Genomic DNA, 230,686 nt, shown 5'->3' with positions numbered 1-230,686 from the left:
TCGTAATTATTACGATTTAACAGTATCAATCATACAAGAAAATTAGGAAAATGACAACAGCTATGCTATATTATTTTTAAAGCAAGTTCTAGGAGGAGAGGAACAATGAATCTGCTAACAGAAATTCTTGAATACAATAAAAAGTTTGTTGAGAATAGAGAATATAAGAAATATGAAACAACAAAATATCCTGATAAACGGCTTGTTATTTTAACATGTATGGATACAAGACTTGTGGAGCTCTTGCCGCAGGCAATGAACGTGAAAAATGGGGATGTAAAGATTGTAAAGACAGCGGGGGCCATTCTTTCTCATCCGTTTGGCAGTATTATGCGCAGCTTGCTTGTTGCTATTTATGAATTAAAGGCTGATGAAGTTTGTGTAATTGGCCATTATGATTGCGGTATGGGAGCAATTAAAGCGGAAGCGATGCTGGAGAAAATGGTCGCAAGAGGCATTCCTAAAGAGAGACTTGAGATGTTAAAATACTCAGGTGTTGATCTTGAAAATTGGTTGAAAGGCTTTGACTCTGTAGAAGAGAGCGTAAAACATAGCGTGAATATGTTAAAAAATCACCCGCTTTTACCGCCAAATGTCCCTGTGCACGGATTAATTATTGACCCGCATACAGGGAGATTAGATTTAGTTGTTAATGGATACGAACAATAATTTATTTCCGTTTTTCTACCTTTTCAGGAACGGGATCAAACCCGCCTGGATGAAACGGATGGCATTTTAAAATGCGTTTGATTGTCAGCCATCCCCCTTTGATAGCGCCGAATCGTTTCACCGCTTCTAGTCCATAATGAGAGCAGGTTGGATAAAATCGGCATGTTGGTGGTTTTAACGGAGAAATAAAAATTTGGTAAAAGCGTATGAGAGCGATAAATAATTTTTTTAACATTCGCACCACATCCAATAAATAAAATATACTATAAACAATGTATCATAAATGAGAGACAGACATCACATTTGTTGCATTTTAACAATTCATACAAGATAGATGAAAAAAATCGGATTTCAGTGTATGATATAACCAGAAAATGATTTTAGGAGTGATAATATGCCTTCAGTAGAAAGCTTTGAACTAGACCATTGCGCGGTAAAAGCGCCATATGTTAGACACTGCGGTGTTCATAAAGTGGGCAGCGATGGCGTTGTGAATAAATTTGATATTCGTTTTTGCCAGCCAAATAAACAAGCGATGAAACCGGATGCGATTCATACGCTCGAGCATTTGCTCGCGTTCAATATTCGCAAGCATGCGGAAAAATATGATCACTTTGATATTATCGATATTTCTCCAATGGGATGCCAAACAGGTTATTACTTAGTCGTAAGCGGTTCTCCTACAGTGGATGAAATTATCGATTTGCTTGAAGATACGATGAAAGACGCATTAAATGCAACAGAAGTTCCGGCGGCAACGGAAAGACAATGCGGTCAAGCAAAACTTCATGACTTAGAAGGCGCTAAACGTCTTATGCGTTTCTGGTTAGAGCAAGATAAAGAGGAATTAAAGAAAGTATTTGGTTAAGAAAAACAGAGGCTACCCTATAGGTAGCCTCTGTTTGTTTGAGAAGAAAATTTACTTTTTGTTGCATCTATTCTATGTATATGGGGAGCAACGTTTTGTTAGACATGTGACAAAACGTTGCTCCTTTCATTTTTGATCTATTCTATTGAGTACGCCTTTACTTATTTTTAGTCATATTTTCTCGGACAACCTATATATATGGTAATAGGAAACATTACGATTTATATCTAAAAATTTATGAAATGAATGGGAAAAACACTAATGGAGGAGAGAGTGTGTGAAAAGAGCGATTTCTAATGCGGCAAATGATTTTTTTGCGTTTGTTCTTCTATTGCTATTTTTGTATTTATTCTTTTTTTACGGAATGAGCAACATAAAATTTACGCTGCCAAAAGAGTGGGCGATTGTTAATACGATGTTTTTAAGCATTATTTTAGAAGCGATTCCGTTTATCTTAGTTGGCGTTTTTGTTTCTGCCATCATTCAAACGTTTATTTCAGAAGATACGCTGCGGCGCTGGCTTCCGAAAAATCCATATGTGGCGATTGTCTCCGCTGCTTTTTTCGGCATCATTTTCCCAGTCTGTGAATGCGCGATTATTCCAATTGTGAGAAGGTTGATTAAAAAAGGAATGCCACCGGCAGCTGGCATGACCTTTTTAATCAGTGCACCGATTATAAACCCTGTTGTCTTTGCTTCCACTTACTATGCGTTTCAGCAAAAAAATGAAATTGCTTTTGCCCGCATCGGGCTTGCCTTTTTAGTCGCCGTTTTAGTTGGATTGATCATGTATCGTCTTTTTCAACAAAAAAATCCCCTCAAAACAAAGATTTCTTCCTCGCATGAGCATGTACATACAACAAATAAATGGAAGGAAACATTATATCATGCAAGCGACGAATTTTTTGATACAGGCAAATATTTGCTGATTGGCGCGTTTTTCACAAGTTTGCTGCAAACGTTTCTTAACAGAAATGAACTTTTGCAAATCGGGACAAATGAGCTTGTCTCTCCTCTAGTAATGATGGGCTTCGCTTATATGTTATCACTCTGTTCAGAAGCAGATGCTTTTGTTGCTGCTTCGTTTGGACATGCTTTTTCCGCAGGAGCGATTTTAGCCTTTCTTGTTTATGGTGCCATGCTTGACTTGAAAAACACGATGATGTTGTTCGCCTATTTCCGAGCGAGATTTGTTGTTGCTTTTATACTTGTTCTTACATGTGCGGTTTATTTTGTCATTTTGTTGTATCAAACCATTTTTGTGTCATTGTAAGGGGGTGACAATGAATGAGCAATAATCTTTTTTTGCGGGGAGTTCTTTTATTGGGCTTTGCCTTATTAATGTTTAAATTAATCGTAACCGGACAAATTCAGCAATTGATTGCACCAAAGATGTTTCCGTTTATTTATTTTGCGATGAGCGTATTGTTTATTCTCGGCATTATCCAAATTTGGCGAAGTGATCATAAAGAGAATGCCGTTTATTGCGAATGCGGTCATCATGAGAAGAAACATCCTTTTCAATCACTTATCGTTTCCGTCTTATTTATCGTTCCGGTCATCACAGGATTGATGTTCTCCAGTCAAGTGCTTGACAGTTCGGTCGCTGCTAAGCGAGGTGTGCAAATCGGAAGACAGCCTGAAAATAATGTATCTTCTGATGATGGAACGCAATATTTAACAGAATTGTCTCAAAATGAAACGGAAAAAAAGCCGATAGAAAAAAGCATGAACAAGAAGCAACTGACAGAAGCATTGACATCTACTAAGAAGGTAGTGTTTACGAACGAAAACTACTTGGCAATTTTAGAAATTATTCATAACAATGTAAAACGGTTTACCGGTAAAGAAATTGAACTTGTAGGGTTTGTATATCGCGAGCCCGACTTTGTAAAAGAGAAAGCTGTGATTGCCAGGTTCGTCGTTACATGCTGCGTTGCCGATGCTTCTGTCTATGGGATGTTAGCGAGCGGGGAGCAACTTAAGCAGCTTAATAATGATGAATGGGTAAAAGTGACGGGGATTATCGATAAAACGAACTATAAAGGAAATATTCTTCCTTGCATAAAAATTAAAACCGTGAAAAAAGTCAAGCAGCCAAATGAACCTTACATTCACGACACTGCTCTGTAATTATGATTCATGACTAAAAGACATGTTTTCGTTTTATTGATTTGCGCCATTTTCTTGATTATCGGCTTTTTCACTTTGCACATAAGGATTGTTCTCGAGCGGATCAACAGTATGTTTGTACTGGTAGGCTTTTGAAGTTGTCGCCACGCTTAATGCTAAAACAAGAGCGACGATAATAAGCGAAATAATCAAAACGGTATACACAGTGCTTTATGTCCCCCTTCGTTGTATATGTTTTTATATTACCATAATAGGACGGAAAACGTAGAGCAATCAATGAGCTATGTTACAAGATGATGAATAAAACGAAAACGGCGTGGAAAAGCAAATACAATATGTAGCCAAGTTTTCGTTAAGGGTTGTACATGCGAAGCGGACTTTACCGAACTCACGCAAATAGTTTATAATGCATAAAAAGGGATGTTTTAGGGAACAAAAAGAGGGATAAACATATAAAGTAGGAGGGGATTGTATGAAAACAGAAGCAAAACAATTAACGGAAATCGTGAATAAACAAATTGCCAATTGGAGCGTTTTGTACATTAAGCTGCATAATTATCATTGGTTTGTCAAAGGTTCGCAGTTTTTCACATTGCACGAAAAATTCGAACAACTGTACAACGAGGCGGCACTACATATTGATGAGTTAGCTGAGCGTCTTCTTGCGTTGGGAGGAGCTCCTGTCGCTACGATGAAAGAATGCTTGGAAAAGGCTTCTGTGAAAGAAGCGACCGGACAGGAAACGGCAGAAGAAATGGTTGGTACGCTCGTAAATGACTTTGAGATAATGATTCAAGAACTCAAAGAGGGTATGCAAGTAGCGGATGAAGTTGGCGATGAAACGACAGGAGATATGTTGTTAGGAATTCATCAAAGTTTAGAAAAACATGTATGGATGTTGAAATCGTTTCTTGGAAAATAATGAATAAAAAACAATCACTCTCCTTTCATAGCGAGGGTGATTGTTTTTTTATTGCGTGGAAAAATGTCTATACTCCCCAGTTTCTTTTTACATAAAATATATCATCAACCTCAGAAGGAAGGGGAGAAGTGTGCATAAATACCCTACTGTGCTCGGAGTATCCTTGCTTGGCTCAATGGTGGTATCGATGTTCGGAAGCTTGGATTTATTAGTAATTATCCTCATTTGCTTCGTAGTCATTGATTATATAACAGGGGTTATCGCCAGTGCGATAGAAGGAAAATTATCGAGCGCAGTTGGATTCCGAGGCATTGCACGCAAATTGATTATTTTTATATTAGTGGGTGTGTCTCATTTACTTGATATGGCGATCGGCTGGAATAACCATTTTATTCGTGATGCAACGATTTTTTTCTATATACTCAATGAATTCATTTCCATCATTGAAAACGCAGGGCGCGCAGGGGTTCCGATTCCTGAATTTCTTGCAAAAGTTATTGAATTGTTGCGGGAACGCCCTTAGTAAATTTGTAAGCATAATTTCTGTATGTTCACCCACACTAATCAATAAACAAGGCGATGAGAAGGAGATGACAAGTGTGGTGGAACAAAAGAGAAAAACGTATTATGTGTCAATGGCAACAGGTGAGATTTCTCAATTGAGAACAGCTTCTCCGTGGGATTTTCAAATTGAAGCGACCGATGAGGAAATCATTCAGTTGCGTGAATATTTTGATCAAAACTATTCAACCGATTGGCAAGCGTTCTGGCGTTCACACGTTCCGTATGTCCAATATCATTATGACCGTGAAAATGACGCCTACGATGAGACATTGAAAAAAATTTATCAGCTGATTTATAAGCTTGGCAATGAGGAAGCGAAACAGCATGTTCGTTCTCTCGGGTTTATTCAGGAGGAAAAGATGGAACAATAAGTCACCGGTTTCGGTGGCTTTTTTGTATAATAAAGAAATAAATAATAGCACAATCAAGATGAGGTTGGAGAAATATGTTCATCTTTTCAGATTATTACGGAAATTGCGTTTCATTGTCATTTGCTGACCATCCGTTTTCGAAAAAGCCTGGTCATGTCTGGATAGTGTGCCGCTACAAACAGAAATGGCTTTTGACAGATCATCCTAAGCGTGGTCTTGAGTTTCCCGGGGGAAAAGTAGAACCACAAGAGACAGCGGAACAAGCAGCGATTCGTGAAGTAAAAGAGGAAACGGGAGGAATCGTCGAGCGTTTAACGTATATTGGGCAGTATAAGGTGGGAGGCTTCATCGTTAAAAATATTTATTTCGCGGAAATTAAAGAATTGTGTCAACAGTCTACGTATTTGGAGACGAACGGTCCCGTGTTGCTTGATGAATTACCAGATTATCTTCTGGCTGATGAGCGATTTAGTTTTATTATGAAAGATCAAGTATGGGCTTGTACACTCGAAGAAATAAAGAGACGTTCGCTACTATGAGAACGTCTCTAGCGGTTTTTGATTAATTTTCGTTCTATCCATCCAACGATTTGATACATAATGGTCGCTAAAAAAGCAATGACAAGTAAACTTAATAGCACAAGTGTAAAGTTAAACACTTGAAAACCATAAATAATCATATATCCGAGCCCTTGTTTCGAGACAAGAAATTCACCGACAACGACTCCGACCCATGATAAGCCTACATTTACTTTCAAGGTGGAGATAATTGTTGGGAAAGATGACGGTAAAACGGCTTCTTTAAAGCATTGAAAGCGGCTCGCACCAAATGTTTTTAATACTTTAATATAGTTTGGATCAACTTCTTTGAATGATGTGTACACAACAATTGTAGTGATTATAAGGGAGATAATCGTCCCCATCGCAATAATCGAAGTGAATCCCGGACCCAGTGCGACAATGAAAATCGGACCAAGTGCTACCTTTGGCATCGCGTTCAAGATGACTAAATAAGGATCGACGATTTTCGATAGACGTGGAAACCACCAAAGTAATGCTGCAAAAAATGTTCCCGCGAATGTTGCTAACATAAAGCCGATGATGGTTTCTCCTAGAGTTATACCTGTATGTGAAACAAGGGAGCCATCAGCGATTTTTTGTACGAATAGCTTCCAAATAGTTGATGGAGAGCTGAATAAAAGAGGGTCAATCCAATGGTTTCGGCTAGCGATTTCCCACAGTGAGAAAAACGCAACGAAAATAAGGAGCTGAAAAAAGCGAACCCATCGTTTTTCTTGTTTTAGACGTATTACGTATTGTTCATGAAGGACTTGAATCTGGTTATTCGTTTGCTTCAAGGGAATCAAGCTCCTTCCAAATAAATTGAAATAGCTCTGAAAATGTGGTATGGTTGCGAGAATGAAATGGAGACAAGTTGCGTAATTCTTTTGGAACTATAAACGTACGAACAAGCCGGCCCGGTTTTGCGGAAAATAAGAAAATGCGATCGCTCATGGCGATGGCTTCACCAATATCGTGGGTAACGAGTAAGGCGGTTTTTTTGTATTCTTTTAATGTTTTCCATACTAGCTCTTCTAGCTTTAGTTTTGTTTGATAATCTAAAGCGGAAAATGGCTCGTCAAGCAAAAGAATTTTTGGATCCGTCGCGAGTGTTCTCACGAGGGCAGCGCGCTGTCGCATGCCACCGGATAGTTGGTTTGGATAATATGTTTCTACACCTTTTAAGCCGATACGGGATAGTAAATCAAGAGCTCGTTGTTTTGCTTCATTTGAGTTCATCCCCATGATCGTTAATCCTAATAAAATGTTTTCTTCAATGGTTTTCCATGGAAACAAATAGTCTTGCTGTAGCATATAACCAACGGATGGATGGATCGAATGAACTTTTTCTCCTTCCAAAATGACGCTTCCTTTTGTTGGTTGAATTAATGCAGCAATAATCGAAAGTAATGTCGTTTTTCCACAGCCGCTAGGACCAAGAAAGGAGACAAATTCCCCTTTCTCAATCTCAAGAGACACATTTTCTAACGCAGTGACTGCTGCTTTTTCCGTAAAATACGTATGGGAGACATGGTCAACGACTAAAAAGTTCATGTTTTTCACCTGCCAAGATTATTTGTCGATTACGTTTTCTGCAAAGGAATTATCAACAAGCGTCTGATGGTCGATGTGTTTTGGCAATTCGCCTGCTTCATTCATAATGTTTTGTAAGTTGTTCCATTCTTCTTCATCAAGAATCGGACTCGTTGCGTAGGAACCTTGGCTTTTGTAGCGGTCGACGACTTTTTCAATCAATTGAATGTCCGTATCCTTGAAGTAGGGCTGAATCGCTTTTGCAATATCGGCTGTACTATGGGTTTCGACCCATTGCTGTGCCTTGTAGAGAGCCCGCGTGAATTTTTTGATCGTGTCTTTGTTATTTTTGATAAAACTTTGTTTCGCCATGAAGGTTGTATACGGAACATGACCAGATTCCGTTCCAAATGAAGCGACGATGTAGCCTTTCCCTTGTTGTTCAAAAATGCTCGCTGTTGGTTCAAATAATTGAACGTAGTCACCTGTGCCGCTCGCGAACGCGTTCGCGATATTAGCAAAATCAACATTTTGAATTAAATGTAAATCTTTATGCGGATCAATGCTGTGTTGTTTCAGTACGAATTCACCGACCATTTGCGGCATACCGCCTTTGCGCTGACCGAGGAACGTACTTCCTTTGAGTTGATCCCATGAAAAGTTGTCGATTTTTTTACGGGAGACAAGGAACGTTCCATCTGTTTGAGTTAATTGGGCGAAATTAATAACGGGGTCATTTGTCCCTTGACTGTAGACATAAATCGATGTTTCCGAGCCGACTAAAGCGATGTCTGCTCCGCCGGAAAGAAGGGTCGTCATTGTTTTATCTCCGCCCCATGTCGTTGTTAATTCGATGTTTAACCCTTCCTTTTTAAAAAATCCTTTTGATAGTGCAACATATTGTGGAGCATAAAAAATGGAGCGAGTCACTTCAGCAACACGTACAGTTTTCACCGTTTTCTTTTCTTGCTGGGTACAAGCGGTTATTGGAATGATAAGAAAAACGATAAGAAGAGACATCATAGCGATTCGAAACCATTTTTTCACCGGTACGGACCTCCTTATGGTGGAATGAAAATCTATCTTATCGTATGCATGTGACAAAAATGTGTGAATGCCTAGAAAGGAAGAGAGATATGGATGGACAAATAATCGAAAAGCATCGCTTCCCATCGCCGAACCCGCATATTGACGTGTCTCTTGTCACGTATATGTGCCAAGGATTAAAAATAAAGGGGTTTTTAGCCGAGCCAAAAGCGGCTGGTGTGTATGATGGCTTTCTTTATTTACGCGGCGGTATTAAAAATGTCGGTAAGGTGCGCCTGTCACGAATTACTCAGTTTGCTGCGGAAGGATTTGTCGTAATGGCTCCGTTTTACCGAGGTAATCAAGGGGGCGAAGGGAATGAAGACTTCGCTGGTGAAGACCGTTATGATGCGTTAGCAGCCTTCCGCATTTTAGAAGCCCATCCAAAGGTCCATCATGAACGGATTCATGTATTTGGCTTTTCACGCGGTGGAGCAATGGCACTTCATACGGCGATTCTTGAGCCGCGTGTTTGCTCTGTTGTTGTTTGGGGTGGGGTTTCCGATGTAGAATTAACGTATTGGGAGCGACCGGATTTGCGCAGAATGATGAAACGGGTCATAGGGGGGACGCCTTCTAAATATCCGGAACGATATAAATGGCGTACTCCACTTTATGAAGTCGAGCGGATTCACGCCCCCGTTTTAATCATTCACGGGGAAAAAGATGAAAATGTATCGATTGAACATGCATATCGGCTAGAGCGGCGATTAAAAGAGATGAACAAGCAAGTGACGACGTGGTATTTTCCGAAGTTTACACATTATTTTCCGCCGCAACATAACCGTGAAACGGTTCGACGATTAACGGAATGGATGAAACAACAGTCGCGTTCGTGATACTATGGAAAGAGAAGAAGGGAAGAAAAGGGGTGCATTTTCATGGGCATGCCGTTAGAGTTTCAAACGCTCATTGTGACAAAAGGAAACGAAAAGCGAATCGAAGACAATTTGTTTATTCTTGAAAAAGAAGGATACCGCATTTATCCATTGGACATTCCGATTGAGGTAAAGCGGACACTTCAAAGTGAAGCAAGCGGACAAGCGGTGGTGAAAAAAATCGAGCTAGCCAATCATCGTACCGTGATTACGTATGAATTGATTTCATTACATTCGATTAACTAGCATATAAATAACAAGGGATATCTTCTTTCAAAAGAAGATATCCCTTGTGTCTTTAAATGATTGGGCCACCGAGTTTTTCAATTTCCGGATCGATGTGTTTGAACTTTTTAAAGTTTTCCCGGAACTTTTCGGCAAGTTCCTTTGCTTTTTGTTCATATGCTTGCTTATCAGCCCATGTGTTTTGTGGATGCAATACTTCATCTGGTACGCCCGGAACGTGCGCTGGGATTTCTAAGCCGAAAATTGGGTCTTTCATTGTTTCTACGTTTGCTAATTCTCCTTCGACAGCAGCTTGCACCATCGCGCGCGTATATTGAAGTTTCATGCGGCTACCAACCCCATATTCTCCTCCTGTCCATCCGGTGTTCACTAGAAATACTTGCACGTTATGTTCAGCAATTTTTTTACCGAGCATCTCTGCATAGCGAGTGGCCGGGAGCGGCAAAAATGGTGCGCCAAAGCAAGTGGAGAATGTCGCTTGCGGAGATGTAATTCCGCGTTCTGTGCCTGCTAATTTGCTTGTATAGCCGCTTAGGAAATGATACATTGCTTGCTCTCGCGTTAATTTGCTAATCGGCGGCAAGACACCAAAGGCGTCAGCGGTTAAGAAAATAATTGTTGTTGGGTGACCGGCGATGCTCGGGTCAACGATGTTATCAATCGCTTGAATTGGGTAAGCTGCACGTGTGTTTTCCGTCAATGTAGCATCCTCATAGTTAGGAATGCGAGTCTGTTCGTCAACAATGACGTTTTCTAATACTGAGCCAAATCGGATGGCATCAAAAATTTGTGGCTCTTTTTCCCGCGATAAGTTAATGCATTTCGCATAGCAGCCGCCTTCGATATTAAAGATGCCGCGATTTGACCAACCATGTTCATCGTCTCCGATGAGACGGCGTTTTGGATCAGCGGAAAGTGTTGTTTTCCCGGTGCCGGAAAGACCAAAAAATAAAGCGACATCGCCTTCTTGTCCGACATTAGCTGAGCAATGCATCGGTAAAATTCCTTGTTCTGGGAGAAGATAATTCATAACCGAGAAAATCGATTTTTTCATTTCTCCAGCATATTCAGTCCCGCCGATTAATACTGTCCGGCGCTCAAATGAAATGATAATAAAAGTTTCCGATTTCGTTCCATCCACAGCAGGATCCGCTTTAAAATTCGGCGCGGAAATGACAGTGAATTCAGCTTCATGTGTTTGTAGTTCTTCCTGTGTCGGGCGAATGAATAATTGATGAGCAAACAAATTATGCCAAGAAAATTCGTTAACCACTTGAATCGGTAGGCGGTATTTCGGATCGGCTCCAGCAAACCCTTTGAATACAAATACTTCATCTTTTTCCATTAGATAGTCGATAACTTTGTTATATAATTTTTCAAACGTTTCCTCAGAAATTGGCTGATTGACAGTTCCCCAATCAATTTTTGCCTTTGTTGATGCTTCTTCGACGATATATTTATCTTTTGGCGAACGTCCTGTATATTTTCCTGTTGTTGTCGCAACAGCACCCGTTAGTGTTAACATTCCTTCTTTTCGCTTGAGAACCTTTTCAACTAATTGCGGTACGGATAGATTTTTAAGTACGTTTGGTTGTTGTAACAATACAGCCAATTTATTTGTCACGTCAACAGTGTTCATGTACAAAACCTGCCTTTTTGTGAATTTAATCTTCTTGGAAATAGTATAACACATTTATATTATTAGTCCATACTATTTATCATAATTTCTTTTTATTTATTTTCCCCATTTTTTTGATAAAAACTTTATATAAAAAATTTATTGACTTTCTTTATCTAGTTACGATATGATAAGTCATTGAACGGATACTCTTATCCCGAGTTGGTGGAGGGACAGGCCCGATGAAACCCAGCAACCGTCACAACAATGGAACATGTGAAATGGTGCTAACCTGTGGCAAGGGAAAGCCCTTGAACGATAAGAGTGAAAGGCGCGATATAAGAGCAATCACCTTTCCTCGAAGTTGAAGGAAAGGTTTTTTATATGCCCCTTGTTTGGCTATAAATCACAAAATTGAATTATACTAAGTAGGGAATGAGTAACCGTATCATCTACGTAATGCGCAGAATGCAACTGAGTGTTCTAAAAGCTCACAACAGAAAAGAGGAGGAAATTGACGAAATGTCAACAAAACGCCGTTTGTTTACTTCTGAATCTGTAACAGAAGGGCATCCTGATAAAATTTGTGACCAAATTTCTGATGCGATTTTAGATGCGATTTTAGCAAAAGACCCAAATGCCCGCGTTGCTTGCGAAACGAGTGTAACGACGGGATTAGTGTTAGTCAGCGGTGAGATTACAACATCTACGTATGTGGATATTCCAAAAATCGTTCGTGACACGATTCGGGAAATCGGTTACACTCGCGCTAAATTCGGATTTGACGCTGATACGTGCGCTGTATTAACGTCGATTGACGAGCAGTCTCCTGATATCGCAATGGGCGTAGATAAAGCGTTAGAAGCACGCGAAGGTCAGATGACTGACGAGGAAATTGAAGCAATCGGTGCTGGGGACCAAGGATTAATGTTCGGATTTGCATGCAATGAAACGAAAGAGTTAATGCCGCTTCCGATTTCATTAGCTCATAGATTGGCACGCCGTTTAGCAGAAGTTCGTAAGGAAGACATTTTACCTTACTTACGTCCAGATGGAAAAACACAAGTAACAGTTGAATACGATGAAAATGGAAAACCTGTTCGTGTGGATACAATTGTTGTATCTACGCAGCATCATCCGGAAATTACTCAAGAGCAAATTGAGCGCAACATTAAAGAACATGTGATTAAACCAGTTGTACCAGCTGAACTAATCGACGAAAACACAAAATACTTCATTAACCCAACTGGTCGCTTTGTCATTGGCGGACCTCAAGGTGACGCTGGATTAACGGGACGGAAAATCATCGTTGATACGTACGGTGGTTACGCTCGTCACGGCGGCGGTGCCTTCTCTGGTAAAGACCCTACAAAAGTAGACCGTTCTGCTGCGTATGCGGCGCGCTATGTGGCAAAAAACATTGTCGCAGCTGGGCTTGCTGATAAATGCGAAGTGCAATTAGCGTATGCGATTGGGGTAGCAAAACCTGTTTCCATCTCTATCGATACATTCGGTACGGGCAAAGTATCGGAAGACATCTTAATTGAAGTAGTACGCAACAATTTTGATCTTCGCCCTGCCGGCATTATTAAAATGTTAGATTTGCGCCGCCCGATTTATAAACAAACAGCGGCTTACGGTCATTTCGGTCGCACGGATATTGATCTTCCATGGGAGCGTACCGACAAAGCTGAAGCATTGAAAGAACAAGCCCTTGCATTAGCAGCTAAGCAATGAATGAAAAAAAGAGAGTTACATTATCATATGTAGCTCTCTTTTTTTGCGAAACAAATATGTGTGCAACAAAAAGAGCCTTTTTTGCGACTTATTAAAAAAAGACTTTGTTACGAATCTGTTTCCATCGGGTAAACTAAATGTAATAGTTCAACTGTCCAAATATGTGGTATAATCTACGAGTTGAATATGAAGAAGTAGGTGAATAACAACATGTGCGGGTTTATTGGTTGCATTCATGACCATCCAAAAACAATGGACGAACAATGGAAAAAAACATTTGAAGAAATGAACGATATGATTACACACCGCGGTCCAGACGATGATGGGTATTTTTTCGATGATTATGTCAATTTTGGGTTTCGTCGGTTAAGCATTATCGATTTGGAAGCGGGGCATCAACCGTTATCGTACGAAAATGAACGATATTGGATTATTTTTAATGGAGAGATTTATAACTACATTGAACTGCGCGAAGAGTTGCTTGCAAAGGGATACGAATTTGCCACACATTCCGATACAGAAGTAATTGTTGCGCTATATAGTCATGAAAAAGAAAAAGCGGTCGAGAAACTTCGCGGCATGTTTGCTTTTATCATTTGGGATAAAGAGGAGAAAACGATCTTTGCTGCGCGTGACCCGTTTGGCATTAAACCGTTTTTCTATATGGAACAAGATGGGCGGACGTTTTTTGCTTCTGAGAAGAAAAGCATTTTACATGCGCTCGAAAATGATTTATTAGATTATGAGGCGCTACAACATTACTTAACGTTTCAATATGTGCCTGAGCCAATGACGATGTCTGTCGGCATTAAAAAGCTGGAGCCAGGCCATTACATTAAAAAGAAAGTTGGCGAGAAATTAACAATTCATCGTTATTGGAAAGCACGGTTCCAGCCGGTTTTTCAATCTGAAGAGGAGCTTGTCAAACAAATTCGCGAGGTGCTGTTTGATTCTGTCAAAGTGCATATGCGCAGCGATGTGCCGGTCGGCTCATTTTTATCAGGAGGAATTGACTCCTCGCTCATTGCTTCCATTGCGAAACAATTCCATCCGAACATTAAGACATTCTCTGTCGGTTTTGAACGGGAAGGTTTCAGCGAAATTGACGTCGCAAAAGAAACAGCGGAAAAACTCGGTGTCGAGAATATTAGCTATGTCATCTCGCCGCAAGAGTATATGGATGAATTTCCAAAAATTATGTGGCATATGGATGATCCGCTTGCCGATCCAGCAGCAGTACCGCTTTATTTCGTTGCCCGTGAGGCACGAAAGCATGTGACCGTTGTCCTTTCAGGTGAAGGGGCGGACGAGCTGTTCGGTGGTTATAACATTTATCGCGAGCCGCAATCGTTAGAAGTATTCGAACGGATGCCGAACGCGGTGAAATCGGCATTAAGTGTGATTGCGCGCATGCTTCCAGAAGGAGTGAAAGGAAAAAGCTTTATCGAACGCGGAATCACGCCAATGGAAGAACGCTACATCGGCAACGCCAAAATGTATAGCGAAGAAGAAAAACAAGAGCTGTTAAAAGGATATAAAAGCGGTTTAGAGTATACAAATATTACTGCGCCGCTTTATAACGAAACGACGCACTATCCTCCAGTAAACCGCATGCAATATATTGATATTCATACATGGTTGCGCGGTGATATTTTATTAAAAGCAGATAAAATGACAATGGCTCATTCTTTAGAGTTGCGCGTGCCGTTTTTAGATAAAGCGGTATTTGAAGTGGCGGCAAAGATTGCGCCGGAAATGAAAACCGCGAATAACACAACGAAATACATTTTGCGCAAAGCGGCAGAAGGCATTGTTCCTGATCATGTGCTACACCGCAAAAAACTTGGATTCCCAGTCCCTATTCGCCATTGGTTAAAAAATGAAATGTATGACTGGGCGAAGAATATTATCAAAGAGAGCGCAACTGATCATTTATTGAACAAAGACGTATTATATCGTTTGCTTGATGAACATTGCAGCAATAAAGCAGATCATAGCCGCAAAATTTGGACGGTGCTTGCATTCATGGTTTGGCATCAAGTATATGTCGAAAAAAAATACGATTTTTCCCATTTATATAAAAAAGACAAACAACCACTATCAATCTAATTTGATTGATACGTGATTGCTTGTCTTCCCATTTGCACCCAAGCTTCTAAAAATTCCGCTTTGGGTGCTTTTTTATTTTTTTCGCCAGAGAGGGGATCATTAAAATAAATATAGTCTTGATCATATCCTGTGATGACGACAGAATGCTCGTAATACGTAATTTGAATCGGCCCGCTTGGGGTGTCCCACTCGCGAAATGCTGATGCCGGGAGTTTTTTAAAGGTGCTATTTGTAATAATCCAAATCGGCGAACCCTTCGAGAGATATTTTTGCAATTCACTGAAATCGCTTCCCGTTAAATCAATGATTTGGTTCGGCAAATAGGTTTCCGCCAGCTGTTGAATCGGTTTATGGTAAACGCCTAATCCCGGTTTTGTGAGCGAGTACATATCCCCAACAAAGCCATCATTGGGATTTCCAAAATACACTTTTCCATTGCGGCGTTGAAACGGTGTCGGGTCCTTTTTAATTTGTTTGGCGAGCGTCATTTTATCCACTTGAACCCCTGCATCCTGAAGAAGCATTGCCAAACTCGTCACCTCACAGCCGCGCGGTAATTCAGGGAGCTGACGAACAAGAGGGACATCCAGCAGTACAAGCGGCTTGATTTCTTCATGGACAAACGAAGAAATCACTTTTCGCACGGCTGCTTCTTCTTTTGCTAGATTAGATTGTTTGAATTTCTCAATGACCGTTTGCATTTCCTGGTGACGGAATAACGGAATGGCAAGGAAAAATAGACAAAAGAATACGAGCGCTGTTTTCCATAATGATTTAAGTAAGTAGATAGCCATGCAAAGAGCGATTAAAATAAAAAGAAAAAAGGCAATAGACGACATGCTTTTACTCCTTATTTTCTAAATTCCAATGACTATCATAACATAACATATTGTTCAATTCTATCGTCCAATAATGTTTGTGATCGATTACCGCTGTTGTAATGATTTATAATATTGACCTTTTTCGACATATTCGCGGCGAATTCGTTCCATTTCGCGTATATCTTCTTCTGTTAATTCACGAATGATTTTAGCGGGGCGGCCGAATGCAAGGATGTGAGGAGGAATCTTTTTTCCCTGTGGGACAAGGCTTCCTGCGCCGATAAATGCCCCTTCTCCAATTTCAGCGCCATCTAAAATAATTGATCCCATTCCGATTAATGCGTTTTTTCGAATAATGGAACTATGTAAAATCACTTGGTGACCGATGGTGACATCATCTTCAATAATAAGCGGATTGTTTGGACTTTGATGTAAAATAGAGTTATCTTGAATATTGACGCGGTTGCCAATAATGGTTGGGGCGACATCACCGCGAATGACGGTGTTAAACCAAATGCTTGTTTCTTCGCCGATAACGACATCGCCGGTAATCGTCACATAATCAGCGATAAACGCGGATTCAGCAATTTTCGGAAATTTCCCTTTGTAAGGATAAATCATTCGCTTTCGTTCCTTTCGTTATAAATTTGCTTGTATGCTCATTGTACAAATGTTTTAACGATTCGTAAATGGAGGGATGTTTATGTGGAAATGGGAAGCGGATCAAGCCAAAGGAACGATTGTCCTCGTTCATGGGGCAGCAGAACATCACGGCCGTTATCAATGGCTAATTAAAAAATGGTGTGAAAACGGCTATCACGTCGTAGCAGGAGATTTGCCGGGACAGGGGACGACGACAAGAAGAAAGCGCGGACATATTCAATCTTTTGATGAATATATTAATGAAGTAGCTGATTGGGTGGAAGCGGCGAAGGAATTTCATTTGCCGATTTTTCTGCTTGGGCATAGTATGGGGGGACTTGTCGTCATTCGTACATTACAGGAAAAGCGTCTTCCGATTAAAGGGGTTATTCTTTCTTCACCATGCTTAGGACTTGTCACGTACCCATCTAAAGGGCTTGATTTGTTGTCAAGAGTGTTCAATTATGTCATGCCTTCCATGCTGTTTGACTCGGGACTGTCTGTTGAAATGGCAACAAGAAATACAGAAGTGCATGAAACGGATAAAAACGATACCCTTTACTTTACGAAAGTATCTGTTCGTTGGTATCGGGAACTGATTAAAGCAATGCAATTGGCTTATCGCAATATTGACAAATTCCCGGATATTCCACTATTGCTCATGCAAGGCGGAGACGATAAAATTGTTGATAAAGTGGCTGTAAAAGAATGGTTTGCCAAATTGCTAATATCAGAAAAAGTATATAAAGAATGGAATAAATTATATCATGAAATCTTTAACGAACCAGAACGTGACGATGTCTTTTTATATGCCAAGACATTTTTAGATACGCAATGTCAACTGCATCGATGAACAATGTAAAGCTTGTTGTAACAAATGTAGCTGAGGTGAGCTTGTTGAAAATTCCTACACATCCTGTTAGTTTAATGAAAAAAGTATATCGCGATGTATTTCCTGCCGTACATCGTGAATTAGCTTATTGGAAGCAAAAAGCCGATTCCATTCCGGATCCAGAATTACGAAAACAGGCATTAGCCAGCATTCAAACAAAAACATTTCACTGTGAAGGCGGAGCGATTTTGGCACTGCTGGCGGAAGCGAATATGGAAGCATGCATTCGCTTTATCGTGGCTTATCAGACGATTAGCGACTACCTTGATAATTTATGCGACCGAAGCACATCGCTTGACCCTCTTGATTTTCGTGCCTTGCATGAGTCGATGCCTGATGCATTGTCTATCGATGCTGATGTTTCTAATTATTATCGCCATCGTAATGAACAAGACGATGGCGGCTATCTTCACGAACTTGTTCGAACATGCCAAGGTGTGCTTAAACAGGTGAAGCATTATGAAAAAATTGTTCCATTTTTACAGGAGTTAGCAGGGTATTACTGCGATTTGCAAGTTCATAAGCATGTGCGAATCGATGAGCGCGTACCGCGTCTTGAGCAATGGTTTAAGCAATATAAAAATGAACTTCCACCAATGGAATGGTACGAGTTTTCCGCATGTTCCGGTTCAACGTTAGGCATTTTTTGTTTAGTGGCCTATGCCTTTACCGAAACGTTTAATGAAGAAATGGCAAGACAAGTGCGCAACGGATATTTTCCATACATTCAAGGGTTACATATTTTGCTTGATTATTTCATTGATCAAGAAGAGGATCGCTTAGGTGGGGACTTAAACTTTTGTTTTTACTATCCAAATCAATCGATGTTAATCGAACGGTTATGTCATTTTATTGAAGAAGCGGATCGCCATGTGGGCAAATTGCCGCACGGGTCGTTCCATCGTCTCATTCATCGCGGATTATTAGGGTTATATTTATCTGACGAAAAAGTAAAAAAGCAAAAAGAGATTGAACGGCTTGCTAAACAGCTCGTTCAGTATGGAGGAATGGTTTCGCGGTTCTTTTATTGGAACGGAAAAGCGTATCGAATGTGGCAAAAAATGTCCCCTCTTATTGCAAAATAAATGAGGCTGTCTCCATGTAAGAGACGGCCTCATTTATCTTTTTTCAATGGCAATAATAAATGGTGGATGATTGATTTGATTGATAAACTCGTAACGTAAGACATGCGCTCGCTGTTGCTCGAGAGTTTGTACATACTTAAGCAACGCATCGCGTTCTATGGCTCCCTCTGGATGTCCATGATAAATAACAAGAACAATGATCCCTTCAGGAGCCATGATGTCTAACAGCTGTTCAATGGCCCGGATTGTCGAATCGGGCTTTGTGACGACGTGTTTATCACCACCCGGCAAATAGCCGAGATTAAATATCGCCCCGGTAATACGACCATGGTAGGCAGCTGGGATTTGATGGATGAGTTCGTCATGACTAGCCTGAAACAGCGTGACTTGGTCGAGAACACCATGTTCTTTTAACCGGGCTGTCGTATTTTCAATCGCTTGTGCTTGAATGTCAAACCCAAACACGCGCCCTGTTGTTCCAACTCGTCTTGCTAAATAAAGCGTATCATGACCGTTTCCGACTGTTGCATCAACGGCAATATCACCTTCTTGTACTGCGATATCCATCAGCGCGTGAGCAAACGGAAGAATGCGGATTAATTTCATTATTTGACCACTTCTTTTTTGTAATATTTTCCTTGATAGCTGTTGCGACGCTCTAGTTCGGCATCAATAGCATTTAACACTTCCCATTTATTAACGCTCCACATTGGTCCGATCATTAAATCGATTGGACCATCTCCTGTAATGCGGTGGACGATCATTTCCGGCGGAAGAATTTCTAGTTGATCGCATACGAGGTTGACATATTCGTCGAACGATAAAAATTTAAGCATTCCTTTTTCATATTGCTTTACCATTGGCGTTCCTTTTAGCAAATGCAGTAAATGAATTTTAATCCCTTGTACGTCAAGATTGGCGACTGTCCTTGCCGTTTCCATCATCATATCATAGTCCTCAAGAGGCAGGCCGTTGATGATGTGCGAACAAACGCGAATCCCATGTTTGCGAAGTTTATTCACTCCTTCGACATAACATTCAAAATCATGGGCGCGGTTAATTAATAACGCTGTTCGCTCGTGTACAGTTTGTAGTCCGAGTTCGACCCATAAATACGTACGTTCATTCAATTCTGCTAAATATTCAACGACATCATCTGGAAGGCAGTCAGGTCGGGTAGCGATCGATAAGCCGACAACGCCTTCAAGGTTTAAGACTGTTTCATATTTCTCGCGCAACACCTCAACCGGAGCGTGCGTGTTCGTGAACGCTTGGAAATATGCTAAATATTTTCCGTCTTTCCATTTAGCGTGCATTTTTTCTTTAATTGCATTGAACTGTGTCACTAAATCATCAGCGCGATTGCCGGCAAAATCGCCGGAACCGGCAGCGCTGCAAAACGTGCAACCGCCGTAAGCAACCGTACCGTCGCGGTTCGGACAATCAAATCCACCATCTAGCGCCACTTTAAATACTTTATGACCAAATGTTTGCCGTAAATGATAATTCCATGTGTGATAACGTTTATTGTCATTCGCATATGGAAATGGATTGGACTGTTTCACCACAGGCCCCTCCCTTAGCTTGCAAATCGTATCATTTTAGCATTGTAACATGATTCATAAGAAAAATCGATATTTGCCAATCATTAACGTCATAACCGCAAAAAGAAATGTGCACATTAATCGTGAGAAAGACCATTTTTTTCGTTGGAGGGAAAGAATATGGCGACGCGGCAGTCAGTCGATGAGTTTTTACAACGTTGTGAAGACGTCATTCGCTATGTAAAGGACCAATATACCGAAGCAAAAAAACAAGAGCACTATAATGACACAGAATATACAAAGGCGCAACAAATGTTGGAAGATACGGTGAACGACTTAGCTCATTTGGCGTTAAGCTGCAACGCTCAGCAGCGCGAACAATTGCATCGCATGCGCTTGCAATTAGAGCAACTGCAAAATGAAATGATTTTGTTAGATAATTAGGGAGGACAGTCATGAAAAAGCGTTCCAAGCAAAACAATCCAGAGCAAAAAAAAAGAAATAGCATAAATAATAACGATATCGAGTTAGGCAATGATTTTGCCCCTGTTAAACAAGCCAAAAAGGCGTACCAGCAAACAGGCGGACAGCCACAAAAATCAAAGCAGCATGTGGAAGAGTAACCATATTAATTTTTAGGGGCTGACCTAGTAAAGGGGACAGCCCTATTTTTACAATAAAGTATAGGAGAAATGGTATGGAAATCGTCTCCTTTTTTCATTGCGTTCACTGGCAAAAATGAATACAATGATTTTGAAACTCGAAATATTTCTAGGAGGAATTTTGTATGCCCCGTGCTCTTTATATATTGATTATTGGAATGGCCATGAATGTAACAGGGGCCTCTTTTTTATGGCCAATGAATGCCATCTACGTTCATGAGCATCTTGGAAAATCGCTGTCTATTGCCGGGATTGTGTTAATGATAAATTCAGGGGCAAGCGTGGTTGGCAATTTAGTCGGTGGAATGTGGTTCGATAAAATCGGCGGCTTCAAGTCGATTATGCTCGGAATTGTAATCACATTAACAGCATTAATCGGGCTTGTCTTTTTTCATGGGTGGCCTCACTATGCTATCTTTTTAGCGATTATTGGCTTTGGAACTGGTATTGTATTCCCTGTTGCCTATGCTTATGCAGGTGCGATTTGGCCGGAGGGGGGAAGGCGCGCGTTTAATGCTTTATATGTCGCGCAAAACATCGGCGTCGCCATCGGTTCCGCGCTTGGAGGGCTTGTTGCGTCTTATTCGTTTGCGTTCATTTTTATAGCGAATGCACTGTTATATGTTGGTTTTTTCTTAATGATATCGATCGGTTTAAAAAACGTCCGCGTTGCCAAGAGAATTGAAAAGCAAAACGAAAGGCCAGGAACAGCTTCTATTGGAAGTCGCGCAAGCTGGAATGCGCTGGTGACGCTATGCGTCGGGTATTTTTTATGTTGGGTAAGCTATGTGCAATGGTCGACAACGATTGCGACGTATACGCAGGAGTTGACCATGACGCTCAAGCAGTACAGCCTCCTTTGGACGATTAACGGAGCGCTTATTGTTCTTGCCCAGCCGCTGTTATCGGCGATTGTTCAGCGCTGGATGCAGAAAGTAAAGAGGCAAATGCTTATTGGCTTTGCCATTTTCATCGTTTCCTTTTCCATTTTGCTGAAAGCAACGTCATTTTTCGACTTCGTTTTGGCCATGATTGTATTGACGATTGCCGAAATGCTTGTATGGCCGGCGATTCCGACAGTAGCAAACCGCTTAGCACCGGAAGGGAAAGAGGGCTTTTACCAAGGGTTTGTCAACAGCACAGCGACCGCCGGAAGAATGGTCGGCCCTGTTCTCGGTGGCTTTATCGTTGACACCGCTGGCATAAAGCCATTGTTTGTTGCACTCATCATCTTTTCTTCTCTTTCATTTATAACCACTCTTTTATATGATCGAAAATTGAACAAATGTGTAAACAAAGAAAAACAAACAGTTACGATGGGCTAAACACACTCGGGTCAACCGGGTGTGTTTTTTATTGACAAATGAACCGAAATTAGATAAATATCTAATTAGGTGATCATCTAATATCGAGGTGGGGTTATGCAGCTCAATCGGTTAGTGATCTTTTATAAAACGATCGGAGATCCAACGCGTCTTCGCATTATGAAAATGCTTTCTGAAGGTCCGCTGCACGGTCAGGCGATTGCAGGAAAACTTGGTCTTACTCCAGCGACAATTACACATCATCTTAAAAGATTGCGTGAAGTCAATGCTGTTTACGAACGGCGCGACGGGAATACGATTTATTTTTATCTCAATGGATCCGTGATCAAGCATTATGCGAAATCATTAATAAATTTGGCTGAACAAGATGAGGTGAAAAAAGACATGACAGATGTGATGGCAGAACGGCAAAAAGTGATTGAAAACTTTTTTACAACTGACGGGCGTTTGAAAAATATCCCAGCTCAACGAAAGAAAAAGCTTATCGTGCTGGAGCATATGTTAAAAGGATTACAAAAGGGGAAAAAATACGAAGAGAAAGAATTAAATGAGTACATTAAAAAATTTCATGATGATTATGCGACCATTCGCCGCGAATTTATCATCAATAACTATATGTATCGTGAAAACGGCATTTATGAATTAAATCCAGAAGAAATGTGGACGAAAATCGAATAGCTAATTTATTTCTTACTATAAATAATAAACTAACGAGCTAGTATTGATGAATATTAATAACAGGCAAAACAAGCATATTAGTTTTGACAAAAAATGATTTTTCTCTCCCCCCACTTGCAACGAGGCGACAAATTTTTTAAAATATTAGGTATAAAAATATTGGAAAATAACGGTGAAAAGGAGTAGTAGTGGACAAAACGGACTGCAGAGAGTTGACGGTCGGTGCAAGTCAACCGAAGTTTGTTCACGAACTCGCCTTGGAGTTGCGAACATAAACAGCTTCTGTAGCCTAGTAATGTTCGCCGTGAATCTGCGTTAACGATTGAAGCGAGCACGCTTATTGCGTGCTAATAAGGGTGGTACCGCGGGAAATTCAACCTCTCGTCCCTTTTTCAGGGGCGGGAGGTTTTTTCCATCGCCTTTTTGTTAACAATGGTCAAATAAGAAAGAGATAGATAGGAGGAAACAAGATGAGTTTTAACCATCGTGAAATCGAAAAGAAGTGGCAAACATATTGGGAAAAAAATAAAACGTTTAAGACAATAGACAATGACGATAAGCGAAAATTTTATGTGCTTGATATGTTCCCGTATCCATCTGGTGCCGGTCTCCACGTTGGCCACCCAGAAGGCTATACGGCGACGGATATTTTAGCGCGCATGAAGCGAATGCAAGGTTACAACGTGCTTCATCCGATGGGATGGGACGCGTTTGGTTTGCCGGCTGAGCAATATGCACTAGACACAGGTAACGATCCCGCGGAATTTACGGAGAAAAACATTAATAACTTTCGTCGGCAAATTAAAGCATTAGGATTTTCGTACGATTGGGATCGTGAAGTCAATACGACTGATCCGAATTATTACAAATGGACGCAATGGATTTTCTTAAAATTGTATGAAAAAGGTTTAGCTTACATGGATGAAGTGCCTGTCAACTGGTGCCCGGCGTTAGGAACAGTGTTGGCGAACGAGGAAGTTATTGACGGAAAAAGTGAACGCGGCGGCCATCCGGTCATTCGGAAGCCGATGAAACAGTGGATGCTTCGCATTACGGCATATGCTGACCGTTTGCTTGAAGATTTAGAGGAGCTTGACTGGCCGGAAAGTATTAAAGAAATGCAGCGCAACTGGATCGGCCGTTCAGAAGGAGCGCACATTCATTTTGAAGTCGATGGTCATAATGAAACATTTACTGTCTTTACGACTCGTCCAGATACATTGTTTGGTGCAACGTATACAGTGTTAGCTCCTGAGCATCCGCTTGTCGAAAAAATTACGACACCGGAGCAAAAGGCAGCAGTGGAGGCGTATTTAGACCAAATTAAAAGCAAAAGTGACCTTGAGCGGACAGATTTAGCGAAAGAAAAAACAGGGGTTTTCACGGGAGCGTATGCGATTAACCCTGTAAATGGGGAGAAGCTGCCAATTTGGATTGCCGATTATGTTTTAATGAGCTACGGTACAGGTGCAATTATGGCGGTACCAGCCCACGATGAGCGTGACTATGAGTTTGCGAAAAAATTCAATTTGCCAATCAAAGAAGTTGTCGCTGGAGGCGATATTTCGAAAGAAGCATACACAGGCGATGGCGAACATATTAACTCCGACTTTTTAAACGGTCTCAATAAAGAAGAAGCGATTCAAAAAATGATTGAATGGTTGGAGGAGAATGGAAAAGGAGAAAAGAAAGTATCATATCGTCTTCGCGACTGGTTATTCAGCCGTCAACGTTACTGGGGCGAGCCAATTCCGATTATTCACTGGGAAGACGGCACGATGACACCTGTTCCTGAAGAAGAACTTCCGCTTATGCTTCCAAAAACCGATCAAATTAAACCGTCAGGCACAGGGGAATCACCGCTTGCGAATATTGAGGATTGGGTCAATGTCGTCGATCCGAAGACGGGCAAAAAAGGCCGTCGTGAAACAAATACGATGCCGCAATGGGCAGGAAGCTGCTGGTATTATTTGCGCTACATTGATCCGCACAATCCTGACCAGCTAGCCGACCCTGAAAAATTAAAAAAATGGCTTCCGGTTGACGTGTACATCGGCGGCGCCGAACATGCCGTTCTTCACTTGTTATACGCGCGCTTCTGGCATAAATTCTTATATGACATCGGCGTTGTACCAACAAAAGAGCCGTTCCAAAAACTCTTTAACCAAGGTATGATTCTTGGCGAAAACAATGAAAAAATGAGCAAATCGAAAGGCAATGTCGTCAATCCGGATGACATTATTGAAAGCCACGGTGCTGACACGTTGCGTCTTTATGAAATGTTTATGGGGCCGCTTGAAGCATCGATCGCATGGTCGACAAAAGGATTGGATGGAGCACGTCGCTTCTTAGACCGCGTCTGGCGCTTGTTTGTCGAAGAAAATGGCGAGTTAAATCCGAACATCGTCGACAATCCTGAAACAGATACGCTTGAACGTGTGTACCATCAAACAGTGAAAAAAGTAACGGAAGATTATGAAGCACTTCGCTTTAATACAGCAATTTCTCAGTTAATGGTATTCATTAACGAGGCGTACAAAGCGCCGGTATTGCCAAAAGCGTATATGGAAGGATTCGTGAAATTGTTATCACCGGTTTGCCCGCATATTGCTGAAGAATTATGGGAAAAACTTGGTCATAACAGTACGATCGCATACGAATCATGGCCAGCGTACGATGAAGCAAAATTAGTAGAAGACGAAGTGGAGATTGTTGTCCAAATAAACGGCAAAGTGCGTGCGAAATTGCATGTACCGGCGGATGCTTCCAAAGAACAGCTAGAACAACTCGCAATGGAAGATGCGAAAATTAAAGAACAAATCGAAGGAAAAACAGTGCGAAAAGTGATTACCGTACCTGGTAAATTAGTGAATATTGTTGCAAATTAAAATTAAGCCCCTCACTTTTTCTGTGAGGGGCCATAAATTGAAAGGGGATTTGACGATGGAAGGGATTAAAGAAATTACGGCGGAAGAATTGAAAGAAAAACTTGAGCGCGGTGAAAAACTGAACTTAGTTGATGTGCGCGAAGACGAGGAAGTTGCATTCGGGATGATTCCGGGAGCAAAGCATATTAAAATGGGCGATATTCCCCATCGTTTAGACGAGTTTAACAAAGACGAAGAATACATCTTTATCTGTCGTTCCGGCGCCCGCAGTGAAAACGTCTGCCGCTACTTACAAGACATGGGGTACAAAGTCCGCAATATGGTCGGTGGTATGCTGGCGTGGGACGGAGAGACTGTTTCAAAGGCGTGACAGCTTTGGCATTAACAGAACAGGAACAGCGACTCATTACGATGGGTTTTAGTCGAGAAAGTCCCTACGCTTATTACTTGCTTGGTTCATAATCAAAAGGGAAAGTGCAATGACAAAGCGATATGGACATTGTCTATGACAATGGAAATAGCTTGAACTACTGTTAGCATAACAATTAGCCACATTGCTTCACCGTGATGTTGATTTCTCTGGCATCAACCGTATTGCAAGTACAAATTATTTTTTATGGAACTGTATCAACGATGTAAAGAAAGATCAATTTAAGATGAAAAGTACTCAAGGATAAACGAAGAACGCTGTGAAATCCTGACGGAGAGTGGATATGATCATAAACATGCAAATGTCATTGATCGTTGCATTAAACGGATTAAAGAGGAATATGCTAACAATTATACGAAGCAAGATTCTATCATTATTAAATATTCAACGTGCCTGTGAGGCAATTATTGATATTGCATGCATATTGCTAGGCATCCCCCAATCAAGCCGTGATGCGTTCGATTTACTTCAGAAGATGTCATTGATGAATCGTTATGTTCCATGATAACAAAAATCTCAACATCGCCATTGTGCAGGCGATTATCGAAAGCCATTTAGAAGATTCCCGTGAATTTGTGAGACAAATTTTAGCTTATCAACCGAGATAAAATAGAGTAACCTTCATCGATTCGATGAAGGTTTTTTTGCGTTGACCGATAAAAAATTTTCCCAAGTTGGGTCATTTCACATTGAATAAGTGATTGGAATTTATGCCAATTTTCCCAATAATACAATAGAAAGCAGACTATATAATAGTCATATAAGCGATACGGTCTTCAGACATTTCTATTCCTATAGCCCAAATGAGTAGTTCCTTTTGGAGGAGAAAATGTGTATAATTTTTAGTAAATTTATATTAGTAAAAAATTAAGAAGGAGTAGGTATTATTTGAAGATTGGTGATCGCTTAAAATTTTCCCGTATCAAACATAAGTTAACGCAAGAGGAAGTGGCTGACGGAATTATTTCCGTATCATATTTATCAAAAATTGAAAACAATCAAGTGGTTCCAAGTGAAGAAGTGCTTCGCCTCCTTTGTCAACGGTTGGGAATCAACAATATCCTGAAAAATAGACAAGATGAATTAACAAGTAAATTGTTATTATGGTACAAAACGATTACGGATAAAAACCGACAGGAAGCAGCCCGGATGTACGAGGAAATCAAACGAACTTTCGATGACGTCCAGGGGGCGGAATCCATCGCTTACTTTCTGTTGTTTGAAATGCGCTATCACTTGTTATTAAAAGATATTCATACTGTCGAAGCGTTGTTGATCAAATTAAGGGAATTGTATGACACCTTTGATGATGTGATGAAGTATTATTATTATAAATTTTTAGGTCTACTTTACTATTGCAAGGAAAAATATGAAGATGCTTTGGAATATTATAAAAAGGCGGAGCAGCGATTTCGAAGCCAATCATTTGAAAAATGGGAAGAAGCTGATTTGCATTATTTACTAGCGCTTGTTTATAGCCGGCTCTGGAGAATATTAGGCTGTATTAACTATGCGCAGCATGCTTTAGCGATTTACCAATCCGAATACGATTTAAAGCGAAGCGCTGAATGCCACATTTTACTTGGTATTTGTTACAGAAGGTACGGAGAAGTAGATCAAGCGATCGAATGCTATTCATTGGCCCATAAAATTGCCCAAATCATTAATGATACCGAATTATTAGGTACGATTGAGCATAACCTAGGCTACTTAATGTCAATGAAACATGAGCATTATGAAGCCATTCAGCATTATAAGAAGAGTTTGCTGTATAAGCGAAACTCTTCATTACAAGCTAGATTTATTACGTTGTTTTCTCTCATCAAAGAATATTATGTTTCCAAAAACTATAAAAAAGCATTAGCCAATGTAGAGGAAAGTTTGCAGCTTCTCAAGAGGGAAAAAGATGGGATGACAACGTATTATGAATATTATCTTCATTTCACAGTTTATCAATATTTACTATCAGAAGATATTTCGGAAAATGAATTTGAAACATTTATGAAAGATCGAGTGCTCCCTTATTTTCAAAGGTTTAAAAAATATGAAGATGTTGCACAATACGCTGAATACTTGGCAATCTATTACGAGAAACGTCATAAGTATAAACTAGCAAGCAAATTCTATAAAATGAGTTATCAATTTCTAAAAAATATGATAAATATTTAGGAGGGATTTTTTTGAAAAAGCTTTTATTAGGAATCATGACGTTTGGTATTATGAGTTTACTTGTTCTCATTGGTAGTGACCAAGAACCAAAATATGTGGCAAAAGACGAACATCCGCCTCCAACCATCATCATTGCAGCGAAAGATGAACATCCACCAGCAACGATTATTTGAAGAGGAATAAGCAAAAAGACAGCTAGTTTTCTAGCTGTCTTTTTTCATGCATAGGAAAATGTGAAAAAAACGTAGGGAATTATCAACTATATCAGACTCTATTTTTCCCAATACAAATACTGTAAATATTGTGTTAATATTCTAAATACAAAGAATAAAGGAGGATGAAAAATGAAAAGGAAAATGAAAATGAAATTAGCATCGTTTGGTCTTGCAGCAGGACTAGCGGCCCAAGTATTTTTACCTTACAATGCGCTGGCTTCAACGGAACACGTTACATGGAACCAACAATTTCAAACCCCTCAATTCATCTCCGGTGATCTGCTGAAAGTGAATGGCACATCCCCAGAAGAACTCGTCTATCAATATGTTGAAAAAAACGAAAACAAGTTTAAATTTCATGAAAACGCTAAGGATACTCTACAATTGAAAGAAAAGAAAAATGATAACCTTGGTTTTACGTTTATGCGCTTCCAACAAACGTATAAAGGGATTCCTGTGTTTGGAGCAGTAGTAACTGCGCACGTGAAAGATGGCACGCTGACGGCGCTATCAGGGACACTGATTCCGAATTTGGACACGAAAGGATCCTTAAAAAGCGGGAAGAAATTGAGTGAGAAACAAGCGCGTGACATTGCTGAAAAAGATTTAGTGGCAAATGTAACAAAGGAAGTACCGGAATATGAACAGGGAAAAGACACCGAGTTTGTTGTTTATGTCAATGGGGACGAGGCTTCTTTAGCGTACGTTGTCAATTTAAACTTTTTAACTCCTGAACCAGGAAACTGGCTGTATATCATTGATGCCGTAGACGGAAAAATTTTAAATAAATTTAACCAACTTGACGCCGCAAAACCAGGTGATGTGAAGTCGATAACAGGAACATCAACTGTCGGAGTGGGAAGAGGAGTACTTGGTGATCAAAAAAATATTAATACAACCTACTCTACGTACTACTATTTACAAGATAATACGCGTGGAAATGGGATTTTCACGTATGATGCGAAATACCGTACGACATTGCCGGGAAGCTTATGGGCAGATGCAGATAACCAATTTTTTGCGAGCTATGATGCTCCAGCGGTTGATGCTCATTATTACGCTGGTGTGACATATGACTACTATAAAAATGTTCATAACCGTCTCAGTTACGACGGAAATAATGCAGCTATTAGATCATCCGTTCATTATAGCCAAGGCTATAATAACGCATTTTGGAACGGTTCGCAAATGGTGTATGGCGATGGTGATGGTCAAACATTTATTCCACTTTCTGGTGGTATTGATGTGGTCGCACATGAGTTAACGCATGCGGTAACCGATTATACAGCCGGACTCATTTATCAAAACGAATCTGGTGCAATTAATGAGGCAATATCTGATATTTTTGGAACGTTAGTCGAATTTTACGCTAACAAAAATCCAGATTGGGAAATTGGAGAGGATGTGTATACACCTGGTATTTCAGGGGATTCGCTCCGTTCGATGTCCGATCCGGCAAAGTATGGTGATCCAGATCACTATTCAAAGCGCTATACAGGCACGCAAGATAATGGCGGGGTTCATATCAATAGCGGAATTATCAACAAAGCCGCTTATTTGATTAGCCAAGGCGGTACGCATTACGGTGTGAGTGTTGTCGGAATCGGACGCGATAAATTGGGGAAAATTTTCTATCGTGCATTAACGCAATATTTAACACCAACGTCCAACTTTAGCCAACTTCGTGCTGCCGCTGTTCAATCAGCCACTGACTTGTACGGTTCGACAAGCCAGGAAGTCGCTTCTGTGAAGCAGGCCTTTGATGCGGTAGGGGTGAAATAAAGTGGTATCTCATCAGTGGGGGATTTTTTCCTCCACTGATGTTTTGTTTGTGATCAATGATGTCAGGGGAGATAGTTTAAAACAGAATTGTCATAAATGGCTCATACGAAGCCATTTCCAGATTAGTAAGCAAGATGGAGAATTTGGTTCAAAAAGTTACATGCTTGCATGACAAAAGAGGACCACTCCATATGAAATCGAAATCATTTTTGAAAGAAAGCGTTTTATCTGGTTTTACTATCCATTCTTTCTCTCTTCCTCGCAAATTCTCTTTCTTTTGCTTTGTCTATTTTGCCTCTTGTCATTGTGCTAGCTTTGCTTGTTGCGGAGGTAACGGAATTGAATGAAAATGGGATATACGCATCTCTTGAATTGTCATACTATCCCTCTTTTTTTGTTGTTTCCATCTGTGTGGATGATGTAGGGTACTGTGAAGGAAAAGTTTTAGCCAAAGTCAATCTGTTGCCATTCGTTCAAGAATGTCTAAGATTTATGCAATTGATTGATAGTCTTTGGTTCGAATTATTATTTGCTAAATAACACGTTTCTATTACTCTGAATGGCATTAGTTATTTCTTCATACATACATGAAACCGAGCTAAGGTTCATCATATTAATGAAGAGGAAAAGGCTTAAATACGCTTGAGAACTGGGATTTCAGACTCTAAGAATTGAAAAACTTCCTAAATTGAAGTGATTGTAGATTCTCTAAACCGTCTTTTTTATATAAATTAACGGCCTGTTTATACATATGAAGGTTATATGGCAGCTTCCTGATGTACCGAATTAGTAAAAAGAAAGTGAAGTTTGGAAGAAATCGCCTCTCGCTGATTGTTCTTTTGAAACAATATTGTAGTATACGTTGTCTATTTCGGCTTATTAACTTCATTGATTTTTATTTTTTATTAAATCTATAAAGGAGTTTTGGAGAGAGAGGAAAAAGATTTTTAATAGGGGGGATAAAAATGGAAAAGAATGATGCTTTATTATTGTTTTTAAAAATCTCTCTTCATCGTATGTATGAACATTATTTACCCAAGCTATTGCAGGCTCTTCAAGTTTTGAGCAGAGAGGAACTTTGGATGCGTGAAGCGAAAGGGATGAATGCCATAGGGGGAATTGTTCTTCATATATGTGAACATATTCGAAGAAATACGTTACAGTCGAAAAATCTGACAATCACATTTTCAAAAGGGATCGAAGAATATTTTCCGGATTTTGATTGGACATCGGATAAATTATGTGAATATGTTCAAAAAACATTCGATGAATGGCAAGATGAAATGATCGCATGTATTGCCAATTTTCATCATAGGAAAATCGATGTACATCGCTTATATCATCTTGTCGAACACACCGCTTATCATCTTGGGCAAGTTATTGATCGTGTGAAACGAATAAAGGAGATTTCTTTTCAGTTTTGTCAAAAAGGATTAAATGAACAAGTATTAAGGGAGATGATTGAAAAAAATTAAATCAAACCATATGTCTTGCTTCGGGTAGAGGAGGAGTGGGCAATGTACAAAGTGAAAGTATTCGATGAAGAGCATGAAAAAGATTTGGAACGCGCGGTGAATGCATTTTTGGCAGGGTTAAAAGAGGGACAGCTGATTGATATTAAATACGAAGTGGCGTTGATGGAATCAGAGGGGGAGCAAATTTATTGCTTTTCGGCAATGGTCATTTATCGAGCCTAACCGAAATACGGTTAGGCCCTGTTCGTTAGCGCATGTTTGGCTGCGTTCATTCCGGCAAGTCTTCCAGTGACGAGGGCGGCAGTGATGTTATACCCACCAGTGTAGCCGTGAATGTCTAAAATTTCTCCACAAAAATAAAGCCCCTCCATCAATTTGGATGACATTTCTTTCGGATGAATTTCTTTTACAGACACGCCGCCACCGGTGACGAATGCTTTTTCAATTGGCAATGTGCCATGCACGTGGAATTGAAATTGCTTGCAGTCGCGTACGAATAAGCGCACCTTTTCGTGTGACAGCGTACCTGCCAGTGTTTGCGGGTCGATTTCGTTTTTCTCTAACAAAAATAGCAAATACCGCTCTGGTAGAATCCCTTTTACAACATTTTTTACCGCTTTTTTTGGCTCGGCTTTGAGCCTGCTTACGATGGACTGAAATATTTCTTCAGCGTTTTTGTCGGGTATGGCATCAATACTCATTGTGACGTAGCCAGTTTGATATTTTTTTAACGCCTTCACAACAAATTGGCTACAACGAAGTGCTGCAGGACCAGAAATGCCGAAATGAGTAAAAATCATATCCATCCGATGAGCAATGATTGGTTTCCCTTTCGGATCTAACACGCTTAACGCCACATCTCGGAGCGAAAGACCTTGTAATGTTCTTTGTTGAATAAACGGTTCTTTTGATGTAATAGGAACTTCAGTTGGAAATAACTCTGTTACAGTATGTCCTGCTTTTTCTGCCCAGGCGTAGCCGTCCCCGGTTGAGCCTGTCTGTGGAACGGATTTGCCGCCAACAGCCACGACGACACATTTGGCAGAAATAAATTCTCCTGTTTTTAACGTAATGCCAACGATTTTTCCATTTTCGTATTCGACGTCTGCCACCGGTGTGTTCACTCGAATGTCTACGTTTAATTTTTTTAGTTGATTGATAAGCGCGTTTACTACCGACTGCGCGTTATCCGTTACAGGAAACATCCGACCGTGGTCCTCTTCTTTTAAACGAATGCCAAGACGTTCAAAAAAGCGAATAATGTCCTCATTGTTAAACACAGAAAACGCGCTGTATAAAAACCGGCCGTTTCCGGGAATATGTTTGATGATTTCGTCGACAGGCAAACGATTTGTCACATTGCACCGTCCACCCCCGGAAATGGCGAGTTTGCGCCCAAGCTTGTCTCCTTTATCGACGAGAAGCACCTTTGCTCCTTGCTCTGCTGCGGCAATCCCTGCCATTAATCCAGACGGGCCGCCGCCGATAACAATAACATCATATGTCACTTGCTTCACCAGCCTTTCTTTCTCTATTATAGTCAAGAGAAGAAAATTTCTCGACTAGATAACGATTATGATAAAATACAGTAGTTATCGTTTTAAAAGCTGTCATACTAGGGAAGGGATATTATGTCATCTTCAAAATTGCTGCGTGGAACGTTTATTTTGACGTTAGGTGTAATGTTGTCGCGCATTCTCGGGTTAGTGTATGTAATTCCGTTTCATCCGCTCGTTGGAGAGCGAGGTGGAGCACTTTATTCGTATGGATACGTGCCTTACCAAATTTTTATTAGCCTTGCTACGGCGGGGGTGCCGCTTGCTGTTTCGAAATTTGTGTCGAAATATAACGCATTAGGGGAGTATCGCACCGGCTATCGGTTATTCCGTTCCGGACTATTATTAATGACGATAACGGGTATCGTAGCGTGTATTGTTCTCTATATGATCGCTCCTTGGATTGCACCATTCGTGATTGAGGAGCAAGTGAAAGGGAATTCCGTTCACGATGTTGTCACTGTTATTCGCGCAGTTAGTTTCGCTCTTATCATTGTGCCTGTGATGAGTTTAATACGCGGCTTTTTCCAAGGCCATGAATCGATGGGCCCGACTGCTTTATCGCAAGTCGTTGAACAGTTTGTCCGCATTATTTTTTTGCTTGCCAGCTGTTATATTGTGCTGCGCGTGATGCACGGATCGCTAGTGACGGCAATTAGTTTAGCTACATTTGCGGCATTTGTTGGCGCTTTGGGAGGACTTGCGGTCTTAATTTGGTATTGGTGGAAACGGAAAGCACATCTAAACGAGCTGCTGGCGCAAGATCGCGGACAGCTTCATCCTCCTTTAAAAGAGATGTATAAGGAATTAATCATGTACGCAGCTCCATTTGTGTTTGTAGGGCTAGCTACTCCGCTTTATCAGCTCATTGACCAGTTTACGTTTAACCGGGCGATGGCGAGCATAGGGCTTGCGAAAATTTCCGAAGAAGCGTATTCCATTTTTAATTTATGGGCGCAAAAACTTGTCATTATTCCGGTGACGCTTGCGACATCATTTGGGCTAACACTCATTCCAACGATTACGAAAGCGTATGTTGCCGACGACCGGAAATCGTTGCGGAAATATTTGAACCAAACATTCCAAGTTGTCATGTTTTTAACAGTGCCTGCGGTGGTAGGAATGGCAATCTTGGCAGAGCCGGTGTATGCGGCGTTTTACAGCTATGATCCGCTCGGCGAGCAGGTGCTGCGCTGGTATGCGCCGACGGCAATTTTATTTGCCATGTTTTCTGTCACAGCGGCGGTATTGCAAGGAATCAACCAGCAGCGCTTTACTGTCATTAGCTTGACGCTTGGGTTATTGATAAAGCTTTTGCTAAACACGTTCCTTATTACAAAGTTTGCGACAATTGGAGCGGTTTTAGCGACGACATTGGGCTATTTTGTTTCCGTTCTGTTTAATTTATGGATTATTAAAAAATACACCAATTATCGATACGGATTTGTGTTTCGGCGAACGGTGTTAATCGGTATTTTTACAACGATTATGTCTATTTTCGTTGCACTTGCGTTACCTTTATTAGAAGCGTTGTTGCATTATAAAGGTGGAAGATTTGATTCGATGGTCATCGTAGTGGTGGGTGCGCTCATTGGAGCGGGAGTTTATTTCTTTATTAGCGAACGCTCAGGGCTGCTTACATCTTTGTTTGGAAATCGCTTCGCGTTTTTACAACGAAAAAAAGCAAAGAAGGCTGTTTCGTAACAGCCTTCTTTGCACATTAAAAGCTGCCGCCTGTGTACGGAAGACCAAGTTGACGTTCTACTCGCTGCAAGCGTTGATTTAAGCGATTTAAGCGCTCCGTATGACGCTCAAGTGTTCTTTCGATGCGGTTTAAGCGCTGTTCGAGGTTTCCTGGATAGGATGGATAACCAGGAGTACCACCAGGATAGCCGCCAGGGGTGCCGCCAGGATAGCCTGGAACCCCTCCGGGATATTGGGAAGGACTTGGTTGTTGACGATAGTCTGTCATCTGCAAAGCTCCTTTCTGTTTTTTCTTAAGTAGTGTATGTCATAGGGATAAAAGCGGATTAGACGAATGCCTAACAAGGAAAAAATTTTATGAGAGGATGGAAGAATCATTGAGTCTGCGAATTGATAAGCTTTTGGCAAATATGGGATATGGGACGCGTAAAGAAGTAAAAAAATTATTGAAATCAGGAGTTGTTAAAGTTGATGACATAATCGTGAAAGATCCGAAGACACAAGTGAATCCGAAAGAGCAAGTCGTTACGGTATGGGGCGAAGAGGTGGAGTATAAAGAGTTTATTTATTTAATGATGAATAAACCGCCGGGAGTGATTTCAGCGACGGAGGATATGGTGGAAGAAACGGTAGTGGATTTGTTGGAGGAAGAGGATCGGGTGTTTGCGCCGTTTCCTGTGGGACGCTTAGATAAAGATACGGAAGGCTTATTGTTGTTAACAAATGACGGGCAACTGGCACATCAGCTGCTGTCGCCGAAAAAACATGTGCCGAAAACGTATTTTGCTGTCATTGACGGGGAAGTGACAGAGGAAGACGTAGCTGCATTCCGTCGAGGGATCGTTCTTGATGACGGGTATGAGACGAAACCAGCTGAATTAGTTATTTTAAAAGCGGGACTTCGTTCGGATGTGGAAGTCACGATTACAGAAGGAAAGTTTCATCAAGTGAAGCGAATGTTTCAAGCGGTGGGAAAACGTGTTGTATACTTAAAACGGATTCAAATGGGGCCGCTTTCCCTTGATCCGTCCCTAGAGCCCGGTGAATATCGCGAATTGACGGAAGAAGAAATTGATATGTTAAAGCAACCACAAACATATTAACAAAAAAAGGGAACCTTTCCAAAAAAGGTTCCTTTTTATATCAAATGCTTATAATCTGCTTTTTTATGGAGTATTGAGGCTAACCATGTTTGTTTCAATAACCTCTCACCTTTCTCTCTCTCATACCAGCTAAGAGGACATTCTCACCTTCTTATTGGTCGTCGTCCATTTGCCTTTGCTAGGGCTGCGAACTAGGTCGTTGTACGCTAACACGTTTAAATCACGCTGAATGGTTCTTGGAGTGATACCAAATTCATCGACGAGTTCCTGGGTTGTGACAGTCCCTCTCTCGTTAATGAACATGTAGACAGATTTAATACGCGTTAGCATGCGATGAGTTGAAGGTTTCAAGAGATCACTCCCTATCATTACTTAATTCGCATGGCACAACATTGCTGCTTCTAAGATGAGAGATTATTTCTAGATGTCTGTTTCTTCTGTCTATTGTATATTGTACACGAATATAAGAGAAAAATGCTACCTATTTGCTGATATTCACAAAATATTTAAATATCTTTTTATATTCCCTTAATGTTATTGTAATGAAAGAAAAAGCAACGAAAACTTTTTACCAAGCTTTGACTTTTTTTATTGTTTTATGATACGTTGGCGAGGAAGGGAATTGAAAAAGAGGAAGGGGTTTATGATGAAAGTCAACTGGATGGAAGAAGTGGAAAAACGAAAAGATGATTTGATTCGTGATACCCAAACATTGCTGCGCATTCCGAGCGTGCTCGATGAAGAACGTGCGACAGCAGAAGCACCGCTTGGACAAGGAGTGTATGAAGCGTTGCAATTTTTGCTGAAACGCGGGCAAGAAGAAGGATTCATTGCCAAAAATGTCGATGGCTTAGCAGGGCATCTAGAAATGGGGCAAGGAGATGAACTGATCGGCGTTTTATGCCATGTTGACGTTGTTCCCCCAGGAGATGGATGGACGAGCGATCCGTTTGCGGCTGAAATTCGGGATGGAAAAATATATGCTCGTGGTGCGATTGACGATAAAGGGCCAACGATGGCAGCATTTTACGCGATGAAAATTGTTAAAGAGCTTAACTTGCCATTGAGTAAGCGAGTGCGTATGATTATTGGCACTGATGAAGAAAGCAAGTGGCGCTGTGTTGATCATTATTTTAAGCATGAAGAAATGCCAACGATGGGATTTGCACCAGATGCTGATTTTCCGATTATTTATGCGGAAAAAGGAATTGTAGATGTTGATTTGCAGCAAAAACTGACCGCAACGAACGAAGGTGGAGAAATTCAGCTTCAATCATTAAGCGCCGGAAGACGATATAATATGGTACCTGATTTTGCAGAGGCAGTGTTGTTGGTGGAAGGGGAACGTGACGCTGAGATTGAGCAACGTTTTCGTCAATTTCTCGATGAAACTGGTTTAAACGGAAACGTTTTATTGAATGAGCATACGGTAACGCTCCAGCTTGAGGGAGTTTCTGCCCATGCGATGGAACCGGATAACGGGAAAAATGCAGGGCTATTGCTCGTGAGCTTTTTAGCGAAAATGTCGCTCGATAAACATGCCCAATCATTTATTCGCTTTCTCAATGAATATTTTGTCGGTGATTCTCGCGGTAAAACGATTGGAATTTCATATTCAGATGACATTACAGGTGATTTAACCGTCAATGTCGGGATTCTGGCTTATAATCAAGAGTCAGGTGGAAAAATCGGCATTAACTTACGTTATCCAGTCACAAATGATATCGAAAAGACGAAGCGCACGATGGAACAGTTGGCGGCAGAACACGGATTTGCGCTCGAAAACTTCAGTGATTCAAAGCCGCATCACATTGACCAAAATCATGCTCTTGTTCAAACACTGCAGCGGGTGTACGAGGAACAAACGGGAGAACAAGCTACACTCCTTTCGATCGGAGGGGGCACGTACGCTCGCTCGCTTCAGGCTGGAGTGGCGTTTGGACCACTTTTCCCAGGAAGACAAGATGTAGCACATCAAAAAGATGAATATATTATCATTGATGATTTGCTAAAAGTCACGGCGATTTATGCGCAGGCGATTTATGAACTAGCGAAGTGAAAAAGTTCCTAAAATATGTTATGATAAAGAAAAAAAGTGATGAGTACCGCTCCATGTAGAGCGGTGCTTTTTCTGAGAACGAAGGGATGCAGAGCAACATGGAGGTAGCATTAAAACGAGGGGAATCATCGAACAAAACAACTTTTCAATTATTTTATTTTTTAATATTTTTTGGATTTGGATCGCTGTTTCCGCTTTTGTCCGTGTATTTGCAAGAAGATGTTGGACTTTCAGGGACGGAAATCGGTGCAATCATGTCGATTAGCCCAATTGTGATGATTTTTGTACAGCCTGTTTGGGGAATGATTAGCGATTATACGCGCAAACCGGTTGCTGTGTTAGTAATTTCCTTACTCAGTACCGCTTTGATTGGTTTTCTCTATTCTTCTGTTCATCAGTATGGTTGGCTTCTTATTGTGGCGGCTTTGTTAGCGTTTACGCAAAGCGCGATTGTTCCGATTTCTGACAGTATTACATTAAATTATGTGCAAAAAATAGAAGGAAGCTACGGTTCGATTCGTTTATGGGGTTCAATTGGATTTGCGCTGGCTGTCCTTATAGGAGGTTGGTTGTCAGATCGGTTTTCACTTGTTGCGATTTTCTATATATTTGCTTTCATCTTATTATTGTCTGCTATGCTTGCTTGGAGATTACCGCGCGAGAGCCAAGCGATGAAAGTGGAAATTGGCCGCGGAATGGTACAGTTGTTTCGAATTCCGAGATTTGTTTTATTTTTAGTGACGACGTTTCTTGTATTCGGTCCGATTTATGCCAACAATTTTTATTTTGGTGTGTTTATAAAGGAAATCGGAGGAACATTGACAGGAATCGGATTCGCATTTTTACTTGCGGCGGGAAGCGAGGCGCCGTTTATGAAAATCACCGATGGCCTCATTCGCCGTTATGGAACAGTAGCGATTTTAATTTTTGCTGCCACGATTTCTGCATTACGCTGGATGTTTTATTTTTTTGAACCATCTCTTACTCTTGTGTATATGACAACGATTGTTCAAGGATTTTCTGTTGGTTTGTTCATTCCGGCTGCGTTACAATATGTGCGTGAGCTTGCTCCCGATCACGTCAGGGTAACAGCGGTTTCACTATATTCTGCTGTTGGGAATGGATTGGGAAGCTGGTTTTGTACGTTTGCAGGCGGTTATATTCTTGACTATTATCATATTGGATACGTCTATTTATTCTTTAGCGTGTTAACGTTTATCGGATTGGTCATATTAGGCACGATGATGATGAAAGAACGAAGAAATGTACCGGATGTCTCGTAAAGAGATGTCCTTTTTTCATAGGAGAAAATTTGATAAAATTGAGGAAATTATCTTAGAGAGAAGGGGACGTATGGGAAACACGCATTATTTTCTGGCTGTACCTTTAACGAGTGAGGTCAAGGAACAGTTAGCCAAGTGGCAAAAAACGGTGGCATTACATTTTCCGTTTCGTACATGGGTACATCAGGAAGATTATCATATTACATTAGCCTTTTTAGGCGCCGTTTCGCCCAAGCAGTTAGAAGCGGTTCGTAAGGCAATATGCAAAGTAGCCAATACGCATGCCCCGTTTACGCTATCGCTTGCAACGCTCAGGACATTTGGAAATCCCATTGCGCCCCGCATTTTATGGCAAGGGGTAGAAAAAGAGGAGAAGTTAATGGTGCTGCAACGCGATGTATATACGGCATGTGTTGAAATTGGTTTTTCGCTAGACAAACGACCATTTATTCCACATATTACCGTTGCGCGCAAATGGCGAGGAGACGATGAGTTTCGTTTAGAGGAGATGAGAAAGATGGGGGAAAGTCGAGGGAGTTTTGAGGTTCGGCATGTTGTTCTTTATCAAACGCACTTAGACCGAACGCCGAAGTACGAAGCAATTGCTTTGTTTCCTCTTTTAGGTGAGAAAGGAGAAAGATGATGAAACGAGCTATTGTTGTTATCTTGCAAATTGCTGGTTTATACGGATTTTATCTTATCGGCACATGGATACAACACTTGTTTCATCTTCTGATTCCCGGCAGCATTATTGGAATGATACTATTGTTTCTTCTTCTTATCACCAACATTATAAAAGAAGAATGGCTTGGACAAGGAGGAAAGTTTTTATTAGCCCATTTGCCGTTGTTATTTGTACCGGCTACTGTCGGCGTTATTGAGTATATTTCGTTATTTCAAGGACAAGGGGTGCTGTCTATTGTTGATGTCATTGTCAGTACGATAATCGTAATGGTATTGTCAGGAGCGATTGGGCAATGGAGGGCGAGAAAAGAAACAGCTTCTCCATTAGGCAATAAAGTGTCAAGGGGGATGGAAGGATAATGGGAAATGCGCTGTTGTTTATTTTCGTAACAGTTGTCATTTATTATATGATGAAAAAAGTATATGCCCGTTTTTATACTCCCCTTCTTTCGCCGATTGTAACGACAACATTGATAATTGTAGTCATTCTTTTGACAGTTCATCTTCCGTATGAAGTATACATGGAAGGGGGAAAATGGATTGGTGGATTGCTTGGACCAGCGGTTGTGGCACTCGCGTTTCCCCTCTATCAATATCGCCAAACTTTGAAACGATTTTTTTGGCCTGTTGTTCAAGCCGTTTTGGCAGGAACAGTAGTCGGCATACTAAGCGGTGCATTGTTTGCATATGTTTTCCACCTTAATCAAAAGCTCTTTTTATCCCTTCTTCCAAAATCGGTTACTTCGCCAGTAGCGATGGATATTGCGAAAGCGATTGGCGGCATTCCAACATTAGCGGCGGTATATGTGATGATTGCGGGGATATTTGGAGCGATTTTTGGTCCTTCGTTGCTACGCATGTTCAACATTACACATCCGCTTGGTGTCGGAATCGGATTAGGGAGTGCTTCGCATGGAATCGGTACGGTGAAAGCATTGGAAATAGGAAAAGAAGAGGCAGCGATTAGCTCAATTGCGATGACATTAAGCGCCGTTTTTGCTGCTTTACTTTGCCCGTTTTTTGTTGCTGTTTTATTATAAAAAGTAGTAAAAAGTTCATCGGGGGTTGCTTGTGTGGGACAATTAATCAAGCTTCAAGATTATATTTCTAGATATGAAACGGATGTATATCGCTATGCTAGCGAGTTTATTCGGTTAAAGAAAAAACATTGGAAGAACGTAAAAGAAGCGTGGGAAAGAGGGGAGGTCAATCATTACACTCCTTCCTTACCTGATTCAACGTGGGATTGGATTGAAGAAAAACCATCATTTTTTGAGAGAATGAAAAATTGGTTCCAACGGCGTTCACCGGAAGAAAAAGAGGAGTCGATTGAGAAGGAACAGGATCAAGAGGAAGAATTATTTTTGTCATTTACAACAGAGCCGAGAACGCTCGATGAGTTAAAAATATTATTTTTAGAAAAAGTGTTTCAGCTGCAAATGAAATGGGCGAGTTCCACCTTAAAGCATGAGTCGATTGTTGACAAAAAATTTTATTACGAGGAGCCGCTCCAATATTTTCTACAACGCTTTCCAGATACGTATTTATGTTTATATAAGCCTGTATTTTTGGTGAAAAATGCTCCTGTCGAGGGAGAAATCATTTTATTAAGTCCGACGATGACGTGGTGCATGACATTTGCTGAGGGAGAAAAAGATAACATTATCATCGGTTCTCCTGAGCGCTTCTGGACAGAAGTAACGAATAGAGGAGAAAAACGAATGCTTAATCCATTAATGGGATTACAACGAATGGAGAAAATTGTGAGAAGTATATATGAACGGCATCAGATTGAGTTGCCAATTAAAAAAGTTATCCTCAATCGTTATGGGTATATTGATTACCGTTATGCGCCAAGCGATGTTCAATTGATTGACAAGCGCCACTATGAACAATGGTTCTCCTCGCTAAGAAATTTAACCGCACCATTAAAGCATGTGCAATTAAAGGCTGCGTCATATTTGTTGCGTCATTGTTATAGTCATTATTATGAGCGTGTCGAGTGGCACGAAGAGGAGGAAAAGGTGTGAGCAATCACACCTTTTCCATCGATGAAGGACGGGAAGGCGGTTTTCCGAGGAAATAGCGTTGTGAGAAATGAATGAAGATGGGGCGGCAATTTTAATATTGCTTCTTCCTTTAAGTTAAAGAGGGATAACGTTGGAATAATTCCTGCTTTTATTCATAGCGAATCCGTGATCTCGTCTCCATCGACTTGGATATTCTCCTTTTTCGGTAATCATAATTCAGGTGTTTGTTGTCGGTTTAGCTAGAGCACGATGTGAGTCTAGGAGGTGAAAATTTTGCTTAACGTACATCGAACATTCGAAGCGTATATAGATAGGATGAACACGATTACGATTTTAGTGCCCAAATCGTATCATCGAGGAAAGTTGAAAGCGTTTACGATTGAAAATCCGAATCACGAACTGTGTGCTTTGCGCATTCATAAAGAGACAGATTTATCGACGAGGATGAAATATGAATGTCGCATTGATGTTCCGATCGAAATCGGACAACATTATCTCATTTATGATGAATACGGAGCGTTTACCGACCTACAAATTGGTGCTGTCATCCGAACGAAAGAGTTTGATGAACAATTTTTTTACAATGGAAATGATCTTGGAGTCATCTATACACGACAACAAACGACCTTTAAGCTATGGGCACCGACAGCAACAGAAGTAAAGTTAAAACTGCTTGAACCAAAGACGGGAAAAGAAGAACATATTCCGCTTGAACGCACGGAAAGAGGAGTGTGGACCGTTACTGTTTTCCGCGATATAGAAGGAATGCATTACAATTATTTAGTGTGTGTAAACCTTGTTTGGCGTGAAGCGGTCGATCCGTATGCGGTCGCTGTTTCGATGAACGGGGAATACGGAGTAATTGTCGATTTAACAAAGACTCATATCCCTAAGCCTTCGTTGCCACCGTTATTGTCGCCGACTGATGCGATCATTTACGAGGCCCATATTCGCGATTTTACGATTCATCCCGATAGCGGTATTGTCCATAAAGGAATGTATTTAGGCTTGACCGAGCTCGGAACAACGGGGCCAAACAATACTGTTACAGGTCTTTCGTATATAAAAGAACTCGGGATTACTCATGTGGAACTGCTTCCGTTCAATGACTTTGCCGGAGTGGACGAAGGTCAGCCAAATCAACAATATAATTGGGGATATAATCCTCTTCATTACAACGTTCCTGAAGGAAGCTATGCAACTGACCCTGCTGATCCGTACGCTCGGATTTACGAACTAAAAAAAGCGATCCGAACGCTGCAAGAAAACGGAATTCGTGTCATTATGGACGTCGTCTATAATCATGTATATATTCGTGAACAATCGTCGTTTGAAAAAATTGTTCCCGGTTATTATTTTCGGCATGATGAACATGGTTTGCCATCAAACGGAACAGGTGTCGGAAACGATATTGCCTCAGAGCGAAAGATGGTGCGGAAATTTATTGTCGATTCCATACGGTTTTGGATGGAAGAGTATCATGTTGATGGATTTCGCTTTGATTTAATGGGGATTCTAGATATCGAAACGATGAAAGAAATTTGCAGCGTCGTCCATTCGATCGACCCGTCTGCCCTTTTATTAGGAGAAGGCTGGGATTTACCAACCCCGCTTCCTTCTGAACAAAAGGCAACGTTGCAAAACGCTGACAAACTTCCAGACATTGCTTACTTTAATGATCGATTTCGCGATAGCATAAAAGGCAGTGCGTTTTCCGTTGCGGATCAAGGTTTTGTCCTTGGCGACTGCGCGTATCGGGAGAGAATAAAAGAGATGATTGCCGGAAGTGTGCGTACTGGAACAGGTCAAGGATTGTTTTTCGCTCCAACACAAACGATTAATTATGTGGAGTCGCACGACAACCATACGTTTTGGGACAAAATGATGATAGCGAATGGTCACGAAAGCGAAGCGGTGAGAAAAAAACGACAAAAACTAGCGACTGCAATGGTTCTGTTATCGCAGGGAATTCCGTTTTTGCATAGCGGACAAGAATTTTATCGGACAAAACAGGGGATCGAAAATAGCTATAATGCCCCAGATGAGATTAATCAGCTGGATTGGAAGCGAAAAAGCGAGCATGAAGAGGATGTTCGCTACATTCAAGGATTGATTCGGTTGCGGAATGAGCATCGCGCCTTTCGATTGGCAACTGCTGCTGAGATCCGTGCTCACCTTCTGTTTTTAGAGCCGATGCCTCCCTCCATCATTGCTTATCAACTTCATCATGTGCAAGCATATGGACGATGGAGCGATATTATCGTAATTCATCATAATCAAGAAACGAAGGAGCGTGTGTTCCTGCCGGACGAAGATGAATGGCATGTCGTATGTGACGGAAAACGCAGCGGCATTGATCCATTGTTTTCTGTTCAAAAGGAAATGGAGATCGATGGAGTTGCGACATTTGTCCTTGTTAAAACAGGATCGTAGGACTTTTACTTGACGAGAAAAGCAAATCGCATATAAAATCTAGTAAGACAGCTATTGTCTGAAAACAAGAAATCAGGTGATTGCTGTCTTTTATTTTTTATAAGTTGAAGGTGAACTTGCTTTGGAACAGTTACTAGGAAAGGAGTGGGAAATCACTCCTGCTGGCGGGGCTACTGGAGATGCATATTTTGCGCAATATGAGGGACGAAAGCTGTTTTTAAAACGCAATTCTTCGCCGTTTCTTGCCGTTTTGTCAGCAGAGGGAATCGTCCCAAAGCTTGTCTGGACGAAGCGGATGGAAAATGGCGATGTCATTACAGCTCAACAGTGGCTGAATGGAAGAGAATTAAAACCGCATGACATGGGAAGTGAACAAGTCGCAAGTTTATTGCGAAAAATTCATCGTTCCCAAGACTTAGTGGCGATGCTCAAACGGTTAGGAAAGACCCCACTACTTCCAGAGGTGATGGTCGATAAACTAAAAGAGCGAATGTCTCGTCATTCGTTCGATGAGCCCATTGTCAAACAAGCCTTGGTGTGGCTCGAACAAAATTTACCTTCGATTCAAAACGAGGAGTTTGTTGTTTGTCATTGTGACATTAATCATAACAATTGGTTACTTTCCGAAGATGGAAGGTTGTATTTAATTGACTGGGATGGAGCGATGATCGCCGATCCGGCGATTGACATCGGCATGTTGTTATATTCTTACATCCCTGAAGACAAGTGGGAAGGTTGGCTTCAGCTTTACGGGCTTGAATTGACAGACGATTTACGTTTTCGAATGAAATGGTATGTAGTGGCACAAACGTTATATTCGCTTGCTTGGCAAAAAGAGAAGAATGTAAAAAAGGAAATGCAACAGTCATTGCATTTCCTCGAGGACATTTTGTCCTTTACGTAAGCTGATTGACCCATTCAGATAATTGTTGTTGGTGAGAGAGAATATGGGAATCTAAGTCAGTGCTATATTTTCCGTTTTGTCCATAGGCATAAATGTCCGGCAAAACGCTTTTTACATGTGCACCGACTTGTTCATTTCCCAACAATGATCTGACAAGGCGTTCGATTTGTTCACATTCGGAAACGGTGCCGCAACAATCGGTTTGATGATTAGATAAAATATCTTTTAATATCACCATTTGATGCTTATGATTGAGTGGCATACACAACCACCATCCTTTTTGTGAAAAGGTCTGTGTTTATTGATTAATGTGCGCTTGTGACGAAAAATTTATACCACTTTCTCGCAGTCGTGAATACGGCTGTTTTTTATTTTGCTATCTTGCGCTTTTGCCGCTATTCATGATATCGTTGACAACGACAAACAAAGAAACAGAGGTGTCTGTATGCGTTTACGTAACAAACCTTGGGCAAAAGATAAAATTGCCGCTTACCCGAATTATGTTATTCCAAATCCAGAGCAATATAAGGGAAAATGGAACGAAGTATTTGGAAATAATCATCCTATTCATATAGAAATTGGAACGGGAAAAGGCCAGTTTATTACTGGGATGGCAAAAGCAAATCCACATATCAATTATATTGGAATTGAGCTGTACGAAAGTGTCATTGTTTCGGCATTAGATAAGCTCATTGAAAACGAATTGCCGAATTTGCGTTTATTAAATGTGAACGCCAAAGATTTGCCGAATTTTTTTGCGCAAGGGGAAGTAGAGCGCATTTATTTAAATTTCTCAGATCCGTGGCCAAAGAAGCGGCATGAAAAGCGGCGTTTAACGTATCAAGCATTCCTTGAGCTATATGAGCAAGTATTAGTCGATGAAGGGGAAATTCACTTTAAAACCGATAATCAAGGGTTGTTTGAATATTCGCTCGTGAGTTTCTCACAATATGGATTAGTGTTAACATATGTTAGTTTAGACCTTCATCATAGTGATTTTGTTGGAAATATTATGACGGAGTATGAAGAAAAATTTGCCGCCAAAGGGAATCGCATTTATCGCTGCGAAGTGAAATACCCGTCTAAAAAACGATGTGAAAACAATGAGGCTGTCTCTCCATAGATGAGACAGCCTCTATTTTTATTTTCGAAACATTCGTGGAATGGTACACTAAATAATGAGGTGATGGGAAGTGGAACAATTAAAAATTGGAGATGTGACGATTACATGGTTAAACGGAGGGGTGACGCATTTAGACGGAGGCGCAATGTTCGGTGTTGTGCCGAAGCCGCTTTGGTCGAAAAAATATCCGTGCAATGACAATAATCAAATTGAATTGCGTACTGATCCGCTTCTTGTGCAAGTGGATGGAAAAAACGTATTAATTGAATCAGGAATTGGCAATGGGAAATTGACAGATAAGCAAAAGCGCAACTTTGGGGTTACCGAGGAATCCAATATCGAGCAATCTCTCGGCCAACTCGGTTTAACAACGAACGATATTGATATCGTATTGATGACTCATATGCATTTTGATCATGCATGCGGCTTGACGAAATGGGAAGGGGAACGGCTTGTTTCCGCATTTCCGCGCGCACAAATTGTTACATCTCAACTCGAATGGAATGAAATGAGACAGCCCAATATTCGCTCGCGCAATACATATTGGAAAGAAAATTGGGAAGCGGTCGTCGATCAAGTGGTTACATTTGAAAAGGAAATAGAAGTCGCAAGCGGCATAAAAATGGTTCATACGGGCGGCCATAGCGAAGGGCACTCGCTTGTACTCATTGAATCAGGAGGAGAAACGCTCATCCACTTGGCAGATTTGCTGCCGACGCACGCCCATCAAAACATCTTATGGGTAATGGCGTATGACGATTACCCGATGACATCCATTTTTGAAAAACAAAAATGGATATCGTACGCGATTGAACAACAAGCATGGTTTACTTTTTACCATGACACGTATTATCGGGCATTAAAATGGGGCGAAAGCGGCGAAATCATAACGAGTCTTCAACGAAACCGTTAGCAATAAAAACAGGGCGCCTTCTATAATAGGAGCGCCCATACGGATCATTTAGCTTTCAGATTGGGCGCGTTTCGATAATTGTTCCTGTATACGCGTCGATGAGAAACTCGTGTTGTTCGTCACCGCGGCAAACGCCGCCTTTATATACGGTATAAACGATATTGTTTTTTTTGTATGGTTCCGGCTTTGTTTGAATCCACGAACCGCTGATCGGGGCATATTGCTGAAACGCCGTTTTGGCTAATGATAGTGCTTTTTCCGATGAAATCATTTGCTTATTCAGTAGTGTTTTGACAACGTACGCAGCAGCGAAACCAACCGTAACACCAGCGAAAAAGTTTTTCCAACTCATTTTTAAACCTCCGCTACTATAGTCTATCGTTTAGTATATCTCATTTTTCAAAACAATGTAAGAAAAGTGGAAAACAATTCAGTCGTTCGTTAAAATAAAAATGGATACGGAAAAGGGGTTAGAGAACATGAATGAGGAAACACTTCAGTTATTTAAAACATTAACCGAGTTGCCGGGAGCGCCGGGCAATGAGCATGCGGTGCGGCGTTTTATGAGGAAAGAATTAGAAAAATATGCTGATGAAGTTGTACAAGATCGGCTTGGCAGCATTTTTGGTGTGAAGCGCGGCGATGAAAGCGGTCCGACTGTTATGGTGGCGGGACATATGGACGAAGTCGGCTTCATGGTGACGGCGATTACCGATAACGGCATGATTCGTTTCCAACCTCTCGGTGGATGGTGGAGTCAAGTCTTGCTCGCTCAGCGCGTACAAATTATTACAGACAATGGCCCTGTCATCGGCGTTATCGGCTCGGTTCCGCCGCATTTGCTTCAAGAAGAACAGCGGAACAAGCCGATGGAAATGAAAAATATGATCATTGATGTTGGTGCAGATGATCGGGAAGATGCGAAAAAAATGGGCATTAAGCCGGGGCAGCAAATTGTGCCGATTTGCCCATTTACGCCGATGGCAAATCCGAAAAAAATTCTTGCTAAAGCGTGGGACAATCGTTACGGCTGCGGATTGGCGATCGAGCTATTAAAAGAATTAAAAGACGAGACATTGCCAAACGTGTTATATTCAGGAGCGACCGTTCAGGAAGAAGTAGGGTTACGAGGAGCGCAAACAGCAGCCGCTATGATTCAGCCGGATATCTTTTTTGCGTTAGATGCCAGCCCGGCGAACGATATGACAGGTGACAAAAAAGAATTTGGTCATCTTGGTAAAGGAGCGCTTGTCCGCATTTACGACCGTTCAATGGTGACACACCGCGGCATGCGCGAGTTTGTATTAGATACAGCGGAGACGAATAACATCCCATATCAATATTTTGTTTCACCGGGCGGCGGTACGGATGCCGGACGAGTACATATTGCCAACAGCGGTGTTCCTTCCGCAGTCATCGGCATTTGTTCACGTTATATTCATACACATGCTTCCATCATTCACGTCGATGATTACGCAGCGGCGAAACAATTGTTAATCGAGCTTGTGAAAAAATGTGACAAAGCAACGGTGGAAGCCATCCGTCAAAATAGTTAAGAAAACGGAGAAGTCTTGCCCACAACAAGGCTTCTCTTTTTCCGTGAAAAGGAGTGACAAGCGATGAAAAAAATCGCGATTGGTACAACGAACCCGGCAAAAGTCGCGGCAGTAAAAGCGGTGTTTTCCCATGAATGCTATGTATTCATGCCGATATCTGTATCTTCTGATGTCGCGTCGCAACCGTTTTCCGATGAAGAAACGCGCCTAGGAGCAATCAACAGAGCGAAAAATGCGTTAGCGAAAGAACAGGCAGACATAGGCATTGGGCTTGAAGGCGGTGTTACTGAAACGAAGGACGGATTGTGGTTGTGCAATTGGGGAGCGCTTGTCGATCGAAACGGTGCTGTTATTTCCGCTGGCGGTGCGCGCATTCCGTTACCATCTGAAGTGGCTGCAGAAGTCATGAGCGGCAGAGAGCTTGGTGATGTGATGGATGAATATACAGGAAAAAGAAACATTCGCCAAAAAGAAGGAGCGATCGGTATTTTTACAAATGGTTACGTCGATCGCACAGACATGTTCATCCATATCACGAAGCTGTTAGCTGGTCAATACGAATTTTTTTGTCAAAACGGACAATTCACGTTATGATAAGAAAGAAAGGAGATAGGCGCATGAAAACGATCGAAACCGCTGTACAATATAAAGAAGTGAAAGATACAAAGAAAGCGATTTTCGTTTTTTCGGCTGATTGGTGCCCGGATTGCCGGTTTATTCAACCATTTTTGCCGGAAATTGAACAAGCATTTTCTGATTACGAATTTTATTACGTTGACCGCGATAAGTTGCTAGAGGTTTGTCAAGAAGAAAACATTTTTGGCATTCCAAGTTTTGTTGCTTATGAAAACGGCAAAGAACTTGGCCGCTTTGTCAGCAAAGATCGGAAGACGAAAGAAGAAGTGGAGCAATTTATTCGCGGATTAGGCCGTTCATAAATGAAGAAGTGGCGTGATTTGATTCAAGACAGCACATTTGGACAGCGGTCGCGAAGGATGTCGGAGAAAGTAGGGAACAATGATGAAAATGAACAGCAAACGAATGTATGAAGAAATTAAAAAAAAACTTGCTCGCGACGACTGGGCGTTTCGTTTTGACAGTAAAAAAGACACGCTCCGCATTGAGAATAAAGAAACGAAAAAAGGTGTTACAATCTCTCTTCCTGGTATTATTGCAAAATGGGAAGAACAAAAAGACGAGGCGATTAACGAAATTGTATATTACATCGAGCAAGCGCTACATACGATGCATGAGCACCATACGTTGTCAGGCAAAGAAAAAGATATTTATCCCGTCATTCGCTCGACATCGTTTCCGACCAAAACAAGCGACGGAATTCCGCTTATTTATGATGAACATACCGCGGAGACCCGCATTTACTATGCGCTTGACTTGGGCAATACGTACCGATTGATTGACGAAAAATTAGTGGAACAGGAACATTGGGACGTGGAACGAATTAAGGAAATCGCCCGCTTTAATGTCCGTTCTTTAGAGGTCAAGGTAAAAGAAGATACGGTGGCTGGAAATACCTTTTATTTTGTCAACACGAATGATGGCTATGACGCCAGCCGCATTTTAAATGAGCCGTTTTTAGCGAAATTTGCAAAAAACATCAAAGGAACAATGGCGCTTGCTGTGCCGCATCAAGATGTCCTTATCATCGCTGATATTCAAAACGAAGTGGGTTATGATGTGCTTGCCCAGATGACAATGAGCTTTTTCGCAAGCGGTCGTGTGCCGATTACGGCGCTATCGTTTTTGTACGAAAACGGTGAACTTGAACCGATTTTTATATTAGGGAAAAATTATCGCAAACAATGAGAAAAGCGAAGACGTGCTTTTTCATCTGAAATGTTAGGCAATTTTAAAGATTTGACTGCTGAATATAAAGAAATAATCACTTCGTTCAGCTTTCTACGGTCATGACAAAAATGAACAATTGAGATGGTTTCTGCACATACTTTTTTAGAAAGGAAGGGAAACGATGAACGTATTTTACAATCAAGAGGGAATTGGCGATGTACTGCTCATTTCGTTGAAACCAATTAATTCAGAAAGCCGTGCGTTTGAGAAAAAAGGAGATGTGGCTCGCATTTTCGATGAAGCGACTGGAGAAACAGTAGGATATAACATTTTTAACGCTTCAGATTACTATGCGTTCACAGGAAACGGTACTGTAGAACTCAACGAGGAACTTGTTTCTGTGATTAACGATATTTTACAGAAAAACGGTTGGAACGAAAAAATCGAAGCCGACTTTTCACCAAAGTTTGTCGTCGGCTATGTAAAGGAAAAACAAAAACATCCGAACGCCGATAAGCTCAGCGTATGCCAAGTCGATGTTGGAACGGAAGTGTTACAAATTGTGTGCGGTGCTCCAAATGTCGAAGCGGGACAAAAAGTAGTTGTTGCGAAAGTTGGAGCGGTGATGCCGAGCGGTCTTGTTATTCAAGAAGCGGAATTGCGCGGTGTTCCTTCCTACGGAATGATTTGTTCGGCGCGAGAGCTCGATTTGCCAAACGCACCGCAAGAAAAAGGGATTCTTGTGTTATCGGATGAGTATGAAGTCGGGCAACCATTTACCCGATAAAATGTTTGCGACGGTCACTAGAGCACAATCTAGTGACTTTTTTTCCGGAACTGATAAAATTAAGTGGAAAAGAGGAGAGAAAGAGTGATTTTACTATGAAATGGTTGAGGCGATTGGTTCGCTATTTATTACAGGGAGAGGAAGAGGAACAACGATTTTCTTATGAAGAAGTTAAGCAAGCTGAACCTGCTTCATCACATTTAGATGTGAAAGTCACCTATCAATACCCAAAAGGGAATTTTCGTTTTCCGCTCATTCCTGATGAGCCGGCATCGGTGCGCCGGCCGAACAGCTCGGCTTTGTCGGAAATGGAAAAGAGGGGGGAACATTCTCACCGTCTTATTCGTGAAAGGCAGCGAGCGGTTGGTGAGAGCAGAGAACGCCATAGGGAATCAACGGGGGAAACGGAAAAACGACGATTTCGCCCTTCAGAAGTTCCATCGCCGATTTATGGATATAAAAAACCAACGAAGACAAGCGAAACAATTGAGTTTGAGCTATTGCCGACAACGATTGAACATAAAGGAATAGACGATGAACGAAGCGAGCCCCAACTTCTTAAACAAGATGACAACGAATTAGAGACACTTGAAGCTGTTGACCAACTTGCAACAGGAGAAGAAACGAAATCGCAAATCGACAAAAGTATCGATGAACATGTTACACAAGAAACGAATGAGCAATTGAGAGAAGAAAGCGAAAAGAGCGCGTTTTCTGAAGTCGAAGCGAGCGAGGAGCATAAAGAAGAAACGGCAGAATCTGTTTCCGAAAACAAGGACGAGCCGCTTCGAACAACCGAGGAATCTGCTCCTGTCAAATCCGTTCGCTCCCGTATTCCTTATAATGTCATCATGTTAAAACAAGATCGGAAAAAGTGGGAAGAAGCAAAGAAAAAAGAAGAAACGACAAACAGTTATCACTTTCCGCCGCTTTCTTTATTGCAACCGCCATTGGAAAAAAAGGGGCATGATGAACAATGGCTTAACGAGCAGCGTGAGCGATTAGACAAGACGTTCCAAAGTTTCAATATCGGCGCGAAAGTCGTACATTTGACCCAAGGTCCGACGGTGACACGGTTTGAGGTACAGCCGGCTCCGGGTGTAAAAGTCAATAAAATTACGAGTTTAGCTGATGATATTAAGCTCAGTCTAGCGGCGAAGGATATTCGCATTGAGGCACCGATTCCCGGAAAAAGCACAATTGGGATTGAAGTACCGAATGTACAAAGCCGCCCTGTGTTCATTCGCGAAATTTTACAAAGTGAAACGTTTCGGACAAGCGCCTCTCCGTTAACGGTAGCGCTTGGGCTGGATATATCGGGAGCGCCGGTCGTGACCGATTTAAAGAAAATGCCTCACGGATTAATCGCCGGGGCGACTGGCTCAGGAAAAAGCGTCTGCATTAATGCTATGCTCGTTAGCTTGCTTTATAAAGCCGCTCCACATGAAGTAAAATTATTATTAATTGACCCGAAAATGGTCGAGCTTGCTCCTTATAACCATATTCCGCATCTTGTCAGCCCTGTCATTACCGATGTCAAGGCGGCGACAGGAGCGTTAAAATGGGCAGTCGAAGAGATGGAGCGCCGCTATGAGCTATTCGCTCATGCTGGGGTAAGAGACATTCAAAAATACAATGAACTTGTTAAAAAAGAACAAACTCCAGAGCACCATTTGCCGTATATCGTCATTATCATTGATGAGTTGGCAGATTTAATGATGGTAGCCCCGGGGGATGTAGAGGAAGCAATTTGTCGTATCGCGCAAAAGGCGAGAGCGTGCGGTATTCATTTAATCGTTGCGACACAGCGTCCATCCGTCGATGTCATTACCGGACTAATTAAAGCGAACATTCCAACAAGAATCGCATTTTCTGTTTCATCGCAAATTGATTCGCGGACGATCATCGATACAAACGGAGCGGAAAAATTATTAGGGCGTGGTGACATGCTGTTCTTGGAAAACGGAACATCGAAAACGGTGCGCGTGCAAGGAAATTTTGTATCTGATGAAGAAATTGAACGCGTTGTCGCCCATGTGAAAGCGCAAATGTCTCCTTCTTACTTATTCGAACAAGAAGATTTTTTGAAACAAAGCACGGTGTCAGCTGAAGGAGATGAACTGTTTTATGAGGCGTGCGAATTTGTCGTTCAACAAGGAGGAGCTTCGACTTCGAGTTTGCAGCGCCGCTTTCGTATCGGGTACAATCGTGCCGCTCGATTGATTGAGATGATGGAAGAGCAAGGAATTATTTCCGAAGCGCGTGGAAGCAAGCCGCGTGATGTGCTCATTACGGAAGAGGAATTGGCGAATTTGCAGGAAAATAGTATGATATGATAGAAAAGATGGTAAAGAAATCACATTCAGACCTAGGCGAGGGAGCGACAATGAAAGAAATCGAGTTAAAATTGCAAGGAAAAATTAAGCGATTAACGAATAAAACATTTAAATTCGATGAGCGGATACGTGATGGCTGGTTTTCCGCTGTTTACTTTTTAAAAACGCGTGAAATTGTACGTGAATTTTGCCCGAATAACATTGTAACGATGCAGTTTTTCCAAAAAGAACATGCCGTATTATGCGGAACAGATGAAGTTATTGCGCTCGTGAAAACATTTGCTGATGAGCCGGAAAAATTGGAAATTTACTCGTTGAAAGACGGTGATAAAATCAGCCCGTTTGAAACGGTGCTGACGATTACGGGGCCGTACCAAAACTTCGGCTACTTAGAGGGAATTATTGACGGCATTTTAGCGCGGCGAACATCGGTGGCGACAAACGTCTATAACGTTGTAAAAGCCGCGGCATTATCGGGTGTACAAAAGCCGATTATTTTCATGGGCGATCGCGATGATCATTACACTCAGCAGGCTGGAGATGGCTATGCTGCTTTTATTGGCGGCTCTACGGCGCAGGCGACTCACGCGATGAATGAATGGTGGGGCAAGCAAGGAATGGGAACGATGCCGCATGCATTAATCCAATTGTTTGATGGTGACGTTGTTGCTGCAGCAAAAGCGTACCATGCAAAATACCCAGAAGACGATTTAATTGTGCTTGTCGATTACAACAATGACTGTATTACCGATGCGCTTCGCGTGGCACGGGAATTTGGAGATAAATTAAAAGGCGTCCGTGTCGATACATCGCGAACAATGATTGACCAATATTTTATTCGTCATCCGGAAGTACTTGGTACATTTGACCCGCGCGGTGTCAATCCGCCATTAATTTTCGCGCTGCGTGAAGCCCTTGACCGCGAAGGCTTTCATCACGTAAAAATTATGGTAAGCGGCGGGTTTAACGAACAACGGATCATCGAGTTTGAAAAACAAGGAGTGCCGGTTGATATGTATGGTGTCGGCAGCAGCCTGTTGAAGATTAATATTGGGTTTACGGGTGACAATGTTTTATTGAACGGAAAACATCAAGCGAAAGCAGGACGAAGATATCGCCCGAACCCACGTTTAGAAAAAGTCGACTAACGAGCGATACCGCATCGATTTACAGGGAAAACTGATAGGGGAGAGGCTTCTATCAGTTTTCTTTTTCTCATAGTCTTTCCTTTAAAATAGTGTTATAATGATGAAATGTGAGTATACATAATGCACTCAAAGGAGCATAAATCAAGGCAAATGGCAAATCTACATGAACGTCATATACTGTCTTACAGATAGACGATTGTTGGAGGTTCTTCGATATGACAGTTTACCATTTCGTTGGCATTAAAGGAACGGGAATGAGCGCTTTAGCGCAAGTTCTTCATGATATGAATTATACGGTTCAAGGTTCGGATGTAGAAAAGCGTTTTTTTACTCAGAAGGCATTAGAGGAGCGGGGAATTCCGATTTTGCCATTTAACAAAGAAAACATTAAACCAGGCTATACGGTCATCGCCGGAAACGCCTTCCCTGACACGCATGAAGAAATTCAAGCGGCATACGAATTAGACGTTCCCGTCATTCGTTATCACCGCTTTTTAGGAGAATTTTTACAAAAGTTCACAAGTATTGCGGTCACAGGGGCGCATGGAAAAACATCGACAACAGGGTTATTAGCTCACGTCATGCAAGGAGCGTACCCAACTTCTTATTTAATTGGTGATGGATCTGGAAAAGGAATAGAAGAAAGCAAATATTTTGTGTTTGAGGCGTGTGAATATCGCCGCCATTTCTTGGCGTATTCCCCAGACTATGCAATTATGACGAATATTGATTTTGACCATCCTGATTATTTTGCTGATATTGACGACGTCTTTCAAGCGTTTCAAGAAATGGCTTTACAAGTGAAAAAAGGAATTATCGCTTGTGGAGATGACGAGCACTTGCAAAAAATTCAAGCAAAAGTGCCAGTATTGTTTTATGGATTCGGGGAAGATAACGATTTTCAGGCGCGCAATATCGTCAAAACAACGGAAGGCACATCGTTTGATGTATTTGTTCGCAATACGTTTTTTGCATCGTTCGAAATTCCGCGCCACGGTGACCATAATGTGTTAAATGCGCTTGCAGTGATTGCGCTTTGCCATTATGAGGAGATTGATGTTCACATTATTCAAGAACGATTAAAAACGTTCCAAGGAGTCAAGCGCCGCTTTAGCGAAAAGCAACTTGGTGATCAAATTTTGATTGATGATTATGCCCACCATCCGACCGAAATTGTCGCGACGATTGACGCGGCAAAACAAAAATATCCGGATCGAGAAATTGTAGCGATTTTCCAACCGCATACGTATACAAGAACCCAGGCGTTTTTACATGAATTTGCTGCAAGCTTGCAAAGGGCGGATCAAGTCTATTTATGCGACATTTTTGGCTCTGCGCGCGAACATTACGGCAAACTCTCGATTCAAGACCTGCAAGCGAAAATTCCTAACGCGCGTTTAATTCAAGAAAACGATACATCCGTATTAAAGCAACATCAACATGCTGTACTTATCTTTATGGGAGCAGGAGACATCCAAAAATTCCAAGAGGCGTACGAGCAGACGGTACATTCATAAAAATGAGGCAGGAAAGTACCTGTCTCATTTTTTCTTTATGTAGCTCCGCCATTTCTGCTTGATGAAACGATATCATGCGGAATTTTTTACGAATATTCTATTTTTTAAAAGGCGGGATATGTAAGAATATTCGTGATTAGTGCTATTAACGTATTATTCATTTCTCTGTTAGGGCATTTAGTGGTTGTCTAGTTTTCTTTATGATCTAAAGAGGAAAAAAGAAATAAGAAAAATATTGGCGTTTCGCTATATCACAAAAAGCATGTGGGAAAAAAGAGGTAATGATCGAATTTTTATGGGATCTCGAATTGAATGTTGGTCTAAGAGCGGAATAAGACATTAATGCAGACAATGCGCCTGTCTTCTATCAAAAAGAGAGCAATAACAAAAATGGCAGAAATTTAGATTACCGCCGTCCGGTGAAGAATTGTGTCGAATGCTATCGTGATGAATACGCACAATTTACTAACAGGAGATATGCTATTTGTGAAATTGGTGACAGAGAATGTGAAGCCAATTTCCTTTGTTGCCGCATTTAAGGTTGATTTACCTCACCTTTTGCATTTATTGTTGATTTTGGTAAAGCTGATTCCGCAATTTTAATAAGGTGATTTGGTGTAATGCTTTGGTAATACCCAAAGGATAACTGAAATCCAAGTACATAAGCGGAATGGAAATGGATTCGATAAATGGCCACTGTCCCATCATTTAATGTAAATTTTTTGTCATCCCGCTTTATTTTCAAACCTTTTTTCTTCGTGAACAAAAAATTTTAAATCATTCTTTAGCGCACTATGAAGTGAAACGGCCATTCCTTTGGCGGCCTGACTTTTGTTTATATTGAGCGCTCTCAATAGTTCTTTGTTGTCCAGCTTGCATAAAAGAAGTAGTATGTAGTGGGAGCGTAGCACGTTGAAAGGTTAAGAAAAGCACAACTCTCACCATTCCAAACGGCTTCACTTTCCTGTCGTTTTGGTAGCTTTGTTTTAAGTATGTACAGTCCGCCCAAAAGAAAACGAGCCGACAAATTTCTTGTGCCGACTCGTTCATCTTAACGTTTATTTTAAGTTTTCCGGGTTTAACGGCTCCAGCTCTGGAATGACGAAGCGGCCGTCTTTGCGGATAAGCACGTCGTCAAAGTAAATTTCACCGCCGCCGTATTCAGGGCGCTGGATCATGACCATATCCCAATGGATGTTGGAATGGTTGCCGTTGTAGGCTTCATCGTAACATTGGCCCGGTGTAAAATGGAAGCTGCCGTCGATTTTTTCGTCGAACAAAATATCTTGCATTGGATGTTGAATGTATGGATTCACTCCGATGGCAAATTCGCCGATGTAGCGTGCTCCTTCGTCTGTGTCGAAAATTTTGTTAATGCGCTCCGTATCGTTTGCCGTCGCTTCAACAATTTTGCCGTCTTTAAACGTTAGCTTTACATTTTCAAATGTAAAGCCTTGGTATGGAGATGGTGTGTTGAACGTAATCGTTCCGTTGACGGAATCGCGAACAGGAGCGGTGTATACTTCGCCGTCTGGAATGTTCATTTGTCCTGAACATTTAATTGCCGGAATCCCTTTAATCGAGAACGTTAAATCTGTTCCCGGACCGGTAATCCGTACCTTATCGGTTTTTTCCATTAAGGCGACAAGCGCGTCCATTGCTTTGTCCATTTTGCTGTAGTCAAGGTTACATACGTTAAAATAAAAATCTTCAAATGCTTCGGTGCTCATTTTCGCGAGCTGCGCCATCGATGGATTTGGATAGCGAAGTACAACCCATTTCGTTTTCGGCACGCGAATTTCGCGGTGCACTTTTTGCATGATTGTTTTGCCGTGAATTTTCATTTTATCATCTGGGACATCGGCAAATTCGTTAATGTTATCGCCAGCGCGCAAGCCGATATACGCGTCCATATTTTTCATGACGTTCGCTTCAAATTCCGCCATCATCTCGAATTGTTCTTCCTGGGCGCCAAGAAGAAGCGCGCGATCGACTTGGTGATCTTTTAATAATACGAACGGATATCCTCCAGCTGCGTATGCCTCGCGGACGAGAGCGATGACGAGCTCACGCTGCAATCCGAAGTTTTCGATTAATACTTTTTCTCCTTTTTGTAGGCGAACGGAATAGTGAATTAACGTTTTCGCCAATTGCTCAATACGTGGATCTTTCATTCAATGACGCCTCCAATTTATCAATATGTACAATAATTATTGTAACCGATTTGGCTCGATTTGTTGAATAAATGTTCTTGCAGGAATTTGTCGATAAAAAGGCGAACTGTTTTAAAGACAAAATGTCGGGTAAAAGAGATAAGCCTGTTGCAAACAAGGAGGTAAAGCAGTGAAAATTATTTTATACTTAAGTGTAGCACTCATTGCAATATCGTTTTTTCTGTTAGTTGTCTATATTGCGAAGACGCTTACTGTGCTTCAAGAGACGATTCGACGTTTAACAGCGACCATCGATAGTCTCGAAAAGCAAGTGCAGGGCATTACATCGGAAACGACGCAATTGTTGAAAAAAACGAATATGCTGGCCGACGATGTGCAGCGAAAAGTCGAAGGGCTTAATTCGATCGTGCGTGCCGTGAGCGATATCAGCTCTACCGTTCAATCATTTAATCAATCGTTGCAACAAATTTCGACATCGGTCACGAAACAAGTAGAAACTCATCAAGAAAAAGTTGTAAAAGTGATGCAATGGGGAAATGCTTTTCTGGAAATATGGGAAAAATGGAAAGAGAGAAAGCAAAAGAATATGAAGGAGGCACAACCACATGGCAAAAAATAATGGAGGATTTTTGTTGGGAGCGATTATTGGTGGCGTTGTTGGTGCAGCCACGGCCGTATTTTTAACAAGCGAGAGAGGAAAAAAATTGCTTGAGGATATGAATCAAACAGAAAATCTTGAGCAAATCAAAACGACCGCAGCTGAATGGTTAGAAATCGCGAAGGAAAAAGCGAAAGAAGTCGGACAGTTTGTGCCAATCGGAAAGAAGGATGAGTCTGCGTACTCAAGCAGATCTTTCACAAATGACACTGACCTGAAATCCGAAAAGGATGATAAGTCTGCGTCCCCATCTGAATCTGCTCTTTCGGAAGTGACATCGATTCCGATTCCTATTCAATCGAAGGAGGACAGTAAAGAAAATATTGAAATACTGTTGAAAGAAGCAGAAGCTGCCTTCAACGATGCCGAGAAAAAATTACAAAAGCCTAATGAAGAGGAGTGAGCCAAGTGGGAAAGCAGAAACTGGAGACGATGGAGCAATTTCAACAAGTAATCGAGCAGGGGAAACGGTTTTTATTCGTGAAGCATAGCCTCACATGCCCAATTAGTCAAGCAGCTTTTCGCGAATATGAAAAATTTGTGGAAGACTATCCTGATATGGATACATATTATTTATTCGTGCAAGAAGCGCGCCCGCTTTCCAACTACATTGCGGAAACGTTTGGGGTCAAGCATGAGTCTCCACAAGCTCTCTTATTCGAGAATGGTTCTGTGGTGTGGCATACGTCTCATTGGAACATCACGTATGATACGCTGAAAAAACAAGTCGCGAACGAATAACAGGCGTCCGGTATGGGACGCCTGTTTGAATAGGGAACAGTATACAATCTCATATGAATACAGGTTATATGATGATTAGAAGAAAGAATGAATCATCTTCTTAAACGATTAGGCTATAAAATAAATTTTGTTTTTTCATCTTCAAGGCAAGTTTCTCCATGTTAACATGTAAGCCAATCTCTTTTTATTTCATCTCCGCACTTGTTGCCTCCCACACGATTTGTAATTCATCCCCTGGTGCAATGGGATCATAAAACGTGACAGGTTCGCCGTTTTTCAACAACGTAAATGTCTTGGAAGCGGATGAAGGAATATCGATTTGTACGTAGTTAAATACATCTTGGAAGATAAAAGGCTCACGCTTCTTTTCGATAAGTTCAAGGCTTGATCCGTTTTCGATGACATCTGTTTCATCGAGAAGCTGTCCCTCTTTGTAAACCTCAACGATTCGCTTCGACAATGTAAGCGGCTTGCCATGAAAAGTAATCGGAATGGAGTAGTGGAGCTGGATGTTCTTCGCTGTTGCCAGTTCGATGACGGTCGGGTCCGTTCCATTCTCGATTTCAATGATATCTCCATCTTCAAAATTGGAATGAAGCTTTGTTTCCATATTATTCTTGTATATTTTCCCGGAAAATTGTTTAAGCTCAACGGATAAACCGTTGATGTTGACCGTGAACGGTTTTATCTTTTGAATCCACTCAACAAGATGAAGTTCTATTAGTAACTCTTCAATCGTTTCCGGCATTTTGACAACGATGATATCGCGATCGTTGACGCTGTTGTCGAGAGAAACAGCTTGCCCGTTTCGATACACTGTTGCTTTTACTTTGTAACGTTCACCGTTAATGGTGACGTTCTTACAAGGCAGTTCATCGATTAGATCTCGTAATTGAACAGTAGCTGGAACGCCGTCTTTTCCTTTTTCGACGACGATCTTATCTCCGTCGTGAACTTGCTCGTCTAACGAGGAGATAACTCCGTTTTTTACGATGAGCGGTGGTTCTCCATATGTTCCGGGGATTGTTACTGTTTGTCCATTGACAGTGACGACAAGCGCCATACCCGGTTTTCCGTATAATTTCTGAAACGGAATGCCAGCAGCAAGAAGGCAATCACCGACGGTCAATGCTTTCATATCAAACAAACGTAGTAATTGGTCATTGACGGATACTGTTATATACTGAACAGGATTTTGTTTAGATGCAATGGCAATACCGATTGGCGTTACCAGTTCAGGTCCGCGTTCAGCGATTTTTGGAGTTAGCTCAAGCTTTTGAATGGCATCAATGCCGCGAATTGCCACGCGATTTTCTGGAAGCTGAAGCTTTTCGGCAAGCCGTTTTGGCAACTCAGGTGTTAAGCTACCGCCGCCGACTAACATGACCGCTTTTGGCGGTTTTCCGCTGTTTAGCAATAAAATTTCTTCGCTGATGGCATGCGCCAGCCGATCAATCGCATCGGAAATGGATGCGATCATTTCATCTCGGGACACTTCCGTTTCAAACCCTAAAATATCGGTGATTGTGACAGTTTCATTCGCGGAGAGCTCCCGTTTTGCTTTTTCTGCCAGTGGAAAATCAAGCAAATAATGATCAGAAATTGCTTCAGTGATTTCGTCGCCAGCAATGGGTACCATTCCGTAAGCGATGACGGTGCCAAGATCAGTAATGGCAATATCGGAAGTGCCTGCCCCAATATCGACAAGAGCCACATTTAATCGGCGCATTGTCGGTGGGATCAGCACATTAATCGCCGCAATAGGTTCGAGAGTCAATGCTTCCATTTCAAGACCAGCGCGCTGCAGTGCCGCAAGCAGCGATTCGACGACAAGCTTCGGTAAAAAGGTCGCAATGACTTCAACAGTTGCCTCTGTCCCCTGTTGATCAATTAAACTGCCGATTTCTTGGCCGTCGATTTTATAATTGACAACAGAGTAGCCGACGCAATAGTAGTGATGGCTTTGTTCTTGTTGTTGGGAAGCCAATTTGATTTGCGCTTGTTGAACAGCACTCAATTCTAAGTGCTTCACATCTTCCTTTGTCATCATCGGTTTTCCAGCGATGAGAAGTGTTGCTTCTGCCCGTTCTGTTTTTAGTGCTCTTCCTGCTGCGGCAACGGATACACGTTTTAACGGACCGTATTTTTGTTCGAGTGTTTCTTTGATGTCTTTCATGACGCTGGCGACAGCTAATACGTCGTGAATTTGTCCATCTAGCATCGCGCGTTCATGGTGTTCTTTTATGACGAGATCTAAAATTGTATAATGGTCGTTCATTTGTTGGAGCATAATGCCAACGACAGAACGAGTTCCGATATCTAAGGCGAAAATCGGTGTTTCTTTGTTCACGAGTGAATCACCTTCTTGGATAAAATCTCATAAAATACTTTATTGCTTAAAAGCGTTTAATAAATAAAGTGATTTATGGATGACAACTGCTCCCATTTCCATTATAATAATGTCTAATTACTAGAAATGTATCACATTTTTACAAACGAGGAAAGGATGAGAAGGCATGAGCAACGAAAGATTAGACGAGTTGCGTGCGAGAGTAGACGAGCTCAATCTTCAAATTTTGCAACTGATTAATGAACGGGGAAGACTCGTTCAGGAAATTGGAAAAATTAAGGAAACGCAAGGGACATATCGCTATGATCCAGTCCGCGAGCGAAAAATGCTTGATTTAATCCTTGAACATAACGATGGGCCGTTTGAAACGGCAACGTTGAAGCATATTTTTAAAGAAATTTTTAAAGCTGGTTTAGAATTGCAGCAAGAGGATCATCGAAAAGCACTGCTTGTTTCGCGTAAGAAAAAACCAGAAAATACAATTGTTGAGGTCAAAGGTGAAAAAATCGGTGACGGCAACCAATACTTTGTTATGGGACCGTGCGCGGTAGAAAGCTATGAGCAAGTCGCTGCGGTCGCGGAAGCCGTCAAAAAGCAAGGATTAAAACTGTTGCGCGGCGGCGCATACAAGCCGAGAACATCGCCATACGACTTCCAAGGACTAGGAGTCGAAGGGCTAAAAATTTTAAAACGAATCGCAGACGAGTACGATTTAGCAGTCATTAGCGAAATCGTCACTCCAGCCGATATTGAGGTTGCATTAGATTATATTGATGTCATCCAAATTGGCGCGCGGAATATGCAAAACTTTGAACTGCTGAAAGCAGCCGGCCAGGTCAATAAGCCGGTGCTATTAAAGCGTGGCTTAGCAGCAACGATCGAAGAGTTCATTAATGCTGCTGAGTACATTATGTCGCAAGGAAACGGTCAAATCATTCTTTGTGAGCGGGGCATTCGCACGTACGAACGCGCAACGAGAAATACGCTTGATATTTCTGCTGTGCCGATCTTAAAGAAAGAGACACATTTACCTGTATTTGTTGACGTCACGCATTCGACAGGACGACGTGATTTATTGCTTCCTTGCGCGAAAGCTGCATTAGCGATCGGAGCTGACGGTGTCATGGCGGAAGTTCATCCAGACCCTGCGGTGGCGTTATCTGACTCTGCGCAGCAAATGGATATTGATCAGTTCAACGAATTTATGGAAGAGCTAAAATCATTCCAGCGACAAATGGTCAATGCATAAATCAAGATGGCTCGCCCTTCAAAATTGAAGAGGCGAGCTATTATTTCCAATAATCTTTCATTACGTCTACCGACTACAACGGTTGTTTTACGCCAGTCAGTGGAAGAAACTTGCACATGACCGGTTTAATATCAGTGACGGGTGTTCCGTCGATGTCGTCCACCCCTTTGACAATCAATGTCTTACCGTAACGTTTGATGAACTCAACGCTTGCTGCCCCTGGTTTGTTCGGTCTATTTTTCCCTCGTTGCGCAAAAATCCCTACTTTCGGATATTGTTGATTATTTTGTGGATGTTTTGTTCCATATTGAATCTTTTCATCGGAAACTTTGTCGAAATAAAAAATACTTTCTAAATGGGAAAAGTCTTCAATACCATCTAGTGCTGTTGCGTTCAGCTCATCAATTAAGGTAATTTCGGATACAACACTCCCCCAATAGTCATCATCAAGCATAGAATGGGAAATTATATACATAGGTAATAGGGGAAATAGAACAGTGTTTTTCTCCCCTCCGTATCGTCGATATTGAAAACATTTGCAAAATATTTGTCAATCCGTTGCGATTGCCCCATAATGTATCGTATGATATTTCTACGTAAATAGGCAACATTAGTGGTTATGGGAGAAAGAATAGATATTCATGAAGAAAAGGAGTGGAACGAATGAACGTTACGATTTACGATGTAGCGCGAGAGGCAAACGTATCAATGGCGACAGTATCGCGTGTTGTAAATGGAAATCCAAATGTAAAGCCATCAACGAGAAAAAAGGTGTTAGAAGCAATTGAGCGTTTGGGATATCGACCAAATGCAGTCGCAAGGGGACTTGCAAGCAAAAAAACGACAACGGTCGGTGTGATTATTCCTGACATTTCAAGTATTTTTTTCGCGGAATTGGCGCGCGGGATTGAAGATGTCGCTACCATGTATAAATACAATATTATTTTAAGCAACTCCGACCAAAATAAAGAGAAGGAACTTCATCTGCTGAACACGATGCTTGCAAAACAGGTCGACGGCATCGTATTTATGGGGGGAAACATTACCGAGGAGCATGTGAATGAGTTTCAAAAGTCTCCTGTTCCGATTGTATTAGCGGCAACGATTGAGCCGAATAATACGATTCCATCCGTTAATATCGACTATGAACAAGCTGCATTTGACGCGGTCACGTACTTGCTGGAAAAAGGAAATAAGCGAATTGCTTATGTAACCGGACCAGCAGATGATCCGATTAATCAAAAGAAATTGGCGGGTTATCGCCGCGCATTAGAGACGCGCGGATTGCCATATGATGAAGCTCTCATTATCGAAGGAGATTATTCCTATGATTCCGGCATTGAAGCATACGAAAAAATGGCGGAATTAGCGGAACGACCGACGGCGGTATTTGCCGGAACGGATGAGATGGCGCTTGGCGTAATTCATAGTGCACAAGACCATGGTATAAGCATTCCGGAACAACTTGAAGTCGTTGGCTTTGACAATACAAGGCTCGCGACGATGGTGCGTCCGCGTTTAACGACGGTCGTACAGCCAATGTATGACATCGGTGCGGTAGCGATGCGTCTTTTAACAAAATATATGAATAAAGAAAATGTCGAAAACCATATTGTTGTCTTGCCGCATCGCATTGAGTATCGAGAGTCTACAAAGTGAAGAGAAAAGGTGTACAAAGCCTATGAGTGAATTCATAGGCTTTGTTTTATGTTTGAACGATGATTACGAATCGGATATAGCGCTTTTTCTACCGTTTGTGCATTTTTTTCCGTAATTTCTGTTTTGCGCGGGATCGGAGAATATAAATGCTCTGGGTCATCCCACTCAAGTGGCAACGGAACAGGAGAGAGTGCCTGCCATTTGTCTAGCCATGCTTTCGGAAGATTACCTGAAATATTTGATTGTTCTGTCATTTCGAGCCAGATAAGTGCCCAAGCGCGCGGAACGACTCGCCAAATATCGTATCCTCCTCCGCCGACGGCAATCCAACGACCGTCACAATATTCGTGGGCAATTTGATGAGCTAATTTCGGAATTTCTCTGTATGTTTTCATCGTTACCGATAAATGAGTCAACGGATCATAATAATGAGCATCTGCACCATTTTGCGTGACAATGATGTCCGGCTTAAAAAAATCAGCAATTTCTCGAAGTGCTTGCCTATAGGCATCAAGCCAAGATTCATCTTCTGTAAACGCATCAACAGGAATGTTAAACGAATAACCGTATCCTTTTCCTTGACCGCGCTCATTGACGTTTCCTGTTCCAGGAAATAAGTAGCGACCTGTTTCATGAATCGAAAACGTACAAACATCCGGATCGTCGTAAAAGGACCATTGCACTCCGTCCCCATGATGAGCATCGGTGTCCACGTATAATACGCGAAGTTGATATTTTTCCTGTATATATTTAATCGCCACAGCGCTGTCGTTGTAGATGCAAAAGCCTGAGGCTTTGCCGCGAAAACCGTGATGAAGACCGCCTCCTAAACTTAATGCATGTTTCGCTTTTCCAGATAACACATAATCGACCGCTGTTAATGTACTGCCGACTAACAGTGCGCTTGCTTCGTGCATGTTTGGAAAAATTGGGGTGTCTTCTGTTCCTAGTCCATAGTTTAAGGCAATGTCTGCTGATAGACGTCCTTGCCCTGCTGCTTTTACCGCTTCAATATAATCGCGATCATGGATGAGTGCAAGTTCTTCGTCGGTGGCCATTCTAGGAGCGACAATTTGTTCATCTCTTAAAGCGTTCATCGTTCTCAACAAGTCATAAGTGAGTTTGACGCGAAGCTGATTAAACGGATGCTCATCATGAAATTTATAGTTTTGAAAATCGTCTGAGTATACAAACACACAGTCTTTTTTCATGATGAAACCCCCGGTAAATTTGGCCACAATACCGTATAGCCAGCGTTTTTTAAATCGGCAATTATCCCGGTTGGATTCATCGTTTGCGCGCGGAAGACAAGAATTTTATAATGCTCATCTTTGTCCGGATAGACAAGAACACTGGAAATATTGATATTTCTTTGACTAAAAATGGCTGCTACTTTACTTAGCATGCCACTTAGGTTCGGTACTTTTACTTCGATTTGCGAACTGGGCTGATGAGCACCAGTGAGTTGCACGAACGTATGCAGTAAGTCCGTTTCCGTGATGATGCCGACGAGCTTTTCGTCTTTGACAATCGGTAAGCAGCTAATGCGATATTCATAAAACAAAGCGGCGATTTCTTCGACGAAGTCAAGCGGGTGTCCGGTGATCACATCCGTTTTCATAATCGTGCTAATCGGTTTTTGCAAGTCTTCTATATATTCGTTTGCTTGAAAAATGGATGGACTGGCATCACGAATATCGCGGTCTGTGATGATACCAATGACATGGTTTTCATCATTGACAATCGGAATATGTCGAATATGGTGCTGTTTGACTAATTGGATAGCGTCGATAATTCGGTGGTTTGGATGAAGCGTAATCACATCCGTTTTCATAATTTGTTCAACAATCATATATTCTCCTCCCCATTTGTTGTCTAGACGACTGCTTAATACATAAATCGGTTCATAAAACGAAGCTGATCAAATTTTTGAATTGATGCTTGATCGACCCGCTTACCGATACGAGCCATCAAGCAATTCGCAGGATGAGAGCAAATTTCTGGATCATCCGTCGCGTACCAAACGAGCCCGCCGGCATTCATCATCTTTTCCATTACTTTGCGATATTCCCATACATTTAATCCGGTTCGTTTTAAATCCCAATGCCAATAATATTCCGTCGTAATGATAATATAGTCTTCCATCGCATCATCCATCATGGAGACGATTAAAAGATTTTTGCCAACTCCATAGCCGCGAAACTCAGGAATCACTTCAATTGCTCCCAATTCAATTAAATTTTCCATCTTTCCTTCTGACCAACGCTCAAGCGGATCTGGATAGAGAAATGTAACGTAGCCAACAATCGTTTGATCATGACGCGCGATAATAATTCTTCCTTCAGGTAATTGGGCGATTTCAATCAAGGCTTTATGCTGCTGTTGTGGCTGACGAAAGGCGGTTAAATCATGATGGAATTCGTAACTCGCTAGATTTTTAGCAGGCAAAGGTCCTTCGATAATTAAAGTCCCTTTTGGTGTTTTTAATTCTTTTGCATTATATGTTTTTTTATGTTCCATTCAGTCACCACCTGAGTGTTTGTTTTCTTTTTATTATACATGAAAATATAGTTTATAAAGCGTTTTCAAAAAAATTCTCTATCAAGTAATGGGAATAAAAATTTTTAAAAAATTGAGAATTTAAATAAGGTATACTATAATGGGAATGTAACCACTTACATAAGGGGGAATTGGGGAATGAAAGTTGAAACACTGCCAGTCATACAAGGGGATTACAATTTAAAAAACTATGAAGAAACCTACCAAAACTTCGACTGGTCAGAAGTAGAAAAGCAGTTTTCATGGTCGGAAACCGGTCGAGTGAATATGGCGTACGAAGCGATTGACCGCCATGCGGAAACATTCCGTAAAAATAAAGTGGCTCTTTATTATCGTGATGCGTCAAGGGAAGAAAAATATACCTTTAAAGAAATGAAAGAATGGTCGAATAAAGTCGCGAACGTCTTAAAGCAAGTGGCTGATGTCGAAAAAGGAGACCGAGTGTTTATTTTTATGCCGCGCTCTCCAGAATTATATTTTGCTATGCTTGGAACGATTAAAGTTGGAGCCATTGCTGGGCCATTATTTGAAGCTTTTATGGAAGGAGCGGTGCGCGATCGGCTAGAGGATAGCGAAGCAAAAGTGATCGTGACGACTCCAGAGCTTCTCCCGCGCGTTCCGGTGAATGATCTACCTGCGTTAAAATATGTTCTGTTAGTCGGTGATGACATTGTTGAGGAAGGTCCGTATATCGACTTAAAGAAACGAATGAACGAAGCAAGCAAGCATTTTGATATTGAATGGGTCGACAGGCAAGATGGGCTCATCTTACATTATACATCAGGATCGACGGGAAAACCAAAAGGGGTTTTGCACGTTCATAACGCGATGATTCAACATTATCAAACAGCTAAATGGGTGCTTGATTTAAAAGAGGATGACGTATATTGGTGTACAGCTGATCCGGGATGGGTAACAGGAACTTCGTACGGTATTTTTGGTCCATGGCTTTGCGGGGCATCTAACGTTGTTGTCGGTGGACGCTTTAGTCCGGAAGCATGGTATAAAACGATTGAAGACTATGGTGTTACCGTTTGGTATAGCGCGCCAACTGCATTTCGTATGTTGATGGGCGCAGGCGATGAAGTGGTGAAAAAATTTGATTTAAGCTCGCTTCGTCACGTGTTAAGCGTCGGGGAGCCATTAAACCCGGAAGTCATCCGTTGGGGAATGAAAGTGTTCCAGCGTCGCATTCACGATACGTGGTGGATGACTGAAACAGGAGCGCATCTCATTTGTAACTATCCATGCATGGAAATTAAACCGGGATCAATGGGAAAACCGATTCCGGGGGTGAAGGCAGCAATTATTGACGACCAAGGAAATGAGCTGCCGCCATATCGCATGGGGAACTTGGCGATTAAAAAGGGTTGGCCATCGATGATGAAGAAGATTTGGAACAATCCACAGAAATATGAATCCTATTTCATTGGTGATTGGTATGTTTCCGGAGATTCCGCGTACATGGATGAAGATGGATATTTTTGGTTCCAAGGACGCGTTGATGATGTCATTAATACATCTGGTGAGCGTGTGGGCCCGTTTGAAGTCGAAAGTAAGCTTGTCGAACATCCAGCCGTAGCGGAAGCTGGAGTCATTGGAAAACCAGATCCGGTTCGTGGTGAAATTATTAAAGCGTTTATTTCGCTCCGTGATGGATATGAGCCTTCTGAAGAATTGATTGAAGATATTCGTGAATTTGTGAAAAAAGGGTTGGCCGCTCACGCAGCGCCGCGCGAAATTGAGTTTCGTAATAAGCTTCCAAAAACGCGCAGCGGAAAAATTATGCGCCGTGTCTTGAAAGCATGGGAATTGAATTTACCGACAGGAGATTTGTCAACAATGGAAGACTAAAATGATACCCCCTCGATAGTTGATCGAGGGGGTATCTATTATTGTGACGATTCTGTAGGAGGGGGAGCGTTGCCTGAATTTGTTTCTTCAGACGGCTTAGTTGGACTTGATGATTCCGGCTTGCTTGGATTCGAAGTTGATGACTTCGGTTCAGATAGCTGAATGATGTTGGAGCGCGATGATTCTTTTCCTGCAATATCAACAGCTGTCACATAATATACGCCGCTTGCGGAACGGATGGGAAACGATAATGGTTGCCCAGCTTTAATCGTTGCTACAATGCGAAATGGTGCCCCTTCCCGTTCCGATCGATATACGCGGTAGCCAATGACATCATTTTCGTAGTGGGAAGACCAACGGATAGCTCCATTTATTAGATGAATGGTGAGCGGGCTTGGATTCTTTCCGTTTTCAGGTAGTTGGCCAGCAAACAGCGTCGTTGCCCATTGACCTGATTTTGGAAGGAGCTTTGTTACATCGCGTACGTGACTGATTCCTAACTGGCTTAACAATCGTTCATCCAACATTACCCCTCTAGTTGTAAATTCACGTGGGGTGGTGTCGAGTGCCGCATACCGTTTTCCGTTTACTTCAACAAAAATCCCTTCTGTTAAATACGTTTCTCCATTCTTCGGTGTGAATTTTGTATTGTACAAGTCATAGCTCACTAACCCTGCTTTGGCACATAAGCCGGACGGAACAAGTCCGGAAATTGTACAATACGCGCGTCGGACAATTCCACCCGGCATATTGAACCGTTTTTTCGGCGCGATTAAATCCGGCTTTACGTCATAAGCAGCGTTCATCAGTTGTGCCCATAACAATAAATTTCGTTTGCTATAGGATAGCCCTTTATATTTGAGCTGTAACGGTGCTGGCGTATCATATCCCATCCAAACACCGAATGTGACATTCGGATTTGTCGCGACAAACCAGGCATCTTTATTATCTTGTCCGGTTCCTGTCTTTCCAGCCCAATCAGCTTGAAACTTTAAGTAATATGGGAGGGCTGCTGCTGTTCCTTGGCGAATCACATCCCGCATCATGTCGATCGTTAAGTACGATGTTTGCGGAGAAAAGACAGGGACAGGATTGCTTTTATGTTCATAGACGACTTGTCCATCTTTTGAAACAATTTTTTCAATTAAATAAGCATCGACAAACGTTCCGTAGTTTCCGAATGTTGCATATGCGTTAACGTTTTCCTCCACAGTCACTCCTTTGGTTAAAGCGCCGAGCGCCATCGATAAGTTCGTTGCATCCGTTTTTGTTAAGCTTGTAAAGCCCATTTTTTCTAAATATGTTATCGGGTGTTGATTGATGATTTTCATATATGTGCGCACGGCTGGAATATTATATGAGTATTGCAGAGCACGCCGAGCAGATACCAATCCATGTGTTTGCCGATCAGCGTTTTTTGGACTGTAGGTGCCGCTTGCCGTTTTTACATATAGCTCAACGTCAGGAATGACAGAGCCTGGTTGAATTACTCCCATCTCCATAGCTGGAGCATAGACTAAAAGCGGTTTCATTGTTGAACCGTTTGAGCGATATGCCTGTGTTGCGTGATTTAACTGTTGTCGGTGATAATCCCTTCCGCCAACAAAGCTAATGATTCGTCCAGTTTTATTTTCAATAAGCATTGCCCCGACTTCAACCGGCTCAGCTTTTGCAATGGTTTTTCCTGTTTTCTCATCTTTTACATATTTGATGATATCATTACCAAAATACGGGTATTTAGCGACAACAGCTTGCATGTGATCGTAAATATCCTTATCAATCGTTGTATAAATTTCATACCCATTCTGTCGAAGCTGTTTTTCCGCTCTCGCGAGATATTTGTGATAGAGCGAAGTGTTTTCGAGTAATTGTTTTTTCTCATAGCCGTCTTTTTTTGCTAAAACATCAGCTAAAATTTCTTTGGCGCGCTGTTCAATTTCCATTGTCAGCCATGGATATTTTTCGAACGGTGATGGCTTCGGTGGTGCAAAATGTTCAGCAACATTATACTGTAGAGCTTCTTCATATTGCTTGTCAGAAATATATCCCGCCCGTTTCATTCGGTTCAAAACGGTTTTCATCCGGTTTAACGCAGGGGAAAGATCGTCTTTGACTTTTCCATCACTTGTGAATGGTGTATATCCAAAGGGACTTTGTGGAAGACCAGCTAAAAATGCCGCTTGAGCAAGGTTTAAATCTTTGGCATCAACTCCAAAAACGCCCTGCGCGGCTGCTTGGATGCCGGCAATGTTGCGGCCGGACGAGTTTCTGCCAAAGGGAACGACGTTTAAATACGCTTCTAAAATTTCGTCTTTACGGAAAAACTTTTCGAGACGAAGGGCGATCAAGATTTCTTTCGCTTTTCTTTCAAATGATACTTCATTCGTTAAAATTTGATTTTTGACAAGCTGTTGTGTTAATGTGCTTCCACCTGTGCGTGTAGAAGAATTGGTGGCTTCCTGAAATAAAGCGCGGATTATCGCTTTTGGTACAACTCCATGATGTTCATAAAAATACTCATCTTCTGTGGCAATAATCGCTTTGATTACGTAAGGGGAGACATCCTGTAAACGCACTTCTTCCCTCTCTAAATCGGTGCGAAAACTCCCGAGATAGACGCGATTGGCAAAATAAATATGGGTCGTTTCTTCATAGTTATAAATATCTTGTTTCATTTCTTTGTACGAAGGAATTGGCATATCTTTAACTAAAGAAGCAAAATACCCAGCACCGACACCAAATGCAAAACAAATAGCGCAAATAAGTAAAATGATAAAGATAAGAAAAAGATTCCAACCGATTTCATACGTAATGCGTAAATAGCGCAGCGTTTTTTGAAGGGAGAACATTTGTTTCTCTTGCTCCATAGGCATCCTCTCCATAAGAATAAAAATAAAAATGACAGAACATTATGAAAATATATCGGTGCTTAAAAAGTAGTTTTATTATATCATATCCAATGTCTAATATTATGGTTTTTTGTCATTTTTTCTGAGTTGATTTGACAATCCCTCTTGATTATGATAAAAACATGTATATCAAAAAACATATCATCAAAGCGATGACAGGATTGAGTAGTGTTTATCTCCCTGTTTTCAGAGAGCTAGTGGTTGGTGCGAACTAGCACAAAGATAAGCATGAATTACCTCCTCGAGCATCTTTTGCGAACGGAGCGTCCAAGTAGCAAAAGACGGTGAATGCCGTTATCGGAATGAAGTGAGAAAGCGTTATGCTTTCTAAGTAGGGTGGTACCGCGATGTTAACTCGTCCCTTCGTTTTATTAGGGGCGGGTTTTTTATTTTTGCAAAAAGAGGTGAAAGAGATGGATTTATTGCAAGATTTACAGTGGCGTGGCCTTATTAACCAAGTGACTGATGAAGAAGGGCTTCGCAAATTATTATCAGAGGAAAAAGTAACGTTATATTCCGGATTTGATCCAACAGCCGATAGCCTGCATATCGGCCATTTGTTGCCGATCTTGACGTTACGAAGATTCCAATTAGCGGGTCATCAGCCTATTGCACTTGTTGGAGGAGCGACAGGGCTCATTGGTGACCCGAGCGGTAAAAAAAGCGAGCGCACGCTGAATGCGAAAGAAGTCGTCGTGCAGTGGAGTGAAAGAATTAAAGAACAATTGTCTCGCTTTTTAGATTTTGAGGCGGCGGACAATCCGGCGAAAATTGCCAACAATTATGACTGGATCGGCTCTCTTGATGTTATTTCGTTTTTGCGCGATGTCGGCAAACATTTTGGTATTAACTACATGCTGGCAAAAGAATCCGTTCAATCGCGCATTGAAACGGGGATTTCCTTCACTGAGTTCAGCTATATGATTTTGCAATCCCTTGATTTTCTAAAGCTGTATCAAAACGAAAACTGCCGGTTGCAAATCGGTGGCAGCGATCAGTGGGGGAATATTACGGCGGGATTGGAGCTTATTCGAAAAACTGAAGAAGAGGCGAAAGCGTTTGGACTCACAGTTCCGCTTGTTACAAAAGCGGATGGAACGAAATTTGGGAAAACAGAAGGCGGAGCGGTTTGGCTCGATAAAGAAAAAACATCTCCGTATGAGTTTTATCAATTTTGGATTAATACCGATGACCGTGATGTCATTAAATACTTAAAATATTTTACATTCCTATCAAAAGAAGAGATCGAACAGCTTGAAAAAGAATTGCAAGAAGCGCCGGAAAAAAGAGCGGCACAAAAAGCCTTGGCGGAAGAAATGACGAAACTCGTTCATGGCGAAGAAGCGTTGAAGCAAGCAATCAAAATTTCTGAGGCGCTCTTTAGCGGCAGCATTTCTACGTTAACTGCCGATGAGATCGAGCAAGGCTTTAAAGATGTTCCTTCTTTTGAATATGAAGGTGAAGAAGTCGCCTTAGTAGAGTTGCTTGTGGCAAGCAAGATTGTTCCGTCCAAACGCCAAGCGCGTGAGGATGTCACAAATGGGGCGATTTATGTCAACGGTGAGCGAGTGCAGGATGTAAATAAAGTGTTAACGAAGGAAGACCGTATTGAAGGACGATTTACTGTGATTCGTCGCGGAAAGAAAAAATATTATTTAATTCGCTATAAATAATGGGGCTCTTTTTTAAGGAGCCCTTTTTGATTATATCAAAATGGATATTTTGCTTCTCAGTCTCCTCGGCAGGAGAAAAGCACTTGCCCGTTGCACTTAATAGAGAGCCTGTGCTTTCCTATGAAAAAAACAATCCCTCTGGAATAATGTCCAGAGGGATGATAGGCATTAACGAGAGTAGAACTCAACGATTAATGCCTCGTTAATTTCAGCTGGTAACTCGGAACGTTCAGGTAAACGAGTATACGTGCCTTCCAATTTGTCAGCATCAAGCGTTAAATAGTCAGGTACGAAATTGTTTGCTTCAAGCGCTTCTTTAATTACTTGAAGGTTGCGAGATTTTTCGCGAACAGAAATCGTTTGACCAGGTTTTACGCGATAAGATGGAATATCTACGCGGTTTCCATCGACTAAAATGTGACCATGGTTAACAAGCTGACGAGCTTGACGGCGAGTGCGCGCAAAGCCTAAACGGTAAACAAGGTTATCTAAGCGAGATTCAAGAAGAATTAAGAAGTTTTCCCCGTGTTTACCAGGCATTTTGCCAGCTGCCTCGAACGTGTTACGGAATTGACGTTCGTTCACACCGTACATATGACGAAGTTTTTGTTTTTCTTGTAATTGTAAACCGTACTCAGAAAGTTTTTTGCGTTGACCTGGACCATGCTGACCTGGTGGGTAAGGGCGTTTTTGTAACTCTTTACCTGTGCCGCTTAAAGAGATCCCAAGGCGGCGAGAAAGTTTCCACATTGGACCTGTATAACGAGCCATTCAATGCTCCTCCTTTTGCTTTTATTTCAGGTAAAATAAAAGCAGACGTGCATCAACAATTATGGCCATTTTGTTTTCATGTATCCTCGCTCTAGCAGCTAAGAGTTACACGATACACCTCTTAAAAAGAGGAACAAAATGAGTCCATAAAGGTGATCACTAAGGCTGCTATATTTTACACAAAGGCTATTATATGATTTTTATAGACTAAAGTCAATATTTATTTACACTGCTTCAAAATAATATGATATAATAAAAGATGTAATTTTTTGAAAAATTTTTATTTATCTTTCCATATATAAGAAATATAGGTGTGGGTGAAGCGGGCCATGAAGACACAGGAGGAAAAGGTATATATATCCTTTAAGAAAAAGTTTTTCGATTGGTTCTTAGCGTATGATGATTACGATGATTTCTCAAAAGTCATGATGGGACTGCTTTTTTTGTTAAAGCAAGAACTCATGATTAAGGAAGCAACCTTTTTTCTGTTTGATCCGTTGAAGAAGCTACTTTATCCCGAAGTGACGACGAATGAAGAAGGACATTTTCATCACGTTCCACCAGATTATCTCGTATCAATGATGGACGAGACGAAACAACCACTGTACATTGATGAAGATGGACCGTACACAACCGCGCGAATGCTCCTCTATCTTCCTGAAGAGTTTATTGGAATTTTGCAATTGGTGTATGAGAAGCATCAATATTTTAGCGAATCGTTTCTTGAAAAAATAGAGAAGGATTTTTCACAGCTATTCAGCAAAATGAGAAAGATTTCACGAGGTCTTAGTGAAGAAAAACGATATGAGCGGCTCCATCATTTTACTGCAAAAATTCACTCATCAATGAAAATCGACGATGTGTTAGAAGAAATTATTTATACATTGAAGCAAGTGTATCCGTCATTTACATATTATTTATTTTTGTCACATGACAACCAATATCACGAGCATTTGCCAATCAAGCCGCTCGCTTTTGAAGAAAACGATGAGAATATGGCAGCAATGCAAGCATTTCTGACGGGAAAAATTCAGTTAAAGGACTCCATTCAACTCCGTCGTTCGATTTTGTATGCACCCATTAAAGGAGCACAAGGCGTTTATGGTGTGCTTGAAATTATTGCTCCCTATATTATGGAGTTTCCAAAAAGTGAAGTGAATTTTATTTCTTTATTGGCAAATACAGCGGGAAGCGCACTAGAAAATGCCCAACTATACGAACAATCGCGTAGGCTCGTCGCTGATTTGCAGCTCATCAACGAAACAATGCACCGTCTCAATGCGAATTTGCGCCTGCAAGATGCGTTGCAATTTATGGTACAGCAAATTAAACAATCATTTTGTGCTGAAGAAGTCGGCTTTTTCCTCTTTCAAGGTGCGAAAAAGAAACTGTTGCCCGGAAGCACACCGTTCTTTCAATCCCGCCAATCGAAAAAGTATATTGAATTCGTTGCGAAGCGAATCCAAACAGAACGGGATATGGTATTTTTGGGAGATGCCAAAATTCATACATCTCCATCCATTCCAGCATTTCGGTCGTTAATGGCTGTTCCGATGGTGCAGCACGGAGAGCTAAAAGGTTTTGCTGTCGTTTTGCATCGCCAGCCTTACCATTTTACATTTGAAATGTTTAAATTATTGCAGTCATTAATTCATCACTCTACTCTTGCGTTTACAAATGCGATGCTGCGCGAGGAATTAGAGAGACTCGTCATTACAGATTATTTGACAAAGTTATATTCGCGTCATTATTTAGACGAGCAAATAAAAAAATCGATGCACCGAGATGCGTTCGGTACGTTCATTTTAATTGACATCGACAATTTTAAAGAGATTAATGATACATATGGACATCAAACAGGTGATGCTGTAATCGTTCAAGTAGCCAACATCATTAAAGAAAATGTTCGCGACAGCGACATCGGCGCTCGTTGGGGCGGCGAAGAGCTGGCGATTTATTTGCCAAAAGTAGGGCTGACCACAGGAATTTCAATTGCGAATCGTCTCGCGGCAAAAGTGAGACAAGAAACGAGTCCTCCTGTAACGATTTCCTGTGGCGTTTCGTATTGGAAAAAAAATCGGCTAGAGGAAGCCAGTGAATTGTTTAAACGTGCGGATGAGGCGCTATATATGGCGAAAAGAACGGGAAAAAATTGTGTGTTTGTAAAAGACTATCATCATCAATATAAAGCATAAAAAGGAATCCGTTTCGCTTGGATTCCTTTCTTCACGTCTCTGTCTCATTATTATAATTATAATGAGGCGACAAGTGTTTCGACGAATTTTTCTAAATAATATTGGTCCACTTCATCAAAACGATTTTTCATAGGGCTGTCAATATCTAGTACTCCAATCACTTCGCCGTTTTTAATCATTGGTACAACAATTTCAGATTGGGATGCGGCATCGCATGCAATATGCCCAGGGAAAAGATGAACGTCAGCAACGCGCTCTGTTTTTTTGTTTTTGGCTGCGGTTCCACACACACCCTTACCGAACGGAATTCGTACACAAGCCGGCAGTCCTTGAAATGGACCTAGTACGAGCTCATCTCCTTCTGTTAAATAAAAGCCGACCCAATTAACTTTTTCTAAAAATTGATTTAATAGGGCAGAAGCGTTTGCTAAGTTGGCAATCGCATTCGGTTCTCCTTCGATTAACGATTTTAGCTGTTTAATCACTAATTCGTAATTTTCTTCCTTTGTTCCGTTATAGGCAGTAACGTGAAACAAAAGTATCGCCTCCCTGTTTACATATGCGCTTATTGTATGAGGAGTGGCAATGGATTGTCAAATAAAAAGTACTTCTTTCACCATTACCTCGATTCCTTGATGTAAATCGTTCGCACAATGTGCATCTGATCCGTAAACGATACGTATGTTGCGCTTCATTGCTTCATAAATGACCCAATCTGGAGGATAAGGTTGTAAGCAAAGAGGTTTGTGGACACCGGCACCGTTATAGTCTAGCTCATAACCTCGCTTTTCGATTTCATCAAGAATGTGTAAAATATGGTTGGTCATTTCCTTAGCACAAGGAAATTGCTTTTGAAACTTACGAACGAGTGTCATATGGCCGATGCGTTTCGGTTTATATCGACCGAGGTCGGCGCGAATCGACTGTAACACGGTTTCGTAATACGCTTCGTACACTTTTGTGATGGAGCCAAATGCGTCAACCATTGCTGCAAACATGTTGGGGCTATAATCTAAACAAAAAAATTGCTTACCGCATGAAAGAAAATGAACAGATAAAATGCTATCATCTAATTCAGGGCCGACTTCCTCAAGAAATCGCGCCGTCTCTTCTTCGTATCCGACAATAAAATCAACTTCTAACCCGATATGGATGGTAATATCCGCTTTATATTGCTTTTTTAGCTCACGGAGTGTCGATATATATTTATCCATATGTTCAAGCTTCATTGCGCTATCTTGGTGTGGGGTCGGATCAGAAAAAGTCAGAGGTAGCGGGGCGTGCTCGGTGAACGAAATTTCCTTATACCCTAAATGAATTGCACGTTCAATATACTGTTCGAACGAATCAGTGCTTCCATGCGGACAAAACGGCGTATGAACATGTCCGTCTCGCAAAGCAATCACTCCTTTCTTCGGCGTACGATGAAAAAAATGAGGATTTCTGTAAAAAAAATTAAAAATTTTGCTCAAAAAATGTCGTTAACATGGTATCATAAAAACATTGAAAAAACATTATCAAGATGTTTTTGCCTTCTCGATAAACTGTCATTTTATTTCTTTGACTAACTCGGGTGCAAGGGGGCTACTTATGGAAATCGCAGTAATGATTCTACTCCTTATGTGTGGAGTAATGATATATAATTACATTTATCGGAAGAGATTGTATCAAGAAATTGACCGACTTGAAGCGTGGAAAATTGTCATCATGAATCGGCCGATTACCGACGAGCTCTCCAAAGTCAAACGGCTCAATATGACAGGAGAAACCGAACAGTTATTTGAGCGCTGGCGCCACCAATGGGATGAAATTGTCGCTACACAACTTCCGATGGTGGAAGAAAAATTATTTGATACAGAAGAACTCCTTGATAAATACCGTTATCAAAAGGCAAAGGCGTTGCTAAGAGAGATCGAGCATACGCTTCGCAAAATCGAAGAAGATATTCAAACGATTCTTCACGAACTAGAGGAATTGGTTGGAAGCGAGGAGCAAAATCGTACCGAAATCGAAGAGCTCAAACAAATATATCGAAACGCGAAAAAGACATTGCTAGCCTATCGCCATACATTTGGAGATGCAGAAGCAAAATTAAACGAAAAACTTGACGAGATTCATAGCGAGTTTCAACGATTTGAAGATTTAACGAATTCCGGGAATTATTTAGCAGCGAGAGAAGTTGTTCTATCCTTAAAGCAAGAACTAAGCGTGTTCTCACAAATGCTTCATGACATTCCTGAGCTATTTAACGAATGTCAAACGACGATTCCTGCTCAACTTGCAGAGCTTTTAGATGGTTATAAGGAAATGAATGAATCAGGGTATATTCTTGATCATCTCCAGATCGAGCAAGAAGTCGCAGAAAAGCAAGAAAAACTACAACAGTACATCGAAATGATTCACGATCTCCGCGTGGAGGAAGCGAAACAAGCCATTGGAGAGATCAAAGAAGAGATTGACACATTATACGACTTATTAGAAAAGGAAGTCATCGCCCATCAATATGTCAAGGAAGAAGTTGGAAAAATTAGGGAACAGCTATATCAGTTGAGTGAAGAAGCGAAAGAAACGAGTGAAGAGACTTTATTTGTGCAACAAAGCTATCGCTTGTCTGCTCAAGACCTCGAAAAATATCGCAGCATTGAAAAACAAATTCATCAATTAGTAAAACGCTTTTCGCTCATTCAAGCTCGCATGATCGAAGAACAAACAGCCCATTCGATTTTAAAAGAAGAGCTTGAACAATTAGTGGCACAAATAAAAATGATGAAAGAAGAGCATGAGCAATTTCGCGACATGCTGCAAACGTTGCGAAAAGATGAATTAATTGCGCGCGAAAAATTAAGTGATATGAAAAAGAAGCTATCTGAAGCCATTCGTTTAGTGAAAAAAAGCCGGTTGCCGGGATTGCCGGAAGCATACAAATTACAGCTAGATGAAGCGAAAAATTTGCTGATGCGTGTCACGCTTCGCCTTGATGAAAAGCCATTAAATATGGAAGCCGTAAATCAAGCATTAGATGAGGCTGCTGTTTTTGTGCAACGGGTGTATGAGCGAACGACCGAAATGATTGAACAAGCGGAGCTAGTCGAGAAGGTCATCCAATATGGAAACCGTTATCGTCGTCGCTATTCGTCAGTCAAGGAAGGGCTTGAGGAAGCTGAGTTATCATTCCGTAACTACGATTACGAGCTAGCGCTAGAACAAGCGGTAGCGACTGTCGAAAAAGTTGAACCAGGTGCGCTGCAACGAATTCAACAATTGTTGGAAAAGGACGAGTCGAAACAGCTAAGTGAAAAAGGCAACCGATAAATATCTATCCAGATAGATATTTATCGGTTTTTTCGTGAATAATGTAAATGGTATGTTTTTGTTGCGATAAAGCGATTTTATTTTATATTATAAAAAACGGACTACCTGTTTATGTGAGCATGGACAATCGGAGGCTGTAGGTCATGATTTATTTAGATAATAGCGCAACGACAAAACCGTTTCCGGAAGTAGTTGACTCGTTTGTGACGGTTGCAACGAAATACTTTGGCAATCCGTCTTCTCTCCATGAACTAGGAATGAAAGCGGAACAGTTGTTGACGCAATCAAGGGAACAAATAGCGAAATCGTTAGGAGTAAAACCGAGTGAAATCATTTTTACTTCCGGGGGAACGGAAGCGAACAATTTTGCGATTAAAGGGGTTGCACTTACGTATCGCCATCGCGGTAATCATATTATTACAACGGCGATTGAGCATCCATCGATAACGGAACCGTGTCGCCAATTAGAAGAGCTAGGGTTTGATGTAAGCTACTTGTCCGTCGATAAGACAGGACGGGTGAACATCGATGAATTAGTGAAAACAATTCGTGATGATACGATTCTCGTTTCGATTATGCATGTAAATAACGAAATTGGCTCGATTCAACCGATTGAGGAAATTGGTCAATTGTTAACACAATATCCGAAAATCCTTTTTCACGTCGATCATGTCCAAGGTATAGGGAAAGTTCCGCTCCAGTTTCATAAAGCGCATATTGACTTATGTACGATGTCCGCTCATAAGTTTCATGGTTTGCGTGGAGCAGGCATTTTATATGTTCGTGACGGTGTTCGGCTTTCTCCGCTTTTAGCAGGAGGAGGTCAAGAAATGCAACGACGTTCCGGCACAGAAAACGTAGCGGCGATTGTGGCAATGGCAAAAGCGTTACGGATGTCTTTAGAAAAATATAGGGAGCGTATTGCTTATTTATGGGATGTCAAGAAAACATGGATTCGGGAGCTGCAAGCAATCCCAGATATTCAGGTAAATACGCCCCTCGAGCACTCTGCACCGCATATTATTAATTTTTCATTAAATGGTTTAAAATCTGAAGTGTTTGTTCATGAACTGGCTAAACAAGACATTTTTGTTTCGACAACTTCTGCTTGTTCGTCGAAAAAGAAAGCACCAAGCAAAACGCTATTGGCGATGGGGGCGGACCAAAAACGAGCCGAAAGCGCCGTCCGCGTTAGTTTATCATTTGAAAATACATTGGAAGAAATTCCAATTGCCATTCGGGCTATGAAAGAGGCCATTCAAAAATTACAAGAGGTAACGAGGTAAGAGAGATGAAGTATGATCGCATTTTAATTCGTTATGGAGAAATGACCACAAAAGGACGAAACCGTAATCATTTCGTTGTTCATCTAAAACGAAATATTAAAAGAAAATTAAAGCGATTCCCCAATATAAAGATTGAGTCGATGCGTGACCGGATGTATATTTTACTGAATGGGGAACCGCATGAAGATATTATTGAACAGTTAAAAACGGTATTTGGAATTCATTCGTTTAGCTTGGCGATGAAATGCGAAAATGACCTTGAACAAATCAAGGCAACGGCATTGGCGGCTGTAGAGCAATTGCCGCATAAAGGAAAAACGTTTAAAGTGAGTGCCAAGCGGGCAGATAAGCAATTTCCGTTTAGCAGCAATGAACTCAATTATGAAATTGGCAGTTACATTTTACGAAATACAGACAGTTTAACGGTAAATGTGCATGAGCCAGATATTAATGTTCGGGTCGAAGTGCGAAAAGATGGAACATACGTAACGTGCCGCGATATTCCAGGAGCGGGCGGGCTTCCGGTTGGAACGAGCGGAAAGGCAATGCTCATGCTGTCCGGAGGAATCGACAGCCCTGTAGCGGGATATTTAGCGATGAAACGCGGCTTGAAAATTGAAGCAGTGCACTTTTTCAGTCCACCGTTTACGAGCGAACGCGCTAAACAAAAGGTGATTGATTTAGTGAAAAAACTAACGAAGTTCGGTGGAAAAATCAAACTCCATATTGTTCCGTTTACAGACATCCAGCAAGAGATTCATAAGCAAGTGCCGGATGGGTACTCGTTAATCTCATCTCGAAGAATGATGTTAAAAATTACGGATGCATTGCGTCAAAAATATAATGGACTTGCCATTGTGACAGGAGAAAGCCTTGGACAAGTTGCCAGTCAAACGCTGGAAAGCATGACGGTCATTAACGATGTAACAACAACACCGATTCTTCGCCCGCTTGTTTCGATGGACAAAACAGAAATTATTAAAATCGCGAAAGATATTGACACTCATGATATTTCGATTCTTCCATACGAAGATTGCTGTACCATTTTTACACCGAGTGCTCCAAAAACGAAGCCGAAGAAAGAAAAAGTGATTCATTATGAAAGTTTTATCGATTTAACTCCATTAGTAGAGGAAGCGATTGCTAATACGGAAACATTAGTGATTGATGAACAATTTGCCACGGTGGATGAATTCGAGCAACTATTCTAAATCTCAAAATTTACCAAAATGATCAATGCATGATTCCATGTGTTTTCACACACTCTATAGGTACAAGGAGGTGAAGACACATGGCACGCAATAACAACTCTAATCAATTGCTAGTTCCTGGAGCACAACAAGCTCTTGAGCAATTGAAATACGAAATCGCCCAAGAATTCGGCGTAAAATTAGGTGCTGAAACTACTTCACGCGCAAACGGTTCTGTTGGTGGAGAAATCACAAAACGTCTTGTTGCTATCGCGCAACAACAATTAGGCGGTTCTCAATTTTAATTGAATATTATGGCTACAGGGCGGGGTAATCCCGCCTTTATTATTTTAAAAAAATATACAAAATATTAAGATAATTTCGTATAATTGATTAAAGAAAACTTGATGCAAGGGGATGGGGAAATATGAAACGGGAAGATTTAATCGCTCCTGAACGCTATAATTTAACTTCTGAAATTGAAAAATACGCACAAGGTACTCCAAACAAAATTGCGCTAAAGTGGGAGAACGAACAGGGGGAAACGAGGGAAATTACATATGCCGAGCTTATGAGAAATGCGAATAAAATTGGAAACGCTTTACTTTCCTGTGGTTTGCAAAAAGGGGATAAGGTACTCATTATGGTGCCGCGCTTAATTGAAGCGTATGAAGTATATTTAGCCGCTTTAAAAGCGGGCCTCGTCGTCATTCCAAGCTCGGAGATGTTAAGAACAAAAGATTTACAGTATCGTATTTCGCATGGAGAAGTAAAAGCGATCATTGCGTATGAGCAATATATTGAGCAGTTTAACCCGATTGAAAATATTCATCACATCGTCAAATGGCTTATTGGACAGCGAGAGGTAGATGGATGGCTTAACTTAACAAAAGCAATTGAACGTGAAAGCGCCGAACTCGTTGCTGCTGATACTTCTCGCGACGATATGGCATTTTTATCGTACACATCAGGAACGACGGGAAATCCAAAAGGAGTCGTTCATACGCATGGATGGGCGTATGCTCATTTACGTACAGCAGCAAAAAATTGGCTTTGCATTGAAGAAAATAACCTTGTATGGGCAACTGCGGGTCCGGGATGGCAAAAATGGATTTGGAGTCCATTTTTATCAACGCTCGGTTCAGGAGCAACAGGATTGGTCTACCATGGCCGTTTTGATCCGGAAAAATATTTTCAGCTTTTAAGTAAATATGAAGTGAATGTTCTTTGTTGTACGCCGACGGAATACCGCTTAATGGCTAAAGTGACAACGCTCAGAAACTATCAATTGCCGCATTTACATAGTGCCGTATCTGCGGGGGAACCATTGAACCGAGAAGTCATTGATACATTTGAAAAATATTTCAATATTCAAGTGCGAGACGGATATGGGCAAACAGAAAATACCTTGCTTGTTGGCGTTATGAAAGGGATGAAAATCAAACCGGGTTCGATGGGGAAACCGACTCCTGGCAATCATGTTGAAATCATCAACGAAAACGGTGAACCTTGCAAGGAGGGAGAAGTAGGAGATATTGCCGTCCATATCGAAACACCGTCCTTGTTTAAATATTACTATAAAGACCCTGAACGGACAGCGATGCAATTTCGTGGGAACTACTACATTACAGGAGATAAAGCGAAAAAAGATGAAGATGGATATTTTTGGTTTGAAGGGCGTGGTGATGATATCATCATCAGTTCTGGCTATACGATTGGACCGTTTGAGGTCGAAGATGCGCTCGTCAAACATCCGGCCGTCAAAGAATGTGCTGTTGTGGCAAGCCCGGATGAAGTGCGCGGTCATGTCGTAAAAGCGTTCATCGTGCTTCGCGAAGGGGTTGACACGAATGATCCAGCGCTCATCCCAGCGTTACAAGAGCATGTCAAACAACTCACTGCTCCGTATAAATATCCACGCAAAATCGAATTTGTTGATGAATTACCAAAAACGACATCTGGAAAAATTCGACGCGTCGAATTGCGCGAACGAGAAATGCGTCTTGCCCAACAGAAATAAGCATATAAAAGAGAGCTGTCCTATAAACGTTTTATCATATGCAGTCGTATAGTATTTAAAAAGGGCTTTCCCTTTGTTTTGGAGGGACAGCCCTTTTTCGTGGTCTTGTCCGGCTGGCAACGCCGTCTGGAAAATAGCCTTCCTCTGTCGTTTTGTTTCTTGTCCTCAATCCCCTTCTCCCTCGAAGCAGGAAGCATCTAGAGTCGGTTTCAGGGAGATAGTATGGTGAAATAGTGCGGCTTCCTCTTTCTTATAAAAACGTCCGCTTTACTTTTTCCCAGAACGAGTTATCTTTTAATCTTACCGTCTTAATCACGCGATCGCTTAAGACAATATCAATTTTTTCGATATGTTGAATACTGAGGGCTTCGTTGTCCATTCCGATAATCGGATAATGATTTCCTTCCGGAGAGATTTTTAAGGTCAATTTTCGTTCCCCGCTTAAAATGAACGAAGACCCTAATGTCCGATAGCGATTGTTATTCAACGAAGCCAATTCACTCACTTGAATGCAAGGAAGAAGAGGATCTACTACCGCCCCGTTAACGGATTTATTATAAGCTGTGCTTCCTGTTGGAGTCGCTACAATCATTCCGTCCCCACGAAATGTTTCGAAATGAAGATCGTCAATAAATACATCCATTACAAACGTTTTAATAATTCCAGAGCGAATCGAGCACTCATTTAAGCAAAAAAACGAAGCCGTATCATCGATGGTCGCTTGAATGATCGGATATCTTCTTACTTCAATTTGTTCGTTTTTCATCGATTGAACCATATGGTTGACATCGTCAATATGAAAGTCGCAATAAAAGCCGCGTGCGTGTGATGGAAGCGTAGAAATGCCCGCGTATAGGCAATCATTTCGAAATCCCGTTTGTCTTACAGCTTGAAGAAACGAACCATCGTCGCCAATGCTGACAATGATATTGGCATTGCGGTAATCGCCAACTACGACAAACCCGGATTGTTGGGCTAATTCCATAAGCGGTTTGACTTGTTCTATGAGTTGTTCATCGTGCTTATAAAAAAAATAAAGGTGATTGCGGCGCTCTGGCATGTTGGAAACCTCCATTTATCATAGTTTTAGTGAACTCATAATTATGGTAAAATAAATGAATCATACATATATTGTACCATTATTGGAATAAATCTAAAATAAATCGTGTTGTTTTAGGAGGAAGAATGATGAATCGAAAACGCTGGATTGCGTTAGCCATTGCGGCGGCATTATTTATTATTTCAGCATTAGTTCATGTCGTCACATCAATGATTGCTGGAGATGTAGGGAAGTGGTCAGAAGAGTGGCTCTCCCTGGCCGATCAAGATTTTAGTGAGGAAGTACTTGAGGATGGGGATGAATTGAAAAAAATTGTTGTACTTGAGGTGAACGGTGTCATTCAAGAAGGCGAAGATACAGAATCTTTATTCACGGCTGCCAGCTACGACCATCGCGCATTTTTGAAAATGATCGAGCAAGCCAAAAATGATGATACGGTTAAAGCAATTGTATTGCGTGTAAACTCGCCGGGTGGCGGTGTGGTAGAAAGCGCTGAAATTCATGACCAATTTGTAAAATTAAAGAAAGAAACAAAAAAACCGATTTACGTATCCATGGGCGCGATGGCGGCCTCAGGAGGGTATTATATATCAACGATGGCCGATAAAATTTTTGCAAGTCCCGAAACCATTACAGGCTCATTGGGAGTTATTATGCAAAATATTAATTATGAAGGGCTTGCTAAAAAGTACGGAGTGGAGTTTGTAACGGTAAAAAGCGGTCCTTATAAGGACATCATGAGTCCTTCCCGGAAAATGACAGAAGAAGAACGGAACATTTTACAATCACTCATTCGCAATTCGTATGATGGATTTGTGAAAGTAATTTCGGAAGGAAGACATATTCCAGAAAGCGAAGTTCGCAAAATTGCTGATGGACGTATTTATGACGGGCGTCAAGCAAAACAATTAAAACTGATTGATGAGTTTGGATATTTAGATGACACGATTGCTGCAATGAAAAAAGATCATCATTTGGAAGGAGCTCAAGTCGTTACGTACACGAATGAGCTTCCGTTTAGTTCTTTATTCCAGATGAGCATGCAGCGGTTATCGACAGCGAGTCAAGAAATTACTCAATTAAAAAATGTATTTTCCAAACCAACTTCGCCTCGTTTAATGTATTTATATGCAGAGTAAAGGAAGTGAACATGTGTGATGGGAGAAAATGTATATACAGCTGCGACAGAAGAGGTCCTTCCTCCCACGACGGTGACCAATCGTTATGCTGGATTTTGGATGCGATTTTGGGCCTATTTATTTGATTTGCTTGTTGTGGGGAGTATCAATCGCTTAATTGTGTATCCGCTCTTTCGCTTTTTCGATCTGTCCGTTGATCAAACAAGCATGTTTGCTCCGATTACGATTACGACAACAGTGGTGTTTTATGCATATTTTGTGTTAATGACAAAATACTTTCAACAAACATTAGGAAAAATGGTATTTGGCTTAAAAGTCATTGACATCAATCACCAATCTTTAACATGGTCGACGGTGCTATTTCGTGAGGTAGTCGGAAAGTTTATTTCCAAAACCATTTTATTTATTGGCTTTTTATTTGTAGCCTTTTCCGAAAAAAAGAAAGGCCTTCACGACCAAATCGCCGATACAATTGTTGTTCACGAATAAACCTGTCTGTATGACAGGTTTATTTTTTTGTGCATGTGGTGACAATGGTATGATGAAGGGAGTGCTAATGTTGAAAATAGCTTGCATCATCATTGTCGTTCTTTTCTTATTGCTTTTATTATTTTTATTACTTTCTATTATGAAATTATCGGTTACGATTTTTTTTCAACATGCGCAAGACGATGATGAATGTCGGATTACGATAAAAACATTATTTGGTCTTATTCGCTATACAATTCACGTTCCGGTTATTAAGGTAGACAAGCAATCGCCTAGCATTATCATTACTCATAAAGAAACGGTAAAAAATCTTTCCGAAAGTCCATCGAAACGAAGCAAATATACTCTGAAAGATATCATTGATACTTTCGAAAAAACAAAAAACTTCGCGCGGCATGTTGTCCGTTTGAATGAAATTGTAAAAAAGTTTTTTGCACGTGTTTCAATCACGAAGTTTGAGTGGCAAAGTAAAATTGGAACAGGGGATGCTGCTTATACAGGAATGGCAGCTGGATTAGGATGGTCGCTGAAATACAGTATTGTTGCTCTTTTCAGCAAATATATGAAATTAAAAACGATGCCTGTTCTTATGATCACTCCTTGTTTTCAACAAACTGTTTCTGAAACAAAATTTGTATGTATGATTCATTTTCGAGTCGGGCATGCTATATTAGCAGGAATACGGATTGTGAAGTATTGGCGTGGCAACCATTTGTCGGAGATCAAATCGTTTGCCACTCAACAAGCAAACGAAAGCTACTAGGAGGAGTGTATTATGAGCAATCATCCAATCCAAGGACTTATGACGACGGCGATGGAAAACTTGAAACAAATGATTGATGTCAATACGATTATCGGTGACCCTGTCGAAACACCAGACGGTAGCGTTATTTTAACCGTCTCCAAAGTAGGCTTTGGGTTCGCGGCAGGCGGAAGCGAATTTATGCTTGATGAGAAAACAAATGGGGTGGAAAAGCAACCCGGAACCGCTCAACCAACAAAAGAAGAACATCCATTTGGTGGTGGGAGCGGTGGCGGTGTGTCCATTACGCCGATTGCGTTTTTAGTTGTGAACTCTTCAGGAGTGAAGCTTCTTCATCTTGATGAAAGCACGCATTTATATGAAAAACTTCTTGATTTCGCTCCGCAAGTAATCGAAAAAATTCAAACTATGCTAAAGAAAAATAAAAATGAATCACAACATCCCACGACTGGAACAATACCGAAACAGGACTTGGGAGATTTAGGGATTTAATTGTCCTATAAGTCAAAATCATTGAAATTTTTTTGTATTCCCGTTATGATGACTTTGTACATAACTTTTCGGGAGGAAAATTTTCAATGGTTAATGTAACATTTAAAGGTAATCCAGTGACATTAGTTGGAAATGAAGTCAAAGTTGGCGATCAAGCGCCAGACTTCAAAGTGTTAGCGAACGATTTATCAGAAGTAACGCTTGCGGATACAAAAGGGCATGTTCGCCTTATTAGTGTCGTTCCATCACTTGATACAGGAGTATGCGATGCGCAAACGCGCCGTTTTAACGAAGAAGCAGCGAAATTGGACAACGTGAAAGTGTTAACGATTAGCGTCGACTTGCCATTTGCTCAAAAACGTTGGTGCGGAGCAAACGGCATTGAGAATGTCCAAACGCTTTCCGATCATCGCGACGTGTCGTTTGGGCAAGCGTATGGAGTGTTAATTAAAGAGTTACGCTTATTAGCGCGTGCGATTTTTGTTGTTGACAGCAATGATAAAGTAACATATGTTGAGTATGTGCCGGAAGTAACGAACCATCCAAACTACGAAGCAGCAATTGAAGCGGCAAAAGCAGCAAAATAAGTATGGAACAGAATGAAAGAGGCCTCGACTTGTTCGAGGTCTTTTTCCGTGAGGGAAGCGTTTTACGCCGTTGGCCAGTCCTTTTGCTTACGAAACAGTGCAAGAAAACACTTGCCATAACCGCGTCGTTATTCATACAATAAGACATTGGACACCCATCAGAAAGGTGGAGAAAAAATGACTACTCCAGTTGAACGATTATTCACACTGTTTGATGAGACGGCAACAATTTTGCAAGAAGAGTTACAATGTACATATTTAGAGGCAGTTGCTGAAACAGGAGAGAACGTCTTTCACGGGGACGTGCTGCAGGAAGAAGTAAGTGAACTCAATGCTAAAAGATTGAAGAAAGAGTATAAAGAAATTCAACTCGATCGCTTTACAAACGAAGAGATTCGCAAAGCATTTCAACTCGCTGTGTTAAAAGGAATGAAAGAACATACGCAACCGCACCATCAAATGACTCCGGATGCGGTAGGTCTGTTCATGAGTTATATAGTCAGCAAATTCACTGGAAAATATCTTGCGTTAACGATTCTTGACCCTGCCGTTGGTACGGCCAATTTATTGACGACCGTACTCAACCATTTGCCGGGCAAACAAGTGAAAAGTTATGGAGCCGATGTCGATGATTTATTAATCAGACTCGCTTATGTGAACGCCAATTTGCAAAAACAACCGATCCAACTGTTTAATCAAGACAGTTTACAGCCGCTGTTTGTCGAGCTTGCGGATGTTGTCATTTGCGATTTACCGGTCGGCTATTACCCGAACGATGCAAACGCGTCTCGTTTTGTATTAAAAGCGGAGAATGGTCATTCCTATGCGCACCATTTATTTATCGAACAAAGCTTATATTATACAAAAGAAGGAGGCTATCTGTTTTTCCTAATTCCAAACTCTTTATTTTCAAGCGATCAATCGGCGCAGCTGCATACCTTTTTAAAAGAGCAAGCGGTCATTCAAGGACTATTGCAGTTGCCGATGTCGATGTTTAAAAACGAACAAGCGGCGAAAAGCATTTTTATTTTACAAAAGAAAGGCGCGAACGTAAAAGCGCCAAAAAAAGCGTTGCTTGCTGAGCTGCCAAGATTCTCGAATAAACAAGCCATGCAGGTGATGATGCGAAAAATCGATGAGTGGTTTGCGACAGAAAAGCATGAATGAACAGATGGTTCCCGTGGAAGCGGGAACCATTTTTTGTATTTTCGAAATATAAAAACATATAAAATGCAAACGGTTACATAGTGATAATGTTCTTGAAAACGTGGGGGAAACAGGCATAAAATGAAAAAGGTATATTGAAATTGCTTTGAATCGAGCACAATAAGAATAACAATACTTGCCATGTAACATTAAAGGAGCTGTTTCGAAATATGTCAAAAATTATGGCCATTAACGCCGGTAGTTCATCTTTGAAATTTCAACTGTTTGAAATGCCGAGTGAAACGGTGTTAACCAAAGGGTTAGTGGAGCGGATTGGCTTTGAAGATGCGATTTTCAATATTACGGTAAACGGCGAAAAAGTTCAAGAAGTCATCTCGATTCCTGACCATGCTGTTGCTGTAAAATTGCTGCTTGATAAATTAACTACTTTTGGCATTATTCAATCATTTGAGGAAATCGACGGAATCGGCCATCGCGTTGTTCACGGTGGCGAAAGATTTAGCGACTCGGTTCTCATCACAGATGAGGTGTTAAAAGATATTGAAGAGTTATCAGAGCTCGCTCCGTTGCATAACCCAGCGAATATTGTCGGCATTAAAGCGTTTAGAGAGGTTTTACCAAATGTACCGGCTGTCGCTGTGTTTGATACTGCATTCCACCAAACGATGCCAGAGCAATCATTTTTATACAGCCTTCCGTATGAGTACTATACAAAATTCGGAATTCGTAAATACGGATTCCATGGAACGTCCCATAAATATGTGACGCAACGTGCGGCGGAATTGCTTGGGCGCCCGATTGAGCAGTTACGCTTAATTTCTTGCCACCTAGGAAACGGTGCAAGTATCGCTGCGGTAGAAGGCGGAAAATCGATTGATACGTCCATGGGCTTTACACCGCTTGCTGGAGTAGCTATGGGAACGCGTTCCGGTAACATTGACCCGGCATTAATTCCATACATTATGGAGAAAACGGGGAAAACAGCGGAAGAAGTCATTGAAGTGTTAAATAAGAAAAGCGGAATGCTCGGTATTTCTGGTTTCTCTAGTGACTTGCGCGATATTGAAAAAGCTGTCGCAGAAGGAAACGCGCGTGCCGAGTTAGCGCTAGAAGTCTTTGCTAACCGCATCCATAAATACATTGGTTCGTATGCAGCGCGCATGTGCGGTGTTGACGCGATTATTTTCACAGCTGGAATCGGTGAAAACAGCGAAGTCGTGCGGGCAAAAGTATTGCGCGGGCTTGAATTCATGGGTGTATACTGGGACCCAGCGTTGAATAAAGTAAGCGGCAAAGAAGCGTTCATTAGCTATCCGCATTCGCCAGTTAAGGTGCTTGTTATTCCGACAAATGAAGAAGTGATGATTGCTCGCGATGTGGTGAGATTGGCGAATATAGCGTAACGACAAAAGCTGGATATGGTTTCATATCCAGCTTTTTTATATACTAAAAAGAAACAATGAGAGAAAGGTGGAAGACAGATGAGCGTTGAAGAACACAAAAAGGAAGCGCCGCGCGTCATTCGATGTAAAGTGATTACGGTGAGCGATACGCGAACATTTGAAACGGATAAAAGCGGAAAATTTATGATCGAATTATTGAAAGAAACAGGTCATGAGGTTGTAGACTATGAAATTGTCAAAGATGAAAAAAAAGAAATTCGCCAGGCGATTTGGAGCGGGTGTGAAGATGCAAACATTGACGTTGTGTTAACGAACGGAGGAACCGGAATCGCGAAACGAGATGTGACGATTGAAACCGTGAAAGAAATCATTGAAAAAGAAATCATCGGTTTTGGTGAACTGTTTCGCATGCTGAGCTATACGGAAGACATCGGATCGTCGGCAATATTGTCGCGCGCGATTGCCGGAGTAGCGAATGATACGGCGATATTTTCCACTCCAGGCTCAACAGGTGCGGTCAGACTTGCAATGACAAAATTGATTTTACCGGAGCTTGGTCATGTCATTCGTGAGATTAGAAAGGATTTATAATTTCAACAAGCGGCTTTTTTTAAAGCCGCTTGTTGAAATTATTGATGAATTCGCACCGAAACGGTTTGATTCATCCGATACCAAATCCACAAATCATTAATAATGGAAGCTAACTCCGCAATCTCTGAATTTAATGCACATGAACGAGCGAAATTGTTTTCTTCGCCCAGTTCTTCCTGTTTTTGATTGATGATTCGTTCGAGTTCCACAATTCGGTCAGGGATGGTCCCTCGAATCTTTTCCCACTGAAGTAAAATCACGTGTTGTTCTGCTTCACTATAGTCTTCCCATTCTTTCTCAAGCTTTGGTAATGGGATGCCAAGTCGCTCGTCGTAAATAAAATACTGTTTCATGTCTCTCCCTCACTTTCCCCTGTCTTTATTGTACAAAAAAGGATGAAAAAGAACCAACAGATTCATGTGAGTATTTTTATGAATAACTATTGAAAAGATCAGCAAAAGCTGATAAAGTGATACTATATAAAATGAATAATTATTTATATAAAAGTATATTTATGTGTGAGGGAAGGGGAACCAATATGGCAAATCCGAAAATTGTATTAGCCTATTCTGGTGGTTTAGATACATCGGTCGCAATTAAGTGGCTTCAAGAGCGAGGCTATGACGTAGTTGCGTGCTGCCTTGATGTCGGTGAAGGAAAAGATCTTGATTTTATTAAAGAAAAAGCACTAAAAGTGGGAGCGGTAAAATCGTATGTCATTGATGCAAAAGAGGAGTTTGCGAATGAATATGCGCTTGTCGCATTGCAGGCCCATACTCTTTATGAAGGAAAGTATCCGCTTGTTTCGGCATTGTCTCGTCCGCTAATCGCGAAAAAATTAGTCGAGATTGCTGAGTTGGAAGGAGCCGTAGCGGTTGCGCACGGCTGCACAGGAAAAGGAAACGACCAAGTTCGTTTTGAAGTGTCGATTAAAGCATTAAATCCGAATTTAGAAGTAGTGGCGCCAGTACGTGAATGGAGCTGGTCGCGCGAAGAAGAAATTGAATATGCCAAAAAACATAACATTCCGATTCCGATTGATTTAGACAGCCCGTTTTCGATTGACCAAAACTTATGGGGCAGAAGTAACGAGTGCGGCATTTTAGAAGATCCGTGGGCAGCTCCGCCAGAGGAAGCGTATGAATTAACAGCGGCGCTTGAGAATACACCTAATGTACCGGAAATCATTGAAATCGGGTTTGAACAAGGTGTTCCAAAAACATTAAACGGAAAAGAATATTCGCTTGCTCAATTAATCCTTGAATTAAACGCAATTGCCGGAAAACATGGAGTTGGACGCATCGACCATGTGGAAAACCGTCTTGTCGGCATTAAATCACGTGAAGTGTACGAGTGCCCAGGAGCGATTACGTTAATTAAAGCACATAAAGAATTAGAAGATCTAACACTTGTGAAAGAAGTTGCTCATTTTAAACCGCTTATCGAGCAAAAATTAGCGGAAGTCATCTACAACGGTCTATGGTTTTCGCCGTTAAAAGACGCGCTAGCAGCCTTCTTAAAAGAAACGCAAAAAAATGTCACCGGAGTTGTGCGCGTGAAATTGTTTAAAGGTCATGCGATCATTGAAGGACGTAAATCGGAATTCTCATTATATGATGAAAAACTGGCGACATATACATCCGAAGACCAATTTGACCATCAAGCAGCGGTCGGTTTTATTTCTCTATTCGGCTTACCTACAAAAGTATACAGCATCGTTAACAATCAAAAGAAGGTGGGCGTGTGAAAAAACTTTGGGGTGGACGGTTTACAAAAACAGCGGAAGAGTGGGTCGATGAGTTTGGCGCCTCAATCCCGTTTGACCAAGAGTTAGTCGAAGAAGATATTGAAGGCAGTATCGCCCATGTCACGATGCTTGGAAAATGCGGGATTTTGCCCAAAGAGGATGTCGAGAAAATTAAAGCAGGATTGCTCACTCTTTTGGAGAAAGCAAAAAAACAACAGCTTGAGTTTTCCGTTGCGTATGAGGATATTCATTTAAATATTGAGAAAATGCTTATCGACGAAATCGGTCCGGTCGGCGGCAAATTGCATACAGGAAGAAGCCGGAACGATCAAGTCGCGACCGACATGCATCTATATTTGCGCAAGCGAGTCAATGAAATCATCGAACTTATTAAAGAATTGCAGAAGGTGCTTGTTGAAAAAGCAGAAGCGCATGTCGAAACATTGATTCCTGGCTATACGCATTTGCAGCGGGCGCAGCCTGTTTCCTTTGCACATCATTTAATGGCGTATTTTTGGATGTTGGAACGCGATCGTGAACGTTTTGCAGAGTCATTGAAGCGGATTAACAAGTCGCCGCTCGGCGCAGGAGCGTTGGCAGGTACGACATTTCCAATTGACCGCCATTTGACGGCCGAGCTTCTCGGTTTTGAAGGAATCTATGAAAATAGTATTGATGCGGTGAGCGACCGCGATTTTATCATTGAATTTTTAAGCAACAGCGCCATGTTAATGATGCACTTGTCACGTTTTTGTGAGGAGCTGATTCTTTGGTCAAGTCAGGAGTTTCAATTCATTGAATTAGATGATGCATTCGCGACGGGAAGCAGTATTATGCCGCAAAAGAAAAATCCAGATATGGCGGAATTGATTCGCGGAAAAACGGGAAGAGTGTACGGAAATTTATTTGGCTTATTAACGGTGATGAAAGGAACGCCGCTTGCTTATAACAAAGACATGCAAGAAGATAAAGAAGGTATGTTCAATACGGTTAAAACAGTGACGGGTTCTTTAAAAATTTTTGCTGGCATGATCGCGACGATGAAAGTGAATATGAACGTCATGGAAAAAGCAACGAAACAAGATTTCTCGAACGCGACCGAGCTTGCGGACTACTTGGCCAACAAAGGGGTGCCATTCCGCAAAGCGCATGAAATTGTTGGTAAGTTAGTGTTAGCATGCATTGAAAAAGGAATGTTTTTAGCGGATTTACCGCTCTCTGTATATAAAGAAGCGTCCGAGTTGTTTGAAGAGGATATTTATGAAGTGCTGAATCCATATACAGCGGTCAACCGCCGCAATAGCGCAGGTGGAACCGGTTTTGATGAAGTGCGTCAGGCAATAAAAAAGGCAAAACAATGTTTATAAAAGGGAACGATCTGCATACAGTGTTGAGTGCCAAACAGGGTTGACTCCAAGAATGGGTCAGCCCTGTTTTTTCTTAATCTATGATTCTATTCCCCTTCTTTTTCTGTACGTACGACAAGGACATCACATTTCGCATAGCGTGTAATGTGTTCGGAAACGCTTCCAATTAACAGGCGCTCAACGGCATTTAATCCTGTTGCTCCGCAAATAATTAAATCAGCCTGATATTTAGGAGCAACTTCTTTAGCGATTTTTACTTTCGGCGAGCCAAATTCAATGTCGATTGTTACGTCTTTCAATCCTGCTTTAATCGCTTGTTTTTGATAATTATCCAATAGCTCTTTTGCATATTTCTCAGCACGTTCTGTTACTGTGAGGTCATATCCATCCACTATTGCAAAGCTTCGAACGTCAATAATATGAGAAAGAATGAGCTTTGCATCATTTCGTTTCGCGATTTGAATCGCTTTTTTAAACGCCCACTCTGCCTCTTTCGACCCGTCTATCGCTACAACAATCGTTTTATACGTCATCGCCATTTTCCCCACTCCCTTTTGGATAGAAATGTCATTTCTAATAACAGTATATCATAGGAAAAAGAAGGGAGACTAACGTTGTCATGACATTTTTATGAAAAGGGGGGGCAGCGATGGAAAAGAACGATAAAAAAACATTGTATTACGATGAAGAAGCCGTACAGACGATTAGTGAGCAAATTACGGATGCGTATCATAGCGGTGTTATTGAACAAGAGGAAGCTTATTATCATCCAAAACGTGAAATCGGCGAATAATCAACGCATCATCATGGCGTATACACGTCATGATGATTTTTTATAAGAAAAAGCATAAAGAGAAAAGGAAACGATTTATTGAACGATGCCTAGATGCCATATAGGTACAAAAGAGTGACAAATCTCAATTTTGTTCTAACCGCTTGAAAGTACTAGCATTTTTTTGACATCATGTTTAGGCAGAGCTTCTTTTTCTTTCTTGTTGTTTTTCAGTTTGTAGGAGGAAACGAAGGGCATTAGACTTTATCGCATATATGATGGCGCTTTTATTTTTAGCGCGGGGGAAGTATCATAGATGTTTTTCTTAGCGATTTTATAGTAAAGTAAAATTAAACACTGTTTATGGGGAGGAATAACTGTGCGACATGCCCTCATAACGGCCGGAGCGAAAGGACTAGGGAGAAAAGTGACAGAAATGTTGCTTGAAAAAGGCTATTCGGTGACAGTGAACTATCGAAGTGATGAAACGGCTGTAAAATCATTGCAAGAGAAATATGCGCATCTTTCAGAACGGCTTCAGTTTGTAAAAGGAGATGTCACAAGAAAAGATGATTTGTATCGTCTTGTTGATCAGGCGTTCGAAAGGTTTGGGCGCATTGATTTTTTAATTAATAACGCAGGACCGTATATTTTTGAAAGAAAAAAATTAGCTGACTATGATGAAGACGAATGGTATGAAATGATCGAAGGGAATTTAAGTGCGGTTTTTCATTTATTTAAAAAAACGATTCCCATTATGCGCAAGCAGCGGTTTGGCCGCATTATTACATACGGGTTCCAAGGAGCAGCAAGCGCTCCGGGATGGCTGCATCGTTCTGCGTTCGGTGCTGCCAAAGTCGGACTTGTATCGTTAACAAAAACGATCGCGGTGGAAGAAGCTGAATATGGCATTACTGCAAATATGATTTGCCCTGGAAATATTGTAGGCGATATGAAGGAAGCGACGATTGCCGATTCACGAAAAATCAAGGACGATATGACCCCCATTGGTCGATCAGGGACAGGGGAAGACATTGCGCGAGTTGTGGCGTTTTTATGCGAGGAAAACTCGGATATGATTACAGGGACGGTCATTGAAGTCACAGGGGGACTCGATGTCATACATCGTTATCGTTAATGTGAATATTTTTCCAAAAATCATCTCATTCTAACGTAATGAGGTGATTTTTTTATGAAAAAAAGTATGATTGTCGCATTCTTAATGTTGCTGATACATCTGCCAGTAGTGTGTGCAGCTGAATTTCAGCAGGGAAATCTATTTAAAATTAAGTTAGTGTCAGAACATGAAACTGTGCAATGTGAGTATTATTCTCCTGATACGTATCAATGCGAAAAAAACGGCTATAGTTTAGACGAAAAACAGGCAAGACGTGAATTATCGCTTCTTTTTCATCAACTTCATCTTCGTCACGATGTCAAAGTTGAAGAAATGGTTCATTCTTTAGAAAAGACAGGTTATAACAATGTAAAGTTTCTTGATGTAAGATGGATGGATTCTCATCATCGTTTATTTACATGGATATGGGAGAAAGATGAGTAAATAGCTAGTATCACGCTTTACCGATAAACGGATATGTTATAGTAAGCAAATAATTTAGGAGGAATTTTATCATGAAAATCGGTATTCCAAAAGAAATAAAAAATAATGAAAACCGTGTTGCTATTACCCCAGCCGGCGTGATGACGTTAGTCAAAGCGGGGCACGACGTGTATATTGAAAAAGGAGCAGGGAGTGGATCTGGATTTTCTGATGAGGAATATGTGAAAGCTGGGGCAGCCATCGTTGATACAGCAGAAGAAGCTTGGTCGATGGATATGGTGATGAAAGTAAAAGAGCCGCTTCCAGAGGAGTACGGATATTTTCGTGAAGGATTGATTTTATTTACGTATTTGCATTTGGCACCAGAACTGGAATTGACAAAAGCGCTCATCGACAAAAAAGTTGTCGCCATCGCTTATGAGACAGTGCAATTAGCTAATGGTTCCTTGCCTCTACTGACACCGATGAGCGAAGTAGCAGGTCGAATGTCGGTACAAGTTGGTGCACAATTTTTAGAAAAGCCGCACGGTGGAAAAGGGATTTTGTTAGGGAGCGTGCCGGGAGTAAGACGCGGAAAAGTCACCATTATCGGTGGCGGAGTGGCTGGAACGAATGCGGCGAAAAAGGCTGTTGGTCTGGGAGCGGAAGTGACGATTATTGACGTCAATCCGGATCGGCTCCGCCAGCTTGATGATTTATTTGGGGATCATGTGACGACATTAATGTCAAATACGTATAATATCACCGAGTCTGTCAAAGATTCCGATTTAGTGATCGGAGCGGTTCTCATTCCGGGAGCGAAGGCACCAAAACTCGTGACGGAAGAAATGATTAAATCGATGACGCCGGGGTCGGTTGTTGTGGATATTGCGATTGACCAAGGAGGAATTTTTGAAACGACGGATCGCGTCACAACACACGATGATCCGATTTATATTAAACATGGGGTTGTTCATTATGCGGTTGCGAATATGCCGGGAGCCGTGCCGCGTACGTCTACCTTTGCGTTGACGAATGTTACGGTGCCATACGCGTTACAAATCGCTAACAAAGGATATCGGCAAGCGTGTCTAGATAATCCGGCTTTATTAAAGGGAATTAATACATTAAACGGTTACGTCACCTATGAGGCGGTGGCAAAGGCACATGGATTGACGTTTCAAGATACGAAAACATTATTAGAACAAAGTTGAATACGTTGTTGGAAGCGGGAGTCTTCGTGGTAGTTGATGATGAAAGAAACGAGCGGCGTCTTAGCTTGAGCTTTGGAAAACGCCGCTCGTTTTATCGTTATATTGTGAGCAATTCTTTTGGATAGCTTGTTAACGTTTCGACTCCATCATCAGTAATGAACACATCATCTTCGATTCGAACTCCGCCAATGGAAGGAACATAAATACCTGGTTCAATCGTAAATACCATACCGCGTTGCAATGGCATTGTGTTTGTGGCATTCATCGACGGATATTCATGAACCTCAATTCCTAATCCATGCCCGACGCGGTGGGTAAAATATGCCCCATATCCGGCTTGCTCGATGATTGCTCTTGCCTCTTTGTCGATCGATCCGATTTCTGTCCCCGGTCTGGAAGCGTGAATGGCTGCAAGCTGTGCTTTTAAGACCGTTTCGTAAATGGTTTTTTGTTCGTCTGTCGCTTTTCCCACTACGACCGTTCTTGTAATGTCAGAGCAATATCCGTCAAGGACAACACCTAAATCAAATAATACAAAATCTCCGTGTTGAACGGTCGCTAAACCCGGTACACCGTGAGGATCGGCCGTTTTTTGACCGGTTAACACCATTGTTGCAAACGACATTTCGCGCACGCCTTTTTTCTTCAGTTCGTATTCAATCGTGGCGATGATATCTAATTCCGTTTTTCCTTCAGCCAGTGCTTTAATTCCGATGTCGACGCCAAAATCGGCAAGCTCAGCGGCTTGACGCAAAATGACAATTTCTTTTTCATCTTTGATCATGCGTAATTCCCGCAGTTTTTCTTCCGCGTTGAGGAACGAGCGCACCGGAAAATACGTATGTAACTGTTCGTACCGTTCGAGAGAGAGATGGCTTTTTTCAATGGCAATTTGCTCGGGAACGACTTGTCTTGCGTTGATGTTTTTATAGATAAGCTCCCACGGATTGTCCGTATCGCTATAGCCGAGCGTGTCATATTGCCAACCTGCTCGTTTAGCTTGAGATACTTCCATTTGCGGACAAACTAACATCGGTTCACTGTTCGGGAACACTAGTAACGCCAGCAACCGTTCATGAGGATCGCTATAAAATCCGCTTAAATAAAAGACATTGGGTGTTGACGTAATCAACGCAAACGAAATATTTTGTTCTTGTAGCCATTGTGAAAAAGATTGAAGTCTTTGATTCATTTTGTTCACTTCCTTTCTACATTTTGAGAGTATCAATAATAGAGCAAGATGTAAACGATGATTTACTCTAAAGAAGGAAATTAGCAATGAATCACGAATAAGTAAGGCGGAAACGTTCGCAAGAAAGGAGAAGATAGCGTTGAAATTAACGTATCATGGACATTCCGTTGTAAAAATTGAAACAAGCGGGAAAACGATTTTCATTGACCCGTTTATTACAGGAAATGAAGCAACAGATTTAAAGGCGGATGAAGTGAAAGTCGATGCTATTTTACTTACACATGGACATAGTGATCACGTCGGTGATACTGTTCAGCTTGCTTTAAGAAATCAGGCGCTTGTCGTGGCACCGTTTGAATTGGCGACCTATCTAAGCTGGCAAGGGGTAAACGCTCATCCAATGCATATTGGTGGATCACACCAATTTGATTTTGGAAAGGTGAAATTGACACAAGCGTTCCACGGCTCAAGCTATATTGATGAGAACAAGCAAATCATTTATACAGGAATGCCGTGCGGAATTTTATTTTCTGCTGAAGGAAAAACGATTTATCATGCAGGAGATACGGGATTGTTTTCGGATATGAAGCTCATTGGCGAGCGCAACGACATTGATGTGGCCTTTTTACCGATTGGGGACAACTTTACGATGGGACCAGAAGATGCTGCGTTGGCTGCTGAATGGCTTCGCGCTAAAACCGTTGTTCCGATTCATTACAATACGTTCCCGCTTATTGAACAAGATCCACACCGATTTGTGGGAATGCTAAAAGATGGAGTCGGTAAAGTGTTGCAGCCGGGAGAAAGCATTGAGTTGTAACATGTAAAAAAGGAGACGTCTCACAAACAATGAGGCGCTCCTTTTTTGTTGAAAAAATCGACACTCGCTAGCTTCGTTGAATCAAGCGCCGTTCCCCCGTATAATGAAAATAGGACATCTTGTAAAGGGTGAAGAAATTTGGCGACAAAACATGAACAAATTTTACAATATATTGACAGTCTTCCGGTTGGAGAGAAAATTTCCGTTCGGCAAATTGCCAAGGAAATGGGGGTAAGTGAAGGCACGGCTTATCGCGCGATTAAAGATGCGGAAAATAAAGGGTATGTAAGCACGATTGAGCGTGTTGGAACGATTCGGATTGAGCGGAAAAAGAAAGAGAATATTGAAAAGCTGACATATGCGGAAGTCGTCAATATTGTTGATGGGCAAGTATTAGGGGGACGAGAAGGATTACATAAGACGCTCAACCGTTTTGTCATTGGCGCGATGAAGCTGGAGGCAATGATGCGCTACACCGGAGCGGGCGATTTGTTAATTGTCGGGAACCGGACGAAAGCGCACCAGCTTGCTTTAGAAGCGGGAGCAGCCGTGTTAATTACCGGCGGTTTTGATACAGATGAGTATGTGAAAAGATTAGCCGATGAATTGCAGCTCCCGATTATTTCGACGAGTTATGATACATTTACCGTTGCAACAATGATTAACCGTGCCATTTACGACCAATTGATAAAAAAAGAAATCGTTCTTGTCGAGGACATTTTAATCCCGCTGGAGAAAACGATCTATTTAGAAACGACGGATAAGGTCGAGAAGTGGTATCAGCTCAATCGTGAAACAAAGCATAGCCGCTTTCCGGTTGTCGATTCCCAATTGAAAGTACAAGGAATGGTGACAGCGAAAGATGTGCTTGATTGTGACCGTGAGCTGCTGATTGAAAAAGTCATGACAAAACATCCGATCACGGTGAACGGAAAAATGTCGGTGGCTTCTGCTTCTCACATGATGGTATGGGAAGGGATTGAACTATTGCCTGTGATCGATGAACATAATCGCTTACAAGGAATTATTAGCCGCCAGGATGTATTAAAAGCGTTACAAATGGTTCAGCGTCAGCCGCAAGTTGGAGAAACGATTGACGATATTATTACAAGCCAATTTCGCGAGTCTGACAGCGATCAAAAAGCAGAAAACGTCTTTCGTTGTACGATTACGCCGCAAATGACGAACTATTTAGGAACGTTATCGTATGGAGTGTTTACGACGATCGTGACAGAAGCAGCGACGCGAGCATTACGTTTTTATAAGCGCGGCGATTTAGTGATAGAAAATATTACGATTTATTTTATTAAGCCGGTGCAAATTGAAAGCACAATTGACATCAAAGCGAAGCTGCTAGAAGTCGGGCGGAAATTTGGAAAAGTTGACGTCGAAGTATACAATGAGGGGACCGTTGTCGGCAAAGCGCTGATGATGTGCCAGTTAATTGATCGCTAAAAAGAAAACGGGGATTTAGGCCCCGTTTCTTGCCATTTGCTTTGCTTCTTCGATGACAAGAGGCAAGTAATGCTTGTAGGCGCGATAACCAGCCCATACACTTCCGCCACCAATAAGCAAGAAAATGACTCCAACAATGAAAGAGATCATCGATGAATGAAGAAAAAACTGATTGATGCCGAAGAAAAAGACAAACGAGCCAAGTGCCATGCTTGATTTAGCGGCAATCCAGCGGCGTTCTACCGGGCGATGGCTCCGAAAGTATTTGATTTTATAGTACGCATAAAACGAAAGCGAAAATATAATCAAAATAACAAATACAGGCATAGGCGAACCTCCATCTTTCGTCTTAATCCCATTGTACATAGAAATGAGGAAGAATTCTAGCAACGAATTCTATTTTTCACTTATAATGAAAGAAAACAATCGCAAAAAGAGGAGAACTTATATGAACGAGAAAGCATTGCAAATTTTAGAGACGATTCGACAGTTTGATACAATTATTATTCATCGACATGTACGTCCAGATCCAGATGCGTATGGTTCTCAAGGGGGATTGGCCGAAATTTTAAAAGCTTCTTTTCCTGAAAAAGCGATTTATACAGTGGGGAAAGAAGAAGAGTCGCTCCAGTTTTTACGACGGTTAGACAAAATCGATGACGACGTATACGAAAATGCGCTTGTTATCGTTTGTGATACGGCCAATCAAGAGCGAATTTGTGACGGCCGCTACCGACTAGGGAAAAAGCTGATTAAAATCGACCACCATCCGAACGAAGATCCGTACGGCGATCTTTTATGGGTCGATACAAACGCCAGCTCCACAAGCGAAATGATTTACGAGTTTTATTTGGCAGGCAAAGATAAGGGACTGGTGATGACAAAAGAAGCGGCACGCCTCATTTATGCGGGAATTGTCGGTGATACAGGCCGCTTTCTTTTTCCAAGAACGAGCCAAAAAACATTTCAATATGCCAGTGAACTCATTGAGTATGGCTTTTCATTAGCAGAGCTGTATGATGGGTTATATCGTACAAAGGTCAATGTCGCTCATTTAAGCGGCTATGTGTTACAAAATTTCCAACTTTCTTCATCTGGTGTGGCGTCAGTAAAGATGACGAAAGAATTGCTATGCGAGTATAACGTAACTCCTTCGGAAGCATCCCAGCTTGTCAGCCTCCTCGGTAATATTGAGGGAATTACTGCGTGGGTCTTTTTCATTGAAGAAGAAAAGGAAATTCGCGTTCGCTTCCGTTCAAAAGGACCGATTGTTAATGAAGTAGCGAAAAAATATAAAGGCGGGGGTCACCCGTTAGCCGCAGGCGCTTCCATTTATTCATGGGAAGATGCTGATCGTGTCATTGCTGACTTAGAAGCGATTTGTCGTTCCTGAAATAACAATGTCCCGACGCAATTGTGCTCGGGACATTGCTTTATGAATTGACCGGTTTTAATCTTAATTCAATCGACAAGGTGGTAAATAAAAAAAGTTCTTGGATTTCGAGCCTGTATGTCTGTTCATTAATCCTATATGTTTTATTTTCAATCGCTTTTGTTAATAATTCTTTACTTTTATAGACCGTTTCGATATCTTTGGCAATAAGATGGGAAATGTCTTCTTTGACGCTTTCTTGAATGCGAAAGGTCGTGTAAGAATCCAGCTTGTATTGCTCTGCGTTGATAAGACGAATGTGAATTTCCTGTACTGTTAATTTTTTTTTGTTGATTTTATTCAGCTTAATGTAGTCCTCTTGCCAAATACGAATATCGTTTTTTAAATCGGCGATTTGATCATTTAATTCAGCGATTGTGCGCACATGTTCTTCTTGTAAAACGCCAAATAGATGTAAAAATACAAACCAACTAATGATCGCACCAACCGCTACTCCGGCAAAAAAGCGTTGCCATGTGGGCAGGCGGTAATAAGGGGGAATTCTCATGGGGAAATATGCTCCTGTGTTAACCAATTTACGATCGTTACGCCTGTTTGCGCGCCACCCATCGCCGAAAGAATGAGAAGAAATTGCTTAATGATATCACGAGTTTCTCCTAAAAATAAGCCGCGTTCAACGCTATAAAACGTATCAAACGTCCCGCCGATTGCAGCTACGACGGCCCAAATTTTTAAGTCGCCTGCAAACCGATACATCGCTGTTAATGGCTGCTCACCTGTTAAAAATGCTCCTAATCCTCCGATCAAAGCGCCGCCGAACAGCACGCCTAACGCGATAAAGTAACTTTGAATAAAAGCCGGTAAAAACGCTAATTTCATACTCATTGTCGCCTCAGTCCTTTCTTTTACTATGTATATGGACAATCGATCAGGAGTATGTTTTGCGTTTTCAAAGTTTCGTCGACTATAATGAAGGAAAAAGGAGGGAGTGCGTTGTCGTTTGTTCACCTTCATGTTCGGAGCGGTTATAGTTTGCTAAATAGTACGGCTAAAATTCCCGATTTAGTGAAAAGAGCGAGCGAATTAGGATTTCAGGCACTCGCCTTAACCGATGAAGATGTGTTATATGGAGCCATTCCCTTTTATCAAGAATGTAAAAAATATGGAATAAATCCGATTATTGGTATGATCGCGCGTATACAGATGGAAGAAGAGACATATCCGCTTGTGTTATTAGCAAAAAACGAAATTGGCTATCGTCATTTACTCAAAATCAGTAGTACGATTCAAACAAAAACAGTGAACGGAATCCCCGAAAAATGGATGGAGCATTATCATGATGGGATAATCGCGCTCACTCCCGGAAAAGACGGTTATATTGAAAGATTGCTGCGCCGCCATCAGAAGAAGAAGGCGCTTGAGATCGTGATGCGATATAAGCGTATATTTGGTGATGATGCTTTTTACATAGCGATTCAGCGCCACGGATTACAAGAGGATGGTGAATGGCAAGGCGAACTTATCCGTCTGAGTGAAGAAACGAATACGCCGCTTGTCGCCACGAACGATGTTCATTATATCGAAAAAGAAGATGCCTTCGTTCATGATTGCTTACTTGCGATGAAACAAGGGGTAAAACTTCAAGACGAAGGAAGGAGACGATTACCGAATAGCGAATACTATTTAAAATCAACTAATGAAATGATCGAGCTGTTTTCTGATATACCAGAGGCGATTGAAAATACTGTAAAAATCGCACGACAATGCCATGTCGATATTGAACTGGGAAATCGCATGCTGCCAAAATATCCGGTACCGACAAATCAATCAGCTGATGGCTATTTGCGCGATCTTTGTTTTCAAGGACTGCATGAACGTGTTTTGTCCCCTTCTTCGGAGTATATAGCGCGCTTGAACTATGAGTTGGAGATTATTCAGCAAATGAAGTTTAGCGACTATTTTTTAATCGTTTGGGATTTTATGAAGTTTGCAAGGAAGCGAGGAATTTTGACGGGACCTGGGCGCGGATCGGCGGCAGGCTCTCTAGTGGCATACGTTCTTTATATTACAAACGTGGACCCTCTCGAACACGGCTTATTGTTTGAACGATTTTTAAATCCGGAGCGCGTGTCAATGCCCGATATTGATATTGATTTTCCGGATGAACGCCGCGATGAAGTCATTCAATATGTGGCCAATAAGTATGGAAAACAACATGTCGCGCAAATTATTACGTTTGGTACATTCGGAGCAAGAGCGGCACTTCGCGATGTCGGAAGGGTCATGGGGGTAACGACAGCAGAAATCGATCAGCTGGTAAGGCAAATTCCCGCTAAATTAGGCGTGACCCTTCAAGAAGCATACGAGCAATCGCTGTCTTTTCGGCAAGCGGTGAGTTCGTCACCAACAATGCAAGAATGGTTTGAAACCGCTTTGAAATTAGAAGGTCTACCGCGCCATACATCGATCCATGCGGCAGGAGTTGTCATCAGTGAACAGCCGCTTTCCGACATCGTGCCGCTGCAGCAAGGGCATGACGACATCTATGTCACGCAATATCCGATGGATGTGTTAGAACAACTAGGATTATTAAAAATGGATTTTCTCGGATTGCGTACACTAACATTTATCGGGAATATATGTGCTCTCATTCATCGCCATACAGGAAGCACGGTCGACTTACAAACCATTCCGTTTGATGATGCTAAAACGTACGCGCTATTAAGTGAAGGAGATACAAGCGGGATTTTTCAGCTCGAATCAGAGGGGATGAAAACCGTTTTAAAACAGCTAAAGCCGTCTCAATTTGAAGACATTGTCGCTGTCAATGCTTTATACCGTCCGGGACCAATTGATTATATTCCCGTATATATTAGGCGGAAACATGGGCATGAAACCGTTACCTACCTTCACTCTGACTTGGAACCGATATTACGGTCCACATACGGTGTATTAATTTATCAGGAACAAATTATGCAAATTGCTGCAAAAATCGCGGGTTTCTCGCTCGGACAAGCGGATTTGCTTCGCCGAGCCGTGGGCAAGAAGAAAAAAGACATTCTTGACCAAGAAAGAGAGCACTTTGTGAAAGGATGTATCGAAAACGGATATGGCGAAGCGGTAGCCGATAAAGTATACGACTTAATTGTACGATTTGCCAACTACGGTTTTAACCGAAGCCATGCCGTTGCTTATAGCATGATTGCCTATCAGCTCGCTTATTTAAAAGCACATTATCCGTTATACTTTTATGCAGCGTTATTGACAAGTGTCATTGGTGATGAGGAAAAAATCGCTGCTTATATTTGCGAAATGAGACAAAAAGGGATATCATTGTTTCCACCTTCTGTAAATCAAAGTAATTACTCCTTTTCCATAGAAAAAGGGGGAATTCGCTATAGCCTTGCTTCCATTAAACATATCGGCACGGCAGCGGTAAAAGCAATTGTGCAAGAACGGAAAAAACGGCCGTTTACCGATTTCTTTGATTTTTGTACCCGTCTATGGGGAAAAGCGATCAATCGGAAAACGATAGAATCTTTTATTTTAGCCGGATGTTTCGATGAATTTGGCGTTGAGCGTGCTTCTTTACTAGCGAGTATAGATATTGCACTTGAACATGCAGAATTAATGGGACCGTATACGGATGCAGATAGCGATTTATTTGCGAACGAATGGTCGTTTAAACCAAAATATGTGGAAACGTCCCCTCTTTCTGTTGATGAAAAGCTATCACATGAAAAGGAGTTGCTCGGTGTTTATGTCTCCCCTCACCCGGTAACGTTATATAGACAGCGCATTCAAGCAGTCGGGACGCGGCCGATCGCTCATGTAGGAAAAGGAAGAGTTGAGCAGGCTGTTCACGTCGGTGCTTATCTTTTACGCGAGCGGAAAACACGGACGAAAAAGGGAGAAGAAATGGCATTTTTGACCATCAGCGATGAAAGTGGTGAGATGGAAGCTGTCGCCTTTCCTGATGTGTATCGTCGCTATTTTTCTTTTCTACAAAAAAGCAGCGTAGTAGTGTTAGAAGGAAAAGTAGATGTTCGCGGAACCAAAGTGCAATTGGTTATTAAAAAGGTTATCCCAATCGACAAGCTACACGCACTTTATGTGAAAATTTGTCCAGATCATATGGCAACAGGGAAGTTATCGAAACTAAAAAACATTTTGCAAAAACATCGAGGAGAGGTCCCTGTATTCCTTTATTACGAAAAAGAACGGAAAACCGTAAAACTTTCAGAGGAATACGGAGTCGATGCTACCGCTGAATGTGTAACCGAGCTGAAAGAACTACTAGGCAACGAATATGTTGTACTAAAATAATATTTCTTTACTATTCGTGCATTTTGTTATATTGTATAAACATTAGGTGGTCAGACCAGTCTTGTTTGACCGTATGGTAAGGAGTGAGTCATGTTGTCTTTACGTGAGGAAGCGTTACATATTCACAGAACACATCAAGGAAAACTAGAAGTAAAAGCAAAATTTCCGATTACGAACGCTGAACAACTGAGCTTAGCCTATTCACCGGGCGTGGCAGAGCCTTGTAAGGAAATTTCCCAAAACCGCGATCATGTCTATGACTACACGATGAAAGGAAATAGCGTGGCGGTGGTGACGGATGGAACAGCTGTATTAGGGCTTGGAAATATTGGACCTGAAGCTGCTTTGCCGGTGATGGAAGGAAAAGCGGCGTTATTCAAATGCTTTGCAGGAGTCGATGCGTTCCCAATTTGCTTGAATACAACTGATGTTGATCATATTGTTCAAACGGTAAAATGGTTAGAACCGACATTTGGCGGGATTAACTTAGAAGATATTGCAGCGCCGAATTGCTTTCTCATTGAAGAACGGTTGAAAAAAGAGTTACAAATTCCAGTCTTCCATGATGATCAGCATGGAACAGCGATTGTTACGGTCGCTGGGCTTCTTAATGCGTTAAAAATTGTAAAAAAACAGCTGAAAGACATTAAGGTCGTTATTAATGGTGCTGGTGCAGCAGGAATTGCGATTATTAAACTTCTTTATCGCTACGGTGTTCGTCATATCATTATGTGCGATTCAAAGGGAGCAATTTTTGAAGGGCGTCCGTATGGTATGAATCGGATGAAAGAAGAAGTAGCAAAAGTGACAAACCCTGAAAAAATTGAAGGACCTTTACAAGAGGTCATCAAAGGAGCGGACGTCTTTATCGGCGTTTCCGTGGCCGGAGCGTTAACAAAAGAAATGATTCGAATGATGAACGATCAACCAATTATTTTTGCGATGGCGAACCCTGTGCCGGAAATTATGCCAGAAGAAGCGATAGAGGCAGGAGCTGCTGTTATTGGTACCGGTCGATCCGATTATCCAAACCAAGTGAACAACGTTCTGGCGTTTCCAGGAATTTTTCGCGGTGCTTTAGACGTGCGAGCAAAGCAAATTAACGAAGAGATGAAAATCGCTGCAGTCGAAGCAATCGCTTCGTTAATTACGGAGAACGAATTGCAGCCAAACTATGTTATTCCTGCGCCGTTCGATCCGCGTGTCGCTCCAGCTGTTGCCGCAGCTGTGGCAAAAGCGGCGATTGACACAGGGGTAGCGCGCATTCACATCGATCCTGAAGAAGTAGCTAGCAAAACGAGACAAATGGCTGCAATTAAGTGAGGCGAGTGGGAGCAAAAAAGATGACTTCAAAAGTCTACGTCGAGACGTTGCAACAAATTCACCGAATTATCCAAGAAGATGGGCTTGTTGCAGGTGATAAAATTCCTTCTGAACGCGAGTTATCAGAACGGTTAAAAGTGGGGCGCTCTTCAGTGCGAGAAGCATTACGCGCCCTTGAATTTCTTGGTATTATTGAAACGCGGCGCGGTGAAGGCACGTACATGAAAGAATTCGGCGAGCATCAGCTCATTGACCTGTTAGGAACGTTTATTTTGCAAGAGGAAAAAGCAAAAACAGATTTAGTAGAAACGAAGGTGCTACTGGAACAACTTTGTTTACAATTAGCCTGCAAGCGCCGTAGCCAAACAAAGCTTGATGAGCTGAAAAAAATGATTCGACAAAAAACGATTAATTACGAGCGCTTTTTGAAATGGGTGACCGAGGCAGGAGAGAATTATTTACTTGAGCGGATTTGGCGTGTGCTTAATGACTTTTTTACCTCAAACTATGATGCCATTTCGCTGCCTATTACCTTTTATGAAAATATGGGACATGCGTTCGAAACACAAGATATATCAGCGATCCTTGATCTATTCACTGAACATGTCGTCATGCCATTGTCGAAACAGCCATGACACGTTTTTACAAAAAATGTTGTCCATTTCATATACAGTAGTGGTAAATCAACTAGCGAAGGAGGGGCACCTCTTGCTGAAAGAGTTGTTTACGAAAAAGAAAAAATACGCTTCAATTCCTTCTGAACATGTCAAACAAGAAGTTCCTGAAGGAATTATGACAAAATGTCCAAAGTGCAAAAAAATTATGTATACGAAAGAACTTGTCAAAAATTTACGTGTTTGTATGAGCTGCGGCTATCATCACCCGATGCCGTCCCACGAACGGATCGCTAGTTTATTAGATGAGGGAAGTTTTCAAGAGTACGATGCCGATATGATTTCCGAGAATCCGTTACAATTTCCTGATTATCTAGAAAAGCTGGAAGCCGATCGCCGCAAATCAAAATTAAATGAAGCGGTCATTACGGGCGAAGGAACGATGAATGGGCATCGGCTTGTCATCGCGGTCATGGATTCAGCGTTTCGCATGGGAAGTATGGGTTCTGTTGTTGGTGAGAAAATTACGCGCGCCATTGAAAAGGCAATGGAGCTTCGCGTGCCTTTTATTATTTTTACCGCTTCTGGCGGAGCACGCATGCAAGAAGGGGTATTAAGCCTTATGCAAATGGCAAAAACGAGCGCAGCGCTGAAGCTGTTTAGTGATGAAGGCGGACTCATTATTTCTGTGATGACCCATCCGACAACAGGCGGTGTATCTGCGAGCTTTGCTTCTTTAGGTGACTATAACTTCGCGGAGCCGGGAGCGCTCATAGGTTTCGCCGGTCGTCGCGTCATCGAACAAACGGTGCGAGAAGAGTTACCGGAAGACTTCCAAACCGCTGAATTTTTATTGAAACACGGGCAACTTGACGCGGTCATTCACCGGCATGAGTTAAAAGAAACATTAACGAATGTTCTTGACATTCACCAAAGGGGAGGTGACGGCGAATGGTGGGAGAATTAGAATTTGAAAAGCCGTTGATAGAATTGCGAAAAAAAATTAGCGAGCTCAAGGAATTTATGAAAAATGCCGATGTAGACCTTTCGGCAGAAATCGAAAAATTAGAGACACGATTGGAAAAGCTCGAAAACGAAACATACGCGAACTTAACGCCATGGGATCGTGTGCAAATTGCACGCCATCCGAATCGTCCGACAACACTCGATTACATTGAGCGGCTGTTTACGAATTTTTTAGAATGCCACGGCGACCGTTGCTTTGGCGACGATGAAGCGATCGTTGGCGGGATTGCGAAATACCATGGGCTTCCAGTTACGGTCATCGGCCATCAGCGCGGCAAAGATACGAAAGAAAATATACGCCGCAACTTCGGAATGCCGCATCCAGAGGGCTATCGGAAAGCGTTGCGTCTCATGAAGCAAGCGGAAAAGTTTCAACGGCCGATCATTTGTTTTATTGATACAAAAGGAGCCTACCCAGGAAAAGCAGCAGAAGAACGAGGACAAAGTGAAGCGATCGCTAGAAACTTATTTGAAATGGCAGGATTTACAGTGCCGATTGTGTGCATTGTCATCGGTGAAGGGGGAAGCGGTGGTGCATTAGCCCTTGGTGTCGGCAACTATATTCATATGCTTGAAAACTCGACGTACTCCGTCATCTCGCCAGAAGGTGCGGCAGCGATTCTGTGGAAAGATGCTTCTCTTGCGCAACGGGCAGCCGAAACAATGAAAATTACCGCGTCAGATTTAAAAGAACTCGGAGTCATTGATGAAATTATTCCAGAAGTTCGCGGCGGAGCACATCGAAATGTTGACGAACAAGCAAAAGAAATTGACAAAGTGCTCAAACAATCGCTGAAACAACTGCTACAATTAAATGGGCCAGAGCTTGTGCAGCACCGATACGAAAAATTTAAGCAAATTGGTCAATTTAGGTTTTCTCGAGATTATCTTGGGATAAAATAATCATGGGGCTGTCTCATCAATGGGACAGCTTTGTTATTATTGAAAAATTTATTTTAACATTTGTGTGAAAAGTTCATTTTAAAGTTGCAAAAGAACGGTTTCTCTATTGTGTTCTACTATGCTTCGTGTTATTTTATAGAATGTTGATGAGTTTTTAAGAGGTATGAGGTCGGACTTTTGTGGAGAGAACAAATGATGAACGAGGTGAATAACGTGAAAAGAATTGGTGTATTAACGAGTGGCGGCGACTCACCAGGAATGAACGCAGCGATTCGGGCTGTTGTGCGCAAAGCCATTTACCACGGAGTAGAAGTATTCGGTGTGTATCATGGCTATGCAGGACTGATTGCAGGACACATTAAAAAACTTGAGGTAGGCGATGTTGGGGACATTATTCATCGCGGCGGCACGATGTTATACACGGCACGTTGCCCGGAATTTAAAACGTTAGAAGGGCAGCTAAAAGGTATTGAACAATTGAAAAAGCATGGAATCGAAGGATTGGTCGTTATCGGTGGAGACGGCTCTTATCAAGGGGCGAAAAAATTAACAGAGCACGGGTATCCATGTGTTGGGGTGCCAGGAACGATTGATAATGACATTCCGGGGACTGATTTTACGATCGGCTTTGATACGGCATTAAATACCGTTATTGATGCGATCGACAAAATTCGTGATACCGCTACTTCTCATGAGCGTACATATGTGATTGAAGTCATGGGACGTCATGCTGGAGATATCGCACTTTGGGCAGGTCTTGCTGGTGGTGCAGAAACAATTTTAATTCCGGAAGCGGACTATGATATGGATGATATCATCGCTCGTTTAAAACGAGGACATGAGCGTGGTAAAAAGCATAGTATTATCATCGTTGCTGAAGGTGTCGGAAGCGGAGTTGAATTCGGAAACCAAATTCAAGAAGCGACCGGATTCGAAACGCGTGTAACTGTATTAGGACACGTGCAACGCGGTGGTTCACCAACGGCATTTGACCGTGTTTTAGCAAGTCGTTTAGGCGCTCGTGCAGTTGAGTTGTTGCTTGAAGGAAAAGGTGGACGCTGTGTCGGTATTCAAAATAACCGCCTCGTCGATCACGACATTATTGAAGCTTTATCACAAACGCATACGGTTGACCAAAAAATGTATCAATTATCGAAAGAACTTTCGATTTAAAACATGGTATCGTTACCATATATATGAATGAAAGGAAGAATAGAACATATGCGGAAAACAAAAATCGTTTGTACGATTGGTCCGGCAAGTGAAAGTGTGGAGAAGCTTGTCGAGTTGATCGAAGCGGGGATGAATGTAGCGCGTTTGAATTTTTCCCACGGCGATTATGCAGAGCACGGTCAACGTATCCAAAATATTCGTGAGGCGGCGAAAAGAACAGGGAAAACGGTAGCGATTCTTTTAGATACAAAAGGTCCGGAAATTCGTACACATAACATGGAAAATGGGGCTATTGAACTACAAGAGGGATCACAACTCATCATTTCCATGGATGAAGTGCTTGGTACACCAGAACGAATTTCTGTTACGTATGAAGGACTTATTGATGATGTAACTCTTGGTGCCAAAATCCTTCTTGATGATGGGTTAATCGGACTAGAAGTGTTATCTGTCAATAAACAAGCGCGCGAAATTACGACAAAAGTTCTTAATGGCGGTGTATTGAAAAATAAAAAAGGGGTAAACGTACCGGGTGTCCGTGTCAATTTACCGGGGATTACGGAAAAAGACCGTCAAGACATTTTATTCGGAATTGAACAAGGCATTGATTTTATCGCTGCTTCGTTTGTGCGCCGTGCCTCGGATGTATTAGAAATTCGTGAGTTGTTAGAGGCAAACGATGCACTTGATATTAAAATCATTCCAAAAATCGAGAACCAAGAAGGCGTCGACAATATTGATGAAATTCTTGAAGTAGCGGACGGACTTATGGTGGCGCGCGGTGATTTAGGAGTGGAAATCCCAGCGGAAGAAGTGCCGCTTGTGCAAAAGGAACTCATCAAAAAATGCAATGCGCTCGGTAAGCCTGTAATTACCGCGACGCAAATGTTGGATTCGATGCAACGCAATCCACGGCCGACGCGGGCAGAAGCGAGCGATGTGGCAAATGCTATTTTTGACGGTACCGATGCGATTATGTTATCAGGAGAAACCGCAGCGGGGCTTTATCCTGTTGAAGCAGTAAAAACGATGCACCAAATTGCTTCGCGCACAGAGCAAGCATTACAATATCGAGATTTATTGGCACAACGTACAAAACAAAGCGGAACGACGATTACTGATGCGATCGGTCAATCCGTTGCACATACAGCGTTAAATCTTGATGTTGCTGCGATTGTGACTCCGACGGTAAGCGGACAGACGGCGCAAATGATTTCTAAGTATCGTCCGAAAGCACCGATTGTGGCGGTTACTTCTAGCGATTCCGTATCTCGGAAATTGGCGCTTGCATGGGGAGTATATCCGCAAGTCGCTCCGCAAGTGAACACGACTGATGAAATGCTTGATATTGCTGTAGAAGCAGCAGTGAAATCAGGAATTGTCAAACATGGCGACTTGGTGGTCATTACGGCTGGCGTTCCAGTTGGAGAAACGGGTTCAACGAACTTGATGAAAGTTCATGTCATCGGTGACATCATCGCCAAAGGGCAAGGGATTGGCCGCAAATCTGCTTTCGGAAAAGTCATCACTGCGAAAACAGCTGACGAAGCGCTTAGCAAGATGACAGAAGGTGGGATTCTTGTTACCAACAGCACCGATGCAGATATGATGAAAGCACTGGAAAAGGCAGTGGCGATTATTACAGAAGAAGGCGGTTTAACAAGCCATGCGGCGGTAGTTGGCTTAAGTCTCGGTATCCCGGTAATCGTCGGAGTGCCAAACGCTACTTCGATTTTAAGAGATGGACAAGAGATTACCGTCGATGCTGGATTTGGCGCTATTTATCAAGGACATGCGAGCGTATTATAAGGTATAATAAAAACAGAGAGAATCCTCTCTGTTTTTATTCTTTTTTCAGGAAGGAAGAGGCAGCATGAAATTGTTGATAACATTGTTTATTATTGTTCCGGCATTGGAAATTTTCTTATTTCTTCTTTCTGGTCAAACGATCGGCGTATGGCCGACAGTAGCGCTTATTTTTGCCACCGGCATTATAGGAACATGGCTTGCGAAACGACAAGGCGTAACGGTCATTGAGGAAGCGAAAAACGAGCTGATGCGCGGGCGTCTTCCGAGTGAAGCGGTGTTGGATGGCATTTGCATTTTTATAGGCGGTGTTCTTTTATTAACGCCGGGATTTTTGACAGATATTGTAGGATTCATATTGCTTCTTCCAGTTACTCGTAAATTTATCAAACCGTTTCTTGTTCGCTGGCTAAAGTCCTCTTTTACCACCAAAACATTTTTCTATATAAAAAGATAAGAGCTTTCCCGTTACGGAAGGCTCTTTTATGTTGTCGGTTTCCCGATAATAAAATTCCAAATATCTTGAAAGACGTTCGCACTATGCAATGTCCGAATAATGACAAGCAATACCGGTCCGGCAATCAAGCCGAGAAATCCAATAAGCTTAAATCCAACGAATAAAGCAATTAATGTTGCCAGCGGATCAAGACCAATCGAGGATGAGAGTACTTTTGGCTCCATAATTTGCCGTTGGACTAATACAATAATATACAAAATTCCTAATCCGATGGCAAATGGGACATTTCCGCTGACGGCAGCGTAAATAATCCAAGGCACAAACACGATTCCTGTTCCTAAGTATGGTAAAATGTCAACAAGGCCAATAATCAGCGCAATCGTAATGGCATAATCGACGCGGAGAATCAATAGTCCGATTAGTACAATCACAGTTGTAATCGAAATGAGCGTTACTTGTGCTTTAATAAAACCAAATAACGCTTTTTTTAAGTTAATAAACACTGTCCGTCCGCTTGTCCGTACTTTGTGAGGCAACACTTTTTGCACCGCTCTGCTGAGCCGATACCAATCTTTGCTGATGAAAAATGTTGCCAGTAGCGAAAAGATAATGACTGTTGCCGCATTCGGCAGCCAGCCAAGCAGCTTCGGAATGTTTTGTAGCACATCTTGAATAAATTGTCCGACCGTTGTAGCAATTTTTGTACCAACCGATTGAATGTTGCTCATGATCGTACCTTGTTGATTTGCATCTAAATTTTTAAATAAAACCGCTAAATCATTATAAATTGGAATAATCTGGCTGGCAAAAAAGTCCTCGATATACATGACTAACTTTTGAAAATGTCCAGGCACAACGTCCGCTAAATATTGAGTACCTGAGACGATTTCCGCAATTAATAGCGTTACTAGCCCTGCCAAGATCGCAAATAAAAGAATTAGCACAATAGCAACAGCCAATGCGCGCGGCATTTTCGCTTTTTGTTCCAAATAGTTAACAAAAGGGTTAATCATAAAAGCAATGAAAAAAGCGATAATAAACGGATAGGTAACGGTTGATACATAATAAATGCTCAGTGCGCCAAGCGTAACAACAGCAATGACAAAAAGAAAACGAAGGGCGCTATGTAAATGATGTTTGGACAATATGCCACCTCCATATTTTTTCCATAACTATATATTACAAGTTTATATACGTGATCGTAAAGAGGAAGGTTTCATGGAAGTAAAACTACATATATAGAAAGGAAGGAAAATCATTGAATCAGCCAATTTTATTTTTGCTTATTTTGTTGGTGACAGGTATTATTGCGAAAAATCAGTCATTAATTGTAGCTGTTTCCATTTTATTGATTGTAAAATTGATCGGTCTAGAAGACAAGCTGTTGCCCACGGTTCACGCTAAAGGGATTCAATGGGGAGTAACAGTCATTACTATCGCAGTATTAGCACCAATTGCCACTGGAGAAATTGGATTTAAACAACTAGGGGAGTCACTTCAATCGTTTTCTGCTTGGATCGCCCTTTTATCTGGTATTTTTGTGGCATTAATTGCGAAAGGAGGAGTAACGCTACTATCAACGGACCCACATATGACAGCGGCTCTCGTATTTGGTACGATTATTGCTGTTTCTGTATTTCACGGCGTTGCAGTTGGGCCGTTAATCGGTGCAGGGATTGCCTATATGGTTATGAAAGTGATAGAATATTTATAAAAATCATTTTTGTGTAATAATATTTAAGAAAGATTGAGTTGTTTTGATTCACAAAAGTCAGATAATTGTTTATAATATAGACATAAGCCCTTTTACTTTCAGAAAACAGAAGGATTGATGATGCATTCATATTGTCACCAACGCTTCAGTTGGTGACAATATGAATGCAATATAAAATGTAAGCATTTTCTTTTGGGGTTTTATTCATTCATTTCGAGCAAGCGCTCGCTCTCATATCGTGAAACGCAAATGGGAGAAGGGGAATCTTTAGAGAAAAGGAGAGATGGTTATGACAGTAACACGCGGTCTAGAAGGGGTTGTCGCAACGACGTCCAGCATCAGCTCGATCATTGACGACACATTAACGTATGCCGGCTATGATATTGATGATTTAGCAGAGAACGCGACGTTTGAAGAAGTCGTCTATTTGCTTTGGCATCGCGAGCTTCCAACAAAAGCACAGTTGGAAGAATTAAAGCGGCAATTGGCGGAAAATGCCTCAATTCCCAAAGAAATAATCGATCATTTTAAAGTGTATCCAATTAAAAATGTACATCCGATGGCGGCGTTACGAACAGCGGTGTCTATGTTGGGATTATATGACGAAGAAGCGGATGTGATAGATGCGGATGCGAACTACCGAAAAGCGATCCGTTTGCAAGCGAAAATCCCGACAATTGTGACAGCATTCTCTCGCATTCGTAAAGGACTAGAGCCGGTTGAACCTCGCGAAGATTTAGGATTTGCAGCGAACTTTCTTTACATGTTGACAGGGGAAGAGCCGAACGAAATTGCGGTAGAAGCATTTGATAAAGCGCTTATATTGCATGCAGACCATGAATTAAATGCTTCGACATTTACAGCACGCGTCTGTGTTGCGACATTATCGGATATTTATTCGGGCATTACAGCAGCGATTGGCGCGTTAAAAGGGCCTCTTCATGGAGGAGCGAACGAGGCCGTTATGAAAATGCTTACGGAAATTGGCAGTGTCGACAATGTCCAATCATATATTCATAAAAAGTTTGAAAACAAAGAAAAGATTATGGGATTTGGTCATCGTGTCTATCGACTAGGCGATCCACGAGCAAAACATTTGAAAAAAATGTCAGAGAAGCTCACAAAACTTGTTGGTGAGCCGCATTGGTATGAAATGTCAGCAAAGATTGAAGACATTGTCACATCAACAAAATCATTGCCACCAAACGTTGATTTTTACTCTGCGTCTGTTTACCATTGTTTAGGAATTGATCATGATTTGTTTACACCAATTTTCGCAGTAAGCCGTATGTCAGGATGGCTTGCGCATATTCTAGAGCAATATGAGAACAACCGTCTCATCCGGCCGCGCGCTGAATATACTGGTCCAGCGAAGCGATCATATGTGCCAATCGAGCATAGAGATTGAAATTTGTGGCATAAAGGGTGAGAAGATGTTTGCATGTTCTCACCTTTATTATCAAATAAATTGGAGGTTGTGACAGTGGTTCAAGGAGAAAAAATTACAGTAACAAATGGTGTGTTAAACGTACCAAATAATCCAATCATTCCATTTATTGAAGGAGATGGGACAGGCCCTGATATTTGGGCGGCAGCTTCCCGCGTTTTAGAAGCCGCTGTAGAAAAAGCATACAAAGGCGAAAAGAAAATTGTCTGGAAAGAAGTGCTTGCTGGGGAAAAAGCGTATAATCTTACAGGAGAATGGTTACCGCAAGAAACGTTGGATGTTATTCGTGAATACATAATTGCCATTAAAGGGCCATTGACAACTCCAGTTGGTGGTGGCATTCGTTCATTGAATGTTGCTCTTCGCCAAGAGCTGGATCTATTCGTTTGCTTACGCCCTGTTCGCTACTTTAAAGGGGTGCCTTCGCCAGTGAAGCGCCCTGAAGATACGGATATGGTTATTTTCCGCGAAAATACGGAAGATATCTATGCAGGAATAGAATATGCCAAAGGAACACCAGAAGTGAAAAAAGTCATTGAGTTTTTACAAAACGAAATGGGCGTTCGCAAAATTCGTTTCCCTGAAACATCAGGGATCGGCATTAAACCAATTTCGGAAGAAGGAACAAAACGATTAGTGCGTGCGGCGATTAACTATGCGATCGAGCATGGACGAAAATCCGTCACCCTTGTTCATAAAGGAAATATTATGAAATTTACGGAAGGAGCTTTTAAAAACTGGGGTTACGAGTTGGCTGAGGAAGAATTTGGAGATAAAGTATTCACATGGGCAGAATATGACCGTATCGTTGAAGCTGAAGGAAAAGAAGCAGCCAACAAAGCGCAAGCAGAGGCAGAAGCTGCTGGAAAAATCATCATTAAAGATGCGATTGCGGATATTTTCTTGCAACAAATTTTAACGCGTCCGCGCGAATTTGATGTCGTTGCGACGATGAACTTAAACGGTGACTACATCTCTGATGCCTTAGCTGCTCAAGTCGGTGGCATCGGAATTGCACCTGGTGCGAACATTAACTATGAAACAGGACATGCGATTTTCGAAGCGACTCACGGTACAGCTCCGAAATATGCGGGATTGGATAAAGTGAATCCATCATCTGTTATCTTATCAGGTGTAATGATGTTTGAGCATCTCGGTTGGAACGAAGCAGCGAAACTCATTATTGATGCTATGGAAAAAACAATTGCTTCAAAAGTTGTTACCTACGATTTTGCTCGTCTCATGGAAGGAGCAACGGAAGTGAAATGTTCTGAATTTGCCGATGCATTAATTCGCAATATGGGAGAATAATGGAGAGAGGATGAGAAACATGGCAATGAAACGGAAAAAAATTTCAGTCATTGGAGCAGGATTTACAGGAGCAACAACCGCATTTCTTTTAGCGCAAAAAGAATTAGGTGATGTTGTGCTTGTAGATATCCCGCAGTTGGAAAATCCAACGAAGGGAAAAGCATTAGACATGCTTGAATCAAGTCCTGTTTTAGGCTTTGATGCCAACATCATCGGTACTTCGGACTACGCCGATACGGCCGATTCCGACATCGTTGTCATTACGGCAGGTATTGCACGCAAACCAGGTATGAGCCGAGACGATTTAGTAACAACGAACCAAAAAATTATGAAAGCTGTTACGAAAGAAATCGTCAAATATTCACCAAACTGCTATATTATCGTGCTTACAAACCCAGTCGATGCGATGACATATACGGTGTATAAAGAATCTGGATTCCCGAAAAACCGAGTTATCGGCCAATCCGGTGTGCTTGATACAGCGCGGTTCCGCACATTTGTAGCTCAAGAATTAAATCTTTCCGTAAAAGATATTACTGGATTCGTATTAGGCGGACATGGCGATGATATGGTACCCCTCGTTCGTTATTCTTATGCAGGCGGTATCCCGCTTGAAACGTTAATTCCAAAAGAGCGCCTTGATGCAATTGTGGAGCGCACGCGCAAAGGCGGCGGAGAAATCGTCAATCTGTTAGGAAACGGTAGTGCTTATTACGCTCCGGCTGCTTCTCTTGTCGAAATGGTTGAAGCGATTATTAAAGACCAACGCCGTATTCTTCCAGCGATTGCTTACCTTGAAGGTGAGTACGGCTACGAAGGCATTTATTTAGGTGTACCAACTATCTTAGGTGGCAATGGTATTGAAAAAGTTATTGAGCTTGAATTAACAGATGAGGAAAAGACTGCTCTCGCTAAGTCTGTTGAATCTGTTAAAAATGTAATGAAAGTATTAGAATAACTAAAGAACAACAAAAAATTCGGGGATGATTCCCCGAATTTTTTCCACATAAAAATGAAAACGTTTTCTGAACAAAGGGGTGTTAGCATTGCTAAAAAAGCGTAAACTAGGGAGAAATATATCAGAAATCACGGTCGGGGAAAAGCTTGTAATTAACGCTAAAATTGAAGATAAAGATTTATTGCTTTATCTCGGATTGACAGATGATGCAAACCCTTTATACATTCAGCACGATTATGCTTCACAAACACCGCTGAAAAAGCCGATTGTTCCAGCCATTATGTTAACGGGAATGATCACATCTGCTATTTCGAAATATTTGCCGGGTCCGGGAAGTCATATCACGAAACAAGAAATCCATTTTTTAAAACCAGTTTATCATTACGAGCAATTGCAGTTTTTATTTGAAGTGAAGCATGTAAATGAAGAAAACCATTGCATTGATATTGACGTTCAAGCGTTGCGAGATGAAAAAGAAAAAGTATTGGAAGGCACGTTGTCAGTTTGTCCACCGTATGTGTTATCGGCGTGGGATAGTCGAGTACTAGAAAATTTTTAGAGTGAGAAACCACCTTATCATAAGGCGGTTTCTTTTCTTTTTATGTTTTATGGTATGATAAAGATAAACATCTATCCTACAATGATGGAGGAGTCTATGAGCAAAAAAGTGTTAGTTGTTGATGATGAACAATCGATTGTAACGCTTTTGCAGTACAACTTAGAGCAAGCCGGATTTGAGGTGATTACGGCGAATGACGGAGAAGAAGCGATGGAAAAAGCGCTTAGCGAGCAGCCGAATTTAATCATTCTCGATCTTATGTTACCAAAGCTAGATGGAGTTGAGGTATGTAAACAACTAAGACAGCAAAAAGTAATGATTCCCATTTTAATGCTGACGGCGAAGGATGATGAATTTGATAAAGTGCTTGGCTTAGAGCTGGGTGCCGATGATTATATGACAAAACCGTTTAGCCCTCGCGAAGTATTGGCTCGTATTAAGGCAATTTTGCGGCGCACACAGCTATCAAGTGAACGCGAAGAAAAAGAAGAAAGCGATAAAATTTCGATTGGTGATTTAGAAATCTTCCCTGATTATTATGAGGCTTACTTTCAGCGTAATCGCTTAGAGCTCACACCAAAAGAATTCGAGCTTCTCGTGTATTTAGCAAAAAATAAAGGTCGTGTTTTAACGAGAGATCAACTGTTAAGCGCAGTTTGGAACTATGATTTTGCTGGAGATACCCGCATTGTCGACGTTCATATTAGCCATTTGCGTGAGAAAATCGAGCACGATACGAAAAAGCCATTATACATTAAAACGGTAAGAGGACTAGGGTATAAGCTTGAGGAGCCGAAACGGAATGACTAGTTTCCGTTCCAGACTATTGTTTGCGCTTGTTTCGCTCATTGTCTCGGTATTGATTTGCCTCGGTTTATTGCTCGGCCAGCTGTTTAAAGATTTTTATTTAGAGGCGATGAATAAACGAGTCGAAAAAGAGGCAAAAATCATCGCTCTTTTACTTGAACATGAAACGATTGACATGATTCGCCCGCAATTAAAGGAGATGAGTGAAACGCTGTCGTCGCGCATTACCGTGTTAGATAATCGGGAGCGGACGTTATTGGATACGGGGCGTATTGCTCATATTAGCGATGATGACCATGAAAAAATTGTCCGGGACATTTTGCATAGCAAAAAAAACAAAGAGCTTTCCATCATTGAAGAAAAGCATGATGTCTATTATTACATCGTTCCTTTTTCGAAAAATGGTCAAGAGGCAGGATACGTTATTTTAAGCTCCCCGGTGAATTCGCTGAAAAAGGTCAATCAACAAATTTGGGGAGTATTAATTAGCAGTTTAGGAACGGCTTTAATTGTCATTATTTTGTTAGGATTAAAAATTGCTGACCAATATATGAAGCCAATTGAAGCAGCAACGAAAGTCGCCTTCGAATTAGCGAGAGGAAACTACAAAGCGCGAGTATATGAAACGCGCAGCGACGAAACAGGGATGCTCAGCCATTCTATTAATATTTTAGCCCGCAATTTGCAAGAGATGAGCAAAGTGCAAGAAATGCAAACGGACCGTTTACATACGTTAATCGAAAACGTAGGAAGCGGTCTAATTCTCATCGACAGTCGCGGCTATATTAATTTGGTAAACCGCACGTATAAAGAAATTTTCCATATTCGCCCGGAAGAGTATTTATACCGATTGTATAATGAAGCCTTCGCTCATAAAGAAATCGTCAAGCTTGTTGACGAAATTTTTATGAAAGAAGTGAAAGTACGAAAACAGCTTGTACTGACGGTTGATATTGAACGAAAACATTTTGAAGTATACGGTGCGCCGATTATTGGAACAAACGACGAATGGAAAGGAATTGTTCTCGTTTTTCATGACATTACGGAGCTGAAAAAACTTGAACAAATGCGCAAAGATTTTGTCGCAAACGTATCGCACGAGCTAAAAACGCCGATTACGTCGATTAAAGGATTCGCCGAAACACTACTGGACGGGGCAATGAAAGACGAGCGGGCACTTGAACACTTTTTATCCATTATCTTGAAAGAAAGCGAACGCCTCCAGAGTTTAATCCAAGATTTACTTGATTTATCAAAAATTGAACAGCAAGGGTTTCAATTGCAGTTGGAAACGATCAATCTTTTCCAACTTCTTAAAGAAGTAATTATGATGTTTCATGGAAAAGCGGCGGAAAAAGACATTGATTTACAGCTCAATGTCTCACAACCGATATATATCAATGGAGACAGTAACCGCCTAAAGCAAGTGTTGATTAATTTAATTACAAATGCCCTTACGTACACACCTCAGGGGGGACGTGTAGAAGTAAGCGTTGAAGATCAAAATGAAGAAGTGCTCATTCACGTGAAAGATACAGGAATCGGTATTGATGAAAAGGAAATCCCCCGCATTTTTGAACGATTTTATCGCGTTGATAAAGCCAGAAGCCGAAATTCTGGCGGGACAGGATTGGGGCTGGCGATTGTAAAACACTTAGTTGAGGCACATCACGGCTATATTACGGTCAAAAGCCAAGTTGGAAAAGGAACGACATTTACAGTTCATTTTCCGAAAGAGCAATAGATTTACAAAACATTAACAACGGCTTTACTTCCGATTCATAAACATTTGTTACGATCAGTAGTGAAAACCCCTTCATCCAAGGAGCCAACCCTTGAGAGAGACGAGAACGAAAAAATGTTCTCGTCTTTTTTTATTTATCATGCTAATCATGTTACAATAGAGACAAGATGTTTTTAGGAGGGGACATGTTTGAAAAAGAAACTCGTACTAATCGACGGAAACAGCATTGCTTACCGCGCTTTTTTTGCGCTGCCGCTTTTACATAATGAAAAAGGAATCCATACGAACGCGATTTATGGCTTTACGATGATGTTAATGAAAATTTTAGAGGAAGAACAACCGACGCATATGCTGGTGGCGTTTGATGCAGGTAAAACGACGTTTCGTCACAAGACGTTCGAAGAGTATAAAGGGGGCCGGCAAAAAACACCGCCGGAATTATCGGAACAGCTCCCGCTATTGCGCGAGTTGCTGGATGCTTACCAAATCCGTTCGTATGAACTCGAGAACTACGAAGCAGACGATATTATCGGTACATTATGCACACAGGCGGAAAAAGAAGGATTTGAAGTAAAGGTCATTTCTGGGGACCGCGATTTAACGCAACTTGCTTCCGAACATGTTACCGTTGACATTACTCGAAAAGGAATTACCGATGTCGAGTCGTATACACCGCGTTTGATTGAAGAAAAATATGGGCTTACCCCAAAGCAAATTATTGATTTAAAAGGATTAATGGGCGATACATCAGACAACATTCCGGGGGTGCCGGGCGTTGGAGAAAAAACGGCGCTAAAGCTTTTAAAAGAATTCGGGACAGTGGAACATCTTCTTGAATCACTTGAACAAGTGAGTGGGAAAAAGTTAAAAGAAAATCTTGCAGAACATCGCGACCTAGCGCTAATGAGCAAGGAATTAGCCACGATTTTGCGCGATGCCCCGCTTGAAATCACGATTGAAGATACGGAATATCACGGGTACAATCTCGACAAAGTGATTGCCTTATTTAAAGAGCTGGGGTTTAACTCGTTACTAGGAAAAATCGCTCAACAAGAGGACGTTGAAGACACAACGGAACTATCGTCTATTGACTATACTATCGTCAAGGATGTGACCGACTCTATCTTAACAAATGAAGCGGCACTTATTGTTGAAGTACTTGAAACCAATTATCATAAAGCTCCGATTCTCGGATTTGCCATTGCCAATGAGAGGGGAAACTTTTTTATACCGACTGATGTTGCGTTATCATCTTCTCTCTTCAAACATTGGCTGGAAGATGAGACAAAGAAAAAAAGCGTCTTTGACGCCAAAAGAGCGATTGTCGCTTTAAAATGGCAAGGAGTTCATCTACAGGGAATTGATTTTGATTTATTAATCGCTTCTTATATTTTGAACCCATCGCAGTCAACGGAAGATATTGCATCCATTGCGAAAACAAAACAATATACGGACGTACAAACGGATGAAGCGGTATACGGAAAAGGAGCCAAACAAAAAGTACCGGATGAAACGGTTCTTGCTGAACATCTTGTCCGGAAAGCAGCTGCCATTCGCGCTTTAAAAAATGAATTCATTCAAGACTTACAAGAAAATGAGCAATACTCCCTTTTTACTGAATTAGAATTGCCGTTAACGCTCATTCTAGCGGAAATGGAATTTACCGGCGTCAAAATCGATGTCAAACGATTACAGGAAATGGGAGAGGAGTTAAGCGAGCAGCTGAAAACCATTGAACAGGAAATCTATGAACTTGCTGGACAAGAATTTAATATTAACTCCCCAAAACAATTAGGAGTTATTTTGTTTGAAAAATTGCAGTTGCCGGTTATCAAAAAGACCAAAACAGGCTATTCAACATCGGCGGATGTATTAGAAAAGCTCGCTTCTTATCACGAAATCGTTGAGAAAATTTTACACTACCGTCAATTAGGAAAAATTCAATCTACGTATATCGAAGGATTGCTGAAAGTCGTTCATGCTGACACGAATAAAGTGCATACGATTTTCAATCAGGCGTTAACACAAACAGGAAGATTAAGCTCGACCGAACCGAACCTACAAAACATCCCGATTCGCTTAGAAGAGGGAAGAAAAATCCGTCAAGCGTTTGTGCCGTCCGAGCCGGATTGGGTCATTTTCGCTGCTGACTATTCGCAAATTGAATTGCGCGTTCTTGCCCACATTGCCAATGATGAAAATTTAATCGAAGCATTCCGTCATGATTTAGATATTCATACGAAAACGGCGATGGATATTTTTCATGTAAAAGAAGAAGAAGTAACGCCGCAAATGCGCCGCCAAGCAAAAGCGGTTAATTTCGGCATTGTATACGGAATTAGTGATTACGGTTTGTCACAAAACTTAAATATTTCCCGAAAAGAAGCGGCGCAATTTATTGAACGGTATTTTGCTAGCTTTCCAGGCGTCAAACAATATATGGAAGATATTGTGCAGCAGGCAAAACAAAAAGGATATGTGACAACATTATTACACCGTCGTCGCTATCTTCCTGACATTACGAGCCGCAACTTTAATTTGCGCAGCTTTGCGGAGCGAACGGCGATGAATACGCCGATTCAAGGGAGTGCAGCCGACATTATCAAAAAAGCGATGATCGATTTAGCGAACCGATTGGAAAAGGAACAGCTGCAGGCACGCATTTTGCTGCAAGTTCACGATGAATTGATTTTAGAAGCTCCGAAAGCGGAAGTGGAACGATTGAAGCAAATTGTCCCTGAAGTGATGGAACATGCGATCGAATTAAATGTACCGCTCAAAGTCGATTATCATTTCGGACCAACATGGTATGACGCAAAGTAAAGGGAGTGATGATAGTGCCAGAATTACCAGAAGTCGAAACGATCAGACGAACGCTCATTCCATTAACCGTCGGAAAAACGATTCAAGACGTAAAAGTATTTTGGCCGAACATCATTAAACATCCTAGCAATGTAACACAGTTTATTGAGATATTAAAAGGGCAGACGATTCAACAAATTGGACGGCGCGGGAAATTCCTGAAATTCTTTTTTGATGAACATGTTCTTGTATCCCATTTGCGCATGGAAGGGCGTTACCTCCTGCAAACAACGGAGGTACCGCTCGATCCGCATACGCATGTTATTTTCCAGTTTACCGATGGAACGGAATTGCGTTATCGCGATGTGCGGAAGTTTGGCACCATGCACGTATTCAAAAAAGGGGAAGAAGAGCAACAATCTCCGTTGTTGAATCTTGGACCTGAACCGTTTTCTCAATCATTCACTCCGGGTGTTCTTGCCGACAAACTCCAAAAAACAAATCGAAAAATCAAAACTGTGCTTCTTGATCAAGCAGTTGTCGTGGGGCTTGGCAATATTTACGTTGATGAGTCATTGTTTCGCGCGCGCATTCATCCGGAACGTCCCGCTTCTTCCTTAACGACGGAGGAAATCGAGCGCCTGCATCATGAAATCGTTGCTACGCTGCAAGAGGCGGTCGAAAAAGGCGGCAGCACTGTACGATCGTACGTGAATACACAAGGAGAAACCGGGATGTTTCAACTGCAATTATTTGTATACGGACGTAAAGGGGAGCCATGCAAACAATGCGGGCATCCGATTCAAAAAATTGTCGTCAGCGGCCGCGGCACGCATTATTGCGAGCGGTGTCAGCAATAAGGTGAATGCATAGGGATAGGTATAAAATCTATAAAAATACTTAAATATCTCCTGTATCAAATTCAAGTGAAGGAGGTGTGGATCTGGTTACTAAAATCGTTGTCATGTACTGGCCGATGGAAGGAGTGGTACATGACGTAGCTGTCGCTAACAGCGAACCACTGGTGGTCATTCGCAGCAGGTGAATGACCAAGAGATTCCCTTCCAGATGGAATACAGTGAGAATCCGGGCGGCAAGCAGTTTTGCTGGTTCGATCGCGATAAGTAGATTTTAGTAATCAGGAGAATGTCATTAACGATTGGTTTAACAGGTGGTATTGCGAGCGGCAAAAGCACGATTACACGGATGATGCGGGAACTGGGGATCCCTGTGATCGACGCTGACCAAGTGGCCCGCGAAGTCGTTGAAATTGGTAAAGAAGCGTATAAGAACATTATTGAGGTGTTTGGCCGGGAGATTTTACAGGAAAACGGAGAGATCAATCGTGCGAAGCTCGGAGCGATCGTTTTTCATGATGAAGAAAAACGAAAAAAGCTGAACGCGATTGTTCATCCGGCTGTTCGTCAACATATGCTCGCCAAAAAGGAGGAGTATATCCACCGTGGCGAGAAGACGATAGTCCTTGATATCCCGCTTTTATTTGAAAGCGGACTCACCCATTTTGTCGATAAAATTATCGTCGTGTATGTCGATGAACATATTCAGCTTGAGCGCCTCATGAAGCGTAACGGCTTTTCTCAGGACGAGGCGCTCGCAAGAATACAGGCGCAAATGCCGTTACACGAAAAAGTGAAAAAAGCTGATGCGGTAATTGATAATAATGGAACGATTGAAGAAACAAAACAACAGTTGCTACAAATTTTAACAAAGTGGGACGTCCTATAAAATTAGGACGTCTTTTTTATTATTTTTATGTTATTTTACCTCCACAAACCCTTAAAATATGTTATACTATTTATACAAAATGCTGTTTATTAGTATAACATATATATGAGGGGAGAAAGCTAATGAAAGCAAAAATAGCGATTAATGGGTTTGGACGAATCGGGAGAATGGTGTTTCGAAATGCCATCGACGCAAAAAACTTAGATATCGTTGCCATTAATGCAAGTTACCCAGCTGAAACGTTGGCTCATTTAATAAAATATGATTCCAATCACGGAAAATTTTCGGGGGAAGTCATTACGCTAGAAGATGGACTTCTTGTAAATGGAAAAAAAGTAAAGTTGTTAAGCTTGCGCGATCCGAAAGAGCTTCCATGGAGAGAACTCGGTATTGATATTGTTATCGAAGCGACAGGAAAATTTAACTCGAGAGAAAAAGCGAACTTTCACTTAGAAGCGGGGGCCAAGCGCGTGATTTTAACCGCTCCTGGAAAAAACGAAGATGTGACGATTGTGATGGGCGTCAATGAACATATGCTTGATGTTGAACAGCATTTCATTATTTCCAACGCCTCTTGTACAACGAACTGCCTCGCTCCGGTAGTAAAAGTGCTTGATGAAGCATTTGGAATCGAAAACGGGCTCATGACAACCGTTCATGCGTATACAAACGATCAGAAAAATATCGATAACCCGCATAAAGATTTGCGTCGTGCCCGCTCTTGCGCCCAATCGATTATTCCAACAACAACAGGTGCAGCGAAAGCGTTATCGTTAGTATTGCCGCATTTAAAAGGAAAATTGCACGGCATGGCGCTTCGCGTTCCAACGCCAAATGTGTCGTTAGTTGATCTAGTTGTCGACGTTAAGAAAGAGGTAACGGTGGAGGAAGTGAATGAAGTGTTCATTCGTGCCGCTAATGGATCGCTAAAAGGAATCCTTGATTTTACAACGGAACCGCTTGTCTCGATCGATTTTAATACGAACCCGCATTCAGCAATTATTGATGGATTATCAACGATGGTCATGGAAGGACGAAAAATTAAAGTATTAGCTTGGTATGATAATGAATGGGGCTATTCATGCCGCGTAGTTGATTTAACGAGCTTAGTGGCAAGCAAAATGATGGAAATGGTACAAGTTAATGCTTGAGAAACAACGCAGCGCTGATGGTGATCATCGGCGCTTTTTCTGTTTCTGAAGCGTTTTTATGATGGAATAAAAGAAAGAAAAGATAACAAACAACATCCCTTTAACAAAAAATTAAAAAATTGTATTGCAAAAAAAAAATAAACAAAGTATACTATGTCTCGTGAACTTCTTAAACGCAACGGTAATGTGACTACTTAAAGGGTTAGGACCTCTTTGGACTAACTTTCCCCCGTGGTAGTTATACATGCCATTATGCAAAAGAAATTCATGTTTATTTTTTGAAAATTTGTTAAAGGGGGATTATTAGTATGGATACAATGGGTCGTCACGTTATCTCTGAATTATGGGGATGCGATTTTGATAAGTTGAACGATATTGAATTCATTGAAAAAACATTCGTTGATGCAGCATTAAAATCAGGTGCAGAAATTCGTGAAGTAGCATTCCACAAGTTTGCGCCGCAAGGAGTAAGCGGTGTCGTCATCATTTCCGAATCTCACTTAACGATTCACAGTTTCCCAGAACATGGGTATGCAAGCATTGATGTTTACACATGTGGTCATTTAGATCCGACAATTGCAGCTGATTATATCGCTGAAGCATTAGGAGCACAAACGCGTGAAACAATTGAACTTCCACGCGGTATGGGTCCAATCGAAATCAAAAAAGCAAAAGCTTTATAAATCATAATGGAAACAAAAAGAGGTGTCGATGTTGCACCTCTTTTTTTCGCATTGTACATATATACGGGAGCAGTGGTATGATAAAAGTAGTATGGTAACAAGGGGCGGCAAGGAAAATGAGCGTTTGGAACAAGTTAAAATATGTGTTAACGAATCATTGTGAAACGCGGGAAAACCATGAAGACGAGCAGTTGCGCAGCCGGTATTATAAAACAACAAATGCAAGCGCCATAAAGACCATTAAAGAACTTATCGAGTCTTCGCCAGATTATGAATTGTTATCCGTCTCAGATGAACGTGGAGAATTAAGCGCGACCACTCGTCGTGGAAAAAAGGCGTTCATTGTCATTACTGTCATTTCTGTTCGTCCATTTGAAACAGCGATCGATTTTTCTGTGACAACGGAAACGAAATTATTGCCATTTGATTTTGGTTGGAGCCGTCAGGTCGTTGTCGATCTATATCGAAAACTCGATCAACGTCTCCATTATATTGGTTCAGGAATCAACGGATGAGGAAACGACTTGTCCACTGTCGGCTGTTTCGCTATGATAAAAGTAAGAATAAAAACGGAGCTGGTTATATGAAATGTCCATCATGCCACCATCATGGCACAAGAGTCCTTGATTCGCGCCCGGTCGATGAAGGACGTTCGATTCGTCGTAGACGGGAATGCGAACAATGTCACTATCGCTTTACGACGTTTGAAAAAGTCGAAGAGATGCCGCTCATCGTTGTCAAAAAAGAAGGAACACGAGAAGAATTTAGTCGTGAAAAAATATTGCGCGGCTTAATTAAAGCATGTGAAAAACGTCCGGTTGCTTTAGAACAGCTGGAACAAATCACTCAAGACATCGAAAAAGAATTGCGAAACCGGGGAGTGGCAGAAGTAAAGAGCGAAACAATCGGCGAAATGGTCATGGAGCGGTTATCAAAAGTGGACGAGGTCGCTTATGTCCGGTTTGCTTCCGTCTATCGCCAGTTTAAAGATTTAAATGTGTTTATTGAAGAACTGAAAGAACTCATTAAAAAGGAACAGCGCTAACAAGGGCTTACATAATACAGACAAGCCCTTTTTTAGTCTATTGAGGAAGGTCGAGAGCATGGAACATCATTGGAAGGAGTTAATTCCGGTTGACCGTTACACTGTGCGAAGCAACGGAATTTTGCACGATTTTGATCGAAAAGTCATCACGTTATTATATCAACCGTTAATTGGACATCGGGCGTTTAGTTTATACATGACATTATGGAGCGAATTAGAACAGCAGCTTTGGGGAGAAGAAACGACTCACCATAGTCTTATGGCGATTATGCAATGCAGCTTGAAGGATATTTACGATGAACGTCTCAAGCTGGAAGGAATTGGACTATTAAAAACATATGTCAATCATGAACAAGACCCAAAACAGTTCATTTACGAACTGCAACCACCGCTGACACCGGAGCAGTTTTTCACCGATGGCGTTCTGAACGTTTTCCTCTATAATCGTATTGGTAAAACTAAATTTCATAAATTAAAGCAATTTTTTTCTACCCCATCTATCGACCGAACGAAATTTTCTCCCGTTACTCGATCATTTAACGACATCTTTTATTCCGTTCATCCTGAGCAAATGGTCGCGGTCATGAACGATGAGACAAAAAACGATTTACGTGTATCGGATGGATACGAATATATCGGACGAAGCGAAGAGCATTACACGCTCGATGATGAGATCTTTGATTTTGAGTTATTTTTTGCGGGACTGTCGACTCATATCGTTCCCAAACGAGCGATTACGACCAAGGTGAGGGAAGCGATTAAAAAGTTAGCGTTTTTGTACGGAATTGGGCCACTCGATATGCAAAAGCTCGTCATGAACGTCATTGATCCTTCTTGGCATATTGATATTGATGCTTTGCGAAAAGCCGCACGCGACTGGTATCAGTTTGAGCGCGGAGAATCGTTGCCCAGCTTAAGCGCACGCGTTCAGCCATTGCCATATCGGACGATGACCGATGTAGAGCCCAAAACGAAAGAAGAGCAGCTCATCAAACAGCTAGAAACCATTTCCCCACGTCAGCTGTTGATTGATATTTCCGGCGGTGCGGAGCCTTCTATGAGCGACTTACAACTCATTGAAGACATTATGTTCCAACAAAAATTGCTTCCCGGTGTCGTCAACGTCCTGATTTATTACGTCATGTTGCGCACAGATATGAAACTATCGAAAGCTTATGTAGAAAAAATTGCGAGCCATTGGGCGCGAAAAAAAATTCGCACCGTCAAAGAAGCAATGGAGTTGGCCAAACGGGAGGCGAAGAAATATCAAAGCTGGGCGAACGAAAAAGAGAAAAAAACGAGCAAAAAAGTCGTTCGCAAAGAAATGTTGCCTGATTGGCTGAACATGGATTATAGTCAAAACGGAAGCGAGACAACAGAAGAACAAGCCGTCGATGTAGAAGAAAAACGCCGCGAATTAGAAGAACGATTAAAAAAATATCGCAATGAGTAGTGGGATGTGGAATAATGGAACGAATGAATCAAATATTGAATCGCCTGCTTCACCGTAAAGATTTTCAACAACGATATGAGCAACTAAAAAACGAAATTCTCTCTCATCGAGAGGTACGGGCGTTTTTGCATGAGCATGAAGGCGAAGTAACAAAAGAAATGATCGATCGAAGCTTAATGAAGCTATACGAATTTATCCAACAAAGTAAAAACTGTGAGCAGTGCCCAAGTTTGGAACAATGTAAAAATCTATTAAAAGGCTACCACCCTCATCTTGTATTACAAGGAAATTCGATTGACGTTCAGTACGACCGTTGCCCAACGAAAGTCAAATACGACGAGCGAAAACGGCAAGAATCACTCATTCAAAGCCTATTTGTTCCGCGCGAAATTTTACAAGCATCGCTATCAGACATTGACCTTGCTGATGAAGGACGAATGAAAGCAATCGAGCTGGCCGAACAATTTGTTTCCCATTACGAGCCGGGGAAAAAGGTGAAAGGACTGTATTTATACGGCTCATTTGGCGTAGGCAAAACATACATTCTCGGAGCGATTGCCAACGCTCTTGCGAAAAAAAACATCTCTTCTCTCATCGTATACGTACCGGAATTTTTCCGTGAGCTAAAAAGTTCGCTACAAGATCAAACGATTCAAGAAAAGCTGGAATATGTCAAAAAAGTCCCCATTTTAATGTTAGATGATATTGGAGCTGAGTCGATGTCCAGTTGGGTGCGCGACGATCTGTTAGGTCCAATTTTACAATATCGTATGCTAGAAAACTTGCCGACCTTTTTTACATCGAATTTTGACTTGCAACAGCTTGCCCATCATTTAACATATTCCCAGCGCGGGGAAGAAGAGCAAATGAAGGCAGCACGCATTATGGAACGCATTCGCTACTTAGCCCAGCCAGTTGAAATTAAAGGGAGAAATCGTCGCCTTGACTAGGATATTTCATGTACAGTGAAATATCCTTTTTCTTGTGCCTTAGCCTTTTGCTTTTTCTGATTCTAAATGAGTTTGTCCTCCCATATATATAGAACAAGCATTCACTCATAAGGGGGGACAACGTTGATTGAAATTTATTTCGAACAAGCGAACGATGCTGAAAAACTATTTCATGTCTTGAAACAGAAACAGCAACATGAAAAAAATAGGCTCTTTCAATTAGCGTACACCGGTGATTCGCGCGTGACGATTTACATACAGCAGAACCTTCGCGAGAGCATTTCTCGCTTTCTCATTCCGTCAATTACTCAATTTATTCTTCGCTTTATCGAGGATCGGCTCTTATTATCGATTATTTCAGGCACGTTTTATTTCAAAGATGAAGAGGAGCAACAACAAATTTTGCAGCTTGCTCATTCGTTTATTGACGGGGAACGGTACGATTATCGGTGTGACCACGAACGTGTCATCCCGCGTGAAACGTTAATTGAAGAAGCGCTGTTGTTATTTTTAAAAGATGACCTTTCCTTTTCGTTTGAGTCGTTTGTCAAATTTCGCTTAAAACTGTATATCGAACGGCTCCAGCATTATGTCGAACTTGCGATTGACGAATATAAGCTAGAACAAGAATATCAAAACTTTGTTCAAATGCTGCGCGATTGCGTACAATCGCGCCAGTCAAAGCTATCAGCGATTCATCTTGTGCATCAACCGCCAGGTTTTGTTTTTTATGATGAAAAATTCCAAAAAATTACATTAAGCCAGTTAAAACAGCTGATTGATCGAAATCTTATCATCAGTCAGCCGATGTATGTTGATTCTTCCGTGTTGGCTCCGCTCGTCTCCATCGCGCCGCAAAACATTTATTTATACACGACGCATGAAGATGATGGAATGGTGCAAACGATTCAAAATGTATTTCAAGAGCGCATTCAATTATGTCACCCCGTTGAGTTTGGCAAAAATGGACAAGGAATGACTTGATTTTTGTTTTTTCTCGTTCTATAATTACGTACATAAGTTGTGAAAGATGGAAATAATGAAAAAAGTGATGATGAGGACACGGGTGTATTTTTACGGTTCCCAGAGAGGGAAGGCAGCGGCTGGAACCTTCCTAACACGAAAAATGCACTTACCACCTCTAAACTTCAGCAGTGAACGATGGGCTTTCATCTAGTAATTGCTGACGGGAAGCGCCGTTATGCCATTCGAGCCATCGCTTTAGGCAAAAAGTGCCTTTTTCTGTCTGCGGTGGGAAGAAGGGTGGAACCACGAAACAAACTCGTCCCTTAGTTGAGGGATGAGTTTTTTTATTTAATAATTAAAAAAAGGATAACATTTAAATCGCTACCTAGCACCAGCGCCCAAGCCTTCGGGGGCAAGCCAGTCCTCTTAGGGCGACAAGCCGTCTAGCGGATGAAGAACATTTGCCCATTGCGGAAGCTGGGATGGTGACATTTTGCCGTTTGTCCACAAGACGTGGGCAGTTTTTAGGTGAAATTGGGGCGCTTGCGCTTTTTTATCAATGAAGGAGGAGTGAAAGGAATGTCAGACGTGATTCGCATTACATTTCCTGATGGTGCCGTAAAGGAGTTTCCAAAAGGAACGACGACAGAAGACATCGCGGCATCGATTAGTCCTGGTTTAAAGAAAAAAGCGATTGCCGGAAAATTAAATGACCGATTTATTGATTTGCGCACACCGATCTATGAAGACGGTACGATTTCGATCATTACGCAAGATATGCCAGAGGCGCTTGAGATTTTACGCCATAGTACTGCTCACCTTATGGCGCAAGCGATTAAACGGCTGTACAAAAATGTGAAGCTTGGTGTTGGACCAGTCATTGAAAACGGCTTTTACTATGACATTGATATGGAAGAATCGCTGACGCCAGAAGATCTTCCAAAAATTGAAAAAGAAATGCAAAAAATTGCTAAAGAAAACTTGGAAATCGTTCGGAAAGAAGTAAGCCGTGAAGAAGCGATTCGCCTCTATCAAGAAATCGGCGATAACTTAAAGCTTGAGCTTATTAACGATATTCCAGAAGGAGAAATTATTTCGATTTATGAGCAAGGAGAATTTTTCGATCTTTGCCGCGGTGTTCACGTTCCATCAACGGGAAAAATTAAAGAATTTAAGCTGTTAAACATTTCCGGTGCTTACTGGCGCGCCGACAGCAAAAATAAAATGCTGCAGCGCATTTACGGAACAGCGTTCTTCAAAAAAGAGGATCTTGAAGAACATCTTCGTCTTTTACAAGAAGCAAAGGAACGCGACCATCGCAAGTTAGGCAAAGAACTTGAGTTGTTTACAACATCACAAAAAGTCGGACAAGGCCTACCGCTTTGGTTACCGAAAGGTGCGACGATTCGCCGTATTATTGAACGATACATTGTCGATAAAGAAATCGAATTAGGCTACCAGCATGTATATACTCCGGTGCTTGGCAGCGTCGATCTATATAAAACATCCGGTCACTGGGACCATTATAAAGACGGCATGTTCCCGCCGATGGAAATGGACAATGAGCAACTTGTACTACGTCCGATGAACTGTCCGCACCACATGATGATTTATAAAAATAAAATTCATAGCTATCGGGAATTGCCGATTCGCATTGCCGAACTCGGAACGATGCATCGATATGAAATGTCGGGAGCACTTACAGGACTTCAGCGTGTCCGCGGTATGACGCTTAATGATGCTCATATTTTCGTGCGTCCTGACCAAATTAAAGACGAATTTAAGCGCGTCGTCAACTTAATCCTTGAAGTTTACAAAGACTTCGGCTTGGATGATTATTCGTTCCGTCTTTCTTACCGCGATCCACATGATAAAGAAAAATATTATGATGATGATGCGATGTGGGAAAAAGCGCAGAGCATGTTAAGAGAGGCGATGGACGAACTTGGACTGGAGTACTATGAAGCGGAAGGAGAAGCGGCGTTCTACGGCCCGAAATTAGACGTGCAAGTACGCACAGCGCTTGGCAAAGATGAAACCCTGTCAACGGTTCAACTCGACTTCTTATTGCCGGAGCGTTTTGATTTAACTTATATTGGCGAAGACGGCAAACCGCATCGTCCAGTTGTCATCCACCGCGGTGTTGTTTCAACAATGGAACGCTTCGTCGCCTTTTTAATCGAGGAGTACAAAGGGGCATTCCCAACTTGGCTTGCTCCGGTACAAGTGGAAGTCATTCCGGTTTCGCCGGCAGCCCATCTCGATTACGCTTACGAAGTCAAACAGAAGCTTCAATCCCAAGGATTCCGTGTCGAAGTGGATGAGCGGGATGAGAAAATCGGCTACAAAATTCGTGAGGCACAAATTCAAAAAATCCCTTATATGCTTGTGGTTGGGGATAACGAAATGAAAGAAAACACCGTAAACGTCCGTAAATACGGGGAGCAAAAGAGCGACACAATGGCGCTGGATGCCTTTATCGATGCGCTCAAAGCCGAAGTGCATCGATAACTTTGAAGCCGCGGGGAAGTATTCCGCGGCTTTTTTTCAAAATTTTTATTGCAAAATTTGATACAATTGATTATAATTAAAGGCGTTGTTTATAAACAAGGAATAATCCTTGACATATTGTTTTCGTTGTGATAAAGTATCTAAGGTGAATAGAATACTTGTTTGTGACAAAAGCAGAAGCACCCGCTTCTCACCTGATTGACGCTACTAGCTGTTAACAGGTTGTTACGGTTTGCGCATGTATTTGATCGTAATCAGTGTGGGTGTCGTATGCACTCACACTTTTTTATTAGAAAAAACTGTAACAGAGGGGTGCAATAAGCAAACAAGTGATTCGTGAATAAACCTTGGAGGTGGCTAGTTATTAGCAAAGATTTTATCATTAACGAAAACATTCGTGCACGCGAAGTCCGCTTAATTGATCCAAACGGTGAACAACTAGGAATCAAATCGAAACAAGAGGCGCTCGAAATTGCCGCAAGAATGAATCTGGATTTAGTGATGGTGGCTCCGAACGCGAAACCGCCGGTATGCCGCATTATGGATTACGGTAAGTTCCGCTTCGAGCAACAAAAGAAGGAAAAAGAAGCGCGCAAAAAGCAAAAAGTTATTAATGTGAAAGAAGTGCGCTTGAGTCCAACGATTGAGGAGCACGACTTTAACACGAAGCTCCGCAATGCGCGCAAGTTCCTTGAAAAAGGCGATAAAGTAAAAGCGACGATTCGTTTTAAAGGACGGGCGATTACGCATAAAGAAATCGGTCAACGTGTATTAGATCGCTTTTCTGAAGCGTGTGCTGATATTAGCATCGTTGAGTCTGCACCGAAAATGGACGGTCGCAGCATGTTTTTAGTACTAGCACCGAAAAACGATAAATAATCGAACGAGGAGGAACACCCTATGCCAAAAATGAAAACTCATCGAGGCTCTGCTAAGCGTTTCAAAAAAACTGGTACTGGTAAGCTAAAACGTTCTCATGCGTTTACTAGCCACTTATTCGCAAACAAAACGCAAAAACAAAAACGTAAACTTCGCAAAGCGACATTAGTATCTTCTGGTGATTTCAAACGCATTCGTCAAATGCTTGATAACTTAAAATAATTTCAGAAACGAAACATAAATCGTAGGAGGGAATACACATGCCACGTGTAAAAGGTGGAACAGTAACGCGCAGACGTCGCAAAAAAATTCTTAAACTTGCAAAAGGCTATTTCGGTTCTAAACATCGTTTATATAGAGTTGCAAACCAACAAGTAATGAAATCTTTGATGTACGCGTACCGCGACCGTCGTCAAAGAAAACGCGACTTCCGCAAACTTTGGATTACGCGTATTAACGCAGCAGCTCGTATGCATGGTCTTTCTTACAGCCGCTTTATGCATGGTTTAAAATTAGCGGGTGTGGAAGTAAACCGTAAAATGTTGGCGGACTTAGCGGTGAACGATGCAGCTGCATTCGCACAACTAGCAGACCTTGCAAAAGCGAACTTAAATAAATAATAAATAAACGAATGATAAAAGCGGAGGCGACCTGTTTAAGTGTGAGGGTAATGCTTTTTACCCGCAGAGGTGCTTGTCATCTCAAGGGAGAAAGTGATTTGCCCTCAAGCTGCTAGTCGCTGAAGCTAGACAGATGGCCATTCTCGGTTGTGGGGATGGTCATTTTTTGTAAGGTAGGGAAGATCATGACTTTATACATGTTTTTTATCAATATTCTCGGATGTTTTATCATGGCCATTGACAAGCAAAAAGCGAGAAAAAGAAAATGGCGCATCGCCGAAAGCACGATTTGGTGCGTTTCGCTCATTGGCGGTGCGATTGGGACAACGATTGGCATGCATCTGTTTCATCATAAAACGAAACATCGCTTGTTTCGCTATGGATTGCCTCTACTTGCTTTTCTTGATGTTATTGTCTATTTTATTTTCTATCAGTAATGGGGGAGAGAAACATGGACTTGCAAAAACTTTACTCACTGCAACGACAATTAGATAAGCGCATTGAGACACAACATGGGTTGCAAGAGGAAAACTTAGTCGAGAAAAAGATATTGGCCCTTCTTGTGGAAATTGGTGAACTTGCCAATGAAACGAGATGCTTTAAGTTCTGGAGTGTCAAACCTGCGGCTCCTATGGAAAAAGTGCTCGAGGAATATGTGGATGGGCTGCATTTTATTTTGTCGCTTGGAATCGAATGTAATTTTATTCATACTGTGGAAGAAGATGAAGACGAACGCTATTCACTTGTGGAACAGTTTTTGCGCGTTTTTCAAGCGGCAAATGAATTTAATAAGGCGAAATCACTAGAGTCCTATAAACGTTTATTCACAACGTATTTACAGCTTGGGACGCAATTAGGATTTACATCTGAACAAATCGAGCAAGCATACATTCACAAAAATGAAGTCAATCATGAGCGGCAAAATCAGAATTATTAACAAATTTTGTACATTTTTGCGCGTTTTGGATATACTGAATGTGGAAAACGAATGAAAGGGGTTTAATGATGGCGAGACTAGATGAAACATTAACGATGTTAAAAGACCTCACTGACGCAAAAGGTGTGCCGGGCAATGAACGCGAAGTGCGCGAGGTAATGAAAAAATACATAACGCCTTATGCTGATGAAGTGACGACAGACGGTCTTGGCAGTTTAGTGGCGAAGAAGAAAGGAAAAGCAGATGGACCGAAAATTATGGTTGCTGGCCATTTAGACGAAGTCGGTTTTATGGTCACACAAATTGATGAAAAAGGATTTATCCGCTTTCAACCGTTAGGCGGTTGGTGGGGACAAGTGATGCTCGCCCAACGTGTTACAATCATGACGAGAAAAGGCGACATTACGGGGGTCATTGGCTCTAAGCCACCGCATATTTTACCGCCGGAAGCGCGCAAAAAACCGGTTGAAATCAAGGATATGTTTATCGATATTGGCGCTTCAAGTCGTGATGAAGCAATGGAATGGGGGGTGCGCCCGGGGGATTCGATCGTTCCGTATTTCGAATTTACCGTCATGAATAACGAAAAAATGCTCCTCGCCAAAGCATGGGATAACCGCATTGGTTGCGCAATTGCAATCGATGTATTAAAACAATTAAAAGATGTCGAGCATCCGAACGTTGTATACGGTGTCGGTACAGTACAAGAAGAAGTCGGTTTACGCGGTGCGAAAACATCGGCAAACTTCATCCAGCCGGATATTGCGTTTGCTGTCGATGTCGGTGTCGCCGGGGACATGCCTGGAGTTTCTGAGAAGGAAGCAATGGGCAAGCTCGGAGCTGGTCCTCACATCGTGTTATACGATGCGACGCTTGTGTCACATCGAGGATTGCGCGAATTTGTCATTGAGGTAGCAGAAGAACTAAATATTCCATACCATTTTGACACGATGCCGGGTGGTGGTACAGACGCCGGGGCGATTCATATGACTGCAAGCGGTGTTCCATCGTTAACGATCGCAATTCCAACGCGCTACATCCACTCACATGCAGCCATACTTCACCGCGAAGATTATGAAAATACGGTGAAACTTCTTGTTGAAGCGATTAAACGTTTGGATGAGAAAAAAGTGAAGGAAATTACATTTGATGAGTAAAGAAAAAGCCGGTAATAAATGCCGGCTTTTTCTTTTTGTCATTATTAATTTTTGCTATAATCAACAAAAAAGAATGAATATTCGAAATTTTTTTGTGTAGATTATTTTAATCTGAGGGGAGAAGAGGACAGGTGGTTTCTCACAATGTGTGGAATGCTGATGTATATGATGAAAAATTATCTTTTGTATCCGATTTAGGAAAAGACCTTATTGAGCTGCTCAATCCAAAAAAAGGGGAGAAAATTCTTGATTTAGGCTGCGGCACAGGAGATCTTGCTTATGAAATTTCAAAGTCAGGTGCCACTGTTATCGGAATGGACTTATCCTCGGAAATGATTGAAAAAGCTCGGACAAAATATAAAAATATTCAATTTGTGATTGACAATGGTGAATCATTTCGCACAAATGAAGAGTATGATGCTGTATTCTCCAATGCCGCTTTGCACTGGATGAAACAAGCAGCAAAGGCAGTGGAATCGATAGCGTTGGCATTACGTGTAGGCGGAAGATTTGTCGCTGAGTTTGGAGGAAAAGGAAACGTAGAGACGGTTGTTCAGGCGATAGCAGATGTTTTATTTCAAAATTATGGGATTGATGCAACAGAAAGAAATCCTTGGTATTTTCCAAGTATAGGAGAGTATAGCAGTTTGCTTGAAAAACATGGATTTCGTGTTCTCTATGCTAGTCATTTCGACCGCCCCACTCCACTACCTGATCAAGATAAGGGGTTAAATTACTGGCTGGACAGTTTTGCTGGTGATTTTTTTACCGGAATGGATTCATCTGAAAAGGTTTTACTTTACGAAGATCTTAAAGATAGGCTAAGACCATATTTATGTAAAGAAGGAACGTGGATTGCTGATTATAAGCGTATTCGAGTAATGGCTATAAAGGAAAGATGATGGGATTGTCGCTATTAGGAAACGATGAAACGAATGACGCAGAGGCGTTATGGAGTAAGAAGGTAAAATCAAAATTATTAAAAATAGCTGTTGGAGAGTAAAAGCAATGGCAAAAAGGCGTTTGTGACTTTGATGTTTGTTTTATTAGTCGGATGTTCGCAAAAACTCATTGTTTTCACTGGCGGGGGAATTGATACGAAGGAGTAAAGGAAACACAAACTGGTAATCGGGAAGAGCAACAGATTGTATTGATATTGATTCTGTCAGTACATTGAACTAAACTATAAAATCGCGAGTGCTGATGGCAGGACAGAAAAAAGGTCAGAGATTAACCGAAGATGATATACTCGAAACCTCTGGTAGAGCTTCGATAGGTGGATCGCTTTTGCAGCAGAATGCTCAATGGCAAGCGGTGATTGAATGGAATAGCAGGAAGAAAACATCTATTCTCACGGCTGAGAAACATATTGACATTAAAAGAGAGGTCCATGAATATAAAAAACGTGAAAAGAAAAGCACCAGATAGCTCTTTGCTTTGTCAGGAGTGTTTGCCTTGTCTTGATAATTCCTTAGAATTCAATCATCCCGCCATTTTACTTAATCATTCCCTCAATTGTTTGATGGTGGTGTGTTTAGTAAAAAAGCGGGAAAGAAGGGACCTATAGCGTCAAATCACCCTTTTTTCTTCATCAAAACAAAAAGCCACCGCATTTTGCGGCGGCTATTTCTTCACGGCTTGCTCTAGTGTGGCAAGCATCATCTCTTTTTGCTGTTCAGTCGAATGATTCCAAATTGCTTCAAAGAAAACGCCGAGACCTGGCAAATATTTTTCCTCTCCTTGTTGGATCGCGTCGACAATCGTATCTTCTAATTGTTCTTTTGTGTTGTTGGCTACATTTTGCATAATTGCATGGCGCAAATTTAAGTCCATCTGATTCACCTCGCTAATTATGTATTACACGTTTATTTTTTGCTCGATTTTCGTTTATTATGTATACAGACACGTAAAAAGCAAAGGAGAATTCGATTTGAAACGAATTGAATCAACAAAAAATCCACAAGTTAAACAGTGGAAAAAGCTATTAACAAAGAAAGAACGGGAAAAAACCGGCTTGTTTATCATTGAAGGGTTTCATTTAGTCGAGGAAGCGTTAAAAAGCGGTATTCACATGGTGGAAATCATTTTAGAGGAGAAAAAAGAAATTCCGCCAAATTGGGATGTGGATAACCTCCCGATTACGATAGTAACAGAAGAAATTATGAAGACAATTAGCGATACAGAAACGCCACAAGGAATCGCTGCTGTGTGCAAACAATTTACATATGAACAAATCGATTGGGGAAAAGCGAATGTGTTATTGATCGATGCGGTGCAAGACCCTGGAAATGTCGGGACAATGATTCGTACTGCCGATGCGGCAGGAATAGATGCCGTCATTCTCGGAGAAGGCTGTGTTGACTTGTACAATCCGAAAGTTATTCGCGCCACACAAGGCTCGCTGTTCCACCTTCCGATTATTCGCGGAAACCTTCGTGAGTGGATACACACATTAAAAGAGCAGCAAGTCCGTATTTACGGTACAGCGTTAGAAAACGGAGAAGATTATAAACAAGTGAAGCCGAACGAGCCGTTTGCCCTTCTTGTCGGAAATGAAGGCAGCGGTGTCAACAAAGAACTGCTTCAGATGACTACGAAAAATTTATATATCCCGATTTACGGTAAATCCGAGTCATTGAATGTTGCCGTTGCCACGGGAATTTTGCTTTATTATTTGCGCGGATAGCCTAAAAAACGACCGGTATGGATGAAATGAAGCCTGATTATTGAACATTTCGACGTACAAAACACGCATATGAAACAATGAAGATAGACACTGTTCAATTGTAAGAATACATGAAACAAGTAAAAGAAGATGTTGCAGTGTTAAAGTGGGACGTTGCCAGCCTCAAAGAAGGACAATCTCGCCAAGATAAAATACTAGAGCGGCTTTTGGTTCGTTTAATCGAACAGCTGATATGGTGGAAGTGCGGCGATGAGATAAGACTATTTGCACAGATAGAGGTTGCAACGCTCCTTTTGTTTGCCTATAATATAAAAATAGCGAAATAAGGAAAACAACGATGATAGAGAAGAGTAGCTTGCCACTCGCCATCCAGGGAGAAAACGCCGTAGACTGGGAGCGTTTTTATGGTAGAAGCAAGTGAATTCACCTCTGGAGTTGACACTTGGACCATTCTACAGCAGTAGAATGTAAAGGTGTTCCGGCAACGTCCGTTATCCCAATGAAGTGAACAGTGCTTTTTTGCGCTGTTAAGAAGGGTGGTACCGCGATTTCACTCGTCCCTTGTTTGAGGGGCGAGTTTTTTATTTGAAAAAAGGAGGAGTAGCACATGAAAGAACGATTACAACAACTTCAACAAGAAGCGCTTGAGAAAATCATAGCAGCAAGCGATTTAAAAGCGCTTAATGACGTTCGAGTCGCTTATCTTGGCAAAAAAGGGCCGATTACGGAAGTGCTTCGTGGCATGGGAAAATTATCTCCGGAAGAGCGTCCGATTATGGGAGCGCTAGTGAATGAAGTGCGCGAAGCAATCCAATCTGCATTAGAAGAAAAACAAGCGAAATTAGAACAAGAAGAAGTTGAGAAAAAATTAGCTTCCGAGGCGATTGACGTAACACTTCCAGGACGTCCTGTGAAACTGGGGAATCATCACCCGCTTACACGGGTCATTGAAGAAATCGAAGACTTATTTATCGGCATGGGCTATACGATTGCCGAGGGACCGGAAGTCGAGAAAGACTATTACAATTTTGAAGCGTTGAACTTGCCAAAAGGCCATCCGGCGCGCGATATGCAAGATTCGTTCTATATTACCGAAGAAATTTTGCTTCGTACCCATACGTCACCAGTGCAAGCGCGCACGATGGAAAAGCATCAAGGACGCGGTCCAGTCAAAATTATTTGTCCGGGAAAAGTGTATCGCCGCGACAACGACGATGCGACGCACTCTCATCAATTTACACAAATTGAGGGGCTTGTTGTCGATGAAAACATTCGCATGAGCGATTTAAAAGGAACGCTTCGCGAGTTTGCCCGCAAAATGTTCGGGGAAGACCGTGACATTCGCTTCCGTCCAAGCTTTTTCCCATTCACTGAGCCATCTGTAGAGGTAGACGTTTCTTGTTTCAATTGTGGCGGGCATGGCTGTAATGTATGTAAAGGAACAGGCTGGATTGAAATTTTAGGTGCGGGTATGGTTCATCCTAACGTTCTTGAAATGGCAGGCTTTGACTCGAAAAAATACACGGGCTTTGCGTTTGGAATGGGACCGGAGCGCATCGCCATGTTGAAATACGGCATTGACGACATTCGCCATTTCTATCAAAATGATATCCGTTTCTTGCAACAATTTCATCGTGTGTAAAAGGGAGGGTTAAACGATGTTTGTTTCATATAAATGGTTACAAGAATATGTTGATTTAACGGGAATCACCGTAAAAGAATTAGCTGATCGAATTACAAAAAGCGGCATTGAAGTGGAAAGTGTAGAAATATTAAATAAAGGGGCAAAAGGGGTTGTCGTTGGACATGTGCTTGAACGCGAGCAGCATCCCAATGCCGATAAATTAAGCAAATGCCTCGTCGATATCGGCGAAGGAGAACCAGTACAAATTATTTGCGGTGCCCCGAATGTCGCAAAAGGACAAAAAGTCGCCGTTGCCAAAGTCGGAGCAGTATTGCCAGGCAACTTCAAAATTAAGCGGGCAAAATTGCGCGGCGAAGAATCGAATGGGATGATTTGTTCGCTTCAGGAACTTGGCGTTGAATCAAAACTTGTTCCGAAAGAATATGCAGACGGAATTTTCGTCTTTCCAAGCGATGCTCCCGTTGGCGCGGATGCATTAGAGCTATTAAACTTAGACGATGAAGTATTAGAGCTTGGCTTGACACCAAACCGCGCTGATTGCTTAAGCATGATCGGTGTTGCCTATGAAGTGGCGGCGATTTTAGGCCGGGATGTGAAGCTGCCAACCATCGAGCTTCACGAAAATGATGAAAACGTTCATGATTATATATCCGTGCGCGTCGAAGCGACGGAAGACAATCCGTTATACGCAGGACGCATTGTGAAAAATGTAAAAATCGGACCATCACCGCTTTGGATGCAAACACGCTTAATGGCAGCCGGCATTCGCCCGCATAACAATGTCGTTGATATTACGAACTATATTTTGCTTGAGTACGGCCAACCGCTTCATGCGTTCGATTATGACCGTCTCGGCTCCAAAGAGATTTTAGTGCGCCGTGCCAAAGCAGGTGAAACCATCATTACACTGGATGATACGGAACGAACGTTAACGGAAGACCATCTCGTCATTACAAACGGAACAGAGCCTGTCGCGCTTGCCGGTGTCATGGGTGGAGCCAATTCCGAAGTACAAAACGACACAACGACCGTGTTTATTGAGTCTGCTTATTTTACAAGCGCGACGATTCGAAAAGCGTCAAAAGACCACGGCTTGCGCAGTGAAGCAAGCACGCGTTTTGAAAAAGGCATTGATCCGGCGCGTACAAAGGAGGCGTTAGACCGCGCGGCTGCGTTAATGGTCGAGTATGCTGGCGGAGAGGTGGTTGGTGGCGTCGTCGAAGTGAATACGCTCAAGCAAGAAAAAGTGACGGTTACCATTACACTTGACCGCATCAATCGAGTGCTTGGCACGAACATTACAAAAGAGGAAGTCGCAACGATTTTAACGAACTTACAATTCGCCTTTACCGAAGATAACGAAATATTTACGATTACCGTTCCATCACGTCGTCGCGATATTTCTATTGAAGAAGATATTATCGAAGAAGTAGCGAGATTGTATGGCTATGACCGCTTGCCGGCAACGTTGCCGATTGCGGAATCCAAGCCGGGAAAACTGACGTCGTATCAAGCAAAACGCCGCAAAGTGCGCCGTTATTTAGAAGATGTCGGTCTATTCCAAGCGATTACGTACTCCTTAACAAGTGAAGCAAAAGCGACGATGTTCGCTTTAGAAACAGCAAAACCGATTCGCTTGGCGCTTCCGATGAGCGAAGAGCGCAGTGTTCTTCGTCAAAGCTTACTGCCGCATTTGCTCGAAGTTGTCAGCTATAACCGTGCGCGTCAAGTGGAAAACGTTGCAGTGTACGAAACAGGTGCGGTGTATTTAACAAAAGATGCACATGAACTTCCAGAAGAAAAAGAACGTTTAGCTGGAGCGATCACTGGCTTATGGCACGCAAATCTATGGCAAGGGGAGAAAAAAGCGGTTGATTTTTATGTCGTCAAAGGAATTCTTGATGGATTATTCCATCTGCTTGGCTTAGAACAACGCATTGAATATAAGCAAGCAAAACGCGAGCATATGCATCCGGGACGCACGGCAGATATTTTGCTTGACGGGAACGTAATCGGCTTTGTCGGTCAATTGCATCCACGCGTGCAAAAAGACTATGATGTAAAAGAAACGTACGTTTTTGAATTAGCCTTGACCGACTTGTTGAACGCAGAAGTGGAGGACATTCGCTACTCGCTAATTCCACGCTTCCCATCGATCACACGTGATATTGCTCTTGTTGTTGATGAGCAAGTGATTGCAGGGGATATTCAACAAGCAATCATCGAAGCAGGCGGCGAATTGCTGAAAGAAGTAACGATTTTCGACGTGTACAAAGGCGACCGTCTACCTGATGGCAAAAAGTCCATTGCCTTCTCCCTCCGTTACTTCGACCCAGAACGCACATTGACAGACGAAGAAGTGACAGCCGTACACGAACAAGTCATCAAAGCAGTTGAAAAACAATTCGGCGCGACATTGCGCGGATAAAAGTAAGCCCCCATTTTATGCGGAAGCATAACGTGGGGGCTGCTTTTATGCTGTGCGTTACGTTTTATAGAAAGGAGATAGAAAGTGAGAGTGGATGTATGAGTACAAAAAAGAGGATCTGGAAAGTATACCGCATTATTGATATTCCGCGTACTAATAAGCTGTTAGTGTTTTTGCACTTCTTTACCGGTAAATAAACGATTGAAATTTATGTCATTCAAAATACGGAAAATCATGGAGGAAACAAAACCATTGGCAAGGGGTGACGTGTATGTATGAAGCGGTGAATATGTCTCCGTTCCCCGTGTTAGAACACCAAATCGTTTTACTAATTAAAGAAAAAGTACATGCAAGGGTCCGTGAAGCTAGAACATAATAGGGAAATGATGAACGAGTTTGTCCAGCCCGATGCAGCAGTTGATTGTGAACGGCCGGTGAAGGTTATTGACGGATACAAAGAGCTTCCGATTGTCGCGATAAAAGTAGCCAGTCCGCCTACTTATAAGACAGATTTCAGATATTTATTATAGGGGACAATGGAGTGCTAGATCGTTGACCTGCATCATCAAATTGTTCGTCAAAACGTGTTAGAAGAAGGAACCGTTTATGCCGAAACGATCATGGAGTAGGAGTAGCATTTGATTCTGTCATCAGGAGTATGGACACAGTAGCGAGATATTTCGAGATGTGGAATAGCGTTGAATATCGATCTAGCGCGATTATACGGCATCTTTTTTATTTGTCTTGTTTTCTTTGTTTAAGCATACGACGATTTTTGATCGTTTATGTGTATGAAAAAAGGAAAAAGATGTATTTACATTTTTTAAATATTAGTGTACTATGTGACTAGAACACTAATTCACTAATATTAGGGGGATACAGCATGAATCCGTGGGTTGGTCTTTTAAAAAAGGAATTTCGTATTTCCAGACTGTGGATTTTCGGAAGTGTTGGGTTTGTTGTGATTAGTAATTTGATTGCATATGCTTTTTCGCTAAAGTATGGTGATCCGGGAATTCTGTTTGTTCCATCTATAGTGATTGTAGCTTTTCATGTTTTTTATGTAGCTTTCTTTATGTTTGTCAGTTTACAAATAGAGTCAAGACACTTACATTTATGGATGCACACTTCGCAATCAGCTTTTCGCTTATTAGGTGCAAAGCTATTCGTTGGCGTAGTGGGATTCCTAGTTTCTTTTCTTGTTGCTGGAATATTTGCATACGTAGGGTTTGTGCAATTACGAGGCTCGTATATAGCGAAGGAAACATGGGATTCTATGCTTGTACTAAATAGCGGACTGATTGTTGCGGGAAATATTGTTTTTCTTTCCATTTGTATCGCAATTTGGTTGGTATTTTGTTGGACGGTGTACCGCTTATGCAAACAGTTTGCACCAAAGCTGGGTATTATAATGACTTCTATTATCATTGTTTTGTTTGCGTGGTTAGAGAATTGGTTTGGAAAAACTGCTTTATATGATCGATTAACAAAATGGGGGTATTTCGACATTGAATTTATCAACACCATGGTGATGAATGGAAAACATGTGATATTGGAAAAAACAGAATATTTTCCACTCGGTGTACTTGTTTACTATGCGTGTATCGCTATTGGGCTATTTCTTTTATCTGCTTGGTTAATTGACAGAAAAGTTGAGGTGTAAGCGTGATGACCGAGGAGTTCGATGCAACGAAACCGATATATATGCAAATAATGGAGAAAGTTAACAAAAAAATTGTACGAAACGAATGGAAAGCGGGAGACAAGCTGCCGTCGGTGAGGGAAATGGCGGTGCAAACAGGTGTGAATCCGAATACGATACAGCGCACGTACAGTGAACTGGAAAGGATGGGAATTGTGGAAACGCGGCGCGGCCAAGGAACGTTTGTGACGGAAAATGAGGAAGTGATCAAACGATTGAGAGAGCAACTGAAACAAGAAATTATGTCAGATTTTGTGCGAAATATGAAAGAATTAGGGTTTACGATTGATGAAATTGTTGCTTCGTTAAAAGACTTCAGTCAGGGAGAGGGGGTATAAACAATGATTCAATTGAAAAATGTGACGAAAAAGTACGGCAATGTCGTCGCGTTAGACGATATATCGTTGAGCATGGAAAAAGGGAAAATCATTGGGGTACTTGGAGCGAACGGAAGCGGAAAATCGACCTTTTTAAAGTTAATTGCCGGATTGGTGTTTCCGACGAACGGGAAAGTCTTCGTTGACGGACATGAGGTGACAAGAAGAATAGGTAGAAATGTCGCATATTTATCAGAACTGGATGCTTACTATGACGGATTTACCGTTCAAGATATGCTGGAGTTTTACGCTTCTCAATTTATGGATTTCAATATGGAAAAAGCACGTGACATACTGGACTTTATGCAAATAGAACCGGTAAAAAAACTAAAACATTTGTCAAAAGGAGGTCGCGGTCGAGCGAAAATCGCCTTTGCTTTGGCAAGAGAAGTACCGGTTTTGCTTATGGATGAACCGTTATCGGGACTGGATCCGATGGTTCGTGAATTGATTATTAAGGGATTGATATCGTTTGTTGATTTAGAAAAACAGACTATTGTTATGACCACGCATGAAGTCGATGAGGTGGAGAGCTTGTTAGATGAAGTCATTTTTCTTCGTGACGGAAAAGTGGTGGAACGAGCTTTCGTGGACGAATTAAGAGAAAAGAGTCGTTGCAGTGTCGCTGGCTGGCTTAAAAAAATTTACGAAGGAGAAGAAAAACAATGAAACCGCTGCTACAACTAAAGAATGTAAGGAAAGATATTGGAAAGAAAACAATTATTCACGATTTATCATTGGAAGTATTTGCCGGAGAAGTGTTTGGTTTTCTCGGACCAAACGGGGCGGGAAAAACGACAACGATTCGCATGATTGTAGGACTGATGGGAATGACTAGCGGTGAAGTGCTGATTAATGGAATCAGTATTAAAAAAGACTTTGAAAAAGCGATACAACATGTTGGAGCCATTGTGGAAAATCCGGAGATGTATAAATTTTTAACGGGTTATCAAAATTTACTGCACTATGCGCGAATGGCAAAAGGAGTAACAAAGGAGCGAATCGATGAGGTTGTCAAGCTGGTCGGCTTGGAAAAACGAATTCATGACAAAGTGAAAACGTACTCGCTTGGAATGAGACAGCGATTAGGATTAGCGCAAGCTTTGCTGCATAAACCTTCCTTACTTATTTTAGATGAGCCGACGAATGGACTTGATCCTGCTGGCATTCGCGAAATACGCGACTATTTGCGTAAGCTGGCAAAACAGGAAGGATTAGCGGTGATTGTTTCGAGTCATCTTCTCTCAGAAATGGAAATGATGTGCGATCGGTTTGCTATTATTCAACATGGAAGATTAGTAGGAATCGAATCGGTTCAAGAGCTGTCGAAGCAAGCTCAAAAGGTGCTGATTACGGTTGAGCCCGTGGAGCAAGCGTTAAGCATTATTAAAAGGGCATATTCTAGTATCAACATGAAACCTACTAATCAGGGAATTGAAGTTTCCATAGATTATGAGGAAATTCCTCGCTTAAATGCGATGTTAGTGTCTGAACATGTAAAAGTGTATGGTATTCAAACGATGACGAAATCGTTAGAAGAAAGATTTTTAGAAATGACGGGAGGAAACGAAATTGCCTAGTATCATCTCATTGATTCAAAACGAAAATATGAAAATTTATAGGAGAATAAGCACATGGTTTATGATCGGGCTGCTTGCTTTGGCGACATTGGCAGGAGCATTGATTACAAAAGCAACACATAAAGAACAGCAAAATTGGAAGGCGGGAGTTGCCTCGGAGATTCAAACACTTAAGGAGCAGCTTTCAGACGAAAAACTACCTAAGATGTATAAAAACCACTTAGAACAGCAGTTGAAAATTAATGAATATCGCCTTGAACATGATATAAGGCCGGTTCCTTCCAATTCGTTTTGGGGATATATGGTTAATTCAGCGGATATGATTCAGCTCATTACTCTATTTACGATTATTGTTGCCGCGGGAAGTATTGCCAGTGAATTTTCATGGGGGACGATTAAGCTGCTGTTAATTCGTCCGGCAAGCCGTTCAAAAATTTTACTGTCAAAGTATGCAGCGACTCTTTTATTTGCTTTCTGCATGCTGCTGTTGTTACTGATGTTTTCGTCTATCATCAGTGCCATTGTTTTTGGAATCGACCATATTCGTACGCCATATCTAGCGTATCAAAATGGAAACGTCGTTGAAACAAATATGTTGTTCCATGTTATACGTGTATATGGGCTGAATTGTGCCACCCTTGTGATGATGACAACGTTTGCCTTTATGATATCCGCAATATTCCGCAACAGTTCTCTTGCGATTGGTTTGGCGATTTTTCTTATGTTTGTCGGTACGGAAGTGACAGCGTTGCTGGCGATGAAATTTAAATGGGCGAAATATTTGTTATTTGCTAATACCGATTTGCTACGATACATTGATGGAGTTCCGCTTGTGAAAGGAATGACGATGTCATTTTCCATCCTAATGCTATTTGTTTATTTTATTGTATTTAATAGTTTCACTTGGCTCATTTTTCGGAAACGCGATATTGCCGCGTGATATGGGAAAAGTAATTATAACCATGAAAGGATGCCGACCGAGATGATATGGCGACATCCTTTTTTATGTTTGAAAAAATATCGAATTCGCTTCGAACGTGAAATCAGGAAAAACAAAAGACACGTTAGTTGTTGTCCTATGCCAAACGTTTCTCTTTTTTTGAAAAATCCGTCCTCTAGTCTAAACGCTTCTATCGTCCGATAAATGGGATCTGCAATTCAGTATTCTTGAGCATCGAAGTGCACATATAGTTTAAATTTTTCATTTCGATCTTTTAGGACGGCGGACGATGATAGTACCTCCACAATGAGCACCCGAGCGCCTAAACATCCATTTTGGGTTAATTGGTGTTTATGACAAATGATAATGAACGACATTGGTTGCATGTTCGTAATCATCGTCTAGCGCAAATCGGACATCAAAGGGAGCGATCGCTGCATAGCAATTTTTATTCAGAAAATAAGAACGCAACAAAAATGATAATTCCCCTACAGCAAATTGATGCTCCCAAGTTGGGAGGGACTCATGTTGTAAGGGATGCTGTCGATCAGTTTCCAGTGTCCTTCCTATTGAAGATAGTCTTGGTACGAATGTGTGTTTGTGAGTTCTTATTTTATTCTTCATCGTCTCACTTTTTCATTGTTATACCGTTATTTTGTAAATAAAAATCTTTTCCGTTGACTTTTTCCATCTACATAGTTAAATTGTTTAATAGTTAAATAGTTGAACTATTTTTGTGGAAGAGGTGAGATTTTGCAAAGGGAAAAAATTAATGTGCTCATTGAGCGGTATCTTTCTGTTTCGTTTTTGGTGACGAAAAAAGCGGCAGCATTAGTGAAGTGTGAAATCGACGAAGATATGACAAACGACCAGTATTATCTTTTACGTTACGTGAAGAAACGGGAAACATGCACTTCAACAGAATTAGCATCGGTGTTTGGCGTAAACAAAAGTGCGATCACAGCGATGATGAACCGTCTTGTTGATAAAGGACTGATTCAACGAACGCGCGATGAAAACGACAGGCGTGTCGTCTATTTAACGCTAACCGAAAAAGGAAACGAATGGTTCGTAAAAACAGAAGAAAAAATTCATAAATTAGTCGAATCGCTCATAATGAAATTTTCGGAACAAGAAATTGAATCATTTATTCAAACGTATGAAAAACTAGCAAGAATTTTACAAGAGTTGGAGGAAACACAATGAGGGCCATCGTGAAAGGAAAATGGTTCGTTTTGCTTGCATGGGTCGCTAGTGTTGTTGTGTTGATGATGACAGCGCCGAATATGGCGGAGCTTGTCCGTGAAAAGGGACAAATTACCGTTCCAAAAGGATATTCTTCCTCGTTGGCAACCGAAATTTTACATGACGTGCAGAAAAAAGAACAGAAAGGCAACGAAGTTACCGTTGCGCTCGTGTTTCATCGCGACGGTCGCTTGGATGATAAAGATTGGAAGGAAGCCGAAAAAGCGATTCGAGAGCTTGAAAACAACAAAGGAAAGTTAGGGATTACGGAGATTGTTTCTCCTGTCAAAGAAAAAGAATTGAAGGATGAACTTGTTTCGAAAGACGGAACGACGATATTAACATCAATTCACATGGAGCGAAATGGACGAAGTGCGAAAGAAATGAGCAGCGCCCTTTACAAGGCGATTGATGATATTTCATTAGCCCATTATTACACAAGCAGTTGGATGATTGATGAAGATGTTGTGGCTAGCTCACAAGCAGGATTAAAGAAAACAGAAGGTATTACGGTTGTGTTCATTTTAGTCGTGCTTTTTGTGGTGTTTCGCTCGTTTGTCGCTCCATTTGTTCCGCTTCTCACCGTCGGGATGACGTATTTGGCTTCCCAATCGCTCGTTGCGTTTTTAGTCGACAATGTGAACTTTCCGCTGTCCACGTTTACGCAGACATTTTTAGTCGCGGTGTTGTTCGGGATTGGGACCGATTATTGTATTTTGTTGCTGAGCCGGTTTAAAGAAGAATTATCGCAACACGAAAGTCGAACCGACGCGATTGTCGCGACGTATCGTACCGCTGGAAAAACGGTGTTATTTAGCGGATTTGCGGTGATGATCGGGTTCGCGGCCATTGGGTTATCGACGTTTAAATTGTATCAGTCGGCTGCCGCGGTAGCGGTAGGGGTGGCGATTTTACTTGTGGCGCTCATGACACTCGTGCCATTCTTTATGGCAGTGCTTGGTCCAAAATTATTTTGGCCGGCCAAAGGGAAGCTGGAGCATAAACAAAGTAAACTATGGGATTTTGCCGGACGCTTTTCGTTTGCAAGACCGCTTGCTGCCTTATTGATTGTGGCGGTTATTTCTCTTCCTGTTTTGTTGACATATGATGGGGATTTATCGTTTAACTCCCTTGAGGAAATCGGTGATGACTATGCATCGGTAAAAGCATTTAACATTATTGCCAAAAGTTTTAATCCAGGCGAAGCGATGCCGACACAAATTGTCATGAAAAATGATGAAAACATGAATGAGCCTGAATATTTTGCGCTCATTGAAAAAGTGAGCCGCGAAGTTGAAAAGGTCGACGGAGTTGACAAAGTGCGCTCAGTTACAAGACCAACAGGAGAGCCGATTCAACAATTATTTGTGGCGGAACAAGCGAAAAGCTTAAAAGAAGGTCTCGGGCAAGGAAATAAAGGAATTGAACAAATTAGTTCCGGATTGAACAAAGCAAGCGAGCAACTTTCCGCTTCGGCGCCGAAACTAAAGCAAGCCACAAGCGGTATTCAGGTGCTTGTATCAGGAACGAACGAATTAAAGTCAGGGGTTGGCGATCTGCAAAAGGGACTTTCGCAAATTGAACAAGGCATTCGCAATGGCTCTATGGGGGCGGGTGACATCAAGAAAGGATTAGAGGACATTCACACCAATGCCAAGAAACTGTTAGCCGGTGCGCAACAATTGTTGCAAGGGTACGAAACAGCAGGTTCTAGCTTATCTTCGCTTCTTGAACAATACGAGAATATGGAAACAGGGGTCAACGCATTATCGCAACAACTATCAGCGATGAACGAATCGTTGAATCATATTGAACAAAATCACCAAGAATTGCAGCAAGACCGTGAGTATCAACAAGTGAAAATGGCGGCCTTCCAACTAACGCAACAATCGAAACAAATGGCGGTTGGATTTCAACAAGTTAACGATGCCCTTCGTCAAGTAAGCGATGGCGTTCGTCAAGCAAATGGCTCGTTTGCCCAATTGATTGCCGGACAAAAAGCACTGATCGATGGCATGACGAAGCTGATTAACGGTCTTGAAAAACTGCAGCAAGGCATGGAAAAAGCGGCGGATGGCCAACAGCAAATTATCCACCAATTGCCGCAGTTGTCAAATGGATTAAGTCAACTCAACGCTGTCCAGGAACAGCTGTTAAATGGATTTTCCCAACTTGACGGGCAAATGAATCAGCTAATTACGGGACTCGATAAAAGCGCGGATGGGCTCCGTCAAGTAGCAAATGGTCTTGGTTCTGCCGAAAATTATTTGTCTGAGCTTTCCTCTTCGCCGGATGAGGAAATGACCGGGTGGTATATGCCGAAACAAGTGCTTGACAGCAAAGAGTTTGCCCAAGCAAAAGAGGTATATATGTCTAAAGATGGGAAAGTCGTAACATTTGATGTCGTGTTCAAGAAAAATCCGTATTCGACAGCAGCGATGAACCAAATTGATGATATTAAGCAAGCCGTAGAGCGTGCAGTCAAAGAGACGAAACTAGAGAATGCGAAAGTAGCTGTCGGTGGTGTGACAAGCATTTATTCCGATTTGCATGAGATTTCGGCAAAAGACTATTCTCGTACTGTTGTTTTGATGTTAATTGGAATTGCTTTGATTTTAATTGCATTGCTTCGTTCATTTGTTATGCCGATCTATTTAATTTTATCGCTTATTTTAACGTATTACACCTCCATGGCGGTAACCGAGCTTATTTTTGTACAATGGCTAGGTTATGATGGCATTAACTGGGCGGTTCCGTTCTTCGCGTTTGTTATTTTAATCGCCTTGGGCATTGACTATAGCATTTTCCTTATGGATCGCTTTAACGAATATAGAGACAAACCGGTACAAGAGGCAATGCTTTTGGCGATGCGCAACATGGGAACGGTCATTATTTCCGCCGCTGTCATTTTAGGTGGAACGTTTGCGGCGATGTATCCGTCTGGAGTGTTATCGCTTTTGGAAATTGCAACCATTGTATTAACCGGATTAGTCTTGTATGCGCTTGTCGTTTTGCCATTATTCGTTCCTGTTATGGTAAAAACGTTTGGAAACGCCAATTGGTGGCCGTTTATGAAACAGTGATGTAACGTGAAAAGTGGATGCCCAAAAGTAAAAGCTTTTGGGCATCCTCATTAGAGAGAATATATATAAAATGAAAAGAACACCGATCCCATGATGTCACTTCTATTCATAAGGGCTTGTTCCATGAAGGCAGAAAAAAAGAGGAATTCTTCAGAAACAATACATGAGTTGTATCTTCAAAGAAAGAATATGTAAAGAATGATTAGTGAGAAAGGAATACCCACCGATCCTATGAAACAGGAATCGAAGCTCTCTTTTTTACGAAACAACCTAGTTAAAGGAATACATAGGAATTAATTTGTCAGTGAAGGAGCACGACCATATTCAAGGACTCTATATCTCAATCAATAGATACAAACATTCTTAATAACTAAAGAACGTAAGAACTGATTTTGCTCGTTGGTTACACAATAAGAATGACGTTTCCGAAAAAATTTTTTATTTTGTCATACATAAGCATATTTTTGGAGTTTCAGAAAAAGGTAGTATATGATATCAGTAACTTACATAAACAGGGAGGAATGACAATGGCGAATACGAAGCGTATTTTAATGGTTGTTACAAATCATACGACGATTACAGATGATCATAAAACGGGGCTTTGGCTTGAGGAATTTGCGGTTCCTTATCTTGTCTTTAAGGAAAAAGGATATGATGTCAAGGTAGCAAGTATTCAAGGAGGAGAGGTGCCTCTTGATCCCCGCAGTATAAATGAAAAGAAACCTGAATGGGCAAAAGCGGAAGAAGAGTTGAAAAGCACAGCTCGTTTAAGCAAGGAGGATGCAGCTGGATTTGATGCCATTTTCCTTCCGGGTGGCCACGGGACGATGTTTGATTTCCCAGATAATGAAACACTCCAATATGTATTGCAGCAATTTGCAGAGGACGGCAGAGTCATTGGTGCCGTGTGCCACGGGCCATCGGGTCTTGTTAATGTAACATATAAGGACGGAACTCCGTTAGTAAAAGGAAAAACCGTAACCGCGTTTACTGACGAAGAAGAAAGAGAAGTGCAATTAGATAAGTATATGCCATTTTTGCTTGAATCTACTTTGCGCTTAAGAGGAGCTAATTTCGTTTCTGGAGAAAAATGGACAGATTTCTCTGTTCGTGATGGGAATTTAGTAACGGGACAAAATCCGCAGTCAAGCAGAAGCACAGCGGAAAAAGTGATCGAAGCGATCGAAAATTATGGTTCATAAAGCAAAAGCACCGTACAAAACAACAACGTTTTGTACGGTGCTTTTTTGAAAAGGTAAGAAAGCAAACATTGTGCCTAGCTTCACGTACTATCGTCTTGAGATAGCTTCGACTCAAACTATTGATGAAGGGCACAATGTCCGGCATTCGGCGGGCCACAGGACGTGACAAGAGACGAATGGGATCTTTTCGGTGAATTTCTAGCGCTTGTTGCCAATAGGAAGGACGCTTACGCTTTTTTATATATGGGCGATACGTCTCGCTTTGTCTGTATTGGCGAAGTGAAGTTTGGCGCACGTATCAAGTACAGAAAGTCCGTGCGTTTCCATTAACTTCGCCGCCACTTGGTCGACTTGCTCCCCTGCTCCTTTTGGAAGCTCCATGCCTACCTGCTTGCTTAATTGTTCCATTTCATTCAAAAATACATAGCGAGCGATCATCGAAGCAGCGGCGACGGCGACATGAATCGTTTCTGCTTTTGGATAACAATATACTCGTTCGCAGATAACCTCTTTTTCTCCTTCTAAATATCGGAAATATAAATCACGTTCAATAAATTGGTCAATTAAAATTGCTTCCGGTTCAAGCGGTGCGAGCTGTTGAACGAGCTTTCGAATTGCTTCATTATGTAACAATGCTTTCATTTTGGTTTGCGGCATTCCGCTTGCTTGCCATTCGTTGTACGTTGGATTCGAAAGAACGACGGAGCAATACGGGATGGCTTTCATGAGCGAAGGAGCAAGCCGGCGAATTGCTTCATCCGTTAACAATTTCGAATCTTTCACTCCCATGTTTTTGATAGTTTCAATGTTTTCTTTTGCGACATAAGCAGCGACGACGACGATTGGTCCGAAATAATCTCCTGTTCCGACTTCATCCGATCCGATCGCCGATACAGCTGTCCAGTGCGGTTGTTGAACAGGTACTGACTCTTTTACCGATTCATTTGTCCACCGTGCTGCTTCTCGTTCTGCCTCTTTTCCTTGAAACAGCACTTTTCCCGAGCGATACGCAGTAATCGTGCAACCTGCTAGTTTGGCAACAAATAAAGCGCCCGTTGGAAGGTGATCTGTTATATAAGAAGCATAATGCTGCCTCATTTCATCGATCATCATTTTCGTTGCTTTTATGACGTGATTGGCCAAATTCCTCATCTCCTATTAAAGATTCATCCACCGGAAGGGGAAAGGTCACGTCTTTTCATTATACCAGCATTCATGGTATGATAAACATTAGGATTTTTACGAATGGGGGAAATAATTTGGCAGAGCAACAAAAAACGCGGATTACGGTCGACATATATGGACAGCAATATGCGATTGTTGGCACGGAAAGCTCTAGCCATATTCGGTTAGTGGCGTCGATTGTCGATGATAAAATGCGAGAAATTAGCGCGAAAAACCCGACATTAGATATTAATAAACTGGCGGTATTAACGGCTGTCAATGTCGTTCATGAATACATAAAATTAAAAGAGGACTACGATCGACTTTTACAGCAAATGAAAAAAGAAAAGGATGAGTGACTGAATGGTTGATTTAGTATTGCTTTTCATCCTTTTAATGGGATTTATGATTGGCTTAAAACGCGGATTTATTTTGCAGTTTATTCATATGACAGGATTTATCATCGCATTTGTCGTTGCCTATATGAACTACGAAAAATTTGCACCGACGCTTCGATTATGGATTCCGTATCCTTCGTTCGGCGATCCGGAGACGGTCAAAATGTTATTTGAAAGCGCGCATCTTGACGAAGCTTACTATCGAGCGATGGCGTTTGCGATTTTATTTTTTGCGACGAAAATTATTATGCAAATTATTGGCTCTATGCTTGATTTCGTCGCACAATTGCCGCTGTTGCGAAGCGTGAATCGTTGGGCTGGCGGTGCGTTAGGGTTTGTTGAGGTGTACTTAATCGTATTTCTTTTCTTATATGTCGGTGCCCTCATTCCGATTCAAAGTTTGCAGGCCCAGATTCAACATTCGTTTATGGCCACTGTCATTGTCAAGCATACTCCATTTTTATCTGACATGCTGAAACAAATGTGGATTCATTATATGGCATAGCGACTTCTCTATCCGATAGGGAAGTTTTTTTGTACTTTTTCACGAAAAACTTGTATCATTTTTCATAGTGGATCGTACGTATAGGTGGTGTTTGTCATGCTAGCCAATAAAAAAGATGTGATTCAGCTATTGGAAACGATTGCGTTATATATGGAAATCAAAGGAGAAAATCCGTTTAAAATTGCTGCGTTTCGCAAGGCGGCGAACGCGTTAGAGACCGATGAACGCAGTTTAGCAGAAATTGAAGATTTCACAAAAATTCCGGGAATAGGAAAAGGGACATCTGCCGTCATTAAAGAATTTCTCGAAACAGGGAGATCAATGGTGCTTGAGGAGTTACAAAACGAGATTCCGTCTGGTTTATTTTCGCTTTTAAAAATTCCCGGACTTGGCGGCAAAAAGATTGCCAAGCTATATCAAGAGCTTGGAGTTGTTGATGTCGCTTCTTTAAAGGCTGCTTGTTTGGAACAGAAAGTGCAGGCGCTTGCAGGATTCGGAAAGAAAACCGAAGAAAAGATTTTAGCTGCAATTGAAGAGATGGGTTCTCGTCCGGAGCGCTTGCCGCTTGCTTTAGTGCTGCCGATTGCTGAGGAAATTGAACAGCAGCTGGGGAACATGAGTGGAGTGATTCGCTTTTCCCGTGCCGGAAGCCTGCGGCGCATGAAGGAAACTGTGAAAGATTTAGATTTTATCATTGCGACCAATGAGCCGCAGCGGGTACGTGAACAATTGGTTGCGTTAGCCAATGTTTCTGCTGTCATCGCCAGTGGCGACACAAAAGTATCGTTACAGCTTCGCTATGAATATGAGATCGCTGTCGATTTTCGCTTAGTGACCCCGGAACAATTTGCGACTACTTTGCATCATTTTACAGGTTCTAAAGAACATAATGTGCGGATGCGGCAACTGGCGAAAGAGCGCGGGGAAAAAATTAGTGAATATGGTGTCGAGAACACAGAAACAGGCGAAATAATCACGTTTGCGGATGAAAAAGAGTTTTTTGCCCATTTTCGATTGCCGTTCATTCCGCCAGAATTGCGCGAAGATGGAAGTGAAGTGGATCGGTATCAGGAAGACTATCCTCTTATTCATTTTTCCGATATTCAAGGGGATTTGCATATGCATTCCGCTTGGAGCGATGGCGCGTGCTCCATTGAGGAAATGGCGGAAGCGTGCCGCAAAAAAGGATATCGATATATGGCGATTACCGATCATTCACAGTTTTTGAAAGTAGCGAACGGCTTGACAGTCGAACGATTAAAACGACAACGTGAAGAAATCGAACGGTTAAATGCGAAATACGATGATTTTACCATTTTATCCGGCGTTGAAATGGACATTCTGCCTGATGGAACGCTCGATTATGATGATGAAGTGCTTCAGGAACTGGATTTTGTGATTGCCGCGATTCATTCGGGATTTTCCCAGCCGCGTGATGTGATTATGGCACGGTTAAAAGCGGCATTGAACAATCATCATGTCGATCTCATTGCCCACCCGACAGGTCGGTTAATTGGGCGGCGTGATGGTTACGATGTAGATATAGATATGCTTATTGAGCTTGCGCGGGAAACAAATACAGCGCTTGAATTAAACGCCAACCCGCATCGGCTTGATTTAGCCTATTCGTACTTAAAAAAAGCACAAGAGGCTGGCGTCAAAATTGCCATTAACACGGATGCCCATCATTTGGACATGCTAGAGGATATGAAAGTGGGCGTGGCAGCAGCTCGGAAAGGATGGATTCGTAAAGATACGGTGATCAATACGTGGACGTTGGAAGAACTGCGCCAATTTTTACGGCGACATGACGAAAAATAGTAAACATGGAGGTTTTTCATCTGTGCATACACGAGTTTTCAAAGTGTTAGAGTTTGACAAAGTGAAAGCCCAATTGCTAGAACATGTATCTTCGTCATTAGGAAAGGAAAAGGTAGAGCGGCTATTTCCATCTTCTGACTTTGATGAAGTTGTTCAATGGCAGGAGCAAACCGATGAAGCAGTCGCTTCTTTACGTCTGCGCGGGCATGTTCCGCTCGACGGAATTGTTGATATACGGTCAAGCGTGAAGCGAGCAAGCATCGGCGGAACATTAAGCCCTCAGGAATTGCTCGATATTGCAAGTACCTTGTATGCAGCTAGACAAATGAAAACATTTATTGATTCGCTCGCGGAGGATTCGTCATCGTTTTCCCATTTATCGCAATATGCAGCCGGGCTCGTTTCGTTGTCCGAGATCGAGCAAGCAATTAAAAAATGCATCGATGATCACGGTGAAGTGCTGGATAATGCCAGTGAGCGTTTACGGTCGATTCGTCAGCAGCTACGAAATACAGAAGCGAGAGTTCGCGAAAAATTGGAAAATATGATTCGTTCTTCATCGGCGCAAAAAATGTTATCGGACGCGATTATTACCATTCGTAATGATCGTTATGTTATCCCGGTAAAACAAGAGTATCGCAGCGCTTATGGCGGCATTGTTCATGACCAATCGTCTTCCGGAGCGACGTTATTCATTGAGCCGCAAGTCGTCGTCGATTTGAACAACCAGCTTCAAGAAGCTCGCGTCAAAGAAAAACAGGAAATAGAGCGAATTTTAATGGAGTTAACGGGAAAAGTTGCTGAACAAGCAGATGCTCTGTTAGAGAACGTCAACATATTAACCGAACTCGATTTCTTGTTTGCCAAAGCGAAATACGCAAAGAAAATAAAGGCAACAAAGCCATTGATGAACGATCACGGCTATATTCGCCTGTTAAAGGCGCGCCACCCTCTCATTGATCCGAATGTCGTCGTTCCAAATGATATTGAACTTGGTAAAGATTACACAACGATGCTCATTACTGGTCCGAATACAGGGGGAAAAACAGTCACGTTAAAAACGATCGGACTGTTGACGCTTATGGCGCAAGCAGGTCTCTTTATTCCGGCGTTGGACGGTTCGGAATTAGCGGTGTTCCGCTCCGTTTATGCCGACATTGGCGACGAACAATCAATTGAACAAAGTTTGAGTACGTTTTCTTCCCATATGGTCAACATTGTCGATATTTTGCGCAACATTGATAGCGACAGCCTTGTGCTGTTTGACGAATTAGGAGCAGGGACAGATCCTCAGGAAGGGGCAGCGCTGGCAATTGCCATTTTGGACGAAGTACATCAACGCGGAGCGCGCGTTGTCGCGACGACGCATTATCCGGAGTTAAAAGCGTACGGGTATAATCGACGCGGCGTCATCAATGCGAGCGTTGAATTTGACATCGAAACATTAAGTCCGACGTATAAATTATTAATCGGTGTTCCAGGGCGGAGTAACGCGTTTGAAATATCAAAACGTCTCGGCCTTGACGAGCGCATCATTGAACGGGCGAAATCCCATATCAGCGCAGAAAGCAACAAAGTCGAAAATATGATTGCCTCCCTTGAGCATAGTAAAAAGCGTGCGGAAGAAGAATGGAAACAGGCTGAAGACGCACGGAAAGAAGCGGAGCGGCTTCGCAACGAGTGGGAAGAGAAGCTTGAGGAATTAAACGAAAAACGAGATGAACTTATTGAAGAAGCGAAACGAAGAGCCGCCGATATCGTCAAATCATCTCAACAAGAGGCGGAACACATCATTCGTGAGCTTCGGCAAATGCAGAAAGAAAAGCAGGCGGAAATTAAGGAGCACGAGCTGATTGCTGCGAAAAAACGGTTAGAAGAAGCAGTACCAACGTTCGATTCGAAGAAAAAAGTGAAAGCGGCGAAGCGGACGCATCATGAATTTCGTCCTGGTGACGAAGTGAAAGTCGTTCATTTAAATCAGAAAGGTTACTTGCTTGAAAAAGTATCTGACGATGAATGGCAAGTGCAGCTCGGCATTTTAAAAATGAAAATTAAAGAGCGCGAGCTGGAGTATATCGGCAGCTCGAAACCGACAGAAACGAAGCCGCTAGCAACTGTCAAAGGAAAGGACTATCATGTTGGGCTTGAGCTTGATTTGCGCGGGGAACGGTATGAGGATGCGATTGTCCGCCTCGAAAAATATATTGATGATGCGCTTTTAGCTGGTTATCCGCGCGTTTCGATTATTCACGGAAAAGGCACAGGAGCGTTGCGAAAAGGAGTACAAGAATTTTTGAAAAAACACCGTTCCGTCAAAAACATTCGCTTTGGCGAGGCAACTGAAGGAGGAACGGGTGTTACGATTGTGGAATTGAAATAATAAGGGGCGAAGACGATGAACTCCTTTTGGGAAAATGAAGTAGTGAAAATTGCAGCAAATTTTAGTGTAGCTGTCCTATGTATGGTTGTGTTTTTAGCGATTTTTGAGCTCGTCACCAAATATAAAAATTGGGATGAGATTCAAAATGGAAACGTGGCTGTTGCTATGGCAACGGGTGGAAAAATTTTTGGTATCGCTAATATTTTTCGATATGCACTTCATCATCATGATTCACTGCTTGCGATGATCGGTTGGGGTGTGTACGGGTTTATTTTATTGCTTATCGCCTATTTTATTTATGAATTTTTAACGCCAAAATTTAATATTGACGAGGAGATTGCCAAGGATAATCGTGCGGTCGGCTTGATTTCTATGGTCATTTCGATCGGCTTATCATTTGTGATTGGTGAAGGAATTCATTAGAACGAATACGGGGAGTAAAAGAGAGATGGAGACATTAGCGAAGGTATTATTTGTTTTATGTGGTGTCTTTCTTGTCATCGGCATTGTTTACTTATTATTTTTTGCTTAATAAGAAAACAATAAGCGTCCTACAACAGCAATAGTAGGCGCTTATTTTTTTATGATGTAAAATTTCGAAAAGTATAATAAAATAAAAATGAATCGTCTGAATAATCAAACACGGAGGGGATATGATGGAAAAACCGTGGCTCGCTTATTACCCGCCGCAAATTTCGCCACATCTTGACTATCCGGCAAAAACGCTACCGGACTATTTAAGGGAAACGGCAGCGCAATTTGGGCAAAAAGAAGCGATTTATTTTCTTGGAAAAACGTTAACTTTTCAAGAGGTGTACGAACAGTCGTTAGCTTTCGCAAACTATCTCGTGAACATCGGACTAAATAAAGGAGATCGTGTCTCGATTATGCTCCCAAACTGTCCGCAGTCAGTCATCAGCTATTACGGGGTGCTGTTCGCTGGAGGAATCGTCGTACAAACGAACCCGCTTTATACGGAACGCGAGCTTGAATACCAACTTAACGATAGCGGAACAACGGTGTTAATTACATTGGATATGCTTTATCCAAAGGCGGTCAAAGTAAAAGGGCACACGAACGTCAAGCACATCATTATTACGAGCATCAAAGATTATTTACCGCCACTGAAAAAATGGCTCTATCCATTTGTGCAAAAAAGGCAGCAGCCGGTTGCGGTGCAAATCGAAGAGCGTGACGACCAGCATCTCTTTTCCAATATTGTTGCCCGAACGAGCCCAAATGAAATCAATGTTGAGGTCGACCCAGTTGAAGATGTTGCATTGCTGCAATATACGGGTGGCACGACAGGGTTTCCGAAAGCAGCGATGCTTACCCATCGCAATTTAATTGCGAACACGTTGATGTGCGTTCATTGGATGTACCGCTGCGAAAAAGGGAATGAAGCGATTTTAGGAGTATTGCCATTTTTTCACGTGTACGGCATGACGACGATTATGAATTTAGCGATCATGCGAGCGTATAAAATGATTCTCCTCCCGAAATTTGATGTCGAAATGACGCTAAAAACGATCGAAAAGCAAAAACCGACGTTGTTCCCCGGAGCACCGACGATGTATATCGCACTATTAAATCATCCAAACTTATCCCGTTATGATTTGTCGTCCATCAAAGCATGCATTAGCGGTTCGGCTCCGCTGCCGGTAGAGGTGCAGGAGAAATTTGAACAAATAACCGGAGGAAAGCTCATTGAAGGATACGGTTTAACTGAAGCATCCCCTGTTACCCATGCGAATTTTTTATGGGACGGTGAACGGATAAAAGGAAGCATTGGCGTTCCGTGGCCGGATACGGAGGCAAAGATTATCTCGCTAGAAACTGGACAAGAAGCGAAGGTGAACGAAATTGGTGAACTTATTATTCGTGGTCCACAAGTGATGAAAGGATATTGGAACCAACCATTTGAGACGGAAAGTGTATTGCGCGACGGCTGGCTATATACAGGGGATGTAGGATATATGGATGAACGTGGATATTTCTTCATCGTCGACCGCAAGAAAGATATAATTATTGCCAGCGGATATAATATTTATCCGCGCGAAGTCGAAGAAGTATTATATGAGCATCCAAAAGTGAAAGAAGCGGTCGTTGTTGGCGTTCCGCACGAATATCGAGGCGAAACAGTGAAGGCGGTTATCGTGCTCAAAGAAGGAGAACAATGTACCGAAGAAGAGTTGGACGAATTTATGAGAAGTCGATTGGCAGCCTATAAAGTGCCGCGTATCTATGAGTTCCGTAAAGAACTTCCAAAAACAGCGGTCGGGAAAATTTTACGCCGGGTGTTAGTGGAAGAGGAAAACAAAAAAGGGTAAAAGGGCCTGCCAACGGAAAAGGCTCTTTCTTTTGTAAAACTTCATCTTGACAAAATTAACAGATAGTTTTTAAAATAGAAATATGAATGATTATTCATTCATATTTTGAAAAGGAGAATGAGTATTGAAAAGAGACAAACCGAAATTTAAACAAATCATCGAAGCAGCAGTAGTTGTCATTGCCGAAAACGGCTACCACCAAGCACAAGTATCCAAAATTGCGAAACAAGCGGGGGTCGCAGACGGAACGATTTATTTATACTTTAAAAATAAAGAAGATATTCTCGTTTCGCTTTTTCGTGAAAAAATGGGCTCATTTATTGAGAAAATTGGGCAAGAAATAGAAGGAATTTCGAGTCCTTCACAGAAGTTATATGTGTTAGTAGAAAAACATTTTCAACTATTATCTGCTGATCGTCACTTAGCGATCGTTACTCAACTTGAATTGCGTCAATCAAATAAAGAATTGCGTCTACGAATTAACGAAGTGCTAAAAGGCTATTTACGCGTTGTCGATCAGATTGTCAAAGAAGGAATCGAAAAAGGAGAGTTTCGCAAAGATTTAGATGTTCGCCTTGCAAGACAAATGATTTTCGGTACGATTGATGAAACGGTAACGACATGGGTGATGAATGAGCAAAAATACGATTTAGTGGCTTTAGCCAAACCTGTTCACGAGCTGTTGACAAGAGGCTGCTCCGCCTCTTGAATCCAAGAAAATGACAAAGGGGAGAGGGAGAACATGGAGTTTTTCAAAACGAATACGGAGGGATTTGTCGCGACTGTTTCTCTTTTGCACCCTCCGGCCAACGCATTATCGTCCGCTGTTTTGAAAGAGCTTTCAATGCTGTTAGAACAATTAGAGACCGATGACAAAGTTCGGGTCATTCTTCTTCATGGAGAAGGGAGATTTTTCTCCGCTGGTGCCGATATTAAAGAATTTACAGCTGTTAGCTCAAGAGAGCAGGCAGCGGAGTTGGCACGTGCAGGTCAACAAGTCATGGAGCAGATAGAGCAATTTCCAAAACCGATCATTGCCGCCATCCACGGAGCTGCATTAGGTGGTGGATTGGAGCTGGCGATGAGTTGCCATATTCGTATAGTTGCAGAAAACGCCAAACTCGGATTGCCGGAATTGCAGCTGGGCATTATTCCGGGATTTGCCGGAACACAGCGATTACCCCGTTACGTTGGTTCCGGAAAAGCGGCAGAAATGATGTGGACAAGTGAGCCGATTACCGGCACAGAAGCGGTTCAATGGGGTCTGGCGAACCGGGCGGTACCAGAAGAACAGCTGCTGGAGGAAGCGAAAACATTAGCAAACAAAATCGCGCAAAAAAGCCCGATTTCCATTCGCGCTACGCTTCAACTTTTAAACGCCGCGAAGGAAAAATCATTTCATGAAGCGGTCCGCTATGAAGCAGAGCTGTTCGGAAACGTGTTTACATCCGAAGATGCAAAGGAAGGCGTACAAGCATTTATCGAAAAGCGATCTCCGCAATTTCAAGGAAAATAGCAACTTAAATTTACAGAATCTTTAAAACTGAATAAATGTTTCATAAACATAAGGAGGGGCTTTCATGAACATTTTTGTCTTAATGAAGCGCACGTTTGACACAGAAGAGAAAATTGTCATTGCGAACGGCAAAGTGAATGAAGATGGTGCTGAGTTTATTATTAATCCGTATGATGAATACGCGATTGAAGAGGCGATTCAAGTTCGCGACAAGCATGGCGGAGAAATTACCGTGATTACCGTAGGAAATGAGGACGCGGAAAAAGAATTGCGCACTGCATTGGCGATGGGATGCGATAAAGCAGTGTTAATCAACGTCGAAGATGATGTAGAAGAACAAGATCAATATACCACTGCAAAAATTATTGCCGAATATTTAAAAGATAAGCAGCCAGATTTAATTTTAGCTGGAAATGTGGCGATTGACGGCGGCTCAGGACAAGTCGGCCCGCGCGTCGCTGAATTGCTTGGCATTTCTTACGTGACGACGATTACGAAGCTTGACATTGATGGTGGAAAAGTAACGATCGTTCGCGATGTTGAAGGAGACGAAGAAATCATTGAAGCATCGCTTCCATTGCTGGTGACAGCGCAACAAGGGTTAAATGAACCGCGCTATCCTTCTTTGCCAGGAATTATGAAAGCGAAAAAGAAGCCGCTCGAAGAATTAGAGTTAGATGACTTGGACTTAGAAGAAGATGATGTAGAAGCGAAAACAAAAACAATCGAAGTTTTCTTGCCGCCGAAAAAAGAGGCAGGAAAAATTCTTCAAGGCGAGCTGGCGGATCAAGTAAAGGAGCTTGTCACGCTGTTACGCACAGAAGCGAAAGTCGTTTAATGATGTGAAGAATCGCAATCGTTTATTTTAGCAAACAGGGGGATGGAACATGAGTCGAAAAGTAATAACATTAGCAGAAATTCGTGACGGATCATTAAGAAACGTTTCATTTGAAGCGATTGCTGCCGCGAAAACGATCGCTCAAGGCGGAGAAGTCGTGGCTGTATTGCTCGGAGAGAGCGCTCAGTCATATGCCAATGAGCTTATTTATTACGGAGCAGACCGCGTCGTCACTGTTGAAAATGAGAAATTGAATCATTACACTTCCGATGGCTATGGCCAAGCGCTCATGGCAGTTATCGATTCAGAAAAACCGGAAGGAATTGTCTTTGGTCATACTGCGTTAGGAAAAGATTTAGCGCCAAAATTGGCGACAAAATTAAACTCCGGTCTTGTTTCCGACGTCGTTGCTGTAGAAGAAGCGGGCGGAAACTTAGTGTTTACGCGTCCGATTTACTCTGGAAAAGCGTTTGAAAAGAAAATCGTCACCGATGGTGTAATTTTTGTTACCGTTCGTCCAAACAATATTCCAGTGCTTGAGCGGGATGAAGCACGTTCAGGGAATGTCACGAACCTATCCGCTAATATTAAAGACCTGCGTACAATTGTTAAAGAAGTTGTCCGTAAAACAGCTGAAGGTGTCGACTTATCGGAAGCGAAAGTCATCGTCGCTGGCGGTCGCGGCGTGAAAAGCGCGGATGGATTTAAACCGCTTCAAGAATTAGCCGAAGTGTTAGGAGGCGCCGTTGGGGCGTCACGCGGTGCGTGCGATGCTGGCTATTGCGACTACTCATTGCAAATTGGCCAAACTGGAAAAGTGGTTACTCCTGATCTTTATATCGCGTGCGGCATTTCCGGAGCGATTCAACACTTAGCCGGTATGTCCAACTCCAAAGTCATTGTCGCCATTAACAAAGACTCTGAAGCAAACATTTTCAAAGTGGCGGATTACGGCATTGTCGGCGATTTATTCGAAGTTGTACCGCTTTTAACGGAAGAGTTTAAAAAGCTGAAAGTGCGTTCATAACGATTTTCAAAACGGGTGAGAAGCCCGTTTTTTTCTTAAGCATAATTATCTTGTGAAAGCGAATATTAGAAGTGAAGCAAAAAGTTAGCACCTGCATCGATTAAATGATATACTTTGTTTACATGCACATAGTTATGAATAGGAGGAATGGATAATGGCAATTGTAAATGCGACTGATCAAACATTTGCGACAGAAACAGGCGAGGGAGTTGTAGTAGTCGACTTTTGGGCTCCTTGGTGCGGACCTTGCCGAATGATCGCACCTGTTTTAGAAGAAGTAGATCAAGAAATGGGAGACAAAGTAAAAATAGTGAAAGTGAACGTCGATGAAAACCAAGAAACTGCAGCAAAATACGGCGTAATGAGCATTCCGACTTTGTACGTTTTCAAAAACGGCGAAGTTGTAGATAAAGTAGTCGGATACCAGCCAAAAGAAGCGCTTGTACAATTGTTAGAAAAACATGTGTAATCGATGGAGTTAAAAGAGGTTCGGACAATCGTCTGAGCCTCTTTTTTACATCTTACATTTATTGGCGGTTTCATAAGTTATGAGACGAGCTCTCCTCTCATTTACAAAAAAGTTTCTCTCTAGATTATAGATAGAAGTAAGGATGGATAATTTGAGAATAAATGTAAAAAAACGTTGACTGACTAACAAAAATCATTTATATTTGTATACAATAAAACCGATAGGAAAAGTTTGTATAAAGTTAACGGGCTGATCGGACATACCGAAGGTCTTTGATGACATGAGATGTTTCATGCATCAAAGACCTTTTTTCTTTCTATTAAACATAGTTTTCCTATAGGAATAATAAATAAAATTTGCTTCGCATCAAGAATGTAGATAGTAAAGGATTGAAACCAAGCACAAGGATGATAAGGAGGGATCGCTTTTGGGTGTACAGATTCATATAAGAGATAAGTCTTTCCGAAAAGGACAGACGACGGTTCATGCTCTTCAGGATATCCATTTAGAGATTGCCGATGGAGAATTTGTCACTGTCATTGGTCCAAGTGGCTGCGGAAAAAGCACCTTGCTAAAAATCATTGCTGGACTTGATGCGGATTACAACGGGATCGTGGAAATGAATGGCGTTCCTATTCAAGGACCGGGAACGAATCAAGGATTTATTTTCCAAGAACATCGCCTATTCCCGTGGTTGACCGTCGAAGAAAATATTGCTGCAAATTTATCGCTGAGAGATCGGGAAATTCGCAAAAAGGTAGATGAATTGATTGATATTGTCCGGCTGAAAGGGTTTGAGAAAGCCTATCCAAAGGAATTGTCGGGAGGAATGTCACAGCGAGTCTCGATTGCTAGAGCGCTGTTGCGAGAACCAAAAATATTGTTACTAGATGAACCTTTTAGTGCACTTGATGCGTTTACAAGAAAACATTTGCAGGATGTTCTTTTGGAAGTATGGAGGAACAAGCGCATAACGATGATTTTAGTGACTCATGATTTGGATGAAGCTGTTTATCTAGGGAGTCGAGTAGTCATCATGAAGGCAAAACCAGGGCGGATCAGCAGAATCATTCCCATCCATTTACCGTTTCCGAGACAACGGGCTCATCCGTCTTTTCAAGAAATGAGACAAAACGTGTTGAAAGAGTTCGAAACCATAGAAGCTCCTCCTTTGATGGAGGGACTTGGAATCTAATATAGAGGGGGAAGTTTCAAGGTGAGAAAAAGAATGGCTTTTCTGTTGATGATCGGGCTTATTTCATTTGTTTTTGGATGTAGCAGTGAAAATGTTGCTACTGGATCGAAGAAGAAAACAGAAAATGTCACGATTCGAATAGGAATTCAACAAAGCCTCGGTCCACTTTTATTAGCAAAAGAAAAAGGATGGTTTGAAAAAGAATTTGAAAAAGAAGGCGTGAAAGTCAAGTGGACCGAGTTTCAAAGTGGACCTCCACATTTTGAAGCAATGGCTTCGAATAATCTCGATTTTGGCGCTGTGGGGAATTCTCCCGTTATTTCTGCTCAAGCTGCAAACATTGATTTTAAAGAAATCAGCAAAAGCTCCGACGGGCTAAAAGGAGATGCTATCCTCATTCCAAAAGGAAGCAAAATCAAGGATTTGAAGGATTTAAAAGGAAAAAAGATTGCCGTTGCCAAAGGCAGCAGCGGATTTAATTTTTTATATGAAGCACTTCAGCATGCCGGATTGAAGGCATCCGATGTGGAAATGATTCAGCTGCAACCAGATGAAGCCCAAGCAGCCTTTGAAACTCGCAAAGTGGACGCTTGGGCGATTTGGGAGCCGTATATCTCCTATGAAACAATTAAAAACAAAGCGAAGGTGCTGGCAGACGGAGAGACTCTTCATGTTTATTCGCCGGGGTTTGTGATCGCACGATCCGGGTTTACAAAGGAACATCCTGATTTAACGGTTCAATTTTTAAAAGTGTACGAGAAAGCACGACGTTGGCAGAATGAGCATTTTGACGAAGCGGTTTCTATTTATGCGGAAGCGAAGAAATTGGATAAGGAAGTCGTTGCGCAAGCGTTGCGCAACAATCCAGCATTAAATGAGCCTATTACTGATGACATTATCAAAGCTCAACAGAAAACGGCCGATTTTCAATATTCGCAAAAAGTCATTAAAACGAAGATTGATACAAGTAAAGTAGTCGATAACCAATTTATTAAAAAAGCATTGCAAGAACTGAAGAAGGAAGGTGAGGAAAAGAATGGATAAAACGACCATGACCGCTAGACAATTCCTTGTACGAAAGGAGCGGGTAGGGCGAATTTTTATTTTTAAAGACGACAGATGGAAGAAAAGTTTAAAAAAAGGGGCTACACATGCAATTTTGCCGCTCCTTCTACTTGTTGGATGGCAGCTTACGGGGATGCTTGGTACAGTCTCCAAAACGGTATTGCCGACTCCATTGGATATTGTTCAAGCGTTTTACCATCTGGCAGTTTCAGGAGAACTGACTACCCATTTGAAAATTAGCGTATTTCGTGCAGCAGCAGGATTTTTATTGGGAGCTGGTCTCGGCATTGTTGCAGGTATCGCCGTAGGTTTTTCGACGAAAACGGAAGGAGTATTAGACCCGACTCTACAAATGTTGAGGACGATTCCTCATCTTGCCGTGGCACCGCTTTTTATCTTATGGTTTGGGTTTGGAGAAGCGTCTAAAATTTTACTCATTGCCAAAGGAGCGTTCTTTCCGATTTATGTAAATACATTTCTTGGTATACGCGGCGTCGATGCAAAGCTGTTTGATGTAGCGCGCATTCTTCATTTCAGCCAATGGAAGAAAATCAAGCTGCTCATTTTACCTTCTGCTCTTCCCAATATTTTATTAGGGATTCGTTTATCCCTTGGGGCTGCGTGGCTAGCGCTAGTTGTTGCTGAACTGATGGGGTCAACAGAAGGAATCGGTTATATGATGATGGATGCAAGGCAGTTTAGTAATACCGATATTGTCTTTGTCGGCATTATCATTTTCGCAGCGGTTGGAAAACTGACAGATTCGTTTGTCCGATTATTAGAAAAACGATTGCTTCGTTGGCAGGATACGTATAAAGGGAGCATATAAGAACGTACGTAAAGACGAGAGGCCGGCGTTTATGGACATAGATTTCATACAAAGGAGAGGAAATAAGTATGGCCAATATTGTATTGATTTCTGGGAGTCCATCTAAAAATTCTAAAACAGCTTCCATTACGAACCAATTACAAAAGGAGTTAATAGAGAGAAATCATCGCACCTCTTTGATTGATGTACGTGAATTGCCAGCGGAGGACTTGTTATATGGCAACTTTAATAGCAAGGCGATTACCCATACTCATGAGTTGATTCGCCATGCAGATGCCGTAATTGTGTTAAGTCCCGTCTACAAGGGAAGCTACACAGGAATTTTAAAAGCTTTTCTCGACTTGTTACCAGAAAAGATTTTCGCGGGTAAGGTGATTGCCCCAGTCGTAACGGGGGGAACGATCGCCCATCTTTTATCCATTGAATATGCTCTTAAACCGATTTTTTCCATAATGGGAGCAAAGGAAATTTTGCACGGAGTATTTATTTTAGATACGAATATTCAGCGAAATGAGAAAGGAGATGTATTTTTAGATAGAGAGCTGGAAGAAAGAGTCGAAAGTTTGTTGAAAGCCATCGAAAGAAAGGAACCGACTATTTAAATAAATAGAAAGGGGTAAGGAGAATGGAAATTTTATGGTTTATTCCTTCTCATGGGGATGGGCGATATCTCGGAACGACAAAAGGAGGACGTTCAGCTGAGTATAGCTACTTTCGCCAAATTGCACAAGCTGCGGATCGACTTGGATATAAAGGAGTATTGATTCCTACTGGAAAATCATGCGAAGATCCGTGGTTGTTAGCGGCAGCACTTGCGACGGAAACAGAACAATTAAAGTTTCTTGTAGCTGTTCGCCCTGGTTTGATGTCTCCTACCTTGGCCGCAAGAATGGCTTCAACGCTTGATAGAATTTCCGGGGGACGACTGCTGATCAATGTAGTAGCTGGCGGAGACCCTGTAGAGCTCGGTGGGGACGGACTGTTTTTAAGCCATGATGAACGTTATGAAGCAACAGATGAATTCCTTACGATTTGGAAAGGGCTGCTGAACGGTGAAGAAGTGACATTTGAAGGGAAACATCTAAAAGTGAAAGGCGGAAAACTTCTATTTCCTTCTGTGCAAAAGCCGTATCCTCCGATTTATTTTGGCGGCTCGTCTTCGGCGGGGCAACTCGTAGCAGCAAAACATGCGGACGTATATTTAACTTGGGGGGAACCACCAGAGCAGGTAGAAAAGAAGATTTCAGAAGTGAGAAGACTGGCCGAGAAGCAAGGGAGAAAGGTCGAATTTGGAATACGGCTTCATATCATTGTTCGTGAAACGGAAAGGGAAGCATGGGACGCTGCCGAACGGCTGATTCAATATGTGGATGAGAAAACGATTCAAGAGGCGCAGCGAGTATTTTCCCGCTATGACTCCATAGGACAGCAGAGAATGAGACAACTGCATAATGGAAGCAGAGAGTCTTTAGAAATTAGCCCTAACTTATGGGCTGGGGTCGGTCTTGTAAGAGGAGGAGCAGGAACGGCTTTAGTGGGGGATCCGGAAACTGTGGCAAAACGTTTGCTGGAATACCGACAATTAGGGATTCATCATTTTATCTTATCTGGCTATCCACATTTAGAAGAAGCATACCGTGTTGCTGAATTGTTATTTCCGCTTTTGCCATTGAGTCACAGTAAGTCAAAGGAAAGCAGCGTACAAGGAGAAATTATCGGAAATGAATTTTTCCCTTCATTTATTAAAGTGTAAACAAAAGCAGAACCTGCCGATAAATCCGGCGGGTTATTTTTATTTTACAAAAAGCTTATTGATGTTAATAATCATTCTCTATTATAATCAGCTTATGTTAATGAAAATCGTTATCGAAAAGGTATCTAGGGAACTCCATAGTTAGTTAAGTGAAAGATGATCGCTGTTTTTGCTGCGTTTGCATGATCGGGGCGCGTGCTCCAATAATGGGAAAGCAGCGGCAAAGAAAACGACAAATTGCTTCTGAACAAAAAGAAGGAAAATCAGCAGAAACAGAGGAAAAAGAAGCAGAAGAAGATCATTACGGGACGTATTCCAACAAGCAGCTATGGAATTAGAAAAAGCAAAAGATAGTCCAAAAGTCGATTTTGATCAAGGCATTCAACTTGTATGACACCAATTTACACGTGCTTGTATAGAAGCGAGGCGAAGAATTTTAAGACAATATATCACTACATCATTAGCAGCGGGAAAAGAAGGTTTGCTTCCGCCACGGTAGTGAAACGAATTTTTGATAAATTAATGCAAAAAGTATTTTATACAACCAGTAAACATAAGTCTGCCAAAATCGAAGAAAATGGACAAGTAAAGAAGAAAGAAATTTTACAGCCAGCGGCGGAAAAACATGGCGTGATGCTGCTTACAGCAAAAATCTAGTAAACACGACGGAAGAGGAATTCACTGAAGTTGAAATGTCGTAGAAAAGATCATAAATTAGCGCTTCTGCTTAGCAACCAAGTAGAAAACATAATAAAAACATTTTATTTAGCGACGAGAGCGTTTTTAAACGGTGATGCGGCAAAGGCAAGTCAATGTGGCAAAAGAAGAGATGAAAAAGAAGCGAAAGTCGAACAAGCAGAAGGACAGGAGGCATTCTATCAATCCGTTTACCCATATATGAAAAAACAGGCAGCGGAGGAAGCGTACTAGTTTGATTTGCAAATCGGTGTAAAGACAATTTAATTCCAAAACAATCAATCATGTGTTTGCATGTGGTTTAGCCAAAGCTGCATTACATAAGTTATGAAGAATTTGGGCAAAGATGAATCAGCTGTGACAGCGCTTTTAACATGGTACGAATGATAAATGATGACTAGATAAGCAAGCATACACAACACTTTATGACCAAGCACAAACATAGAAGCAGTAAAGGCGAAGAACAAAGAAGAGGAGGAAAATGTTCTTTCTTAATGAAGAACGATATTACAAACCATTGTGAAAAAAGCGAAATAATGGCGGCATCGGGAAAAGGGCGATTCCAAAAGGGATGATACGGTGATTCATAGGGCTGTTTCCGGATTTTGGGTAAGCCCCTTTTTGCCTTTATCTCTCAAAAACAGATTTTGGTGTTTCTGTTTTCTTATTTTCTTATGATAATATGCTAGTAGGAATGAACGATAAACTTGAGGTGAATCGATTGAAAATCTTCATTACAGGTGGAGCAGGATTTATCGGCAGCCATCTTGCAGCTAAATTGCTCTCGCTGCAACACGACGTCATTGTCATTGATAACTTCCATCCCTACTACTCTACTGAACGCAAGCGCCAACAGTTTCGTGAACTCACGGGTAGTAGTAGTGTCCCGGTCTATGAAATTGACCTGCTTGATGGCGAAAAAACAGAAGCTTTGTTTCGCCGTTATCAACCTGATTGTGTTTACCATTTAGCTGCTTTGCCCGGCGTTCCGAATTCGCTGCTTCAACCGCTTGAGTATGTTGATTACGATATTAAAGCGACAATTAACGTAGTAAATGCGGCAGGAAAAGCTGGTGCCAGCCATGTACTGTTTGCTTCTTCATCTTCCGTCTACGGCGATCAAGGAAACATGCCTCTCAAAGAAGAAATGGCAACGGGAAATGTCATTTCTCCGTATGCGGCGGCGAAATATGGGGCAGAGTCTTTTTGTTATGCGTACGCCAATTTGTTCGGATATCAATTAACGATTTTCCGCTATTTTACCGTTTATGGTCCGTGGGGACGTCCTGATATGGCAATCAGTAAGTTTATTCGCCGATTATTAAACGGAGAAGAGATTGTAGTGTACGGAACTAAAACCGCCAGAGACTACACGTTTGTCGACGATATCGTGAATGGAATGGTGGCGGCGCTACATAGACGCGGGGGAAACGATGTGTTTAATTTAGGCTCAGGGCGTCCGGTTACTATGGAAGAATTGTTGCATCATTTACAAAAGCATTTTCCAACGATGAAAGTGCGATATGCCCCTGAACGGGTTGGTGATGTGAAAGCGACATGGGCCGACATTACAAAGGCGCAACAAGCCTTTGGATATAAGCCGACCGTTTCATTTGAGGAGGGGCTGGCCAAAACGATTGCGTGGGCAAAAAACTATGAAGCATAAGTATGGAAAAATCACCATAAGGCTTATAGGGATCGGACTTGTCGTTACGTTTTTATGGCTGACGTATCACTATTTTGAGGGGAGTAAGCTCCTTGACCATTTTCACCTGCTGCTAACGGCGCCGGACAAGTTGACAGTGATGTTTGTTGTATACGGTGTTTCCTTTTGGCTGCGGGCACTAGTGTGGAAATCGTATGTTGGAAAAGACATTTCTCTCACTGTTTATTTAAAAGGATTATTTATGAGTTTACTTATCAATCATCTTGCACCAATGAAAATAGGGGATATTGCTCGTGTTGCTGTTTTAGCGAAGCAGAGGGGAGTATCAGTCGATGAATCTATTCATTCTGTTGCCGTTATGCGGATAATGGATATGCTTGTGTTATGTCTTTTTTCGGCATGTGGGATGTACATGTATTTGAATCGATTCCCGATCAGGACAAGCATGTTTATCTTTCTTGGCATTACTGGGACGGTCATGATCGTTGCTGTTTTGTTGCGAAAATGGAATGTCAAATTTATTCGTAAGCATATGCACATGTTTCTGGATGCATTAGTAGGGCGGCGTGGAGTATATATTGTAAGCTTCATTGCTTTCAGTTGGATTTGTGAAGCGATTGTGATATATGAGATGGCCAATATGCTGGGATTATCATTATCAATCTTTGAGTCCGTATGGGTAAATAGCGTAACGGTATCCGGTCAAGTGTTTCAAATCGCCCCGGGCGGTCTAGCTACGTATGAAGCAGTGATGGCATTTGCGATAACGAGAATTGTGCCGTTATGGGACAAAGCATACATGGCGGCCATTGTTACTCATGCGTTTAAGTTTGCATTTTCTTATATTATTGGGCTTGTAGTTTTTGTTGCATCTCCAAAAGAGGTTCAGCTTGTTCGTTCATTGTTGAAGAAGGGAGTGAGGGAATATGAAAAAAGCATCAAAAGTTGAAAAAGTAGCAGCAAGATGCTGGAACTTGTTAAATGAAGGGAAACCATTTACCCCCATTTTTGTTATAGGCACGATGGTGCTTTATCATTTGACTGATCTCGGAAATGTTGAGAATGTCAAGCAGCTTTTGTCTAGTTTTCTATTGATGTTGCCGCTTCTTGTTATCTATTATATATACGATTATCCGTTATTTTTGCGGAATTATCTATGGATTCCATATGTGGGCTTTTTAATCATTTGGCGGTTTGCTGACCTTTCATTAATCGCTTTAGCGATTGGTTTGTATTTTTTCTTTACCGTGTTTTTTTGGGGAACGCTTTATTACCATTTGCGCATCGGGACAACATGGTGGAACTTCACCCGCTTTTGGAAGTTGGTATTGAAAAATAGCGATTCGACAAGCGGAAACGCGCAAGAGCAACTTCCGAAGTTTTTGCTTTTATTGTCGATATGGCAATATGCGTATGAGCAGATCGAAGGCGGATGGCAAACGCTGAATATCGCTAGTTTTGTGATGTATTATACAGGCGTCTTCTTGTTTTCGTTTGTTTTACATAAGCAGCTATTTGACTGGAAGCCAAACGTGATTCCGACGTATACGAACAATGTCGATATCCCTGCACGCGCATTAAATGATAAGGTCATTGTGATTGTCATTGACGGAATGCGGAAAGACCGTTTTGAGCAAGCGAACGCGCCATTTTTAAAATCGTTACGTAAAAATGGGACGGAGTTTACGCAAATGGAAACGGTATATCCAGCTCGTACGGTCGTTTGTTTTACATCGATGTTTACAGGAACATATCCATTTGAACATGGCATCAAGTCCAATATGGTATGGAAACTCGGGATCAAGGTCGAAAGCATTTTTGATTCGTTACGAAAAGTCGGGAAAACCGGTCGACTGTTAGGCATTGCCCACCTTGTCGATTCGCTGGGTGATGATGTTGAAACAGTAACGGCGGTCATGCATAACGATGTTGCCGACCGAAACATTATCGAGCGCGCGAAACTCATTATGAAGGAGCAAGATCCCGATTTGTTCGTCGTGCAGTTGATTGCGACAGACCAAACGGGTCATAGCCGCGGGGTCTTGTACGATGAATACATTCAAAAAATCGAAGAAGCTGATGCATTAATTCAAGAGTATGTGGAATGGCTTGAAGAGCAAGGAAAATTGAAAAACGCGACGCTCATCATCTGTGCGGATCATGGACAAGCTGATGGCATTGGCGGACACGGCCATCTTGATGAAGGGGAACGATATGTGCCATTTTTTATGTATGGACCAGCTATTGAACGAGGAAAGCGAATTGATGAAAAACAAAGTCTCGTATCGCTAGCGCCAACCATTGCGTATTTGTTAGGAGCTCCTTATCCGAGTCATAGTCGTGGCCCGGTATTAATCGAAGCGATTCGAAAGAGGGAACAGCATGAAGAAACAAAAAGTGATCGTGTTTTTACCCGCGTACAATGAAGAACAGTCCATCGGTGAGGTCATTAGAAAAATCCCCCGCCAGTTTCATCCATTGGTCGAAGTGAACGTCTTAGTCATCGATGACGGCTCAACCGACGAAACGGCGGCGGTCGCACAAGCGGCAGGAGCAGATTATATTTACAAAATGGGCCAAAATTACGGGCTTGGGGCAGCGGTGCGCCAAGGATTGAAAGAATGCATACGTCTCGGAGCGGATATCGGTGTGATGATTGATGCTGATAACGAATATCCAGCTGACCAAATTCCTGATTTACTTGCCCCCATTTTTAATGGAGAGGCGGACTATACGATGGGGGCTCGCTTTCTTGGAACGATTCAGGGGATGAAGTTACATCGCCGCCTCGGCAATTATTGCTTTACGCTATTGCAATCGGTGTTGCTGCGAACATGGATTTATGATGGACAATCAGGAATGCGTGCGTTTTCCCGTCAAGCGATGGAACATGCAGAAATTATTCACGATTACAATTATGCGCAAGTGCTGACACTAAATTTAGTTCGCAAAGGGTTTCGTGTCAAAGAAGTACCGATCCGCTATCAAGTGCGAACAACAGGGAAATCGTTTATTAAATTTCGCGCCTATCTTACCGCCGTTCTTCCAGCGATTTGGAAAGAAATGAGGAGACCCGTAGAAAAGGTACAAATTGATCTGAATGCTCACTTACTTCCGACCGATGAAACAAAAAATTGTTCATAACGAATGATGTTCTCCCTTTACTTTTTAAAAAAGTAAAGGGAATTTCTGTAATCTTTTTTATTGACACATAAGATGATAATGATTATCATTAATCGTGTAGGAGGAAACTTAGAGATGAAGCGATTGTATTTATTTTTTTGTTTATTATTGATATTCATTTTCAATCATACATCATCGATTGCGTTTGCTTATTCATATGGTGACCCAAACGAAGAGAAAGTCGCGGAAGTATATAAGCAAATGGCTGAAAAATTGAATCAACAACCACCTAATTTTGCTGAGGCAAAAGAGATTTTTGAAACAGTGAAAGAAGAAATAGATATGCATATGGGAACAGAGCCATCGAAGGCTGTGTTAGCAGCGATCAAAGCGAAAGAGAAAGAAACCGTATTGAAAGATATGAGAAAAATCCTCGTTTTAAATATCGCGCGGCGTTTGGAAAACATCGAGAAAAATTTTGACCAATACGATACAAGCAAGCGTCTGTTAGCGAAAGCATTTGCTACATACGAAGCACTGTCTCCGATCGTGCAAGCGAAAGATGCGGCGCTTGACAAACAAATGAGAGACGAGTTCGACAAAGCATTGCAATCATTAGGAAATCCTGGATTGTTTGGTGTCGGCCAAAAACAATCGAATATCGACCAATTTAAGAAAAGCGAAGACATCATTTTAACATCCTTACAAAAACAATTTGGATTAAAAAGTTTAAAAGTCGGACATTTTTCTGAAAGTGCGACGGAAAAGTCGGAAGCAGTGCAGCAAAAAGACTGGACCGATTTATCGAAGCTGAAAAACTGGATTCCGCTTGTTGTTCTCATTGTTGTCATTGGTGGAGTGGTCATTTATTCGCTACGGCGAAGACGAACATAATCGTTCGGTAGGAAAGGGGATCATCGCATGGAAGTTCAAGCGCTGTTAATTACGTTTCGTGAAGCGTTAGAGGCTCTGCTTATTGTTGGAATTATTACGTCTTATTTAAAGCGTGTCAATCATAAAGAATATACGAAATATGTATGGCTAGGGGCTGGATTGGCTGTTTTAGCGAGCGCTGGTGTTGCGCTGCTCTTCCAGGTCGTTTTTACAGGGTTTGCGGTCATGGGAAGCGAAACGTATTTAAAAATCGCGATTATGTTTATTTCTGTGATTTTGTTAACGCAAATGGTCTTTTGGATGGCAGAGCATAGTCGCGACATGAAAAAAAGTGTCGAAGGAAAGATGGATAGATTTATTACGACAGAGAATGTCGTCGGCATGGTGATTCATTCGTTTTTAGTCGTGCTTCGTGAAGGTGTGGAAACAGTATTTTTCTTTGCTGCCATCACGCATGGAAACCTTGGAGCAGCGATGCAAGGCTGGGGAGCGGCAACAGGCATTATGATTGCCGCAGTTGTCAGTTACTTCTTCTTCAAAGGTACAATGCGCGTACCGCTCAAAACATTTTTTAAGGTGACAGGTGCGTTCATTATTTTGATTGCTGCAGGGCTGTTAGTTCAAGGAATTTCCATGCTTCAAGATTTAAACATCATCGGCAGCGTTATGCCGCATGTATACGATTTGACATGGCTGTTACCTGAACATCCGATTGACTATGAACACTATCTTCGTGACCACGGAGTTGCGCCGATTTTCTCAGGAAATGTCGGTGTATTTTTAAAAGCGCTGTTCGGGTATTCGGCGATGCCGTCATTAGAAGAGGTCATTGCTTACGTCGGTTACTTTGTCGTTATTTATTTATTAGTCACCAGTCGACATGCGAAAGAAACAAGAAACGCGGAGCAAAAAGAAGCGGACGCTCAAGCGCTTGGACCAAAAACAAAAAATGTTGTGTAAAAAGTACAAGACGCTGTTGTCTTGTGCTTTTTCATTTGTAAAGGTGAGGAACATGGTAAAACATTTTCTGGGAAATAATCGATTTGTGTCATATTTTAGTTTGTTCATCTTATTTATCGTATTTTATGTTGGGATTCGTTATGCAAGCTCTTATGCTGCCACATGGGATCAAGTTGATTTCGTACTTGCGTTAGACCGCTATGATTTATTGGCAATGCAACCGCATTTTCCGGGGTATCCGTATTTCATTCTTGGCGGTATGTTTGTTCACGCGTTCATTGATAATCCTGCGAAAGCCTTATCTGTGTTTAATGTGCTTGCCTTGTTATCAGCAACGATCCCAATGTTTTTCCTTCTTAAAAAGAATCACTCAACCAAAATAACATTGCTCATCATTGCGCTCATTCAATCGGCAAGTTATGTGATGGTCATTGCTGACCAGCCAATGTCAGAAGGAGCAGCATTAGCGGTTTTATGGTGGTATTGGTGGGCGATAGAGAGAGTAAGAGAGAATACCGCGTGGTGGACGCAACTTCTTCCCTTAGGCTTTTTTAGCCTATTAATGGGAATTCGCCTTTCATACGCTCCTTTTGGAGTTGCCATCGCATTTTTATGGTATGAAGATTGGAAACGGAATCGAAACGTGAGGAGAATTCTTTTCTTTTTGCTTGCCTTTTTTCTCTTTCAACTTATTTGGGTGACGGCGGTTGCTGCCACGGAAGGAAGCTTCAAATCCTTTTTGAAGCTTGCTTTTTCGTTTACGAATGGTCATTTTCATGAATGGGGCGGTGCAGCTACGAGCGATGAGCAATCATTTTTTCAGAGAATCATCCAATTTATATTTTATAATATCATTTGGATAGGTGTAGCGAGTAAAACAGTGTTGTTGCTTTTGTTATATATCGTTATGCTGATATGTGCTCGCCAATCCCGCTCATTTATGTTTTCACGTTGGCTTGTTTTTTCCGGCTTCGCTTATTTTCTTTGGGCATTATTAGCCCAAAACATTGACAAGCCCCGCCACATTGTTCCGCTCATTCATCTTCTTTTGTTTTACGGATGGGCGCGTTATTTTAATAAAACAGTATCTGCTAATCGGCTGGTGTTAGCGGTGATGATTTTGACCGCTCAACTCATCGTCGGAGCGTTCAATGTGCGAGAACAAGCATCTCGCTTGCCAGCAACGTATCAGTTGGCGTATGATTTACAAAACAGCAATGAACGTTTCGTGTTGTATACGTGGGAAGAAACGAGGGTGTTACAATATCTTCACGTTGATTTTCCCCATAAGCAAGTGTTACATTTTTCATTTTTTTTACAGGACAAGGAGAACTATCAACATGTTAAAATTTATATGACAGATCATGTCATAAAAGGATTTCGAGCGCAAGGAATTTCTCTTGCCGGACATTTGCGCAAAGTGAAAACGTATCATTCAAGTACACTGGCGGATCCGGTATATGGGAACATCACCTTATATGAATGGATAGATTAAAATAATGGAGTGATTATGATGCATGATCACTTAAAAGAAAAATTAGCCGTACTTCCGGAACAACCGGGCTGTTATTTAATGAAAGATAAAAATGGTACGGTCATTTATGTAGGAAAAGCAAAAGTACTAAAAAATCGGGTGCGTTCGTACTTTACGGGGACTCATGATGGAAAAACGCTGCGGCTCGTCAATGAAATTGCCGATTTTGAATATATTGTCACATCATCCAATGTCGAAGCGCTTATTTTAGAAATGAACTTGATTAAGAAATATGACCCTAAATATAATGTCATGCTAAAGGATGATAAAAGTTATCCGTTTATAAAAATTACGGCAGAGGAGCATCCTCGCCTCATCATTACAAGAAAAGTAAAAAAAGATCACGGAAGATATTTCGGCCCATACCCGAACGTGCAAGCGGCGAATGAAACAAAAAAACTGCTTGACCGTATTTATCCGCTTCGGAAATGTTCGACGCTGCCAAACCGAGTTTGTCTGTATTATCATATGGGACAATGTTTAGCGCCGTGCGTGCATCCTGTTTCCGAACAACAAAATAAAGAGATCGTCGAACAAATCGTGCGATTTTTAAACGGCGGATATAAAGAAGTGAAAAAAGAGCTAGCGGAAAAAATGATGAAAGCGGCCGAAGCGCTTGAATTTGAACGGGCTAAAGAATATCGTGACCAAATCGCTCATATTGAAGCAACAATGGAAAAACAAACGATGACGTTGAACGATTTCGTCGACCGCGATGTATTCGGTTATGCCTATGACAAAGGGTGGATGTGCGTTCAGGTGTTTTTCATTCGTCAAGGAAAGCTAATTGAACGCGACGTTTCGATGTTTCCAATGTATCAAGACCCGGATGAAGAACTGTTAACATTTTTAGGGCAATTTTATACAAAAGCGAATCACTTCAAGCCGAAAGAAGTCATCATACCTATGGATATTGACGGTGAATTAGCGGAAAAGCTGCTAGAGGTAACGGTTGTTCAGCCAAAAAAGGGAAAGAAAAAAGAACTTATTGATTTAGCATGCAAAAACGCGGCAATCGCGTTAAAAGAAAAATTTTATTTAATTGAGCGTGATGAGGAACGGACGATTAAAGCGGTTGAAAACTTAGGAAAAACGCTTGGAATTCCGACGCCGCACCGCATTGAAGCATTTGATAACTCAAATATTCACGGGGCGGATCCTGTTTCCGCGATGATCGTCTTTATTGACGGCAAGCCGGAGAAAAAAGAATATCGCAAATATAAAATTAAGACGGTCGAAGGCCCTGATGATTACGAGTCGATGCGCGAGGTCGTAAGGAGACGCTATACGCGTGTGCTAAAAGAGCAATTGCCGCTTCCCGACCTTATTATTATCGATGGGGGAAAGGGGCATTTAGCCGCTGTGCGTGACGTGCTTGAAAACGAATTAGGGCTCGATATTCCGCTTGCCGGTCTTGTGAAAGACGAAAAACATCGCACATCTGAATTGATTATGGGCGATCCACCGCAAATCGTTTCATTAGAGCGAAACAGCCAAGAATTTTATTTATTGCAGCGCATTCAAGATGAGGTCCATCGTTTTGCGATTACGTTCCATCGCCAAATGCGGGGAAAATCGCTGTTTCAATCGGTGCTGGATGATATTCCGGGCGTCGGTGAAAAACGCAAGAAAGCGTTATTGAAACATTTTGGCTCCATCAAAAACATGAAAGAAGCAACGGTGGAAGAATTACAGAAAGCGAACATTCCACTGGCGGTAGCCAAAAAAATTTATGAGAAATTGCGAGAATAATATTGTCAACGAAATAAAAGTTTGATATGATTTCCCTAAATTGCATATTCATACACTTCCGAGCGCTGAAGTGAAGATAGAGGTGCGAACTTCAAGAGTAGGCATTCTGAGGAAAATGAGTTCCGAAGACGAATGTTGAAAGGGGAGCGTCGCCGAAGCGAAAAAAGTCTCATTGCTTTTTTCGCTGGTCCTGCGTTTAAGAAATGTAGGACTGTCAAGATGATTCATCTTGGAGAGCTATCTCACTGTGTAAAGCGAACGTATTTTTTCGTTATGCACAGCAATGAGACCTCTCATTGCTGTTTTTTTATTTCTATACCGAATTATTTCAGGATAAAGGATGAGGAGAATGGCTATCATTGTTCAAAAGTTTGGTGGAACATCAGTCGGTTCAATTGAACGTATTCAAAACGTAGCGAATCGAGTAGTAGAAGAAGCAAAAAATGGGAATCAAGTTGTTGTTGTTGTGTCTGCAATGGGAAAAACGACGGATGAGCTTGCTCAGTTGGCAAAACAAATTTCCAAGCAGCCAAGCAAACGAGAAATGGATATGCTTCTTTCGACAGGAGAACAGGTGAGCATCGCACTTTTAGCGATGGCATTGCATGAAAAAGGATATAAAGCCATTTCCTTGACTGGATGGCAAGCAGGGATAACTACGGAAGCGATTCATGGCAATGCGCGCATTATCAATATTGATACAGCGCGTATTCGTCGCCATCTTGAGGAAGAGGCGATTGTCATTGTTGCAGGTTTTCAAGGGGTAACAGAAAATGGAGAAATTACGACGCTCGGACGCGGTGGTTCCGATACAACGGCGGTCGCGTTGGCAGCGGCGTTACAAGCGGAAAAATGCGACATTTATACCGATGTGACCGGCGTATTTACGACCGACCCGCGCTATGTGAAAACAGCAAGAAAACTCCAAGCGATTTCATACGACGAAATGCTTGAGTTAGCGAATTTGGGAGCCGGGGTATTGCATCCACGCGCCGTTGAATTTGCGAAAAACTATCAAGTGCCGCTAGAAGTGCGTTCGAGTATGGAAAATGAGAGAGGCACGATTGTAAAGGAGGAAGTTTCAATGGAACAACATTTAATCGTGAGAGGTATCGCATTTGAAGATCAAGTTACAAGAGTTACTGTTCAAGGGCTCGCAAGCGGATTACATACACTACCAACGATTTTTACCGCATTAGCGAACCGTGGAATTAATGTCGATATCATTATTCAAAGCGTGACAAGTGCTGAGACAACGTCTGTTTCGTTTTCAATTCGAACAGAAGATTTAAAGGAAACATTACAAGTATTACAATCGCTGGAAGGAGCGAAAGTCGAGTATGAAAGCAACTTAGCGAAAGTCTCTATCGTTGGGTCCGGCATGATTTCCAATCCGGGAGTGGCTGCGCAAATGTTTCAAATATTAGCAGAGCGCGGAATTGAGATTAAAATGGTAAGCACATCGGAAATTAAAATTTCAACGGTGGTTGAGGAAGCAAACATGGTTTCAGCAGTGGAAGCGTTACACGAAGCGTTTCAACTCGATGAAGAAAAGGTACCAATCCGTTCATAAATAAAGAGAAATGAAATAAGAAGCTTGCATGTTGCAGGCTTCTTATTTCATCACTTCGTCTTTACGGTCCCATTTCACCGTAAACACAACTTTTTTTGTTCGCTTTTTTGGTTGTTCGTATGCTTCAGCAACACAGTGTTTTTGCTGTTCGATTTGCTGAGCAAGAAAACCGGCTTCTAATTGAAACGTGCAGTCTTCGTTGAGCGCCAATCGTGTCGTCACAAGCTCTCCGGTTAACTCAATTTCAAGTTCATCGTTGCGTTCATTTATAACGGTTAGCGTTCCCCATCCAGCTTTGTCAAAAAACGACATCACGTCATCGAATGTTTCTAGTGGATAGCGGCGTGCCAAGTTTTTTCCAGCCCAATATAAAATATTAGGAGTCTCTTTTCCTAACAAATCAGGAAGAAGAACTTCGCGAATCAGTTCATAACCGAACCCAGAAATATGAAGATGTTGCAACGATTCATATTGCTTTTCTAACGGTAATTGTTTCACATACTTCCCCTCTTTCTAACCAACATTATAGCTAAATGGGGAAAAACGTGCATCATATTTCTTACTTTGGGAATAGTAATTTTATAAAAAAATATTGTTGTAATTTTCGAATGATTGAACATTTTATGAACTCGTTTTCTTGACGCTTCTACATTGTGGGAGTACAATGAATGTGACGCATGATTAATGGAAATGGAAGCATTTACAGTTCTATTAATCATGAAGTTCTAGATTTCGTGGATGGGGAATGCACTATTTTCATTGTCACTATCTAAAGGGGGTTTATATATGGCAGGAAATCGCGAGTTTTTTTACCGTCGACTCCATTCACTGTTAGGGGTCATTCCAGTTGGAATTTTTTTAGTACAACATTTAGTAGTGAACCATTTTGCGACAAAAGGACCGGATGCCTTTAATCGCGCGGCGGGTTTTATGGAGAATTTGCCGTTTCGTTATTTTTTAGAAATATTTGTTATTTTTCTTCCGTTATTGTTCCATGCGATTTATGGTCTTTATATTGCTTTTACGGCAAAAAACAATGTCAGTCGCTATGGTTATTTCCGCAACTGGATGTTTATGCTGCAACGACTAACAGGGATTATTACTCTTATTTTTGTCACGTGGCACGTATGGGAGACGCGTGTACAAGCTGCGTTTGGAGCAGAAGTCAATTATGAAATGATGGCGAATATTGTTGATAATCCATTCATGCTTGCTTTTTATATCGTAGGGATTATTTCGACAGTATTCCACTTCGCAAACGGTTTATGGTCTTTCTGTGTAAGCTGGGGATTGACAGTGAGTCCTCGCTCACAACAAGTATTTACATATGTGACAATGGTGATTTTTGTTGCGCTTTCCATCGTTGGCATTCGTGCCATTTTAGCATTCGCTTAATCCACAACTAGCAATCTTTTAGGGAGTGAGTCACGATGAAAAAAGGAAAAATCATAGTAGTTGGTGGCGGTTTAGCCGGACTAATGGCAACCATTAAAATCGCGGAAGCGGGTGTGCCAGTTGAGCTGTTTTCGCTTGTGCCAGTAAAGCGATCTCACTCTGTTTGCGCTCAAGGTGGGATTAACGGTGCAGTTAATACAAAAGGCGAAGGGGACTCTCCATGGGAGCACTTCGATGACACTGTATACGGCGGTGACTTTTTAGCGAATCAGCCACCGGTGAAGGCAATGTGTGAAGCGGCTCCAAGCATTATTTACATGTTGGATCGCATGGGAGTCATGTTTAACCGTACGCCTGAAGGATTATTGGATTTCCGACGCTTCGGTGGAACGCAGCATCACCGTACTGCATATGCGGGAGCAACGACAGGGCAACAGCTGCTTTATGCGCTCGATGAGCAAGTGCGCCGCCACGAAGTAGCCGGACTTGTCACTAAATACGAGGGATGGGAATTTTTATCTGCTGTATTAGATGATGAACAAATTTGTCGCGGAATCGTCGCACAAAACTTAACGACAATGGAAATTAAAGCGTTTCCTGCAGATGCGGTCATTATGGCCACAGGCGGACCTGGAATCATTTTCGGAAAATCGACAAACTCAATTATTAATACAGGCTCAGCAGCTTCGATTGTTTATCAACAAGGCGCTTACTATGCGAATGGTGAATTTATCCAAATCCACCCAACTGCCATTCCGGGGGATGATAAATTACGCCTCATGAGCGAATCGGCTCGCGGTGAAGGTGGACGAGTATGGACATATAAAGATGGTAAACCGTGGTATTTCTTGGAAGAGAAATACCCAGCTTATGGAAATTTAGTACCTCGCGATATTGCTACAAGGGAAATCTTCCATGTGTGCGTAGATTTAAAGCTTGGCATTAATGGAGAAAACATGGTGTATTTGGATCTTTCCCATAAAGATCCAAAAGAATTGGACGTGAAGCTTGGTGGAATTATCGAGATCTATGAGAAATTCATGGGCGAAGACCCACGAAAAGTCCCGATGAAAATTTTCCCTGCTGTTCACTACTCAATGGGAGGCTTATGGGTCGACTACGATCAAATGACCAATATTAAAGGCTTGTTTGCTGCCGGAGAATGTGATTACTCGATGCACGGAGCGAACCGTTTAGGTGCAAACTCATTGTTGTCTGCGATTTACGGCGGTATGGTCGCGGGTCCAAAAGCGGTAGAATACATTCGTGGATTAGAAAAGTCGTCCGATGCGATGCCATCTTCATTATACGACCGCTATTTGAAACAAGAGGAAGAAAAATGGGACAATATTATGTCAATGGATGGAACAGAAAATGCCTACGTTCTTCATAAAGAACTTGGCGAGTGGATGACTGATAACGTCACCATTGTTCGCTATAATGACAAGCTTTTGAAAACAGACGAAAAAATTCAAGAGTTGCTGGAGCGTTATAAAAATATTAACATTAACGACACTGCAAAATGGAGCAACCAAGGGGCATCTTTCACTCGTCAGTTATACAACATGCTGCAATTAGCACGTGTCATTACGTTAGGGGCTTACAACCGCAATGAGAGCCGTGGTGCTCACTATAAACCAGAATTTCCAGAGCGCAATGACGAAGAGTGGCTCAAAACAACGATGGCTCGTTTTACACCAGATGGGCCGGCATTCCATTACGAGGATGTAGATACGTCGTTAATTAAGCCACGCAAACGCGACTATACGAAAAAGAAAGAGGAAGTGAAATAATCATGAGCGAGAAAAAAACGATTCGCCTCATTATCACTCGACAAGATCGTCCTGATTCTGCGCCATACGAAGAGGAATTCGAAATTCCGTATCGTCCGAATATGAACATCATTTCTGCGCTTATGGAAATTCGTCGCAATCCGGTAAATGCTAAAGGAGAAAAAACGACCCCGGTTACTTGGGACATGAACTGTCTGGAAGAAGTCTGCGGAGCTTGTTCGATGGTCATTAACGGGAAACCACGCCAATCCTGTACAGCCCTTATCGATAAATTAGAACAGCCGATTCGTCTAGAGCCAATGCGGACATTTCCGGTAATTCGCGACCTTCAAGTGGACCGCAGCCGTATGTTTGATTCATTGAAGAAAGTGAAAGCATGGATTCCGATTGACGGAACGTACGATTTAGGTCCTGGTCCACGCATGCCGGAACGGAAACGACAATGGTCGTATGAACTCTCTAAATGTATGACATGCGGAGTTTGTTTGGAAGCATGCCCGAATGTCAACAGCAAATCGAACTTTATCGGTCCAGCACCGCTTTCTCAGGTACGGTTGTTCAATGCTCATCCGACAGGAGCGATGCATAAGGCGGAACGGTTACAAGCCATTATGGGAGATGGTGGTCTTGCGAACTGCGGTAATTCGCAAAACTGCGTCCAATCTTGTCCAAAAGGCATTCCATTAACGACATCAATTGCCGCATTAAACCGTGAAGCAACGATCCAAATGTTCCGCAACTTCTTCGGAAGCGACGAGGTATAACTACTGATCCTCTTCATGGGCTCCCATGAAGAGGATTTTTGTTAGGGGGAATTCAATGAAGAACATTGATTATATTGGTAACATGGAAGAATGGCAGCAATCCTTTACCTTTTTTCATCGTATCAAAGTGCGCTTTTGCGAAACAGATATGTTTGGTCATTTAAACAATACAGTCCCATTTATTTATTTTGAAGAGGTACGAACTGAATTTTTAAAACGTATCGGTTTTATGGGGCAATGGACAAGTGCACAATCGGAAGAAATTCCAGTAGTCGCTGATCTAAAGTGCGACTTTTTACAGCAAGTCTTTTTTAATGATGAGCTTTACGTATACGTGAAAGTGCACCAAATCGGTCGTTCATCGGTCGATTTTCATTATATGGCGAAAAGAGACAACAAAGAGATTGTGTTTGTCGGTCGAGGAGCGCTTGTGCAAATTAACAAAAGAACGGGAAGAAGTGTTCCATGGAATGAAGAGATGAGACAACGATTACAGCAGTCACAAGTCGTTTCGTTTTTTTAGATAAAGTACCTATTTTTCTAGTAGATAAGCGAATTGCTGTCACCGTAACCCTCCGTTTTACATACTATATGGTGAATAATACCCATCCGGTTGTTCAGGTCTGGCTAAAGCAAGGAGGGTTACAATAATTGAAGGAGAAATCATTTCAATCAAAGCCGTTACTCACAAAAAGAGAAAGAGAAGTGTTTGAATTATTAGTTCAAGATAAAACAACGAAAGAGATTGCAAGTGAACTGTTTATTAGTGAAAAAACAGTTCGTAACCACATTTCGAACGCAATGCAAAAGCTCGGAGTGAAGGGGCGCTCACAAGCGGTCATTGAATTGCTTCGAATGGGGGAACTTGAACTATAGGAAATGCCGGCTAACCTTACTTTTAAGGTAGCCGGTTTATTATTGTTAACTGATCAAGCCGCAAAAATTTTGTTAATGAATGAAGGCATGTTTTAATTTGTCAATGATTTCATTAAAGTTAAATAGTTAGTGATCTACTTATGCAGGGGAGTAGAAGGCTGAAATGTTACGCTCCATGTATGCGCAGATAAAGGCCATTGGGTCTTTGCTTTTTGTCATATCAGAATGTATATCTTTCTTTTTTTGAGAAGAACAGTTTAGCTCAGTTGCCAACGTGTCAACTGCTTGAATCAACTTCTTCGCTGACATGGGCCGAGGCATTGCAGGCGCAGTATCTGGAAAATCGCTTCGCTCTGTCGTTTGGTCTGGCTCTGCGGTCAGTTCTCTAACCTTCTCTCTAGAGAGGAGAACACTTGGAGCTTGCTCTCTTGTCATTGATTATGCAGCAAAGTGTAGTAAAATGAAGATAGTGCATGTTGCTTGCATTTTCATAAAAAAAAGTAAACAATAATAAATGCGTGCGCGGTTATAGGGGAGATCGTATGTCATCCCAATTTGGGCGAAAAGCTGCTGTTGTAGAGTTGAAAAATTGCTGCGTTTTATCGCTGCAGAGTTAAAGCAGAGAGGACGAGAGATTCTAACGCAATATCCGATTACTCCCCCTCAATTTGTTGCCTTACAGTGGCTGTTAGAAGAAGGGGACTTGACTGTCGGTGAATTATCGAACAAAATGTATTTGGCATGCAGTACAACAACTGACTTAGTGGATCGAATGGAGAAAAATGGATTAGTAGCAAGAGTCAGAGACAAACATGATCGACGGGTGGTGCGAATTCATCTTCTTGAAGAAGGTGAACGAATTATTGAGGAAGTCATTAAAAAGCGACAACATGATTTAGCACAAGTACTGGAAAGTTTTTCGGAAGAAGAGATTGTCTTTTTAGAAAAAAGCTTAAAAAATTACATCAAGAAATGAAGAAAGAATGAGGCGATCACTTGGAAAGACCAATTGGTGTTATTGATTCAGGAGTTGGAGGACTTACTGTTGCAAAAGAAATTATGCGGCAGTTGCCAAAGGAACAAATTGTTTATCTAGGAGACACAGCACGTTGTCCATATGGTCCGCGTCCAGAAGAAGAGATTCGTCAGTTTACATGGGAAATGACGAATTATTTATTACAATACGACATCAAAATGCTCGTTATCGCTTGTAATACGGCTACGGCCGTTGTGTTAGAAGAGATTCGTGAACAATTGGATATTCCTGTGTTAGGTGTGGTGCATCCAGGAGCGCGGGCAGCATTAAAAATGACGAAAAACGAGCATATCGGTGTTATTGGTACGATTGGTACAGTGAAAAGCGGAGCATACGAAAAAGCGCTCAAATCTATCAACAATCGAGTTCATGTTGAAAGTTTAGCTTGTCCGAAATTTGTTCCGCTTGTAGAGAGCGGAAATTTCGAAGGGGACGAGGCAAAAGAAATTGTTGCCGAATCGCTTGAACCTTTAAAATCAAGCGACATTGATGTTCTTATTTTAGGATGTACTCACTACCCATTATTAAGTCCATTAATTAAAGAGTACATGGGAAAAAAGGTCAAATTAATTTGTTCCGGTGATGAAACGGCCCGCGAGGTAAGCGCGATTTTGCACCATAGTCATTTGCTGCATACAGGAAAGCGATATAACGAGCATCTCTTCTTAACAACAGGGCCAAAAGAATTGTTTCAAAAAATTGCTTCAAAATGGTTTAGAAAACCAATCGAAAATGTCAAAACGATCGAACTGTAAAAAAATCCTTCAGCAATTTAGCTGAAGGATTTTTTTATTCTATTTTTCTAAAAGGCTCGTATACATAGTAGTACAAACCATAAGTAGGAGGGAAAGGCCATGTTCAATCGCCGAACGTTAAAACTTGCAGCATCTGTAATTACTTCAGCGATATTGCTTAGCGGCTGCGGATTGTTTGGAAAAGATAAGGCAGTGAAAGAGATTGACCCACCACAGGATGTCAGCTATTTAGAAGACGGAAAATCGCTGCAGCAATCAACTGGAAAACAGGGAGACCGCACAGGGGAGGTAAAAGAAGAACAAAAAGCGACCGAGACTGTCAAACGAGAGCTGTATTTAATTGATAAAAACGGCTTCGTTGTTCCACAAACACTTGAGTTACCGAAAACAGATGCCGTTGCAAAACAAGCGTTAGAATATTTGGTCGAAGGTGGACCTGTTTCTGAACTATTACCGAACGGGTTCCGAGCCGTACTACCGGCGGATACGCGAGTACTGGGAGTCAAGCTTGAAAAAGATGGGACCATTATTGCTGATTTTTCCCCGGAGTTTGCTAATTATAAACCGGAAGATGAAAAGAAAATTTTGCAAGCCATTACATGGACATTAACGCAATTCGATAATGTTAAGAAAGTAAAAATTCGCATTAATGGTTATGACCAAACCGTCATGCCAGTGAATAAAACGCCGATTCAAGATGGCGTAAGCCGTGAAGATGGAATTAACATGGATACAAGCGGAGTTGTCGACATTACGAATACTCACCCGGTTACAGTCTATTTTTTGGCGCAACAAGGGGAACATACTTACTATGTGCCGGTTACACGGCGCGTTTCGAATAAAGAAAAAGATGATATTGTCGCTGTTGTCAATGAGTTGATTAAGGGGCCGAGTTATGGAGATGGACTTGTGAGCGATTTTCAACCGGATGTACAATTAGTAGGAAAGCCAAAATACGAAGATGGTAAAGTTACGTTGAACTTTAACGATGCCATTTACGGAAGCAATAAGAAAAATGTCATTTCCGATCATGTTTTAAATTCACTTGTTCTTTCACTCACTGAACAAAAAGGTGTTGAAAGTGTGGCGATTACCGTCAACGGCAAAGCGAATCTTGTGAAAGAAGACGGAAAAGCACTTTCCGAGCCGGTGACAAGACCAGAAAATGTGAATACAGGTAGTTTTTAATGCTATACTATGATATAAAAAGAGGTAGGCTATCACGCCACCTCTTTCTATTTATATTGTGCACTTCATTAAGGGGGCTTTTTCATGAGAGTCGATGGAAGAGAAAACAAACAGCTGCGGCCAGTACATATTGAAACGCATTTTATTAAACATGCAGAAGGCTCTGTGTTTATTACGGTTGGGGATACAAAGGTCATTTGTACGGCGAGCATTGATGATAAAGTGCCGCCATTTATGCGCGGTGGGGGAAAAGGATGGATTACTGCCGAATATGCGATGTTACCACGTGCCACAGAGCAACGAAATGTACGTGAATCAAGCAAAGGGAAAGTTTCTGGACGCACGATGGAAATTCAGCGTCTTATTGGTAGGGTGCTTCGTTCTGTCGTAGATTTAGAAAAACTTGGAGAAAAGACGATCTGGATTGATTGTGATGTTATTCAAGCGGATGGTGGTACGCGTACAGCATCGATTACGGGAGCATTTGTTGCGATGGTACTAGCGTTTGCAAAATTGGTAGAAGAAAAACGATTGGCGGAGATTCCTGTTACCGATTTTCTTGCTGCTACATCAGTGGGAATCGATCCGCAACACGGTGTCATTCTTGATTTAAATTATGCTGAAGATTCGCAAGCAGAAGTAGATATGAACGTCGTCATGACGGGGGCAGGCCATTTTGTTGAAATTCAAGGAACAGGAGAAGAAGCAACGTTTTCACGCGAGCAATTAAACGAGCTATTAGAGACAGCAGAACTAGGAATTCGACAACTTATCGATATTCAAAAGGAAATATTGGGATCATTAGCAGAACAAATTGGTGCCAAAATGAGCACAGAGGAGAGAGTGAAAGAAGCATGAAAGAAGTCATTATTGCGACGAAAAATGCGGGAAAAGCAAAGGAATTTCAAACATTACTTGCGAAAAAAGGAGTTGAGGTAAAGTCTTTATTAGATTTTCCTCATTGTCCGGATGTGGAAGAAACGGGACATACATTCGCCGAAAACGCGATATTAAAAGCGGAAACGATGGCAGAGTATTTTCATACAATGGTCATTGCGGATGATTCTGGATTATCGATTGATGCGCTTGGCGGAAGACCTGGGGTGTATTCGGCACGCTATGCTGGCGAGGAAAAAGATGATCAAGCCAACATTGCCAAAGTATTAGAGGAGCTCAAAGAAGTTCCGTTGGAAAAGAGAACGGCTCGCTTCCATTGTGCGCTAGCTGTAGCCATGCCTCACCGTCGCACTGTCGTAGTTGAGGGAACGTGTGAAGGATATATTACAGAAGAGCCAAGAGGAGAAAATGGATTTGGATACGATCCAATTTTTTATGTTCCGCAAAAAGGAAAAACGATGGCGGAATTGACAAAGGAAGAAAAGAACGGAATTAGCCATCGCGCCAATGCTCTAGCTAAACTAGAAAAGCAGTGGAATGAAATTATCAATAACGGGGAGTAAAGAGAAATGAAAGTGCTCATTGCAAGCGATAGCCATGGATTGACCAAAGAGTTAATCGAAATCAAACAACGATATCATAACGAAGTAGACGCATTGATTCATTGTGGTGATTCCGAACTACCAGCAGATTGCGCAGAATTGGAAAGTTTTTTGTATGTTCGAGGTAATTGTGATTTTACCACCGAATTTCCAAAAGAACGCATAGAAGAGATTCAAGGGGTTCGCTTTTTTATTACGCATGGTCATCTTTATAATGTAAAAATGACGCTTATGAACCTATATTATCGTGCTCAAGAAACGGGAGCAAAAGTTGTTTGTTTTGGGCATTCCCATATTGCAGGGGCAGAGATGATTCATGATATTCTCTTCATTAACCCTGGGAGCATTGCCCTGCCGCGGATGAGAAAAGAAAAAACATATGCTTTGTTGCAAATGGACAACGGACAGGCAACGGTGCAATTTTACGACATCAATGGACAAGAAGTATCATCCTTAACAAAATCATTCACATTTTGAGCGAGAAATGACCTCTCGCTCCTTTTTATATCTTGACTTTATAGAGATGCTCCCCTATAATAAAAAATGTCTTTGGAACGTCGTAGTAACTCATCTGGATAAAGCACGATCGAATCCCCTCCCTGAGAGATAGCTACATCGTACCGCTTAAACTGCTTCTTGAATCATCTTTCTGAGAGGAAGCGGGACGAAATGCGGTGAGACTACTTCGTAAATTGAATATCATGTCCCAGTAGCTCAGCTGGATAGAGCAGCGGCCTTCTAAGCCGTCGGTCGGGAGTTCGAATCTCTCCTGGGACGCTTAAAGCCTTTCTTTCCTTACTTAGGAAAGAAAGGCTTTTTTATTAGATCTTTTAATGTTGCTTCCCCTTTTCATAAAAAATTTTCTCGCTAGCTCATCTCTTGATTTCATCGTAATGTAAGCGTATACAAATAGTCTAACGAATCTAAATATTCAAAAAATAGTATTGACTCTCCTTTGTTTTGGGATTATTATAATTTTCAAATAAATCAAAAGAATAAAAACAGTACACCCACAAAGAGGGCTCACTTAGCAAGGGAAGAGGGGAAAAACGTTGAGTGAACAATGGATTTTTTTAAACAGTGAATTTGTCACAAAAGAAAACGCCAAAATTTCTGTATATGATCATGGTTTTTTGTATGGAGATGGAGTGTTCGAGGGAATTCGTGTCTATAGCGGCAATGTTTTTCGTCTGCAAGAGCATATTGACCGCCTTTATAATTCCGCTAAATCAATTTTATTAACAATTCCTTACTCAAAAGAAGAGATGACGGACATCATTGTTCAAGCTGTTCAAAAAAATCAGTTTCAAGACGCATATATTCGCGTTGTTATCTCAAGAGGTATCGGTGATTTAGGACTTGATCCGTACAAATGTCAGAAACCTCAAGTTGTTGTCATTGTCGAGCCATTGGCAATCTTCCCAAAACATTTATATGAAACAGGAATTGAAGTGGTGACAGTACCAACAAGAAGAAACCGTTCAGACGTTCTCAGTCCAAAAGTCAAATCGCTGAACTATTTAAATAACATCCTTGTAAGAATTGAGGCACATTTGGCAAATGTGAGCGAGGCGTTAATGTTAAATGATCAAGGATATGTGGCAGAAGGATCGGGTGACAATGTGTTTATCGTCAAGAATGGTGTTCTTTATACGCCGCCTGGATACGTTGGGGCTCTTGAAGGAATTACACGTGATGCGATTATAGATATTGCCCGTGAGCTTGGCTATGTTGTTAAAGAAGAGCCGTTTACTCGCCATGATGTGTATACGGCGGACGAAGTCTTTCTAACAGGAACAGCAGCTGAAGTGATTGCGGTTGTGAAAGTTGACGGTCGCGTCATTGGCGATGGAGTACCCGGACAGCATACGAAGCGATTGCTTGAAGCGTTCAGACAGCGCGTCGTTTCTGAAGGAGTTAAAGTATATCAACCGAATGCAAACGTTGGATAATGCACCATGACAAATATAGAAGGAAAAAGCGTTGAAGAGGATAAGTAGTCAGCGGCAAGGGTATCTACAGAGAGCCGGGGGAGCTGAAAACCGGTGATGCCTCCGTTTGATGAACTCACCTCCGAGTGCCAACTTGAACGTAACCAAACTAGTAGAGTTGGCCGGGTGAAACACACTTCACTCGTTATTAAAAAGAGCGGCCGCTTGTTCAGCGGACGCTCATGAGGTGGTCATACGGCCACGAAGAAGGGTGGTACCGCGGAAAGGAAACCTTTTCGCCCCTTTGACCTGACAAGGTCATGATGGGGCGAAAAGGTTTTTTTAATGGTTTTTAGAAAATGGGGAGGAAGGATGAAGCATGGCAAATATGAAAGTAGAGGAAAAACGGGCGCAAAAGACAAAAATGAGCGGAGCATTAATGCTGATTGAGGCATTAAAGGCCGAAAACGTGGAAGTGATTTTTGGGTATCCCGGCGGGGCAGTATTACCGATTTATGACAAACTGTATAGTTCTGGGGTATTTCATGTATTAACGCGTCATGAGCAAGGAGCGATTCATGCTGCGGAAGGATATGCGCGTATCTCTGGAAAACCGGGAGTGGTTATTGCCACATCGGGTCCCGGAGCCACAAACATTGTGACAGGATTAACGGATGCGATGATTGATTCGTTACCACTTGTCGTTTTTACCGGGCAAGTTGCTTCCAATGTCATCGGCTCCGATGCCTTTCAAGAAGCGGATGTCGTTGGCATTACGATGCCGATTACGAAACACAACTATCAAGTCCGTGATATTCAAGAGTTGCCAAAAATCATTAAAGAAGCGTTTCATATTGCCACAACTGGCAGGCCAGGTCCTGTGTTAATCGATATTCCAAAAGACATGACAACGATGGAAGGGGAATTTGATTACGAGCAAGAGATTCATTTGCCGGGATATCAGCCGACGATTCATCCGAATCACTTGCAAATTCGCAAGTTAGTCGAAGCGGTTAGCCAAGCGAAAAAGCCAGTCATTTTAGCAGGAGCAGGTGTTCTGCATGCCAACGCTTCGAAAGAGTTGCAACAGTACGCAGAACAACAGCATATTCCAGTCATTCATACGTTGTTAGGATTAGGAGGATTTCCGGCTGACCATCCATTGTTTCTGGGAATGGCAGGCATGCACGGCACATATACCGCGAATATGGCTCTATACGAATGTGATTTGCTCATTAATATCGGCGCACGCTTTGATGATCGCGTGACTGGAAACTTAAAATATTTTGCTCCAAACGCGACTGTCGCCCATATTGACATCGACCCAGCAGAAATTGGCAAAAACGTTCCGACGAAAATTCCGATTGTCAGCGATGCGAAAGAAGCGTTAAAAGAATTGATTCATCAAGAAGGAAAACCGGCGGATACAACGGCTTGGCTCGCTCAGCTAAATGAATGGAAAAAACAATTTCCGCTTTATTACAAAAATGATGTGCAAACAATCAAACCACAAAAGTTGATCGAAATGATTTACGAATTTACGAATGGGGAAGCGATTATTACAACCGATGTTGGACAACATCAAATGTGGGCGGCGCAATATTATAAGTTCAATAAGCCGCATCGCTGGGTGACTTCCGGTGGACTTGGAACAATGGGATTCGGTCTTCCGGCAGCGATCGGCGCTCAATTAGCAGACAAAAACGCTACGGTCATTTCGATTGTCGGTGACGGCGGATTTCAAATGACGTTACAAGAGTTGTCCGTCATTCGGGAATTGAACTTACCGATTAAAGTGATCATCGTTAATAATCAGTCGCTCGGCATGGTTCGTCAATGGCAGGAAATCTTTTATGAAAAACGGTATTCTCACTCACTCATTCCAAACCAGCCGGATTTTGTCAAGCTGGCAGAGGCTTACAACATGAAAGGATTTCGTGCAAAAACAGAAGCAGAGGCCTGTGAAATATTAAAACAAGCATTTTCGCTTGATGAACCTGTACTGTTAGATTTTCACGTCACAGCTGATGAAAATGTGTACCCGATGGTCGCACCAGGAAAAGGATTGCATGAAATGGTGGGGGTGAAACCATGCGACGAATCATTACAATGACGGTGAATAATCGTCCCGGCGTACTGAATCGCATTACTGGACTATTTACAAAACGCCATTACAACATTGAAAGTATTACCGTTGGGCATACAGAAACAGAAGGGGTTTCACGGATGACATTTGTCGTGAATGTAGAAGATGAGCGTACAGCAGAGCAAATTACCAAACAATTAAACAAGCAGATTGATGTGCTGAAAGTGAATGATATTACCGATCAAGCGATTGTGGCTAGGGAATTGGCGCTCATTAAAGTTTCTGTCACGCCGGCCTTGCGCCAAGAAATTTATACGCTCATTGAACCGTTCCGCGCCTCAATTGTCGATGTGAGCCGAGACAGTCTTGTTGTTCAAGTTACAGGCGAACCGGAAAAAGTAGAAGCTCTCATTGATTTATTAAAACCTTATGGAATTAAAGAAGTAGCACGAACAGGAACAACTGCGTTTACACGCGGCTCACAAAAAACAGCCGCATCCTATAAAACAGCTTTCATCATTTAAATTTAACAAATAAAAGGAGAGGATTTACTATGGCAAAAGTCTATTATAACGGAGATGCAAACGAAAAATATTTACAGACCAAAACAGTTGCGATTATTGGATATGGTTCTCAAGGCCATGCTCATGCTCAGAATCTTCGTGACAGCGGAGTAAATGTTATCGTCGGGCTTCGCCGAGGAAAATCATGGGAACAAGCAGAAAAGGATGGATTTCAAGTTCGGACCGTTCGTGAAGCAACAAGAGAAGCCGATATTGTGATGGTATTGCTTCCGGATGAAAAACAACCAGACGTATACAAAGAAGAAATTGAGCAGGAGTTACAGCCGGGAAATGCACTAGTATTTGCTCACGGGTTTAATATTCATTTCAATCAAATTGTTCCACCGGATCATGTCGATGTGTTTCTAGTCGCTCCGAAAGGCCCGGGACATTTAGTTCGCCGCACTTATACAGAAGGAGCTGGTGTACCAGCATTAATTGCTGTCTATCAGGATGTAACAGGAGAAGCAAGAGAAACGGCGCTTGCTTACGCAAAAGCGATCGGTGCAACAAGAGCTGGAGTGCTAGAAACGACGTTTAAAGAAGAGACAGAAACAGATTTATTCGGTGAGCAAGCGGTATTATGCGGTGGATTAACATCGCTGATTAAAGCGGGATTTGAAACGCTCGTAGAAGCAGGCTATCAACCAGAAGTCGCTTATTTTGAATGTTTGCATGAGATGAAATTGATCGTAGACCTGATGTACGAAGGAGGTCTTTCTTGGATGCGTCATTCGATTTCTGATACGGCACAATGGGGTGATTTCATCTCTGGACCGCGCGTCATTAATGATTCTGTCAAAGCAGAGATGAAACAAGTGCTTCATGATATTCAAACCGGCAAGTTTGCGAAAGGATGGATTTTAGAAAATCAAGCGAACCGTCCAGAATTTAATGCGATTAACAGACGTGAAACAGAGCACCTCATTGAAATTGTCGGTCGCCAGTTGCGAAGCATGATGCCGTTTGTAAAGGCAAAACAGAAAGACGTGGTGGTTTCGAGTGCGAAAAATTAACATTTTTGATACAACATTGCGTGATGGTGAACAATCAGCCGGAGTGAATTTGAATTTACAAGAAAAATTGGAGATTGCTCGTCAGCTCGAACGTCTCGGAGTTGACATTATTGAAGCGGGATTTCCAGCTGCTTCAAAAGGTGATTTTCAAGCGGTAAAACAAATCGCGGAAACGATCAGAACATGCTCTGTTACCGGGCTTTCTCGCTCGGTACAGAGCGACATCGATGCTGCATGGGAAGCGTTAAAAGGCGGAGCAGAACCACGTCTTCACCTGTTTATTGCAACATCCCCGATTCATATGTTCCATAAATTGCGCATGACACCAGAACAAGTCATTGATACAGCAGTAGCTACAGTGAAGTATGCAAAACGTTATTTTCCGATTGTTCAATGGTCTGCGGAAGATGCTTGTCGTAGCGAACTTCCATTTCTAGTGAAAATTATTTCGGAAGTGATTAAAGCAGGAGCGAATGTGATTAACATTCCTGATACAGTGGGGTATATTACCCCGAAAGAATATGGGGAAATTTTCGCCTTTTTAACCAACAATATTCCGAATATTGAAAAAGTATCTCTTTCTGCTCATTGCCATGACGATTTAGGAATGGCAGTAGCGAACTCATTAGCGGCGATTGAACATGGCGCAACCCAAGTCGAAGGAACGATTAACGGAATCGGTGAGCGAGCAGGGAACGCTGCATTAGAAGAAGTAGCAGTCGCGTTATATATTCGCAAAGATTATTATCAAGCCGCAACGCGTCTCAACCTTCAAGAAATTAAACGAACAAGCAATTTGGTCAGCAAATTGACAGGAATGGTAATTCCGGCGAACAAAGCGATCGTCGGCAAAAACGCCTTCGCTCATGAATCGGGGATTCACCAAGATGGCGTATTAAAAGAAAAAACGACATACGAAATCATTTCGCCGGAGCTTGTCGGTGTTCAATCGAACTCGATGGTGTTAGGAAAACATTCTGGCCGCCATGCATTGCGGAATCGTGTGGAAGAGCTTGGATATACATTGTCTGAGGACGAAATTAACAAATTATTCGTTCGCTTTAAAGGATTAGCAGATAAGAAAAAAGACATTACGGACGATGATTTAGTCGCACTGATTTTTGAAGAAAAATTTGATCATTTCAAAGAGTTTTATCAACTTTCTTCCATTCAAGTCCAATACGGGACCAACCAAATTCCAACCGCTGTTGTTGTATTAAAAGACGGACAAGAAAACGAAATACAAGAAGCAGCGACGGGAGCAGGAAGCGTCGAAGCGTTGTATAACACATTAGAGCGATGCTTTAAGACGTCCGTTATACTATTGGACTATCGAATCGAATCAGTCAGCAGTGGAAGGGATGCGCTTGCGCAAGTGTTTGTCAAAGTGCGTGTCAATGACATTGAAACAAGCGGTCGAGGTACTGCGCAAGACGTACTGGAAGCCTCAGCGAAAGCGTACATTAATGCCGTCAATCGCGTTTTCATGATTGAGAAAATGCGTGTAGAAAATCCAAAAGTAGCAATGAAATAACGGAGGGGGAGCAAAATGGGAAATTATCGGATTGCCGTATTACCGGGAGACGGAATTGGAAAAGAGGTAACAAAGGGAGCTGTGGAAATTTTACAAGCAGTTGCCACGAGATTTCATCACCAATTTGAATTTGTTTACGGACTCATTGGCGGTGAAGCGATCGATCAAAAAGGAACGCCGTTGCCAGACGAAACGCTTGCGATGTGTCGACAAAGCGATGCGGTACTTCTTGGAGCTGTTGGTGGTCCAAAATGGGATCAAAATCCTCCGCATTTGCGTCCAGAAAAGGGATTGTTGGCAATTCGGAAAGAGATGAATTTGTTCGCAAATTTACGCCCAGTGAAGTTTTATGATAGCTTAATTGATTCTTCTCCTTTAAAAGCAGAGGTCATTCAAGATGTTGACTTGTTAATTGTAAGGGAACTAACAGGTGGATTGTATTTTGGAAAACCGAGCGGTCGCCATGTTGAAGACGGTGAAGAAACAGTGGTGGATACGCTTCTTTATAAACGTGAAGAGATCAAGCGAATTGTGACAACCGCATTTGAACTTGCGAGAAAAAGACGAAAAAAAGTGACGTCTGTCGATAAAGCGAATGTGCTTGAATCAAGTCGAATGTGGCGTGAAATCGCTGAGGAAGTTGCCCGCGATTTTCCAGATGTCAAGTTAGAGCATATGCTTGTCGATAATGCGGCGATGCAGCTTATTCGTAATCCCAAACAGTTTGATGTGCTTGTGACGGAAAACATGTTTGGCGACATCTTGAGCGATGAGGCATCCATGTTAGCCGGCTCCCTTGGCATGCTACCGTCAGCAAGCTTGTCGACATCCGGCCCGAGCTTATATGAACCGATTCATGGATCTGCTCCTGACATTGCTGGACAAAATAAAGCGAATCCGATTGCAATGATCTTGTCAAGTGCGATGATGCTTCGCCTATCTTTTGGCTTGCATGAGGAAGCAAAAGCGATCGAGAAGGCGGTTCAACAAGTGCTGACATCAGGATATCGCACAGCGGATGTAGCGCGAAATGGCCAGCGCATCGTTTCGACGAAAGAAATGGTTAACGAAATTAAAGCGACCATTCTTGATGATGGGGCAATTTTGAATATTATGGCTGTCTATGCCTAATACTTGCGCATGCCAAGAGCATGTGCGCCGCTATATCATTGCTAGTTGTGAAATAATGAGCATACATTTCTGGTAAGAGAGGTGGAACGAGTGAAACCGAAAACAATTATTGAAAAAATTTGGGAAAATCATGTTGTTTATCGTGAAGAAGGAAAACCGGATTTACTATATATCGATTTGCATTTAGTCCATGAAGTCACCTCTCCGCAAGCGTTTGAAGGATTGCGGCAAAAAGGGCGGAAAGTGCGCCGCCCTGATTTAACCTTTGCGACGATGGACCACAATGTTCCGACGGTCAATCGCTTTGTTATTGAAGATGAAGTAGCGAGAAACCAGATGACAGCGTTAGAACGAAACTGTCGCGAGTTTTCCATCGCGCTTGCCGATTTATACAGTTCCGAACAAGGAATCGTTCATGTCATCGGGCCTGAATTAGGATTGACGCAGCCGGGGAAAACAATCGTTTGCGGAGACAGTCATACATCGACACACGGGGCGTTTGGCGCGCTTGCGTTCGGAATCGGGACGAGTGAGGTCGAACATGTGCTAGCGACCCAAACGCTATGGCAACATCGTCCGAAGACATTGCAAATTCGTGTCAACGGCCGGTTAGAAGAAGGAGTCACGGCGAAAGATGTCATTTTAGCGATTATTCATCGGTATGGAGTTGACGTTGGAACGGGTTACATTATTGAATTTACCGGTGATGTCATACGCAACATGTCAATGGAAGAGCGCATGACCATTTGTAATATGGCGATTGAAGCAGGAGCGCGCGCAGGATTAGTGAGCCCTGATGAAACGACGTTTGAATATTTACGAGGACGAAAATATGCTCCGAAGGGAGAAGAGTTTGAGAAAGCGGTAGAGCGCTGGCGGCAACTTGCGACAGACGAGGGAGCGACATATGATAAAACAATTGAAATCGATGCTGCTGCGATCGCTCCGATGGTCACGTGGGGAACGACTCCAGGAATGAGCATAGCGATTGATGGAACCGTACCGTACCCGGAAGATTTTGCGACAGAGACGGAACGAAAGGCTGCGCAACTTGCTTTACGATACATGGGGCTTGAACCGGGAACACCGATGACGGAAATCCCTATTCAACACGTCTTTATCGGCTCCTGTACGAATTCGCGCATTAGTGATTTACGTGCAGCCGCGCAAATTGTGCAAGGAAAAAAGGTGGCGCCAGGTGTACGGGCGCTTGTTGTACCAGGATCGCAACAGGTAAAGCGAAAAGCAGAAGAGGAAGGTTTGGCCCAGATCTTTATCGATGCTGGGTTTGAATGGCGCGATTCCGGTTGTAGCATGTGTCTAAGTATGAACCCGGATGTCGTGCCGGAAGGAGAACGATGTGCTTCAACATCCAACCGCAATTTTGAAGGAAGACAAGGAAAAGGGGCGAGAACGCACTTAGTCAGCCCAGTGATGGCTGCCGCTGCTGCGATTTATGGCCGATTTGTTGATGTTCGAAAACTGCAAACAGAGACGGTTCGTTAAGGGGGAAAGAGACGAATGCAACCATTTACAATCCATAAAGGAAAAGTAGCTGGACTCGATCGTGCCAATGTTGATACAGATCAAATTATTCCAAAGCAATTTTTAAAACGAATTGAGCGTACAGGATTCGGAAAATTCTTATTTTATGACTGGCGGTATATTAACGAGCATACGCTCAATCCTGATTTTGAACTGAACCGTCCGGAGAACCAAGGTGCGACAATTCTTGTGGCAAACGAAAATTTCGGCTGTGGCTCATCTCGGGAACACGCCCCATGGGCATTACAAGATTACGGGTTCAAGGCGGTTATAGCGCCATCGTTTGCCGACATTTTTTATAACAACTGTTTGAAAAATGGACTATTGCCAATTCGATTAGCGAAACAAGACGTCGAGTACCTTTTACAAGAAAGTGTGCGCGCTGATTACGAATTAACGATCTCACTTGAAGAGCAGCGCGTATATGATGGAACCGGATTTGATCGGACGTTTGACATCGACCCGTACCGAAAACAGCTGATGCTGAAAGGTTGGGATGAAATTGATTTAACATTTGTGTATGAACCATATATTATCGAATATGAGAAAAAGCATCATCCTGTTTCGTAACTTTTGACAAAAGCTGACTCTGCTTCGGAGTTAGCTTTTTTATTTCCACTTGTATCCTTCATGAAATCTTGATACACTGATAAGCAAATTGGATTGCGGTGAATGAATATGAAAAAGAACAAAGGAAATATTATTCAATTTCCAAAATTACGAGAACGGTTACTTGAAAGAGGAATAGAGGCGTTACAAGCAAAACAGTATCGGGAGGCGCTTCGCTTTTTCTATGAAGCGGATGACATCGAACCGAACGATCCAGAAGTGGAGCTTAGTATCGTCGTTTGTTTATTTGAATTGGGGGAGCTAGAAGAAGCAAAACAGCGTTGTCAATTGATGCTTCAAGATGGAAGGGGAGACGATATACAGCTTTTGCAAATATATTTGTCGATTTTAATCCATTTACAACAATATGAACAAGTAGAGGAAACGGTTCAAGCGGCTTTGCAAAAGCGCGCTCTTCCTTCTTCCGTTCGCGAACATTTCACCCGTTTGCTTCACTTGAGCCAAAAAATGAGCGAACACCCATTGCCGTTTTCAGACAATGAGGATATTCGCCTATTAACCGAGTCAGAAAATGCCGCTGATCATATGAAAGTCATCGAGCAGCTTGAAAATGAAGATATTACTCCGATTCTTCCGGTTTTGACACAATATTTAACTGATGAAAGTTATAATCCGATAACCAAAACGATGATTTTGCGTTTGCTTACATTAAAACAGGTGAGAGATACAGTGACGATAAAAAAATTTGGCGACACGATGACAGTCATACCAGCCATGCTCGATGAATCGATAGAGACTCATTTTGCTGCGGATGTATTACAACTGCTCGAACACCATTTAGCAAGCGAGAATCCAAGTTTATATGAAATTGCTGCGCATATTTGGCTTCGCTACGTATACATTCTTTACCCATTTTCTCCTACACAGACATCCTGTAAGCAATGGGCGGCAGCGGTTCATACAGTCGCTTGCCAGTTTCAAGGAGTATCGATACCTATCGAAGAAATCGCTCAGCTCTATCATGTAAGTCTTGAAGATATAAAGCCGCTTTGCAAGAAACTCTATGAAATAGAAGAAATTTCTTATCTTAAATAGGCAGTTTATATTGAAACATCGTTGTTGTATGTTATAATATAATGGTTGTATTACGCATATGTTTTTACTATTTTATCTACATACATGATAGGATATAAAGATCATGAACATGTATTCATGATCTTATTCATGAATGATTTTTTGTTGGAGGGAACAATATGTCAGTAAAATGGGAAAAACTAGAAGGGAACGAAGGCGTTCTTACTGTAGAAGTAGATGCCGAAAAAGTCAATCAAGGGCTGGATGCCGCATTTAAAAAAGTAGTAAAAAACGTTAGTCTTCCAGGGTTCCGCAAAGGAAAAGTGCCTCGTGCTCTATTTGAAAAACGCTTTGGTGTGGAAGCGTTATATCAAGATGCGCTTGACATTTTATTGCCAGAAGCGTATGCGAAGGCAGTAGAAGAAGCAGGTATTGAGCCTGTTGATTATCCACATATTGATATCGAGCAAATGGAAAAAGGAAAAAGCCTTATTTTCACAGCGAAAGTAACAGTAAAACCAGAAGTGAAATTAGGTCAATATAAAGAGCTTGAAGTTGAAAAAGTGGATGCAACTGTTACGGACGAAGATGTTGAAAACGAATTAAAACGTCTTCAAGAAAATTATGCGGAACTTGTCGTCAAAGAAGACGGGAAGATCGAAAACGGTGATACAGCCGTTATCGATTTTGAAGGATTTGTTGACGGAGAGCCATTCGAAGGCGGAAAAGCGGAAAACTATTCTCTTGAAATCGGTTCTGGCACATTTATTCCTGGTTTTGAAGACCAATTAATTGGTTTAGAAGCCGGAGCGGAAAAAGACGTTGAAGTGACATTCCCAGAAGAATATCATGCCAAAGAATTAGCTGGCAAACCAGCGACATTCAAAGTAAAAGTGCATGAAGTGAAAACAAAACAGCTTCCAGCACTTGATGACGAATTCGCAAAAGATGTTGATGATGAAGTCGAAACGCTAGAGCAGCTGAAAGAAAAAATTCAAAAAAGATTAGAAGAAGCGAAAAAGAATGAAGCAGAAGCAGCTCTTCGTGACGCTGTCGTCGAAAAAGCGGCAGAAAACGCAGAAATCGACATCCCAGAAGCTATGATTAAAAATGAAACAGACCGCATGTTACGCGAATTTGAACAACGTTTGCAAATGCAAGGCTTGAACCTTGAACTTTACTATCAATTCTCCGGTCAAGATGAAGCGGCGCTGCGTGAGCAAATGAAAGAAGATGCTGAAAAGCGTGTCCGCATTTCCTTGACATTAGAAGCAATTGCAAAAGCGGAAAACATTGACGTGACAGATGAAGAAGTAAATGCAGAACTTGAAAAAATGGCAGAAGCTTATAATTTATCTGTCGACCGCCTCAAACAGCTACTCGGCAGCACGGAAGGCGTCAAAGAAAATTTAAAATTCCAAAAAGTAGCAGATTTTCTTGTGGAACATAGCAAAGCTGTTGCATAATAATAAATAAGGAACAAGGCGCGAAATCGTTCGTGCCTTGTTCTTTCATACAATTACAGTATGTGATTTTAAATTTTCTAACTTTTCTAATACATTCCAATTTTTTTATTAGCGTTTTTGTGATGGTTTATGATAAAATGACGAGTACATAAGTTTTACAATTAACGTTTTGTGGAAAGGTTAAATAAAGTACATACGATTGCGTGATTTTGATAACAAGGGGTGAAAGTATGTTTAAATTTAATGACGAGAAAGGACAGTTAAAGTGTTCTTTCTGCGGAAAAACACAGGATCAAGTCCGCAAACTTGTTGCTGGTCCTGGTGTATACATATGCGATGAATGTATTGAACTATGTACAGAAATTGTGGAGGAAGAATTAGGAAACGAAGAGGAAATCGAATTCAAAGATGTTCCAAAGCCAAAAGAGATTCGCGAAATTTTAGATGAATACGTCATCGGACAGGACGAAGCGAAAAAGTCGTTAGCGGTTGCTGTGTATAACCACTACAAACGCATTAACTCGAACAGCAAAATTGACGATGTAGAATTATCGAAAAGCAATATTTTAATGATTGGGCCAACAGGAAGCGGAAAAACGTTACTCGCACAAACATTGGCGCGTATTTTAAACGTTCCATTTGCGATTGCCGATGCAACATCGTTAACCGAAGCGGGATATGTCGGGGAAGACGTTGAAAATATTCTTTTAAAACTTATTCAAGCGGCCGACTACGATGTGGAAAAGGCAGAAAAAGGAATTATTTACATTGACGAAATTGATAAAATTGCCCGCAAATCTGAAAACCCATCGATTACGCGTGACGTATCCGGAGAAGGAGTACAACAGGCGCTGTTAAAAATTTTAGAAGGAACCATTGCAAGCGTTCCACCACAAGGGGGGCGCAAACATCCGCATCAAGAGTTTATTCAAATCGATACAACGAACATTTTATTTATTTGCGGTGGAGCGTTTGATGGCATTGAACCAATTATTAAACGTCGCTTAGGTAAAAAAGTGATCGGTTTTGGAACTGACATTCAGCAAGAGAATATCGACGAAAAAAGCTTGTTGTCAAAAGTGTTACCGGAAGATTTATTAAAATTTGGATTAATCCCAGAATTTGTTGGGCGCTTGCCGGTGATTACGAGTCTAGAACCGCTTGATGAACAAGCATTAGTGGACATTTTAACAAAGCCGAAAAACGCTATTGTAAAACAATATCAAAAAATGTTGGAACTAGATGAAGTGGAGCTTGAATTTGAAGAGGAAGCGCTACGAGAAATCGCGAAAAAAGCGATCGAACGCAAAACGGGCGCACGTGGTCTTCGCTCCATTATCGAAGGGATTATGCTTGATGTCATGTTTGAACTCCCTTCCCGCGAGGATGTGCAAAAGTGTGTCATTACGGCGGAAACGGTGCGTGGAAATATGCCGCCAAAGCTCATTCGTCATGACGGTACGGTCGTTGAACAAGAAAGAAAAACATCCGCTTAGCACTAAAGGAGGCTGCCTTAACAAAAGAAGGCAGTCTCTTTTTTGTTTATTCCTGCCCGAAGGCGGAGATACTATACATACTACATAACTTAGAGGGCAGGAGGATTTTGGCTAATGAATTGGACGAACGTTGCTTTATTGGTACAACTATTTTTCGGGGTTGTCATTGGTATCTATTTTTGGAATTTATTAAGAAATCAACGAACCCAAAAGGTTTCCATTGATAAAGAATCGCGAAAAGAAATGGAACAACTGCGGAAATTACGTTCGATTTCGTTAACAGAGCCGCTTGCAGAAAAAGTGAGACCAAAGAGCTTTGAAGACATTGTCGGACAAGAGGATGGCATTAAAGCATTAAAGGCAGCACTATGCGGTCCAAACCCGCAACATGTCATTATTTACGGACCGCCGGGGGTCGGGAAAACTGCAGCTGCACGTCTTGTGCTGGAAGAAGCGAAAAAAAATCCACTTTCCCCTTTTAAAAAGAACGCGGTCTTTGTAGAATTAGATGCGACGACGGCACGATTTGATGAACGTGGTATTGCCGACCCGTTAATCGGTTCTGTTCACGATCCGATTTACCAAGGAGCAGGCGCGATGGGACAAGCTGGAATTCCGCAACCAAAACATGGAGCAGTCACACATGCCCATGGCGGCATTTTATTTATTGATGAAATCGGTGAGCTCCATCCGATTCAAATGAATAAATTGCTAAAGGTGCTCGAAGACCGGAAAGTGTTTTTTGAAAGTGCGTATTACAGTGAAGAAAATCCACAAATCCCAACCCATATTCACGATATTTTTCAAAATGGCTTGCCGGCGGATTTCCGACTCGTCGGGGCAACGACAAGAACGCCAAACGAAATACCGCCAGCGATTCGCTCGCGTTGTCTAGAAGTGTTTTTCCGCGAGCTTGACCAAGATGAAATTGCGCTTATCGCGCGAAAAGCGGCGGAGAAAATTCGCTTAAACGTGTCCGAAAATGGCATTCGTATCCTTGCCTCTTATGCCCGAAATGGTCGCGAAGCAGTGAATATGATGCAAATCGCTGCCGGAATCGCCATTTCAGAAAAACGTGAAATGATTCTTGATAAAGATATTGAGTGGGTCATTCACTCTAGCCAATTATCACCGCGATATGAAAAGAAAATCGCCGATACATCGATGGTTGGATTAGTCAACGGATTAGCGGTGTACGGTCCAAATATGGGGGCGCTGTTAGAAATTGAAGTAACAGCATTGCCGACGAAAGAAAAAGGAACGATTAACATCACCGGCATTGTGGAAGAAGAAAGCATTGGCGGACGAGAAAAATCAATTCGTCGAAAAAGCATGGCGAAAGGATCAATCGAAAATGTCATTACCGTTTTGCGGGCGATGGGTGTTCCGGCTGATCATTACGACATTCATGTCAATTTTCCTGGAGGAATTCCGATCGACGGACCATCAGCCGGAATTGCGATGGCGACTGGGATTTACTCCGCCATCTACGGTCTATCGGTTGACCGAACGATTGCGATGACTGGGGAAATTAGCATCCATGGTCACGTCAAACCCGTCGGTGGGATTTTTCCAAAAGTGAAAGCGGCGAAACAAGCGGGAGCGAAAAAAGTCATTATTCCGTTTGACAATATGCAGTCGATTTTACGGGAAATCGAAGGAATTGAGATTATTCCAGTTCATCATTTAGAGGAAGTATTTTCTGTTGTCTTTAAAAAAGATGATAAGCAAAATAAGGTCGTTCCTGCGACGTCGAACCATTCAGAAACGAAATCAGTGTAAGCAGATACTTGCTCGACTTCGACTTGGCAAACCGTGATGTCGAAGTCGGCTTTTCTTTGTAAAATGAAAATGCAATGTGAAAGTTATATAGAGCTACCTTTTTGGTTTGTCCCTTCCGTGCTGGCTTTCTTTCGTGAAATCATCTTATCTTACATCTTGTAAAGTGAGGATGAGGAACATTTTACTTCAAAAGAGAAGTGTTCCCCTTTGCTTTTTTGTGATTGCCTAGTTCGGGGGCCAGCTTTTTTGTGCCAAATAACATTCATCCTCGTGAGAAGCAAGAACGACGAACATTTGGCTTCGAGTGCTATTTTCACCGCCACAGCTTTTCGGCTTGCATACAATTTTACAAACATACTGCTGTGCTATACAATAGACGAATAGAAGTGAGTTGGAGGTGTTCGCCATGGCGAGAAAGAAAGAAATCATCGTACCCCTCCTTCCATTGCGTGGCTTACTTGTTTTTCCGACGATGGTGTTACATTTGGATGTCGGTCGTGAAAAATCGGTTCAAGCATTGGAAAAAGCGATGGTGGAGGATCATACGATTTTGCTTATATCACAAAAAGATGTTTCCATTGACGAACCAAGCATTGACGATATGTATGAAATGGGGACATTGGCGCGCGTGAAACAATTGCTCAAACTGCCGAATGGAACGTTTCGCGTTTTAGTCGAAGGAATTGTTCGTGCGAAAATTGTTGCTACGGTCAGTGAAGAGCCATGTTTTATTGTTAAGGTAGAAAAGTTTGTTGATCGAGCGGCAAAAGATTTAGAAGATGAAGCATTAAAGCGAACGATGCTAGAGTATTTTGAACAATACATAAACTTATCCAAAAAATTATCGGCAGATATTTATGCTTCGATTGCCGACATTGATGAGCCGGGACGAATGGCGGATATTATCGCTTCGCATCTGCCGCTGAAACTCGAAGAAAAGCAAGACATCTTGGAAACGGTGGACATAAAAGAACGCGTTCATAAAATTATTCGAATCCTTCATAACGAAAAAGAAGTGTTGCAGCTCGAGAAAAAAATTAGTATGCGCGTGAAACAATCGATGGAGCGGACACAAAAAGAATATTATTTACGTGAACAAATGAAGGCGATTCAAAAAGAGTTAGGTGAAAAGGAAGGAAAAACAGGGGAAGTCGAAGCGCTCAAAGAGAAAATCGAAGCAGCTGGCATGCCCAATCATGTCAGAGAAACTGCCTTAAAAGAGTTAGAACGATATGAAAAGATTCCGGCGACTTCCGCTGAAAGTGCCGTTATTCGCAACTATCTTGATTGGCTTCTTGCTCTTCCATGGACGAAGCAAACAGAAGACATTCACGATATAAAACGGGCGGAAACGATTTTACACGAAGAGCATTACGGTCTTGAAAAGGTAAAAGAACGGGTGCTTGAATATTTATCGGTACAGCAATTAACGAAATCGTTAAAAGGACCGATTCTTTGCTTAGCTGGACCACCGGGAGTAGGAAAAACATCGCTAGCTCGTTCGATCGCCAAGTCTCTGAATCGCCATTTTGTCCGCATTTCCCTAGGAGGGGTTCGCGATGAATCGGAAATACGCGGACATCGCCGTACCTATGTGGGGGCGATGCCGGGGCGAATCATTCAGGGAATGAAAAAAGCAGGAACGATTAATCCTGTATTTTTGCTTGATGAAATTGATAAAATGTCAAGCGATTTTCGCGGGGATCCGTCAGCTGCGCTTCTTGAAGTGCTAGATCCTGAGCAAAATCATGCATTTAGCGACCATTATATTGAAGAGCCGTATGATTTATCGAAAGTGATGTTTATCGCAACGGCTAACAACTTAGCGACGATTCCACAACCGCTCCTGGACCGAATGGAGATTATTACGATTCCGGGTTACACGGAAGTGGAAAAGCTGCATATTGCCAAACAACATCTTCTTCCGAAACAAATGAAGGAACATGGATTGAGAAAATCGGGCTTACAAATGCGCGATGAAGCGATATTGCACATCATTCGCTATTATACGCGGGAAGCCGGTGTGCGCGAGTTAGAGCGGCAGCTGGCAGCAATTTGTCGGAAAGCTGCGCGCCTTATTGTATCGGAAGAAAGAAAACGTGTCATTGTGACCGACAAAAACTTGGAAGACTTTTTAGGAAAGCGAAAATATCGTTACGGTCAAGCTGAGTCGGAGGATCAAGTCGGAGTTGCGACAGGGCTGGCATATACGCCGTTTGGCGGTGACACCTTATCCATTGAGGTTTCGCTATCGCCGGGAAAAGGAAAATTAGTGTTAACGGGTAAATTAGGCGACGTGATGAAAGAATCAGCCCAAGCAGCGTTTAGTTATGTTCGTTCCCGTGCGAAAGAACTTGGAATTGACCATGATTTTTACGAAAAATATGATATCCATATTCACGTTCCAGAAGGAGCTGTGCCAAAAGATGGGCCATCTGCCGGCATTACGATCGCCACAGCGCTAATTTCCGCGTTAACAGGGCGACCAGTAAGCCGATTTGTCGGCATGACCGGAGAAATTACGCTGCGTGGTCGCGTGCTGCCGATCGGCGGATTAAAAGAAAAGACGTTAAGCGCCCATCGCGCCGGACTGAAAAAAGTCATTTTGCCAAAGGAAAATGAAAAAGATTTGGAAGATATTCCGGAAATCGTGAAAAAAGATTTGGAATTTGTTCTTGTATCCCATTTAGACGAAGTACTACAACATGCATTGGTAGGGGAGAAACAATGAAGGTAACGCATGCAGAAATGGTCATTAGCGCTGTTAAACCGGAGCAATATCCAGATAGCACATTGCCTGAATTTGCGCTAGCGGGGCGCTCTAATGTAGGGAAATCTTCATTTATTAACAAAATGATTAACCGAAAGAACTTAGCACGCACGTCCTCAAAGCCAGGGAAAACACAAACATTGAACTTTTATCTCATTAATGAATCGCTCTATTTTGTCGATGTTCCCGGTTACGGTTTCGCGAAAGTGTCCAAACAAGAGCGAGAAGCATGGGGGAAAATGATTGAAACGTATTTGACGACAAGAGAGCAATTGCGTGCGGTCATTCTCATTGTCGATTTACGTCATTCACCAACAAAAGATGATGTGATGATGTACGAGTTTTTAAAGCATTATGACATTCCGGCCATCATTATCGCGACGAAAGCGGATAAAATTCCGAAAGGAAAATGGCAAAAACACTTGAAGGTTGTTCGTGAAACGCTGAATATCGTTGATGGAGATGAACTTGTTCTCTTTTCAGCTGAAACCGGTCAAGGAAAAGACGAGGCGTGGGCCGTATTGCAGCGCTTTATCTAAGCCGGAAAAACACCAGCTCATGAAAGTGGCTGGTGTTTTTGTATGAATTATTTCCTTTTTATCAATAATATGTATATGCCAGAAATAATTAAGCCAATCGGCCAAAAATTCCAAAGAAACGTAATGCCATTTTCAACAACATGAAACAAGCGGCTCCATCGCTCAGAAAACAAAATAATGCATGCGAGGGCAAAAAAGAATAAGCTTTGTATGAACCCTGATTTCATTTTTCGCGAACTTAGTAAAAACGCTACAGCGATGATAAAGAAAAACATTCCGACGTTATTCGGCCAACGTTTTGACAATTGAATGAGAAGAAAATGAAGGCCAAAGCCGAACAAAATCGTTCCTGGAAAAATGTGCTGGTATTCACGCGCAGAATACGCTTGTCCAAGCAGGGCGATGCCGAAAATGACGAAAAGGGTTGGCCATCCTTGAAAGGCGCTCAACAACGGAAGCTGGAGCTGATTTATTAAAAAATAAGCGCCTAATCCAATGAGCGTAATTCCAGTGAAAATTCCTTGCTTTTTCATCGGTTCCTCCTTGTTTTCCAGTGAGCGTTGTTTGCTGAATGTCGATTTTTTTGTTAAGGTGAATGTGGAGATGTACTGTATAAAAGTTTATCATACGCTTTCAAATTGTGTTCACATTTTTTTCGGTCAAAGTGAGATATACATGCTATAATAAAATGAGATAGCTAGCACTTTTGATTGAGGGGGTATAAGAGAAAGTGCATATTATTGTCGTTGGCGTAAACTATAAAACGGCCCCTGTCGAAATTCGTGAAAAACTGACGTTTAACGAATCGGAACTGGTCGAAGCAATGAAGATGTTACAACAACAAAAAAGCATTTTAGAAAATGTCATTGTTTCTACATGTAATCGCACGGAAATTTACGCTGTTGTCGACCAGTTGCATACTGGGCGTTATTATATAAAATCGTTTTTAGCTGATTGGTTTCAACTGGAAAAAGAAGAGTTGACTCCATACTTAAAAGTTTTAGAAAATGAGGCGGCAGTCGAGCATTTATTTCGCGTCGCCTGTGGGCTCGATTCGATGATTTTAGGGGAGACGCAGATTTTAGGACAAGTGCGTTCAAGCTACCTTCTTGCCCAACAAGAACAGACGATTGGAACGGTGTTTAAACAGCTATTTAAACAAGCGGTTACGCTTGCGAAACGCGCTCATTCAGAGACGGAAATCGGATCTAATGCGGTTTCGGTAAGCTACGCCGCCGTTGAGTTGGCAAAAAAGATTTTTGGAGACTTATCGACAAAACACGTCCTCATTTTAGGTGCAGGGAAAATGGGCGAATTGGCCGTACAAAACCTTTACGGAAGCGGCGTGAAAAAAGTAACGGTCATCAACCGTACGTTTGAGAAGGCGCAACGGTTAGCAGAGAAATTTCTTGGAGAGGCAAAGTCGCTTTGTGAGTTGCAATGCGCTCTTATCGAGGCAGATATTTTAATCAGTTCGACCGGTGCAAAAGATTATGTCATTACAAAAGACCTGATGGTTCACGTTGAAAAAATGCGGAAAGGCCGTCCGCTGTTTATGGTCGATATTGCCGTTCCGCGCGATTTAGATCCGGCGTTAGCGGAACTTGAAAGCGTCTTTTTGTATGATATTGACGACTTAGAAGGAATCGTTCAGGCGAATTTAGCGGAGCGGAAAAAAGCAGCCGAGCAAATTGAAATGATGGTTGAGGAAGAGCTTGTTGAATTTCAACAATGGCTTCATACGCTTGGCGTCGTTCCTGTTATTGCTGCACTTCGTGAAAAAGCATTAGCGATTCAAGCGGAGACTATGCAAAGCATTGAACGGAAGCTCCCGCATTTATCAGAGCGCGATCGGAAAGTGTTGAATAAGCATACAAAAAGCATTATCAATCAATTGTTGCGCGATCCGATTTTGCGTGCGAAGGAATTAGCGGCAGAGCCAAATGCGGAAGAGGCGCTCCGATTGTTTACGAAGATTTTTAACATTGAAGAGGCCGTACAAGCGCAAAAGCAAGCAAAAGGCGATGGTGAACGCTCGATTGCGCCATCTCTACAGTCATAAGAGAGGATTTTGACGAATGTTAGAGATGAGTATGACACGATTGTATGAGCTGTCGGTAATTTTGTATGCAATGTCTGTGTTGCTGTATTTTATAGATTTTCTGCATCATAACCGGAAGGCGAACCGCATTGCCTTCTGGTTGCTTTCTATTGTCTGGATTTTTCAAACATTTTTTTTCATGTTCCGCATTGTTGAAACAGGACGATTTCCAATTTTAACGATGTCGGAAGGACTCTATTTTTATGCATGGGTATTGATTACGTTGTCGCTTGTGATCAATCGGGTGCTGCGCGTTGATTTTATCGTATTTTTTACGAATGTATTAGCCTTTTTTATTTTAGCGGTTCATACGTTCGCCCCAAGCCATCACCAGTCAGCGGCCGCGGCGGAAAAATTAATTTCTGAACTGCTCATGATTCATATTACGATGACGATTTTAGCGTATGGGGCGTTTTCCCTTTCGTTTGTTTTTTCCATTTTATATATTATTCAATACAATTTATTGAAACAAAAAAAATGGGGGAAACGGTTATTACGAATGACTGATTTAACGAAATTAGATTACATGTCATACGTTTTAAATCTCATTGGATTGCCTATGTTGTTATTAGGGCTGATTCTTGGGGTTATTTGGGCGTACATTAAAATTGACCATTTTCACTGGTATGATGCCAAAGTATTAGGGTCTTTTTCGGTTCTCGCGGTTTACAGCATTTACTTTTACAAGCGTGTCGTTCAACAAGTGCAAGGAAAGGCAATCGCAATTTGGAACATTGGCTCTTTTTTATTTCTATTAGTCAACTTTTTCTTATTCGGCAGTTTATCAAAGTTTCATTTTTGGTACTCGTAGTGGAGGAATAGAAAATGCGAAAAATTATTGTCGGTTCACGGCGCAGTAAGCTCGCACTAACACAGACAAATTGGGTGATTTCAAAATTAAAACAGTTAGGAGCGCCGTTTGAATTTGAAGTGAAAGAAATCGTCACAAAAGGGGACGAAATTTTACATGTAACTTTATCGAAAGTCGGAGGTAAAGGGTTATTTGTCAAAGAAATTGAACAAGCGATGCTGCGCGGCGATATTGATATTGCTGTACATAGTATGAAAGATATGCCGGCTGTGTTGCCGGACGGATTAATGATCGGGTGTGTGCCTGTCAGAGAAGATCATCGCGATGTCATCATTAGTAAAGATCATGTTTCTTTTTTTGACTTGCCGAGCGGTGCGGTGATTGGGACAAGCAGTTTGCGGCGTTCCGCTCAGCTTCTTTCGAAACGGCCAGACCTTGAAATCAAATGGATTCGTGGCAATATTGATACGCGTCTAGCAAAACTACAAAGTGAAGACTATGATGCCATTATTTTGGCAGCAGCCGGATTAGTGCGAATGGGATGGGCAAGAGATGTCATCACCGACTATTTGCCGATTGATGTTTGTCTTCCAGCCGTCGGTCAAGGCGCGCTGGCGGTGGAATGCCGTGAAAACGATACAGAGTTATTACAATGGTTACGGAAATTGAATGATGTGGAAACGGAGCGAGCGGTGAAAGCAGAGCGCGCCTTTTTACATCGAATGGAGGGTGGCTGCCAAGTTCCGATTGCCGGATATGCTTATATGAACGAGCAAAAAGAGATCGTATTAACTGCACTCGTTGCGTCTCCAGACGGTAAAGAGCTGTACAAAGAAGTCGTTGCCGGAGCGAACCCGGAAGAGGTGGGGACAAAAGCGGCAGATCTGCTTATCCAGCGCGGCGCGAAAACGCTGATTGACCGTTTGAAAGAGGAGCTCGAGACGCAATGAAGCTCCACCCGTTACGTGGAAAAACCGTTCTTGTGACAAGAGGAAAGGAGCAGGCGCAAGCTTTTTCAGACAAGCTTAGACAAGTCGGGGCCATTCCGATTGAAATTCCGCTTATCTCCTTTTCCGCTTCTGAACATAACGAACAGATTGGACAGTGCGTCCGTGAGCTGTATCGTTACGATTGGCTCATTTTCACAAGCGCTAACGGTGTGCGCTTTTTCTTTCCGTTTATCAAACCAGGCACGAAGCTTCCGAAAGTGGCAGTTGTCGGAAAAAAAACGGCGACGGCTTTAGAAAAGCACGGCATTCAGCCTGATATTGTGCCGGATGAGTTTGTCGCTGAAGGATTAGTCGAAGCATTAAAGCCAATCATCCAGCCGAACGAACGCATTTTGCTCGTGAAAGGGAATTTGGCGCGTCCCATATTAAAAGAAGCACTCATTCGGATAGGAGCAACCGTCACTGACCTCGTTGTTTATGAAACGAAAATTAATGAAAGCGGAAAGGAACAGCTTATCGATTTGTTGCAGAAGCGAGCGATTGATGTCATTACGTTTACGAGCTCATCGACTGTTCAAAGCTTTATGCGCATGCTGGACGAAGTGGACTGGGTTCCGCTCCTTGAGCAGTGTGTCATTGCTTGCATTGGTCCGGTGACGAAACAGGCAGCCGAGAAAGCGGGATTACGTGTGCATATTTGTCCAGAGCGTTACACGATTGATGATATGATAAAAGAGATGGGGACTTATTTTTCCTAAAACGAATCATAGGGGGAAGACAAAATGAATTCATTACACTTTGATCGTCATCGTCGGTTGCGGCAAACAGCGAATTTACGAGCAATGGTGAGAGAAACGCATCTTCATGTCGAGGATCTCATTTATCCGATTTTTGTTGTCGAAGGAAAAGAAACGAAACAAGAAGTGCGGTCCATGCCGGGAGTATACCAGCTTTCACTCGATCATCTCAATGATGAAATCGCTGAAGTCGTCGAGTTAGGCATTAAATCCGTCATCGTGTTCGGTGTGCCGGCAGAAAAAGATGAAGTCGGTTCGCAAGCATACTGTGAGCATGGAATTGTGCAACAGGCGATTCGGCAAATCAAAGCACACTATCCGGAGCTAGTGGTGATTGCCGATACATGTCTATGTGAATACACAAGCCACGGCCATTGCGGCGTTATCGAAAACGAGCAAGTTGTAAATGACCCATCGCTCGAGCTGCTTGTAAAAACAGCGGTCAGCCAAGCGAAAGCAGGAGCAGATATCATCGCTCCTTCAAACATGATGGATGGCTTTGTTGCGGCGATTCGTCAAGGATTAGACGAAGCCGGATTCACTCATGTGCCGATTATGTCGTATGCAGTAAAATATGCTTCTGCTTTTTATGGACCATTCCGCGATGCGGCTGATAGCGCTCCACAGTTTGGTGATCGGAAAACGTACCAAATGGATCCGGCCAACCGTCTTGAAGCATTTCGCGAAGCGGAATCCGATGTGCGCGAAGGAGCCGACTTTTTAATGGTGAAACCGGCGCTCGCTTATTTGGATATCATCCGCGATATGAAAAACCATTTCCATCTTCCGATTGTTGCTTACAATGTAAGCGGCGAGTATTCGATGGTGAAAGCGGCAGCGCAAAACGGATGGATCAATGAAAAAGAAATTGTTATGGAAATGTTAATCGGCATGAAACGGGCGGGAGCCGACTTAATTTTAACGTACTTTGCGAAAGATGTAGCTCGTTGGTTAAACGAATAGAAAGGGGAGCGAACATGCGAAGCTACGAACGTTCAAAAGAGGCGTATCAGGAAGCTGTTCAATTGTTGCCGGGCGGCGTAAATAGCCCTGTCCGGGCGTTTAAATCGGTCAACATGACGCCGATCTTTATGGAGCGCGGCCAAGGTTCGAAAATTTATGATGTTGACGGAAACGAATATATTGACTATGTGTTGTCATGGGGGCCGCTGATTTTAGGACATGCGAACCCTCGTGTCGTTGAAGCGTTAAAAAAAGTAGCAGAAAACGGAACGAGCTTTGGTGCACCGACGCTAATCGAAAATGAGTTAGCGAAGCTTGTCATTGAACGCGTGCCGTCGATTGAAATTGTCCGAATGGTGAACTCGGGAACGGAGGCGACAATGAGCGCGCTTCGATTAGCGCGCGGCTATACAGGGCGCAATAAAATTGTAAAATTTGAAGGCTGTTATCATGGTCATGGCGATTCGTTGTTAATTAAAGCAGGTTCAGGAGTGGCCACTCTTGGTTTACCTGACAGTCCGGGGGTTCCGGAATCGGTAGCTCAAAACACGATTACTGTTCCTTACAACGACCTTGAAAGCGTCAAATATGCGTTTGAGCGATTTGGCGAAGATATTGCCGCAGTCATTGTCGAACCAGTCGCTGGGAACATGGGGGTCGTTCCACCAGAGCCGGGCTTTTTGCAAGGATTACGAGACGTGACGAAACAATACGGAGCGCTCTTAATTTTTGATGAAGTGATGACAGGATTTCGTGTGGATTACCATTGTGCGCAAGGATATTTCGGCATTGAACCAGATCTGACGTGCCTTGGAAAAGTCATTGGTGGCGGTCTTCCTGTTGGAGCCTACGGCGGTAAAGCCGAAATTATGGAACGAGTCGCCCCAAGCGGACCAATTTATCAAGCAGGGACATTATCCGGCAATCCGTTAGCGATGACGGCCGGATATGAAACGTTAATTCAACTCACTCCGGAGACGTATGAGCAATTTAAGAAAAAAGCAGATCGTCTGGAGGAAGGCTTGAGACAAGCGGCGACAAAATACGAAATTCCTCATACTATTAATCGCGCTGGCTCGATGATTGGCTTTTTCTTTACAAACGAAAAAGTTGTAAACTATGAAAAGGCGAAAACATCCGATTTAGAGATGTTTGCCGCGTATTATCGCGAAATGGCGGAACAAGGCATTTTCCTTCCACCTTCGCAATTTGAGGGAATGTTCTTATCAACGGAACATACGGATGAAGATATTGAAAAAACAATTGTTGCAGCGGAAAGAGCGTTTGCTAAACTAAGAGGAGCGCAATAGGTTCAATAAGGCACGATAGAAAGATAGTGTAGGGCTGTCCCATTATTTTTGGGGCAGCCCCATTTTTTATTCATATCTCCCGACCGTCACTCATACAATTGATAATGTCATAGAAATTTGCGGGCGAAAGACATGGAAGGAGGAGTTGCGGTTGGACCAATCATATTTGCGTTTTTCCCTCGAGGAATCGATCTGGTTTAAAAAGGGACAGGAAGTCTCTGAATTGATTTCGATTGCTCTTGATCCAGTGATTTCAGTTGATGAATATGAGCATTATATTACAATTCGCGGAGCGTTAGAATTAAGCGGAGAATATCGAATGACTGAGGAAGAAGAAAGCGACTCAGAACTGTTCGATTTTAGCGCACATCGCTTTGTACAACGTGTAACGACGCGTGAGGATGGGATTAGTGAATTATTTCATCGTTTTCCTGTCGATATTACCATTCCGAAAAATCGCATTCAAAATTTAGAGGATGTCTATGTTACAGTCGAATCATTTGATTACGACTTAGGTGAAAATGGTCAGCTCGTATTGACAGCTGATATTTCGATTAGCGGCATTGGCGAAGAGACGCGCAACGAGTCCATACAATACGAGGAAGAGGAAGAAGAGCCATTGTTTGAACCGTTTGAGGTGGTAGCACGTAAAGAAGCTTACGAGGAAGAGACGGAGCAGTTTGAAGAACGTGAAGTATATGACGAAAGCCTAGAAGAAGAGAAAAATGAAGAGGCTTCTCCGATCAGTGCAGCTCAAACTGAGCTTGTACAGAAAGAGAGCGAGGTGCTGAATCGAAACGAGGATAAAGAACAGCTTGCGACAATTGCTGAGGAGATTGACACCGTTCAAGAGAAGGAAGAAACAAAAGTATCGATCGGAGCAATTAAGCAAATAGAAAATAGAGATGAAAACGAGGAAGAGTCGGCTGATAAAAAAGTGAAGGAGTATTCAAAATCAAAAAATGAAAACGCCCTTTATTTAACGAAATTATTTGAGAAGGGACAAGGAGAGGATTTTTCAAGAGTCAAAATTTGTATCGTTCAGCAAGGGGATTCATTGGACAAGATCGCTGAGCGCTATGATGTCACTGTGCAACATCTGCTTCGTGCCAATCATCTCGATTACGGAACGGATATTCATGAAGGACAACTGTTATATATCCCGGTGCCGGCGGGCAGCCGCGCATAACGGTGAGTGAAGAATGCTTCCTCACTTCTTTTTATGTGGAGAAGGGGGGCTTTTTGTTGAATCGTGAACTTCTTGAATTATATCGCCCCATTTTGCAACAGTACGGTCTACAAGCACATCGGATAGATCATGTTGGAAAAGTGAAAAAAGTCTATACGAACGTCGGCGTATTTGCGCTGAAAGAAATAAAGCATGATAGGCAGATACAAACCGTTCAGCAAGCCTATTCTCTCTATACAAAACAATCAGTTCCTCTCTATTTGTCAAGACAAGGAACTCCGTTTGTTTTTTATCAAGGGCAATACTATTACTTAATGCCGTGGATCACTCAAGGAACAAACCCAGAGAGAGGAGAGCGGATACGCTCCTTTTTTCGAGATCTTGCTTACCTGCATCGACAATCACTAAAAGAAGTCGATGTAAAAGAAGAGGAAATTACCCATTATTATGAAGCACGGAAAAGCGAGTGGGAAAAGCAGCGGACCTTTTTACAATCATATGTCGAACAATGTGAACATGAATGGTATATGTCTCCGTTTCAATTACAGGTTTGTACGTATTTTCATGAAACGATGCAAGCGTATTGGTTTGCCGAAACACAGTTAGAAAAATGGTACGAGAAAATAAAAGAAACAAAAAAGTGGAGAATGGTCTTTATTCATGGGAATGCTTTATTATCACATTACGTACACGATGAAAAAGGAAATCGGTATTTCCTTAGTTGGGAGCGCGCCTGTTGGGCATCGCCACTTGCCGATTTATTTACATCTTTATATCATCATGTCCGAACGTCTCATCCGATCGGTGACGAGTGGATAGATGGGGTTGTAGAATATGAGCAACAATTATCCATTCTTGATGAGGAGCAAGCCTTTTTTTTCAGTCATTTAGCTCAGCCGGATAGCATGTATCGTTTTGTTTCCCAATATGCCACCGAGCGGCAAAAAGAAAGAAGCGAGCGCGACTATGTTTCCCGATTACACCGACGATATTGGGCAATGAAAAATATCGAATATATCGTTATGCGTCTTATACAAATAAAAGAAGCCAAACAAGCGGAAGAACAATCGGAAGTTTCTTTGTAATTTAAATCCATTCAAGATGCAAGGCCACGGCAATGAGTACAAAAATCGCTAATAAAATAACGTCAATTGGCGTCGGAAAAAAAATGGTGCGAATCCCTTGGAAAATCGTAATCGGAATAATGACTTGTACGCAAACGATACGAACTTGACGAAGCCACGGAGGCCACGAAAACCGGTTAAAATTCTTCATCCATCATCTCTCCTAACAGTGTGCTACTAATACATTATGAAATAATGAGGATAATGTGATTTTTTTGTCACCAAAAAGCGAAATGAGAATAAATAAATAAAAACTTGGAAAAGATGATTGACGATGAATTTGGTTTTTCGGTAGTATAATAAACAGAAACGTGAAAAAGCGAAGATAGGGAAGAGTACAACGAATAACGCCTTCAGAGAGAGAAATCAGTAGCTGCGAGATTTCTTAGGTCGGTTATCGTTGGAAGGTCGCCCTTGAGCTGCTTCTTTGAACGGCATTGCTTAGTAGAAGAAGCCGGTTACAGCCGTTATTGCGATGAAGTGCTTAAGCAAGAGGAAAAGTGTGCCTACTTGCTTAAGAAAAAAGGTGGTACCGCGAAAGTTACTCCTTTCGTCCTTTTCGGATGAAGGGAGTTTTTTATTTTTACGATAGGAGGGAAAACAAGATGGAGACAAAAGAGATTACAATGTCGACAAAGTACGACCATAAAGCTGTCGAAACAAACCGCTATCAATGGTGGTTGGAAGGCAAATTTTTTGAAGCAACAGGTGACAGCGATAAACAGCCGTTTACTATTGTCATTCCACCGCCAAACGTCACAGGAAAATTGCATTTAGGTCATGCGTGGGATACAACGTTGCAAGATATTATTACGCGCATGAAACGGATGCAAGGCTATGACGTTCTATGGCTTCCAGGAATGGACCATGCCGGTATTGCGACGCAAGCAAAAGTAGAAGAAAAGCTTCGTCACCAAGGGCTTTCCCGCCATGATTTAGGACGTGAAAAATTTGTTGAAGAAACGTGGAAATGGAAAGAAGAATACGCCGGTCACATTCGTGAGCAATGGGCGAAATTAGGGCTTGGATTAGATTATACGCGCGAACGTTTTACGTTGGACGAAGGGCTGTCCAAAGCGGTTCGCGAAGTATTTGTATCGTTGTACAAAAAAGGCTTAATTTACCGCGGCGAATACATTATTAACTGGGACCCGGTAACAAAAACAGCGCTGTCAGATATTGAGGTCATCTATAAAGATGTACAAGGTGCGCTTTATCATATGCGTTATCCGCTCGCTGACGGCTCTGGCTACATTGAGGTAGCGACAACACGTCCAGAAACGATGCTCGGTGATACAGCGGTAGCTGTGCATCCAGAAGATGAGCGCTATAAGCACTTAATCGGCAAAACGGTGATTTTACCGATTACTGGTCGTGAAATTCCAATCATCGGCGACGAGTATGTCGATATGGAATTCGGTTCCGGAGCAGTGAAAATTACGCCAGCGCATGACCCGAACGACTTTGAAATCGGGAACCGTCATAACTTACCACGCATTCTCGTTATGAACGAAGACGGTACGATGAACGAAAATGCGATGCAATATCAAGGACTTGATCGTTTTGAATGCCGTAAGCAAATCGTCAAAGACCTTCAAGAACAAGGAGTTCTTTTCAAAATTGAAGAACATATGCATTCTGTTGGTCACAGTGAGCGAAGCGGTGCCGTTGTTGAGCCGTATCTTTCTACACAATGGTTCGTGAAAATGAAACCGTTAGCGGAAGCGGCGATTGAGCTACAAAAAACAGACGGAAAAATCAACTTCGTGCCAGAACGTTTTGAGAAAACGTATTTACACTGGCTAGAAAACATTCGCGATTGGTGTATTTCTCGTCAGCTATGGTGGGGACACCGCATTCCGGCTTGGTATCATAAAGAAACTGGAGAAATTTATGTGGACCATGAGCCGCCTGCGGATATCGAAAATTGGGAACAAGACCCAGACGTATTGGATACATGGTTTAGCTCCGCATTATGGCCATTTTCAACAATGGGCTGGCCGAATACGGAATCTGAGGACTACAAACGTTATTATCCAACCGATGTACTCGTAACAGGATACGATATCATTTTCTTCTGGGTATCGCGAATGATTTTCCAAGGTCTTGAGTTTACAGGAACACGCCCATTTAAAGATGTATTAATCCACGGATTAGTACGCGATGCGCAAGGACGGAAGATGAGCAAATCGCTCGGCAACGGTGTCGACCCGATGGATGTGATCGACCAATACGGCGCTGACTCGCTTCGCTATTTCTTGGCAACTGGAAGCTCACCTGGTCAAGATTTGCGCTTCAGCACAGAAAAAGTAGAAGCAACATGGAATTTTGCGAACAAAATTTGGAACGCTTCCCGCTTTGCGTTGATGAACATGGGCGGTCTAACATATGATGAAATTGATTTAACAGGCGAAAAATCGGTTGCGGATAAATGGATTTTAACGCGTCTCAACGAAACGATTGAAACGGTAACGAAGCTGGCGGAAAAATATGAATTTGGCGAAGTTGGTCGAGCGCTTTACAACTTCATTTGGGATGACTTATGCGATTGGTATATTGAAATGGCGAAGTTGCCGTTATACGGTGATGACGAAGCAGCGAAGAAAACGACTCGCTCTGTTCTGGCGTATGTGCTTGACAATACAATGCGTCTATTACATCCATTTATGCCGTTCATTACCGAGGAAATTTGGCAGCATTTGCCGCATGAAGGCAAATCCATTACGGTAGCGAAATGGCCAGAAGTTCGTCCGGAATTAACGGACAACGAAGCGGCAGAGGAAATGCGCCTGCTCGTGGACATCATTCGTTCTGTGCGCAATATTCGTGCAGAAGTGAATACGCCATTAAGTAAGCCGATTACGCTGCATATTAAAGCGAAAGATGCGAGCATTGAAGCAACGCTGAAGAAAAACCGTGCTTATCTCGAACGATTCTGCAACCCGAGCGAATTAGTCATTGGCACTGATATTCCGGCGACGGAAAAAGCGATGACCGCAGTGGTAACTGGCGCTGAATTAAGCTTACCGCTTGAAGGATTAATTAACATTGAAGAAGAAATCAAGCGTCTCGAAAAAGAACTTGAAAAGCTTGATAAAGAGGTCGAGCGCGTTCAAAAGAAACTCAGCAACGAAGGATTTCTTGCGAAAGCACCGGCTCACGTTGTCGAGGAAGAACGAAAAAAAGAAAAAGATTATCTTGAAAAACGTGAGGCAGTCCGTGCGCGCATTGCCGAATTAAAAAAATAGACAATCGTCTTATTCGTCATTTATCATGAAGACGAATCCGCTTTCTTGGATTCGTCTTTTTACTACGTTGACAGGGGAGATGTGAAATGGTTCACACATATAAAGAGGCCATCGATTGGATTCACGATCGGTTACCGTTAGGAATCAAACCGGGATTAAAACGGATGGAATGGTTTATGGAGCAACTAGGACATCCAGAGCGCCGCGTGAAGGCGGTTCACATTGCCGGAACGAACGGCAAGGGATCAACCGTTTGCTATTTGCGCCATATTTTGCAAGAGGCGGGTTATTCCGTCGGCACGTTCACATCACCATATGTGGAACAATTCAATGAACGGATCAGCGTGAACGGCAAGCCGATTCGCGATGAAGAGATTGTCGAACTTGTGCAAATCATCAAGCCGCTTGCTGAAGAACTTGAAAAGACAGAGCTTGGTGCGCCGACCGAATTTGAAGTCATTACTGCGATGATGTTTTACTATTTTGGGAAAATGAATATTCAAGACATGGTCATCATCGAAACAGGTCTCGGCGGCCGTTTTGATTCGACAAATGTCGTGTATCCAATCCTTTCGATCATTACAAACATCGGCTATGACCATATGAACATTTTAGGAGATACGCTTGAGAGCATCGCTTTTGAAAAAGCCGGAATTGTTAAATCAGGTGTTCCCGTCATTACTGGTATTGAGCAATCGGAAGCATTGCAAGTTGTTTCGGAAAAAGCAAACTCTCTCAAAGCAAAAACGTATGTCATTGGAAGAGATTTTATCCTCACCAATCACTCAGCAACAGAAACAGGGGAACGCTTTTCGGTTGAAACACCATTTGCACTATACCGTGATATAACGACAACAATGTTCGGGACTCATCAAGTAAAAAATGCCGCGCTCGCAGTCATGGCAGCCGATTATTTGCGGACGTATTATTCATTTATCATTGAGGAAGAACACATTCGTGATGGAGTGGGAAAAGCCAAATGGATCGGCCGTTTTGAATCATTGTCCGATAATCCGCTTATCATCATTGACGGTGCGCATAACGAAGCGGGCATTCGTAGTGTTATTGACACGGTACAAACGCACTATCCTGACAAAGATGTTCACGTATTGTTTGCGGCCTTATCCGATAAGCCGCTTGAAAAGATGGTTCAACCGCTTGCTGATATCGCTGAGACGATCACATTTACTTCTTTTCCTTTTCCAAGAGCAGCAACCGCTGAACAATTAGCTGCCTTATGCGAACATAAGGCAAAAGCGTGTGAAGATAATTGGCAGCGATGGATAAAAGAGAAACAGATCAACT

The 230,686-nt window shown here is 41.9% G+C and carries 223 protein-coding genes, 1 tRNA gene, 2 pseudogenes, 2 riboswitches and 6 other annotated features (1 of these 234 only partly in view); of the genes and pseudogenes, 187 read left to right on the top strand and 39 right to left on the bottom strand.

Going from position 1 to position 230,686, the window contains the following annotated elements:
- The first annotated feature begins 105 nt into the window (after nt 1-105).
- Nucleotides 106-669: a beta-class carbonic anhydrase gene (locus HNR31_RS03220; RefSeq protein ID WP_181554800.1), complete on the top strand. Its 564-nt coding sequence runs from the start codon at nt 106-108 to the stop codon at nt 667-669.
- A gap of 1 nt (nt 670) precedes the next feature.
- Here the strand turns inward: HNR31_RS03220 and yidD are convergent, their stop codons facing one another.
- A complete protein-coding gene (yidD, locus tag HNR31_RS03215; RefSeq protein WP_181554799.1) occupies nt 671-904 on the bottom strand; it encodes a membrane protein insertion efficiency factor YidD in 234 nt (77 codons plus the stop codon).
- Between the two features lie 159 nt (nt 905-1,063).
- Here yidD and HNR31_RS03210 point away from each other — a divergent pair, with 159 nt between their 5' ends.
- The 3 genes from HNR31_RS03210 (at nt 1,064) to HNR31_RS03200 (ending at nt 3,670) form a co-directional block, all read left to right on the top strand.
- Nucleotides 1,064-1,537, top strand: coding sequence for an S-ribosylhomocysteine lyase (locus tag HNR31_RS03210; RefSeq protein WP_181537650.1), 474 nt, complete (start codon nt 1,064-1,066; stop codon nt 1,535-1,537).
- Between the two features lie 277 nt (nt 1,538-1,814).
- The gene (locus HNR31_RS03205; RefSeq protein ID WP_228485545.1) at nt 1,815-2,810 is read left to right on the top strand and encodes a permease; all 996 of its coding nucleotides are present in this window, start codon (nt 1,815-1,817) and stop codon (nt 2,808-2,810) included.
- 14 nt (nt 2,811-2,824) lie between these two features.
- On the top strand, nt 2,825-3,670 hold the full coding sequence (locus HNR31_RS03200; RefSeq protein WP_181554798.1) for a TIGR03943 family putative permease subunit: 846 nt from the start codon (nt 2,825-2,827) through the stop codon (nt 3,668-3,670).
- A gap of 33 nt (nt 3,671-3,703) precedes the next feature.
- Here HNR31_RS03200 and ytzI read toward each other — a convergent pair whose 3' ends face one another.
- Nucleotides 3,704-3,874, bottom strand: coding sequence for a YtzI protein (gene ytzI, locus HNR31_RS03195; RefSeq protein WP_181554797.1), 171 nt, complete (start codon nt 3,872-3,874; stop codon nt 3,704-3,706).
- Nucleotides 3,875-4,142: 268 nt separating this feature from the next.
- On the opposite strand from ytzI, the gene HNR31_RS03190 reads away from it, so the two are divergent.
- The 4 genes from HNR31_RS03190 (at nt 4,143) to ytkD (ending at nt 6,066) form a co-directional block, all read left to right on the top strand.
- Nucleotides 4,143-4,592: a Dps family protein gene (locus HNR31_RS03190; protein ID WP_181554796.1), complete on the top strand. Its 450-nt coding sequence runs from the start codon at nt 4,143-4,145 to the stop codon at nt 4,590-4,592.
- A gap of 175 nt (nt 4,593-4,767) precedes the next feature.
- Nucleotides 4,768-5,115 carry a phage holin family protein gene (locus HNR31_RS03185; RefSeq protein ID WP_220129389.1) on the top strand — a complete coding sequence of 116 codons (348 nt, stop codon included), beginning with the start codon at nt 4,768-4,770 and terminating at the stop codon, nt 5,113-5,115.
- 76 nt (nt 5,116-5,191) lie between these two features.
- Nucleotides 5,192-5,527, top strand: a complete 336-nt coding sequence (locus HNR31_RS03180; RefSeq protein WP_181554794.1) for a hydrolase — start codon at nt 5,192-5,194, stop codon at nt 5,525-5,527.
- Between the two features lie 74 nt (nt 5,528-5,601).
- On the top strand, nt 5,602-6,066 hold the full coding sequence (gene ytkD, locus HNR31_RS03175; protein WP_181554793.1) for an RNA deprotection pyrophosphohydrolase: 465 nt from the start codon (nt 5,602-5,604) through the stop codon (nt 6,064-6,066).
- A gap of 8 nt (nt 6,067-6,074) precedes the next feature.
- Here ytkD and HNR31_RS03170 read toward each other — a convergent pair whose 3' ends face one another.
- Genes HNR31_RS03170 through HNR31_RS03160 form a run of 3 tightly spaced genes read right to left on the bottom strand, consistent with a single transcriptional unit; the run spans nt 6,075 to nt 8,667 of the window.
- Complete coding sequence (locus HNR31_RS03170; protein WP_181554792.1) at nt 6,075-6,884, bottom strand: ABC transporter permease; 810 nt, start codon at nt 6,882-6,884, stop codon at nt 6,075-6,077.
- Nucleotides 6,868-7,641, bottom strand: a complete 774-nt coding sequence (locus tag HNR31_RS03165; protein WP_181554791.1) for an ABC transporter ATP-binding protein — start codon at nt 7,639-7,641, stop codon at nt 6,868-6,870. Before HNR31_RS03165 ends, HNR31_RS03170 begins: the two co-directional genes overlap by 17 nt.
- A gap of 18 nt (nt 7,642-7,659) precedes the next feature.
- Complete coding sequence (locus tag HNR31_RS03160) at nt 7,660-8,667, bottom strand: ABC transporter substrate-binding protein (RefSeq protein WP_373367348.1); 1,008 nt, start codon at nt 8,665-8,667, stop codon at nt 7,660-7,662.
- Nucleotides 8,668-8,756: 89 nt separating this feature from the next.
- Here HNR31_RS03160 and HNR31_RS03155 point away from each other — a divergent pair, with 89 nt between their 5' ends.
- Both HNR31_RS03155 and HNR31_RS03150 read left to right on the top strand, forming a co-directional pair.
- The gene (locus tag HNR31_RS03155; RefSeq protein ID WP_181554789.1) at nt 8,757-9,545 is read left to right on the top strand and encodes an alpha/beta hydrolase family protein; all 789 of its coding nucleotides are present in this window, start codon (nt 8,757-8,759) and stop codon (nt 9,543-9,545) included.
- 42 nt (nt 9,546-9,587) lie between these two features.
- Nucleotides 9,588-9,830, top strand: a complete 243-nt coding sequence (locus HNR31_RS03150) for a DUF2584 domain-containing protein (RefSeq protein WP_181554788.1) — start codon at nt 9,588-9,590, stop codon at nt 9,828-9,830.
- A 52-nt stretch (nt 9,831-9,882) separates the two neighbouring features.
- On the opposite strand, the gene pckA is transcribed toward HNR31_RS03150, so the two are convergent.
- Nucleotides 9,883-11,469, bottom strand: a complete 1,587-nt coding sequence (pckA, locus tag HNR31_RS03145; RefSeq protein WP_181554787.1) for a phosphoenolpyruvate carboxykinase (ATP) — start codon at nt 11,467-11,469, stop codon at nt 9,883-9,885.
- A 188-nt stretch (nt 11,470-11,657) separates the two neighbouring features.
- A riboswitch (SAM riboswitch) is annotated at nt 11,658-11,773 on the top strand.
- Between the two features lie 197 nt (nt 11,774-11,970).
- Here pckA and metK point away from each other — a divergent pair.
- Nucleotides 11,971-13,185, top strand: coding sequence for a methionine adenosyltransferase (gene metK, locus HNR31_RS03140; protein WP_181554786.1), 1,215 nt, complete (start codon nt 11,971-11,973; stop codon nt 13,183-13,185).
- Between the two features lie 210 nt (nt 13,186-13,395).
- On the top strand, nt 13,396-15,294 hold the full coding sequence (asnB, locus tag HNR31_RS03135; RefSeq protein ID WP_181554785.1) for an asparagine synthase (glutamine-hydrolyzing): 1,899 nt from the start codon (nt 13,396-13,398) through the stop codon (nt 15,292-15,294).
- Here the strand turns inward: asnB and HNR31_RS03130 are convergent.
- Nucleotides 15,291-16,133, bottom strand: a complete 843-nt coding sequence (locus tag HNR31_RS03130) for a C39 family peptidase (RefSeq protein WP_181554784.1) — start codon at nt 16,131-16,133, stop codon at nt 15,291-15,293. The genes asnB and HNR31_RS03130 overlap by 4 nt on opposite strands.
- A gap of 87 nt (nt 16,134-16,220) precedes the next feature.
- On the bottom strand, nt 16,221-16,736 hold the full coding sequence (locus HNR31_RS03125) for a gamma carbonic anhydrase (protein ID WP_181554783.1): 516 nt from the start codon (nt 16,734-16,736) through the stop codon (nt 16,221-16,223).
- Nucleotides 16,737-16,818: 82 nt separating this feature from the next.
- Here HNR31_RS03125 and HNR31_RS03120 point away from each other — a divergent pair, with 82 nt between their 5' ends.
- Together HNR31_RS03120 and HNR31_RS03115 are read left to right on the top strand one after the other, a co-directional pair.
- Nucleotides 16,819-17,610, top strand: a complete 792-nt coding sequence (locus HNR31_RS03120) for an alpha/beta hydrolase (protein ID WP_181554782.1) — start codon at nt 16,819-16,821, stop codon at nt 17,608-17,610.
- A 44-nt stretch (nt 17,611-17,654) separates the two neighbouring features.
- Nucleotides 17,655-18,734, top strand: a complete 1,080-nt coding sequence (locus HNR31_RS03115; RefSeq protein WP_181554781.1) for a tetraprenyl-beta-curcumene synthase family protein — start codon at nt 17,655-17,657, stop codon at nt 18,732-18,734.
- A 33-nt stretch (nt 18,735-18,767) separates the two neighbouring features.
- On the opposite strand, the gene HNR31_RS03110 is transcribed toward HNR31_RS03115, so the two are convergent.
- Both HNR31_RS03110 and HNR31_RS03105 read right to left on the bottom strand, forming a co-directional pair.
- Complete coding sequence (locus tag HNR31_RS03110) at nt 18,768-19,340, bottom strand: class I SAM-dependent methyltransferase (RefSeq protein ID WP_181554780.1); 573 nt, start codon at nt 19,338-19,340, stop codon at nt 18,768-18,770.
- On the bottom strand, nt 19,340-20,299 hold the full coding sequence (locus tag HNR31_RS03105) for a TIGR01212 family radical SAM protein (RefSeq protein ID WP_181554779.1): 960 nt from the start codon (nt 20,297-20,299) through the stop codon (nt 19,340-19,342). The genes HNR31_RS03110 and HNR31_RS03105 overlap by 1 nt, the downstream gene beginning before the upstream one ends.
- A gap of 159 nt (nt 20,300-20,458) precedes the next feature.
- Here HNR31_RS03105 and HNR31_RS03100 point away from each other — a divergent pair, with 159 nt between their 5' ends.
- From HNR31_RS03100 to HNR31_RS03045, 12 genes and pseudogenes are all read left to right on the top strand, one after another.
- Complete coding sequence (locus HNR31_RS03100) at nt 20,459-20,722, top strand: YtzC family protein (protein ID WP_181554778.1); 264 nt, start codon at nt 20,459-20,461, stop codon at nt 20,720-20,722.
- 11 nt (nt 20,723-20,733) lie between these two features.
- Nucleotides 20,734-20,901: a glycogen biosynthesis protein GlgD gene (locus tag HNR31_RS03095; protein ID WP_181554777.1), complete on the top strand. Its 168-nt coding sequence runs from the start codon at nt 20,734-20,736 to the stop codon at nt 20,899-20,901.
- Nucleotides 20,902-21,065: 164 nt separating this feature from the next.
- Complete coding sequence (locus tag HNR31_RS03090; RefSeq protein ID WP_181554776.1) at nt 21,066-22,265, top strand: MDR family MFS transporter; 1,200 nt, start codon at nt 21,066-21,068, stop codon at nt 22,263-22,265.
- A 96-nt stretch (nt 22,266-22,361) separates the two neighbouring features.
- Complete coding sequence (locus HNR31_RS03085) at nt 22,362-22,943, top strand: DUF2087 domain-containing protein (RefSeq protein WP_181554775.1); 582 nt, start codon at nt 22,362-22,364, stop codon at nt 22,941-22,943.
- Nucleotides 22,944-23,106: 163 nt separating this feature from the next.
- Nucleotides 23,107-23,335, top strand: a binding site (T-box leader).
- 78 nt (nt 23,336-23,413) lie between these two features.
- Nucleotides 23,414-25,831, top strand: a complete 2,418-nt coding sequence (leuS, locus tag HNR31_RS03080; RefSeq protein ID WP_181554774.1) for a leucine--tRNA ligase — start codon at nt 23,414-23,416, stop codon at nt 25,829-25,831.
- A gap of 55 nt (nt 25,832-25,886) precedes the next feature.
- A complete protein-coding gene (locus HNR31_RS03075; RefSeq protein WP_181554773.1) occupies nt 25,887-26,201 on the top strand; it encodes a rhodanese-like domain-containing protein in 315 nt (104 codons plus the stop codon).
- Between the two features lie 327 nt (nt 26,202-26,528).
- Nucleotides 26,529-26,869 (top strand): annotated as a pseudogene (locus HNR31_RS03070) (DUF86 domain-containing protein).
- A gap of 280 nt (nt 26,870-27,149) precedes the next feature.
- On the top strand, nt 27,150-28,430 hold the full coding sequence (locus HNR31_RS03065; protein ID WP_181554772.1) for a tetratricopeptide repeat protein: 1,281 nt from the start codon (nt 27,150-27,152) through the stop codon (nt 28,428-28,430).
- A gap of 11 nt (nt 28,431-28,441) precedes the next feature.
- Nucleotides 28,442-28,603 carry a hypothetical protein gene (locus HNR31_RS03060; protein ID WP_181554771.1) on the top strand — a complete coding sequence of 54 codons (162 nt, stop codon included), beginning with the start codon at nt 28,442-28,444 and terminating at the stop codon, nt 28,601-28,603.
- Between the two features lie 183 nt (nt 28,604-28,786).
- Nucleotides 28,787-30,427 (top strand): M4 family metallopeptidase, encoded by a 1,641-nt coding sequence (locus tag HNR31_RS03055; protein ID WP_181554874.1) that lies wholly within the window; start codon nt 28,787-28,789, stop codon nt 30,425-30,427.
- A gap of 965 nt (nt 30,428-31,392) precedes the next feature.
- Entirely contained in the window at nt 31,393-31,902 is a 510-nt protein-coding gene (locus tag HNR31_RS03050) for a hypothetical protein (protein WP_181554770.1), read from the top strand.
- Nucleotides 31,903-31,944: 42 nt separating this feature from the next.
- Complete coding sequence (locus tag HNR31_RS03045) at nt 31,945-32,124, top strand: sporulation protein Cse60 (RefSeq protein WP_181554769.1); 180 nt, start codon at nt 31,945-31,947, stop codon at nt 32,122-32,124.
- A gap of 11 nt (nt 32,125-32,135) precedes the next feature.
- On the opposite strand, the gene HNR31_RS03040 is transcribed toward HNR31_RS03045, so the two are convergent.
- Nucleotides 32,136-33,410, bottom strand: a complete 1,275-nt coding sequence (locus tag HNR31_RS03040; RefSeq protein WP_181554873.1) for a BaiN/RdsA family NAD(P)/FAD-dependent oxidoreductase — start codon at nt 33,408-33,410, stop codon at nt 32,136-32,138.
- Nucleotides 33,411-33,533: 123 nt separating this feature from the next.
- Here HNR31_RS03040 and HNR31_RS03035 point away from each other — a divergent pair, with 123 nt between their 5' ends.
- On the top strand, nt 33,534-35,162 hold the full coding sequence (locus tag HNR31_RS03035; RefSeq protein ID WP_181554768.1) for a putative polysaccharide biosynthesis protein: 1,629 nt from the start codon (nt 33,534-33,536) through the stop codon (nt 35,160-35,162).
- 16 nt (nt 35,163-35,178) lie between these two features.
- On the opposite strand, the gene HNR31_RS03030 is transcribed toward HNR31_RS03035, so the two are convergent.
- Nucleotides 35,179-35,430, bottom strand: a complete 252-nt coding sequence (locus HNR31_RS03030; RefSeq protein ID WP_181554767.1) for a hypothetical protein — start codon at nt 35,428-35,430, stop codon at nt 35,179-35,181.
- A 109-nt stretch (nt 35,431-35,539) separates the two neighbouring features.
- On the opposite strand from HNR31_RS03030, the gene HNR31_RS03025 reads away from it, so the two are divergent.
- The gene (locus HNR31_RS03025; protein WP_181554766.1) at nt 35,540-36,265 is read left to right on the top strand and encodes a pseudouridine synthase; all 726 of its coding nucleotides are present in this window, start codon (nt 35,540-35,542) and stop codon (nt 36,263-36,265) included.
- A 129-nt stretch (nt 36,266-36,394) separates the two neighbouring features.
- Here HNR31_RS03025 and HNR31_RS03020 read toward each other — a convergent pair whose 3' ends face one another.
- Nucleotides 36,395-36,616, bottom strand: a complete 222-nt coding sequence (locus HNR31_RS03020) for a DeoR family transcriptional regulator (RefSeq protein ID WP_181554765.1) — start codon at nt 36,614-36,616, stop codon at nt 36,395-36,397.
- A 295-nt stretch (nt 36,617-36,911) separates the two neighbouring features.
- Between HNR31_RS03020 and pepV the strand changes: the two genes are divergently transcribed.
- From pepV to HNR31_RS02980, 8 genes are all read left to right on the top strand, one after another.
- Nucleotides 36,912-38,324 (top strand): dipeptidase PepV, encoded by a 1,413-nt coding sequence (gene pepV, locus HNR31_RS03015; RefSeq protein ID WP_181554764.1) that lies wholly within the window; start codon nt 36,912-36,914, stop codon nt 38,322-38,324.
- Nucleotides 38,325-38,422: 98 nt separating this feature from the next.
- Nucleotides 38,423-39,607: an MFS transporter gene (locus HNR31_RS03010; RefSeq protein ID WP_181554763.1), complete on the top strand. Its 1,185-nt coding sequence runs from the start codon at nt 38,423-38,425 to the stop codon at nt 39,605-39,607.
- Between the two features lie 70 nt (nt 39,608-39,677).
- Nucleotides 39,678-40,250, top strand: coding sequence for an RNA 2',3'-cyclic phosphodiesterase (gene thpR / locus HNR31_RS03005; protein WP_181554762.1), 573 nt, complete (start codon nt 39,678-39,680; stop codon nt 40,248-40,250).
- Complete coding sequence (locus tag HNR31_RS03000; protein ID WP_181554761.1) at nt 40,250-40,651, top strand: CidA/LrgA family protein; 402 nt, start codon at nt 40,250-40,252, stop codon at nt 40,649-40,651. The genes thpR and HNR31_RS03000 overlap by 1 nt, the downstream gene beginning before the upstream one ends.
- Entirely contained in the window at nt 40,651-41,331 is a 681-nt protein-coding gene (locus HNR31_RS02995) for an LrgB family protein (protein ID WP_181554760.1), read from the top strand. The genes HNR31_RS03000 and HNR31_RS02995 overlap by 1 nt, the downstream gene beginning before the upstream one ends.
- 33 nt (nt 41,332-41,364) lie before the next feature.
- Nucleotides 41,365-42,321 (top strand): NERD domain-containing protein, encoded by a 957-nt coding sequence (locus HNR31_RS02990; protein ID WP_181554759.1) that lies wholly within the window; start codon nt 41,365-41,367, stop codon nt 42,319-42,321.
- Nucleotides 42,322-42,594: 273 nt separating this feature from the next.
- Entirely contained in the window at nt 42,595-44,754 is a 2,160-nt protein-coding gene (gene pulA, locus HNR31_RS02985; RefSeq protein ID WP_181554758.1) for a type I pullulanase, read from the top strand.
- 121 nt (nt 44,755-44,875) lie between these two features.
- Nucleotides 44,876-45,658: a phosphotransferase family protein gene (locus HNR31_RS02980; protein WP_181554757.1), complete on the top strand. Its 783-nt coding sequence runs from the start codon at nt 44,876-44,878 to the stop codon at nt 45,656-45,658.
- Here HNR31_RS02980 and HNR31_RS02975 read toward each other — a convergent pair.
- The gene (locus HNR31_RS02975) at nt 45,651-45,920 is read right to left on the bottom strand and encodes a YtzH-like family protein (protein ID WP_181554756.1); all 270 of its coding nucleotides are present in this window, start codon (nt 45,918-45,920) and stop codon (nt 45,651-45,653) included. The genes HNR31_RS02980 and HNR31_RS02975 overlap by 8 nt on opposite strands.
- A gap of 183 nt (nt 45,921-46,103) precedes the next feature.
- On the opposite strand from HNR31_RS02975, the gene trmB reads away from it, so the two are divergent.
- Together trmB and HNR31_RS02965 are read left to right on the top strand one after the other, a co-directional pair.
- Nucleotides 46,104-46,781 carry a tRNA (guanosine(46)-N7)-methyltransferase TrmB gene (gene trmB, locus HNR31_RS02970; RefSeq protein ID WP_181554755.1) on the top strand — a complete coding sequence of 226 codons (678 nt, stop codon included), beginning with the start codon at nt 46,104-46,106 and terminating at the stop codon, nt 46,779-46,781.
- A gap of 70 nt (nt 46,782-46,851) precedes the next feature.
- Nucleotides 46,852-47,694, top strand: a complete 843-nt coding sequence (locus HNR31_RS02965) for a YtnP family quorum-quenching lactonase (RefSeq protein ID WP_181554754.1) — start codon at nt 46,852-46,854, stop codon at nt 47,692-47,694.
- Between the two features lie 55 nt (nt 47,695-47,749).
- Here HNR31_RS02965 and HNR31_RS02960 read toward each other — a convergent pair whose 3' ends face one another.
- A complete protein-coding gene (locus tag HNR31_RS02960; RefSeq protein WP_181554753.1) occupies nt 47,750-48,046 on the bottom strand; it encodes a PepSY domain-containing protein in 297 nt (98 codons plus the stop codon).
- A gap of 127 nt (nt 48,047-48,173) precedes the next feature.
- Here HNR31_RS02960 and HNR31_RS02955 point away from each other — a divergent pair, with 127 nt between their 5' ends.
- The 8 genes from HNR31_RS02955 (at nt 48,174) to murC (ending at nt 56,844) form a co-directional block, all read left to right on the top strand.
- Nucleotides 48,174-49,250, top strand: a complete 1,077-nt coding sequence (locus tag HNR31_RS02955) for a M42 family metallopeptidase (RefSeq protein WP_181554752.1) — start codon at nt 48,174-48,176, stop codon at nt 49,248-49,250.
- 63 nt (nt 49,251-49,313) lie between these two features.
- On the top strand, nt 49,314-49,844 hold the full coding sequence (locus HNR31_RS02950) for a DUF84 family protein (protein WP_181554751.1): 531 nt from the start codon (nt 49,314-49,316) through the stop codon (nt 49,842-49,844).
- A gap of 23 nt (nt 49,845-49,867) precedes the next feature.
- A complete protein-coding gene (locus HNR31_RS02945) occupies nt 49,868-50,188 on the top strand; it encodes a thioredoxin family protein (RefSeq protein ID WP_181554750.1) in 321 nt (106 codons plus the stop codon).
- Nucleotides 50,189-50,276: 88 nt separating this feature from the next.
- Nucleotides 50,277-51,074, top strand: coding sequence for a DUF1444 domain-containing protein (locus HNR31_RS02940; protein WP_181554872.1), 798 nt, complete (start codon nt 50,277-50,279; stop codon nt 51,072-51,074).
- Nucleotides 51,075-51,237: 163 nt separating this feature from the next.
- Nucleotides 51,238-51,843, top strand: a complete 606-nt coding sequence (gene ytpR / locus HNR31_RS02935) for a YtpR family tRNA-binding protein (RefSeq protein ID WP_181554749.1) — start codon at nt 51,238-51,240, stop codon at nt 51,841-51,843.
- Nucleotides 51,844-51,938: 95 nt separating this feature from the next.
- Entirely contained in the window at nt 51,939-54,179 is a 2,241-nt protein-coding gene (locus HNR31_RS02930) for a DNA translocase FtsK (RefSeq protein WP_181554748.1), read from the top strand.
- A gap of 50 nt (nt 54,180-54,229) precedes the next feature.
- The gene (locus HNR31_RS02925) at nt 54,230-55,327 is read left to right on the top strand and encodes a nicotinate phosphoribosyltransferase (RefSeq protein ID WP_181554747.1); all 1,098 of its coding nucleotides are present in this window, start codon (nt 54,230-54,232) and stop codon (nt 55,325-55,327) included.
- A 215-nt stretch (nt 55,328-55,542) separates the two neighbouring features.
- Nucleotides 55,543-56,844: a UDP-N-acetylmuramate--L-alanine ligase gene (gene murC / locus HNR31_RS02920; RefSeq protein WP_181554746.1), complete on the top strand. Its 1,302-nt coding sequence runs from the start codon at nt 55,543-55,545 to the stop codon at nt 56,842-56,844.
- 1,058 nt (nt 56,845-57,902) lie between these two features.
- On the opposite strand, the gene HNR31_RS02910 is transcribed toward murC, so the two are convergent.
- Nucleotides 57,903-59,018: an aminopeptidase gene (locus HNR31_RS02910; RefSeq protein ID WP_181554744.1), complete on the bottom strand. Its 1,116-nt coding sequence runs from the start codon at nt 59,016-59,018 to the stop codon at nt 57,903-57,905.
- A gap of 169 nt (nt 59,019-59,187) precedes the next feature.
- Between HNR31_RS02910 and HNR31_RS02905 the strand changes: the two genes are divergently transcribed.
- The 3 genes from HNR31_RS02905 to ytxJ are packed head-to-tail and all read left to right on the top strand — an operon-like array spanning nt 59,188 to nt 60,417.
- The gene (locus HNR31_RS02905; RefSeq protein ID WP_181554743.1) at nt 59,188-59,637 is read left to right on the top strand and encodes a DUF948 domain-containing protein; all 450 of its coding nucleotides are present in this window, start codon (nt 59,188-59,190) and stop codon (nt 59,635-59,637) included.
- On the top strand, nt 59,624-60,079 hold the full coding sequence (locus HNR31_RS02900) for a YtxH domain-containing protein (RefSeq protein WP_181554742.1): 456 nt from the start codon (nt 59,624-59,626) through the stop codon (nt 60,077-60,079). The genes HNR31_RS02905 and HNR31_RS02900 overlap by 14 nt, the downstream gene beginning before the upstream one ends.
- 5 nt (nt 60,080-60,084) lie before the next feature.
- Nucleotides 60,085-60,417: a bacillithiol system redox-active protein YtxJ gene (ytxJ, locus tag HNR31_RS02895; protein ID WP_181554741.1), complete on the top strand. Its 333-nt coding sequence runs from the start codon at nt 60,085-60,087 to the stop codon at nt 60,415-60,417.
- Between the two features lie 184 nt (nt 60,418-60,601).
- On the opposite strand, the gene HNR31_RS02890 is transcribed toward ytxJ, so the two are convergent.
- Nucleotides 60,602-62,707 (bottom strand): cell division protein FtsA, encoded by a 2,106-nt coding sequence (locus tag HNR31_RS02890; protein WP_181554871.1) that lies wholly within the window; start codon nt 62,705-62,707, stop codon nt 60,602-60,604.
- A 226-nt stretch (nt 62,708-62,933) separates the two neighbouring features.
- Here HNR31_RS02890 and HNR31_RS02885 point away from each other — a divergent pair, with 226 nt between their 5' ends.
- Nucleotides 62,934-64,016 carry a bifunctional 3-deoxy-7-phosphoheptulonate synthase/chorismate mutase gene (locus HNR31_RS02885; protein WP_181554740.1) on the top strand — a complete coding sequence of 361 codons (1,083 nt, stop codon included), beginning with the start codon at nt 62,934-62,936 and terminating at the stop codon, nt 64,014-64,016.
- Nucleotides 64,017-64,089: 73 nt separating this feature from the next.
- Here HNR31_RS02885 and HNR31_RS02880 read toward each other — a convergent pair whose 3' ends face one another.
- Nucleotides 64,090-64,470 (bottom strand): TrmO family methyltransferase domain-containing protein, encoded by a 381-nt coding sequence (locus tag HNR31_RS02880; protein ID WP_181554739.1) that lies wholly within the window; start codon nt 64,468-64,470, stop codon nt 64,090-64,092.
- 209 nt (nt 64,471-64,679) lie between these two features.
- On the opposite strand from HNR31_RS02880, the gene ccpA reads away from it, so the two are divergent.
- A complete protein-coding gene (ccpA, locus tag HNR31_RS02875; protein ID WP_181554738.1) occupies nt 64,680-65,675 on the top strand; it encodes a catabolite control protein A in 996 nt (331 codons plus the stop codon).
- Nucleotides 65,676-65,707: 32 nt separating this feature from the next.
- Here ccpA and HNR31_RS02870 read toward each other — a convergent pair whose 3' ends face one another.
- From HNR31_RS02870 to HNR31_RS02860, 3 genes are read right to left on the bottom strand one after another with little or no spacing between them, the layout of a single operon-like run.
- A complete protein-coding gene (locus HNR31_RS02870; RefSeq protein ID WP_181554737.1) occupies nt 65,708-66,886 on the bottom strand; it encodes an acetoin utilization protein AcuC in 1,179 nt (392 codons plus the stop codon).
- Entirely contained in the window at nt 66,883-67,527 is a 645-nt protein-coding gene (locus HNR31_RS02865; RefSeq protein WP_181554736.1) for an acetoin utilization AcuB family protein, read from the bottom strand. The genes HNR31_RS02870 and HNR31_RS02865 overlap by 4 nt, the downstream gene beginning before the upstream one ends.
- Nucleotides 67,528-67,562: 35 nt before the next feature.
- Complete coding sequence (locus HNR31_RS02860) at nt 67,563-68,195, bottom strand: GNAT family N-acetyltransferase (protein WP_181554735.1); 633 nt, start codon at nt 68,193-68,195, stop codon at nt 67,563-67,565.
- Between the two features lie 177 nt (nt 68,196-68,372).
- Here HNR31_RS02860 and acsA point away from each other — a divergent pair, with 177 nt between their 5' ends.
- Nucleotides 68,373-70,088: an acetate--CoA ligase gene (gene acsA / locus HNR31_RS02855; RefSeq protein WP_181554734.1), complete on the top strand. Its 1,716-nt coding sequence runs from the start codon at nt 68,373-68,375 to the stop codon at nt 70,086-70,088.
- A 38-nt stretch (nt 70,089-70,126) separates the two neighbouring features.
- On the opposite strand, the gene HNR31_RS02850 is transcribed toward acsA, so the two are convergent.
- Nucleotides 70,127-72,955: a transglycosylase domain-containing protein gene (locus HNR31_RS02850; protein ID WP_181554733.1), complete on the bottom strand. Its 2,829-nt coding sequence runs from the start codon at nt 72,953-72,955 to the stop codon at nt 70,127-70,129.
- A gap of 185 nt (nt 72,956-73,140) precedes the next feature.
- Nucleotides 73,141-73,363, top strand: a binding site (T-box leader).
- Nucleotides 73,364-73,410: 47 nt separating this feature from the next.
- On the opposite strand from HNR31_RS02850, the gene tyrS reads away from it, so the two are divergent.
- Nucleotides 73,411-74,670 (top strand): tyrosine--tRNA ligase, encoded by a 1,260-nt coding sequence (tyrS, locus tag HNR31_RS02845; RefSeq protein WP_181554870.1) that lies wholly within the window; start codon nt 73,411-73,413, stop codon nt 74,668-74,670.
- Nucleotides 74,671-74,838: 168 nt separating this feature from the next.
- Here tyrS and rpsD read toward each other — a convergent pair whose 3' ends face one another.
- Entirely contained in the window at nt 74,839-75,441 is a 603-nt protein-coding gene (rpsD, locus tag HNR31_RS02840; RefSeq protein ID WP_181554732.1) for a 30S ribosomal protein S4, read from the bottom strand.
- A 329-nt stretch (nt 75,442-75,770) separates the two neighbouring features.
- Between rpsD and HNR31_RS02835 the strand changes: the two genes are divergently transcribed.
- On the top strand, nt 75,771-77,636 hold the full coding sequence (locus HNR31_RS02835) for a diguanylate cyclase domain-containing protein (RefSeq protein WP_181554731.1): 1,866 nt from the start codon (nt 75,771-75,773) through the stop codon (nt 77,634-77,636).
- Nucleotides 77,637-77,692: 56 nt separating this feature from the next.
- Here HNR31_RS02835 and HNR31_RS02830 read toward each other — a convergent pair whose 3' ends face one another.
- Both HNR31_RS02830 and hisJ read right to left on the bottom strand, forming a co-directional pair.
- Nucleotides 77,693-78,172, bottom strand: a complete 480-nt coding sequence (locus HNR31_RS02830; protein ID WP_181554730.1) for a GAF domain-containing protein — start codon at nt 78,170-78,172, stop codon at nt 77,693-77,695.
- Nucleotides 78,173-78,229: 57 nt separating this feature from the next.
- Nucleotides 78,230-79,033 (bottom strand): histidinol-phosphatase HisJ, encoded by an 804-nt coding sequence (hisJ, locus tag HNR31_RS02825; RefSeq protein ID WP_181554729.1) that lies wholly within the window; start codon nt 79,031-79,033, stop codon nt 78,230-78,232.
- A 193-nt stretch (nt 79,034-79,226) separates the two neighbouring features.
- Between hisJ and ezrA the strand changes: the two genes are divergently transcribed.
- The 5 genes from ezrA to mbcS all read left to right on the top strand — a co-directional run bounded on the left by ezrA (nt 79,227) and on the right by mbcS (nt 85,444).
- Nucleotides 79,227-80,948 carry a septation ring formation regulator EzrA gene (ezrA, locus tag HNR31_RS02820; protein WP_181554728.1) on the top strand — a complete coding sequence of 574 codons (1,722 nt, stop codon included), beginning with the start codon at nt 79,227-79,229 and terminating at the stop codon, nt 80,946-80,948.
- 143 nt (nt 80,949-81,091) lie between these two features.
- A complete protein-coding gene (locus HNR31_RS02815; RefSeq protein WP_181554727.1) occupies nt 81,092-82,234 on the top strand; it encodes a cysteine desulfurase family protein in 1,143 nt (380 codons plus the stop codon).
- A gap of 5 nt (nt 82,235-82,239) precedes the next feature.
- Nucleotides 82,240-83,445: a tRNA uracil 4-sulfurtransferase ThiI gene (gene thiI, locus HNR31_RS02810; RefSeq protein ID WP_181554726.1), complete on the top strand. Its 1,206-nt coding sequence runs from the start codon at nt 82,240-82,242 to the stop codon at nt 83,443-83,445.
- 80 nt (nt 83,446-83,525) lie between these two features.
- Nucleotides 83,526-83,729 carry an alpha/beta-type small acid-soluble spore protein gene (locus tag HNR31_RS02805; protein WP_181554725.1) on the top strand — a complete coding sequence of 68 codons (204 nt, stop codon included), beginning with the start codon at nt 83,526-83,528 and terminating at the stop codon, nt 83,727-83,729.
- A gap of 122 nt (nt 83,730-83,851) precedes the next feature.
- Nucleotides 83,852-85,444, top strand: coding sequence for an acyl-CoA synthetase MbcS (gene mbcS / locus HNR31_RS02800; protein WP_181554724.1), 1,593 nt, complete (start codon nt 83,852-83,854; stop codon nt 85,442-85,444).
- 250 nt (nt 85,445-85,694) lie between these two features.
- On the opposite strand, the gene HNR31_RS02795 is transcribed toward mbcS, so the two are convergent.
- Nucleotides 85,695-86,504 (bottom strand): NAD kinase, encoded by an 810-nt coding sequence (locus tag HNR31_RS02795; protein ID WP_181554723.1) that lies wholly within the window; start codon nt 86,502-86,504, stop codon nt 85,695-85,697.
- A gap of 128 nt (nt 86,505-86,632) precedes the next feature.
- Here HNR31_RS02795 and sppA point away from each other — a divergent pair, with 128 nt between their 5' ends.
- The 8 genes from sppA to HNR31_RS02755 all read left to right on the top strand — a co-directional run bounded on the left by sppA (nt 86,633) and on the right by HNR31_RS02755 (nt 93,135).
- Nucleotides 86,633-87,643, top strand: coding sequence for a signal peptide peptidase SppA (sppA, locus tag HNR31_RS02790; RefSeq protein ID WP_181554722.1), 1,011 nt, complete (start codon nt 86,633-86,635; stop codon nt 87,641-87,643).
- Nucleotides 87,644-87,661: 18 nt separating this feature from the next.
- The gene (locus HNR31_RS02785; RefSeq protein ID WP_181554869.1) at nt 87,662-88,132 is read left to right on the top strand and encodes an RDD family protein; all 471 of its coding nucleotides are present in this window, start codon (nt 87,662-87,664) and stop codon (nt 88,130-88,132) included.
- A 67-nt stretch (nt 88,133-88,199) separates the two neighbouring features.
- Entirely contained in the window at nt 88,200-88,895 is a 696-nt protein-coding gene (locus HNR31_RS02780) for a DUF2953 domain-containing protein (protein ID WP_181554721.1), read from the top strand.
- 12 nt (nt 88,896-88,907) lie between these two features.
- Entirely contained in the window at nt 88,908-89,387 is a 480-nt protein-coding gene (gene ytfJ / locus HNR31_RS02775; RefSeq protein ID WP_181554720.1) for a GerW family sporulation protein, read from the top strand.
- 86 nt (nt 89,388-89,473) lie between these two features.
- Nucleotides 89,474-89,974 carry a thiol peroxidase gene (tpx, locus tag HNR31_RS02770; RefSeq protein WP_181554719.1) on the top strand — a complete coding sequence of 167 codons (501 nt, stop codon included), beginning with the start codon at nt 89,474-89,476 and terminating at the stop codon, nt 89,972-89,974.
- Between the two features lie 177 nt (nt 89,975-90,151).
- A complete protein-coding gene (locus HNR31_RS02765) occupies nt 90,152-91,141 on the top strand; it encodes a class I SAM-dependent methyltransferase (RefSeq protein ID WP_181554718.1) in 990 nt (329 codons plus the stop codon).
- A 209-nt stretch (nt 91,142-91,350) separates the two neighbouring features.
- Nucleotides 91,351-92,544: an acetate kinase gene (locus tag HNR31_RS02760; RefSeq protein ID WP_181554717.1), complete on the top strand. Its 1,194-nt coding sequence runs from the start codon at nt 91,351-91,353 to the stop codon at nt 92,542-92,544.
- Between the two features lie 78 nt (nt 92,545-92,622).
- Entirely contained in the window at nt 92,623-93,135 is a 513-nt protein-coding gene (locus tag HNR31_RS02755) for a MogA/MoaB family molybdenum cofactor biosynthesis protein (protein WP_181554716.1), read from the top strand.
- A 38-nt stretch (nt 93,136-93,173) separates the two neighbouring features.
- Here HNR31_RS02755 and HNR31_RS02750 read toward each other — a convergent pair whose 3' ends face one another.
- Nucleotides 93,174-93,488: a hypothetical protein gene (locus tag HNR31_RS02750; protein ID WP_181554715.1), complete on the bottom strand. Its 315-nt coding sequence runs from the start codon at nt 93,486-93,488 to the stop codon at nt 93,174-93,176.
- Between the two features lie 185 nt (nt 93,489-93,673).
- Here HNR31_RS02750 and HNR31_RS02745 point away from each other — a divergent pair, with 185 nt between their 5' ends.
- On the top strand, nt 93,674-94,882 hold the full coding sequence (locus HNR31_RS02745) for an argininosuccinate synthase (RefSeq protein ID WP_181554714.1): 1,209 nt from the start codon (nt 93,674-93,676) through the stop codon (nt 94,880-94,882).
- On the top strand, nt 94,879-96,249 hold the full coding sequence (argH, locus tag HNR31_RS02740) for an argininosuccinate lyase (RefSeq protein ID WP_181554713.1): 1,371 nt from the start codon (nt 94,879-94,881) through the stop codon (nt 96,247-96,249). The genes HNR31_RS02745 and argH overlap by 4 nt, the downstream gene beginning before the upstream one ends.
- 86 nt (nt 96,250-96,335) lie before the next feature.
- Here the strand turns inward: argH and HNR31_RS02735 are convergent, their stop codons facing one another.
- On the bottom strand, nt 96,336-96,788 hold the full coding sequence (locus HNR31_RS02735) for a universal stress protein (protein WP_181554712.1): 453 nt from the start codon (nt 96,786-96,788) through the stop codon (nt 96,336-96,338).
- A 110-nt stretch (nt 96,789-96,898) separates the two neighbouring features.
- Here HNR31_RS02735 and HNR31_RS02730 point away from each other — a divergent pair, with 110 nt between their 5' ends.
- The 4 genes from HNR31_RS02730 to ald all read left to right on the top strand — a co-directional run bounded on the left by HNR31_RS02730 (nt 96,899) and on the right by ald (nt 99,775).
- A complete protein-coding gene (locus tag HNR31_RS02730) occupies nt 96,899-97,042 on the top strand; it encodes a hypothetical protein (RefSeq protein WP_181554711.1) in 144 nt (47 codons plus the stop codon).
- Between the two features lie 358 nt (nt 97,043-97,400).
- Nucleotides 97,401-98,159, top strand: a complete 759-nt coding sequence (locus HNR31_RS02725; RefSeq protein ID WP_181554710.1) for an SDR family oxidoreductase — start codon at nt 97,401-97,403, stop codon at nt 98,157-98,159.
- 54 nt (nt 98,160-98,213) lie between these two features.
- Nucleotides 98,214-98,582 carry a hypothetical protein gene (locus HNR31_RS02720; protein WP_181554709.1) on the top strand — a complete coding sequence of 123 codons (369 nt, stop codon included), beginning with the start codon at nt 98,214-98,216 and terminating at the stop codon, nt 98,580-98,582.
- 71 nt (nt 98,583-98,653) lie between these two features.
- Nucleotides 98,654-99,775, top strand: coding sequence for an alanine dehydrogenase (gene ald / locus HNR31_RS02715; protein ID WP_181554708.1), 1,122 nt, complete (start codon nt 98,654-98,656; stop codon nt 99,773-99,775).
- Between the two features lie 97 nt (nt 99,776-99,872).
- On the opposite strand, the gene HNR31_RS02710 is transcribed toward ald, so the two are convergent.
- Nucleotides 99,873-100,967 carry a M24 family metallopeptidase gene (locus tag HNR31_RS02710; protein WP_181554707.1) on the bottom strand — a complete coding sequence of 365 codons (1,095 nt, stop codon included), beginning with the start codon at nt 100,965-100,967 and terminating at the stop codon, nt 99,873-99,875.
- 139 nt (nt 100,968-101,106) lie between these two features.
- On the opposite strand from HNR31_RS02710, the gene HNR31_RS02705 reads away from it, so the two are divergent.
- Both HNR31_RS02705 and HNR31_RS02700 read left to right on the top strand, forming a co-directional pair.
- The gene (locus HNR31_RS02705; RefSeq protein ID WP_181554706.1) at nt 101,107-101,787 is read left to right on the top strand and encodes a metal-dependent hydrolase; all 681 of its coding nucleotides are present in this window, start codon (nt 101,107-101,109) and stop codon (nt 101,785-101,787) included.
- Nucleotides 101,788-101,925: 138 nt separating this feature from the next.
- Nucleotides 101,926-103,242 (top strand): CBS domain-containing protein, encoded by a 1,317-nt coding sequence (locus HNR31_RS02700; RefSeq protein WP_181554705.1) that lies wholly within the window; start codon nt 101,926-101,928, stop codon nt 103,240-103,242.
- A 15-nt stretch (nt 103,243-103,257) separates the two neighbouring features.
- Here the strand turns inward: HNR31_RS02700 and HNR31_RS02695 are convergent, their stop codons facing one another.
- Entirely contained in the window at nt 103,258-103,569 is a 312-nt protein-coding gene (locus HNR31_RS02695; RefSeq protein WP_181554704.1) for a YtpI family protein, read from the bottom strand.
- Nucleotides 103,570-103,690: 121 nt separating this feature from the next.
- Here HNR31_RS02695 and HNR31_RS02690 point away from each other — a divergent pair, with 121 nt between their 5' ends.
- Nucleotides 103,691-104,635, top strand: a complete 945-nt coding sequence (locus HNR31_RS02690; RefSeq protein ID WP_181554703.1) for a DHH family phosphoesterase — start codon at nt 103,691-103,693, stop codon at nt 104,633-104,635.
- Between the two features lie 40 nt (nt 104,636-104,675).
- On the opposite strand, the gene ytrI is transcribed toward HNR31_RS02690, so the two are convergent.
- A complete protein-coding gene (gene ytrI / locus HNR31_RS02685) occupies nt 104,676-105,182 on the bottom strand; it encodes a sporulation membrane protein YtrI (RefSeq protein ID WP_181554702.1) in 507 nt (168 codons plus the stop codon).
- On the bottom strand, nt 105,179-105,520 hold the full coding sequence (locus HNR31_RS02680) for a YtrH family sporulation protein (protein ID WP_181554701.1): 342 nt from the start codon (nt 105,518-105,520) through the stop codon (nt 105,179-105,181). Before HNR31_RS02680 ends, ytrI begins: the two co-directional genes overlap by 4 nt.
- Before the next feature lie 108 nt (nt 105,521-105,628).
- On the opposite strand from HNR31_RS02680, the gene HNR31_RS02675 reads away from it, so the two are divergent.
- From HNR31_RS02675 to HNR31_RS02640, 8 genes are all read left to right on the top strand, one after another.
- Nucleotides 105,629-108,961: a DNA polymerase III subunit alpha gene (locus tag HNR31_RS02675; protein WP_181554700.1), complete on the top strand. Its 3,333-nt coding sequence runs from the start codon at nt 105,629-105,631 to the stop codon at nt 108,959-108,961.
- 93 nt (nt 108,962-109,054) lie between these two features.
- Nucleotides 109,055-110,284, top strand: a complete 1,230-nt coding sequence (locus HNR31_RS02670) for an NAD(P)-dependent malic enzyme (protein ID WP_181554699.1) — start codon at nt 109,055-109,057, stop codon at nt 110,282-110,284.
- A gap of 20 nt (nt 110,285-110,304) precedes the next feature.
- The gene (locus HNR31_RS02665; protein WP_181554698.1) at nt 110,305-110,919 is read left to right on the top strand and encodes a FadR/GntR family transcriptional regulator; all 615 of its coding nucleotides are present in this window, start codon (nt 110,305-110,307) and stop codon (nt 110,917-110,919) included.
- A gap of 73 nt (nt 110,920-110,992) precedes the next feature.
- Nucleotides 110,993-111,865, top strand: coding sequence for an acetyl-CoA carboxylase, carboxyltransferase subunit beta (gene accD, locus HNR31_RS02660; protein WP_181554697.1), 873 nt, complete (start codon nt 110,993-110,995; stop codon nt 111,863-111,865).
- Nucleotides 111,850-112,827, top strand: coding sequence for an acetyl-CoA carboxylase carboxyl transferase subunit alpha (gene accA, locus HNR31_RS02655; protein WP_181554696.1), 978 nt, complete (start codon nt 111,850-111,852; stop codon nt 112,825-112,827). The genes accD and accA overlap by 16 nt, the downstream gene beginning before the upstream one ends.
- Nucleotides 112,828-113,040: 213 nt before the next feature.
- Complete coding sequence (gene pfkA, locus HNR31_RS02650; protein WP_181554868.1) at nt 113,041-114,000, top strand: 6-phosphofructokinase; 960 nt, start codon at nt 113,041-113,043, stop codon at nt 113,998-114,000.
- Between the two features lie 48 nt (nt 114,001-114,048).
- Nucleotides 114,049-115,809, top strand: a complete 1,761-nt coding sequence (gene pyk / locus HNR31_RS02645) for a pyruvate kinase (RefSeq protein ID WP_181554695.1) — start codon at nt 114,049-114,051, stop codon at nt 115,807-115,809.
- Between the two features lie 64 nt (nt 115,810-115,873).
- A complete protein-coding gene (locus HNR31_RS02640; protein WP_181554694.1) occupies nt 115,874-116,263 on the top strand; it encodes an FxsA family protein in 390 nt (129 codons plus the stop codon).
- A 26-nt stretch (nt 116,264-116,289) separates the two neighbouring features.
- Here the strand turns inward: HNR31_RS02640 and ytvI are convergent, their stop codons facing one another.
- Nucleotides 116,290-117,408 (bottom strand): sporulation integral membrane protein YtvI, encoded by a 1,119-nt coding sequence (ytvI, locus tag HNR31_RS02635; RefSeq protein WP_181554693.1) that lies wholly within the window; start codon nt 117,406-117,408, stop codon nt 116,290-116,292.
- Between the two features lie 113 nt (nt 117,409-117,521).
- On the opposite strand from ytvI, the gene HNR31_RS02630 reads away from it, so the two are divergent.
- From HNR31_RS02630 to HNR31_RS02505, 26 genes are all read left to right on the top strand, one after another.
- Nucleotides 117,522-117,977 (top strand): DUF441 domain-containing protein, encoded by a 456-nt coding sequence (locus HNR31_RS02630; RefSeq protein ID WP_181554692.1) that lies wholly within the window; start codon nt 117,522-117,524, stop codon nt 117,975-117,977.
- A 289-nt stretch (nt 117,978-118,266) separates the two neighbouring features.
- Nucleotides 118,267-119,385, top strand: coding sequence for a citrate synthase (citZ, locus tag HNR31_RS02625; protein WP_181554691.1), 1,119 nt, complete (start codon nt 118,267-118,269; stop codon nt 119,383-119,385).
- 75 nt (nt 119,386-119,460) lie between these two features.
- Nucleotides 119,461-120,735: an NADP-dependent isocitrate dehydrogenase gene (icd, locus tag HNR31_RS02620; protein ID WP_181554690.1), complete on the top strand. Its 1,275-nt coding sequence runs from the start codon at nt 119,461-119,463 to the stop codon at nt 120,733-120,735.
- 19 nt (nt 120,736-120,754) lie between these two features.
- Nucleotides 120,755-121,693: a malate dehydrogenase gene (gene mdh, locus HNR31_RS02615; RefSeq protein ID WP_181554689.1), complete on the top strand. Its 939-nt coding sequence runs from the start codon at nt 120,755-120,757 to the stop codon at nt 121,691-121,693.
- 88 nt (nt 121,694-121,781) lie between these two features.
- The gene (locus tag HNR31_RS02610; RefSeq protein ID WP_181554688.1) at nt 121,782-122,252 is read left to right on the top strand and encodes a MaoC/PaaZ C-terminal domain-containing protein; all 471 of its coding nucleotides are present in this window, start codon (nt 121,782-121,784) and stop codon (nt 122,250-122,252) included.
- 96 nt (nt 122,253-122,348) lie between these two features.
- On the top strand, nt 122,349-123,062 hold the full coding sequence (locus tag HNR31_RS02605) for a response regulator transcription factor (protein WP_181554687.1): 714 nt from the start codon (nt 122,349-122,351) through the stop codon (nt 123,060-123,062).
- Complete coding sequence (pnpS, locus tag HNR31_RS02600) at nt 123,055-124,803, top strand: two-component system histidine kinase PnpS (protein WP_181554686.1); 1,749 nt, start codon at nt 123,055-123,057, stop codon at nt 124,801-124,803. The genes HNR31_RS02605 and pnpS overlap by 8 nt, the downstream gene beginning before the upstream one ends.
- 189 nt (nt 124,804-124,992) lie before the next feature.
- Complete coding sequence (gene polA / locus HNR31_RS02595; RefSeq protein ID WP_181554685.1) at nt 124,993-127,626, top strand: DNA polymerase I; 2,634 nt, start codon at nt 124,993-124,995, stop codon at nt 127,624-127,626.
- Nucleotides 127,627-127,640: 14 nt separating this feature from the next.
- Nucleotides 127,641-128,465, top strand: coding sequence for a DNA-formamidopyrimidine glycosylase (gene mutM / locus HNR31_RS02590; protein ID WP_181554684.1), 825 nt, complete (start codon nt 127,641-127,643; stop codon nt 128,463-128,465).
- 286 nt (nt 128,466-128,751) lie between these two features.
- A complete protein-coding gene (gene coaE, locus HNR31_RS02585) occupies nt 128,752-129,351 on the top strand; it encodes a dephospho-CoA kinase (RefSeq protein WP_181554683.1) in 600 nt (199 codons plus the stop codon).
- 122 nt (nt 129,352-129,473) lie between these two features.
- Entirely contained in the window at nt 129,474-130,502 is a 1,029-nt protein-coding gene (locus tag HNR31_RS02580) for a glyceraldehyde-3-phosphate dehydrogenase (protein ID WP_181554682.1), read from the top strand.
- A gap of 308 nt (nt 130,503-130,810) precedes the next feature.
- Entirely contained in the window at nt 130,811-131,185 is a 375-nt protein-coding gene (speD, locus tag HNR31_RS02575) for an adenosylmethionine decarboxylase (RefSeq protein ID WP_181554681.1), read from the top strand.
- Between the two features lie 116 nt (nt 131,186-131,301).
- Complete coding sequence (locus HNR31_RS02570) at nt 131,302-131,700, top strand: cytosolic protein (RefSeq protein WP_181554680.1); 399 nt, start codon at nt 131,302-131,304, stop codon at nt 131,698-131,700.
- 68 nt (nt 131,701-131,768) lie between these two features.
- Nucleotides 131,769-132,230, top strand: coding sequence for a transcriptional regulator NrdR (gene nrdR / locus HNR31_RS02565; RefSeq protein WP_181554679.1), 462 nt, complete (start codon nt 131,769-131,771; stop codon nt 132,228-132,230).
- A gap of 58 nt (nt 132,231-132,288) precedes the next feature.
- Nucleotides 132,289-133,683, top strand: a complete 1,395-nt coding sequence (locus tag HNR31_RS02560) for a replication initiation and membrane attachment family protein (RefSeq protein ID WP_181554678.1) — start codon at nt 132,289-132,291, stop codon at nt 133,681-133,683.
- Between the two features lie 14 nt (nt 133,684-133,697).
- The gene (dnaI, locus tag HNR31_RS02555; protein ID WP_181554677.1) at nt 133,698-134,633 is read left to right on the top strand and encodes a primosomal protein DnaI; all 936 of its coding nucleotides are present in this window, start codon (nt 133,698-133,700) and stop codon (nt 134,631-134,633) included.
- Between the two features lie 123 nt (nt 134,634-134,756).
- Nucleotides 134,757-135,617 (top strand): putative sporulation protein YtxC, encoded by an 861-nt coding sequence (ytxC, locus tag HNR31_RS02550; protein WP_181554676.1) that lies wholly within the window; start codon nt 134,757-134,759, stop codon nt 135,615-135,617.
- Between the two features lie 561 nt (nt 135,618-136,178).
- On the top strand, nt 136,179-138,110 hold the full coding sequence (gene thrS, locus HNR31_RS02545; protein WP_181554675.1) for a threonine--tRNA ligase: 1,932 nt from the start codon (nt 136,179-136,181) through the stop codon (nt 138,108-138,110).
- Between the two features lie 165 nt (nt 138,111-138,275).
- Nucleotides 138,276-138,404 (top strand) — a sequence feature (ribosomal protein L20 leader region).
- 42 nt (nt 138,405-138,446) lie between these two features.
- A complete protein-coding gene (gene infC / locus HNR31_RS02540; RefSeq protein WP_181554674.1) occupies nt 138,447-138,989 on the top strand; it encodes a translation initiation factor IF-3 in 543 nt (180 codons plus the stop codon).
- A 21-nt stretch (nt 138,990-139,010) separates the two neighbouring features.
- A complete protein-coding gene (gene rpmI, locus HNR31_RS02535) occupies nt 139,011-139,211 on the top strand; it encodes a 50S ribosomal protein L35 (RefSeq protein WP_181554673.1) in 201 nt (66 codons plus the stop codon).
- A 38-nt stretch (nt 139,212-139,249) separates the two neighbouring features.
- Nucleotides 139,250-139,609 carry a 50S ribosomal protein L20 gene (gene rplT / locus HNR31_RS02530; protein ID WP_181554672.1) on the top strand — a complete coding sequence of 120 codons (360 nt, stop codon included), beginning with the start codon at nt 139,250-139,252 and terminating at the stop codon, nt 139,607-139,609.
- A gap of 185 nt (nt 139,610-139,794) precedes the next feature.
- Nucleotides 139,795-140,046, top strand: coding sequence for a DUF1294 domain-containing protein (locus HNR31_RS02525; protein ID WP_181554671.1), 252 nt, complete (start codon nt 139,795-139,797; stop codon nt 140,044-140,046).
- Between the two features lie 14 nt (nt 140,047-140,060).
- Nucleotides 140,061-140,546, top strand: a complete 486-nt coding sequence (locus tag HNR31_RS02520; RefSeq protein ID WP_181554670.1) for a dUTP diphosphatase — start codon at nt 140,061-140,063, stop codon at nt 140,544-140,546.
- A 68-nt stretch (nt 140,547-140,614) separates the two neighbouring features.
- The gene (locus tag HNR31_RS02515; RefSeq protein ID WP_181554669.1) at nt 140,615-141,703 is read left to right on the top strand and encodes a M42 family metallopeptidase; all 1,089 of its coding nucleotides are present in this window, start codon (nt 140,615-140,617) and stop codon (nt 141,701-141,703) included.
- Between the two features lie 131 nt (nt 141,704-141,834).
- A complete protein-coding gene (locus HNR31_RS02510) occupies nt 141,835-142,605 on the top strand; it encodes a class I SAM-dependent methyltransferase (protein ID WP_181554668.1) in 771 nt (256 codons plus the stop codon).
- Nucleotides 142,606-142,906: 301 nt separating this feature from the next.
- Nucleotides 142,907-143,131, top strand: a complete 225-nt coding sequence (locus tag HNR31_RS02505; RefSeq protein WP_181554667.1) for a hypothetical protein — start codon at nt 142,907-142,909, stop codon at nt 143,129-143,131.
- 195 nt (nt 143,132-143,326) lie between these two features.
- On the opposite strand, the gene sspI is transcribed toward HNR31_RS02505, so the two are convergent.
- Nucleotides 143,327-143,536 (bottom strand): small acid-soluble spore protein SspI, encoded by a 210-nt coding sequence (sspI, locus tag HNR31_RS02500; RefSeq protein WP_181554666.1) that lies wholly within the window; start codon nt 143,534-143,536, stop codon nt 143,327-143,329.
- Between the two features lie 97 nt (nt 143,537-143,633).
- On the opposite strand from sspI, the gene HNR31_RS02495 reads away from it, so the two are divergent.
- The 10 genes from HNR31_RS02495 to HNR31_RS02450 all read left to right on the top strand — a co-directional run bounded on the left by HNR31_RS02495 (nt 143,634) and on the right by HNR31_RS02450 (nt 153,061).
- Nucleotides 143,634-144,389, top strand: coding sequence for a TrmH family RNA methyltransferase (locus HNR31_RS02495; protein ID WP_181554665.1), 756 nt, complete (start codon nt 143,634-143,636; stop codon nt 144,387-144,389).
- A gap of 110 nt (nt 144,390-144,499) precedes the next feature.
- A complete protein-coding gene (locus HNR31_RS02490) occupies nt 144,500-144,715 on the top strand; it encodes a hypothetical protein (RefSeq protein ID WP_181554664.1) in 216 nt (71 codons plus the stop codon).
- Between the two features lie 2 nt (nt 144,716-144,717).
- Nucleotides 144,718-144,954: a binding site (T-box leader), on the top strand.
- A 42-nt stretch (nt 144,955-144,996) separates the two neighbouring features.
- Nucleotides 144,997-146,031 carry a phenylalanine--tRNA ligase subunit alpha gene (gene pheS / locus HNR31_RS02485; RefSeq protein WP_181554663.1) on the top strand — a complete coding sequence of 345 codons (1,035 nt, stop codon included), beginning with the start codon at nt 144,997-144,999 and terminating at the stop codon, nt 146,029-146,031.
- 16 nt (nt 146,032-146,047) lie between these two features.
- Entirely contained in the window at nt 146,048-148,462 is a 2,415-nt protein-coding gene (gene pheT, locus HNR31_RS02480; protein WP_181554662.1) for a phenylalanine--tRNA ligase subunit beta, read from the top strand.
- 386 nt (nt 148,463-148,848) lie between these two features.
- Nucleotides 148,849-148,992 (top strand): hypothetical protein, encoded by a 144-nt coding sequence (locus HNR31_RS18550; protein ID WP_258560994.1) that lies wholly within the window; start codon nt 148,849-148,851, stop codon nt 148,990-148,992.
- A gap of 353 nt (nt 148,993-149,345) precedes the next feature.
- Nucleotides 149,346-150,125 (top strand): hypothetical protein, encoded by a 780-nt coding sequence (locus tag HNR31_RS02470; protein WP_181554661.1) that lies wholly within the window; start codon nt 149,346-149,348, stop codon nt 150,123-150,125.
- 5 nt (nt 150,126-150,130) lie between these two features.
- Complete coding sequence (locus HNR31_RS02465; RefSeq protein ID WP_181554660.1) at nt 150,131-150,502, top strand: GntR family transcriptional regulator; 372 nt, start codon at nt 150,131-150,133, stop codon at nt 150,500-150,502.
- 3 nt (nt 150,503-150,505) lie between these two features.
- A complete protein-coding gene (locus HNR31_RS02460; RefSeq protein ID WP_181554659.1) occupies nt 150,506-151,210 on the top strand; it encodes an ABC transporter ATP-binding protein in 705 nt (234 codons plus the stop codon).
- Entirely contained in the window at nt 151,207-152,121 is a 915-nt protein-coding gene (locus tag HNR31_RS02455; protein ID WP_181554658.1) for an ABC transporter ATP-binding protein, read from the top strand. The genes HNR31_RS02460 and HNR31_RS02455 overlap by 4 nt, the downstream gene beginning before the upstream one ends.
- A complete protein-coding gene (locus HNR31_RS02450) occupies nt 152,114-153,061 on the top strand; it encodes an ABC transporter permease (RefSeq protein WP_181554657.1) in 948 nt (315 codons plus the stop codon). The genes HNR31_RS02455 and HNR31_RS02450 overlap by 8 nt, the downstream gene beginning before the upstream one ends.
- Nucleotides 153,062-153,412: 351 nt before the next feature.
- Here HNR31_RS02450 and HNR31_RS18545 read toward each other — a convergent pair whose 3' ends face one another.
- A complete protein-coding gene (locus HNR31_RS18545; RefSeq protein ID WP_258560993.1) occupies nt 153,413-153,535 on the bottom strand; it encodes a hypothetical protein in 123 nt (40 codons plus the stop codon).
- Between the two features lie 279 nt (nt 153,536-153,814).
- Here HNR31_RS18545 and HNR31_RS02445 point away from each other — a divergent pair, with 279 nt between their 5' ends.
- The 3 genes from HNR31_RS02445 to HNR31_RS02435 all read left to right on the top strand — a co-directional run bounded on the left by HNR31_RS02445 (nt 153,815) and on the right by HNR31_RS02435 (nt 158,591).
- Complete coding sequence (locus tag HNR31_RS02445; protein WP_181554656.1) at nt 153,815-154,267, top strand: MarR family winged helix-turn-helix transcriptional regulator; 453 nt, start codon at nt 153,815-153,817, stop codon at nt 154,265-154,267.
- Complete coding sequence (locus HNR31_RS02440) at nt 154,264-157,389, top strand: MMPL family transporter (protein ID WP_181554655.1); 3,126 nt, start codon at nt 154,264-154,266, stop codon at nt 157,387-157,389. Before HNR31_RS02445 ends, HNR31_RS02440 begins: the two co-directional genes overlap by 4 nt.
- A 527-nt stretch (nt 157,390-157,916) precedes the next feature.
- Nucleotides 157,917-158,591 (top strand): type 1 glutamine amidotransferase domain-containing protein, encoded by a 675-nt coding sequence (locus tag HNR31_RS02435; protein ID WP_181554654.1) that lies wholly within the window; start codon nt 157,917-157,919, stop codon nt 158,589-158,591.
- A gap of 237 nt (nt 158,592-158,828) precedes the next feature.
- On the opposite strand, the gene rnhC is transcribed toward HNR31_RS02435, so the two are convergent.
- The gene (gene rnhC, locus HNR31_RS02430; protein ID WP_181554653.1) at nt 158,829-159,734 is read right to left on the bottom strand and encodes a ribonuclease HIII; all 906 of its coding nucleotides are present in this window, start codon (nt 159,732-159,734) and stop codon (nt 158,829-158,831) included.
- Between the two features lie 116 nt (nt 159,735-159,850).
- Here rnhC and zapA point away from each other — a divergent pair, with 116 nt between their 5' ends.
- The 28 genes from zapA (at nt 159,851) to HNR31_RS02300 (ending at nt 188,079) form a co-directional block, all read left to right on the top strand.
- Nucleotides 159,851-160,114: a cell division protein ZapA gene (gene zapA, locus HNR31_RS02425; RefSeq protein ID WP_181554652.1), complete on the top strand. Its 264-nt coding sequence runs from the start codon at nt 159,851-159,853 to the stop codon at nt 160,112-160,114.
- A gap of 4 nt (nt 160,115-160,118) precedes the next feature.
- Nucleotides 160,119-160,658: a CvpA family protein gene (locus HNR31_RS02420; protein ID WP_181554651.1), complete on the top strand. Its 540-nt coding sequence runs from the start codon at nt 160,119-160,121 to the stop codon at nt 160,656-160,658.
- A gap of 96 nt (nt 160,659-160,754) precedes the next feature.
- Nucleotides 160,755-162,479, top strand: coding sequence for a DNA polymerase/3'-5' exonuclease PolX (gene polX, locus HNR31_RS02415; protein ID WP_181554650.1), 1,725 nt, complete (start codon nt 160,755-160,757; stop codon nt 162,477-162,479).
- Between the two features lie 22 nt (nt 162,480-162,501).
- On the top strand, nt 162,502-164,859 hold the full coding sequence (locus tag HNR31_RS02410; protein WP_181554649.1) for an endonuclease MutS2: 2,358 nt from the start codon (nt 162,502-162,504) through the stop codon (nt 164,857-164,859).
- 15 nt (nt 164,860-164,874) lie between these two features.
- Nucleotides 164,875-165,282 carry a DUF350 domain-containing protein gene (locus HNR31_RS02405; protein ID WP_181554648.1) on the top strand — a complete coding sequence of 136 codons (408 nt, stop codon included), beginning with the start codon at nt 164,875-164,877 and terminating at the stop codon, nt 165,280-165,282.
- A 233-nt stretch (nt 165,283-165,515) separates the two neighbouring features.
- Nucleotides 165,516-167,189, top strand: a complete 1,674-nt coding sequence (locus HNR31_RS02400) for an AMP-binding protein (RefSeq protein ID WP_181554647.1) — start codon at nt 165,516-165,518, stop codon at nt 167,187-167,189.
- 124 nt (nt 167,190-167,313) lie between these two features.
- Nucleotides 167,314-167,898, top strand: a complete 585-nt coding sequence (locus HNR31_RS02395; protein ID WP_181554646.1) for a TetR/AcrR family transcriptional regulator — start codon at nt 167,314-167,316, stop codon at nt 167,896-167,898.
- 33 nt (nt 167,899-167,931) lie between these two features.
- A complete protein-coding gene (locus HNR31_RS02390; RefSeq protein ID WP_181554645.1) occupies nt 167,932-168,705 on the top strand; it encodes an enoyl-CoA hydratase in 774 nt (257 codons plus the stop codon).
- Nucleotides 168,706-168,769: 64 nt separating this feature from the next.
- A complete protein-coding gene (locus tag HNR31_RS02385) occupies nt 168,770-169,543 on the top strand; it encodes an electron transfer flavoprotein subunit beta/FixA family protein (protein ID WP_181554644.1) in 774 nt (257 codons plus the stop codon).
- 49 nt (nt 169,544-169,592) lie between these two features.
- Nucleotides 169,593-170,570: an electron transfer flavoprotein subunit alpha/FixB family protein gene (locus HNR31_RS02380; RefSeq protein ID WP_181554643.1), complete on the top strand. Its 978-nt coding sequence runs from the start codon at nt 169,593-169,595 to the stop codon at nt 170,568-170,570.
- Nucleotides 170,571-170,724: 154 nt separating this feature from the next.
- Nucleotides 170,725-171,039 (top strand): thioredoxin, encoded by a 315-nt coding sequence (gene trxA / locus HNR31_RS02375; RefSeq protein ID WP_181554642.1) that lies wholly within the window; start codon nt 170,725-170,727, stop codon nt 171,037-171,039.
- Between the two features lie 427 nt (nt 171,040-171,466).
- On the top strand, nt 171,467-172,234 hold the full coding sequence (locus HNR31_RS02370; RefSeq protein ID WP_181554641.1) for an ABC transporter ATP-binding protein: 768 nt from the start codon (nt 171,467-171,469) through the stop codon (nt 172,232-172,234).
- Between the two features lie 33 nt (nt 172,235-172,267).
- A complete protein-coding gene (locus HNR31_RS02365; protein ID WP_258561002.1) occupies nt 172,268-173,278 on the top strand; it encodes an aliphatic sulfonate ABC transporter substrate-binding protein in 1,011 nt (336 codons plus the stop codon).
- Nucleotides 173,271-174,128: an ABC transporter permease gene (locus HNR31_RS02360; RefSeq protein ID WP_181554640.1), complete on the top strand. Its 858-nt coding sequence runs from the start codon at nt 173,271-173,273 to the stop codon at nt 174,126-174,128. The genes HNR31_RS02365 and HNR31_RS02360 overlap by 8 nt, the downstream gene beginning before the upstream one ends.
- 68 nt (nt 174,129-174,196) lie before the next feature.
- Nucleotides 174,197-174,730 (top strand): NADPH-dependent FMN reductase, encoded by a 534-nt coding sequence (gene ssuE / locus HNR31_RS02355; RefSeq protein WP_181554639.1) that lies wholly within the window; start codon nt 174,197-174,199, stop codon nt 174,728-174,730.
- Nucleotides 174,731-174,753: 23 nt separating this feature from the next.
- Nucleotides 174,754-175,881 (top strand): FMNH2-dependent alkanesulfonate monooxygenase, encoded by a 1,128-nt coding sequence (gene ssuD / locus HNR31_RS02350; RefSeq protein WP_181554638.1) that lies wholly within the window; start codon nt 174,754-174,756, stop codon nt 175,879-175,881.
- Between the two features lie 206 nt (nt 175,882-176,087).
- Nucleotides 176,088-176,219, top strand: coding sequence for a hypothetical protein (locus HNR31_RS18540; RefSeq protein ID WP_258560992.1), 132 nt, complete (start codon nt 176,088-176,090; stop codon nt 176,217-176,219).
- 52 nt (nt 176,220-176,271) lie between these two features.
- Nucleotides 176,272-176,538, top strand: a complete 267-nt coding sequence (locus tag HNR31_RS18535) for a hypothetical protein (protein ID WP_258560991.1) — start codon at nt 176,272-176,274, stop codon at nt 176,536-176,538.
- Between the two features lie 30 nt (nt 176,539-176,568).
- Complete coding sequence (locus tag HNR31_RS18530; protein ID WP_258560990.1) at nt 176,569-176,811, top strand: hypothetical protein; 243 nt, start codon at nt 176,569-176,571, stop codon at nt 176,809-176,811.
- 487 nt (nt 176,812-177,298) lie between these two features.
- Nucleotides 177,299-178,243: an NAD-dependent epimerase/dehydratase family protein gene (locus tag HNR31_RS02340; RefSeq protein ID WP_181554637.1), complete on the top strand. Its 945-nt coding sequence runs from the start codon at nt 177,299-177,301 to the stop codon at nt 178,241-178,243.
- The gene (locus tag HNR31_RS02335) at nt 178,233-179,192 is read left to right on the top strand and encodes a lysylphosphatidylglycerol synthase transmembrane domain-containing protein (RefSeq protein WP_181554636.1); all 960 of its coding nucleotides are present in this window, start codon (nt 178,233-178,235) and stop codon (nt 179,190-179,192) included. Before HNR31_RS02340 ends, HNR31_RS02335 begins: the two co-directional genes overlap by 11 nt.
- Complete coding sequence (locus tag HNR31_RS02330; RefSeq protein WP_181554635.1) at nt 179,170-180,669, top strand: alkaline phosphatase family protein; 1,500 nt, start codon at nt 179,170-179,172, stop codon at nt 180,667-180,669. The genes HNR31_RS02335 and HNR31_RS02330 overlap by 23 nt, the downstream gene beginning before the upstream one ends.
- Entirely contained in the window at nt 180,626-181,387 is a 762-nt protein-coding gene (locus tag HNR31_RS02325) for a glycosyltransferase family 2 protein (RefSeq protein WP_181554634.1), read from the top strand. Before HNR31_RS02330 ends, HNR31_RS02325 begins: the two co-directional genes overlap by 44 nt.
- Before the next feature lie 114 nt (nt 181,388-181,501).
- Nucleotides 181,502-182,260: a hypothetical protein gene (locus HNR31_RS02320; RefSeq protein WP_181554633.1), complete on the top strand. Its 759-nt coding sequence runs from the start codon at nt 181,502-181,504 to the stop codon at nt 182,258-182,260.
- A 27-nt stretch (nt 182,261-182,287) separates the two neighbouring features.
- Nucleotides 182,288-183,220 carry an FTR1 family iron permease gene (locus HNR31_RS02315; RefSeq protein ID WP_181554632.1) on the top strand — a complete coding sequence of 311 codons (933 nt, stop codon included), beginning with the start codon at nt 182,288-182,290 and terminating at the stop codon, nt 183,218-183,220.
- A gap of 52 nt (nt 183,221-183,272) precedes the next feature.
- A complete protein-coding gene (locus HNR31_RS02310; RefSeq protein ID WP_181554631.1) occupies nt 183,273-184,715 on the top strand; it encodes a nucleoporin-interacting protein in 1,443 nt (480 codons plus the stop codon).
- Between the two features lie 18 nt (nt 184,716-184,733).
- Complete coding sequence (gene uvrC / locus HNR31_RS02305; protein ID WP_181554630.1) at nt 184,734-186,506, top strand: excinuclease ABC subunit UvrC; 1,773 nt, start codon at nt 184,734-184,736, stop codon at nt 186,504-186,506.
- A 69-nt stretch (nt 186,507-186,575) separates the two neighbouring features.
- Nucleotides 186,576-186,754, top strand: a riboswitch (Lysine riboswitch).
- Between the two features lie 101 nt (nt 186,755-186,855).
- Nucleotides 186,856-188,079 carry an aspartate kinase gene (locus HNR31_RS02300; RefSeq protein WP_181554629.1) on the top strand — a complete coding sequence of 408 codons (1,224 nt, stop codon included), beginning with the start codon at nt 186,856-186,858 and terminating at the stop codon, nt 188,077-188,079.
- A gap of 42 nt (nt 188,080-188,121) precedes the next feature.
- On the opposite strand, the gene HNR31_RS02295 is transcribed toward HNR31_RS02300, so the two are convergent.
- On the bottom strand, nt 188,122-188,577 hold the full coding sequence (locus HNR31_RS02295) for a YslB family protein (protein ID WP_181554628.1): 456 nt from the start codon (nt 188,575-188,577) through the stop codon (nt 188,122-188,124).
- 288 nt (nt 188,578-188,865) lie between these two features.
- On the opposite strand from HNR31_RS02295, the gene HNR31_RS02290 reads away from it, so the two are divergent.
- The 26 genes and pseudogenes from HNR31_RS02290 (at nt 188,866) to yihA (ending at nt 216,888) form a co-directional block, all read left to right on the top strand.
- A complete protein-coding gene (locus tag HNR31_RS02290; protein ID WP_181554627.1) occupies nt 188,866-189,474 on the top strand; it encodes a succinate dehydrogenase cytochrome b558 subunit in 609 nt (202 codons plus the stop codon).
- A gap of 35 nt (nt 189,475-189,509) precedes the next feature.
- Nucleotides 189,510-191,267, top strand: a complete 1,758-nt coding sequence (gene sdhA / locus HNR31_RS02285; protein WP_181554626.1) for a succinate dehydrogenase flavoprotein subunit — start codon at nt 189,510-189,512, stop codon at nt 191,265-191,267.
- Between the two features lie 2 nt (nt 191,268-191,269).
- On the top strand, nt 191,270-192,031 hold the full coding sequence (gene sdhB / locus HNR31_RS02280; protein WP_181554625.1) for a succinate dehydrogenase iron-sulfur subunit: 762 nt from the start codon (nt 191,270-191,272) through the stop codon (nt 192,029-192,031).
- Nucleotides 192,032-192,086: 55 nt separating this feature from the next.
- Nucleotides 192,087-192,554 (top strand): acyl-CoA thioesterase, encoded by a 468-nt coding sequence (locus HNR31_RS02275; RefSeq protein WP_181554624.1) that lies wholly within the window; start codon nt 192,087-192,089, stop codon nt 192,552-192,554.
- Between the two features lie 128 nt (nt 192,555-192,682).
- A complete protein-coding gene (gene gerE, locus HNR31_RS02270; protein ID WP_181554623.1) occupies nt 192,683-192,907 on the top strand; it encodes a spore germination transcription factor GerE in 225 nt (74 codons plus the stop codon).
- Between the two features lie 547 nt (nt 192,908-193,454).
- A pseudogene (locus HNR31_RS02265) lies at nt 193,455-193,894 on the top strand (MarR family winged helix-turn-helix transcriptional regulator).
- Nucleotides 193,895-193,903: 9 nt separating this feature from the next.
- On the top strand, nt 193,904-194,698 hold the full coding sequence (gene racE, locus HNR31_RS02260) for a glutamate racemase (RefSeq protein ID WP_181554622.1): 795 nt from the start codon (nt 193,904-193,906) through the stop codon (nt 194,696-194,698).
- A 99-nt stretch (nt 194,699-194,797) separates the two neighbouring features.
- Nucleotides 194,798-195,886: a GerMN domain-containing protein gene (locus HNR31_RS02255; protein ID WP_181554621.1), complete on the top strand. Its 1,089-nt coding sequence runs from the start codon at nt 194,798-194,800 to the stop codon at nt 195,884-195,886.
- An 84-nt stretch (nt 195,887-195,970) separates the two neighbouring features.
- A complete protein-coding gene (gene rph, locus HNR31_RS02250; protein WP_181554620.1) occupies nt 195,971-196,744 on the top strand; it encodes a ribonuclease PH in 774 nt (257 codons plus the stop codon).
- Nucleotides 196,741-197,346 (top strand): XTP/dITP diphosphatase, encoded by a 606-nt coding sequence (locus HNR31_RS02245; protein WP_181554619.1) that lies wholly within the window; start codon nt 196,741-196,743, stop codon nt 197,344-197,346. Before rph ends, HNR31_RS02245 begins: the two co-directional genes overlap by 4 nt.
- A gap of 6 nt (nt 197,347-197,352) precedes the next feature.
- The gene (locus HNR31_RS02240; RefSeq protein WP_181554618.1) at nt 197,353-197,862 is read left to right on the top strand and encodes a metallophosphoesterase family protein; all 510 of its coding nucleotides are present in this window, start codon (nt 197,353-197,355) and stop codon (nt 197,860-197,862) included.
- A gap of 226 nt (nt 197,863-198,088) precedes the next feature.
- Nucleotides 198,089-198,162: transfer RNA gene (locus tag HNR31_RS02235), tRNA-Arg, on the top strand.
- Between the two features lie 275 nt (nt 198,163-198,437).
- The gene (gene ilvE / locus HNR31_RS02230; protein WP_181554617.1) at nt 198,438-199,337 is read left to right on the top strand and encodes a branched-chain-amino-acid transaminase; all 900 of its coding nucleotides are present in this window, start codon (nt 198,438-198,440) and stop codon (nt 199,335-199,337) included.
- 22 nt (nt 199,338-199,359) lie between these two features.
- Nucleotides 199,360-199,623, top strand: a binding site (T-box leader).
- Between the two features lie 72 nt (nt 199,624-199,695).
- Nucleotides 199,696-201,429, top strand: a complete 1,734-nt coding sequence (gene ilvB, locus HNR31_RS02225; protein WP_181554616.1) for an acetolactate synthase large subunit — start codon at nt 199,696-199,698, stop codon at nt 201,427-201,429.
- Nucleotides 201,408-201,926 carry an acetolactate synthase small subunit gene (ilvN, locus tag HNR31_RS02220; protein ID WP_181554615.1) on the top strand — a complete coding sequence of 173 codons (519 nt, stop codon included), beginning with the start codon at nt 201,408-201,410 and terminating at the stop codon, nt 201,924-201,926. Before ilvB ends, ilvN begins: the two co-directional genes overlap by 22 nt.
- Before the next feature lie 29 nt (nt 201,927-201,955).
- Nucleotides 201,956-202,981: a ketol-acid reductoisomerase gene (ilvC, locus tag HNR31_RS02215; RefSeq protein WP_181554614.1), complete on the top strand. Its 1,026-nt coding sequence runs from the start codon at nt 201,956-201,958 to the stop codon at nt 202,979-202,981.
- Nucleotides 202,968-204,515: a 2-isopropylmalate synthase gene (locus tag HNR31_RS02210; protein ID WP_181554613.1), complete on the top strand. Its 1,548-nt coding sequence runs from the start codon at nt 202,968-202,970 to the stop codon at nt 204,513-204,515. Before ilvC ends, HNR31_RS02210 begins: the two co-directional genes overlap by 14 nt.
- A 15-nt stretch (nt 204,516-204,530) precedes the next feature.
- Nucleotides 204,531-205,646 carry a 3-isopropylmalate dehydrogenase gene (gene leuB / locus HNR31_RS02205; RefSeq protein ID WP_181554612.1) on the top strand — a complete coding sequence of 372 codons (1,116 nt, stop codon included), beginning with the start codon at nt 204,531-204,533 and terminating at the stop codon, nt 205,644-205,646.
- A 90-nt stretch (nt 205,647-205,736) separates the two neighbouring features.
- Nucleotides 205,737-207,152 carry a 3-isopropylmalate dehydratase large subunit gene (leuC, locus tag HNR31_RS02200; protein ID WP_181554611.1) on the top strand — a complete coding sequence of 472 codons (1,416 nt, stop codon included), beginning with the start codon at nt 205,737-205,739 and terminating at the stop codon, nt 207,150-207,152.
- 15 nt (nt 207,153-207,167) lie between these two features.
- Nucleotides 207,168-207,761 carry a 3-isopropylmalate dehydratase small subunit gene (gene leuD / locus HNR31_RS02195; protein WP_181554610.1) on the top strand — a complete coding sequence of 198 codons (594 nt, stop codon included), beginning with the start codon at nt 207,168-207,170 and terminating at the stop codon, nt 207,759-207,761.
- A 108-nt stretch (nt 207,762-207,869) separates the two neighbouring features.
- Nucleotides 207,870-208,856 carry a tetratricopeptide repeat protein gene (locus HNR31_RS02190; protein ID WP_181554609.1) on the top strand — a complete coding sequence of 329 codons (987 nt, stop codon included), beginning with the start codon at nt 207,870-207,872 and terminating at the stop codon, nt 208,854-208,856.
- Between the two features lie 158 nt (nt 208,857-209,014).
- Nucleotides 209,015-210,301 carry a trigger factor gene (gene tig, locus HNR31_RS02185; protein WP_181554608.1) on the top strand — a complete coding sequence of 429 codons (1,287 nt, stop codon included), beginning with the start codon at nt 209,015-209,017 and terminating at the stop codon, nt 210,299-210,301.
- 230 nt (nt 210,302-210,531) lie between these two features.
- The gene (gene clpX, locus HNR31_RS02180) at nt 210,532-211,797 is read left to right on the top strand and encodes an ATP-dependent protease ATP-binding subunit ClpX (protein ID WP_181554607.1); all 1,266 of its coding nucleotides are present in this window, start codon (nt 210,532-210,534) and stop codon (nt 211,795-211,797) included.
- Nucleotides 211,798-211,911: 114 nt separating this feature from the next.
- Entirely contained in the window at nt 211,912-213,579 is a 1,668-nt protein-coding gene (gene lonB / locus HNR31_RS02175) for an ATP-dependent protease LonB (protein ID WP_181554606.1), read from the top strand.
- A 406-nt stretch (nt 213,580-213,985) separates the two neighbouring features.
- Nucleotides 213,986-216,310, top strand: a complete 2,325-nt coding sequence (lon, locus tag HNR31_RS02170) for an endopeptidase La (RefSeq protein WP_181554605.1) — start codon at nt 213,986-213,988, stop codon at nt 216,308-216,310.
- A complete protein-coding gene (yihA, locus tag HNR31_RS02165) occupies nt 216,307-216,888 on the top strand; it encodes a ribosome biogenesis GTP-binding protein YihA/YsxC (RefSeq protein WP_181554604.1) in 582 nt (193 codons plus the stop codon). Before lon ends, yihA begins: the two co-directional genes overlap by 4 nt.
- A 47-nt stretch (nt 216,889-216,935) precedes the next feature.
- Here yihA and HNR31_RS02160 read toward each other — a convergent pair whose 3' ends face one another.
- Nucleotides 216,936-217,421, bottom strand: a complete 486-nt coding sequence (locus HNR31_RS02160; protein ID WP_181554603.1) for a LiaI-LiaF-like domain-containing protein — start codon at nt 217,419-217,421, stop codon at nt 216,936-216,938.
- Between the two features lie 197 nt (nt 217,422-217,618).
- On the opposite strand from HNR31_RS02160, the gene hemA reads away from it, so the two are divergent.
- From hemA to ysxE, 8 genes are all read left to right on the top strand, one after another.
- Complete coding sequence (hemA, locus tag HNR31_RS02155) at nt 217,619-218,950, top strand: glutamyl-tRNA reductase (RefSeq protein ID WP_181554602.1); 1,332 nt, start codon at nt 217,619-217,621, stop codon at nt 218,948-218,950.
- A 16-nt stretch (nt 218,951-218,966) separates the two neighbouring features.
- Nucleotides 218,967-219,800 carry a cytochrome c biogenesis protein gene (ccsA, locus tag HNR31_RS02150; RefSeq protein ID WP_181554601.1) on the top strand — a complete coding sequence of 278 codons (834 nt, stop codon included), beginning with the start codon at nt 218,967-218,969 and terminating at the stop codon, nt 219,798-219,800.
- Between the two features lie 14 nt (nt 219,801-219,814).
- Nucleotides 219,815-220,750: a hydroxymethylbilane synthase gene (hemC, locus tag HNR31_RS02145; RefSeq protein WP_181554600.1), complete on the top strand. Its 936-nt coding sequence runs from the start codon at nt 219,815-219,817 to the stop codon at nt 220,748-220,750.
- The gene (locus HNR31_RS02140) at nt 220,747-221,508 is read left to right on the top strand and encodes a uroporphyrinogen-III synthase (RefSeq protein ID WP_181554599.1); all 762 of its coding nucleotides are present in this window, start codon (nt 220,747-220,749) and stop codon (nt 221,506-221,508) included. The genes hemC and HNR31_RS02140 overlap by 4 nt, the downstream gene beginning before the upstream one ends.
- 24 nt (nt 221,509-221,532) lie before the next feature.
- Entirely contained in the window at nt 221,533-222,510 is a 978-nt protein-coding gene (gene hemB, locus HNR31_RS02135) for a porphobilinogen synthase (protein ID WP_181554598.1), read from the top strand.
- Between the two features lie 14 nt (nt 222,511-222,524).
- Nucleotides 222,525-223,820, top strand: coding sequence for a glutamate-1-semialdehyde 2,1-aminomutase (hemL, locus tag HNR31_RS02130; protein ID WP_181554597.1), 1,296 nt, complete (start codon nt 222,525-222,527; stop codon nt 223,818-223,820).
- A 151-nt stretch (nt 223,821-223,971) separates the two neighbouring features.
- Nucleotides 223,972-225,009, top strand: a complete 1,038-nt coding sequence (spoVID, locus tag HNR31_RS02125; protein WP_181554596.1) for a stage VI sporulation protein D — start codon at nt 223,972-223,974, stop codon at nt 225,007-225,009.
- A 56-nt stretch (nt 225,010-225,065) separates the two neighbouring features.
- Nucleotides 225,066-226,094, top strand: coding sequence for a spore coat protein YsxE (ysxE, locus tag HNR31_RS02120; RefSeq protein WP_181554595.1), 1,029 nt, complete (start codon nt 225,066-225,068; stop codon nt 226,092-226,094).
- Between the two features lies 1 nt (nt 226,095).
- Here ysxE and HNR31_RS02115 read toward each other — a convergent pair whose 3' ends face one another.
- Nucleotides 226,096-226,284: a hypothetical protein gene (locus tag HNR31_RS02115; RefSeq protein WP_181554594.1), complete on the bottom strand. Its 189-nt coding sequence runs from the start codon at nt 226,282-226,284 to the stop codon at nt 226,096-226,098.
- Nucleotides 226,285-226,446: 162 nt separating this feature from the next.
- Nucleotides 226,447-226,694, top strand: a binding site (T-box leader).
- A gap of 44 nt (nt 226,695-226,738) precedes the next feature.
- On the opposite strand from HNR31_RS02115, the gene HNR31_RS02110 reads away from it, so the two are divergent.
- Nucleotides 226,739-229,381 carry a valine--tRNA ligase gene (locus tag HNR31_RS02110; protein WP_181554593.1) on the top strand — a complete coding sequence of 881 codons (2,643 nt, stop codon included), beginning with the start codon at nt 226,739-226,741 and terminating at the stop codon, nt 229,379-229,381.
- A gap of 86 nt (nt 229,382-229,467) precedes the next feature.
- A protein-coding gene (locus HNR31_RS02105) for a bifunctional folylpolyglutamate synthase/dihydrofolate synthase (protein WP_181554591.1) crosses the window boundary here: on the top strand, nt 229,468-230,686 show its 5' portion. 77 nt of this gene lie beyond the right edge of the window; only the first 1,219 of its 1,296 coding nucleotides appear in the window; its start codon is at nt 229,468-229,470; its stop codon lies beyond the right edge, outside the window.

It is taken from the genome of Thermaerobacillus caldiproteolyticus (assembly GCF_013761245.1).
GTDB classification, from domain to species: Bacteria; Bacillota; Bacilli; order Bacillales; family Anoxybacillaceae; genus Thermaerobacillus; species Thermaerobacillus caldiproteolyticus.
The sequence above is the reverse complement of the archived record's forward strand: the minus strand, read 5'-3'. Positions and strand labels throughout refer to the sequence as shown.

Coding starts and splice junctions, on each gene's coding strand:
- HNR31_RS03220 (WP_181554800.1), top strand. CDS start 106: ATGAATCTGCTAACAGAAATTCTTGAATACAATAAAAAGTTTGTTGAG.
- yidD (WP_181554799.1), bottom strand. CDS start 904: ATGTTAAAAAAATTATTTATCGCTCTCATACGCTTTTACCAAATTTTT.
- HNR31_RS03210 (WP_181537650.1), top strand. CDS start 1,064: ATGCCTTCAGTAGAAAGCTTTGAACTAGACCATTGCGCGGTAAAAGCG.
- HNR31_RS03200 (WP_181554798.1), top strand. CDS start 2,825: ATGAGCAATAATCTTTTTTTGCGGGGAGTTCTTTTATTGGGCTTTGCC.
- HNR31_RS03190 (WP_181554796.1), top strand. CDS start 4,143: ATGAAAACAGAAGCAAAACAATTAACGGAAATCGTGAATAAACAAATT.
- HNR31_RS03185 (WP_220129389.1), top strand. CDS start 4,768: ATGGTGGTATCGATGTTCGGAAGCTTGGATTTATTAGTAATTATCCTC.
- ytkD (WP_181554793.1), top strand. CDS start 5,602: ATGTTCATCTTTTCAGATTATTACGGAAATTGCGTTTCATTGTCATTT.
- HNR31_RS03165 (WP_181554791.1), bottom strand. CDS start 7,641: ATGAACTTTTTAGTCGTTGACCATGTCTCCCATACGTATTTTACGGAA.
- HNR31_RS03155 (WP_181554789.1), top strand. CDS start 8,757: ATGGATGGACAAATAATCGAAAAGCATCGCTTCCCATCGCCGAACCCG.
- HNR31_RS03150 (WP_181554788.1), top strand. CDS start 9,588: ATGGGCATGCCGTTAGAGTTTCAAACGCTCATTGTGACAAAAGGAAAC.
- pckA (WP_181554787.1), bottom strand. CDS start 11,469: ATGAACACTGTTGACGTGACAAATAAATTGGCTGTATTGTTACAACAA.
- metK (WP_181554786.1), top strand. CDS start 11,971: ATGTCAACAAAACGCCGTTTGTTTACTTCTGAATCTGTAACAGAAGGG.
- asnB (WP_181554785.1), top strand. CDS start 13,396: ATGTGCGGGTTTATTGGTTGCATTCATGACCATCCAAAAACAATGGAC.
- HNR31_RS03130 (WP_181554784.1), bottom strand. CDS start 16,133: ATGTCGTCTATTGCCTTTTTTCTTTTTATTTTAATCGCTCTTTGCATG.
- HNR31_RS03125 (WP_181554783.1), bottom strand. CDS start 16,736: ATGATTTATCCTTACAAAGGGAAATTTCCGAAAATTGCTGAATCCGCG.
- HNR31_RS03120 (WP_181554782.1), top strand. CDS start 16,819: ATGTGGAAATGGGAAGCGGATCAAGCCAAAGGAACGATTGTCCTCGTT.
- HNR31_RS03110 (WP_181554780.1), bottom strand. CDS start 19,340: ATGAAATTAATCCGCATTCTTCCGTTTGCTCACGCGCTGATGGATATC.
- HNR31_RS03100 (WP_181554778.1), top strand. CDS start 20,459: ATGGCGACGCGGCAGTCAGTCGATGAGTTTTTACAACGTTGTGAAGAC.
- HNR31_RS03095 (WP_181554777.1), top strand. CDS start 20,734: ATGAAAAAGCGTTCCAAGCAAAACAATCCAGAGCAAAAAAAAAGAAAT.
- HNR31_RS03090 (WP_181554776.1), top strand. CDS start 21,066: ATGCCCCGTGCTCTTTATATATTGATTATTGGAATGGCCATGAATGTA.
- HNR31_RS03085 (WP_181554775.1), top strand. CDS start 22,362: ATGCAGCTCAATCGGTTAGTGATCTTTTATAAAACGATCGGAGATCCA.
- leuS (WP_181554774.1), top strand. CDS start 23,414: ATGAGTTTTAACCATCGTGAAATCGAAAAGAAGTGGCAAACATATTGG.
- HNR31_RS03075 (WP_181554773.1), top strand. CDS start 25,887: ATGGAAGGGATTAAAGAAATTACGGCGGAAGAATTGAAAGAAAAACTT.
- HNR31_RS03055 (WP_181554874.1), top strand. CDS start 28,787: ATGAAAATGAAATTAGCATCGTTTGGTCTTGCAGCAGGACTAGCGGCC.
- HNR31_RS03050 (WP_181554770.1), top strand. CDS start 31,393: ATGGAAAAGAATGATGCTTTATTATTGTTTTTAAAAATCTCTCTTCAT.
- HNR31_RS03045 (WP_181554769.1), top strand. CDS start 31,945: ATGTACAAAGTGAAAGTATTCGATGAAGAGCATGAAAAAGATTTGGAA.
- HNR31_RS03035 (WP_181554768.1), top strand. CDS start 33,534: ATGTCATCTTCAAAATTGCTGCGTGGAACGTTTATTTTGACGTTAGGT.
- HNR31_RS03030 (WP_181554767.1), bottom strand. CDS start 35,430: ATGACAGACTATCGTCAACAACCAAGTCCTTCCCAATATCCCGGAGGG.
- pepV (WP_181554764.1), top strand. CDS start 36,912: ATGAAAGTCAACTGGATGGAAGAAGTGGAAAAACGAAAAGATGATTTG.
- HNR31_RS03010 (WP_181554763.1), top strand. CDS start 38,423: ATGGAGGTAGCATTAAAACGAGGGGAATCATCGAACAAAACAACTTTT.
- thpR (WP_181554762.1), top strand. CDS start 39,678: ATGGGAAACACGCATTATTTTCTGGCTGTACCTTTAACGAGTGAGGTC.
- HNR31_RS03000 (WP_181554761.1), top strand. CDS start 40,250: ATGAAACGAGCTATTGTTGTTATCTTGCAAATTGCTGGTTTATACGGA.
- HNR31_RS02995 (WP_181554760.1), top strand. CDS start 40,651: ATGGGAAATGCGCTGTTGTTTATTTTCGTAACAGTTGTCATTTATTAT.
- HNR31_RS02975 (WP_181554756.1), bottom strand. CDS start 45,920: ATGCCACTCAATCATAAGCATCAAATGGTGATATTAAAAGATATTTTA.
- trmB (WP_181554755.1), top strand. CDS start 46,104: ATGCGTTTACGTAACAAACCTTGGGCAAAAGATAAAATTGCCGCTTAC.
- HNR31_RS02960 (WP_181554753.1), bottom strand. CDS start 48,046: ATGAGTTGGAAAAACTTTTTCGCTGGTGTTACGGTTGGTTTCGCTGCT.
- HNR31_RS02955 (WP_181554752.1), top strand. CDS start 48,174: ATGAATGAGGAAACACTTCAGTTATTTAAAACATTAACCGAGTTGCCG.
- HNR31_RS02950 (WP_181554751.1), top strand. CDS start 49,314: ATGAAAAAAATCGCGATTGGTACAACGAACCCGGCAAAAGTCGCGGCA.
- HNR31_RS02945 (WP_181554750.1), top strand. CDS start 49,868: ATGAAAACGATCGAAACCGCTGTACAATATAAAGAAGTGAAAGATACA.
- HNR31_RS02940 (WP_181554872.1), top strand. CDS start 50,277: ATGAACAGCAAACGAATGTATGAAGAAATTAAAAAAAAACTTGCTCGC.
- ytpR (WP_181554749.1), top strand. CDS start 51,238: ATGAACGTATTTTACAATCAAGAGGGAATTGGCGATGTACTGCTCATT.
- HNR31_RS02930 (WP_181554748.1), top strand. CDS start 51,939: ATGAAATGGTTGAGGCGATTGGTTCGCTATTTATTACAGGGAGAGGAA.
- HNR31_RS02925 (WP_181554747.1), top strand. CDS start 54,230: ATGAAAGAAATCGAGTTAAAATTGCAAGGAAAAATTAAGCGATTAACG.
- murC (WP_181554746.1), top strand. CDS start 55,543: ATGACAGTTTACCATTTCGTTGGCATTAAAGGAACGGGAATGAGCGCT.
- HNR31_RS02910 (WP_181554744.1), bottom strand. CDS start 59,018: ATGAAAGATCCACGTATTGAGCAATTGGCGAAAACGTTAATTCACTAT.
- HNR31_RS02900 (WP_181554742.1), top strand. CDS start 59,624: ATGGCAAAAAATAATGGAGGATTTTTGTTGGGAGCGATTATTGGTGGC.
- HNR31_RS02890 (WP_181554871.1), bottom strand. CDS start 62,707: ATGCTCCAACAAATGAACGACCATTATACAATTTTAGATCTCGTCATA.
- HNR31_RS02885 (WP_181554740.1), top strand. CDS start 62,934: ATGAGCAACGAAAGATTAGACGAGTTGCGTGCGAGAGTAGACGAGCTC.
- HNR31_RS02880 (WP_181554739.1), bottom strand. CDS start 64,470: ATGCTTGATGATGACTATTGGGGGAGTGTTGTATCCGAAATTACCTTA.
- ccpA (WP_181554738.1), top strand. CDS start 64,680: ATGAACGTTACGATTTACGATGTAGCGCGAGAGGCAAACGTATCAATG.
- HNR31_RS02870 (WP_181554737.1), bottom strand. CDS start 66,886: ATGAAAAAAGACTGTGTGTTTGTATACTCAGACGATTTTCAAAACTAT.
- HNR31_RS02865 (WP_181554736.1), bottom strand. CDS start 67,527: ATGATTGTTGAACAAATTATGAAAACGGATGTGATTACGCTTCATCCA.
- HNR31_RS02860 (WP_181554735.1), bottom strand. CDS start 68,195: ATGGAACATAAAAAAACATATAATGCAAAAGAATTAAAAACACCAAAA.
- acsA (WP_181554734.1), top strand. CDS start 68,373: ATGAAAGTTGAAACACTGCCAGTCATACAAGGGGATTACAATTTAAAA.
- HNR31_RS02850 (WP_181554733.1), bottom strand. CDS start 72,955: ATGGAGCAAGAGAAACAAATGTTCTCCCTTCAAAAAACGCTGCGCTAT.
- tyrS (WP_181554870.1), top strand. CDS start 73,411: ATGGATTTATTGCAAGATTTACAGTGGCGTGGCCTTATTAACCAAGTG.
- rpsD (WP_181554732.1), bottom strand. CDS start 75,441: ATGGCTCGTTATACAGGTCCAATGTGGAAACTTTCTCGCCGCCTTGGG.
- HNR31_RS02835 (WP_181554731.1), top strand. CDS start 75,771: ATGAAGACACAGGAGGAAAAGGTATATATATCCTTTAAGAAAAAGTTT.
- ezrA (WP_181554728.1), top strand. CDS start 79,227: ATGGAAATCGCAGTAATGATTCTACTCCTTATGTGTGGAGTAATGATA.
- HNR31_RS02815 (WP_181554727.1), top strand. CDS start 81,092: ATGATTTATTTAGATAATAGCGCAACGACAAAACCGTTTCCGGAAGTA.
- thiI (WP_181554726.1), top strand. CDS start 82,240: ATGAAGTATGATCGCATTTTAATTCGTTATGGAGAAATGACCACAAAA.
- HNR31_RS02805 (WP_181554725.1), top strand. CDS start 83,526: ATGGCACGCAATAACAACTCTAATCAATTGCTAGTTCCTGGAGCACAA.
- mbcS (WP_181554724.1), top strand. CDS start 83,852: ATGAAACGGGAAGATTTAATCGCTCCTGAACGCTATAATTTAACTTCT.
- HNR31_RS02795 (WP_181554723.1), bottom strand. CDS start 86,504: ATGCCAGAGCGCCGCAATCACCTTTATTTTTTTTATAAGCACGATGAA.
- sppA (WP_181554722.1), top strand. CDS start 86,633: ATGAATCGAAAACGCTGGATTGCGTTAGCCATTGCGGCGGCATTATTT.
- HNR31_RS02785 (WP_181554869.1), top strand. CDS start 87,662: ATGGGAGAAAATGTATATACAGCTGCGACAGAAGAGGTCCTTCCTCCC.
- HNR31_RS02780 (WP_181554721.1), top strand. CDS start 88,200: ATGTTGAAAATAGCTTGCATCATCATTGTCGTTCTTTTCTTATTGCTT.
- ytfJ (WP_181554720.1), top strand. CDS start 88,908: ATGAGCAATCATCCAATCCAAGGACTTATGACGACGGCGATGGAAAAC.
- tpx (WP_181554719.1), top strand. CDS start 89,474: ATGGTTAATGTAACATTTAAAGGTAATCCAGTGACATTAGTTGGAAAT.
- HNR31_RS02765 (WP_181554718.1), top strand. CDS start 90,152: ATGACTACTCCAGTTGAACGATTATTCACACTGTTTGATGAGACGGCA.
- HNR31_RS02760 (WP_181554717.1), top strand. CDS start 91,351: ATGTCAAAAATTATGGCCATTAACGCCGGTAGTTCATCTTTGAAATTT.
- HNR31_RS02755 (WP_181554716.1), top strand. CDS start 92,623: ATGAGCGTTGAAGAACACAAAAAGGAAGCGCCGCGCGTCATTCGATGT.
- HNR31_RS02750 (WP_181554715.1), bottom strand. CDS start 93,488: ATGAAACAGTATTTTATTTACGACGAGCGACTTGGCATCCCATTACCA.
- HNR31_RS02745 (WP_181554714.1), top strand. CDS start 93,674: ATGGCAAATCCGAAAATTGTATTAGCCTATTCTGGTGGTTTAGATACA.
- HNR31_RS02735 (WP_181554712.1), bottom strand. CDS start 96,788: ATGGCGATGACGTATAAAACGATTGTTGTAGCGATAGACGGGTCGAAA.
- HNR31_RS02730 (WP_181554711.1), top strand. CDS start 96,899: ATGGAAAAGAACGATAAAAAAACATTGTATTACGATGAAGAAGCCGTA.
- HNR31_RS02720 (WP_181554709.1), top strand. CDS start 98,214: ATGAAAAAAAGTATGATTGTCGCATTCTTAATGTTGCTGATACATCTG.
- ald (WP_181554708.1), top strand. CDS start 98,654: ATGAAAATCGGTATTCCAAAAGAAATAAAAAATAATGAAAACCGTGTT.
- HNR31_RS02710 (WP_181554707.1), bottom strand. CDS start 100,967: ATGAATCAAAGACTTCAATCTTTTTCACAATGGCTACAAGAACAAAAT.
- HNR31_RS02695 (WP_181554704.1), bottom strand. CDS start 103,569: ATGCCTGTATTTGTTATTTTGATTATATTTTCGCTTTCGTTTTATGCG.
- HNR31_RS02690 (WP_181554703.1), top strand. CDS start 103,691: ATGAACGAGAAAGCATTGCAAATTTTAGAGACGATTCGACAGTTTGAT.
- ytrI (WP_181554702.1), bottom strand. CDS start 105,182: ATGAGAATTCCCCCTTATTACCGCCTGCCCACATGGCAACGCTTTTTT.
- HNR31_RS02680 (WP_181554701.1), bottom strand. CDS start 105,520: ATGAGTATGAAATTAGCGTTTTTACCGGCTTTTATTCAAAGTTACTTT.
- HNR31_RS02665 (WP_181554698.1), top strand. CDS start 110,305: ATGACTTCAAAAGTCTACGTCGAGACGTTGCAACAAATTCACCGAATT.
- accA (WP_181554696.1), top strand. CDS start 111,850: ATGGTGGGAGAATTAGAATTTGAAAAGCCGTTGATAGAATTGCGAAAA.
- pyk (WP_181554695.1), top strand. CDS start 114,049: ATGCGGAAAACAAAAATCGTTTGTACGATTGGTCCGGCAAGTGAAAGT.
- HNR31_RS02640 (WP_181554694.1), top strand. CDS start 115,874: ATGAAATTGTTGATAACATTGTTTATTATTGTTCCGGCATTGGAAATT.
- citZ (WP_181554691.1), top strand. CDS start 118,267: ATGACAGTAACACGCGGTCTAGAAGGGGTTGTCGCAACGACGTCCAGC.
- mdh (WP_181554689.1), top strand. CDS start 120,755: ATGGCAATGAAACGGAAAAAAATTTCAGTCATTGGAGCAGGATTTACA.
- HNR31_RS02605 (WP_181554687.1), top strand. CDS start 122,349: ATGAGCAAAAAAGTGTTAGTTGTTGATGATGAACAATCGATTGTAACG.
- pnpS (WP_181554686.1), top strand. CDS start 123,055: ATGACTAGTTTCCGTTCCAGACTATTGTTTGCGCTTGTTTCGCTCATT.
- coaE (WP_181554683.1), top strand. CDS start 128,752: ATGTCATTAACGATTGGTTTAACAGGTGGTATTGCGAGCGGCAAAAGC.
- HNR31_RS02580 (WP_181554682.1), top strand. CDS start 129,474: ATGAAAGCAAAAATAGCGATTAATGGGTTTGGACGAATCGGGAGAATG.
- speD (WP_181554681.1), top strand. CDS start 130,811: ATGGATACAATGGGTCGTCACGTTATCTCTGAATTATGGGGATGCGAT.
- HNR31_RS02570 (WP_181554680.1), top strand. CDS start 131,302: ATGAGCGTTTGGAACAAGTTAAAATATGTGTTAACGAATCATTGTGAA.
- nrdR (WP_181554679.1), top strand. CDS start 131,769: ATGAAATGTCCATCATGCCACCATCATGGCACAAGAGTCCTTGATTCG.
- HNR31_RS02560 (WP_181554678.1), top strand. CDS start 132,289: ATGGAACATCATTGGAAGGAGTTAATTCCGGTTGACCGTTACACTGTG.
- dnaI (WP_181554677.1), top strand. CDS start 133,698: ATGGAACGAATGAATCAAATATTGAATCGCCTGCTTCACCGTAAAGAT.
- thrS (WP_181554675.1), top strand. CDS start 136,179: ATGTCAGACGTGATTCGCATTACATTTCCTGATGGTGCCGTAAAGGAG.
- rpmI (WP_181554673.1), top strand. CDS start 139,011: ATGCCAAAAATGAAAACTCATCGAGGCTCTGCTAAGCGTTTCAAAAAA.
- rplT (WP_181554672.1), top strand. CDS start 139,250: ATGCCACGTGTAAAAGGTGGAACAGTAACGCGCAGACGTCGCAAAAAA.
- HNR31_RS02525 (WP_181554671.1), top strand. CDS start 139,795: ATGACTTTATACATGTTTTTTATCAATATTCTCGGATGTTTTATCATG.
- HNR31_RS02520 (WP_181554670.1), top strand. CDS start 140,061: ATGGACTTGCAAAAACTTTACTCACTGCAACGACAATTAGATAAGCGC.
- HNR31_RS02515 (WP_181554669.1), top strand. CDS start 140,615: ATGGCGAGACTAGATGAAACATTAACGATGTTAAAAGACCTCACTGAC.
- HNR31_RS02505 (WP_181554667.1), top strand. CDS start 142,907: ATGGCAGGACAGAAAAAAGGTCAGAGATTAACCGAAGATGATATACTC.
- sspI (WP_181554666.1), bottom strand. CDS start 143,536: ATGGACTTAAATTTGCGCCATGCAATTATGCAAAATGTAGCCAACAAC.
- HNR31_RS02490 (WP_181554664.1), top strand. CDS start 144,500: ATGAAACAAGTAAAAGAAGATGTTGCAGTGTTAAAGTGGGACGTTGCC.
- pheS (WP_181554663.1), top strand. CDS start 144,997: ATGAAAGAACGATTACAACAACTTCAACAAGAAGCGCTTGAGAAAATC.
- pheT (WP_181554662.1), top strand. CDS start 146,048: ATGTTTGTTTCATATAAATGGTTACAAGAATATGTTGATTTAACGGGA.
- HNR31_RS18550 (WP_258560994.1), top strand. CDS start 148,849: ATGAACGAGTTTGTCCAGCCCGATGCAGCAGTTGATTGTGAACGGCCG.
- HNR31_RS02470 (WP_181554661.1), top strand. CDS start 149,346: ATGAATCCGTGGGTTGGTCTTTTAAAAAAGGAATTTCGTATTTCCAGA.
- HNR31_RS02465 (WP_181554660.1), top strand. CDS start 150,131: ATGACCGAGGAGTTCGATGCAACGAAACCGATATATATGCAAATAATG.
- HNR31_RS02460 (WP_181554659.1), top strand. CDS start 150,506: ATGATTCAATTGAAAAATGTGACGAAAAAGTACGGCAATGTCGTCGCG.
- HNR31_RS02455 (WP_181554658.1), top strand. CDS start 151,207: ATGAAACCGCTGCTACAACTAAAGAATGTAAGGAAAGATATTGGAAAG.
- HNR31_RS02440 (WP_181554655.1), top strand. CDS start 154,264: ATGAGGGCCATCGTGAAAGGAAAATGGTTCGTTTTGCTTGCATGGGTC.
- HNR31_RS02435 (WP_181554654.1), top strand. CDS start 157,917: ATGGCGAATACGAAGCGTATTTTAATGGTTGTTACAAATCATACGACG.
- HNR31_RS02420 (WP_181554651.1), top strand. CDS start 160,119: ATGGTTGATTTAGTATTGCTTTTCATCCTTTTAATGGGATTTATGATT.
- polX (WP_181554650.1), top strand. CDS start 160,755: ATGCTAGCCAATAAAAAAGATGTGATTCAGCTATTGGAAACGATTGCG.
- HNR31_RS02405 (WP_181554648.1), top strand. CDS start 164,875: ATGAACTCCTTTTGGGAAAATGAAGTAGTGAAAATTGCAGCAAATTTT.
- HNR31_RS02400 (WP_181554647.1), top strand. CDS start 165,516: ATGGAAAAACCGTGGCTCGCTTATTACCCGCCGCAAATTTCGCCACAT.
- HNR31_RS02390 (WP_181554645.1), top strand. CDS start 167,932: ATGGAGTTTTTCAAAACGAATACGGAGGGATTTGTCGCGACTGTTTCT.
- HNR31_RS02385 (WP_181554644.1), top strand. CDS start 168,770: ATGAACATTTTTGTCTTAATGAAGCGCACGTTTGACACAGAAGAGAAA.
- HNR31_RS02380 (WP_181554643.1), top strand. CDS start 169,593: ATGAGTCGAAAAGTAATAACATTAGCAGAAATTCGTGACGGATCATTA.
- trxA (WP_181554642.1), top strand. CDS start 170,725: ATGGCAATTGTAAATGCGACTGATCAAACATTTGCGACAGAAACAGGC.
- HNR31_RS02365 (WP_258561002.1), top strand. CDS start 172,268: ATGGCTTTTCTGTTGATGATCGGGCTTATTTCATTTGTTTTTGGATGT.
- HNR31_RS02360 (WP_181554640.1), top strand. CDS start 173,271: ATGGATAAAACGACCATGACCGCTAGACAATTCCTTGTACGAAAGGAG.
- ssuE (WP_181554639.1), top strand. CDS start 174,197: ATGGCCAATATTGTATTGATTTCTGGGAGTCCATCTAAAAATTCTAAA.
- ssuD (WP_181554638.1), top strand. CDS start 174,754: ATGGAAATTTTATGGTTTATTCCTTCTCATGGGGATGGGCGATATCTC.
- HNR31_RS18540 (WP_258560992.1), top strand. CDS start 176,088: ATGGGAAAGCAGCGGCAAAGAAAACGACAAATTGCTTCTGAACAAAAA.
- HNR31_RS18535 (WP_258560991.1), top strand. CDS start 176,272: ATGACACCAATTTACACGTGCTTGTATAGAAGCGAGGCGAAGAATTTT.
- HNR31_RS02335 (WP_181554636.1), top strand. CDS start 178,233: ATGAAGCATAAGTATGGAAAAATCACCATAAGGCTTATAGGGATCGGA.
- HNR31_RS02330 (WP_181554635.1), top strand. CDS start 179,170: ATGAAAAAAGCATCAAAAGTTGAAAAAGTAGCAGCAAGATGCTGGAAC.
- HNR31_RS02325 (WP_181554634.1), top strand. CDS start 180,626: ATGAAGAAACAAAAAGTGATCGTGTTTTTACCCGCGTACAATGAAGAA.
- HNR31_RS02320 (WP_181554633.1), top strand. CDS start 181,502: ATGAAGCGATTGTATTTATTTTTTTGTTTATTATTGATATTCATTTTC.
- HNR31_RS02315 (WP_181554632.1), top strand. CDS start 182,288: ATGGAAGTTCAAGCGCTGTTAATTACGTTTCGTGAAGCGTTAGAGGCT.
- HNR31_RS02310 (WP_181554631.1), top strand. CDS start 183,273: ATGGTAAAACATTTTCTGGGAAATAATCGATTTGTGTCATATTTTAGT.
- uvrC (WP_181554630.1), top strand. CDS start 184,734: ATGCATGATCACTTAAAAGAAAAATTAGCCGTACTTCCGGAACAACCG.
- HNR31_RS02300 (WP_181554629.1), top strand. CDS start 186,856: ATGGCTATCATTGTTCAAAAGTTTGGTGGAACATCAGTCGGTTCAATT.
- HNR31_RS02290 (WP_181554627.1), top strand. CDS start 188,866: ATGGCAGGAAATCGCGAGTTTTTTTACCGTCGACTCCATTCACTGTTA.
- sdhA (WP_181554626.1), top strand. CDS start 189,510: ATGAAAAAAGGAAAAATCATAGTAGTTGGTGGCGGTTTAGCCGGACTA.
- sdhB (WP_181554625.1), top strand. CDS start 191,270: ATGAGCGAGAAAAAAACGATTCGCCTCATTATCACTCGACAAGATCGT.
- HNR31_RS02275 (WP_181554624.1), top strand. CDS start 192,087: ATGAAGAACATTGATTATATTGGTAACATGGAAGAATGGCAGCAATCC.
- HNR31_RS02255 (WP_181554621.1), top strand. CDS start 194,798: ATGTTCAATCGCCGAACGTTAAAACTTGCAGCATCTGTAATTACTTCA.
- rph (WP_181554620.1), top strand. CDS start 195,971: ATGAGAGTCGATGGAAGAGAAAACAAACAGCTGCGGCCAGTACATATT.
- HNR31_RS02245 (WP_181554619.1), top strand. CDS start 196,741: ATGAAAGAAGTCATTATTGCGACGAAAAATGCGGGAAAAGCAAAGGAA.
- HNR31_RS02240 (WP_181554618.1), top strand. CDS start 197,353: ATGAAAGTGCTCATTGCAAGCGATAGCCATGGATTGACCAAAGAGTTA.
- ilvB (WP_181554616.1), top strand. CDS start 199,696: ATGGCAAATATGAAAGTAGAGGAAAAACGGGCGCAAAAGACAAAAATG.
- ilvN (WP_181554615.1), top strand. CDS start 201,408: ATGCGACGAATCATTACAATGACGGTGAATAATCGTCCCGGCGTACTG.
- ilvC (WP_181554614.1), top strand. CDS start 201,956: ATGGCAAAAGTCTATTATAACGGAGATGCAAACGAAAAATATTTACAG.
- leuB (WP_181554612.1), top strand. CDS start 204,531: ATGGGAAATTATCGGATTGCCGTATTACCGGGAGACGGAATTGGAAAA.
- leuD (WP_181554610.1), top strand. CDS start 207,168: ATGCAACCATTTACAATCCATAAAGGAAAAGTAGCTGGACTCGATCGT.
- HNR31_RS02190 (WP_181554609.1), top strand. CDS start 207,870: ATGAAAAAGAACAAAGGAAATATTATTCAATTTCCAAAATTACGAGAA.
- tig (WP_181554608.1), top strand. CDS start 209,015: ATGTCAGTAAAATGGGAAAAACTAGAAGGGAACGAAGGCGTTCTTACT.
- clpX (WP_181554607.1), top strand. CDS start 210,532: ATGTTTAAATTTAATGACGAGAAAGGACAGTTAAAGTGTTCTTTCTGC.
- lonB (WP_181554606.1), top strand. CDS start 211,912: ATGAATTGGACGAACGTTGCTTTATTGGTACAACTATTTTTCGGGGTT.
- lon (WP_181554605.1), top strand. CDS start 213,986: ATGGCGAGAAAGAAAGAAATCATCGTACCCCTCCTTCCATTGCGTGGC.
- yihA (WP_181554604.1), top strand. CDS start 216,307: ATGAAGGTAACGCATGCAGAAATGGTCATTAGCGCTGTTAAACCGGAG.
- HNR31_RS02160 (WP_181554603.1), bottom strand. CDS start 217,421: ATGAAAAAGCAAGGAATTTTCACTGGAATTACGCTCATTGGATTAGGC.
- ccsA (WP_181554601.1), top strand. CDS start 218,967: ATGTTAGAGATGAGTATGACACGATTGTATGAGCTGTCGGTAATTTTG.
- hemC (WP_181554600.1), top strand. CDS start 219,815: ATGCGAAAAATTATTGTCGGTTCACGGCGCAGTAAGCTCGCACTAACA.
- HNR31_RS02140 (WP_181554599.1), top strand. CDS start 220,747: ATGAAGCTCCACCCGTTACGTGGAAAAACCGTTCTTGTGACAAGAGGA.
- hemB (WP_181554598.1), top strand. CDS start 221,533: ATGAATTCATTACACTTTGATCGTCATCGTCGGTTGCGGCAAACAGCG.
- hemL (WP_181554597.1), top strand. CDS start 222,525: ATGCGAAGCTACGAACGTTCAAAAGAGGCGTATCAGGAAGCTGTTCAA.
- HNR31_RS02115 (WP_181554594.1), bottom strand. CDS start 226,284: ATGAAGAATTTTAACCGGTTTTCGTGGCCTCCGTGGCTTCGTCAAGTT.
- HNR31_RS02110 (WP_181554593.1), top strand. CDS start 226,739: ATGGAGACAAAAGAGATTACAATGTCGACAAAGTACGACCATAAAGCT.